Annotated in this window: 202 protein-coding genes, 10 tRNA genes, 13 rRNA genes, 1 other RNA gene, 6 pseudogenes and 1 other annotated feature (2 of these 233 only partly in view); of the genes and pseudogenes, 195 read left to right on the top strand and 37 right to left on the bottom strand. The window is 35.2% G+C overall.

Annotation, left to right across the window (positions count from 1 at the left end; translation table 11 throughout):
- From ACP3TL_RS10390 to rrf (ACP3TL_RS10050), 69 genes are all read left to right on the top strand, one after another.
- Positions 1 to 424 carry the 3' portion of a glutamate synthase subunit beta gene (locus tag ACP3TL_RS10390; RefSeq protein ID WP_069832181.1) on the top strand. The gene continues 1,040 nt to the left of window position 1, outside the view, so 424 of the gene's 1,464 nt are visible here — the last part of the coding sequence; its start codon lies beyond the left edge, outside the window; it ends in the stop codon at positions 422 to 424.
- Between the two features lie 60 nt (positions 425 to 484).
- A tRNA-Ser gene (locus tag ACP3TL_RS10385) sits at positions 485 to 577 on the top strand.
- 242 nt (positions 578 to 819) lie between these two features.
- Positions 820 to 2,247 carry a PTS system trehalose-specific EIIBC component gene (gene treP, locus ACP3TL_RS10380; protein ID WP_069833375.1) on the top strand — a complete coding sequence of 476 codons (1,428 nt, stop codon included), beginning with the start codon at positions 820 to 822 and terminating at the stop codon, positions 2,245 to 2,247.
- Positions 2,248 to 2,337: 90 nt separating this feature from the next.
- Positions 2,338 to 3,972: an alpha,alpha-phosphotrehalase gene (gene treC / locus ACP3TL_RS10375; RefSeq protein WP_277575773.1), complete on the top strand. Its 1,635-nt coding sequence runs from the start codon at positions 2,338 to 2,340 to the stop codon at positions 3,970 to 3,972.
- Positions 3,973 to 4,000: 28 nt separating this feature from the next.
- The gene (gene treR / locus ACP3TL_RS10370; RefSeq protein WP_069833377.1) at positions 4,001 to 4,726 is read left to right on the top strand and encodes a trehalose operon repressor; all 726 of its coding nucleotides are present in this window, start codon (positions 4,001 to 4,003) and stop codon (positions 4,724 to 4,726) included.
- Positions 4,727 to 4,835: 109 nt separating this feature from the next.
- Positions 4,836 to 5,105: signal recognition particle sRNA large type (gene ffs, locus ACP3TL_RS10365), an RNA gene on the top strand.
- Positions 5,106 to 5,296: 191 nt separating this feature from the next.
- Positions 5,297 to 5,827: a GNAT family N-acetyltransferase gene (locus ACP3TL_RS10360; protein WP_069816778.1), complete on the top strand. Its 531-nt coding sequence runs from the start codon at positions 5,297 to 5,299 to the stop codon at positions 5,825 to 5,827.
- Between the two features lie 59 nt (positions 5,828 to 5,886).
- Positions 5,887 to 7,605, top strand: a complete 1,719-nt coding sequence (gene dnaX, locus ACP3TL_RS10355; protein ID WP_069833378.1) for a DNA polymerase III subunit gamma/tau — start codon at positions 5,887 to 5,889, stop codon at positions 7,603 to 7,605.
- An 86-nt stretch (positions 7,606 to 7,691) separates the two neighbouring features.
- Positions 7,692 to 8,009, top strand: a complete 318-nt coding sequence (locus ACP3TL_RS10350) for a YbaB/EbfC family nucleoid-associated protein (protein WP_069816781.1) — start codon at positions 7,692 to 7,694, stop codon at positions 8,007 to 8,009.
- A gap of 4 nt (positions 8,010 to 8,013) precedes the next feature.
- On the top strand, positions 8,014 to 8,610 hold the full coding sequence (gene recR / locus ACP3TL_RS10345; RefSeq protein WP_002505985.1) for a recombination mediator RecR: 597 nt from the start codon (positions 8,014 to 8,016) through the stop codon (positions 8,608 to 8,610).
- A 490-nt stretch (positions 8,611 to 9,100) separates the two neighbouring features.
- A 16S ribosomal RNA gene (locus tag ACP3TL_RS10340) occupies positions 9,101 to 10,653 on the top strand.
- Between the two features lie 288 nt (positions 10,654 to 10,941).
- Positions 10,942 to 13,865, top strand: a 23S ribosomal RNA gene (locus tag ACP3TL_RS10335).
- A gap of 82 nt (positions 13,866 to 13,947) precedes the next feature.
- Positions 13,948 to 14,062, top strand: a 5S ribosomal RNA gene (rrf, locus tag ACP3TL_RS10330).
- A gap of 1,076 nt (positions 14,063 to 15,138) precedes the next feature.
- Positions 15,139 to 16,691, top strand: a 16S ribosomal RNA gene (locus ACP3TL_RS10325).
- Positions 16,692 to 16,979: 288 nt separating this feature from the next.
- Positions 16,980 to 19,903: ribosomal RNA gene (locus ACP3TL_RS10320) — 23S ribosomal RNA — on the top strand.
- A gap of 82 nt (positions 19,904 to 19,985) precedes the next feature.
- Positions 19,986 to 20,100 (top strand): 5S ribosomal RNA (gene rrf, locus ACP3TL_RS10315).
- The 16S, 23S and 5S rRNA genes sit together here, the layout of an rRNA operon.
- A gap of 377 nt (positions 20,101 to 20,477) precedes the next feature.
- The gene (locus tag ACP3TL_RS10310; RefSeq protein WP_069833245.1) at positions 20,478 to 21,821 is read left to right on the top strand and encodes an Orn/Lys/Arg family decarboxylase; all 1,344 of its coding nucleotides are present in this window, start codon (positions 20,478 to 20,480) and stop codon (positions 21,819 to 21,821) included.
- Position 21,822: 1 nt separating this feature from the next.
- On the top strand, positions 21,823 to 22,440 hold the full coding sequence (gene tmk, locus ACP3TL_RS10305) for a dTMP kinase (protein WP_069826473.1): 618 nt from the start codon (positions 21,823 to 21,825) through the stop codon (positions 22,438 to 22,440).
- Between the two features lie 26 nt (positions 22,441 to 22,466).
- Entirely contained in the window at positions 22,467 to 22,796 is a 330-nt protein-coding gene (locus ACP3TL_RS10300) for a cyclic di-AMP receptor DarA (RefSeq protein WP_002508726.1), read from the top strand.
- Positions 22,797 to 22,931: 135 nt separating this feature from the next.
- Positions 22,932 to 23,858, top strand: a complete 927-nt coding sequence (locus tag ACP3TL_RS10295) for a DNA polymerase III subunit delta' C-terminal domain-containing protein (protein WP_069818269.1) — start codon at positions 22,932 to 22,934, stop codon at positions 23,856 to 23,858.
- A gap of 2 nt (positions 23,859 to 23,860) precedes the next feature.
- A complete protein-coding gene (locus ACP3TL_RS10290) occupies positions 23,861 to 24,664 on the top strand; it encodes a PSP1 domain-containing protein (RefSeq protein WP_069833244.1) in 804 nt (267 codons plus the stop codon).
- Between the two features lie 15 nt (positions 24,665 to 24,679).
- Complete coding sequence (gene yabA / locus ACP3TL_RS10285; RefSeq protein ID WP_002508729.1) at positions 24,680 to 25,021, top strand: DNA replication initiation control protein YabA; 342 nt, start codon at positions 24,680 to 24,682, stop codon at positions 25,019 to 25,021.
- Between the two features lie 121 nt (positions 25,022 to 25,142).
- Positions 25,143 to 25,868, top strand: coding sequence for a tRNA1(Val) (adenine(37)-N6)-methyltransferase (locus tag ACP3TL_RS10280; protein ID WP_069818272.1), 726 nt, complete (start codon positions 25,143 to 25,145; stop codon positions 25,866 to 25,868).
- Positions 25,861 to 26,109: a GIY-YIG nuclease family protein gene (locus ACP3TL_RS10275; protein ID WP_002508731.1), complete on the top strand. Its 249-nt coding sequence runs from the start codon at positions 25,861 to 25,863 to the stop codon at positions 26,107 to 26,109. Before ACP3TL_RS10280 ends, ACP3TL_RS10275 begins: the two co-directional genes overlap by 8 nt.
- Positions 26,110 to 26,112: 3 nt before the next feature.
- Positions 26,113 to 26,955: a 16S rRNA (cytidine(1402)-2'-O)-methyltransferase gene (rsmI, locus tag ACP3TL_RS10270; protein ID WP_069818267.1), complete on the top strand. Its 843-nt coding sequence runs from the start codon at positions 26,113 to 26,115 to the stop codon at positions 26,953 to 26,955.
- A gap of 329 nt (positions 26,956 to 27,284) precedes the next feature.
- The gene (gene metG / locus ACP3TL_RS10265) at positions 27,285 to 29,267 is read left to right on the top strand and encodes a methionine--tRNA ligase (protein WP_285326949.1); all 1,983 of its coding nucleotides are present in this window, start codon (positions 27,285 to 27,287) and stop codon (positions 29,265 to 29,267) included.
- 25 nt (positions 29,268 to 29,292) lie between these two features.
- The gene (locus ACP3TL_RS10260) at positions 29,293 to 30,066 is read left to right on the top strand and encodes a TatD family hydrolase (protein ID WP_069833242.1); all 774 of its coding nucleotides are present in this window, start codon (positions 29,293 to 29,295) and stop codon (positions 30,064 to 30,066) included.
- 138 nt (positions 30,067 to 30,204) lie between these two features.
- Positions 30,205 to 30,753, top strand: a complete 549-nt coding sequence (gene rnmV / locus ACP3TL_RS10255) for a ribonuclease M5 (RefSeq protein WP_069818264.1) — start codon at positions 30,205 to 30,207, stop codon at positions 30,751 to 30,753.
- 3 nt (positions 30,754 to 30,756) lie between these two features.
- The gene (gene rsmA, locus ACP3TL_RS10250) at positions 30,757 to 31,647 is read left to right on the top strand and encodes a 16S rRNA (adenine(1518)-N(6)/adenine(1519)-N(6))-dimethyltransferase RsmA (protein ID WP_069833241.1); all 891 of its coding nucleotides are present in this window, start codon (positions 30,757 to 30,759) and stop codon (positions 31,645 to 31,647) included.
- Positions 31,648 to 31,746: 99 nt separating this feature from the next.
- On the top strand, positions 31,747 to 32,010 hold the full coding sequence (gene veg, locus ACP3TL_RS10245) for a biofilm formation stimulator Veg (protein WP_002508737.1): 264 nt from the start codon (positions 31,747 to 31,749) through the stop codon (positions 32,008 to 32,010).
- A gap of 344 nt (positions 32,011 to 32,354) precedes the next feature.
- Complete coding sequence (gene ispE, locus ACP3TL_RS10240; protein WP_277575940.1) at positions 32,355 to 33,203, top strand: 4-(cytidine 5'-diphospho)-2-C-methyl-D-erythritol kinase; 849 nt, start codon at positions 32,355 to 32,357, stop codon at positions 33,201 to 33,203.
- 18 nt (positions 33,204 to 33,221) lie between these two features.
- Complete coding sequence (gene purR, locus ACP3TL_RS10235; protein ID WP_002508739.1) at positions 33,222 to 34,046, top strand: pur operon repressor; 825 nt, start codon at positions 33,222 to 33,224, stop codon at positions 34,044 to 34,046.
- 18 nt (positions 34,047 to 34,064) lie between these two features.
- The gene (locus ACP3TL_RS10230; RefSeq protein ID WP_069818261.1) at positions 34,065 to 34,439 is read left to right on the top strand and encodes a RidA family protein; all 375 of its coding nucleotides are present in this window, start codon (positions 34,065 to 34,067) and stop codon (positions 34,437 to 34,439) included.
- Positions 34,440 to 34,504: 65 nt separating this feature from the next.
- Positions 34,505 to 34,813 carry a septation regulator SpoVG gene (spoVG, locus tag ACP3TL_RS10225; protein ID WP_002508741.1) on the top strand — a complete coding sequence of 103 codons (309 nt, stop codon included), beginning with the start codon at positions 34,505 to 34,507 and terminating at the stop codon, positions 34,811 to 34,813.
- A 478-nt stretch (positions 34,814 to 35,291) separates the two neighbouring features.
- Positions 35,292 to 36,647, top strand: a complete 1,356-nt coding sequence (gene glmU, locus ACP3TL_RS10220; RefSeq protein ID WP_285326945.1) for a bifunctional UDP-N-acetylglucosamine diphosphorylase/glucosamine-1-phosphate N-acetyltransferase GlmU — start codon at positions 35,292 to 35,294, stop codon at positions 36,645 to 36,647.
- A gap of 153 nt (positions 36,648 to 36,800) precedes the next feature.
- A complete protein-coding gene (locus ACP3TL_RS10215) occupies positions 36,801 to 37,766 on the top strand; it encodes a ribose-phosphate diphosphokinase (RefSeq protein WP_002508743.1) in 966 nt (321 codons plus the stop codon).
- A gap of 128 nt (positions 37,767 to 37,894) precedes the next feature.
- Positions 37,895 to 38,539, top strand: coding sequence for a 50S ribosomal protein L25/general stress protein Ctc (locus ACP3TL_RS10210; RefSeq protein WP_069818259.1), 645 nt, complete (start codon positions 37,895 to 37,897; stop codon positions 38,537 to 38,539).
- Positions 38,540 to 38,746: 207 nt separating this feature from the next.
- Positions 38,747 to 39,319 carry an aminoacyl-tRNA hydrolase gene (pth, locus tag ACP3TL_RS10205; RefSeq protein WP_069833238.1) on the top strand — a complete coding sequence of 191 codons (573 nt, stop codon included), beginning with the start codon at positions 38,747 to 38,749 and terminating at the stop codon, positions 39,317 to 39,319.
- Positions 39,316 to 42,828 (top strand): transcription-repair coupling factor, encoded by a 3,513-nt coding sequence (gene mfd / locus ACP3TL_RS10200; protein WP_285326940.1) that lies wholly within the window; start codon positions 39,316 to 39,318, stop codon positions 42,826 to 42,828. The genes pth and mfd overlap by 4 nt, the downstream gene beginning before the upstream one ends.
- Entirely contained in the window at positions 42,818 to 44,365 is a 1,548-nt protein-coding gene (locus ACP3TL_RS10195) for a polysaccharide biosynthesis protein (RefSeq protein WP_069833236.1), read from the top strand. The genes mfd and ACP3TL_RS10195 overlap by 11 nt, the downstream gene beginning before the upstream one ends.
- Entirely contained in the window at positions 44,365 to 45,558 is a 1,194-nt protein-coding gene (locus ACP3TL_RS10190) for a MazG nucleotide pyrophosphohydrolase domain-containing protein (RefSeq protein ID WP_069833235.1), read from the top strand. The genes ACP3TL_RS10195 and ACP3TL_RS10190 overlap by 1 nt, the downstream gene beginning before the upstream one ends.
- Complete coding sequence (locus tag ACP3TL_RS10185; RefSeq protein ID WP_057511366.1) at positions 45,555 to 45,818, top strand: RNA-binding S4 domain-containing protein; 264 nt, start codon at positions 45,555 to 45,557, stop codon at positions 45,816 to 45,818. The genes ACP3TL_RS10190 and ACP3TL_RS10185 overlap by 4 nt, the downstream gene beginning before the upstream one ends.
- Positions 45,819 to 45,836: 18 nt before the next feature.
- Complete coding sequence (locus ACP3TL_RS10180) at positions 45,837 to 46,235, top strand: FtsB family cell division protein (RefSeq protein WP_069818254.1); 399 nt, start codon at positions 45,837 to 45,839, stop codon at positions 46,233 to 46,235.
- Positions 46,236 to 46,334: 99 nt separating this feature from the next.
- Positions 46,335 to 46,733, top strand: coding sequence for a S1 domain-containing RNA-binding protein (locus ACP3TL_RS10175; protein ID WP_002508751.1), 399 nt, complete (start codon positions 46,335 to 46,337; stop codon positions 46,731 to 46,733).
- 212 nt (positions 46,734 to 46,945) lie between these two features.
- Positions 46,946 to 48,235 carry a tRNA lysidine(34) synthetase TilS gene (gene tilS / locus ACP3TL_RS10170; RefSeq protein ID WP_069833234.1) on the top strand — a complete coding sequence of 430 codons (1,290 nt, stop codon included), beginning with the start codon at positions 46,946 to 46,948 and terminating at the stop codon, positions 48,233 to 48,235.
- A gap of 4 nt (positions 48,236 to 48,239) precedes the next feature.
- Positions 48,240 to 48,779, top strand: coding sequence for a hypoxanthine phosphoribosyltransferase (hpt, locus tag ACP3TL_RS10165; protein WP_002508753.1), 540 nt, complete (start codon positions 48,240 to 48,242; stop codon positions 48,777 to 48,779).
- A gap of 296 nt (positions 48,780 to 49,075) precedes the next feature.
- Positions 49,076 to 51,163 carry an ATP-dependent zinc metalloprotease FtsH gene (ftsH, locus tag ACP3TL_RS10160; RefSeq protein WP_069818252.1) on the top strand — a complete coding sequence of 696 codons (2,088 nt, stop codon included), beginning with the start codon at positions 49,076 to 49,078 and terminating at the stop codon, positions 51,161 to 51,163.
- 220 nt (positions 51,164 to 51,383) lie between these two features.
- Positions 51,384 to 52,265 carry an Hsp33 family molecular chaperone HslO gene (hslO, locus tag ACP3TL_RS10155; RefSeq protein ID WP_285326936.1) on the top strand — a complete coding sequence of 294 codons (882 nt, stop codon included), beginning with the start codon at positions 51,384 to 51,386 and terminating at the stop codon, positions 52,263 to 52,265.
- Between the two features lie 154 nt (positions 52,266 to 52,419).
- Entirely contained in the window at positions 52,420 to 53,352 is a 933-nt protein-coding gene (gene cysK, locus ACP3TL_RS10150) for a cysteine synthase A (RefSeq protein ID WP_069833233.1), read from the top strand.
- Positions 53,353 to 53,568: 216 nt separating this feature from the next.
- Positions 53,569 to 54,372, top strand: a complete 804-nt coding sequence (gene folP / locus ACP3TL_RS10145) for a dihydropteroate synthase (protein ID WP_069818249.1) — start codon at positions 53,569 to 53,571, stop codon at positions 54,370 to 54,372.
- A complete protein-coding gene (folB, locus tag ACP3TL_RS10140) occupies positions 54,350 to 54,715 on the top strand; it encodes a dihydroneopterin aldolase (protein WP_069818248.1) in 366 nt (121 codons plus the stop codon). Before folP ends, folB begins: the two co-directional genes overlap by 23 nt.
- The gene (gene folK, locus ACP3TL_RS10135; protein WP_069833232.1) at positions 54,715 to 55,194 is read left to right on the top strand and encodes a 2-amino-4-hydroxy-6-hydroxymethyldihydropteridine diphosphokinase; all 480 of its coding nucleotides are present in this window, start codon (positions 54,715 to 54,717) and stop codon (positions 55,192 to 55,194) included. Before folB ends, folK begins: the two co-directional genes overlap by 1 nt.
- Positions 55,195 to 55,460: 266 nt before the next feature.
- A complete protein-coding gene (gene lysS, locus ACP3TL_RS10130; protein ID WP_285336863.1) occupies positions 55,461 to 56,948 on the top strand; it encodes a lysine--tRNA ligase in 1,488 nt (495 codons plus the stop codon).
- A gap of 520 nt (positions 56,949 to 57,468) precedes the next feature.
- Positions 57,469 to 57,583: ribosomal RNA gene (gene rrf / locus ACP3TL_RS10125) — 5S ribosomal RNA — on the top strand.
- 18 nt (positions 57,584 to 57,601) lie between these two features.
- Positions 57,602 to 57,674 (top strand) — tRNA-Val (locus ACP3TL_RS10120).
- A 13-nt stretch (positions 57,675 to 57,687) separates the two neighbouring features.
- Positions 57,688 to 57,763 (top strand) — tRNA-Thr (locus tag ACP3TL_RS10115).
- Positions 57,764 to 57,769: 6 nt separating this feature from the next.
- A tRNA-Lys gene (locus ACP3TL_RS10110) sits at positions 57,770 to 57,842 on the top strand.
- 13 nt (positions 57,843 to 57,855) lie between these two features.
- Positions 57,856 to 57,930, top strand: a tRNA-Gly gene (locus ACP3TL_RS10105).
- Positions 57,931 to 57,938: 8 nt separating this feature from the next.
- Positions 57,939 to 58,024, top strand: a tRNA-Leu gene (locus ACP3TL_RS10100).
- Positions 58,025 to 58,041: 17 nt separating this feature from the next.
- Positions 58,042 to 58,118 (top strand) — tRNA-Arg (locus tag ACP3TL_RS10095).
- Positions 58,119 to 58,150: 32 nt separating this feature from the next.
- Positions 58,151 to 58,224 (top strand) — tRNA-Pro (locus tag ACP3TL_RS10090).
- 17 nt (positions 58,225 to 58,241) lie between these two features.
- Positions 58,242 to 58,317: transfer RNA gene (locus ACP3TL_RS10085), tRNA-Ala, on the top strand.
- A gap of 143 nt (positions 58,318 to 58,460) precedes the next feature.
- Positions 58,461 to 60,013 (top strand): 16S ribosomal RNA (locus ACP3TL_RS10080).
- 288 nt (positions 60,014 to 60,301) lie between these two features.
- Positions 60,302 to 63,225: ribosomal RNA gene (locus ACP3TL_RS10075) — 23S ribosomal RNA — on the top strand.
- A gap of 82 nt (positions 63,226 to 63,307) precedes the next feature.
- Positions 63,308 to 63,422, top strand: a 5S ribosomal RNA gene (rrf, locus tag ACP3TL_RS10070).
- Between the two features lie 250 nt (positions 63,423 to 63,672).
- Positions 63,673 to 65,225: ribosomal RNA gene (locus ACP3TL_RS10065) — 16S ribosomal RNA — on the top strand.
- Between the two features lie 103 nt (positions 65,226 to 65,328).
- Positions 65,329 to 65,405, top strand: a tRNA-Ile gene (locus ACP3TL_RS10060).
- 194 nt (positions 65,406 to 65,599) lie between these two features.
- Positions 65,600 to 68,523 (top strand): 23S ribosomal RNA (locus tag ACP3TL_RS10055).
- Between the two features lie 81 nt (positions 68,524 to 68,604).
- Positions 68,605 to 68,719: ribosomal RNA gene (rrf, locus tag ACP3TL_RS10050) — 5S ribosomal RNA — on the top strand.
- A 246-nt stretch (positions 68,720 to 68,965) separates the two neighbouring features.
- Here the strand turns inward: rrf (ACP3TL_RS10050) and pdxR are convergent.
- A complete protein-coding gene (gene pdxR / locus ACP3TL_RS10045; protein WP_069833296.1) occupies positions 68,966 to 70,339 on the bottom strand; it encodes a MocR-like pyridoxine biosynthesis transcription factor PdxR in 1,374 nt (457 codons plus the stop codon).
- A gap of 100 nt (positions 70,340 to 70,439) precedes the next feature.
- On the opposite strand from pdxR, the gene pdxS reads away from it, so the two are divergent.
- Both pdxS and pdxT read left to right on the top strand, forming a co-directional pair.
- The gene (gene pdxS, locus ACP3TL_RS10040; RefSeq protein ID WP_069833295.1) at positions 70,440 to 71,327 is read left to right on the top strand and encodes a pyridoxal 5'-phosphate synthase lyase subunit PdxS; all 888 of its coding nucleotides are present in this window, start codon (positions 70,440 to 70,442) and stop codon (positions 71,325 to 71,327) included.
- Between the two features lies 1 nt (position 71,328).
- The gene (gene pdxT / locus ACP3TL_RS10035; protein WP_069833294.1) at positions 71,329 to 71,904 is read left to right on the top strand and encodes a pyridoxal 5'-phosphate synthase glutaminase subunit PdxT; all 576 of its coding nucleotides are present in this window, start codon (positions 71,329 to 71,331) and stop codon (positions 71,902 to 71,904) included.
- Between the two features lie 50 nt (positions 71,905 to 71,954).
- Here the strand turns inward: pdxT and ACP3TL_RS10030 are convergent, their stop codons facing one another.
- Positions 71,955 to 73,169 carry a NupC/NupG family nucleoside CNT transporter gene (locus tag ACP3TL_RS10030; protein WP_069817709.1) on the bottom strand — a complete coding sequence of 405 codons (1,215 nt, stop codon included), beginning with the start codon at positions 73,167 to 73,169 and terminating at the stop codon, positions 71,955 to 71,957.
- A gap of 155 nt (positions 73,170 to 73,324) precedes the next feature.
- Between ACP3TL_RS10030 and ACP3TL_RS10025 the strand changes: the two genes are divergently transcribed.
- The 28 genes from ACP3TL_RS10025 to tuf all read left to right on the top strand — a co-directional run bounded on the left by ACP3TL_RS10025 (position 73,325) and on the right by tuf (position 104,772).
- Positions 73,325 to 73,786: a CtsR family transcriptional regulator gene (locus ACP3TL_RS10025; protein ID WP_002508589.1), complete on the top strand. Its 462-nt coding sequence runs from the start codon at positions 73,325 to 73,327 to the stop codon at positions 73,784 to 73,786.
- A gap of 16 nt (positions 73,787 to 73,802) precedes the next feature.
- On the top strand, positions 73,803 to 74,354 hold the full coding sequence (locus ACP3TL_RS10020; protein WP_002511349.1) for a UvrB/UvrC motif-containing protein: 552 nt from the start codon (positions 73,803 to 73,805) through the stop codon (positions 74,352 to 74,354).
- Complete coding sequence (locus ACP3TL_RS10015; protein ID WP_285326270.1) at positions 74,347 to 75,357, top strand: protein arginine kinase; 1,011 nt, start codon at positions 74,347 to 74,349, stop codon at positions 75,355 to 75,357. Before ACP3TL_RS10020 ends, ACP3TL_RS10015 begins: the two co-directional genes overlap by 8 nt.
- An 11-nt stretch (positions 75,358 to 75,368) precedes the next feature.
- Positions 75,369 to 77,831: an ATP-dependent Clp protease ATP-binding subunit gene (locus tag ACP3TL_RS10010; protein WP_069833293.1), complete on the top strand. Its 2,463-nt coding sequence runs from the start codon at positions 75,369 to 75,371 to the stop codon at positions 77,829 to 77,831.
- 346 nt (positions 77,832 to 78,177) lie between these two features.
- On the top strand, positions 78,178 to 79,554 hold the full coding sequence (gene radA, locus ACP3TL_RS10005) for a DNA repair protein RadA (RefSeq protein WP_285326002.1): 1,377 nt from the start codon (positions 78,178 to 78,180) through the stop codon (positions 79,552 to 79,554).
- Positions 79,555 to 79,626: 72 nt separating this feature from the next.
- Positions 79,627 to 80,685, top strand: a complete 1,059-nt coding sequence (locus ACP3TL_RS10000) for a PIN/TRAM domain-containing protein (protein WP_277575882.1) — start codon at positions 79,627 to 79,629, stop codon at positions 80,683 to 80,685.
- 438 nt (positions 80,686 to 81,123) lie between these two features.
- Positions 81,124 to 82,581: a glutamate--tRNA ligase gene (gene gltX, locus ACP3TL_RS09995; RefSeq protein WP_285336751.1), complete on the top strand. Its 1,458-nt coding sequence runs from the start codon at positions 81,124 to 81,126 to the stop codon at positions 82,579 to 82,581.
- Positions 82,582 to 82,927: 346 nt separating this feature from the next.
- Entirely contained in the window at positions 82,928 to 83,569 is a 642-nt protein-coding gene (gene cysE / locus ACP3TL_RS09990; protein WP_069833298.1) for a serine O-acetyltransferase, read from the top strand.
- Complete coding sequence (gene cysS / locus ACP3TL_RS09985; RefSeq protein WP_069833290.1) at positions 83,553 to 84,953, top strand: cysteine--tRNA ligase; 1,401 nt, start codon at positions 83,553 to 83,555, stop codon at positions 84,951 to 84,953. The genes cysE and cysS overlap by 17 nt, the downstream gene beginning before the upstream one ends.
- A 1-nt stretch (position 84,954) precedes the next feature.
- On the top strand, positions 84,955 to 85,341 hold the full coding sequence (locus ACP3TL_RS09980; RefSeq protein ID WP_069817716.1) for a Mini-ribonuclease 3: 387 nt from the start codon (positions 84,955 to 84,957) through the stop codon (positions 85,339 to 85,341).
- Between the two features lie 7 nt (positions 85,342 to 85,348).
- Positions 85,349 to 86,098: a 23S rRNA (guanosine(2251)-2'-O)-methyltransferase RlmB gene (gene rlmB / locus ACP3TL_RS09975; RefSeq protein WP_069833299.1), complete on the top strand. Its 750-nt coding sequence runs from the start codon at positions 85,349 to 85,351 to the stop codon at positions 86,096 to 86,098.
- Complete coding sequence (locus ACP3TL_RS09970; RefSeq protein WP_069833289.1) at positions 86,095 to 86,619, top strand: NYN domain-containing protein; 525 nt, start codon at positions 86,095 to 86,097, stop codon at positions 86,617 to 86,619. Before rlmB ends, ACP3TL_RS09970 begins: the two co-directional genes overlap by 4 nt.
- A gap of 72 nt (positions 86,620 to 86,691) precedes the next feature.
- A complete protein-coding gene (locus tag ACP3TL_RS09965) occupies positions 86,692 to 87,261 on the top strand; it encodes a sigma-70 family RNA polymerase sigma factor (RefSeq protein WP_285326006.1) in 570 nt (189 codons plus the stop codon).
- A gap of 128 nt (positions 87,262 to 87,389) precedes the next feature.
- Positions 87,390 to 87,533, top strand: coding sequence for a 50S ribosomal protein L33 (gene rpmG, locus ACP3TL_RS09960; RefSeq protein ID WP_002508576.1), 144 nt, complete (start codon positions 87,390 to 87,392; stop codon positions 87,531 to 87,533).
- Between the two features lie 130 nt (positions 87,534 to 87,663).
- Positions 87,664 to 87,843, top strand: a complete 180-nt coding sequence (secE, locus tag ACP3TL_RS09955; protein WP_069833287.1) for a preprotein translocase subunit SecE — start codon at positions 87,664 to 87,666, stop codon at positions 87,841 to 87,843.
- Between the two features lie 14 nt (positions 87,844 to 87,857).
- Positions 87,858 to 88,406, top strand: coding sequence for a transcription termination/antitermination protein NusG (gene nusG, locus ACP3TL_RS09950; RefSeq protein ID WP_002508575.1), 549 nt, complete (start codon positions 87,858 to 87,860; stop codon positions 88,404 to 88,406).
- A gap of 335 nt (positions 88,407 to 88,741) precedes the next feature.
- Positions 88,742 to 89,164: a 50S ribosomal protein L11 gene (gene rplK / locus ACP3TL_RS09945; RefSeq protein WP_002508574.1), complete on the top strand. Its 423-nt coding sequence runs from the start codon at positions 88,742 to 88,744 to the stop codon at positions 89,162 to 89,164.
- Between the two features lie 230 nt (positions 89,165 to 89,394).
- Positions 89,395 to 90,090, top strand: coding sequence for a 50S ribosomal protein L1 (gene rplA, locus ACP3TL_RS09940; protein WP_069833286.1), 696 nt, complete (start codon positions 89,395 to 89,397; stop codon positions 90,088 to 90,090).
- Positions 90,091 to 90,175: 85 nt separating this feature from the next.
- Positions 90,176 to 90,323 (top strand) — a sequence feature (ribosomal protein L10 leader region).
- Between the two features lie 62 nt (positions 90,324 to 90,385).
- Positions 90,386 to 90,895 carry a 50S ribosomal protein L10 gene (gene rplJ, locus ACP3TL_RS09935; RefSeq protein ID WP_069833285.1) on the top strand — a complete coding sequence of 170 codons (510 nt, stop codon included), beginning with the start codon at positions 90,386 to 90,388 and terminating at the stop codon, positions 90,893 to 90,895.
- 40 nt (positions 90,896 to 90,935) lie between these two features.
- The gene (gene rplL, locus ACP3TL_RS09930) at positions 90,936 to 91,304 is read left to right on the top strand and encodes a 50S ribosomal protein L7/L12 (protein WP_002508571.1); all 369 of its coding nucleotides are present in this window, start codon (positions 90,936 to 90,938) and stop codon (positions 91,302 to 91,304) included.
- A gap of 259 nt (positions 91,305 to 91,563) precedes the next feature.
- Positions 91,564 to 92,172, top strand: a complete 609-nt coding sequence (locus tag ACP3TL_RS09925; protein WP_285326009.1) for a class I SAM-dependent methyltransferase — start codon at positions 91,564 to 91,566, stop codon at positions 92,170 to 92,172.
- Positions 92,173 to 92,371: 199 nt separating this feature from the next.
- Entirely contained in the window at positions 92,372 to 95,923 is a 3,552-nt protein-coding gene (gene rpoB, locus ACP3TL_RS09920; RefSeq protein WP_069833283.1) for a DNA-directed RNA polymerase subunit beta, read from the top strand.
- A 168-nt stretch (positions 95,924 to 96,091) separates the two neighbouring features.
- Complete coding sequence (gene rpoC / locus ACP3TL_RS09915; protein ID WP_176723006.1) at positions 96,092 to 99,688, top strand: DNA-directed RNA polymerase subunit beta'; 3,597 nt, start codon at positions 96,092 to 96,094, stop codon at positions 99,686 to 99,688.
- A gap of 159 nt (positions 99,689 to 99,847) precedes the next feature.
- Entirely contained in the window at positions 99,848 to 100,102 is a 255-nt protein-coding gene (locus ACP3TL_RS09910) for a ribosomal L7Ae/L30e/S12e/Gadd45 family protein (RefSeq protein ID WP_069833281.1), read from the top strand.
- 95 nt (positions 100,103 to 100,197) lie between these two features.
- The gene (gene rpsL / locus ACP3TL_RS09905) at positions 100,198 to 100,611 is read left to right on the top strand and encodes a 30S ribosomal protein S12 (RefSeq protein WP_002508566.1); all 414 of its coding nucleotides are present in this window, start codon (positions 100,198 to 100,200) and stop codon (positions 100,609 to 100,611) included.
- Positions 100,612 to 100,681: 70 nt separating this feature from the next.
- The gene (rpsG, locus tag ACP3TL_RS09900) at positions 100,682 to 101,152 is read left to right on the top strand and encodes a 30S ribosomal protein S7 (protein WP_002508565.1); all 471 of its coding nucleotides are present in this window, start codon (positions 100,682 to 100,684) and stop codon (positions 101,150 to 101,152) included.
- Between the two features lie 119 nt (positions 101,153 to 101,271).
- Positions 101,272 to 103,362: an elongation factor G gene (fusA, locus tag ACP3TL_RS09895; protein WP_069833280.1), complete on the top strand. Its 2,091-nt coding sequence runs from the start codon at positions 101,272 to 101,274 to the stop codon at positions 103,360 to 103,362.
- Positions 103,363 to 103,584: 222 nt separating this feature from the next.
- Positions 103,585 to 104,772, top strand: a complete 1,188-nt coding sequence (tuf, locus tag ACP3TL_RS09890) for an elongation factor Tu (RefSeq protein WP_285326010.1) — start codon at positions 103,585 to 103,587, stop codon at positions 104,770 to 104,772.
- 685 nt (positions 104,773 to 105,457) lie between these two features.
- Here tuf and ACP3TL_RS09885 read toward each other — a convergent pair.
- Positions 105,458 to 106,639, bottom strand: a complete 1,182-nt coding sequence (locus tag ACP3TL_RS09885; protein ID WP_277575881.1) for a M20 family metallopeptidase — start codon at positions 106,637 to 106,639, stop codon at positions 105,458 to 105,460.
- A 191-nt stretch (positions 106,640 to 106,830) separates the two neighbouring features.
- Between ACP3TL_RS09885 and ACP3TL_RS09880 the strand changes: the two genes are divergently transcribed.
- On the top strand, positions 106,831 to 108,021 hold the full coding sequence (locus tag ACP3TL_RS09880) for a glycine C-acetyltransferase (RefSeq protein ID WP_069833277.1): 1,191 nt from the start codon (positions 106,831 to 106,833) through the stop codon (positions 108,019 to 108,021).
- Between the two features lie 136 nt (positions 108,022 to 108,157).
- Positions 108,158 to 108,574: an AAA family ATPase gene (locus tag ACP3TL_RS09875; RefSeq protein WP_285326013.1), complete on the top strand. Its 417-nt coding sequence runs from the start codon at positions 108,158 to 108,160 to the stop codon at positions 108,572 to 108,574.
- A gap of 148 nt (positions 108,575 to 108,722) precedes the next feature.
- Here the strand turns inward: ACP3TL_RS09875 and ACP3TL_RS09870 are convergent, their stop codons facing one another.
- On the bottom strand, positions 108,723 to 109,166 hold the full coding sequence (locus tag ACP3TL_RS09870) for a hypothetical protein (RefSeq protein WP_069817733.1): 444 nt from the start codon (positions 109,164 to 109,166) through the stop codon (positions 108,723 to 108,725).
- Positions 109,167 to 109,507: 341 nt separating this feature from the next.
- Here ACP3TL_RS09870 and ACP3TL_RS09865 point away from each other — a divergent pair, with 341 nt between their 5' ends.
- The 11 genes and pseudogenes from ACP3TL_RS09865 (at position 109,508) to ACP3TL_RS09815 (ending at position 119,917) form a co-directional block, all read left to right on the top strand.
- Positions 109,508 to 110,080, top strand: coding sequence for a GNAT family N-acetyltransferase (locus tag ACP3TL_RS09865; protein ID WP_069833276.1), 573 nt, complete (start codon positions 109,508 to 109,510; stop codon positions 110,078 to 110,080).
- A 31-nt stretch (positions 110,081 to 110,111) separates the two neighbouring features.
- Complete coding sequence (locus tag ACP3TL_RS09860; RefSeq protein ID WP_069833275.1) at positions 110,112 to 110,618, top strand: GNAT family N-acetyltransferase; 507 nt, start codon at positions 110,112 to 110,114, stop codon at positions 110,616 to 110,618.
- Between the two features lie 222 nt (positions 110,619 to 110,840).
- Complete coding sequence (locus ACP3TL_RS09855) at positions 110,841 to 111,236, top strand: YveK family protein (protein ID WP_069833274.1); 396 nt, start codon at positions 110,841 to 110,843, stop codon at positions 111,234 to 111,236.
- A 203-nt stretch (positions 111,237 to 111,439) separates the two neighbouring features.
- Complete coding sequence (locus tag ACP3TL_RS09850) at positions 111,440 to 113,248, top strand: CDP-glycerol glycerophosphotransferase family protein (RefSeq protein ID WP_285326017.1); 1,809 nt, start codon at positions 111,440 to 111,442, stop codon at positions 113,246 to 113,248.
- Positions 113,249 to 113,371: 123 nt separating this feature from the next.
- Positions 113,372 to 115,117, top strand: coding sequence for an accessory Sec system protein Asp2 (locus ACP3TL_RS09845; RefSeq protein WP_277575880.1), 1,746 nt, complete (start codon positions 113,372 to 113,374; stop codon positions 115,115 to 115,117).
- 183 nt (positions 115,118 to 115,300) lie between these two features.
- Positions 115,301 to 116,005 (top strand): CoA transferase subunit A, encoded by a 705-nt coding sequence (locus tag ACP3TL_RS09840; RefSeq protein ID WP_069833272.1) that lies wholly within the window; start codon positions 115,301 to 115,303, stop codon positions 116,003 to 116,005.
- Positions 115,998 to 116,645: pseudogene (locus ACP3TL_RS09835) on the top strand (3-oxoacid CoA-transferase subunit B). The gene ACP3TL_RS09840 and the pseudogene ACP3TL_RS09835 overlap by 8 nt, the downstream one beginning before the upstream one ends.
- Positions 116,646 to 116,654: 9 nt before the next feature.
- Positions 116,655 to 117,431: a 3-hydroxybutyrate dehydrogenase gene (locus ACP3TL_RS09830; protein ID WP_069833270.1), complete on the top strand. Its 777-nt coding sequence runs from the start codon at positions 116,655 to 116,657 to the stop codon at positions 117,429 to 117,431.
- Between the two features lie 108 nt (positions 117,432 to 117,539).
- Complete coding sequence (locus tag ACP3TL_RS09825) at positions 117,540 to 117,959, top strand: hypothetical protein (RefSeq protein ID WP_069833269.1); 420 nt, start codon at positions 117,540 to 117,542, stop codon at positions 117,957 to 117,959.
- Between the two features lie 9 nt (positions 117,960 to 117,968).
- Entirely contained in the window at positions 117,969 to 118,931 is a 963-nt protein-coding gene (locus ACP3TL_RS09820; protein ID WP_069833268.1) for an ornithine cyclodeaminase family protein, read from the top strand.
- A 146-nt stretch (positions 118,932 to 119,077) separates the two neighbouring features.
- Positions 119,078 to 119,917, top strand: coding sequence for a sialate O-acetylesterase (locus ACP3TL_RS09815; RefSeq protein ID WP_069833267.1), 840 nt, complete (start codon positions 119,078 to 119,080; stop codon positions 119,915 to 119,917).
- Positions 119,918 to 120,025: 108 nt separating this feature from the next.
- Here the strand turns inward: ACP3TL_RS09815 and ACP3TL_RS09810 are convergent, their stop codons facing one another.
- Positions 120,026 to 120,331: a monooxygenase gene (locus ACP3TL_RS09810; RefSeq protein WP_069833266.1), complete on the bottom strand. Its 306-nt coding sequence runs from the start codon at positions 120,329 to 120,331 to the stop codon at positions 120,026 to 120,028.
- Positions 120,332 to 120,808: 477 nt separating this feature from the next.
- Here ACP3TL_RS09810 and isaB (ACP3TL_RS09805) point away from each other — a divergent pair, with 477 nt between their 5' ends.
- The 4 genes from isaB (ACP3TL_RS09805) (at position 120,809) to cidR (ending at position 124,066) form a co-directional block, all read left to right on the top strand.
- Entirely contained in the window at positions 120,809 to 121,408 is a 600-nt protein-coding gene (gene isaB / locus ACP3TL_RS09805; RefSeq protein WP_277575878.1) for an immunodominant staphylococcal antigen IsaB family protein, read from the top strand.
- A gap of 104 nt (positions 121,409 to 121,512) precedes the next feature.
- Positions 121,513 to 122,109, top strand: a complete 597-nt coding sequence (gene isaB / locus ACP3TL_RS09800; RefSeq protein WP_277575877.1) for an immunodominant staphylococcal antigen IsaB family protein — start codon at positions 121,513 to 121,515, stop codon at positions 122,107 to 122,109.
- A gap of 192 nt (positions 122,110 to 122,301) precedes the next feature.
- Entirely contained in the window at positions 122,302 to 123,150 is an 849-nt protein-coding gene (gene bla, locus ACP3TL_RS09795; RefSeq protein WP_277579884.1) for a class A beta-lactamase, read from the top strand.
- Positions 123,151 to 123,190: 40 nt separating this feature from the next.
- Complete coding sequence (gene cidR, locus ACP3TL_RS09790; protein ID WP_069833263.1) at positions 123,191 to 124,066, top strand: cidABC operon transcriptional activator CidR; 876 nt, start codon at positions 123,191 to 123,193, stop codon at positions 124,064 to 124,066.
- A gap of 835 nt (positions 124,067 to 124,901) precedes the next feature.
- On the opposite strand, the gene ACP3TL_RS09785 is transcribed toward cidR, so the two are convergent.
- Positions 124,902 to 125,846 carry a LacI family DNA-binding transcriptional regulator gene (locus ACP3TL_RS09785; RefSeq protein WP_021339680.1) on the bottom strand — a complete coding sequence of 315 codons (945 nt, stop codon included), beginning with the start codon at positions 125,844 to 125,846 and terminating at the stop codon, positions 124,902 to 124,904.
- A gap of 147 nt (positions 125,847 to 125,993) precedes the next feature.
- Between ACP3TL_RS09785 and eda the strand changes: the two genes are divergently transcribed.
- The 10 genes from eda to ACP3TL_RS09735 all read left to right on the top strand — a co-directional run bounded on the left by eda (position 125,994) and on the right by ACP3TL_RS09735 (position 137,453).
- Positions 125,994 to 126,611, top strand: coding sequence for a bifunctional 4-hydroxy-2-oxoglutarate aldolase/2-dehydro-3-deoxy-phosphogluconate aldolase (eda, locus tag ACP3TL_RS09780; protein WP_021339679.1), 618 nt, complete (start codon positions 125,994 to 125,996; stop codon positions 126,609 to 126,611).
- 2 nt (positions 126,612 to 126,613) lie between these two features.
- On the top strand, positions 126,614 to 127,585 hold the full coding sequence (locus ACP3TL_RS09775; RefSeq protein WP_069832565.1) for a sugar kinase: 972 nt from the start codon (positions 126,614 to 126,616) through the stop codon (positions 127,583 to 127,585).
- 29 nt (positions 127,586 to 127,614) lie between these two features.
- Entirely contained in the window at positions 127,615 to 128,652 is a 1,038-nt protein-coding gene (locus ACP3TL_RS09770) for a TRAP transporter substrate-binding protein (protein WP_069832566.1), read from the top strand.
- Positions 128,627 to 129,136, top strand: a complete 510-nt coding sequence (locus ACP3TL_RS09765; protein ID WP_069817753.1) for a TRAP transporter small permease — start codon at positions 128,627 to 128,629, stop codon at positions 129,134 to 129,136. Before ACP3TL_RS09770 ends, ACP3TL_RS09765 begins: the two co-directional genes overlap by 26 nt.
- A complete protein-coding gene (locus ACP3TL_RS09760) occupies positions 129,133 to 130,428 on the top strand; it encodes a TRAP transporter large permease (RefSeq protein WP_069817754.1) in 1,296 nt (431 codons plus the stop codon). The genes ACP3TL_RS09765 and ACP3TL_RS09760 overlap by 4 nt, the downstream gene beginning before the upstream one ends.
- A gap of 15 nt (positions 130,429 to 130,443) precedes the next feature.
- Positions 130,444 to 131,850 carry a glucuronate isomerase gene (gene uxaC, locus ACP3TL_RS09755; RefSeq protein WP_285324412.1) on the top strand — a complete coding sequence of 469 codons (1,407 nt, stop codon included), beginning with the start codon at positions 130,444 to 130,446 and terminating at the stop codon, positions 131,848 to 131,850.
- Positions 131,851 to 131,852: 2 nt separating this feature from the next.
- Complete coding sequence (locus ACP3TL_RS09750) at positions 131,853 to 132,884, top strand: mannonate dehydratase (protein ID WP_069817756.1); 1,032 nt, start codon at positions 131,853 to 131,855, stop codon at positions 132,882 to 132,884.
- On the top strand, positions 132,884 to 133,705 hold the full coding sequence (locus ACP3TL_RS09745) for an SDR family oxidoreductase (RefSeq protein ID WP_069817766.1): 822 nt from the start codon (positions 132,884 to 132,886) through the stop codon (positions 133,703 to 133,705). The genes ACP3TL_RS09750 and ACP3TL_RS09745 overlap by 1 nt, the downstream gene beginning before the upstream one ends.
- A 242-nt stretch (positions 133,706 to 133,947) precedes the next feature.
- Positions 133,948 to 135,669, top strand: a complete 1,722-nt coding sequence (locus tag ACP3TL_RS09740) for an ABC transporter ATP-binding protein (protein WP_081325295.1) — start codon at positions 133,948 to 133,950, stop codon at positions 135,667 to 135,669.
- A gap of 155 nt (positions 135,670 to 135,824) precedes the next feature.
- Positions 135,825 to 137,453: a ribulokinase gene (locus ACP3TL_RS09735; protein ID WP_069832568.1), complete on the top strand. Its 1,629-nt coding sequence runs from the start codon at positions 135,825 to 135,827 to the stop codon at positions 137,451 to 137,453.
- Positions 137,454 to 137,533: 80 nt separating this feature from the next.
- On the opposite strand, the gene ACP3TL_RS09730 is transcribed toward ACP3TL_RS09735, so the two are convergent.
- The 3 genes from ACP3TL_RS09730 to ACP3TL_RS09720 all read right to left on the bottom strand — a co-directional run bounded on the left by ACP3TL_RS09730 (position 137,534) and on the right by ACP3TL_RS09720 (position 141,240).
- Positions 137,534 to 138,757: an Nramp family divalent metal transporter gene (locus ACP3TL_RS09730; protein WP_285336750.1), complete on the bottom strand. Its 1,224-nt coding sequence runs from the start codon at positions 138,755 to 138,757 to the stop codon at positions 137,534 to 137,536.
- A 16-nt stretch (positions 138,758 to 138,773) separates the two neighbouring features.
- On the bottom strand, positions 138,774 to 139,718 hold the full coding sequence (locus ACP3TL_RS09725; protein ID WP_069832570.1) for an agmatinase family protein: 945 nt from the start codon (positions 139,716 to 139,718) through the stop codon (positions 138,774 to 138,776).
- 277 nt (positions 139,719 to 139,995) lie between these two features.
- On the bottom strand, positions 139,996 to 141,240 hold the full coding sequence (locus ACP3TL_RS09720; RefSeq protein ID WP_285336749.1) for a Glu/Leu/Phe/Val family dehydrogenase: 1,245 nt from the start codon (positions 141,238 to 141,240) through the stop codon (positions 139,996 to 139,998).
- Positions 141,241 to 141,524: 284 nt separating this feature from the next.
- On the opposite strand from ACP3TL_RS09720, the pseudogene ACP3TL_RS09715 reads away from it, so the two are divergent.
- Positions 141,525 to 142,851: pseudogene (locus ACP3TL_RS09715) on the top strand (amino acid permease).
- Positions 142,852 to 143,754 carry a homocysteine S-methyltransferase gene (gene mmuM, locus ACP3TL_RS09710; RefSeq protein WP_069832572.1) on the top strand — a complete coding sequence of 301 codons (903 nt, stop codon included), beginning with the start codon at positions 142,852 to 142,854 and terminating at the stop codon, positions 143,752 to 143,754. It begins immediately after the preceding pseudogene.
- Positions 143,755 to 143,841: 87 nt separating this feature from the next.
- Here the strand turns inward: mmuM and ACP3TL_RS09705 are convergent, their stop codons facing one another.
- Positions 143,842 to 144,849 (bottom strand): fatty acid desaturase, encoded by a 1,008-nt coding sequence (locus ACP3TL_RS09705; RefSeq protein WP_002508485.1) that lies wholly within the window; start codon positions 144,847 to 144,849, stop codon positions 143,842 to 143,844.
- Between the two features lie 418 nt (positions 144,850 to 145,267).
- Here ACP3TL_RS09705 and ACP3TL_RS09700 point away from each other — a divergent pair, with 418 nt between their 5' ends.
- Complete coding sequence (locus ACP3TL_RS09700; RefSeq protein ID WP_285326027.1) at positions 145,268 to 145,753, top strand: SRPBCC domain-containing protein; 486 nt, start codon at positions 145,268 to 145,270, stop codon at positions 145,751 to 145,753.
- Positions 145,754 to 145,856: 103 nt separating this feature from the next.
- On the opposite strand, the gene ACP3TL_RS09695 is transcribed toward ACP3TL_RS09700, so the two are convergent.
- A complete protein-coding gene (locus ACP3TL_RS09695) occupies positions 145,857 to 146,093 on the bottom strand; it encodes a hypothetical protein (protein ID WP_046465040.1) in 237 nt (78 codons plus the stop codon).
- Positions 146,094 to 146,617: 524 nt separating this feature from the next.
- Here ACP3TL_RS09695 and ACP3TL_RS09690 point away from each other — a divergent pair.
- The 8 genes from ACP3TL_RS09690 to ACP3TL_RS09655 all read left to right on the top strand — a co-directional run bounded on the left by ACP3TL_RS09690 (position 146,618) and on the right by ACP3TL_RS09655 (position 155,055).
- Positions 146,618 to 147,574: an NAD-dependent epimerase/dehydratase family protein gene (locus tag ACP3TL_RS09690; RefSeq protein ID WP_069816931.1), complete on the top strand. Its 957-nt coding sequence runs from the start codon at positions 146,618 to 146,620 to the stop codon at positions 147,572 to 147,574.
- A 382-nt stretch (positions 147,575 to 147,956) separates the two neighbouring features.
- Entirely contained in the window at positions 147,957 to 149,033 is a 1,077-nt protein-coding gene (locus ACP3TL_RS09685; RefSeq protein WP_069832576.1) for a branched-chain amino acid aminotransferase, read from the top strand.
- 244 nt (positions 149,034 to 149,277) lie between these two features.
- Positions 149,278 to 150,039 carry an SDR family oxidoreductase gene (locus tag ACP3TL_RS09680; RefSeq protein WP_069832577.1) on the top strand — a complete coding sequence of 254 codons (762 nt, stop codon included), beginning with the start codon at positions 149,278 to 149,280 and terminating at the stop codon, positions 150,037 to 150,039.
- A gap of 159 nt (positions 150,040 to 150,198) precedes the next feature.
- Positions 150,199 to 151,182, top strand: coding sequence for an aldo/keto reductase (locus ACP3TL_RS09675; protein WP_069832578.1), 984 nt, complete (start codon positions 150,199 to 150,201; stop codon positions 151,180 to 151,182).
- Positions 151,183 to 151,536: 354 nt separating this feature from the next.
- The gene (locus ACP3TL_RS09670) at positions 151,537 to 152,517 is read left to right on the top strand and encodes a ketoacyl-ACP synthase III (RefSeq protein ID WP_069832579.1); all 981 of its coding nucleotides are present in this window, start codon (positions 151,537 to 151,539) and stop codon (positions 152,515 to 152,517) included.
- Positions 152,518 to 152,587: 70 nt separating this feature from the next.
- Positions 152,588 to 153,073 carry a DinB family protein gene (locus ACP3TL_RS09665; protein ID WP_069832580.1) on the top strand — a complete coding sequence of 162 codons (486 nt, stop codon included), beginning with the start codon at positions 152,588 to 152,590 and terminating at the stop codon, positions 153,071 to 153,073.
- 599 nt (positions 153,074 to 153,672) lie between these two features.
- Positions 153,673 to 154,185 carry a GNAT family N-acetyltransferase gene (locus ACP3TL_RS09660; protein WP_069832581.1) on the top strand — a complete coding sequence of 171 codons (513 nt, stop codon included), beginning with the start codon at positions 153,673 to 153,675 and terminating at the stop codon, positions 154,183 to 154,185.
- 129 nt (positions 154,186 to 154,314) lie between these two features.
- On the top strand, positions 154,315 to 155,055 hold the full coding sequence (locus tag ACP3TL_RS09655; protein WP_069832582.1) for an SGNH/GDSL hydrolase family protein: 741 nt from the start codon (positions 154,315 to 154,317) through the stop codon (positions 155,053 to 155,055).
- 206 nt (positions 155,056 to 155,261) lie between these two features.
- Here the strand turns inward: ACP3TL_RS09655 and ACP3TL_RS09650 are convergent, their stop codons facing one another.
- The 3 genes from ACP3TL_RS09650 to ACP3TL_RS09640 form a co-directional block, all read right to left on the bottom strand.
- Positions 155,262 to 156,140: a PEP/pyruvate-binding domain-containing protein gene (locus ACP3TL_RS09650; protein ID WP_069832583.1), complete on the bottom strand. Its 879-nt coding sequence runs from the start codon at positions 156,138 to 156,140 to the stop codon at positions 155,262 to 155,264.
- Between the two features lie 64 nt (positions 156,141 to 156,204).
- Entirely contained in the window at positions 156,205 to 157,857 is a 1,653-nt protein-coding gene (locus tag ACP3TL_RS09645; protein WP_277575874.1) for a PEP-utilizing enzyme, read from the bottom strand.
- A 370-nt stretch (positions 157,858 to 158,227) separates the two neighbouring features.
- Complete coding sequence (locus tag ACP3TL_RS09640; RefSeq protein WP_069832585.1) at positions 158,228 to 158,767, bottom strand: TetR/AcrR family transcriptional regulator; 540 nt, start codon at positions 158,765 to 158,767, stop codon at positions 158,228 to 158,230.
- 191 nt (positions 158,768 to 158,958) lie between these two features.
- Here ACP3TL_RS09640 and ACP3TL_RS09635 point away from each other — a divergent pair, with 191 nt between their 5' ends.
- Positions 158,959 to 160,395, top strand: a complete 1,437-nt coding sequence (locus ACP3TL_RS09635) for a DHA2 family efflux MFS transporter permease subunit (protein ID WP_081325297.1) — start codon at positions 158,959 to 158,961, stop codon at positions 160,393 to 160,395.
- Between the two features lie 246 nt (positions 160,396 to 160,641).
- Here ACP3TL_RS09635 and ACP3TL_RS09630 read toward each other — a convergent pair whose 3' ends face one another.
- Entirely contained in the window at positions 160,642 to 160,992 is a 351-nt protein-coding gene (locus ACP3TL_RS09630; protein WP_256092661.1) for an Lrp/AsnC family transcriptional regulator, read from the bottom strand.
- Positions 160,993 to 161,164: 172 nt separating this feature from the next.
- Between ACP3TL_RS09630 and ACP3TL_RS09625 the strand changes: the two genes are divergently transcribed.
- Positions 161,165 to 161,926: an MBL fold metallo-hydrolase gene (locus ACP3TL_RS09625; protein ID WP_069832587.1), complete on the top strand. Its 762-nt coding sequence runs from the start codon at positions 161,165 to 161,167 to the stop codon at positions 161,924 to 161,926.
- A gap of 172 nt (positions 161,927 to 162,098) precedes the next feature.
- Here the strand turns inward: ACP3TL_RS09625 and ACP3TL_RS09620 are convergent, their stop codons facing one another.
- Entirely contained in the window at positions 162,099 to 162,413 is a 315-nt protein-coding gene (locus ACP3TL_RS09620) for an antibiotic biosynthesis monooxygenase family protein (protein ID WP_069816955.1), read from the bottom strand.
- A 366-nt stretch (positions 162,414 to 162,779) separates the two neighbouring features.
- On the bottom strand, positions 162,780 to 163,151 hold the full coding sequence (locus ACP3TL_RS09615; protein WP_069832588.1) for a MerR family transcriptional regulator: 372 nt from the start codon (positions 163,149 to 163,151) through the stop codon (positions 162,780 to 162,782).
- Between the two features lie 87 nt (positions 163,152 to 163,238).
- Here ACP3TL_RS09615 and ACP3TL_RS09610 point away from each other — a divergent pair, with 87 nt between their 5' ends.
- Complete coding sequence (locus tag ACP3TL_RS09610; protein WP_069832589.1) at positions 163,239 to 164,090, top strand: SDR family NAD(P)-dependent oxidoreductase; 852 nt, start codon at positions 163,239 to 163,241, stop codon at positions 164,088 to 164,090.
- Between the two features lie 211 nt (positions 164,091 to 164,301).
- Here ACP3TL_RS09610 and ACP3TL_RS09605 read toward each other — a convergent pair.
- Positions 164,302 to 164,445 (bottom strand): annotated as a pseudogene (locus tag ACP3TL_RS09605) (IS110 family transposase); the annotation flags it as partial.
- Positions 164,446 to 164,832: 387 nt separating this feature from the next.
- Here ACP3TL_RS09605 and ACP3TL_RS09600 point away from each other — a divergent pair.
- The 4 genes from ACP3TL_RS09600 (at position 164,833) to ACP3TL_RS09585 (ending at position 168,025) form a co-directional block, all read left to right on the top strand.
- A complete protein-coding gene (locus tag ACP3TL_RS09600; RefSeq protein ID WP_069832590.1) occupies positions 164,833 to 165,564 on the top strand; it encodes a hypothetical protein in 732 nt (243 codons plus the stop codon).
- Between the two features lie 8 nt (positions 165,565 to 165,572).
- Positions 165,573 to 166,271, top strand: coding sequence for an AAA family ATPase (locus ACP3TL_RS09595; protein WP_069832683.1), 699 nt, complete (start codon positions 165,573 to 165,575; stop codon positions 166,269 to 166,271).
- A 591-nt stretch (positions 166,272 to 166,862) separates the two neighbouring features.
- On the top strand, positions 166,863 to 167,561 hold the full coding sequence (locus ACP3TL_RS09590; protein ID WP_285326035.1) for an HAD family hydrolase: 699 nt from the start codon (positions 166,863 to 166,865) through the stop codon (positions 167,559 to 167,561).
- A gap of 74 nt (positions 167,562 to 167,635) precedes the next feature.
- Positions 167,636 to 168,025, top strand: coding sequence for a hypothetical protein (locus tag ACP3TL_RS09585; RefSeq protein ID WP_069832591.1), 390 nt, complete (start codon positions 167,636 to 167,638; stop codon positions 168,023 to 168,025).
- A 283-nt stretch (positions 168,026 to 168,308) separates the two neighbouring features.
- Here the strand turns inward: ACP3TL_RS09585 and ACP3TL_RS09580 are convergent, their stop codons facing one another.
- A complete protein-coding gene (locus ACP3TL_RS09580) occupies positions 168,309 to 168,971 on the bottom strand; it encodes a deoxynucleoside kinase (protein ID WP_021339560.1) in 663 nt (220 codons plus the stop codon).
- A complete protein-coding gene (locus tag ACP3TL_RS09575; RefSeq protein WP_069832592.1) occupies positions 168,964 to 169,581 on the bottom strand; it encodes a deoxynucleoside kinase in 618 nt (205 codons plus the stop codon). The genes ACP3TL_RS09580 and ACP3TL_RS09575 overlap by 8 nt, the downstream gene beginning before the upstream one ends.
- Before the next feature lie 62 nt (positions 169,582 to 169,643).
- Between ACP3TL_RS09575 and tadA the strand changes: the two genes are divergently transcribed.
- The 3 genes from tadA to ACP3TL_RS09560 all read left to right on the top strand — a co-directional run bounded on the left by tadA (position 169,644) and on the right by ACP3TL_RS09560 (position 171,693).
- Positions 169,644 to 170,135 carry a tRNA adenosine(34) deaminase TadA gene (gene tadA, locus ACP3TL_RS09570; protein ID WP_285326036.1) on the top strand — a complete coding sequence of 164 codons (492 nt, stop codon included), beginning with the start codon at positions 169,644 to 169,646 and terminating at the stop codon, positions 170,133 to 170,135.
- 100 nt (positions 170,136 to 170,235) lie between these two features.
- Entirely contained in the window at positions 170,236 to 171,108 is an 873-nt protein-coding gene (locus ACP3TL_RS09565) for a Cof-type HAD-IIB family hydrolase (RefSeq protein ID WP_069832594.1), read from the top strand.
- Between the two features lie 18 nt (positions 171,109 to 171,126).
- A complete protein-coding gene (locus ACP3TL_RS09560; RefSeq protein ID WP_069816979.1) occupies positions 171,127 to 171,693 on the top strand; it encodes an NADPH-dependent FMN reductase in 567 nt (188 codons plus the stop codon).
- Positions 171,694 to 171,766: 73 nt separating this feature from the next.
- Here the strand turns inward: ACP3TL_RS09560 and ACP3TL_RS09555 are convergent, their stop codons facing one another.
- The 5 genes from ACP3TL_RS09555 to ACP3TL_RS09535 all read right to left on the bottom strand — a co-directional run bounded on the left by ACP3TL_RS09555 (position 171,767) and on the right by ACP3TL_RS09535 (position 175,199).
- On the bottom strand, positions 171,767 to 172,111 hold the full coding sequence (locus ACP3TL_RS09555) for a transcriptional regulator, SarA/Rot family (RefSeq protein WP_069832595.1): 345 nt from the start codon (positions 172,109 to 172,111) through the stop codon (positions 171,767 to 171,769).
- Positions 172,112 to 172,115: 4 nt separating this feature from the next.
- Positions 172,116 to 172,937 (bottom strand): transcriptional regulator, encoded by an 822-nt coding sequence (locus ACP3TL_RS09550; protein ID WP_069832596.1) that lies wholly within the window; start codon positions 172,935 to 172,937, stop codon positions 172,116 to 172,118.
- 331 nt (positions 172,938 to 173,268) lie between these two features.
- Entirely contained in the window at positions 173,269 to 174,147 is an 879-nt protein-coding gene (folE2, locus tag ACP3TL_RS09545; RefSeq protein WP_069816985.1) for a GTP cyclohydrolase FolE2, read from the bottom strand.
- 14 nt (positions 174,148 to 174,161) lie between these two features.
- Positions 174,162 to 174,827, bottom strand: a complete 666-nt coding sequence (bshB2, locus tag ACP3TL_RS09540) for a bacillithiol biosynthesis deacetylase BshB2 (protein ID WP_069816988.1) — start codon at positions 174,825 to 174,827, stop codon at positions 174,162 to 174,164.
- A 12-nt stretch (positions 174,828 to 174,839) separates the two neighbouring features.
- Positions 174,840 to 175,199 (bottom strand): YojF family protein, encoded by a 360-nt coding sequence (locus ACP3TL_RS09535; protein WP_069832597.1) that lies wholly within the window; start codon positions 175,197 to 175,199, stop codon positions 174,840 to 174,842.
- A 560-nt stretch (positions 175,200 to 175,759) separates the two neighbouring features.
- Here ACP3TL_RS09535 and hxlA point away from each other — a divergent pair.
- Entirely contained in the window at positions 175,760 to 176,392 is a 633-nt protein-coding gene (gene hxlA / locus ACP3TL_RS09530; protein ID WP_069816992.1) for a 3-hexulose-6-phosphate synthase, read from the top strand.
- Position 176,393: 1 nt separating this feature from the next.
- A complete protein-coding gene (gene hxlB, locus ACP3TL_RS09525) occupies positions 176,394 to 176,942 on the top strand; it encodes a 6-phospho-3-hexuloisomerase (RefSeq protein ID WP_069832598.1) in 549 nt (182 codons plus the stop codon).
- 85 nt (positions 176,943 to 177,027) lie between these two features.
- Here hxlB and ACP3TL_RS09520 read toward each other — a convergent pair whose 3' ends face one another.
- The gene (locus ACP3TL_RS09520) at positions 177,028 to 177,156 is read right to left on the bottom strand and encodes a hypothetical protein (RefSeq protein ID WP_256092374.1); all 129 of its coding nucleotides are present in this window, start codon (positions 177,154 to 177,156) and stop codon (positions 177,028 to 177,030) included.
- Between the two features lie 440 nt (positions 177,157 to 177,596).
- Between ACP3TL_RS09520 and ACP3TL_RS09515 the strand changes: the two are divergent.
- From ACP3TL_RS09515 to ACP3TL_RS09485, 7 genes and pseudogenes are all read left to right on the top strand, one after another.
- Positions 177,597 to 178,942, top strand: a pseudogene (locus ACP3TL_RS09515) (alanine/glycine:cation symporter family protein).
- Between the two features lie 278 nt (positions 178,943 to 179,220).
- Entirely contained in the window at positions 179,221 to 180,582 is a 1,362-nt protein-coding gene (locus tag ACP3TL_RS09510; RefSeq protein ID WP_069832600.1) for an AMP-binding protein, read from the top strand.
- Complete coding sequence (locus ACP3TL_RS09505; RefSeq protein WP_285326274.1) at positions 180,582 to 181,724, top strand: thiolase family protein; 1,143 nt, start codon at positions 180,582 to 180,584, stop codon at positions 181,722 to 181,724. The genes ACP3TL_RS09510 and ACP3TL_RS09505 overlap by 1 nt, the downstream gene beginning before the upstream one ends.
- Positions 181,696 to 182,058, top strand: a complete 363-nt coding sequence (locus tag ACP3TL_RS09500) for a hypothetical protein (RefSeq protein ID WP_069832601.1) — start codon at positions 181,696 to 181,698, stop codon at positions 182,056 to 182,058. The genes ACP3TL_RS09505 and ACP3TL_RS09500 overlap by 29 nt, the downstream gene beginning before the upstream one ends.
- A 1-nt stretch (position 182,059) precedes the next feature.
- A complete protein-coding gene (locus tag ACP3TL_RS09495) occupies positions 182,060 to 182,323 on the top strand; it encodes a hypothetical protein (RefSeq protein WP_069832602.1) in 264 nt (87 codons plus the stop codon).
- A gap of 241 nt (positions 182,324 to 182,564) precedes the next feature.
- Positions 182,565 to 183,894: pseudogene (locus ACP3TL_RS09490) on the top strand (MFS transporter).
- A gap of 143 nt (positions 183,895 to 184,037) precedes the next feature.
- The gene (locus tag ACP3TL_RS09485) at positions 184,038 to 184,478 is read left to right on the top strand and encodes an ASCH domain-containing protein (RefSeq protein ID WP_069832604.1); all 441 of its coding nucleotides are present in this window, start codon (positions 184,038 to 184,040) and stop codon (positions 184,476 to 184,478) included.
- Positions 184,479 to 184,740: 262 nt separating this feature from the next.
- Here ACP3TL_RS09485 and vraX read toward each other — a convergent pair whose 3' ends face one another.
- On the bottom strand, positions 184,741 to 184,911 hold the full coding sequence (gene vraX, locus ACP3TL_RS09480) for a C1q-binding complement inhibitor VraX (RefSeq protein ID WP_002508451.1): 171 nt from the start codon (positions 184,909 to 184,911) through the stop codon (positions 184,741 to 184,743).
- A 237-nt stretch (positions 184,912 to 185,148) separates the two neighbouring features.
- Here vraX and isaB (ACP3TL_RS09475) point away from each other — a divergent pair, with 237 nt between their 5' ends.
- A complete protein-coding gene (isaB, locus tag ACP3TL_RS09475) occupies positions 185,149 to 185,658 on the top strand; it encodes an immunodominant staphylococcal antigen IsaB family protein (protein ID WP_069832605.1) in 510 nt (169 codons plus the stop codon).
- A gap of 78 nt (positions 185,659 to 185,736) precedes the next feature.
- On the opposite strand, the gene thiD is transcribed toward isaB (ACP3TL_RS09475), so the two are convergent.
- Complete coding sequence (gene thiD / locus ACP3TL_RS09470; protein WP_069815091.1) at positions 185,737 to 186,567, bottom strand: bifunctional hydroxymethylpyrimidine kinase/phosphomethylpyrimidine kinase; 831 nt, start codon at positions 186,565 to 186,567, stop codon at positions 185,737 to 185,739.
- 437 nt (positions 186,568 to 187,004) lie between these two features.
- Here thiD and ACP3TL_RS09465 point away from each other — a divergent pair, with 437 nt between their 5' ends.
- From ACP3TL_RS09465 to ACP3TL_RS09450, 4 genes are all read left to right on the top strand, one after another.
- Positions 187,005 to 187,661 (top strand): uracil-DNA glycosylase, encoded by a 657-nt coding sequence (locus ACP3TL_RS09465; protein WP_069832606.1) that lies wholly within the window; start codon positions 187,005 to 187,007, stop codon positions 187,659 to 187,661.
- Positions 187,662 to 187,663: 2 nt separating this feature from the next.
- Entirely contained in the window at positions 187,664 to 188,053 is a 390-nt protein-coding gene (locus ACP3TL_RS09460) for a DUF5327 family protein (protein ID WP_069832607.1), read from the top strand.
- Positions 188,054 to 188,077: 24 nt separating this feature from the next.
- Entirely contained in the window at positions 188,078 to 188,440 is a 363-nt protein-coding gene (locus ACP3TL_RS09455; protein WP_057513016.1) for a DUF423 domain-containing protein, read from the top strand.
- Between the two features lie 63 nt (positions 188,441 to 188,503).
- Entirely contained in the window at positions 188,504 to 189,991 is a 1,488-nt protein-coding gene (locus ACP3TL_RS09450; protein WP_285326044.1) for an APC family permease, read from the top strand.
- A gap of 237 nt (positions 189,992 to 190,228) precedes the next feature.
- On the opposite strand, the gene ACP3TL_RS09445 is transcribed toward ACP3TL_RS09450, so the two are convergent.
- The 3 genes from ACP3TL_RS09445 to hemQ form a co-directional block, all read right to left on the bottom strand.
- On the bottom strand, positions 190,229 to 190,681 hold the full coding sequence (locus ACP3TL_RS09445) for a threonine/serine exporter family protein (protein ID WP_069815102.1): 453 nt from the start codon (positions 190,679 to 190,681) through the stop codon (positions 190,229 to 190,231).
- An 11-nt stretch (positions 190,682 to 190,692) separates the two neighbouring features.
- Positions 190,693 to 191,460 carry a threonine/serine exporter family protein gene (locus ACP3TL_RS09440; RefSeq protein ID WP_176722989.1) on the bottom strand — a complete coding sequence of 256 codons (768 nt, stop codon included), beginning with the start codon at positions 191,458 to 191,460 and terminating at the stop codon, positions 190,693 to 190,695.
- 516 nt (positions 191,461 to 191,976) lie between these two features.
- Positions 191,977 to 192,726: a hydrogen peroxide-dependent heme synthase gene (hemQ, locus tag ACP3TL_RS09435; protein ID WP_002508442.1), complete on the bottom strand. Its 750-nt coding sequence runs from the start codon at positions 192,724 to 192,726 to the stop codon at positions 191,977 to 191,979.
- Between the two features lie 172 nt (positions 192,727 to 192,898).
- Between hemQ and pta the strand changes: the two genes are divergently transcribed.
- The 6 genes and pseudogenes from pta (at position 192,899) to ACP3TL_RS09405 (ending at position 200,239) form a co-directional block, all read left to right on the top strand.
- A complete protein-coding gene (gene pta / locus ACP3TL_RS09430) occupies positions 192,899 to 193,885 on the top strand; it encodes a phosphate acetyltransferase (protein ID WP_069832610.1) in 987 nt (328 codons plus the stop codon).
- Positions 193,885 to 194,721, top strand: a complete 837-nt coding sequence (locus ACP3TL_RS09425) for a lipoate--protein ligase family protein (RefSeq protein WP_069832611.1) — start codon at positions 193,885 to 193,887, stop codon at positions 194,719 to 194,721. Before pta ends, ACP3TL_RS09425 begins: the two co-directional genes overlap by 1 nt.
- 597 nt (positions 194,722 to 195,318) lie before the next feature.
- Positions 195,319 to 196,242, top strand: a complete 924-nt coding sequence (gene mvk, locus ACP3TL_RS09420) for a mevalonate kinase (RefSeq protein ID WP_069832612.1) — start codon at positions 195,319 to 195,321, stop codon at positions 196,240 to 196,242.
- A 5-nt stretch (positions 196,243 to 196,247) separates the two neighbouring features.
- A complete protein-coding gene (gene mvaD, locus ACP3TL_RS09415) occupies positions 196,248 to 197,231 on the top strand; it encodes a diphosphomevalonate decarboxylase (RefSeq protein WP_069832685.1) in 984 nt (327 codons plus the stop codon).
- A gap of 12 nt (positions 197,232 to 197,243) precedes the next feature.
- Entirely contained in the window at positions 197,244 to 198,320 is a 1,077-nt protein-coding gene (locus ACP3TL_RS09410; RefSeq protein WP_069832613.1) for a phosphomevalonate kinase, read from the top strand.
- Positions 198,321 to 198,634: 314 nt separating this feature from the next.
- A pseudogene (locus tag ACP3TL_RS09405) lies at positions 198,635 to 200,239 on the top strand (alpha-glucoside-specific PTS transporter subunit IIBC).
- 64 nt (positions 200,240 to 200,303) lie between these two features.
- Here ACP3TL_RS09405 and ACP3TL_RS09400 read toward each other — a convergent pair.
- The gene (locus ACP3TL_RS09400; RefSeq protein WP_069815116.1) at positions 200,304 to 201,056 is read right to left on the bottom strand and encodes a MurR/RpiR family transcriptional regulator; all 753 of its coding nucleotides are present in this window, start codon (positions 201,054 to 201,056) and stop codon (positions 200,304 to 200,306) included.
- Positions 201,057 to 201,285: 229 nt separating this feature from the next.
- On the opposite strand from ACP3TL_RS09400, the gene ACP3TL_RS09395 reads away from it, so the two are divergent.
- From ACP3TL_RS09395 to ACP3TL_RS09295, 21 genes are all read left to right on the top strand, one after another.
- The gene (locus ACP3TL_RS09395; RefSeq protein ID WP_069832615.1) at positions 201,286 to 202,368 is read left to right on the top strand and encodes a Gfo/Idh/MocA family protein; all 1,083 of its coding nucleotides are present in this window, start codon (positions 201,286 to 201,288) and stop codon (positions 202,366 to 202,368) included.
- Positions 202,369 to 202,386: 18 nt separating this feature from the next.
- A complete protein-coding gene (locus ACP3TL_RS09390) occupies positions 202,387 to 203,103 on the top strand; it encodes a ThuA domain-containing protein (RefSeq protein WP_069832616.1) in 717 nt (238 codons plus the stop codon).
- 19 nt (positions 203,104 to 203,122) lie between these two features.
- Positions 203,123 to 204,169: a Gfo/Idh/MocA family protein gene (locus tag ACP3TL_RS09385; protein WP_069832617.1), complete on the top strand. Its 1,047-nt coding sequence runs from the start codon at positions 203,123 to 203,125 to the stop codon at positions 204,167 to 204,169.
- Positions 204,170 to 204,199: 30 nt separating this feature from the next.
- Positions 204,200 to 205,168 (top strand): sugar phosphate isomerase/epimerase family protein, encoded by a 969-nt coding sequence (locus ACP3TL_RS09380; RefSeq protein WP_069832618.1) that lies wholly within the window; start codon positions 204,200 to 204,202, stop codon positions 205,166 to 205,168.
- Between the two features lie 246 nt (positions 205,169 to 205,414).
- On the top strand, positions 205,415 to 205,756 hold the full coding sequence (locus tag ACP3TL_RS09375) for a YuzB family protein (protein ID WP_002508430.1): 342 nt from the start codon (positions 205,415 to 205,417) through the stop codon (positions 205,754 to 205,756).
- Between the two features lie 453 nt (positions 205,757 to 206,209).
- Positions 206,210 to 207,145 carry an aldo/keto reductase gene (locus tag ACP3TL_RS09370; RefSeq protein WP_069832619.1) on the top strand — a complete coding sequence of 312 codons (936 nt, stop codon included), beginning with the start codon at positions 206,210 to 206,212 and terminating at the stop codon, positions 207,143 to 207,145.
- Positions 207,146 to 207,407: 262 nt separating this feature from the next.
- Positions 207,408 to 207,950: a flavodoxin family protein gene (locus ACP3TL_RS09365; protein ID WP_069815127.1), complete on the top strand. Its 543-nt coding sequence runs from the start codon at positions 207,408 to 207,410 to the stop codon at positions 207,948 to 207,950.
- Between the two features lie 135 nt (positions 207,951 to 208,085).
- Positions 208,086 to 208,565 carry a GNAT family N-acetyltransferase gene (locus ACP3TL_RS09360; protein ID WP_069815129.1) on the top strand — a complete coding sequence of 160 codons (480 nt, stop codon included), beginning with the start codon at positions 208,086 to 208,088 and terminating at the stop codon, positions 208,563 to 208,565.
- Between the two features lie 17 nt (positions 208,566 to 208,582).
- A complete protein-coding gene (locus ACP3TL_RS09355) occupies positions 208,583 to 209,899 on the top strand; it encodes an HD domain-containing protein (protein ID WP_176721520.1) in 1,317 nt (438 codons plus the stop codon).
- A gap of 158 nt (positions 209,900 to 210,057) precedes the next feature.
- Positions 210,058 to 210,570: a YwhD family protein gene (locus ACP3TL_RS09350; protein WP_069815133.1), complete on the top strand. Its 513-nt coding sequence runs from the start codon at positions 210,058 to 210,060 to the stop codon at positions 210,568 to 210,570.
- A 289-nt stretch (positions 210,571 to 210,859) separates the two neighbouring features.
- A complete protein-coding gene (locus ACP3TL_RS09345; RefSeq protein WP_069832620.1) occupies positions 210,860 to 211,273 on the top strand; it encodes a YwiB family protein in 414 nt (137 codons plus the stop codon).
- Positions 211,273 to 212,940 (top strand): arginine--tRNA ligase, encoded by a 1,668-nt coding sequence (argS, locus tag ACP3TL_RS09340; protein WP_069815136.1) that lies wholly within the window; start codon positions 211,273 to 211,275, stop codon positions 212,938 to 212,940. The genes ACP3TL_RS09345 and argS overlap by 1 nt, the downstream gene beginning before the upstream one ends.
- A gap of 165 nt (positions 212,941 to 213,105) precedes the next feature.
- Positions 213,106 to 213,753 carry an endonuclease III domain-containing protein gene (locus tag ACP3TL_RS09335; protein WP_069832622.1) on the top strand — a complete coding sequence of 216 codons (648 nt, stop codon included), beginning with the start codon at positions 213,106 to 213,108 and terminating at the stop codon, positions 213,751 to 213,753.
- A 48-nt stretch (positions 213,754 to 213,801) separates the two neighbouring features.
- Positions 213,802 to 214,572, top strand: coding sequence for a MerR family transcriptional regulator (locus ACP3TL_RS09330; RefSeq protein ID WP_069832623.1), 771 nt, complete (start codon positions 213,802 to 213,804; stop codon positions 214,570 to 214,572).
- Positions 214,573 to 214,776: 204 nt separating this feature from the next.
- Positions 214,777 to 215,661 carry an ABC transporter substrate-binding protein gene (locus ACP3TL_RS09325; RefSeq protein ID WP_069832624.1) on the top strand — a complete coding sequence of 295 codons (885 nt, stop codon included), beginning with the start codon at positions 214,777 to 214,779 and terminating at the stop codon, positions 215,659 to 215,661.
- Between the two features lie 141 nt (positions 215,662 to 215,802).
- Positions 215,803 to 216,753: a FecCD family ABC transporter permease gene (locus ACP3TL_RS09320; protein WP_069832625.1), complete on the top strand. Its 951-nt coding sequence runs from the start codon at positions 215,803 to 215,805 to the stop codon at positions 216,751 to 216,753.
- Positions 216,754 to 216,827: 74 nt separating this feature from the next.
- Positions 216,828 to 217,526: an HAD family hydrolase gene (locus ACP3TL_RS09315; protein ID WP_069832626.1), complete on the top strand. Its 699-nt coding sequence runs from the start codon at positions 216,828 to 216,830 to the stop codon at positions 217,524 to 217,526.
- 3 nt (positions 217,527 to 217,529) lie between these two features.
- A complete protein-coding gene (locus tag ACP3TL_RS09310; protein ID WP_069832627.1) occupies positions 217,530 to 218,327 on the top strand; it encodes an alpha/beta fold hydrolase in 798 nt (265 codons plus the stop codon).
- 132 nt (positions 218,328 to 218,459) lie between these two features.
- Positions 218,460 to 218,966: an SA0570 family protein gene (locus ACP3TL_RS09305; RefSeq protein ID WP_069815149.1), complete on the top strand. Its 507-nt coding sequence runs from the start codon at positions 218,460 to 218,462 to the stop codon at positions 218,964 to 218,966.
- A 150-nt stretch (positions 218,967 to 219,116) separates the two neighbouring features.
- Positions 219,117 to 219,827, top strand: a complete 711-nt coding sequence (locus tag ACP3TL_RS09300; protein WP_069815151.1) for a low temperature requirement protein A — start codon at positions 219,117 to 219,119, stop codon at positions 219,825 to 219,827.
- Between the two features lie 207 nt (positions 219,828 to 220,034).
- On the top strand, positions 220,035 to 220,847 hold the full coding sequence (locus ACP3TL_RS09295; RefSeq protein WP_069832628.1) for an alpha/beta fold hydrolase: 813 nt from the start codon (positions 220,035 to 220,037) through the stop codon (positions 220,845 to 220,847).
- Between the two features lie 282 nt (positions 220,848 to 221,129).
- Here ACP3TL_RS09295 and sarA read toward each other — a convergent pair whose 3' ends face one another.
- From sarA to ACP3TL_RS09280, 3 genes are all read right to left on the bottom strand, one after another.
- Positions 221,130 to 221,504 carry a global transcriptional regulator SarA gene (gene sarA / locus ACP3TL_RS09290; protein WP_057512962.1) on the bottom strand — a complete coding sequence of 125 codons (375 nt, stop codon included), beginning with the start codon at positions 221,502 to 221,504 and terminating at the stop codon, positions 221,130 to 221,132.
- 361 nt (positions 221,505 to 221,865) lie between these two features.
- A complete protein-coding gene (locus tag ACP3TL_RS09285; protein ID WP_277579876.1) occupies positions 221,866 to 222,813 on the bottom strand; it encodes an efflux RND transporter periplasmic adaptor subunit in 948 nt (315 codons plus the stop codon).
- Between the two features lie 110 nt (positions 222,814 to 222,923).
- Positions 222,924 to 223,853 carry a DMT family transporter gene (locus tag ACP3TL_RS09280; protein WP_069815157.1) on the bottom strand — a complete coding sequence of 310 codons (930 nt, stop codon included), beginning with the start codon at positions 223,851 to 223,853 and terminating at the stop codon, positions 222,924 to 222,926.
- A 231-nt stretch (positions 223,854 to 224,084) separates the two neighbouring features.
- Between ACP3TL_RS09280 and ACP3TL_RS09275 the strand changes: the two genes are divergently transcribed.
- Entirely contained in the window at positions 224,085 to 224,318 is a 234-nt protein-coding gene (locus ACP3TL_RS09275) for a hypothetical protein (protein ID WP_069832630.1), read from the top strand.
- Between the two features lie 139 nt (positions 224,319 to 224,457).
- On the opposite strand, the gene ACP3TL_RS09270 is transcribed toward ACP3TL_RS09275, so the two are convergent.
- On the bottom strand, positions 224,458 to 224,676 hold the full coding sequence (locus ACP3TL_RS09270) for a DUF2922 domain-containing protein (protein ID WP_069815340.1): 219 nt from the start codon (positions 224,674 to 224,676) through the stop codon (positions 224,458 to 224,460).
- Between the two features lie 16 nt (positions 224,677 to 224,692).
- Positions 224,693 to 224,899 (bottom strand): sigS mRNA-stabilizing protein SroA, encoded by a 207-nt coding sequence (gene sroA / locus ACP3TL_RS09265; RefSeq protein ID WP_069815161.1) that lies wholly within the window; start codon positions 224,897 to 224,899, stop codon positions 224,693 to 224,695.
- A 148-nt stretch (positions 224,900 to 225,047) separates the two neighbouring features.
- On the opposite strand from sroA, the gene ACP3TL_RS09260 reads away from it, so the two are divergent.
- The 6 genes in view from ACP3TL_RS09260 to mnhE2 are tightly spaced (at most 23 nt apart) and all read left to right on the top strand, a layout consistent with a single transcriptional unit that may run on beyond the window.
- Positions 225,048 to 225,599 (top strand): tyrosine-type recombinase/integrase, encoded by a 552-nt coding sequence (locus ACP3TL_RS09260; protein ID WP_069832631.1) that lies wholly within the window; start codon positions 225,048 to 225,050, stop codon positions 225,597 to 225,599.
- 23 nt (positions 225,600 to 225,622) lie between these two features.
- The gene (locus tag ACP3TL_RS09255) at positions 225,623 to 228,019 is read left to right on the top strand and encodes a DUF4040 family protein (RefSeq protein WP_069832632.1); all 2,397 of its coding nucleotides are present in this window, start codon (positions 225,623 to 225,625) and stop codon (positions 228,017 to 228,019) included.
- Positions 228,006 to 228,431: a Na+/H+ antiporter Mnh2 subunit B gene (gene mnhB2 / locus ACP3TL_RS09250; RefSeq protein WP_002508405.1), complete on the top strand. Its 426-nt coding sequence runs from the start codon at positions 228,006 to 228,008 to the stop codon at positions 228,429 to 228,431. The genes ACP3TL_RS09255 and mnhB2 overlap by 14 nt, the downstream gene beginning before the upstream one ends.
- On the top strand, positions 228,428 to 228,778 hold the full coding sequence (gene mnhC2, locus ACP3TL_RS09245) for a Na+/H+ antiporter Mnh2 subunit C (RefSeq protein ID WP_002508404.1): 351 nt from the start codon (positions 228,428 to 228,430) through the stop codon (positions 228,776 to 228,778). Before mnhB2 ends, mnhC2 begins: the two co-directional genes overlap by 4 nt.
- Positions 228,765 to 230,270, top strand: coding sequence for a Na+/H+ antiporter Mnh2 subunit D (gene mnhD2, locus ACP3TL_RS09240; RefSeq protein ID WP_176722987.1), 1,506 nt, complete (start codon positions 228,765 to 228,767; stop codon positions 230,268 to 230,270). Before mnhC2 ends, mnhD2 begins: the two co-directional genes overlap by 14 nt.
- On the top strand, positions 230,270 to 230,686 hold the 5' portion of the coding sequence (mnhE2, locus tag ACP3TL_RS09235) for a Na+/H+ antiporter Mnh2 subunit E (RefSeq protein ID WP_069815169.1). It continues 66 nt past the right edge of the window; the window shows 417 of its 483 coding nt (coding positions 1–417); it begins with the start codon at positions 230,270 to 230,272; the stop codon falls past the right edge of the window. Before mnhD2 ends, mnhE2 begins: the two co-directional genes overlap by 1 nt.

Here is a 230,686-nt window from a genome sequence, read left to right as displayed (position 1 = left end):
GGATTATGCACACAAAGAATATGAGGCGCGTTTTGGTTTTGAACCACGTGCATATGGTGTACAAACGATGCGTTACGATGTTGATCGTATCGGCAATGTAAAAGGTGTTTATACTCAAATACTTGAAGAAACAGAAGATGGAATGGTCGTGGTGGATGGCACAGAACGTCACTGGCCAGCAGATCTAGTCTTATTGTCTATCGGTTTTGTCGGTACAGAAACGACCGTCCCTCATGCTTTTGATATTCAAACTAAACGTAATAAAATAGTGGCTGATAATAAAGATTTTAGAACGAATCAACCACACATATTTGCAGCGGGCGACGCGAGAAGAGGTCAAAGTCTTGTGGTCTGGGCTATTCAAGAAGGAAGGGCTGTCGCAGATTCAGTAGATGCTTACTTAAAAGAAAAAGCACTTGTATAGTGCTGAAATTTTAATTGACTTTTGAAACGGGCTATAATATTATAAATAATGTATTTATTTGGAGGAATACCCAAGCCCGGCTGAAGGGATCGGTCTTGAAAACCGACAGGGGCTTAACGGCCCGCGGGGGTTCGAATCCCTCTTCCTCCGCCATAATATTATAAAATTAAAACTAATAAATAGAGTAGACAAGTAATCAATCATGTATTGAGTGCTTGTCTTTTTTATTTGCCATTTTTAAGTTGTTTTGTATTAATTAAATGAATCCATTGAAAAAATTATACAAAAACATGAAAATAACATTATTTTTTTAAATTAACATGAAAGCCTTTACATAACTTGTCTATACAAGTTATACTTTCAGTGATGTTAAAAGAAAAAGGGAGTGAATCATCATGGCAGTTAAAAAGAAAGATGTGCAAGATATAGTCGAAGCTATTGGGGGCAAAGACAACTTGGACACAGCAACGCACTGTGTAACACGTTTGCGACTTGTCTTGAAAGATGATGATAAAGTAGATAAGGATCGATTGGGGGATAACGATTTAGTAAAAGGACAATTCAAAGCTGATAATCAGTATCAAATTGTCATTGGTCCAGGCACAGTCGATGAAGTTTACAAACAATTCATTGAAGAAACAGGTGTAGGTGAAGCGTCAAAAGACGATACGAAAGCTGCAGCGGCTAAAAAGGGTAATCCGGTTCAAAGATTGATTAAATTGTTGGGAGACATATTTATTCCAATCTTACCGGCAATTGTTACTGCTGGTTTACTTATGGGGATTAATAATTTACTTACGATGGAAGGGCTATTTGGTCCTAAACCGTTAGTAGAACAATTTCCTCAACTTGGAGATATCTCTAATATTATCAATGTAATTGCAAGTACAGCATTCATATTCTTACCAGCATTAATCGGTTGGAGTAGTATGCGTGTGTTTGGTGGGAGTCAAATACTTGGTCTAGTACTAGGTTTAATTCTAATGAATCCACAATTAGCTTCACAATACGATATTGCTAGTGGTAATATTCCTACTTGGGATATTTTCGGTTTAGAAATTAAGCAATTGAACTATGAAGGACAAGTATTGCCGATTTTACTTGCTGCTTATGTATTAGCTCAAATCGAGAAATTCTTAAATAAATATATTCATGATTCAATTAAAATGTTAGTTGTAGGGCCTGTGGCACTACTAATTACAGGTTTCTTAGCATTTATAGTTATTGGACCGGTTGCATTATGGCTTGGTACAGGAATTACAGAAGGCGTGACATTTGTCTTTGAACATGCTGGCTGGTTAGGTGGCGCACTTTATGGTTTGTTCTATGCACCACTCGTTATTACAGGTTTGCATCACATGTTCTTAGCGGTAGATTTCCAATTAATGGGAAGTAGCCTTGGCGGCACATACCTATGGCCGATTCTTGCAATCTCAAACATTTGTCAAGGTTCAGCAGCATTTGGCGCATGGTTTGTCTATAGAAGACGTAAAATGGGCAAAGAACAAGGTCTTGCTATGACTTCAGGTATTTCAGGTTTCTTAGGTGTAACAGAACCAGCATTATTCGGGGTAAACTTACCACTAAAATACCCATTTATAGCAGCAATTTCAACATCTTGTGTGATAGGTGGTATTATAGGTGCGAGTCGTGTGCTTGGTAGTGTAGGCGTAGGCGGCGTGCCAGCTATTATTTCTATCCAAAAGGATTTCTGGTTAATTTATGCTATTTGTACCCTTTTAGCAATTGTCGTACCAGCAATTTTAACTGTTATTCTATCAAGATTTAGTAAAGAAGAAACAAAAGAAATGGTTGAAAAATAATTCAAGTTATATAGATAAGTACAATTAAACTCGCTAAAATTGATTAGCGAGTTTCTTTTTAAAATAGTAAAAGAAAAGGCGGTAATTGTTATGGCACATAATGATTGGAGAAAATCAGTTGTTTATCAAATTTATCCAAAATCATTTAATGATACAACGGGCAGTGGAGAAGGTGATTTACAAGGTATTATTGAAAAACTAGATTATTTACAATATCTAGGTGTGGATTACATTTGGTTAACGCCAGTATATGAATCACCAATGAACGATAACGGCTATGATATTAGTAACTATTACAAAATCAATGAAAAATTTGGAACAATAGAAGATCTTGAAACATTAGTAAGTGAAGCACATAAGCGTGATTTAAAAGTTATGATGGATATTGTAATTAATCATACCTCTACAAAGCATGAATGGTTTAAGCAAGCGTATCCAGATAAAGAAAGTGCCTATAGGGATTATTACTTCTTTAGACGATCAGCAGATAATCAACCTCCAACAAACTGGGAGTCAAAATTTGGCGGCAATGCGTGGAAATACGATGAAAAAACAGAAGAATATTATTTGCACCTATTCGACGTTACACAAGCTGATTTAAATTGGGATAATCCTGAGGTGCGAGACGCTTTATATGACATCGTTAACCACTGGATTAGTTTTGGTGTAGATGGCTTTAGATTTGATGTGCTTAATTTGATTTCTAAAGGTGAGTTTAAAGACTCTGAAAAAATCGGTAAAGAGTTTTATACAGATGGACCACGTGTACATGAATACGTACATGAAATGAATCGTCGTACGTTTGGAGACAAAGATATAATGACAGTTGGTGAAATGTCCTCAACTACAATAGATCATTGTATTAAATATACGAATACTAAGCGCCAAGAATTAAGTAGTGTCTTTAATTTCCATCATTTAAAAGTAGACTATGCTGATGGTGAAAAATGGACGAATGCTAAATTAGATTTCCATAAATTAAAAGATATACTTATGGAATGGCAACTCGGTATTTATGAAGGCGGCGGTTGGAACGCAATATTTTGGTGTAACCATGACCAGCCTCGTGTTGTTTCGCGTTTTGGTGATGACTCGTCTGAACCAATGCGTAAACAAAGTGCTAAGATGTTAGCTACTGTACTGCATATGTTACAAGGCACGCCTTACATTTTCCAAGGCGAAGAAATAGGTATGACAAATCCGGGTTTTGAAACAATTGACCAGTATCGTGATGTTGAATCTTTAAATGCTTATCAAAATATGAAAGATGTAGGTTATAAAGAAGAAGAAATCATTACGATATTAGGACAAAAATCTCGCGACACTTCAAGAACACCAGTTCAATGGACTGATACAGAGCATGCGGGCTTTACTACAGGTACACCATGGATTGATATTCCAAATAATTTTGATAAAATCAATGTTGAAGCGGCGATTAAAGATGAAGCATCTATATTGCACACTTATAGACATTTGATTCACTTACGTCATGAACACGATATTATTACGTATGGGAGTATAGAACCTTTATATATGGAGCATAATGAGTTATTTGTTTATAAACGTCATTATAATGATGAAACTTGGCTTGTTATTGCAAATTTTTCAAATGAACAAGTAGCGATTCCAGAAGATTTAGCTATTGAGGGAGAAATTATTATCCAACATGGTGAAGTTACAAATGAATTAATTGATGGATTTGGCGCAATAGTAATTGCACAATAATTTAGAAAAGGGCAGTGAGTGAGCGCGCATGACACAGAAAAAATTTATTACGATATATGAAACAATACGTACAGACATCATAGAGTCACGCATATCGTATGGCACTCAATTGCCATCAGAGCATGAGTTAGTAGAAACCTATAGTGCCTCTCGTGAAACAGTACGTAAAGCATTGAACTTATTAGTGAGAGACGGTATGATTCAAAAGATTCGCGGTAAAGGTTCGGTTGTTATCTATCAAGGCTTAACAGAGTTTCCTTTTGCAGATTTAACCAGCTTCAGAGAAGTTCAACAAGGATTAGGGCTGCGACATGAAACTGACGTCAAAGTATTTGAAAAAATAACTGCAGGGGAAGTGCCGAAAGTACAAAAGGCATTGAATGTTCGACACGGAACAGTATTGTGGCATGTTGTTCGAATTAGGAAAATAGAAAATAGAGTGAAGATTATAGATGAAGACTACTTAATAGAAGCAATTGTTCCGAACCTTACTACGGAGATTGCTAAAGCATCACTATATGAGTATATAGAAGATGTATTAGGTTTAGAAATTAGTTACTCTAATAAGTCGATTACTTTTGAGGCCTTCGGAGAAGTAGAACAAGAAATATTTGGCACTGTAGTTCCACCATATACAGCAACAGTTCGAGGTATTGTACATTTGAAAGATACTACAATATTCCAATATAATGTTTCGAAACACTTAGCCACAGAGTTTAAATTCAATGATTTTTCTAGACGTCATAAAAGGTAAAATACTTTATCGTAAAAATGACTATAATGTGAATTATATAATGAAGATAAAGTATCTAGGATAGGTTATACTTGCAATCAGTTGTTAAATTATAGTATGATATATTTTGCCGTGCTAAGTGGGGAGGTAGCGGTTCCCTGTACTCGAAATCCGCTTTACGCGAGACTGAATTCCTTTGCTAAGGGTGTGTTTTTGTGAAGTCTGCCCAAAGCACGTAGTGTTTGAAGATCTCGGTCCTATGCAATATGAACCCACGAACCATGTCAGGTCCTGACGGAAGCAGCATTAAGTGGATTATCGTATGTGCCGTAGGGTTGCCGAGATTTAGCTAACGACTTTGGTTACGTTTGTGATACACATTCGAAGTGAAGGTGCACGGTTTTAAATTTTTAAATAATGAAATAAACTTATATAAATACTGAGCGACGTATCTTTTGATAGCAGTCGCTCTTTTTTTATATTAAAATATAAGGAATACTTTGATAGGATATTGGTATTGTTTAATACTTGTCACAAAGCCGATATTGTTAAATCAAAGGTTGAAAATTAAACGTCACAAGGGGGATGTCGATGCAAATATACTTAAGTACTTTAACTGAAAATGATTATGATACAAGTTTGGAAACAATAAAATCTGCGTTTGAAGATGTCGCTGAATCACAGCATGATGAGCAAGCGTTAGTTGTGAAATTGAGAGAAACTTTAGAATATAACTATGAACTAGAAGTTGTAGCGAAAAATGATGATGGTGAAGTGATTGGTCATATTATGTTATCAGAAATCCAAATCCTTAATGAAGAAACAAGTTTTACTGCATTAGCATTAGCGCCACTATCTGTTTTACCAGCATATAGAAACATGGGGTTGGGAAAAGCACTCGTGCAAGCAGCAGAAGAGCGAGCAAAAGCGCAAGGTTATACTACGATTATTGTCTTAGGAGCTTCGGGATATTATGGCAAATTAGGTTATGAAGAAGCGGAACAATACAATATATATAGTCCATTTGATTTACCTTCAAAAAATTTTATGGTCAAATTCCTTTGGGAACAACTAACAGAGCAACCTAATGGCAAAGTGGTTTATCCAGAATCTTTTAATTGATATTCAAAGTATAAAGTACAATGCTATAATAGTTGATGAATGCTATTGGAGGTGCGAAAGTGAATTATCAAGCTTTATATAGAATGTTCCGACCGCAAAGCTTTGAAGATGTTGTGGGTCAGGAGCATGTAACTAAGACACTACGTAATGCGATTGCTAAAATTAAACAATCCCATGCTTATATATTTAGCGGACCTAGAGGGACAGGTAAAACGAGTATTGCTAAAGTGTTCGCAAAAGCCATAAACTGTCTTGAACGTACCGATGGTGAACCTTGTAATGAATGTGCAATATGTAAGGGTATCACGCGAGGAACGAATTCAGATGTCATTGAAATTGATGCTGCAAGTAATAACGGTGTAGATGAGATAAGAAATATTAGAGATAAAGTTAAATATGCACCTAGTGAATCGAAGTTCAAAGTATATATTATAGATGAGGTACACATGCTAACAACAGGTGCTTTTAACGCGTTACTTAAAACGTTAGAAGAGCCACCAGCACATGCAATATTTATATTAGCGACGACAGAACCTCACAAAATACCTCCGACAATTATTTCAAGATCACAAAGGTTTGATTTTAAAGCGATTAGTGAAGATGAAATTGTTGAACGTTTAAAGTTTGTAGCGGACTCACAAGAAATAGAATACGATACAGCGGCATTGGAATTTATTGCGAAGGCATCAGAAGGTGGTATGCGTGATGCGTTAAGTATTATGGATCAAGCCATTGCTTTTGGAGATGAGCATCTCACGTTACAAGATGCGCTGAACGTAACCGGTAGTGTAGATGCCAGTGCTTTAAATGAATTGCTTAAAGAAGTAGTTCAAGGTGATGTAAAAAGCGCTTTTTCAACTTATCATCAATTCATATCACAAGGTAAAGAAGTCAATCGTTTGATTAACGATATGATTTACTTTGTGAGAGATACGATTATGAATAAGACTTCTAATGTAGAAACTGAATATGATGCATTAATGCATTTTGATTTAGATGTTCTTTACAAAATGATTGATATCATCAATGATACACTCGTTTCGATTCGATTCAGTGTAAACCAAAGTGTACATTTCGAAGTATTACTAGTTAAAATCGCTGAAATGATAAAAGAAAAACCCGAGAATGTTCAAACTGTAGCGACTACAGGTATTGCAACAGAACCTAATAATGATGTGCTGTTGCAAAGAATGGAACAGTTAGAAAGTGAATTGAAGACAATAAAAGCGCAAGGTGTGACGACTAGCAACACGCCTCAACAGACTAAACGAACTACTAACAAAGGTGGACAGTCTAAGAACGCTTTTTCTATGCAACAAATTGCTAAAGTATTAGACAAAGCCAATAAAGATGATATTAAGCAATTGAAAGACCATTGGGAAGAGGTTATTAATCATGCGAAAGGCAATGATATGAAATCATTAGTGAGCCTCTTGCAAAATTCTGAACCTGTTGCGGCAAGTGAAACGCATGTTCTGATTAAGTTTGAAGAAGAAATACACTGCGAAATTGTTAATAAAGATGATGAAAAACGGGAAAATATTGAGAATGTTGTTTGTAAAATCATCGATAAAACAGTCAAAGTTGTAGGTGTACCTGCCGATCAATGGATGAGAGTTAGAACAGAGTATCTACAAAATAGAAAGAGTAGCACCTCAACAGAAGGTGAAAGTGATAGTCAAGCTTCTACTCCAGAAGTAGCGGAAGAAGTTGACGTTGTTCAAAAAGCTAAAGATTTATTTGGTGAGAGTACTGTAAATGTAATAGATGAAGAGTGATACATGACAATGAATAAAAAGGCATGTATAATGAGACGAAAGAATAACCATAAAAATGATATAGAAGATTCAAGGAGGAAAAATTTATGCGCGGTGGCGGAAATATGCAACAGATGATGAAACAAATGCAAAAAATGCAAAAGAAAATGGGCGAAGAGCAAGAGAAATTAAAAGAAGAGAAAGTCCAAGGTACAGCTGGCGGTGGCATGGTAACTGTAACAGTATCAGGCCATAAAGAAGTACTAGATGTAGAAATAAAAGAAGAAGCGGTAGATCCAGACGACGTTGAAATGTTACAAGACTTAGTGATTGCTGCAACGAATGAAGCAATGAATAAAGCTGATGAACTTACACAAGAACGCTTAGGCAAGCACACTCAAGGCTTAAACATTCCTGGAATGTGATCATATGCACTATCCTGAACCGATTTCAAAACTTATTGACAGTTTCATGAAACTGCCAGGCATTGGGCCGAAGACCGCTCAACGTCTGGCGTTTCATGTATTAGATATGAAAGAAGACGATGTTGTCCAATTTGCCAAATCTTTAGTGGATGTTAAACGAGAACTTACCTATTGTAGTGAATGCGGACATATAACTGAACAAGATCCATGTTACATTTGCCAAGATAAACAGAGAGATCGCACAATTATTTGTGTAGTTGAAGATGATAAAGATGTCATTGCTATGGAGAAGATGCGTGAATATAAAGGTTTATATCACGTCTTACATGGCTCTATTTCTCCAATGGATGGTATTGGACCAGAGGATATTAATATACCGAGTTTAATTAATCGTTTGAAAGATGAAGAAGTTAAAGAGCTTATCTTAGCGATGAACCCAAACCTAGAAGGTGAATCTACAGCGATGTATATCTCGAGGTTAGTAAAACCAATTGGTGTTACTGTAACGAGATTAGCTCAAGGTCTTTCTGTAGGTGGCGATTTAGAATACGCTGATGAAGTTACATTGTCGAAAGCGATTATGGGCCGCACAGAGATGTAGTACGCTATTAAACATATATACAAATAAAAAGATGTAAAAGAATTTAAAGTACGCGTAATAAGCGTTTTTCAAGTGTTTATAGGTGGTTTTTAGATGCTTATTATCTACAAAGCGAACTTTAAATGAGAAGGAGATATTAAAGTATGTTTATTGGCGTTCGAAGGCTGTTATGAGCGGGTTAAAGTGTAAATTTTATAGTTGTTAAAAGGTTTTGATGCGTGTATAGTATTACTAGTAGAGCGAAACAACAAGTCAAACACAACAAACACAAAAAAGAAATACGAAACACAACGAAAATTAATTTAAAAAGTTCTTGACTTCCTGAGTCATAACCTGTAGAATTAATTCTTGTGATTAAGAAATGAACATTGAAAACTGAATTGCAATATGTCAACGTTAATTCCGAACGCAACATTAAATTGTTGGTTCAAACGTGTTAGAGATAACACACAAATTAGTATTTTATGAGCTAATCAAACATCATAATTCATTTATGGAGAGTTTGATCCTGGCTCAGGATGAACGCTGGCGGCGTGCCTAATACATGCAAGTCGAGCGAACGGATAAGGAGCTTGCTCCTTTGAAGTTAGCGGCGGACGGGTGAGTAACACGTGGGTAACCTACCTATAAGACTGGAATAACTTCGGGAAACCGGAGCTAATGCCGGATAACATTTGGAACCGCATGGTTCTAAAGTAAAAGATGGTTTTGCTATCACTTATAGATGGACCCGCGCCGTATTAGCTAGTTGGTAAGGTAACGGCTTACCAAGGCAACGATACGTAGCCGACCTGAGAGGGTGATCGGCCACACTGGAACTGAGACACGGTCCAGACTCCTACGGGAGGCAGCAGTAGGGAATCTTCCGCAATGGACGAAAGTCTGACGGAGCAACGCCGCGTGAGTGATGAAGGTTTTCGGATCGTAAAACTCTGTTATTAGGGAAGAACAAATGCGTAAGTAACTGTGCGCATCTTGACGGTACCTAATCAGAAAGCCACGGCTAACTACGTGCCAGCAGCCGCGGTAATACGTAGGTGGCAAGCGTTATCCGGAATTATTGGGCGTAAAGCGCGCGTAGGCGGTTTCTTAAGTCTGATGTGAAAGCCCACGGCTCAACCGTGGAGGGTCATTGGAAACTGGGAAACTTGAGTACAGAAGAGGAAAGTGGAATTCCATGTGTAGCGGTGAAATGCGCAGAGATATGGAGGAACACCAGTGGCGAAGGCGACTTTCTGGTCTGTAACTGACGCTGATGTGCGAAAGCGTGGGGATCAAACAGGATTAGATACCCTGGTAGTCCACGCCGTAAACGATGAGTGCTAAGTGTTAGGGGGTTTCCGCCCCTTAGTGCTGCAGCTAACGCATTAAGCACTCCGCCTGGGGAGTACGACCGCAAGGTTGAAACTCAAAGGAATTGACGGGGACCCGCACAAGCGGTGGAGCATGTGGTTTAATTCGAAGCAACGCGAAGAACCTTACCAAATCTTGACATCCTTTGAAAACTCTAGAGATAGAGCCTTCCCCTTCGGGGGACAAAGTGACAGGTGGTGCATGGTTGTCGTCAGCTCGTGTCGTGAGATGTTGGGTTAAGTCCCGCAACGAGCGCAACCCTTAAACTTAGTTGCCAGCATTTAGTTGGGCACTCTAGGTTGACTGCCGGTGACAAACCGGAGGAAGGTGGGGATGACGTCAAATCATCATGCCCCTTATGATTTGGGCTACACACGTGCTACAATGGACAATACAAAGGGCAGCTAAACCGCGAGGTCATGCAAATCCCATAAAGTTGTTCTCAGTTCGGATTGTAGTCTGCAACTCGACTACATGAAGCTGGAATCGCTAGTAATCGTAGATCAGCATGCTACGGTGAATACGTTCCCGGGTCTTGTACACACCGCCCGTCACACCACGAGAGTTTGTAACACCCGAAGCCGGTGGAGTAACCATTTATGGAGCTAGCCGTCGAAGGTGGGACAAATGATTGGGGTGAAGTCGTAACAAGGTAGCCGTATCGGAAGGTGCGGCTGGATCACCTCCTTTCTAAGGATATATTCGGAACATCTTCCTTGAGAAGATGAAGAGGAATGACATTGACATATTGCATTCGGTTTTGAATGCTCATTACGAGTATTCATTGCGTTATTTTGTACATTGAAAACTAGATATGTAAGTAAAATTTATGATTTTACCAAGCAAAACCGAGTGAATTAGAGTTTTAAAAAGCTTGAATTCAAAAAAATAGAAATAATCGCTAGTGTTCGAAAGAACACTCACAGATTAATAACATTTTAGGTTTTCAACCGATTTTTTCGTGTTGAAGGTCGAAAAGATTAAGTTATTAAGGGCGCACGGTGGATGCCTTGGCACTAGAAGCCTACGAAGGACGTTACTAACGACGATATGCTTTGGGGAGCTGTAAGTAAGCTTTGATCCAGAGATTTCCGAATGGGGAAACCCAACACGAGTTATGTCGTGTTATCGATATGTGAATACATAGCATATCTGAAGGCAGACGCGGGGAACTGAAACATCTTAGTACCCGCAGGAAGAGAAAGAAAAATCGATTCCCTGAGTAGCGGCGAGCGAAACGGGAAGAGCCCAAACCAACGAGCTTGCTTGTTGGGGTTGTAGGACACTCTATACGGAGTTACAAAAGAACAAATTAGACGAATCATCTGGAAAGATGAATCAAAGAAGGTAATAATCCTGTAGTCGAAAGTTTGTTCACTCTTGAGTGGATCCTGAGTACGACGGAACACGAGAAATTCCGTCGGAATCCGGGAGGACCATCTCCCAAGGCTAAATACTCTCTAGTGACCGATAGTGAACCAGTACCGTGAGGGAAAGGTGAAAAGTACCCCGGAAGGGGAGTGAAATAGAACTTGAAACCGTGTGCTTACAAGTAGTCAGAGCCCGTTAATGGGTGATGGCGTGCCTTTTGTAGAATGAACCGGCGAGTTACGATTTGATGCAAGGTTAAGCAGTTAATGTGGAGCCGTAGCGAAAGCGAGTCTGAATAGGGCGTTGAGTATTTGGTCGTAGACCCGAAACCAGGTGATCTACCCATGACCAGGCTGAAGTTCAGGTAACACTGAATGGAGGGCCGAACCGACTTACGTTGAAAAGTGAGCGGATGAGTTGTGGGTAGCGGAGAAATTCCAATCGAACCTGGAGATAGCTGGTTCTCTCCGAAATAGCTTTAGGGCTAGCCTTAAGTAATGATTATTGGAGGTAGAGCACTGTTTGGACGAGGGGCCCTTATCGGGTTACCGAATTCAGACAAACTCCGAATGCCAATCAATTTTATCTTAGGAGTTAGAACGCGGGTGATAAGGTCCGTGTTCGAAAGGGAAACAGCCCAGACCACCAGCTAAGGTCCCAAAATATATGTTAAGTGGAAAAGGATGTGGCGTTGCCCAGACAACTAGTATGTTGGCTTAGAAGCAGCCATCATTTAAAGAGTGCGTAATAGCTCACTAGTCGAGTGACACTGCGCCGAAAATGTACCGGGGCTAAACATATTACCGAAGCTGTGGATTGTCCGTAAGGACAGTGGTAGGAGAGCGTTCTAAGGGCGTTGAAGCATGATCGCAAGGACATGTGGAGCGCTTAGAAGTGAGAATGCCGGTGTGAGTAGCGAAAGACGGGTGAGAATCCCGTCCACCGATTGACTAAGGTTTCCAGAGGAAGGCTCGTCCGCTCTGGGTTAGTCGGGTCCTAAGCTGAGGCCGATAGGCGTAGGCGATGGATAACAGGTTGATATTCCTGTACCACCAAATTTCGTTTTAAGCGATGGGGGGACGCAGTAGGATAGGCGAAGCGTACTATTGGATTGTACGTCCAAGCAATGAGACTGAGTGTTAGGCAAATCCGGCACTCTTAAGGTCAAGTTGTGATGGGGAGAGGAAATTGTTTCCTCGAGTCGTTGATTTCACACTGCCAAGAAAAGCCTCTAGCTAGAATTTTGGTGCCCGTACCGCAAACCGACACAGGTAGTCAAGATGAGAATTCTAAGGTGAGCGAGCGAACTCTCGTTAAGGAACTCGGCAAAATGACCCCGTAACTTCGGGAGAAGGGGTGCTCTTTAGGGTTAACGCCCAGGAGAGCCGCAGTGAATAGGCCCAAGCGACTGTTTATCAAAAACACAGGTCTCTGCTAAACCGTAAGGTGATGTATAGGGGCTGACGCCTGCCCGGTGCTGGAAGGTTAAGAGGAGTGGTTAGCTTCGGCGAAGCTACGAATCGAAGCCCCAGTAAACGGCGGCCGTAACTATAACGGTCCTAAGGTAGCGAAATTCCTTGTCGGGTAAGTTCCGACCCGCACGAAAGGCGTAACGATTTGGGCACTGTCTCAACGAGAGACTCGGTGAAATCATAGTACCTGTGAAGATGCAGGTTACCCGCGACAGGACGGAAAGACCCCGTGGAGCTTTACTGTAGTCTGATATTGAAATTCGGTACAACTTGTACAGGATAGGTAGGAGCCTTTGAAACGTGAGCGCCAGCTTACGTCGAGGCGTTGGTGGGATACTACCCTTGCTGTGTTGGATTTCTAACCCGCACCATTTATCATGGTGGGAGACAGTGTCAGATGGACAGTTTGACTGGGGCGGTCGCCTCCTAAAGAGTAACGGAGGCGCTCAAAGGTTTCCTCAGAATGGTTGGAAATCATTCATAGAGTGTAAAGGCATAAGGAAGCTTGACTGCGAGACTTACAAGTCGAGCAGGGTCGAAAGACGGACTTAGTGATCCGGTGGTTCCGCATGGAAGGGCCATCGCTCAACGGATAAAAGCTACCCCGGGGATAACAGGCTTATCTCCCCCAAGAGTTCACATCGACGGGGAGGTTTGGCACCTCGATGTCGGCTCATCGCATCCTGGGGCTGTAGTCGGTCCCAAGGGTTGGGCTGTTCGCCCATTAAAGCGGTACGCGAGCTGGGTTCAGAACGTCGTGAGACAGTTCGGTCCCTATCCGTCGTGGGCGCAGGAAATTTGAGAGGAGCTGTCCTTAGTACGAGAGGACCGGGATGGACATACCTCTGGTGTACCAGTTGTCGTGCCAACGGCATCGCTGGGTAGCTATGTATGGACGGGATAAGTGCTGAAAGCATCTAAGCATGAAGCCCCCCTCAAGATGAGATTTCCCAACTTCGGTTATAAGATCCCTCAAAGATGATGAGGTTAATAGGTTCGAGGTGGAAGCATAGCGATATGTGGAGCTGACGAATACTAATCGATCGAAGACTTAATCAAATTTAAAAAGTGTTTTGTTTGGCATTATCAAATTTTACTTACTATCTAGTTTTGAATGTATAATTTTTTATACAGTTCATTGTCTGGTGACAATGGCAAGGAGGTCACACCTGTTCCCATGCCGAACACAGTAGTTAAGCTCCTTAGCGCCGATGGTAGTCGGACTTACGTTCCGCAAGAGTAGGACGTTGCCAGGCAATTAAGGACCCGAAAGGGTCTTTTTTTTATGGATAAAAAGAGCTTAACTACCAGGGTTACAAGAGTGAAGCGATTGCATAAGAACTACTAATTTCGCAAGCGAAAAAGTGGTTCTTTATAAATTAAAAAGTGGTAGTTTATAGGAATAGAAGAGTTGAAGGCTATATTAAATGTGATTTATTTTTGGGTTAAGTAAATAAAGTATTCTAGAGTTCTAGTTAACATTTAGTATTCACTTAATTTACTACTGCATAGAGTGAAATTTTTTTCGCTTATATTATCCAAAAGGGCTTATCAATATATAACTTTTCAACTGATATAAGAATTAGAGTATCATCTCTTTTATGTATGGAATTTCCATTTGTGAGTTTTCAATGTGTTAATATAAATTTGTTTAATAGTTTTGATATTCATAAGATCAAAGACATAGGTTGTTTTTTACTTGATCTATAAATTTTTAAGTATGTTTTAAAAGATGAAAAATTATTGGAAGAATAATTAGAGCAATATTTTAGAGATTTTCACTTTTATTATTTGGAAGAATTAGAGTATATAAATTATGAATAGAGAAAAAGTTTAAAAAAACATAGTGAGCAACGAGAAATAAAATAGTGAATAATCTTCCAAATAGAGTGATATATAGTTATTTTAGAAAGGGATTAGCCTTCCTTGTATTTGGATTTATTACATTGAAAAAGCTGTAGTTACTAGAGATTCGACTATAATATAGTCTTAATGAATTAGATTTGTTTAATAAATGTAAGTTTTGTAGCGATAGTGTAAATTTTACTGTTGTTAAAAGCTTTTTATGCGTGTATAGTATTACTAGTCGAGCGAAACAACACGACAAACACAAAAAGAAATACGAAACACAACGAAAATTAATTTTAAAAAGTTCTTGACTTTCTGAGTCATAACCTGTAGAATTAAGTCTTGTGATTAAGAAATGAACATTGAAAACTGAATTGCAATATGTCAACGTTAATTCCGAACGCAACATTAAATTGTTGGTTCAAACGTGTTAGAGATAACACACAAATTAGTATTTTATGAGCTAATCAAACATCATAATTCATTTATGGAGAGTTTGATCCTGGCTCAGGATGAACGCTGGCGGCGTGCCTAATACATGCAAGTCGAGCGAACGGATAAGGAGCTTGCTCCTTTGAAGTTAGCGGCGGACGGGTGAGTAACACGTGGGTAACCTACCTATAAGACTGGAATAACTTCGGGAAACCGGAGCTAATGCCGGATAACATTTGGAACCGCATGGTTCTAAAGTAAAAGATGGTTTTGCTATCACTTATAGATGGACCCGCGCCGTATTAGCTAGTTGGTAAGGTAACGGCTTACCAAGGCAACGATACGTAGCCGACCTGAGAGGGTGATCGGCCACACTGGAACTGAGACACGGTCCAGACTCCTACGGGAGGCAGCAGTAGGGAATCTTCCGCAATGGACGAAAGTCTGACGGAGCAACGCCGCGTGAGTGATGAAGGTTTTCGGATCGTAAAACTCTGTTATTAGGGAAGAACAAATGCGTAAGTAACTGTGCGCATCTTGACGGTACCTAATCAGAAAGCCACGGCTAACTACGTGCCAGCAGCCGCGGTAATACGTAGGTGGCAAGCGTTATCCGGAATTATTGGGCGTAAAGCGCGCGTAGGCGGTTTCTTAAGTCTGATGTGAAAGCCCACGGCTCAACCGTGGAGGGTCATTGGAAACTGGGAAACTTGAGTACAGAAGAGGAAAGTGGAATTCCATGTGTAGCGGTGAAATGCGCAGAGATATGGAGGAACACCAGTGGCGAAGGCGACTTTCTGGTCTGTAACTGACGCTGATGTGCGAAAGCGTGGGGATCAAACAGGATTAGATACCCTGGTAGTCCACGCCGTAAACGATGAGTGCTAAGTGTTAGGGGGTTTCCGCCCCTTAGTGCTGCAGCTAACGCATTAAGCACTCCGCCTGGGGAGTACGACCGCAAGGTTGAAACTCAAAGGAATTGACGGGGACCCGCACAAGCGGTGGAGCATGTGGTTTAATTCGAAGCAACGCGAAGAACCTTACCAAATCTTGACATCCTTTGAAAACTCTAGAGATAGAGCCTTCCCCTTCGGGGGACAAAGTGACAGGTGGTGCATGGTTGTCGTCAGCTCGTGTCGTGAGATGTTGGGTTAAGTCCCGCAACGAGCGCAACCCTTAAACTTAGTTGCCAGCATTTAGTTGGGCACTCTAGGTTGACTGCCGGTGACAAACCGGAGGAAGGTGGGGATGACGTCAAATCATCATGCCCCTTATGATTTGGGCTACACACGTGCTACAATGGACAATACAAAGGGCAGCTAAACCGCGAGGTCATGCAAATCCCATAAAGTTGTTCTCAGTTCGGATTGTAGTCTGCAACTCGACTACATGAAGCTGGAATCGCTAGTAATCGTAGATCAGCATGCTACGGTGAATACGTTCCCGGGTCTTGTACACACCGCCCGTCACACCACGAGAGTTTGTAACACCCGAAGCCGGTGGAGTAACCATTTATGGAGCTAGCCGTCGAAGGTGGGACAAATGATTGGGGTGAAGTCGTAACAAGGTAGCCGTATCGGAAGGTGCGGCTGGATCACCTCCTTTCTAAGGATATATTCGGAACATCTTCCTTGAGAAGATGAAGAGGAATGACATTGACATATTGCATTCGGTTTTGAATGCTCATTACGAGTATTCATTGCGTTATTTTGTACATTGAAAACTAGATATGTAAGTAAAATTTATGATTTTACCAAGCAAAACCGAGTGAATTAGAGTTTTAAAAAGCTTGAATTCAAAAAAATAGAAATAATCGCTAGTGTTCGAAAGAACACTCACAGATTAATAACATTTTAGGTTTTCAACCGATTTTTTCGTGTTGAAGGTCGAAAAGATTAAGTTATTAAGGGCGCACGGTGGATGCCTTGGCACTAGAAGCCTACGAAGGACGTTACTAACGACGATATGCTTTGGGGAGCTGTAAGTAAGCTTTGATCCAGAGATTTCCGAATGGGGAAACCCAACACGAGTTATGTCGTGTTATCGATATGTGAATACATAGCATATCTGAAGGCAGACGCGGGGAACTGAAACATCTTAGTACCCGCAGGAAGAGAAAGAAAAATCGATTCCCTGAGTAGCGGCGAGCGAAACGGGAAGAGCCCAAACCAACGAGCTTGCTTGTTGGGGTTGTAGGACACTCTATACGGAGTTACAAAAGAACAAATTAGACGAATCATCTGGAAAGATGAATCAAAGAAGGTAATAATCCTGTAGTCGAAAGTTTGTTCACTCTTGAGTGGATCCTGAGTACGACGGAACACGAGAAATTCCGTCGGAATCCGGGAGGACCATCTCCCAAGGCTAAATACTCTCTAGTGACCGATAGTGAACCAGTACCGTGAGGGAAAGGTGAAAAGTACCCCGGAAGGGGAGTGAAATAGAACTTGAAACCGTGTGCTTACAAGTAGTCAGAGCCCGTTAATGGGTGATGGCGTGCCTTTTGTAGAATGAACCGGCGAGTTACGATTTGATGCAAGGTTAAGCAGTTAATGTGGAGCCGTAGCGAAAGCGAGTCTGAATAGGGCGTTGAGTATTTGGTCGTAGACCCGAAACCAGGTGATCTACCCATGACCAGGCTGAAGTTCAGGTAACACTGAATGGAGGGCCGAACCGACTTACGTTGAAAAGTGAGCGGATGAGTTGTGGGTAGCGGAGAAATTCCAATCGAACCTGGAGATAGCTGGTTCTCTCCGAAATAGCTTTAGGGCTAGCCTTAAGTAATGATTATTGGAGGTAGAGCACTGTTTGGACGAGGGGCCCTTATCGGGTTACCGAATTCAGACAAACTCCGAATGCCAATCAATTTTATCTTAGGAGTTAGAACGCGGGTGATAAGGTCCGTGTTCGAAAGGGAAACAGCCCAGACCACCAGCTAAGGTCCCAAAATATATGTTAAGTGGAAAAGGATGTGGCGTTGCCCAGACAACTAGTATGTTGGCTTAGAAGCAGCCATCATTTAAAGAGTGCGTAATAGCTCACTAGTCGAGTGACACTGCGCCGAAAATGTACCGGGGCTAAACATATTACCGAAGCTGTGGATTGTCCGTAAGGACAGTGGTAGGAGAGCGTTCTAAGGGCGTTGAAGCATGATCGCAAGGACATGTGGAGCGCTTAGAAGTGAGAATGCCGGTGTGAGTAGCGAAAGACGGGTGAGAATCCCGTCCACCGATTGACTAAGGTTTCCAGAGGAAGGCTCGTCCGCTCTGGGTTAGTCGGGTCCTAAGCTGAGGCCGATAGGCGTAGGCGATGGATAACAGGTTGATATTCCTGTACCACCAAATTTCGTTTTAAGCGATGGGGGGACGCAGTAGGATAGGCGAAGCGTACTATTGGATTGTACGTCCAAGCAATGAGACTGAGTGTTAGGCAAATCCGGCACTCTTAAGGTCAAGTTGTGATGGGGAGAGGAAATTGTTTCCTCGAGTCGTTGATTTCACACTGCCAAGAAAAGCCTCTAGCTAGAATTTTGGTGCCCGTACCGCAAACCGACACAGGTAGTCAAGATGAGAATTCTAAGGTGAGCGAGCGAACTCTCGTTAAGGAACTCGGCAAAATGACCCCGTAACTTCGGGAGAAGGGGTGCTCTTTAGGGTTAACGCCCAGGAGAGCCGCAGTGAATAGGCCCAAGCGACTGTTTATCAAAAACACAGGTCTCTGCTAAACCGTAAGGTGATGTATAGGGGCTGACGCCTGCCCGGTGCTGGAAGGTTAAGAGGAGTGGTTAGCTTCGGCGAAGCTACGAATCGAAGCCCCAGTAAACGGCGGCCGTAACTATAACGGTCCTAAGGTAGCGAAATTCCTTGTCGGGTAAGTTCCGACCCGCACGAAAGGCGTAACGATTTGGGCACTGTCTCAACGAGAGACTCGGTGAAATCATAGTACCTGTGAAGATGCAGGTTACCCGCGACAGGACGGAAAGACCCCGTGGAGCTTTACTGTAGTCTGATATTGAAATTCGGTACAACTTGTACAGGATAGGTAGGAGCCTTTGAAACGTGAGCGCCAGCTTACGTCGAGGCGTTGGTGGGATACTACCCTTGCTGTGTTGGATTTCTAACCCGCACCATTTATCATGGTGGGAGACAGTGTCAGATGGACAGTTTGACTGGGGCGGTCGCCTCCTAAAGAGTAACGGAGGCGCTCAAAGGTTTCCTCAGAATGGTTGGAAATCATTCATAGAGTGTAAAGGCATAAGGAAGCTTGACTGCGAGACTTACAAGTCGAGCAGGGTCGAAAGACGGACTTAGTGATCCGGTGGTTCCGCATGGAAGGGCCATCGCTCAACGGATAAAAGCTACCCCGGGGATAACAGGCTTATCTCCCCCAAGAGTTCACATCGACGGGGAGGTTTGGCACCTCGATGTCGGCTCATCGCATCCTGGGGCTGTAGTCGGTCCCAAGGGTTGGGCTGTTCGCCCATTAAAGCGGTACGCGAGCTGGGTTCAGAACGTCGTGAGACAGTTCGGTCCCTATCCGTCGTGGGCGCAGGAAATTTGAGAGGAGCTGTCCTTAGTACGAGAGGACCGGGATGGACATACCTCTGGTGTACCAGTTGTCGTGCCAACGGCATCGCTGGGTAGCTATGTATGGACGGGATAAGTGCTGAAAGCATCTAAGCATGAAGCCCCCCTCAAGATGAGATTTCCCAACTTCGGTTATAAGATCCCTCAAAGATGATGAGGTTAATAGGTTCGAGGTGGAAGCATAGCGATATGTGGAGCTGACGAATACTAATCGATCGAAGACTTAATCAAATTTAAAAAGTGTTTTGTTTGGCATTATCAAATTTTACTTACTATCTAGTTTTGAATGTATAATTTTTTATACAGTTCATTGTCTGGTGACAATGGCAAGGAGGTCACACCTGTTCCCATGCCGAACACAGTAGTTAAGCTCCTTAGCGCCGATGGTAGTCGGACTCACGTTCCGCAAGAGTAGGACGTTGCCAGGCAATTAAGGACCCGAAAGGGTCTTTTTTTTTATGGATAAAAAGAGCTTAACTACCAGTTCGAAGAACTGAAAACCTGATTTAAGATATGAACACATAAGCTTAAGCTCATGTGTAAGAACTACTAATCCCAATGAGATTGGGAAGTAGTTCTTTAGAAGCTGACGAACTTAGCGAAAGACGCGACGAGCTTACAAGTGGTAAGTGAGTAAGTGTCTTTTTTTGAGTGAAAAATTAGTGAAGCTTGATTAAAGACGAAGTTTTTTATATGCAGTACATTTAGGATTAGAGGTAGGGACAAACACATATTCCACTCTCTATATGTTAAAATATAATGAACTATAGGAGCTGGAATTATTTCTTGAAAAGCGAGGATACATATGAAATTACCATTAACTAATAAACTTAATGATATATTAAATAGAAATCCGATTTCGATGCATGTACCTGGGCATAAAAATATGACAATCGGTTATTTAGAACAATTAAATTTTAAAATGGATATGACTGAGATTACAGAATTAGATGATTTACATCACCCTGATGAAGTGATAGCACAAAGTATGGAAGGTTTAGAGAAACATCCTGACTATGATGCATATTATTTAGTCAATGGGACTACGTCTGGGATTTTATCAGTAATCCAAGGATTTTCAGGACAAGAGGGGCATTATTCCATAGTTCGGAATGCACATAAATCTGTATTTCATGCTTTGGATTTAACATCAGAGCAGTGTCAATTATTGGAAATGAAAATGAGTGAAAAAACGAACCAATATTTAGGTCCGAATTTGGATGCATTTTTTTCTCAAATAGAACAAACTAAATTAGCAATTCTTACATATCCTAATTATTATGGTGAGTGTTTTGATGTATCTATTGCTATCAAAGGTCTAAAAGAGCACAATATACCTGTATTGATAGATGAAGCACATGGTGCTCATTTTGATTTAGAAGGCTTTCCCAATTCCACTTTAAATATGGGTGCGGATTACGTAGTGCAATCGTATCATAAATCATTACCAGCACTAACAATGAGTTCTATTATATTTATTCATAAGAATGCACCAAGACGGGAAAAGGTTATTAAATATTTGTCCTATTTTCAATCTTCAAGCCCTTCCTATCTATTAATGACGAGTTTGGAATTAGCGCATCAGTTTTATAAAGATTATAACAGTCATCTTTTTTTTGAAAAAAGAGGTCAATTAATTCAAGAGTTAAAAGAAATTGGAGCTGAAATCGTTAAAGTTGAAGATCCACTGAAATTGAATATACGTTGTAATGGTTATACTGGTTTTGAATTACAAAAGCATTTTGAAACTAAATATATTTACGTTGAACTTGCTGATGAACATCAGGTATTGTTCGTTTTGCCTTTATGGCATAAGGAAGATACATATCCATTTGATTTATTAATAGAAAGAATACGACAGATTGAGTTGGAAGAGAGAGAGACACAATCACCTGCTCAGTCCGCGTTTAGAACTGAAGAAGGTACATACCAAGCGGGCGATATAGTTGATACAAAAAGTATCAATATTAGTCATGCTGAATCTAAAGTTTTAGCAACAAATATCGTTCCATATCCTCCTGGCATCCCTGTTATGTTTAAAGGAGAAAAAATTACAGAAAATATGATAAAATTAATGAATTATTGGTATGATAATAATATAAGAGTAGAAGGAATTAAAAATTATAAAATAGAAATTAAGGATGAATAAAATGTCAGCTTTTATAACTTTTGAGGGCCCAGAAGGTTCAGGTAAAACTACAGTCATTCAACAAGTGGCAGAACGGTTAGAAACAGAGTATGATGTTGTACTTACTAGAGAACCTGGTGGTGTTAAAACTGGAGAGCAAATACGTGAAGTATTACTTGAAGGGGACGATATGGATGAGCGCACAGAAGCCTTATTATTTGCGGCGTCAAGGCGCGAACATCTTGTTGGTAAAGTTATACCATCATTAGATGAGGGTAAGTTAGTATTATGTGATCGTTATATAGATAGTTCATTAGCTTATCAAGGTTATGCACGGGGTATAGGAATAGAAGAAGTGAAATCTATTAATGAATTTGCTATCAATGGTTTATATCCAGATAGAACCATTTACCTTGATGTGAGCGTGGAGGTAGGTCGTGACCGTATACTAAAAAATCAGCGAAATCAAAATCGCTTAGATCAAGAAGATGTAATATTTCACGAAAAAGTAGTTGAAGGTTATAGGAAAATTATCCATAATGAGTCTAAACGTTTTATTGTGATTGACGCAAATCGAAGTTTAGAAGAAGTAGTAAATGCGACGTATAAATCTATCAGCAAATACTTAGAAAAATTGTGATATAATATTTGGAAGAGGTGTTTAGTATGAAAATGATTATAGCAATTGTACAAGACCAGGATAGTCAGGAACTGTCGGATAAACTTGTTAAGCATAATTTTAGAGCAACAAAACTTGCAACCACTGGTGGATTTTTAAGAGCTGGTAATACTACGTTCTTATCTGGTGTTGAAGATGATCGCGTGGATGAGATGTTGAAAGTTATCAATGATACTTGTGGTAACAGAGAGCAACTTGTCTCACCTATTACACCGATGGGTGGTAGTGCAGATTCTTATATACCGTATCCGGTTGAAGTAGAAGTTGGAGGCGCAACGGTATTTGTAATGCCTGTTGAAACTTTCCATCAATTCTAAAATCATGGTTGCTTAATATAGTAGCCTCTCAAATTACATTTTAGCTAAAGAGATTTACCTATGGTGATCTTTAGAATGTTTTTTGTAGAGCAACTATATATAAGCAGCCTTTTTATATAAAGGAGTAACTTTATAATGGATGAACGAGAAAGACTGACGAAAGCCTATCAATCAAATAAATTGTCACATGCTTATTTATTTGAGGGTGATGATGGTCAGACAATGCAACAAGTCGCTATTGATTTTACGAAACTTATTTTATGTAATCAAGACAATCAATGTCAGTTAAAGGTAGAAACATTTAATCATCCTGATTTTATGTATATATCCTCTGAAGAGACTACAATAAAGAAAGATCAAATAGAACAGTTATTACATCATATGAATCAATTACCAATAGAAGGTGACTATAAAGTATATATTATTGAATCCTTTGAAAAGTTAACAATTCAAGGTGAAAATAGCATTTTAAAATTTTTAGAGGAACCTCCTGAAAATACCATCGCCATCTTATTAACTACGAAACCTGAGCAAATCTTAGACACAATACATTCGAGATGTCAGCATGTTTATTTTAAACCTATTAATAAAGCTAATTTTATAAATAGATTAGTAGAGCGTGATATTTCGCGTCCAGTAGCTGAATTACTAAGTACATATACTACGCAAATTGAAACGGCAGTTACGCTAAATGAAGAAGCAGATTTAATGGCGCTACGTAAAAGTATTATTAAATGGTGCCAATTACTTTTAACAAATCGACCTATGGCATTGATTGCTATTGTAGATTTATTGAAACAGGCTAAAAACAGAAGGTTACAAATGGTCACATTAGCTGCAGTTAATGGTTTCTTTCAAGATGTTATGCATGCTAAAGTAGGGATGACTGATGATATGATATATCAAGATTTACAAGTCGATGTACAAGAATATACGAAAAAACTAACATATAATCAAATTATTTTGATGTATGATCAAATAACAGAAGCACATAAAAAGTTGAATCAAAATGTGAATCCAACTTTAGTGTTTGAGCAAATCGTAATAAAAGGGGTGAATTAGTTATGCAAAATGTAGTAGGCATTGATTTTCAAAAGTCAGGAAAAATGGAGTATTATTCGCCTCAACACTTTAATTTAGCTGTAGGAGACTGGGTGGTAGTAGAGTCTAAAAGAGGCTTAGAGATGGGGCGTGTAAAATACGAACCGTTAAATGTTGCGGATCAAGATGTAACGTTACCATTAAAAGAAATCGTACGTATTGCAACTGAAGAAGATTTAGTTAGATATGAACAAAATGAGCAAGCTGCAAAAGAAGCTTTGGAATTGTGTAAAGATACGATTCAACAACAACAATTAGAAATGCGTTTGGTTAACTGTGAATTCACATTAGATAAATCAAAAGTAATATTTAATTTTACTTCAGATGAACGTGTTGATTTTAGAAAACTCGTAAAAGTCTTGGCACAGATGTTGAAAACACGTATTGAGTTAAGACAGATAGGTGTTAGAGACGAAGCAAAATTATTGGGTGGCATTGGACCATGTGGACGTTCTTTATGTTGTTCAACATTTTTAGGTGATTTTGAACCAGTATCTATAAAAATGGCTAAGGACCAAAACTTATCTTTAAATCCAACTAAAATTTCGGGAGCATGTGGACGTTTGATGTGTTGTCTCAAGTATGAAAATGATTATTATGAGGAAGCACGTGCACAATTACCTGATGTTGGTGATCCGATTGAAACACCAGAAGGTAACGGTAAAGTGATAGGGTTAAATATTTTAGACATTTCCATGCAAATTAAAGTGGAAGGCCTAGAGCAACCACTAGAATATAAAATGGAAGAATTAGAAACGTTTAATTAGGAGGCCGTTGCAACATTGAATCGAAGCGAGATATTTGAAAAGTTAGCACATTTAGAAGAAAATATTAATCAAATCAACGGTGATATGGTTAATTTGAAAAATCTTACTGTCGAACTCATAGAAGAAAATGTAGCCTTACAAATAGAGAATGAAAATCTAAAAACTTTAATAGATAAAGAAGAAAAACCTAAAAAAATAGAAAGTGGTCATAAAGCACAATATAAGCGACCACTTCGCAGTAAAGATAATTTAGCGATGCTTTATAAAGAGGGTTTTCATATTTGTAATGGTGAGTTATTCGGCAAACATAGAAAAGGTGACGACTGTTTATTTTGTTTGGAAGTGCTGAGTGAATAATTGAAAGAACAAAATTGCCTATAAAACAATATGGAGGAAATGTGATTGAGGATGAGATGTAGCGATAGGCTTGGTTATTAAGCATCGCAGTCTCGTCCTTTTTTTGGAGGATATAATGAATATGCATATGGAAAATGAAAGATTAGATTATTTAATTAAAGAAAAACTAGAAATTATTCAAAATGATGATGTGTTTTCTTTTTCAACAGATGCTTTACTACTTGCACATTTCACAAAATTAAAAAAACAGGATACAATCATGGATTTGTGTTCGGGTAATGGCGTGATACCTTTATTACTTTCTGATAAAGGACAGCAGGCTATAGATGGAATTGAAATACAACAACAACTCGTAGATATGGCACAACGCAGTATCGTACATAACCATCTAGAAAATAGAATTCAGATGCATCATATGGATTTGAAAGAGGCACACAAACAGTTTAATCCAGCGAAATATAGTCTTATTACTTGTAATCCACCGTACTTTAAAGAGAATCAAGCGTTCCAACATCAGAAAGAAGCACATAAGATCGCACGACATGAGATTATGTGTACATTAGAGGATTGTTGTTTTGCAGCAAGACATTTACTGAAACAAGGTGGACGCTTTGTGATGGTACATCGAGCAGAACGTCTTATGGATGTCTTAAGCTATATGAGAGCATACCAGATTGAACCTAAGAAACTTTATTTCATCTATAGTAAGCAAGGCAAAGTTGCGCAAACAATTGTTGTTGAAGGTAGAAAAGGTGGCAATCAAGGGCTAGACATCCAAACGCCATTTTACATATACAATAATGATGGAACGTATACTAAAGAAATGAGAGAAATATATTATGGATAAACATTATATATATATTGTTAAGTGTAAAGATGGAAGTTTATATACTGGTTATGCAAAAGATATAGAAAAAAGGGTAGAAAAGCATAATAAGGGACAAGGCGCCAAATATACTAAAATAAGACGTCCAGTAGAGTTAGTTTATCAAGAAATGTTTGATACGAAATCAGAAGCTTTAAAACGAGAATATGAAATAAAAACGTATTCTAGGCAACAAAAATTAGTATTAATAAGTGAGGGATAACTAATGGCGACACTATATTTAGTAGGAACACCCATAGGGAATTTAGCAGATATTACATATAGAGCTGTAGATATTTTAAGGTCGGTGGATTTGATTGCTTGTGAAGATACAAGAGTGACTAAAAAGTTATGTGCACATTATGATGTTCAAGCACCCCTGAAATCCTATCATGACCACAATAAGGAACAACAAACGGATTACCTAATAGAACAACTGCAGCAGGATGTTAGCATAGCGCTTGTATCAGATGCAGGCTTACCATTGATTAGTGATCCGGGTTACGAACTTGTTGTTGCAGCGAGAGCAAATGAAATTAGAGTGGAAACAGTGCCAGGTCCTAATGCTGGATTGACGGCACTGATGGCGAGTGGCTTACCCTCATTTACTTATACGTTTTTAGGGTTTTTACCACGAAAAGAAAAGCAGAAATTAGATATTTTAGAGCAGCGGATGTTTGAAGATAGTACGCTAATTATTTATGAATCGCCACATCGTGTGAAAGAGACGTTGAAAACAATTCAAAAAGTAGATGAAACTAGAAAAGTTTCACTAGGTAGAGAATTAACTAAAAAGTTTGAGCAAATTGTCACAGGAGAAGTTGGAGAATTACTAAACCAGCTTAATGAAAATCGAATTCCAACTAAAGGTGAATTTGTTGTAGTCATTGAAGGTGCGATAGCTGAAGAAGATACGTCATGGTTTGAAGATATGTCGATACAAGCACATGTGGATTACTATATAAATGAAAATATGAAACCTAAATCTGCAATTAAACAAGTTGCTGAAATGCGTCATATGAAGACTGGCGAAGTTTATGATATTTATCATGAGGTTTCCAATAATTAATCTAAGTCAGATGGATTATTCTTAGGATAAAGTTTCTAAGATAAAGCGAAGAACTTTTACAGGATAAAATCACGTTTAATCAAGAAAAATGAGTTGAAAAACTCCCATAACACGCGTGATTTATGGTAATGTAGACAAGATAGAGATTATTAATCATATTAAAATTTTAGCAAAATTAAGTCATGAAAAGTCCGATGTGAATAGTAATCTATCCATATCATTTTAAAAGTGGCTAAATTAGAAAACGAAATAAAAAACATACATCTGTTTCATTGAGGGAAAAATGAATTTAGATATATTTAAAGCGTAGGAAACGAGGAGGAACATTGATGGCGAAAGAAACATTTTATATCACTACACCAATATATTATCCAAGTGGGAATTTACATATCGGTCATGCATATACAACAACAGCTGGTGATGTAATCGCACGTTATAAAAGAATGCAAGGCTATGATGTTCGTTATTTAACAGGTACGGATGAACATGGTCAAAAAATACAGGAAAAAGCACAAAAAGCTGGAAAATCTGAATTAGAATATTTGGATGAAATGATAGCAGGCATTAAAGATTTATGGAATAAATTAGAAATCTCAAATGATGATTTTATTCGTACAACAGAAGCACGACATAAAGAAGTGGTACAACAAATTTTTGAACGTTTATTAAAGCAACAAGATATTTATCTTGGTGAATATGAAGGTTGGTATTCTGTACCAGATGAAACTTACTATACGGAGACGCAATTAGTGGATCCGATATTTGAAAATGGTGAAATCGTTGGCGGTAAAAGTCCAGACTCAGGTCACGAAGTAGAATTAGTTAAAGAGGAAAGTTATTTCTTCAATTTATCTAAATATACAGATCGTTTATTAGAATTTTACGATGAAAATCCTGATTTTATTCAACCACCTTCACGTAAAAATGAAATGATTAATAATTTCATCAAACCAGGGTTGGAAGATTTAGCAGTTTCACGTACATCATTCGATTGGGGCATCCATGTGAAATCAAATCCTAAACACGTTGTTTACGTGTGGATTGATGCGCTTGTGAACTACATTTCTTCATTAGGTTATTTATCAGATGATGATAGCTTATTCAAAAAATATTGGCCGGCAGATATTCATATCATGGCTAAGGAAATTGTGCGTTTCCATTCAATTATCTGGCCAATCTTGTTGATGGCATTAGATGTTCCACTACCTAAGAAAGTCTTTGCTCATGGCTGGATTCTTATGAAAGATGGCAAAATGAGTAAATCTAAAGGTAATGTGGTCGATCCTAATGTACTTATAGATCGTTATGGACTAGATGCTACGCGTTATTATTTAATGCGTGAATTACCATTTGGTTCAGATGGTGTCTTTACGCCTGAAGGTTTCGTTGAACGTACAAATTATGATTTAGCGAATGACTTAGGTAATTTGGTGAATCGTACGATTTCTATGGTTAATAAGTATTTCGATGGCGAATTACCAGCATATCAAGGTCCAAAACATGAGTTGGATGAAGATATGGAGCAAATGGCGATAGACACAGTGAAGACGTTCCATGAGAATATGGACGATTTACAATTCTCAGTAGCACTTTCAACGGTTTGGAAGTTAATCAGCCGTACTAATAAATATATTGACGAAACATCGCCGTGGGTATTAGCAAAAGATGAGAGTCAAAAAGACATGCTAAGTAATGTTATGGCGCATTTAGTAGAAAACATTCGTATTATAGCAGTGTTATTAAGACCATTCCTTACGCATGCACCAAAACAAATTTTTGAACAGTTGAATATTAATTCACCTGAATTATATGAATTTGATAGCGTGAAACAATATGGTGTTTTAACTGCACCAATTGTTGTTATTGATAAACCACACCCTATCTTCCCACGCTTAGATAGTGATGCAGAAATTGATTATATTAAACAATCTATGCAGCCAGAAAAAGCGGCAGAAGTTTCAGAAGAAACTGAAGAAATACCTAGTAAGCCACAAATTGATATCAAAGACTTTGATAAGGTAGAAATTAAAGCTGCTACGATTACGGATGCTGAACAAGTTAAAAAATCTGATAAATTATTGAAAATCCAAGTCGATTTAGATAGCGAACAACGTCAAATCGTCTCAGGCATTGCAAAATACTATCAACCAGAAGATATTATAGGTAAAAAAGTTGCAGTTGTAACAAATTTAAAACCTGCTAAATTGATGGGTAGAAAATCAGAAGGTATGATTTTATCTGCTGAAAAAGACGGCGTACTGACACTTGTAAGTTTACCAAACGCAATTCCAAATGGTGCAATAATTAAGTAATCACAAATTAAGGGAGCGATATAATATGCTTATCGATACACATGTTCATTTAAATGCAGAACAATATGCTGAAGATTTAGAAGCGGTCATTGAACGTGCAAGAGACAATGGTGTAGATCGCATGTTTGTTGTTGGGTTTGATACACCAACAGTCGAGCGTACGATGGAACTCATTGACCAATACGAATTTATCTATGGCATTATTGGATGGCACCCTGTAGATGCGGTTGATTGTACAGAGGAACGATTAGAATGGATAGAAAAGCTTGCAGCACACCCTAAAGTGATTGGTATAGGTGAAACGGGATTAGATTATCATTGGGACAAGTCGCCTAAAGATGTGCAACAAACATTATTTAGAAAACAAATCGCATTGGCTAAACGCGTCAATTTACCAATTATTATTCACAATAGGGAAGCAACGCAAGATTGTATAGATATTCTTAAAGAGGAACATGCTGAAGAAATTGGTGGTATCATGCACAGCTTCAGCGCTTCTCCTGAAATTGCAGATGATGTAATTAATAAATTGAATTTCTATGTATCTTTAGGTGGTCCAGTCACTTTTAAAAATGCGAAACAACCTAAAGAAGTAGCGAAACATGTTCCATTTGATCGATTATTAGTTGAGACAGATGCACCATTCTTATCACCACATCCATATAGAGGCAAAAGAAATGAACCTGTCCGTGTGACATTGGTTGCAGAACAAATTGCTGAATTACGCGGTGTTAGCTATGAGGAAGTTTGCAAACAAACAACTGAAAATGCAGAACGTTTATTTAAATTAGAAGGATAGACACATTACAAAAAAGGTATCGGTCTGAAATAGGGCTTAGTTCATAGAGTAAATGCTAAGTAGTAACCATTATTTGCGACGATACCTTTTTTATTTTTATCTAAAATCGAATTAAAGTGATGAAAGGTGTAACAATAAATGAAGATTAACGAATTTATTGTAGTAGAAGGTAGAGACGATACGGAACGTGTTAAAAGAGCGGTAGAATGTGATACGATTGAAACAAATGGGAGTGCGATTAACGAGCAAACTTTAACTGTTATAGCACAGGCATTTGAAACAAGAGGTGTAATTGTATTAACAGATCCTGATTTCCCGGGTGATAAAATACGTAATACTATTCAAAAACATATACCAGGCGTAAAACACGCATATATCGACAGAGAAAAAGCCAAAAGTAAACGAGGCAAGATTGGTGTAGAACATGCACAACTTGCAGATATTAAAGATGCCTTAATGAATGTAAGTACACCATTTGAAGAAGGACACGAAACAATCAGTAAATCAGTGTTAATTGATTTAGGATTAATAATTGGCAAAGATGCACGCAGAAAAAGAGAAATACTTGGGCGTAAGCTACATATAGGACATTCTAATGGCAAACAATTAATAAATAAGCTCAATGCGTTTGGCTATACTGAAGCAGATGTTAGAAATGCATTAAGTGATAACGAAGGAAGTGAATGATAAGTGGATATTAAAGATGTTGCTACACCATCGCGTACGAAAGCATTGCTCAATCAGTATGGTTTTAATTTCAAAAAAAGTTTAGGACAAAACTTCTTGATTGACGTTAACATTATACAAAAAATTATCGATGCGAGTGATATAGGTGAAAATACAGGTATTATAGAAATAGGACCTGGTATGGGTTCACTTACAGAGCAATTAGCTAAAAAGGCAAAGAAAGTTGTGGCGTTTGAAATTGATCAACGTTTGATACCGGTATTGAAAGATACAATGGGACCTTATGAAAACGTGGAAATTATAAACGAAGATATATTAAAAGCTGATATTGCACATTATGTCACGGAGCATTTAGCAGATTGTGACAATATCATGGTGGTCGCTAACTTGCCATATTATATTACAACACCGATATTATTGAATCTAATGCAACAAACTTTACCCATCGATGGGTACGTAGTTATGATGCAAAAAGAAGTCGGTGAAAGATTGAATGCACAAGTTGGAACAAAAGCTTATGGATCACTATCAATTGTTACCCAATATTATACTGAAACAAGTAAAGTGTTAACAGTGCCGAAGACAGTCTTCTTACCACCGCCAAATGTAGATTCAATTGTTGTGAAATTGATGAAGCGTCAGACGCCGGAGGTAGATATAGATGACGAGGATAGATTTTTCAAAATGACAAAAGCTGCATTTAGCCAAAGACGAAAAACAATCAACAATAACTATCAAAGTTTGTTTGTAGATGGTAAAGCGAACAAAGAAATTATTAAAAAATGGTTGGAAACTAGCGATATAGATCCAAGAAGACGTGGAGAAACGCTTTCAATAAAAGAATTTGCAAAATTATACAATGAATTGAAAAATTTCACAGAATTAGCATTTTAAATTATTGACAAGCTTGAGTTACATTGCTAAAATTGATGTTTTGTTTGACAAAAGCTCGCGATTTGTGTTATTATACAACTTGTAGCGAGGTGGAGCAATATGCCAAAATCTATTGGAGACATCAAAAATTCACTTGATTGTCAATTAGGAAACCGAATCGTACTTAAAGCGAATGGTGGTCGTAAGAAAACAATTGAGCGTAGTGGTGTGTTAAAAGAAACGTACCCTTCTGTTTTCATTGTCGAGCTAGATCAAGAAATTTACAACTTTGAGCGTGTATCTTATACATACGCTGACGTTTTAACTGAAAACGTACAAGTTTCTTTTGAAGATGATAATCAGCAAGAAGCAATTGCACACTAAATAAAAGTGATTTAAATAAAGTTCGTCTCTTAGGAGTCATACTTTTTAATTTAAACTTTAATATTAAGATCATTAAATGAAAAGGTATGTTGGTGTAACTTCGCCAACATACCTTTTTCTGTGCCACAATTTATGGTGTAGGAAATGGATATAATTTTAATAGAAGCGTACTATATTGTAGAATAGTAAATTAAGAAATGATTTATTGTCCAATATAGTTAAATGTATATTTATAAAAATATTTATCAAAATATCGAAAATAAGTTTTAAAAAACAGACAATGCAACTATAACAATATGTTAAAATCATTTTATTACCATATCGAATTGGAAGAGGGTGGGAATATGATTTATGAAACAGCTCCGGCAAAGATTAATTTAACGCTGGATACACTCTTTAAACGAGATGATGGTTTTCATGAAGTTGAAATGATTATGACGACGATTGATTTAAATGATCGCTTGTCATTTGAACTACGCAACGACAAAAAAATAGTTGTTGATGTAGAGCAAACTTACGTTCCCTCCGATAATAAAAATTTGGCGTATAAAGCTGCAGAATTAATGAAAAGAAATTATAATTTAAAGCAAGGTGTCACAATCACTATAGATAAGAACATACCTGTGTCAGCAGGGCTTGCAGGAGGCTCTACTGACGCTGCAGCTACAATGAAAGGGATGAATCGCCTGTATGAGCTAAATAGACCGTTAAATGAGTTGTGTGAGCTCGGTATTAAGATAGGCACAGATATCCCTTTTTGTATTTTTGGTAAAACAGCATTATGTAGAGGTAAAGGTGAACGTATTACGTTTCTGAATAAACCTCCATCAGCATGGGTTGTTGTAGCAAAACCAAATTTAGGTATATCTTCTCCGAGTATTTTCAAAAAATTAGACTTAAATAAGCCGCATCATGTGGATACGACAACTTGTAAATCAGCTTTAATTTCAGGAGATTATGAATTACTTTGCAAAAGTCTTTCAAACCGATTGGAACCTGTCTCGGGTAAGATGCATACTGAGATTTTAAAAATAAAAGAAAATATGTTAGAAAATGGTGCGGATGGTGCTGTTATGAGCGGAAGTGGCCCATCTGTTTATGGACTAACACAAAAAGAACGCCAGGCAAGACATGTTTACAATGCAGTCAATGGCTGTTGTAATGAAGTGTATATAGTAAGATTATTAGGCTAGTGAGAAGGGATGAGTTAAATGCGCTATAAAAGAAGCGAACGAATTGTTTATATGACACAATACTTGATGAATAACCCTAATAAATTGATACCATTAACTTATTTCGTACAAAAATTTAAACAAGCGAAATCATCTATAAGTGAAGATGTTCAAATTATTAAAACCACATTCCAAAAAGAAAAATTAGGGACAGTGATTACCACAGCTGGGGCTAGTGGCGGTGTGACGTATAAACCTGAAATGAGTAAAGAAGAAGCGAGTGAAGTCATTGATGACGTTATCGCACAACTCCAAGAGAAGAATCGTTTGCTACCAGGTGGGTATTTATTCTTGTCTGATTTAATGGGAGACCCGACGTTACTTAACCGTGTCGGAAAACTGATCGCTACACTTTATATGGATGAAGAATTAGATGCAATCGTTACGATTGCTACGAAAGGTATTTCTCTTGCCAACTCAGTAGCTAACGTATTGAATTTACCAGTAGTTGTCATTCGAAAAGATAACAAAGTGACTGAAGGTTCTACGGTATCAATTAATTATGTGTCTGGATCTTCTCGAAAAATTGAAACTATGGTGTTATCCAAGAGAACATTACCAGAAAATTCTAATGTCCTTGTAGTAGATGATTTTATGCGCGCAGGTGGATCCATCAATGGTGTGATGAATTTAATGAACGAGTTTAAAGCACATGTGAAAGGGGTATCGGTACTAGTAGAATCAAAAGAAGTTAAACAAAGATTAATTGAAGATTATACTTCCTTAGTTAGATTATCTGATGTAGATGAATACAATCAGGAATTTAAAGTGGAGAAAGGCAACAGTTTAACTAAATTTTCTTAAAGGAGCGATTACGGCATCATGAAAACGATTAATACAACCAAAGCACCGGAAGCGTTAGGGCCATACTCACATGCAACAGAAGTAAATGGTCTAGTATTCACATCTGGACAAATCCCATTAAATTTAAATGGAGAGATTGTTAGCGATGATGTAAAAGAACAGACGACACAAGTCTTAGAAAATTTAAAAGTTGTACTAGACCAAGCTGGATCAGATATAGATTCGGTTATAAAAGCTACTATTTTTATTGCTGATATGAATGAATTTCAAAATATAAATGAAGTTTATGGCAAATATTTTGAGCATCATCAACCTGCGAGAAGTTGCGTTGAGGTAGCGAGACTACCTAAAGATGTTAAAGTAGAAATAGAAGTAATTGCACAAGTGAAGTAAGGATTTATAATTTTTAATAAAATTGTTAAGCTTCTAACAAAGAGATACTATGGGGGGCTCACTACATGAAAGTGACAGATGTAAGACTTAGAAAAATACAAACAGACGGAAGAATGAAAGCGCTTGTTTCAATCACTTTAGATGAATCATTTGTGGTACATGATTTACGCGTTATTGAAGGCAACACAGGTCTATTCGTCGCAATGCCAAGTAAACGTACACCAGATGGTGAATTCCGAGATATCGCACATCCAATCAATTCAGAAATGAGACAAGAAATACAGGATGCTGTGATGAAAGTATATGAAGAAACTGATGAGGTCATCCCTGATAAAAATGCTCAATCATCAGAAGATACTAATGAGGAAGCTTAATTTAATTATTTGAGATTATAGTGAATTTAATATCGTTTTAAAGAAGATTGAATTTCTAAAACTGGGAAATTCAATCTTCTTTATTTATGTAAGCGTGACTAAAACATAAAATATTAAAATTATTTACAAAATGTAAAGGTGACAAAAATTATAATTTTGAAATTTATAATAAATAACCAAAACTTACATGTTTTTACTTAACTATATTATTATGAATGAAACAAATGTCTAAAGAAGTGACACCGTATGTTTCATTCATAATAATATGTTAGAAATTATCGATAATAAGAAAAGTTACTGTAGAAAATGAAGCGGCTTTCAAAACCTAAATAGATGACAAATACTATGCACTTTATTTATAACAATTGTAATAAAAAACGCGTTAATAAAAAACATTGGCACTTTGAGCCTTGAAAGTGTGACTAGCGTTAAATTATAATAATAAAGAAGTGTATATTTTAATGGAGGGTTAACATACATGCAAAGACATGCAATAGTACTCGCAGCTGGTAAGGGTACACGTATGAAATCAAAGAAATACAAAGTACTACATGATGTCGCTGGCAAATCAATGATTGAACATGTCGTGGATAACGTTAAACAATCTGGCGTAGAACAGCTAGTAACAATCGTAGGTCATGGCGCAGAAAGCGTGAAAGAAACATTAGGCGATGCATCGCTTTATAGTTTTCAAGAAGAACAATTAGGTACTGCTCATGCCGTTAAAACGGCTAGTGAACATTTAAATGATAAACAGGGCACAACGTTAGTAGTTTGTGGAGATACACCATTAATTACGACAGAAACACTTAAATCTTTAATTGAACATCACGAAAATAACCAAGCGCAAGCTACTGTATTAACAGCTACAGCAGCAAACCCATATGGTTATGGCCGAATTATACGTGATGCAGACAATCAATTAGTTAAAATAGTCGAACAAAAAGATGCAACAAATACAGAACAACAAATTAATGAAATTAGTTCAGGCATTTTCGCATTTGACAATCAAATGCTATTTGAAAAGTTAGAGTTAGTGAATAACAATAATGTACAAGGCGAATACTACTTGCCTGATGTACTTTCATTAATTTTAGAAGATAAAGGCGCAGTAGGTATTTACCATACAAATGATTTTGAAGAAATTATGGGTGTAAATGACCGAGTGATGTTGAGTGAAGCAGAAAAAGCATTTAGAAAACGCATCAACGAATTTCATATGAGAAATGGTGTAACAATCGTGGATCCATCAAATACTTATATCGGTGCAGATGTAACTATTGGAGAAGACACAATTATAGAACCTGGAGTTAAACTTGCAGGACATAGTGAAATTGGAGAAGAGACAGTTGTAGGACAATATACGGAAATCACGAATAGTAAAATAGGTGATAATGTTACAATTAAACATTCAGTGATCAATGAAGCAATGGTTGATGATTATGCGATAATTGGACCGTTTGCACAACTTCGTCCAGGTACAGACTTAGGCAAAAAAGTGAAAGTCGGCAACTTTGTTGAAGTTAAAAAATCAGTCGTAAAAGCGGGAGCTAAATTACCTCACTTGAGTTATATTGGTGATGCAGAAATAGGCGAACGTGTGAATCTTGGCTGTGGTTCAATCACAGTAAACTATGATGGTATTAACAAATTCAAGACGGTTATTGGTAATGATTCGTTTATAGGGTGCAATACGAATCTGGTAGCACCTATTACGTTAGGCGAACGTTCTTTAATTGCTGCTGGCTCTACGATTACTGATAGTGTACCAGAAGACAGTTTAGCATTAGCGAGAGCTAGACAAACAACCAAAGAAGGTTATTTGAAAAAATAAAAGGTGTATGTTTAGACATGCATGCTTGAACTGTTAAACTTAATGTAATTGAGTAACTTGTTAACCACAAAATGCTTTATATTGAAAAACAATGTAAGTTTGCGCTTGTATTTAAATGAAAACTAATTGAATGAATTAATTGGAGGACTATAAATGTTAAACAATGAGTATAAGAATTCTGCTTTGAAAATATTTTCTTTAAAAGGTAATGAACCTTTAGCCCAAGAAGTAGCAGATCATGTTGGAATCGAACTAGGAAAATGTTCAGTAAAACGTTTCAGCGATGGAGAAATTCAAATCAACATAGAGGAAAGTATTCGTGGTTGTGACGTATTTATTATTCAACCTACATCAAATCCTGTAAATTTACACTTAATGGAATTATTAATTATGGTTGATGCTTGTAGACGTGCATCAGCAGCTAACATTAATATAGTTGTCCCGTATTATGGTTATGCGCGCCAAGACAGAAAAGCACGTAGTCGTGAACCAATTACAGCTAAACTTGTAGCAAACTTAATCGAAACTGCAGGCGCAGATCGTATGATAGCGTTAGATTTACATGCACCTCAAATCCAAGGTTTCTTCGATATGCCAATTGACCACTTGATGGGCGTGCCAATCTTAGCAGAATACTTCAAGAATGAGTCAGGTATTGATCTTGAAGAGTGTGTTGTAGTCTCTCCAGACCACGGTGGCGTAACAAGAGCACGTAAACTTGCAGATATACTTAAATCACCGATTGCTATTATTGATAAACGTCGTCCAAAACCAAATGTTGCAGAAGTGATGAACATTGTTGGTGAAATAGAAGGACGTACGGCTATTATTATTGATGATATCATTGATACAGCAGGGACAATCACATTGGCAGCTCAAGCATTAAAAGATAAAGGTGCTAAAGATGTATATGCTTGTTGTACACACCCTGTATTATCAGGTCCAGCTAAAGAACGTATTGAAAATTCAGCAATCAAAGAACTAATCGTAACAAATTCAATTCAATTAGATGAAACACGTAAACCAAGCAATACGAAAGAGTTATCTGTAGCTGGTTTATTAGCACAAGCAATTATCCGTGTTTACGAACGCGAATCTGTTAGTGTGCTATTTGACTAATATATTATATGAATGTATAATGGTTTCGTTCGTGAATTCACGAGCAAAATAAACGCTTGCAAGCAACATTATGTTGATGGGCAAGTGAGGGGCTCATATTTGAGCAAAACGAAAGGTGGAAAATGAATATGACTGCATTAAAGTCAATTATTCGTCAAGGTAAACAAACACGTTCAGACCTTAAAACACTAAGAAATACTGGTAAAGTACCTGCAATCGTTTACGGTTATGGTACAAAAAATACTTCTGTTAAAGTAGACGAAGTAGCATTTATTAAAGTTATCCGTGAAGTTGGACGTAACGGTGTTATCGAATTAGGCGTAGGTTCTAAAACAATTAAAGTAATGGTTTCAGACTACCAATTCGACCCACTTAAAAACCAAATCACTCACATTGATTTCTTAGCAATCAATATGACTGAAGAACGTACTGTTGAAGTACCTGTTCATTTAATTGGTGAAGCAGCAGGTGCTAAAGAAGGTGGCGTGGTTGAACAACCATTATTCAACCTTGAAGTTACAGCTACTCCAGACAATATTCCTGAAGCAATCGAAGTTGAAATCAGCGAATTAGAAATCAATGACAGCATTTCAGTTGAAGATATTAAAGTATCAGGCGATTTTACTATCGAAAACGAAGCTACTGATTCAGTAGTTACAGTAGTAGCTCCAACTGAAGAGCCAACTGAAGAAGAAATCGAAGCAATGGAAGGCGAAGCACAAACGCAAGAACCAGAAGTTGTAGGCGAATCTAAAGAAGACGAAGAAAAATAATATACTTCATGCTTCATTGTCAACATAAGTTGATGATACCAACATTGTAATATCTTATAAAAAGCACCGTGCTTAATACGTTAAGCAGGTGCTTTTTTATGTTATTATAGTCAATGATATGAAAAAATAATTTTTAATTGTTTATTAATTCAAATACATGAAAATGATATATATAGTTAAGTGACAACAACAATTGGAGGTAACATAATGAAATGTATTGTAGGCCTAGGCAATATAGGTAAACGTTTTGAACAAACAAAACATAATATTGGTTTTGAAGTTATAGATTACATGTTAGATCAAAATCAATTCTCATTAGATAAACAAAAATTTAAAGGTGCCTATACGATTGAACGTATGGCTGGAGAAAAAGTCATGTTTATTGAACCACTAACAATGATGAATTTGTCAGGCGAAGCGGTAGGCCCGTTAATGAAATATTATGATATAGATATAGATGATTTAGTTGTTTTATATGATGATTTAGATTTACCACAAGGAGAGATTCGCCTAAGACAAAAAGGCAGTGCTGGTGGACATAATGGTATTAAATCAATAATTCAAGTACTAGGTACGGACCAATTCAAACGCATTAGAATCGGTGTAGATAGACCTTCAAATGGTATGTCAATTGTCGATTATGTGTTACAAAAATTTTCAAAACAAGAAATGCAAATAATGAATAAAGTAATAGAACATTCCGCGCGTGCAGTTGAGGCTTATATAGAAAGTTCTCGTTTTGACCGTGTGATGAATGAATATAATGGTGAAGTCAAGTGAAATCAATAATTACACAATATATAAATGAAGACAAACGATACCAAGAATTAAACGACGTATTTGGTAAAGAAAATGTACTGGTCACTGGCCTATCTGGCGCAGCTAAATCAACGATTATAGCCGAAAAATATTTGCATAGTACTAAACAATTACTAGTTGTTACAAATAATTTATATCAAGCAGATAAATTGGAAAGTGATTTATTGCAATTTGTAGATGCAGACGAGGTCTACAAATATCCAATGCAAGATATCATGACAGAAGAATTCTCAACACAAAGCCCTCAATTTATGAGCGAGCGTGTACGTACACTAACGGCACTTGCTCAAGAAAAGAGAGGGTTATTTATCGTACCATTAAACGGTTTGAAAAAATGGCTCACTCCAGTTGAAATGTGGAAATCCCATCAGTTAACACTATCTGTAGGTGACGATATTGAAATTGATGAATTTTTAAATAAATTAGTAAATATGGGTTATCGCAGAGAAAGTGTAGTGTCACATATAGGTGAGTTTTCATTACGTGGAGGCATTGTTGATATTTACCCTTTAATTGGTCAACCAGTAAGAATTGAACTATTCGATACTGAAGTGGATTCGATTCGTGATTTTGATGTGGAGACACAAAGATCAAAAGAGAATATAGAAGAAGTCAATATTACAACAGCAAGTGATTATATTATCACAGACGATGTACTTAAACATACAAAGTTAAAATTAAAAGAAGCTTACGAAAATACACGTCCAAAAATTGAAAAATCAGCTCGTAATGATTTGAAAGAAACTTACGAAAGTTTCGAACTTTTTGAATCAACGATGTTTGACCATCAAGTATTACGTCGACTTGTGTCATTTATGTATGAACAGCCAGCAACTATTATGGATTATTTTAAAGATGACGCTATTGTTGCAGTTGATGAACATAATAGAATTAAAGAAACTGAACAAACACTTATAACTGAAGTTGATGAATTTATGCAAAACCTGATAGAAAGTGGTAAAGGATTTATTGATCAAAACTTCTTGCAATATGATGGATTCGAAGCATTGTTGAAACATTATCCAGTGACGTATTTCACGTTATTCACAGCGACAATGCCTGTTCAACTCAATGAAATCATCAAGTTTTCATGTAAGCCCGTACAACAATTTTATGGTCAATATGATATTATGCGCTCAGAATTTCAGCGCTTTATTCAAAATGATTATACTGTCGTTGTGCTTGCTGAAACTGAAGTGAGAAAAGAACGTATTCAATCTATGCTCAATGAAATGCATATTCCAACATTTATCGATACGCCAAGTCAACGAAACGATGGAGGCAATGCAATCATTACTGAGGGTAGTTTATCAGAAGGCTTTGAGCTACCATATATGCAACTTGTCGTTGTGACGGAACGCGAACTATTCAAATCCAAACAAAAGAAAAAACCAAAACAACAAAAGACACTAACAAATGCTGAAAAAATTAAATCATATCAAGATTTAAAAGTAGGCGACTATGTCGTTCACGTGCACCACGGTGTTGGTAGATATTTAGGTGTTGAAACACTTGATGTCGGTGGCGTACATAAAGACTATATTAAACTTCAATATAAAGGGACAGACCAATTGTTTGTACCAGTTGATCAGATGGACCAAGTTCAAAAATATGTGGCATCAGAGGATAAGACACCTAGGTTAAATAAACTTGGTGGTACGGAATGGAAAAAAACAAAAGCTAAAGTACAACAAAGTGTTGAAGACATGGCTGATGAATTAATCGATCTATATAAAGAACGCGAAATGTCTGTTGGCTATAAATATGGTCCAGATACGGCAGAACAAAACGAATTTGAGATAGATTTCCCTTACGAATTAACGCCAGACCAAGATAAATCAATTGAAGAAATTAAGCAGGACATGGAAATTGAACGCCCAATGGATCGATTGTTATGTGGTGATGTAGGTTATGGTAAGACAGAAGTGGCAGTACGTGCAGCCTTTAAAGCTGTTATGGAAGGAAAGCAAGTTGCCTTCTTAGTTCCAACTACAATTTTGGCACAACAGCACTATGAAACATTAATTGAGCGTATGCAGGATTTTCCAATCGAAGTCCAACTCATTAGTCGATTTAGAAGTACTAAAGAAGTTAAAGAAACAAAAGAACGATTAAAATCAGGCTTTGTTGATATCGTCGTAGGTACTCATAAATTATTAAGTAAAGATATTCATTATAAAGATTTAGGATTATTAATCGTGGATGAAGAACAGCGATTTGGCGTACGTCATAAAGAAAGAATTAAATCATTGAAAACGAATGTGGACGTTTTAACACTGACGGCTACGCCTATACCACGTACATTGCACATGAGTATGTTGGGTGTTCGTGATTTATCAGTGATTGAAACACCACCAGAAAATCGTTTTCCAGTACAAACTTACGTATTAGAACAGAATACGAATTTTATTAAAGAAGCACTAGAAAGAGAATTATCTAGAGAAGGGCAAGTCTTTTATTTATATAATAAAGTGCAGTCTATTTATGAAAAACGAGAGCAATTACAAATGTTAATGCCAGAAGCGAATATTGGTATTGCACATGGACAGATGAAAGAAGGAGACTTAGAAGAAACAATGCTAAGTTTCATTAATCATGAATACGATATTCTTGTGACGACTACAATCATCGAAACTGGGGTTGATGTTCCAAATGCCAACACACTCATTATCGAAGATGCGGACCGTTTCGGACTCAGTCAGTTATACCAATTAAGAGGTCGTGTCGGACGTTCGAGCCGTATTGGCTATGCTTATTTCTTACACCCTACGAATAAAGTATTGTCAGAAACAGCTGAAGACCGTTTGCAAGCAATTAAAGAATTTACTGAGTTAGGCTCAGGATTTAAAATTGCAATGCGTGATTTGAATATTCGAGGCGCAGGCAACCTCTTAGGTAAACAACAACATGGATTTATTGATTCTGTCGGTTTCGACCTTTACTCACAAATGCTAGAAGAAGCGGTGAATGAAAAACGTGGTGTTAAAGATGAGAAACAAGATGCACCTGAAATTGAAATTGAACTCAACATTGATGCTTATTTACCTGCTGAATATATTCAAAATGAACAGTCTAAAATAGAAATCTATAAAAAATTACGTAAGATTGAAACTGAAGCACAACTTATGGATGTAAAAGATGAATTAATAGATCGTTTCAATGATTACCCAGTAGAAGTAGAAAGACTGTTGGATATGATGGAGATAAAAGTTCACGCTTTAAATGCCGGAGTGGCGCTTATTAAAGATGTAGGCAAAAAGGTGGAAGTTTATCTGTCTGAAAAAGGAACGACAGATATTAACGGAGAAACGTTATTTAAACAAACCCAACCATTAGGCCGTGCAATGAAAGTTGGCGTTCAAGATGGTAAAATGAAAGTAACTTTAAATAAAGTAAGTAATTGGTTAGATAGTTTGAAATTCTTAGCGAAATGTTTAGAAGAAAGTATGGTTATATCAGATGAAATCTAAGGACGATAAGAATACGGCCTTCAACGGCGTAGTTGTTCTTACAATCGCACTTGTTATTGTTAAAATATTAAGCGCAATTTATCGTGTCCCATATCAAAATATACTTGGAGACGAAGGATTATATGCTTATCAACAAATATATCCGATTGTTGCTTTAGGTGTTATTTTAACAATGAATGCAATTCCAAGTGCAGTCACACAAACGTTTGGCACACAAGGGCAATCAAGACAATACACTAAAGTGTTGCTGAGGTTACAACTCATTAGTACTGTTTTTTTCTTGATTATTTTCATAGGTGCACAGTGGATCGCACTCCTAATGGGTGACACTAATCTCACGCCAATGTTAAGAGCAGCAAGTTTTAGTTTCTTGTTTGTTGGTATATTGGGAGTGTATAGAGGTTATTATCAAGCGCATCAACATATGACTGTTCCAGCGATATCACAAGTCATAGAGCAAGTCATACGCGTTGTAATTATCATCATTGCTATTGTATTATTTATGACACAACAATGGTCTGTTTACACTGCTGGTACAGTAGCTATCATCGGTTCAGCAGTAGGATTTTTAGCATCCAGTATATTCCTAATGCAGGGCAAGCCTTTTAAGCTCAAGCAAGCGAATAAACTAAATGACAAAGCCATAGTAGAGTGGAAAAAGTTATCATTGGCCATTATCATCTTTGCTGTAAGTCAGCTTATCGTCATTGTTTGGCAAGTGATAGATAGCTTTACGGTCATACATGCACTTCAGAATGCAGGCTTAAATTTTCAAGAAGCAACCACGCAAAAAGGTATCTTTGATCGTGGGGCTTCATTTATACAAATGGGCTTAATTGTGACAACGACATTTTGTTTTGTTCTTATACCAATGCTTACCGATGCGATTAAAGCGCGCAATAACGTTCTGGTTAATAGATATGCGAATGCCTCTATCAAGATTACAGTTATGTTTAGTGTAGCAGCTGGTATTGGATTAATTAATTTACTGCCAGTCATGAATAGTGTGTTTTTTAAAAATGATAGTCTGACTGGTACGTTATCTATCTATATGCTGACAGTTATATGTGTTTCGCTCATTATGATGGACATTGCTTTATTACAAGTGAAAAACCAAGTTCGCCCTGTGCTTTATGCATTTATCATTGGTGTGGTCAGTAAAGTAATACTCAATGTGATATTAATACCACAACTATTAATGCTAGGTGGTAGTATCAGCACTGTAATTTCACTTATTATATTTACACTCGTACTACATTATCACGTACTAAAACACTATAAATTCCAGATGATGAAAAAATTTGTGATTAAATTGGTTGCTACGATGGTGATGCTGTCAGTGGCTGTTCAAATAGGAATGTGGCTTGTACCTACACAAAGTAGAATCACAGGTTTGATTGAATTAGTCATTGCAGCAGTGATTGGTGTATTGGTAATCATTTTCGCTATTGTACGTATGCATTTATTGAGTTATAGAGAATTAAAACATTTACCATTGGGCGATAAACTTTATCATATGAAAAGAGGGGAACATTAATGTCAGGTAAAATAACAATTGTTGGATTAGGTAACTACGGTATTGATGATTTACCTTTAGGTATCTACAAATTTCTTAAAAAACAAACAATGGTTTACACACGTACATTGGATCATCCTGTAATTAAAGAGTTAACCGCAGAAAATATACAATTCAAAAGTTTTGATAGTGAATACGAGGCACAAGCATCATTTGAGGGCGTTTATGAACGTATTGTGTCACAACTCATTGAAGCGGCCCAAAGTGATGATATTATTTATACAGTACCTGGGCATCCGCGTGTAGCTGAAACGACAACTGTAAAATTAGAAGCTTATGCACAAAAGCATAATGATGTTCAGGTTGAAGTTTTGGGAGGCAAAAGCTTTATCGATGATATATTTGAAGCGGTAAAGATAGACCCTAACGATGGGTTTACATTACTCGATGCGACAGCGATAAAAAAAGAGCAGTTAAATATTCGTACCCATACGCTCATTACTCAAGTTTATAGCCCTATGACGGCAGGCGATTTAAAAGTGACGTTGATGGAACGTTATCATGATGAGCAAACAGTATTTATCGTCGACGGCGCACAAAATAACGCTGCAAATGTAATAGAAACACCGCTTTATGAATTAGACCATCATGCATCTGTTTTCAGTAATTTGACGAGTGTATTCGTTCCGAAAGTAGAAAAAGAAGAAGCGTATTATAGTGATTTCTATTTTGCTGCGAACATTATAGATCAACTTGTCGATGACGAAACAGGCTGTCCTTGGGATAAAGTTCAAACACACCACACATTAAAACGTTATCTATTAGAAGAAACGTTTGAATTGTTTGAAGCAATAGATAACGAAGATGATTGGCACATCATTGAAGAATTGGGGGACATACTTTTACAAGTACTATTGCATACAAGCATTGGTAAAAAAGATGGGTTCCTTGATATAAATGAAGTGGTTCAAAGTCTTTCAAAAAAAATGATACGTAGACATCCACACATTTTTGGTGACGCTGAAGCGGAAACTGAAGAAGATTTAAAACATATATGGTCAGAAGTAAAAGCAAAAGAAGGTAAAACGAAACGTGTTAAATTTGAAAAAGTATTTGCAGAGCATTTCTTGAAGTTGTATGATAAAACAAAAAATATGTCGTTAGACGCAGATGCTTTAAGAAAAATTTTAGAGCAAGGAGGAAACAAATCATGAGATTAGATAAATATCTCAAAGTATCACGGTTAGTGAAACGTCGTACTTTAGCTAAAGAAATTAGTGATCAAGGACGTATTGCCGTCAATGGTTCAGTAGCGAAAGCAGGCACTGACGTAAAAGTAACAGATGAACTTGTAATCCGATTTGGACAAAAAGTAATCACAATTGAAGTTACTGGTTTAAGTGAACATGCGACTAAGGAAAATGCGAAAGGTATGTATGAATTAGTCAAAGAAGAAAAGGTTAGTGGAGACTAAAAAAGGAGGTGACAAGCAATGAGTAAAAAAGTTGAGAACATAGGGAATACGTTCACTTCTGCTGAAAATAAAAAGAAACAACAGCAAAAAATGAGAAGACGAGTCGTACGTAAACGTATAACTTTATTTGGTGGCATATTACTTATCCTCATTATTATTTTAACTGTAATGCTTGTCACTCAAAAACAAAGTAATATAGATGACGCAGCTGAGCGTCAAGAAAAAGAACAACAATATCAAAAGCAACAAGATGAAGAACTCGCATTAAAAGAACAATTAAACAATCTCAATGATAAAAGTTATATAGAGAAAGTTGCGCGAGATGATTACTATTTGAGCAATGATGGAGAAGTGATTTTCAAGTTGCCTGGAGAGAAATCCGAGGAAGATTCTAAATCATCAAAAGAGGATAAATAGTGAAATTTGTCATTTAAGTCACAATACCATTGTTAATTTATGCAAACAGGCATATAATAGGGTTAAAATCGAAACAAATCGGGAGGATTTATTTACAATATGTCAATCGAAGTAGGAAACAAGCTTAAAGGTAAAGTCACTGGTATTAAAAAGTTTGGCGCTTTCGTCGAACTTCCTGAAGGAAAGAGTGGCTTAGTTCACATAAGTGAAGTTGCAGATAATTACGTGGAAAACGTAGAAGATCATTTATCTGTTGGAGATGTAGTTGAAGTTAAAGTGCTTTCAATCGCTGATGATGGTAAAATTAGTTTATCAATTAAAAAAGCAAAAGATCGTCCACGTAGACCTCAAAGTAAACCCAATTATAAAAAACCTCAACCAAAAGGTGAGGACTTTGAAAAGAAATTAACAGATTTCTTGAAAGATAGTGAAGATAAATTAACATCTATTAAACGTCAAACAGAATCTAGACGTGGTGGAAAAGGAGCGAAACGTTAATCAATATATATATCGTAAGACTGTTGACACAGGAATTAATTTAATGACTTGAAAACAAAGTACAATAATTTTTTCCAAAATTAAGTTTGATTGTAACAATCTAAGACTGTTTTCTTACTTGAGGAAACAGTCTCTTTTTTGTTGTATATAAGTCATAATATTACGAGCATTTGCAGTGTTAAGGTAATATTAAGGGCAAGGAGGTAGATAAGTTGAGAGTAAATACTGAAGGCTGGGATAAAAGTAATCATATTGTATTGGCAGTTTCTACAGGTGTAGATAGTATGGTGCTTTTACATCAATTGATTACACGTTTAGCTGATTCATATACTAAGTTGACTTGTCTCCATGTAAATCACAATATCCGTCCTGTTGCAGCAGCAGAAGAACAATTTATTAAAGCGTATTGTGATAAACATCAAATCCCATTGCGCATACAACATCTGGATTTGTCTGCTGTGATTGAAAAAGGTAATAGTATTGAAAGTGAAGCGAGAGCCGAACGTTATCATTGGTTTGATGATATGATGACTGAGTTAAATGCAGATGTATTACTTACGGCACACCATCAAGATGATCAGATTGAAACGATATTTTATCGACTTATGACTGGACGCTCTACGAGAAGTAGCTTGGGGATGACATATCTTTCTTCAAGAGGCCATTATAATTTATGTAAACCATTTTTAGAAGTCACGAAATCAGAAATACGTAACTATCAAACAAAACATAATGTTCCATATTATGAAGATGAATCGAATGCAGAAAATCATTATGTCAGAAATGATATTCGCAACCGCATATTACCTGATATAGAAAGTAATAAACACTTATCTACAGAACAATTGCTAAAATTACAAGACTGGCATGATGAACAATTATCAGTTGTGCGACATGAAGCTACAACATTTATCTCGGCATTTGTTGATTTTTGTAATGATGGCAGTGAAGTTACTTTTTCAAGAAAGCAGTTTTTAAATTTACGACATAGTGTCAAAATGGCAGTCTTAGATAAACTTTTTGCTGATTTACCACTAGATAAGTCGTTTACTGAGAAAACTTACAACGAATGGTTTCAACAACTTACAGAAAATGTAACACAATGCACATTATATGCGACACATGAATGGATAATTCACATCGCTTATGATAAATTTATAATAATGGCAAATTGTAAGGAAAAACTAGCTCCGACTAAGATTGATCAACCAGGTGCATACAACTATGGTCGCTATAGCATTGATATTACTAATGAATTTCCTACATTCGAGTATCCTATAGTTATCCGTACAAGAAAAGACGGCGACAAATTTGAACTGAATGGTATGAAAGGGCATAAAAAAATAAGTAGACTGCTTATTGATAAAAAGGTTATACAAACTGAACGTAACCAAATGCCAGTTATAGTTAATGCATACAATGAGATTATTGCTGTTGGCACATTATATTTAAAGCGTAAATACAATCAATCAATTTTTATACGAAATATGGGAGAGGAATGAAAACATGCGAGATGATTTAAAAGACATTTTATTGTCAGAGGAAGATATACACCAAATTTGTGAAGAGCTAGGTAAGAAAATAACGGAGGAATACAAAGGGAAACCACTTGTATGTATTGGCATATTAAAAGGTTCTGTTATGTTTATGGCAGATTTAATTAAATATATTGATACGCATTTAGCTATCGACTTCATGGATGTTTCTAGTTATCACGGAGGCACTGAATCAACAGGAGAAGTAAAAATCTTGAAAGACTTAAGTGGATCTATTGAAAATAAAGATGTTTTAATTATTGAAGACATTCTAGAAACGGGTACTACTTTAAAATCAATTACTGAATTACTTGAATCACGTCGTGTTAACTCACTTGAAATTGTTACGCTACTTGATAAACCTAATCGTCGCAAAGCAAACATTGAAGCAAAATACGTAGGTAAAAAGATACCTGATGAATTTGTAGTAGGCTATGGTTTAGATTATGCTGAACATTATAGAAATTTACCTTACATTGGTACATTGAAACCAGAAATCTATTCAAAATAAGCAGTACAATTTATTCATAGAAAAAGTTGTTATATACTGTAAGTTACAGTCGAATTAAGTTAGTGAATGTGAAAAGTAGGGTTAGACTTAAATCATTTGAAATTTAATACATAAACTTGTAGGTACGTGACAATATATAATATTCATTTAACTTTAAGCATAATAGAAAAATAAAACTAAAGGGTAAAACAATAAGAATTGTAAACATAATGCAAAAGTTGAAATAGTAGCCGAAAACTCGAGTGTTGTGTTACAATTTTTGTTAGTTTTATAATTGAAGTAGGAGGAAACGACGCATGCAGAAAGCCTTTCGTAACGTGCTAGTTATCGCAATCATTGGCGTTATTATTTTTGGCTTGTTTTCGTGGCTTAACGGAAATGGGAATATGCCAAAACAGCTTACATATAATCAATTTGTTAAGCAGTTAGATAAAGGTGAGTTAAAATCACTTGAAATTCAACCTGAACAAAATGTATATATGGTAAGTGGTAAAACAGATAAAGATGAAGAGTATTCTTCAACTATTTTATATAACAACGATAAAGAGCTAGAAAAAATAACTGATAAAGCACAAAGTCAAGACGGATTGAAATTTACAGTTAAAGAAGAAGAAAAACAAAGTGTATTTGTAAGTATATTAACAACATTAATTCCTGTATTAATTATCGCACTCTTATTTATATTCTTCCTCAGCCAAGCCCAAGGTGGCGGCGGTGGCGGTGGTAATCGTATGATGAACTTTGGTAAATCCAAAGCGAAAACGTACGATAATCAACAAAAACGTGTACGCTTCACTGATGTAGCTGGTGCAGATGAAGAGAAACAAGAATTAATTGAAATAGTCGATTTCTTAAAAGACAATAAACAATTTAAACAAATGGGTTCTAGAATTCCTAAAGGTGTTCTTTTAGTTGGCCCTCCTGGTACAGGTAAAACATTATTAGCTCGTGCAGTTGCTGGTGAAGCCGGTACGCCGTTCTTCTCAATTAGTGGTTCAGACTTCGTTGAGATGTTTGTGGGTGTTGGTGCAAGCCGTGTACGTGACTTGTTCGAAAATGCTAAGAAAAACGCGCCTTGTATCATCTTTATTGATGAAATCGATGCAGTTGGTCGTCAACGTGGTGCCGGTGTAGGTGGTGGCCATGATGAGCGTGAGCAAACATTGAACCAATTACTCGTTGAAATGGATGGATTTGGTGACAATGAAGGTATCATTATGATCGCTGCTACAAACCGCCCAGACATTTTAGACCCAGCGTTATTACGTCCAGGTCGTTTCGACAGACAAATTCAAGTAGGTCGCCCAGATGCTAAAGGTCGTGAAGCAATTCTTCATGTTCATGCGAAGGACAAACCATTTGATGAAACAGTTGACTTAAAAGCAGTTTCAGAAAGAACACCAGGTTTCTCTGGTGCAGATTTAGAAAACTTATTAAACGAAGCATCATTAGTTGCTGTACGTGAAGGTAAGAAAAAAATTGATATGCGTGATATTGAAGAAGCGACAGACCGCGTTATCGCTGGTCCAGCTAAAAAATCTCGTGTAATCTCTGAAAAAGAACGTAATATTGTAGCACACCATGAAGCTGGTCATACAATTATTGGTATGGTACTTGATGAAGCTGAAGTTGTTCATAAAGTTACAATCGTACCTCGTGGACAAGCTGGCGGTTACGCAATGATGTTACCAAAACAAGATCGCTTCTTAATGACAGAAAAAGAATTATTAGATAAAATTTGTGGTCTACTTGGTGGACGTGTATCTGAGGATATTACCTTTAATGAAGTATCTACAGGTGCATCTAACGACTTTGAACGTGCAACACAAATTGCACGTCAAATGGTTACTGAATATGGTATGAGTGAAAAAATCGGAACGGTTCAATTCACAAATAGCAACGGTGGCCAAGTGTTCTTAGGAAAAGAAATGCAAGGTGACACTGAATTTTCAGGACAAATTGCATATGAAATTGATAAAGAAGTGCAACGTATCATTAAAGAACAATACGAGCGTTGTAAGACTATCTTGTTAGAGCATAAATCACAGTTAGATTTAATTGCTGAATCATTATTAACTGAAGAAACGTTAGTTGCCGAACAAATCCAATCATTATTTAACGATGGTGTCTTACCAGAAGTTGATTATGATAGCGCCAAAGTTGTGGAACATAAAGACGATAACTTTGAAGAAGGAAAATACGGTAAATCTTACGAGGACGTTCGTAAAGAACAACTATCTTCAGATGATGAAACACAGGATAACGATAAAGAAAACGAACAACAAGACAGCGATGACACTGAAGAAACAGGTCATGAACAAGCACCTAATATCGATAAACCTAGCAATCCAAGCGATCCGAATGATCCAAGTAACAGAAATTAATAACTGAACATAAAGCTTCTTTCTGCTATCATATTGATAGTAGAAGGAAGCTTTTTTTAATAACAAGATATGATGGAACAATTTCCAAACAGATGTTTCGCATTTTCTACTTCGAACGATTACAATAAATTGCATTGATAAAAAGTGTAAAAACAATCTTAGAGTAAAGATATAAAAAACATTTTTAAAACTAGATGATATTAAAGGAGAAATAAACAAAATGACGAACGATTATATAGTTAAAGCATTAGCTTTTGGAGGACAAATTCGCGCTTATAGTGTGTTAACAACTGAAAGTGTTCAAGAAGCACAAACAAGACATTATACGTGGCCGACTGCTTCAGCAGCCCTTGGACGTACGATGACAGCAACAGTGATGATGGGTGCAATGCTCAAAGGCGATCAAAAATTAACAGTTACTGTTGATGGTAAGGGCCCAATTGGTAAAATAATTGCTGACGCTGATGCTAAAGGGAATATAAGAGGCTATGTTTCAAATCCTCAGACACATTTCCCTTTAAATGATGCTGGTAAATTAGATGTTAGCCGTGCGGTTGGTTCAGAAGGCGCATTGACAGTTGTAAAAGATGTTGGAATGAAGGATTATTTTTCTGGTTCTAGTGAACTCGTTTCTGGTGAATTAGGAGATGATTTCACTTATTACTTTGCTAAAAGTGAACAAGTACCATCATCAGTAGGTTTAGGCGTATTAGTTAATCCTGACAATTCAATTAAAGCTGCAGGTGGGTTTTTAATACAAGTTATGCCAGGCGCAGAAGATGAAACAGTGGATAAACTTGAAAAAGCAATCAATCAAATGACTCCAGTTTCGAAACTGATTGATCAAGGTTTAACGCCTGAAGAAATTCTTTTCGAAATACTAGGGGAAGAAAACGTACAATTATTAGAAAATCTTCCTACACGTTTCGATTGTAATTGTGGTCATGAAAAATTCTTGACTGCCATTAAAGGTTTAGGAGAAGCTGAAATTCAAGATATGATTGATAAAGATCATGGCGCAGAAGTTGAATGTCATTTCTGTAGAAATAAATATGATTTTTCAGAAGATGAGTTACATGGATTAATAGAAAATAGTAAGTAAAAGGTATAAACTAGATATAGAATATACTATTGAACAAAAAAATTGCTACATCAAATCTTCATAGTTGTATTTGCTGAAAAATCTGATAAAATATAAAGTATATCCGAGAGAAAAAGTAGGTTTTAAACTTTTTAATGAAAAGGAGCAATACTAAATGACAAATAAACCAGTAGACAATATCGTAAAAGCAATTGGCAATACACCTGTTGTTAAGTTAAACAACGTTGTGGGGGAAGATGCCGCAGACGTATATGTGAAACTTGAATATCAAAATCCAGGTGGCTCTGTAAAAGACCGTATTGCATTAGCAATGATTGAAGAAGCTGAGCAAGCAGGTAAAATTAAACCAGGCGATACAATTGTTGAACCGACAAGTGGTAACACAGGAATCGGCTTAGCTTTTGTTTGTGCAGCTAAAGGTTATAAAGCAGTATTTACGATGCCTGAAACAATGAGTCAAGAACGTCGTAACTTATTAAAAGCATACGGCGCAGAATTAGTATTAACACCTGGATCAGAAGCAATGAAAGGTGCAATCAAAAAAGCTAAAGAGTTAAAAGAAGAATTTGGTTATTACGAACCACAACAATTCGAAAACCCAGCAAATCCTCGTGTACACGAATTAACAACTGGACCAGAATTAGTTGAACAATTTGAAGGCAAAACAATTGATTCATTCTTAGCTGGTGTAGGTACTGGTGGAACACTCAGTGGTGCGGGTAAAGTATTAAAAGAAAAATACCCAGACATCAATCTTGTAGCGATTGAACCAGAAGACTCACCTATCTTAAGTGGTGGCGAACCTGGTCCCCATAAATTACAAGGTTTAGGTGCAGGATTTGTACCAGATACTTTAGATACAAACGTTTATGATGAAATTATCAAAGTAGGTAATGAAGTTGCGATGGATATGTCACGTAGAGTTGCTAAAGAAGAAGGTATCTTAGGTGGTATTTCTTCAGGTGCAGCGATTGTTGCAGCGATTGAAAAAGCAAAATCATTAGGTAAAGGTAAAACAGTTGTTACTGTATTACCAAGTAATGGTGAACGTTATCTTTCTACACCGTTATATTCATTTGATGACTAAACGATATATGTTTAACAATTACCGACCACATTTGCATGTGAGTCGGTTTTTTTGTGTATATAAAGCAATATAAGTAAGCAAAGTAAAAACAATACACTAGTATATTTGATTTCAAGTTTTGATTACTGAAAAAAATGAAAATTAACGTTATTATAGAATAGTAAATAAAATACATAAGAAAAAATCATTTATAAAGTGAAAGGAAGAAGAATAATTATGACGCATACAAAAATTATGGGCATATTAAATGTAACGCCTGACTCTTTTTCCGATGGTGGTAAATATAATACAGTTGAAAAAGCGATTAAGAGAGCAAAAGAAATGATGGAGGAAGGTGTAGATATTATAGATGTCGGTGGGATATCTACCCGTCCAGGCTTTGAAGAGATAAGCGTTGAGGAAGAGTTGGAGCGTGTTGTGCCTGTTGTAAGTGCGTTGGCTGAATTAGATGTACAACTATCTATAGATACTTATCGTAGTGAAGTGGCAGAAGCTGCAATGAAATTAGGCGCCACGATGATTAATGATCAATGGGCAGGACACTATGACGAACGTATTTTCAACGTAGTAGCGAAATACAATGGTGAAATTGTACTCATGCACAATGGTGATGGTCAAAGAACAGAACCTGTAGTGGATGAGATGTTGTTATATTTATTAAAACAAGCGAATAAAGCGGAAATGGCAGGTATACCTCAACATAAAGTATGGATTGATCCGGGTGTTGGCTTTGCAAAAACACGTGAAGAAGAAAAAGAAGTGATGTCACGTTTAGATGAACTTGTAGCGACGGGTTATCCTGTACTATTAGCAACAAGTAGAAAAAGGTTCATAAAAGAAATGATAGGCACAGAAACAACACCTACTGAACGTGATGAAGCAACGGCAGGCACTACTGCGTATGGTATAATGAAAGGCGTAAAAGCGGTAAGAGTTCATAATGTTGCATTAAATGTTCGATTAGGGCAAAGCATGGACTATTTAAAGGAGAATGACGATGAGCGACACAATATTTCTTAATGGCATGAGATTCTATAGTTATCATGGTGCGCTTCCAGCTGAAAATGATATCGGACAAATATTTATTGTTGATGTCACAATGAAAGTTGATTTGAGTATGGCTGGGCAATCTGATGATGTTACAGATACAGTCCATTATGGTGAAGTTTTTGAAGAAGTAAAAGCAATCATGGAAGGCAAGCCTGTAAATTTATTAGAGCATCTAGCTGAACGTATTGCAAAACGTATAAATTCACACTATAATCGTGTAATGGAAACGAAAGTTAGAATCACTAAAGAAAATCCACCTATACCTGGTCATTATGATGGTGTGGGCGTTGAAATAGTGAGGGAGAATCTCTAATGGAATATGCTTATTTAGGATTAGGAAGTAATGTTGGAGAAAGAGCGGCACAACTTGATGAAGCAATCCGTATATTAGATAATACAGATGGTATTCAAGTAACGCAAAAATCCCCGATATATGAAACAGAGCCAGTAGGTTATGTCGACCAACCACAATTTTTAAATCAATGTATTGAGATTTATACATCATTAACACCACAAGATTTATTAAAAGAATGTCTGCATACTGAACAACAGTTACACCGAGTAAGAGATATACGTTGGGGCCCTAGAACTTTAGATGTTGATATTTTATTATTTGGCAATCATATTATTGATGAAGAAGATCTAAGTGTACCGCACCCACGTATGCTGGAGCGTGCGTTTGTACTTATACCATTAAATGATATAGCATCTGATTGTGTAGAACCTCATTCTAATAAAAAAATTGGAAGTATAGTGACTGCAGACGATTCAGTCAAAATGTATAAAGGTTAATAGTTATAAAATGTGTGGAAAATGGGAGTCGTAGAGATATATAATAGAGTAGTTCTTGCTCCTATGGCTAGTGTAGATAAAGTTACATTTAAGCTTACAGTCAAAATGGATGTAGGCTGAATATGTACTTTATGTAAATGGTAAGACTGGAAAAGCTTTGAAATAAACAGAACAACAAATGATAGATAACGATCAAACGTTCCAAGTGAAAATAGAAGCTAAAGTAGAATAAAAAATAGAACAAGAAGCATAAAGGAGAGAAAGTAATGTCAGAAGAAATGAACGACCAAATGCAAGTTCGCCGTCAAAAATTACAAGAATTATATGATTTAGGTATCGATCCTTTTGGTCAAAAATTTGAGCGTACTTCTACAGCTGCCCCATTGCATGAAGATTGGGACACATATACAAAAGAAGAATTACATGACAAAGAAGATGAAAGCAACGTAAGTATCGCCGGTCGTCTAATGACTAAACGTGGAAAAGGTAAAGCTGGATTTGCCCATGTTCAAGATTTAACTGGTCAAATACAAATTTACGTAAGAAAAGATCAAGTTGGAGACGAACAATTCGAAGTTTGGAATTCTGCAGATCTTGGAGACATTGTAGGCATAGAAGGTGTAATGTTCAAAACGAATACAGGTGAATTGTCTGTTAAAGCTAAAGCGTTCACGTTGTTGACTAAAGCATTACGTCCATTACCTGATAAATTCCATGGTTTACAAGACATCGAACAGCGTTATCGTCAACGTTACCTTGACTTAATTACAAACCAAGATAGCACGCAAACATTTATTAACCGCAGTAAAATATTGCAAGAAATGCGTAATTACTTAAATCAAAGAGGATTTTTAGAAGTAGAAACGCCTATGATGCACCAAATTCCGGGTGGAGCTGCTGCGCGTCCTTTCGAAACACATCACAATGCTTTAGACGCAGCATTATATATGCGAATTGCAATCGAATTACATTTGAAACGTTTAATTGTAGGTGGATTAGAAAAAGTTTATGAAATTGGACGTGTTTTCAGAAACGAAGGCGTATCAACGAGACATAATCCAGAATTCACTATGATTGAATTATATGAAGCGTATGCTGACTATCACGATATCATGGATATAACTGAGAATATGATTAGACATATTTCTGAAAAAGTACTTGGTACTGCTAAAGTAAACTATGGCGAAGAGATTATAGATTTAGAGTCTGATTGGAAACGAGTTCATATGGCTGATGCTGTTAAAGAAGAAACAGGTGTAGACTTCTTCGAGGTACAAACTGACGAAGAAGCTAAATCATTAGCTAAAGAACATGGTATTGAAATAACAGATAATATGAAATATGGTCATATCTTAAATGAGTTCTTTGAACAAAAAGTTGAAGAGACATTAATTCAACCAACATTTATTTATGGGCATCCAATCGAAATCTCACCACTAGCTAAGAAAAATCCAGAGGACCCAAGATTTACGGATCGCTTTGAATTATTCATAGTAGGTAGAGAACATGGTAATGCATTCACAGAATTAAATGATCCTATTGATCAAAGAGCAAGATTTGAAGCGCAATTAGTAGAAAAAGAAGAAGGTAATGATGAAGCACATGAAATGGATGAAGATTTCATTGAAGCATTAGAGTACGGCATGCCTCCAACAGGTGGTTTAGGTATTGGTATTGATAGATTAGTTATGCTACTTACTGATTCTGCTTCTATCCGTGATGTATTGTTATTCCCTTATATGAAACAAAAATAAATTATTAAAAGCTGGGTATAAGCTAAGTAATAATTGATTTAGTCATTTAATCTAGATCATATGTTGCGATTTCACATTGGTGAGACGTAATATATGGTCTTTTTTTCTTTTTGCTTTCTATAGACAAGCTACAAATGAGAGAAAATAGAGGATAATAAGTCTAAATAAATTAATTAAATTAGTAATAAGATACAATTAAGTATTATAATGCTATTAAAATATAATAATATACTAAAAAAGGTATGGTAAAGATAGATTCTATGTGATAAGATTATTCAAGTCGAGTTAAGGAAACGAAACAAGACATGCATAAACATTTAAAATATTTCTTTTTGAGAAATGTTCGAAAAGCATTGACTTTAAAGTGAAAATGAATTAATATATAAAAGTCGTCAAAAACGACAAGCACTACATACATAACTCAAGTAAAAGTCTTGTAAACAAATCTTTAAGATAGTGTAAAATTGACTATTGCAAATGATTAACAAACAATGTATTATTAATTGAGTAAGTTAATTTGTCTGGTGGCAATAGCAAAGAGGTCACACCTGTTCCCATGCCGAACACAGTAGTTAAGCTCTTTAGCGCCGATGGTAGTCGGACTTACGTTCCGCAAGAGTAGGACGTTGCCAGGCTTTATATTAAAATTATGTGGAGAATTAGCTCAGCTGGGAGAGCATCTGCCTTACAAGCAGAGGGTCGGCGGTTCGAACCCGTCATTCTCCATCACTTCATGATAGCCGGCCTAGCTCAACTGGTAGAGCAACTGACTTGTAATCAGTAGGTTGGGGGTTCAAGTCCTCTGGCCGGCACCATTTCATGAGCCATTAGCTCAGTTGGTAGAGCATCTGACTTTTAATCAGAGGGTCAGTGGTTCGAGCCCACTATGGCTCATACAGTTTTATTTGCAGAAGTAGTTCAGCGGTAGAATACGACCTTGCCAAGGTCGGGGTCGCGGGTTCGAATCCCGTCTTCTGCTCCATTATTTTTGCCGGGGTGGCGGAACTGGCAGACGCACAGGACTTAAAATCCTGCGGTGAGAGATCACCGTACCGGTTCGATTCCGGTTCTCGGCATTATCATTTTTAATATAGCGCCCGTAGCTCAACTGGATAGAGTACTTGACTACGAATCAAGAGGTTACAGGTTCGACCCCTGTCGGGCGCACCATCTTTAAAAGTGTTAATCAATTAAATTATGTACGGGAAGTAGCTCAGCTTGGTAGAGCACTTGGTTTGGGACCAAGGGGTCGCAGGTTCGAATCCTGTCTTCCCGACTCTTTAAAATTCATATGGGGGCTTAGCTCAGATGGGAGAGCGCCTGCTTTGCACGCAGGAGGTCAGCGGTTCGATCCCGCTAGTCTCCACCATATTATTTATTGAAATGAACATTGAAAACTGAATTGCAATATGTCAACGTTAATTCCGAACGCAACATTAAATTGTTGGTTCAAACGTGTTAGAGATAACACACAAATTAGTATTTTATGAGCTAATCAAACATCATAATTCATTTATGGAGAGTTTGATCCTGGCTCAGGATGAACGCTGGCGGCGTGCCTAATACATGCAAGTCGAGCGAACGGATAAGGAGCTTGCTCCTTTGAAGTTAGCGGCGGACGGGTGAGTAACACGTGGGTAACCTACCTATAAGACTGGAATAACTTCGGGAAACCGGAGCTAATGCCGGATAACATTTGGAACCGCATGGTTCTAAAGTAAAAGATGGTTTTGCTATCACTTATAGATGGACCCGCGCCGTATTAGCTAGTTGGTAAGGTAACGGCTTACCAAGGCAACGATACGTAGCCGACCTGAGAGGGTGATCGGCCACACTGGAACTGAGACACGGTCCAGACTCCTACGGGAGGCAGCAGTAGGGAATCTTCCGCAATGGACGAAAGTCTGACGGAGCAACGCCGCGTGAGTGATGAAGGTTTTCGGATCGTAAAACTCTGTTATTAGGGAAGAACAAATGCGTAAGTAACTGTGCGCATCTTGACGGTACCTAATCAGAAAGCCACGGCTAACTACGTGCCAGCAGCCGCGGTAATACGTAGGTGGCAAGCGTTATCCGGAATTATTGGGCGTAAAGCGCGCGTAGGCGGTTTCTTAAGTCTGATGTGAAAGCCCACGGCTCAACCGTGGAGGGTCATTGGAAACTGGGAAACTTGAGTACAGAAGAGGAAAGTGGAATTCCATGTGTAGCGGTGAAATGCGCAGAGATATGGAGGAACACCAGTGGCGAAGGCGACTTTCTGGTCTGTAACTGACGCTGATGTGCGAAAGCGTGGGGATCAAACAGGATTAGATACCCTGGTAGTCCACGCCGTAAACGATGAGTGCTAAGTGTTAGGGGGTTTCCGCCCCTTAGTGCTGCAGCTAACGCATTAAGCACTCCGCCTGGGGAGTACGACCGCAAGGTTGAAACTCAAAGGAATTGACGGGGACCCGCACAAGCGGTGGAGCATGTGGTTTAATTCGAAGCAACGCGAAGAACCTTACCAAATCTTGACATCCTTTGAAAACTCTAGAGATAGAGCCTTCCCCTTCGGGGGACAAAGTGACAGGTGGTGCATGGTTGTCGTCAGCTCGTGTCGTGAGATGTTGGGTTAAGTCCCGCAACGAGCGCAACCCTTAAACTTAGTTGCCAGCATTTAGTTGGGCACTCTAGGTTGACTGCCGGTGACAAACCGGAGGAAGGTGGGGATGACGTCAAATCATCATGCCCCTTATGATTTGGGCTACACACGTGCTACAATGGACAATACAAAGGGCAGCTAAACCGCGAGGTCATGCAAATCCCATAAAGTTGTTCTCAGTTCGGATTGTAGTCTGCAACTCGACTACATGAAGCTGGAATCGCTAGTAATCGTAGATCAGCATGCTACGGTGAATACGTTCCCGGGTCTTGTACACACCGCCCGTCACACCACGAGAGTTTGTAACACCCGAAGCCGGTGGAGTAACCATTTATGGAGCTAGCCGTCGAAGGTGGGACAAATGATTGGGGTGAAGTCGTAACAAGGTAGCCGTATCGGAAGGTGCGGCTGGATCACCTCCTTTCTAAGGATATATTCGGAACATCTTCCTTGAGAAGATGAAGAGGAATGACATTGACATATTGCATTCGGTTTTGAATGCTCATTACGAGTATTCATTGCGTTATTTTGTACATTGAAAACTAGATATGTAAGTAAAATTTATGATTTTACCAAGCAAAACCGAGTGAATTAGAGTTTTAAAAAGCTTGAATTCAAAAAAATAGAAATAATCGCTAGTGTTCGAAAGAACACTCACAGATTAATAACATTTTAGGTTTTCAACCGATTTTTTCGTGTTGAAGGTCGAAAAGATTAAGTTATTAAGGGCGCACGGTGGATGCCTTGGCACTAGAAGCCTACGAAGGACGTTACTAACGACGATATGCTTTGGGGAGCTGTAAGTAAGCTTTGATCCAGAGATTTCCGAATGGGGAAACCCAACACGAGTTATGTCGTGTTATCGATATGTGAATACATAGCATATCTGAAGGCAGACGCGGGGAACTGAAACATCTTAGTACCCGCAGGAAGAGAAAGAAAAATCGATTCCCTGAGTAGCGGCGAGCGAAACGGGAAGAGCCCAAACCAACGAGCTTGCTTGTTGGGGTTGTAGGACACTCTATACGGAGTTACAAAAGAACAAATTAGACGAATCATCTGGAAAGATGAATCAAAGAAGGTAATAATCCTGTAGTCGAAAGTTTGTTCACTCTTGAGTGGATCCTGAGTACGACGGAACACGAGAAATTCCGTCGGAATCCGGGAGGACCATCTCCCAAGGCTAAATACTCTCTAGTGACCGATAGTGAACCAGTACCGTGAGGGAAAGGTGAAAAGTACCCCGGAAGGGGAGTGAAATAGAACTTGAAACCGTGTGCTTACAAGTAGTCAGAGCCCGTTAATGGGTGATGGCGTGCCTTTTGTAGAATGAACCGGCGAGTTACGATTTGATGCAAGGTTAAGCAGTTAATGTGGAGCCGTAGCGAAAGCGAGTCTGAATAGGGCGTTGAGTATTTGGTCGTAGACCCGAAACCAGGTGATCTACCCATGACCAGGCTGAAGTTCAGGTAACACTGAATGGAGGGCCGAACCGACTTACGTTGAAAAGTGAGCGGATGAGTTGTGGGTAGCGGAGAAATTCCAATCGAACCTGGAGATAGCTGGTTCTCTCCGAAATAGCTTTAGGGCTAGCCTTAAGTAATGATTATTGGAGGTAGAGCACTGTTTGGACGAGGGGCCCTTATCGGGTTACCGAATTCAGACAAACTCCGAATGCCAATCAATTTTATCTTAGGAGTTAGAACGCGGGTGATAAGGTCCGTGTTCGAAAGGGAAACAGCCCAGACCACCAGCTAAGGTCCCAAAATATATGTTAAGTGGAAAAGGATGTGGCGTTGCCCAGACAACTAGTATGTTGGCTTAGAAGCAGCCATCATTTAAAGAGTGCGTAATAGCTCACTAGTCGAGTGACACTGCGCCGAAAATGTACCGGGGCTAAACATATTACCGAAGCTGTGGATTGTCCGTAAGGACAGTGGTAGGAGAGCGTTCTAAGGGCGTTGAAGCATGATCGCAAGGACATGTGGAGCGCTTAGAAGTGAGAATGCCGGTGTGAGTAGCGAAAGACGGGTGAGAATCCCGTCCACCGATTGACTAAGGTTTCCAGAGGAAGGCTCGTCCGCTCTGGGTTAGTCGGGTCCTAAGCTGAGGCCGATAGGCGTAGGCGATGGATAACAGGTTGATATTCCTGTACCACCAAATTTCGTTTTAAGCGATGGGGGGACGCAGTAGGATAGGCGAAGCGTACTATTGGATTGTACGTCCAAGCAATGAGACTGAGTGTTAGGCAAATCCGGCACTCTTAAGGTCAAGTTGTGATGGGGAGAGGAAATTGTTTCCTCGAGTCGTTGATTTCACACTGCCAAGAAAAGCCTCTAGCTAGAATTTTGGTGCCCGTACCGCAAACCGACACAGGTAGTCAAGATGAGAATTCTAAGGTGAGCGAGCGAACTCTCGTTAAGGAACTCGGCAAAATGACCCCGTAACTTCGGGAGAAGGGGTGCTCTTTAGGGTTAACGCCCAGGAGAGCCGCAGTGAATAGGCCCAAGCGACTGTTTATCAAAAACACAGGTCTCTGCTAAACCGTAAGGTGATGTATAGGGGCTGACGCCTGCCCGGTGCTGGAAGGTTAAGAGGAGTGGTTAGCTTCGGCGAAGCTACGAATCGAAGCCCCAGTAAACGGCGGCCGTAACTATAACGGTCCTAAGGTAGCGAAATTCCTTGTCGGGTAAGTTCCGACCCGCACGAAAGGCGTAACGATTTGGGCACTGTCTCAACGAGAGACTCGGTGAAATCATAGTACCTGTGAAGATGCAGGTTACCCGCGACAGGACGGAAAGACCCCGTGGAGCTTTACTGTAGTCTGATATTGAAATTCGGTACAACTTGTACAGGATAGGTAGGAGCCTTTGAAACGTGAGCGCCAGCTTACGTCGAGGCGTTGGTGGGATACTACCCTTGCTGTGTTGGATTTCTAACCCGCACCATTTATCATGGTGGGAGACAGTGTCAGATGGACAGTTTGACTGGGGCGGTCGCCTCCTAAAGAGTAACGGAGGCGCTCAAAGGTTTCCTCAGAATGGTTGGAAATCATTCATAGAGTGTAAAGGCATAAGGAAGCTTGACTGCGAGACTTACAAGTCGAGCAGGGTCGAAAGACGGACTTAGTGATCCGGTGGTTCCGCATGGAAGGGCCATCGCTCAACGGATAAAAGCTACCCCGGGGATAACAGGCTTATCTCCCCCAAGAGTTCACATCGACGGGGAGGTTTGGCACCTCGATGTCGGCTCATCGCATCCTGGGGCTGTAGTCGGTCCCAAGGGTTGGGCTGTTCGCCCATTAAAGCGGTACGCGAGCTGGGTTCAGAACGTCGTGAGACAGTTCGGTCCCTATCCGTCGTGGGCGCAGGAAATTTGAGAGGAGCTGTCCTTAGTACGAGAGGACCGGGATGGACATACCTCTGGTGTACCAGTTGTCGTGCCAACGGCATCGCTGGGTAGCTATGTATGGACGGGATAAGTGCTGAAAGCATCTAAGCATGAAGCCCCCCTCAAGATGAGATTTCCCAACTTCGGTTATAAGATCCCTCAAAGATGATGAGGTTAATAGGTTCGAGGTGGAAGCATAGCGATATGTGGAGCTGACGAATACTAATCGATCGAAGACTTAATCAAATTTAAAAAGTGTTTTGTTTGGCATTATCAAATTTTACTTACTATCTAGTTTTGAATGTATAATTTTTTATACAGTTCATTGTCTGGTGACAATGGCAAGGAGGTCACACCTGTTCCCATGCCGAACACAGTAGTTAAGCTCCTTAGCGCCGATGGTAGTCGGACTTACGTTCCGCAAGAGTAGGACGTTGCCAGGCAATTCCATTTTGACCTTTGGGTCGTTTTTTTATGGAAGTATTAAAGAAAACAAAAATTAATTTTAAAAATTTCTTGACTTTCTGAGTCATAACCTGTAGAATTAATTCTTGTGATTAAGAAATGAACATTGAAAACTGAATTGCAATATGTCAACGTTAATTCCGAACGCAACATTAAATTGTTGGTTCAAACGTGTTAGAGATAACACACAAATTAGTATTTTATGAGCTAATCAAACATCATAATTCATTTATGGAGAGTTTGATCCTGGCTCAGGATGAACGCTGGCGGCGTGCCTAATACATGCAAGTCGAGCGAACGGATAAGGAGCTTGCTCCTTTGAAGTTAGCGGCGGACGGGTGAGTAACACGTGGGTAACCTACCTATAAGACTGGAATAACTTCGGGAAACCGGAGCTAATGCCGGATAACATTTGGAACCGCATGGTTCTAAAGTAAAAGATGGTTTTGCTATCACTTATAGATGGACCCGCGCCGTATTAGCTAGTTGGTAAGGTAACGGCTTACCAAGGCAACGATACGTAGCCGACCTGAGAGGGTGATCGGCCACACTGGAACTGAGACACGGTCCAGACTCCTACGGGAGGCAGCAGTAGGGAATCTTCCGCAATGGACGAAAGTCTGACGGAGCAACGCCGCGTGAGTGATGAAGGTTTTCGGATCGTAAAACTCTGTTATTAGGGAAGAACAAATGCGTAAGTAACTGTGCGCATCTTGACGGTACCTAATCAGAAAGCCACGGCTAACTACGTGCCAGCAGCCGCGGTAATACGTAGGTGGCAAGCGTTATCCGGAATTATTGGGCGTAAAGCGCGCGTAGGCGGTTTCTTAAGTCTGATGTGAAAGCCCACGGCTCAACCGTGGAGGGTCATTGGAAACTGGGAAACTTGAGTACAGAAGAGGAAAGTGGAATTCCATGTGTAGCGGTGAAATGCGCAGAGATATGGAGGAACACCAGTGGCGAAGGCGACTTTCTGGTCTGTAACTGACGCTGATGTGCGAAAGCGTGGGGATCAAACAGGATTAGATACCCTGGTAGTCCACGCCGTAAACGATGAGTGCTAAGTGTTAGGGGGTTTCCGCCCCTTAGTGCTGCAGCTAACGCATTAAGCACTCCGCCTGGGGAGTACGACCGCAAGGTTGAAACTCAAAGGAATTGACGGGGACCCGCACAAGCGGTGGAGCATGTGGTTTAATTCGAAGCAACGCGAAGAACCTTACCAAATCTTGACATCCTTTGAAAACTCTAGAGATAGAGCCTTCCCCTTCGGGGGACAAAGTGACAGGTGGTGCATGGTTGTCGTCAGCTCGTGTCGTGAGATGTTGGGTTAAGTCCCGCAACGAGCGCAACCCTTAAACTTAGTTGCCAGCATTTAGTTGGGCACTCTAGGTTGACTGCCGGTGACAAACCGGAGGAAGGTGGGGATGACGTCAAATCATCATGCCCCTTATGATTTGGGCTACACACGTGCTACAATGGACAATACAAAGGGCAGCTAAACCGCGAGGTCATGCAAATCCCATAAAGTTGTTCTCAGTTCGGATTGTAGTCTGCAACTCGACTACATGAAGCTGGAATCGCTAGTAATCGTAGATCAGCATGCTACGGTGAATACGTTCCCGGGTCTTGTACACACCGCCCGTCACACCACGAGAGTTTGTAACACCCGAAGCCGGTGGAGTAACCATTTATGGAGCTAGCCGTCGAAGGTGGGACAAATGATTGGGGTGAAGTCGTAACAAGGTAGCCGTATCGGAAGGTGCGGCTGGATCACCTCCTTTCTAAGGATATATTCGGAACATCTTCCTTGAGAAGATGAAGAGGAATGACATTGACATATTGTATTCAGTTTTGAATGCTCATTAGAGTATTCTATAAATGAATGGGCCTATAGCTCAGCTGGTTAGAGCGCACGCCTGATAAGCGTGAGGTCGGTGGTTCGAGTCCACTTAGGCCCACCATTTTTTTATTTTGTACATTGAAAACTAGATATGTAAGTAAAATTTATGATTTTACCAAGCAAAACCGAGTGAATTAGAGTTTTAAAAAGCTTGAATTCAAAAAAATAGAAATAATCGCTAGTGTTCGAAAGAACACTCACAGATTAATAACATTTTAGGTTTTCAACCGATTTTTTCGTGTTGAAGGTCGAAAAGATTAAGTTATTAAGGGCGCACGGTGGATGCCTTGGCACTAGAAGCCTACGAAGGACGTTACTAACGACGATATGCTTTGGGGAGCTGTAAGTAAGCTTTGATCCAGAGATTTCCGAATGGGGAAACCCAACACGAGTTATGTCGTGTTATCGATATGTGAATACATAGCATATCTGAAGGCAGACGCGGGGAACTGAAACATCTTAGTACCCGCAGGAAGAGAAAGAAAAATCGATTCCCTGAGTAGCGGCGAGCGAAACGGGAAGAGCCCAAACCAACGAGCTTGCTTGTTGGGGTTGTAGGACACTCTATACGGAGTTACAAAAGAACAAATTAGACGAATCATCTGGAAAGATGAATCAAAGAAGGTAATAATCCTGTAGTCGAAAGTTTGTTCACTCTTGAGTGGATCCTGAGTACGACGGAACACGAGAAATTCCGTCGGAATCCGGGAGGACCATCTCCCAAGGCTAAATACTCTCTAGTGACCGATAGTGAACCAGTACCGTGAGGGAAAGGTGAAAAGTACCCCGGAAGGGGAGTGAAATAGAACTTGAAACCGTGTGCTTACAAGTAGTCAGAGCCCGTTAATGGGTGATGGCGTGCCTTTTGTAGAATGAACCGGCGAGTTACGATTTGATGCAAGGTTAAGCAGTTAATGTGGAGCCGTAGCGAAAGCGAGTCTGAATAGGGCGTTGAGTATTTGGTCGTAGACCCGAAACCAGGTGATCTACCCATGACCAGGCTGAAGTTCAGGTAACACTGAATGGAGGGCCGAACCGACTTACGTTGAAAAGTGAGCGGATGAGTTGTGGGTAGCGGAGAAATTCCAATCGAACCTGGAGATAGCTGGTTCTCTCCGAAATAGCTTTAGGGCTAGCCTTAAGTAATGATTATTGGAGGTAGAGCACTGTTTGGACGAGGGGCCCTTATCGGGTTACCGAATTCAGACAAACTCCGAATGCCAATCAATTTTATCTTAGGAGTTAGAACGCGGGTGATAAGGTCCGTGTTCGAAAGGGAAACAGCCCAGACCACCAGCTAAGGTCCCAAAATATATGTTAAGTGGAAAAGGATGTGGCGTTGCCCAGACAACTAGTATGTTGGCTTAGAAGCAGCCATCATTTAAAGAGTGCGTAATAGCTCACTAGTCGAGTGACACTGCGCCGAAAATGTACCGGGGCTAAACATATTACCGAAGCTGTGGATTGTCCGTAAGGACAGTGGTAGGAGAGCGTTCTAAGGGCGTTGAAGCATGATCGCAAGGACATGTGGAGCGCTTAGAAGTGAGAATGCCGGTGTGAGTAGCGAAAGACGGGTGAGAATCCCGTCCACCGATTGACTAAGGTTTCCAGAGGAAGGCTCGTCCGCTCTGGGTTAGTCGGGTCCTAAGCTGAGGCCGATAGGCGTAGGCGATGGATAACAGGTTGATATTCCTGTACCACCAAATTTCGTTTTAAGCGATGGGGGGACGCAGTAGGATAGGCGAAGCGTACTATTGGATTGTACGTCCAAGCAATGAGACTGAGTGTTAGGCAAATCCGGCACTCTTAAGGTCAAGTTGTGATGGGGAGAGGAAATTGTTTCCTCGAGTCGTTGATTTCACACTGCCAAGAAAAGCCTCTAGCTAGAATTTTGGTGCCCGTACCGCAAACCGACACAGGTAGTCAAGATGAGAATTCTAAGGTGAGCGAGCGAACTCTCGTTAAGGAACTCGGCAAAATGACCCCGTAACTTCGGGAGAAGGGGTGCTCTTTAGGGTTAACGCCCAGGAGAGCCGCAGTGAATAGGCCCAAGCGACTGTTTATCAAAAACACAGGTCTCTGCTAAACCGTAAGGTGATGTATAGGGGCTGACGCCTGCCCGGTGCTGGAAGGTTAAGAGGAGTGGTTAGCTTCGGCGAAGCTACGAATCGAAGCCCCAGTAAACGGCGGCCGTAACTATAACGGTCCTAAGGTAGCGAAATTCCTTGTCGGGTAAGTTCCGACCCGCACGAAAGGCGTAACGATTTGGGCACTGTCTCAACGAGAGACTCGGTGAAATCATAGTACCTGTGAAGATGCAGGTTACCCGCGACAGGACGGAAAGACCCCGTGGAGCTTTACTGTAGTCTGATATTGAAATTCGGTACAACTTGTACAGGATAGGTAGGAGCCTTTGAAACGTGAGCGCCAGCTTACGTCGAGGCGTTGGTGGGATACTACCCTTGCTGTGTTGGATTTCTAACCCGCACCATTTATCATGGTGGGAGACAGTGTCAGATGGACAGTTTGACTGGGGCGGTCGCCTCCTAAAGAGTAACGGAGGCGCTCAAAGGTTTCCTCAGAATGGTTGGAAATCATTCATAGAGTGTAAAGGCATAAGGAAGCTTGACTGCGAGACTTACAAGTCGAGCAGGGTCGAAAGACGGACTTAGTGATCCGGTGGTTCCGCATGGAAGGGCCATCGCTCAACGGATAAAAGCTACCCCGGGGATAACAGGCTTATCTCCCCCAAGAGTTCACATCGACGGGGAGGTTTGGCACCTCGATGTCGGCTCATCGCATCCTGGGGCTGTAGTCGGTCCCAAGGGTTGGGCTGTTCGCCCATTAAAGCGGTACGCGAGCTGGGTTCAGAACGTCGTGAGACAGTTCGGTCCCTATCCGTCGTGGGCGCAGGAAATTTGAGAGGAGCTGTCCTTAGTACGAGAGGACCGGGATGGACATACCTCTGGTGTACCAGTTGTCGTGCCAACGGCATCGCTGGGTAGCTATGTATGGACGGGATAAGTGCTGAAAGCATCTAAGCATGAAGCCCCCCTCAAGATGAGATTTCCCAACTTCGGTTATAAGATCCCTCAAAGATGATGAGGTTAATAGGTTCGAGGTGGAAGCATAGCGATATGTGGAGCTGACGAATACTAATCGATCGAAGACTTAATCAAATTTAAAAGTGTTTTGTTTGGCATTATCAAATTTTACTTACTATCTAGTTTTGAATGTATAATTTTTTATACAGTTCATTGTCTGGTGACAATGGCAAGGAGGTCACACCTGTTCCCATGCCGAACACAGTAGTTAAGCTCCTTAGCGCCGATGGTAGTCGGACTTACGTTCCGCAAGAGTAGGACGTTGCCAGGCAGCATTATAGGATGCGATGAGCCCGAGACCGAGAGGTCTCTTTTTTTTATGCGCAAAAAAAGTGAGAATGTTCCAATAGAGATGGTTATAATTTAAGGATTACAAGAGCTGGTGCTCTTGTATAAGAACTACTAATTTCGCAAGCGAAAAAGTGGTTCTTTATAAATTAAAAGTGACACTTTACATGCATAAGCACTACTAATCTTGCAGGCAAGAAAGTAATGCTTTTTAGAGATTAGTTATTATTCACATTGTCAATGAACGAATTAGTGCATTGGTGTGGTCCTCTAGTTGTGAAAAAGGTATACCCCCAAAACCTAAAATGAATTTTACAGATTGTTGTGACTTATCATATTTACTAAAAGGAATGATTTTTAAATTATTTTCTTCAGCATTTTTTAAACATTGTTTCATAGTTAAACCATTTTTTACAGTTAGTGTAAAGTGCATACCTGCTAACGCACCATCAATTTCTAATTGTTCTTGATAGGGTTTGAGTGCATCTAATATAAACTTAAGTTTCTCTCTATAAACGTTTCTCATTTTATTTAAATGCCTCTCAAAACTACCTGATTGCATAAAACTTGCCACCATTTTTTGTATATGTGCGGGTACTGTATTACCTTCTTTATTTTCTAGTGAGTTATATAATTCCAATAGTTTTTTAGGTAATACTAGGTAAGCAACTCTGCAACTTGGGAATAAAGATTTTGAGAATGTACTAATATATATGACTTTATCTTTAGTATCTAAACTTTGTAATGCAGGAATAGGCTTTCCAAAGTAACGGAATTCCGAATCATAATCATCTTCAATAATGTATCTATTTTCAAATTGCTGTGCCCAGTGAATAAGTTGGGTACGCTTTTTTAAATTCATCACATATCCAGTAGGAAATTGATGAGAAGGTGTAACATAAGCGATATTATTATGAGATTCATTGAAATGCTCTAGCTCAATTCCTGTATTATTCACAGGCACTTGGAGATAAGTAATTTGTTTTTTGTCTAAAACTTGTTTGATTGGTGGATAGCTAGGGTTTTCAATTAAAAAGCGTCCTTTATTCAAAATGTCAGTTAATAAATTAATAAGTTGTTCTGTAGAAGAACCAATAATAATTTGTTCAGGATGACATGCGACACCTCTACTATTAAATAAGTAATGTGCTATTTCTTGGCGCAGTGTCCATTCTCCTTTGGGATTTGTATGTTGCAACAAGTTCAATTGACCATCTTCAAAAGTATCGCGCGCATATTTTCTAAATTGCTGCATAGGAAAATATTCTGCATCTATTTCTGATAAATTGAAGGCAAATTCATATGTTTGTTGAGTCTGATTGTTATTATTTTGTTCGTAATTTGTGTTTGATGTGTGTAAATCTCTAGTAATAATTGGTAAGGTTTCTACATCAGATACAAAATAACCTGATCGTGGTTTGGCGTATATGTACCCCTCATCCGATAGAATTTGATAAGCGTGTTCGATTGTTGTATTACTTACAGATAAATGTTGTCCTAACGCTCGTTTAGAAGGAAATTTATCACCTGATTTATATTGGCCTTCTATGATTTGTTTTTTTAGATTCTCGTACAGATTGATGTATAAATGCTCTTTCGTCATTTCAACTGACCTCCTAAATTAATCTAGAATTGTCCCTTTTTAAATACCAGTTTATCTTTTAAAATGAATTTAATCAACTAAGCAAAGGGGTTAAATAAATATGTCTAAAGTAATTGGATCTGAAAGAGTTAAAAGAGGAATGGCGGAAATGCAAAAAGGTGGCGTCATTATGGACGTTGTAAACGCAGAACAAGCTAAGATAGCTGAGGATGCCGGTGCTGTTGCAGTAATGGCATTAGAGCGCGTACCTTCTGATATTAGAGCAGCAGGTGGCGTTGCACGAATGGCTAACCCTAAAATTGTAGAAGAGGTTATGAATGCTGTCTCTATACCAGTTATGGCAAAAGGCCGCATTGGTCATATAACTGAAGCTCGTGTATTAGAATCTATGGGTGTTGACTATATCGATGAATCTGAAGTATTAACACCAGCTGATGAAGAGTTTCATCTACGTAAAGATACATTTACTGTACCATTTGTATGTGGTTGCCGTAATTTAGGTGAAGCTGCACGTCGTATTGGTGAAGGCGCTGCAATGTTACGTACTAAAGGTGAGCCAGGTACTGGAAATATCGTAGAAGCAGTAAGACATATGCGCCAGGTCAATTCAGAAGTGAGTCGTTTAACAGTTATGCATGACGATGAGATTATGACTGAGGCTAAAAATATTGGTGCACCATACGAGATTTTAAAATCTATTAAAGAAAATGGTAAATTACCAGTAGTTAATTTTGCAGCTGGTGGGGTAGCAACGCCTCAAGATGCTGCTTTAATGATGGAATTAGGTGCAGACGGCGTGTTTGTTGGATCGGGTATTTTTAAATCAGAAGATCCAGAAAAATTTGCTAAAGCAATTGTACAAGCAACTACACATTACCAAGACTATGAACTAATTGGACGTCTAGCTAAAGAATTAGGCACAGCAATGAAAGGTTTAGATATCAATGAGTTGTCATTAGAAGATCGTATGCAAGAGCGTGGATGGTAATATGAAAATTGGTGTTTTAGCCTTACAAGGCGCAGTGAGAGAACATATACGTCATATTGCACTAAGTGGTCACGAAGGCGTAGCAGTTAAGCGTGTCGAACAGTTGGATGACATCGATGGATTGATTATACCAGGCGGAGAATCTACTACGCTACGTCGCTTAATGAATCTTTATGGATTCAAAAATGCTTTGCAACAATCCACATTACCTATGTTTGGTACTTGTGCTGGCTTAATTATCTTAGCAACGAACATTGTTGGGGAAGCAGGTTATTTAGATAAACTGAATATCACTGTTCAAAGAAATTCTTTTGGCCGACAAGTTGATAGCTTTGAAAGTGAGTTAGATGTGAAAGGAATTGCCAAAGATATTGAAGGCGTATTTATTAGAGCACCTCATATAGAAAGTGTGCATGGAGAAGCGAGTGTGCTTAGCACAGTTGGTGATAAAATTGTAGCTGTTCAACAAGGATGTTATTTAGGCGTTTCATTTCATCCTGAATTAACAGATGACTACAGAGTCACACAATATTTCATTGAATCAATAGTTAAACCGACCGTAACTGAAAAAGTATAAAAAAGAGCGATAAGGTATTGATACCTTGTCGCTCTTTTAAATATTAATTTTTAAATAAAGAATCCTGCAATGGCTGCAGAAATAAATGAAACTAATGTAGCACCGAATAATAATTTTAGACCAAATCGTGCTACTACATCGCCTTTTTCGTTGTTAAGCGATTTGATCGCGCCAGAGATAATACCGATAGAGCTAAAGTTTGCGAATGATACTACGAATACTGAGATAACGCCTTTCGCATGTTCACTCATATCTTTAACTTTACTTAGACTTTCCATTGCAACAAATTCATTTGATAATAATTTCGTCGCCATAATAGAACCAGCTTGTACAGCTTCATGCCATGGCACACCCACTAAGAATGCGAATGGTGCAAATACGAAACCGATTAGTGTTTGGAAGTCCCAAGTAATGCTACCACCTGAAATACCAGTGAAAATCGCACTAACTACGCCATTTAGTAAAGCGATAATAGCGATATAACCAATTAACATTGCCCCAACAATGATTGCTACTTTAAACCCATCTAAAATGTATTCCCCTAACATTTCGAAGAAAGATTGTTTGCCTGTTTCACTTTCTTCAACTATTAATTTATCTTCTTTTGGATCAACTTTGTAAGGGTTGATGATAGAAGCAATAATGAAACCGCCGAAGAGATTTAAGACAACTGCCGTAACAACAAAGCGTGGTTCAATTAATGTGAAGTAAGCTCCAATAATTGATGCGGAAACGGTAGACATTGCTGAAGCAGTTAATGTATAAAGACGTTGTTTTGGAATGTGAGCAAGTTCTTTTTTTAATGAAATAAAAACTTCTGATTGTCCCAAAATAGCTGCTGCAACAGCGTTATATGATTCTAAACGACCCATACCATTAATTTTAGATATTACTAAACCTAAGACATTAATAATTACAGGTAAAATACGTGTATATTGTAAGATACCAATTAATGCTGATATGAAAACAATTGGTAATAATACGTTAAAGAAGAAAGGCGGATTTTCTGGATCTATGTATTGAATGCCACCAAATACAAAGTTCACACCTTCTGCTGCTTGTGCTAATAAGTAATTAAAGCCTACTGAAATGCCACCAATGACTGTAATCCCAAATTTTGTTTTTAACAAAATAAATGCCATGACAAGTTGTATTACAAGTAGTAAGCCAACATATTGCCAACGAATATTTTTTCTGTCGGAACTGAAAAGAAAGGCTAACCCAATAAATACTACAATCCCAATTAAACCGATAATAATATGCATATTTTTCATCCCTTTTATTTTTTTCTTAATATCTATAATACAATAAAACTGGTAGCACTTACATCCATAAACTAATATTTTTTAATCATATTGGTTGAAAAAGGTCAAAGTTGGTCATATAATATAGTCAAAGAAGGTCAAAAGAGGTGATAATCATGCACAATATGTCTGACATCATAGAACAGTACATTAAGAAATTATTTGAAGACACCAATAAAGACGTTGTAGAACTTCAACGTGCAAATATTGCACAGCGCTTTGACTGCGTGCCTTCTCAACTGAATTATGTAATTAAAACACGTTTTACAAATGAACATGGTTATGAGATTGAAAGTAAAAGAGGTGGTGGTGGGTACATCCGAATCACCAAAATTGAAAATAAAGACGAAACAGGTTACATTAATCACTTACTTCAATTAATAGGACCATCTATTTCTCAGCAACAAGCGTATTACATCATAGATGGTTTATTAGATAAAAAATATATCAATGAACGTGAAGCAAAAATGATTTATGCTGTTATTGATAGAGAAACACTGAAAATGGATGTATTATCGAGAGATATTATACGGGCTAATATTATCAAACGTTTATTACCTGTAATAAATTATTACTAAAGCGAGGTGTTTAGTCGTGCTATGCGAAAATTGTCATTTAAACGAAGCAGAAGTTAAATTAGCAGTAAAAGGACAAGATGGTGTAAATGAAAAATGGGTTTGTTCGACATGTGCTCAGGGTGGCAATCCTTGGACACAAAACCAACAGTTACAATCCCAAGATGATATTGAAGGTGCATTTGTTGTAAAACAAATTTTACAGCACTTAGCAGCTAAACATGGTATTGATTTTGATGAAATTGCTTTTAAAGAAGAAAAAAGATGTCCTACTTGTCATATGACGTTAAAAGATATTGCACATGTTGGTAAATTTGGTTGTGCAAACTGCTATGCAACTTTTAAAGATGACATTGTCGACATTGTGCGTCGTGTGCAAGGTGGTCAAATTGAACACACAGGAAAAACACCTCGATCTTCGCATAGAAAATTAGCGCTTAAAAAACAAATTGAAGAAAAAAATTCATATTTAAATCAGCTTATTGAAGATCAGAATTTTGAAGAAGCTGCAATTGTTCGTGACGAAATTAAAGCACTGAAAGACGATGGCGAGGTGAAACATGATGAGTGATAATGATATTAGTGCATACATGAGTGAATGGATGCGCGATAAAGAAGAAAGTCCTGTCGTGATGTCTTCAAGAATCCGATTGGCTAGAAACTTAGAAAATCATGTCCATCCATTAATGTTTCCGTCAGAGCAGGATGGTTACAGGGTGATTAATGAGGTACAGGATGCGCTTCCCGACTTGTTTATGCAGCGCTTAGATACTATGGATCAGCAAAGCAAATATAAACTCGTTGCGAAACATCTCATAAGTCCTGAATTAATCAGACAACCTGCCTCAGCAGTGTTATTAAATGAGGATGAATCATTGAGTATCATGGTGAATGAAGAGGATCATATTCGAATTCAAGCTATGGGAAATGATTTATCACTGCAAACATTGTACGAGAATGCTTCTACTATAGATGATACACTTGATAGTGAGTTGGATGTAAGTTTTGATGAAACCTTAGGTTATTTAACAACTTGTCCGACAAATATTGGTACTGGCATGCGTGCGAGCGTGATGCTACATTTACCAGGTTTAACAATTATGAAGCGTATGAATCGCGTCGCTCAAACGATTAACAGATTTGGTTTTACGATAAGAGGAATATTTGGTGAAAGTTCGCAAGTTTATGGTCATATTTATCAAATTTCAAATCAACTGACTTTGGGAAAAACGGAAGAAGAAATCATTGAAAGTTTAACTGAAGTTGTACAACAAATCATTAATGAAGAAATGCAAATTCGCGAACGTATGAACCGTCACAATCACATTGAAACATTGGACCGAGTATATCGTTCGTTAGGAATATTAAAATATAGTAGACTGATATCTATGGAGGAAGCATCACTGAGATTAAGTGAAGTGAAACTCGGTATTGATTTAGGCTATATTGAACTAGAAAACTTCAAATTTAATGAGTTAATGGTAGCAATACAATCGCCATTCTTATTAGATGATGAAGATGACAGAGTAGTAAATGAAAAAAGAGCAGATATATTAAGAGAACATATAAATTAGGAGGTCATGCTATGCTATTTGGTAGACTGACAGAACGTGCACAGCGTGTATTAGCACATGCTCAAGAAGAAGCAATTCGCTTAAATCATTCAAATATTGGAACAGAACATTTACTTTTAGGTTTGATGAAAGAACCTGAAGGTATTGCAGCTAAAGTATTAGAATCATTTGAAATTACTGAAGAAAAAGTAGTAGAAGAAGTAGAAAAATTAATCGGCCATGGTCAAGAACAGATGGGCGCTTTACACTATACACCTCGTGCGAAAAAAGTCATTGAATTATCAATGGATGAAGCGAGAAAATTACACCATAATTTTGTGGGAACAGAACACATTTTACTTGGTTTAATTAGAGAAAATGAAGGTGTAGCAGCACGTGTGTTTGCAAACTTAGACTTAAATATAACTAAAGCACGTGCACAAGTTGTTAAAGCGTTAGGTAGTCCAGAGTTAAGTAATAAAAATGCACAAGCTAATAAATCTAATAACACACCAACTTTAGATAGCCTTGCACGTGACTTAACAGTTATTGCAAAAGATGGCACACTAGACCCAGTTATTGGTAGAGACAAAGAAATTACAAGAGTCATTGAAGTTTTAAGTCGTCGTACTAAAAATAACCCAGTACTTATTGGTGAACCAGGTGTTGGTAAAACTGCAATTGCAGAAGGCTTAGCTCAAGCGATTATTAAAAATGAAGTACCTGAAACGCTTAAAAATAAACGCGTAATGTCACTTGATATGGGAACAGTTGTAGCTGGTACGAAATATCGAGGCGAATTTGAAGAGCGTTTGAAAAAAGTAATGGAAGAAATTCATCAAGCAGGTGACGTTATACTATTCATCGATGAATTACACACATTAGTAGGCGCAGGCGGTGCTGAAGGTGCTATTGACGCATCAAACATCTTGAAACCTGCACTTGCACGAGGAGAACTACAATGTATCGGTGCAACGACATTAGATGAATATCGTAAAAACATTGAAAAAGATGCAGCACTTGAACGTCGTTTCCAACCAGTTCAAGTTGACGAACCAACAGTTGAAGATACGATTGAAATCTTAAAAGGATTACGTGATCGTTATGAAGCGCATCACCGTATTAATATTTCAGATGAAGCGGTAATCTCAGCTGCTACTTTAAGTCACCGTTATATTTCAGATCGTTTCTTACCTGATAAAGCAATCGACTTAATTGATGAAGCAAGTTCTAAAGTTAGACTTAGAAGTCATACAACACCACCGAACTTGAAAGAATTAGAACAAGAAATTGAGCAAGTTAAAAATGAAAAAGATGCTGCGGTACATTCACAAGAATTCGAAAATGCAGCAAATCTTCGTGATAAACAAACGAAATTAGAAAAACAATACGAAGAAGCTAATAATAATTGGAAGAACGCGCAAAATGGCGACAATACTGCTTTATCAGAAGAAGATATCGGAGAAGTTATCGCTGGCTGGACTGGAATTCCATTAACGAAAATTAATGAAACAGAATCAGACCGTTTATTAAACTTAGAAGATACACTTCATAACAGAGTGATTGGACAAAAAGCTGCTGTAACGTCTATCAGTAAAGCGGTTAGACGTGCGAGAGCTGGATTGAAAGATCCTAAACGTCCTATCGGTAGCTTTATCTTCTTAGGTCCTACAGGTGTAGGTAAAACTGAATTAGCTCGTGCTTTAGCAGAGTCTATGTTTGGTGAAGATGACGCAATGATTCGTGTGGATATGAGTGAATTTATGGAAAAACATGCAGTCAGTCGTCTAGTTGGTGCGCCTCCAGGTTATGTAGGTCATGATGATGGTGGGCAATTGACTGAAAAAGTAAGACGTAAACCTTATTCTGTTATCTTATTTGATGAAATTGAAAAAGCACACCCAGATGTATTTAACATCTTATTACAAGTGCTTGATGATGGACATCTTACAGATACAAAAGGACGTCGTGTAGATTTCCGTAATACAGTAATTATTATGACATCAAACGTTGGTGCGCAAGAATTACAAGATCAACGCTTTGCAGGTTTCGGTGGCGCATCAGAAGGCCAAGATTACGAAACAATTCGTAATACAATGATGAAAGAATTGAAAAATGCTTTCCGTCCAGAATTCTTAAACCGTGTTGATGACATTATTGTATTCCACAAACTTTCTAAAGAAGAATTGAAAGAAATTGTAACAATGATGATTAACAAACTAACAAATCGTTTATCTGAACAAGATATCAATATCGAAGTTACAGATGCGGCAAAAGAAAAAATTGCTGAAGAAGGCTACGATCCAGAGTATGGTGCTAGACCATTAATTCGTGCAATTCAAAAAACAGTAGAAGATAATTTAAGTGAATTAATTTTAGACGGTAACCAAATTGAAGGTAAAAAAGTCGAAATTGATCATGACGGTAAAGAATATAAATATAATATTCAAGATAGAAAAGAAAAAAAGAAAGATAAAGAAACAACAGAATCATAAGTTAATCACTACAAGTGAGTTTTTATAGATTATAGTACCTCTCAAATGTGCTCGTTCGCATTTGAGAGGTGCTTTTTGTTTAATAATAGAAAATTTAAAGCATCCTTAAAAAACTAGAATATCATTTTCATTCGATAAATTTATAATATTATTGGCAGTATATATCTATGCATGGTATTTTATAAAAACAACTTTTATATAAACGCAGCTAGATTAAAGTATGATTATACGCAAGTGTAAAAAAACCAACCGTAAAGGTTGTAGTAAGTTAGATAAGATTAAAATTTGTTTTTAAACAGGTTGAGGTATAAAATAGATTTGTTCAATGAAAGATGGAGGTGCAATCGTGGCCAAGAAGAAAGTTGTTTTTGAATGTATGGCATGTGGCTATCAGTCCGCAAAATGGATGGGTAAATGCCCGAATTGTGGTGGCTGGAACCAAATGGAAGAAATTGTTGAGCAAAAGGCGGCAAGTCCAAAACATGGCGTGCGCAGTCGTGACCGCGACAATGTTTCAAAAGTACAGAAGTTAAACGAAATTAAACAAGAGACGACACCACGTGTTACAACCAAGTCAGAGGAATTTAATCGTGTGCTCGGTGGAGGTATCGTCAATGGTTCTCTCGTATTGATTGGTGGAGATCCTGGTATAGGAAAATCAACATTACTATTACAAATATGTGCGGCACTATCACAATCACATAATGTCTTATACATAACAGGGGAAGAATCATTAAATCAAACTAAGCTAAGAGCTGAAAGATTGGATGAAGATTCAAGCGAACTCAATGTATTTGCAGAAACTGATTTAGAAGTTATCCACGAGACAGTAAAACAATTAAAACCTGATTTACTTGTAGTTGACTCGATTCAAACGATATTTCATCCGGAAATTAGTTCAGCACCAGGCTCAGTGTCTCAAGTAAGAGAAAGTACACAAAGCTTAATGAACATCGCTAAACAAATGAATATTGCAACATTTATCGTGGGACATGTAACGAAAGAAGGACAAATCGCAGGCCCACGTTTACTAGAACATATGGTAGATACAGTACTTTATTTCGAAGGTGACGAACACCATGCATATCGTATTTTGAGAGCGGTGAAAAACCGTTTTGGTTCTACAAATGAAATGGGTATTTTTGAAATGAAACAAAGCGGATTGAAAGGTGTTAAAAACCCATCCGAGATGTTTTTAGAGGAACGTTCGACAAATGTGCCTGGCTCGACTATCGTCTCTACAATGGAAGGCACGAGACCATTACTTATAGAGGTTCAAGCCCTTGTTACGCCAACTACTTTTAATAATCCTAGACGGATGGCAACGGGTATTGATCACAACCGTTTGAGTTTGTTGATGGCAGTATTGGAGAAAAAAGAAAATTATTTACTTCAACAACAAGATGCGTATATTAAAGTTGCAGGTGGTGTAAGATTAACGGAACCTGCTGTTGATTTAGGTATCATTGTGGCAACTGCTTCAAGCTTTAAAGATCTAACGGTAGATGGTTTAGATTGCTTTATTGGAGAAGTTGGTCTGACTGGAGAAGTGAGACGTGTATCTCGTATAGAACAACGTGTGCAGGAAGCAGAGAAACTCGGATTTAAACGTATTATCATCCCAGAATCCAATATTGGTGGATGGCAAATCCCTAGTGATATTAAAGTCATTGGTGTGAAAAGTGTTCATGAAGCCTTAAAATATGCTTTGACAAAACATTAAATTAAATTCCAAAAATATACAGATAAAAAATATTTAATCTGTATAACTTTCTAGAGAAAGGGGTGTTAGAACTTGAACGTAATAAGAATCATTGTTATTTTGTGTTATATTATTTTAGGCGCTAGTTTAGGCGTATATCTTATTCCAGAAATTGCTGTGGATACTGGATTAAGTAAGTATATGTTATTAACGAATAATTATTTTAATGGACTTCTTGGTATTGTTATTTTCTTTTTAATTTTTGGTTGGTTTATTAAAAAAGCAACATTAACGTTGAAAGAATTAGAACAAACAATAATGCGTCAAAGTGCTGTAGAAATTTTGTTTGCTACAATTGGACTGATGATAGGTTTAGTTATTTCTGTTATGATATCATTTATTTTTCAAATAATAGGTAATAATGTGTTGAACCATTTTGTGCCAATCATTGTTACAATTATTTTAGGTTATTTCGGTTTTCAATTTGGCTTACGCAAACGTGATGAAATGTTATTGTTCTTCCCGGAAAATATGGCACGCTCGATGTCTATCAACGCACGTAACGCAGTACCAAAAATTATTGATACAAGCGCAATCATAGATGGTCGCATTTTAGATATTATAGAGTGTGGTTTTATAGATGGCGAAATACTCATACCTCAAGGTGTCATCAATGAGTTACAAGTTGTTGCTGATGCAAACGACAGTGTGAAACGTGAAAAGGGCCAACGAGGATTAGATATTTTGAATTCACTATATGATACTGATCATCCAACGCGTATTATACATCCGACGAAGTCTCATAGTGATATTGATGCAATGTTAATTAAGTTAGCACAACACTATAGAGCACATATTATTACTACAGATTTCAACCTCAATAAAGTATGCCATGTACAGGGTATTCAAGCGCTAAATGTTAATGATTTATCCGAAGCGATTAAACCTTCAGTACATCAAGGTGACCGTTTAAACTTATTACTTACTAAAATGGGTAAAGAATCTGGACAAGCAGTTGGATACTTAGATGATGGGACAATGGTCGTTGTAGACAATGCCAAAAAACACATCGGTGAATATATTGATTTAGAAGTAATCAGTTTATTACAAACATCATCAGGAAGAATTATTTTTGCCAAAAAGATTAATTAAATAAATTGCTAAAGGTTTTATATGGAAATGTAGCTAAAATTGTTACAGTTTCACATGAAACCTTTTTTGATATTTGAATATTATTTTTATAAAATTTGTGTACTCATCACTTTGAATTTAAGCACTGTGATTTCATATTAAGCTTTAAAGTGCTACAATAGATAGCGAAATTGTATTACTATAAAGGAATTACAAGTGTGTGAAAGTACACAGTTTTTTGGATAGTGATACTTTTAAAAATTATAAGCTATGGTATTATTAATAAGCGTAGAATAACAAACTTATTAATGGCTGAGCGTCATTATTATTGTTAACGACATAAAGTTAAGTCGATACACGTTCAGTTTTTTTGATGTGTGTATGTGTGAGTGTAACAAGTGATAAAACATAAAACGCCAAAAACATTACTAATTAATATTAAAAACGGGAGTGAACATAATGAGTGATCGTGTAAGAGCTAGATATGCCCCAAGTCCAACAGGTTATTTGCATATCGGTAATGCAAGAACTGCATTATTCAACTATTTATTTGCTAAACATTATGATGGAGATTTTGTAATTCGTATAGAAGATACGGACAGTAAACGTAATCTAACTGATGGCGAATCTTCACAATTTGATAATTTAAAATGGTTAGGTATCGATTGGGATGAATCTGTCGATAAAGATAAAGGTTATGGTCCTTATCGCCAATCAGAACGTGGAGAAATCTATAATCCGCTTATTCAGCAATTATTAGATGAAGACAAAGCGTATAAATGTTATATGACTGAAGAGGAACTTGAAGCTGAACGTGAACAACAAATCAAACGTGGAGAAATGCCACGTTATGGTGGAAAACATGCACACTTAACTGAAGAAGAACGTCAACAATTCGAAGCAGAAGGTCGTCAACCTGCTATTCGTTTCCGTGTACCTCAAGACACGACGTTCACTTTTGAAGATATGGTTAAAGGTGAAATTTCATTTGAATCAGATAATATGGGTGACTGGGTTATTGTTAAAAAAGATGGTGTACCTACGTACAATTTTGCAGTAGCTATTGATGATCACTATATGGAAATCTCAGATGTTATTCGCGGCGATGATCATATTTCTAATACACCAAAACAATTAATGATTTATGAAACGTTTGGTTGGGAAGCGCCTAGATTCGCGCATATGTCACTTATTGTTAACGAAGAACGTAAAAAATTAAGTAAACGCGACGGACAAATCCTACAATTCATCGAACAATATCGTGATTTAGGTTATTTACCAGAAGCATTATTTAACTTTATTACATTGTTAGGTTGGTCGCCAGAAGGTGAAGAAGAAGTTTATTCTAAAGAAGAATTTATTAAAATCTTCGATGAAAAACGTTTATCTAAATCACCTGCATTTTTCGACAAACAAAAATTAGCGTGGGTGAATAACCAATACATGAAACAAAAAGATACTGAAACAGTATTCGAATTAGCTTTACCGCATCTAATCAAAGCAGAATTACTTCCTGAAAATCCAAACGAAGCAGATTTGGAATGGGGTCGTAAACTTGTTGCACTTTATCAAAAAGAAATGAGTTATGCCGGAGAAATCGTTCCTTTATCTGAGCTATTCTTCCGTGACGAACAAATTTTAGGTGATGATGAACAAGAAATCATCGAAGGTGAACAAGTACCAGAACTAATGAACCACTTATATGGAAAATTAGAAGCACTTGAACCATTTGAAGCGGCAGAAATTAAAAAAACAATCAAAGAAGTTCAAAAAGAAACTGGTATTAAAGGTAAACAACTATTCATGCCAATTCGTGTTGCTGTAACAGGCCAAATGCATGGACCAGAATTACCAAATACAATTGAAGTATTAGGTAAAGAAAAAGTGTTATTACGTTTAAAAAAATACGTTAAATAAATAAGGTTGCGTACGATGATATTGTCTCAAGGTGGAAATACTTGAAAAATTACATCGAACCACCTATTATTAAAATTGAAATAGCCAGAGGATTAGTAAGCGATGAAATGTGTAAAGAGAGTGTGCGGTTGCTGTGAGCACATCACTGAAATTGCTGAATGCACCTTTGTGTTAATGAACTAAATAAACTTTAATGAGTGAAGATAAGTTGCTTTTAGATTTTTAACCCTACTTATGGTTAAGATAATCAACTTATATTTAAAAATAAGAGTGGAACCGTGCAAAGCACCTCTAACAAGTCTGTTAGAGGTGCTTTTTTAATAAGGAGGTAGCAACCTTGTTTAAGATATTGAAAAGAATAAAAGATGATGTGAACATGGTGTTTGAACAAGACCCAGCCGCGCGTACTACATTGGAAGTTGTCACTTCTTATGCTGGCATACATGCAGTATGGAGTCATTTGATCGCGCATGAGCTATATAAAAAGAAGAAATATATATTAGCAAGATTGATTTCGCAAGTTGCGCGTTTTTTCACAGGTATTGAAATACACCCAGGGGCTAAAATAGGTAAACGTTTATTTATTGACCACGGTATGGGTGTCGTAATTGGTGAAACATGTAATATAGGAAATAATGTCACGATTTATCAAGGCGTTACATTGGGCGGTACTGGTAAAGAACGAGGTAAACGTCACCCTGATATAGGGGATAATGTATTAATAGCTGCAGGTGCTAAAGTACTAGGCGATATTAAAATTGATTCAAATGTGAACATAGGAGCAAACTCAGTTGTATTAAATTCTGTACCAAGTTATTCAACAGTCGTAGGTATACCAGGTCATATTGTTAAGCAAGATGGCAGACGTACTGGTAAAACGTTCGACCACCGTAACTTACCAGATCCTGTTTATGAACAATTAAAAGAATTAGAGAAACAACTTGAGAAAACAAGAAATGGAGAGATACAAGATGATTACATTATATAATACGTTAACACGTCAGAAAGAGACGTTTGAGCCTATTGAACCAGGTAAGGTTAAAATGTACGTTTGTGGACCAACAGTATATAATTATATTCATATTGGTAATGCAAGACCTGCAATTAATTACGATGTGGTAAGAAGATATTTCGAATATCAAGGATACGAAGTCGTATATGTGTCGAACTTTACTGACGTTGACGATAAATTAATTAAGCGTTCTAAAGAATTAGGTGAATCTGTAGAAACGATAGCGGATCGTTATATCGATGCCTTTTACGAAGATGTAGGTGCGCTAAACGTTAAAAAAGCAACATCTAATCCACGTGTTATGAACCATATGGACGATATTATTAAGTTTATTAAAGAACTTGTAGATCAAGGCAATGCTTATGAAAGTGGCGGCGATGTATACTTTAGAACACGTAAATTTAAAGACTACGGTAAATTAAGTCATCAATCATTGAATGATTTGAAAGTAGGCGCTCGCATAGAACAAGGTGAACAAAAAGAAGATGCACTGGATTTCACATTATGGAAACAAGCGAAACCAGAAGAAATAAGCTGGGATAGTCCATTTGGTAAAGGTAGACCAGGTTGGCATATTGAATGTTCTGTAATGGCATATCATGAACTAGGGGCAACAATTGATATTCACGCAGGTGGCACAGATTTACAATTTCCTCACCATGAGAATGAAATTGCACAATCAGAAGCACATAACCATGCGCCTTTCGCTAACTATTGGATGCATAATGGATTTATCAATATTGATAATGAAAAAATGAGTAAATCCTTAGGCAATTTCGTGCTTGTTCACGATATTATAAAACAAATTGACCCTGATGTATTACGTTTCTTCATGATTAGTGTACATTATAGAAGCCCGATTAATTATAATGTTGAACTTGTTGAAGCAGCTAAGAGTGGGTTAGAGCGTGTGCGTAACAGCTACCAAGCGATTGAAGAACGTGAAGCGATTGCGACTAATATTGACGATCAATCTGCATATATAGAAGCAATTGATGATATTTTAAAACAATTTGAAACAGTTATGAATGATGATTTTAATACAGCTAATGCAATTACTGCTTGGTATGATTTAGCAAAACTAGCAAATAAATACATCTTAGAAAATACAACTTCTACAACAGTAATTGAACGTTTTAAAGAAGTGTATAAAGCTTTCAGCGACGTGCTAGGTGTGCCACTTAAAAGTAAAGAGAGCGACATGCTTTTAGATGAACAAGTCGAAGCGTTAATAGAAGAAAGAAACAAGGCGAGACAAAATAAAGACTTTGCGCGTGCAGACGAAATTCGTGATGACTTAAAAGCACAAAATATTATTTTAGAAGATACTGCGCAGGGTGTGAGATTTAAACGTGGCTAATATGGATAATAAATTATTGAATCCTTTGACGTTGGCATATATGGGCGATGCTGTTTTAGATCAACACGTAAGAGCATATATCGTGTTGAAATTGAAAGCTAAACCTAACCGGTTACACCAAGAAGCAAAACGCTATGTATCTGCTAAGAGTCAGGCAGAAACACTTGAGTTTTTAATGGAAAACAATTGGTTTACTGAAAGTGAACAAGATATTGTTCGTCGTGGTAGAAATGCTAAAAGTTATACTAAAGCGAAGAATACAGATATACAAACGTATCGTAAAAGTTCAGGGCTAGAAGCCATCATTGGTTTTTTATACCTGGAAAAAGAACATGAACGTTTAACATCATTGTTAGAATGTATCGTGAAAAATGTAGATGAAAGGTAGTGGTACTGTGGAAGAGATAGTTATAGTCGGTCGCCATGCAGTAAAAGAAGCGATTGTCTCAGGACATACAATTAATAAGATTTTAATTCAAGATACTATCAAAAAAGGTCAAATAAATGAAATTTTAAAAAAGGCAAATAGTCAAAAAATCATTGTACAAACAGTGCCGAAATCTAAAATAGACGGATTGTCAGAGTCACCTCACCAAGGGATTGCAGCATATATTGCACCATATGAATATGCAGATTTCGACGAATTTTTGATTAAGCAAAAAGCACAAGACAAATTATCTACAGTACTTATACTAGATGGTTTAGAAGACCCACATAATTTAGGATCGATTTTAAGAACGGCTGATGCCTCAGGTGTGGATGCAGTTATCATTCCTAAGAGACGTTCAGTTGCATTAACACAAACGGTAGCTAAAGCCTCTACAGGTGCAATAGAGCACATACCTGTGATTCGTGTGACGAACTTAGCGAATACGATTGATGCTTTAAAAGACAATGGTTATTGGGTTGTTGGTACTGAAGCGGAGAATTCAACGGATTATAGGGAAATGGATGCAGCTATGCCTTTAGCGATTGTGATTGGAAGCGAAGGACAAGGTATGAGCCGTTTAGTAAAAGATAAATGTGACTTCTATATCAATATTCCTATGGTCGGTCATGTTAATAGTTTGAATGCGTCTGTAGCAGCAAGTCTGATGATGTATGAGGTTTACCGCAAACGTCATCAGATTGGAGATAAGAGATGAAGGATCGTTATTTAATCATTGATGGTTATAATATGATAGGACAATCGCAGGACTTAAGTCGTATAGCAAAGGACAATCTCGAGGAAGCACGCGATCAATTACTTACAGCTATAGCGAATTACAATGCTGTAATAGCTGATGAAGTCGTCTGCGTTTTTGATGCTTATGAACAATCCGGCCCACCTTCAGAATATATGTACCACGGGGTTAAAACGATATTCACAAAAGAAAAAGAAACGGCAGACAGTTATATAGAACGTTACGTCTATGATTTATATGAGAAACACACAAGACATATTACGGTTGTTACGAGCGATATGAGTGAACAACATGCAATATTCGGTGCCGGAGCTTATCGTATTTCTTCAAGAGAGATGTGGAGAGACTTAAGAGAGAATGAAGTTTCTGTATCTAAAAAGCTCGATGGCTTCAACGAACAAAAGCCACGAACACGAATCGAGCTCTCTCATGAAATTCTTAAAGAATTTGAAAAATTAAGACGTGGAGATAATCACAAATAACTATTTCGTACTCTTGATTTTTTTATAGCAAACTCTGTATCCTATCCTTACTTTAAGGAAAGGATAATGGACATGTTTGATAGAATTTACAGCAATGAATGTACAACCTATTCGAAGCAGCGATTACAAAGTGAAACTGATGTAGAGCAAATTATTGATGAAATCACACCATTGATTAATAAAAGATTAAATCATTTTTCAGTTCATCCGAGTGACAAAGAAGATTTGTGCCAAGAAGTACTTTTGAAATTGTATGGTGTGTTAAGCCGTTTTGATTTTACAGAAGCTACGCCTTTAGAACATTATGTCAATTGCGTTATAAAAAATGTTAGAAATGATTATATACGCAAAAAAATGTATACACAACGCCGTCAGAAAATACTTGTGAATGAATTTATAGTTGCTTATAATAATTCGAAATCTGAACAACCTATAGACAGATACATCATTGCACGGGAAATATCTTCGCAATTAAAACAGTGCTTGAAAAGGCTGACCGATTTAGAACAACGCATTATAATTTATATTTTAATAGACTATAAACCACAGGAAATTGCACAAATTTTAAATTTAAACATCAAAGTAGTTTACAATGCCATACATCGTTGTAAAATAAAGATAAGACGTTGTTTGGAAAATTGAAAATATGTATGCTATATCTCGTGCCAGTATCACGAAAATAGCATGATTGAGTGGATTGTTGATAATTGACAATTGACTCAGTAGTTCTGTATAGTAGATTGGTATTATAATGAGTAAGGTGAAGTCTAATGAAAAAAGTACCACTGAATTGTGAAGTCTGCGGCAGTAGAAATTATAATGTTCCGAAACAAAGTAACCTTACATCTAGAATGACATTAAAAAAACATTGTCCGAGATGTAATGCACATACGATGCACAAGGAATCAAAATAATAAGATGACATATTAAGTAATCAGTTGAGTGAATATATCTTTCCAACTAAGTTGAGAGTATTGTATTTGCTTGATTTGTTGTATGGAATAAGCAAATAAGGAATAACGAAATAATACGGAGGTCTTGTTAATGGCTAAAAAAGAAAATTTCTTCCAAGGCGTAAAATCAGAAATGGAAAAGACAAGTTGGCCGACGAAAGAAGAATTATTTAAGTACACAGTCATTGTTGTAGGTACAGTAGTATTTTTCTTAGTGTTCTTCTATGCCTTAGACTTAGGAATTGGTAGAATTATAGAGTTAATTAAATAGATAGGAGTGACGACATGTCTGAAGAAGTTGACGCAAAGCGTTGGTATGCTGTGCATACTTATTCTGGTTATGAGAATAAAGTTAAAAAGAATTTAGAAAAACGTGTTGAATCTATGAATATGACAGAAAAAATATTCAGAGTTGTTATACCGGAAGAGGAAGAAACACAAGTTAAAGATGGTAAAGCCAAAACATTAACTAAAAAAACATTTCCTGGTTATGTATTAGTTGAATTAGTGATGACTGATGAATCATGGTATATCGTGAGAAATACACCTGGTGTAACAGGATTTGTTGGTTCAGCTGGTTCTGGATCTAAACCTAACCCATTACTTCCAGATGAAGCACGTTTCATCCTTAAACAAATGGGCATGAAAGAGAAAACAATTGATGTTCAATTGGATTTAGGTGAACAAGTGAGAGTTAAATCAGGTCCATTTGCTAATCAAGTTGGCGAAGTTCAAGAAATTGAGGCTGATAAATTCAAACTTACTGTTCTTGTAGACATGTTTGGTAGAGAAACACCAGTAGAAGTAGAATTTGATCAAGTTGAAAAACTATAAATGATTACAAGTGCTAAGGCACTTGCATAAGTGGCACTAATCCCGCTAAAGCGAGAAGAGCCACTTTACATGCATAAGAAGACCTTATCAATGAAATTGATAAGGTTTAGTAAAAGGATTACCTGAGCTGAAGCTCATGCATAACAACATCTAATCACTAAAGTGATAAGATGTTGTTTAAAAAAGTTACACTTTACCATTGCGTAATCAAACGGGTTAATGGTATAATACTGTGGTCGCGCTCATAGAGCGTTCATTTCGTCACGAAATGTAGAAGAGTGGGAGGACAAAACTGAGTCCTGTGACCACATCACGATATCAAGGAGGTGCACATCGTGGCTAAAAAAGTAGAAAAAGTAGTTAAATTACAAATTCCTGCAGGTAAAGCAAATCCAGCACCACCAGTTGGTCCGGCATTAGGTCAAGCAGGTGTGAATATCATGGGATTCTGTAAGGAATTCAACGCACGTACACAAGAAGACGTAGGTTTAATCATACCGGTAGAAATTAGTGTTTATGAAGATCGTTCATTTACATTTATTACAAAAACACCACCGGCTCCAGTACTACTTAAAAAAGCTGCTGGCGTTGAAAAAGGTTCAGGCGAACCTAATAAAAACAAAGTAGCAACAGTAACTAAAGATCAAGTACGTGAAATTGCAAACCAAAAAATGCAAGATTTAAACGCTGCAGACGAAGAAGCAGCTATGCGTATTATCGAAGGTACTGCTCGTAGTATGGGTATTACAGTTCAATAATTAAAATGAGTAATGAAAACATAGATTGACGATAGAAGCAGATGACAGAAAAGACAAACATGATGACAGCATTCAATATTGTCGTAATATGAGGAATAAATGTCATTTATTAAGGAAGTTCATTCCAACGATAAAATACAATTAAACCTCTCTGTTATCTGCTCTTAACTTGTGAAAACAAGTAAATGTGGGAGGGAATTCCGCTAAAACCACTGAAGGAGGAACATGAAATGGCTAAAAAAAGCAAAAGATATCAAGAAGTAGCTAGCAAAATCGATCGTGAAAAACACTACAGTGTTGAAGAAGCGATTGCATTAGCTAAAGAAACAAACATTGCTAACTTTGACGCATCAGTTGAAGTAGCATTCCGTTTAGGTATTGATACACGTAAAAATGATCAACAAATCCGTGGAGCAGTAGTGCTTCCAAACGGTACTGGTAAATCACAAAGTGTATTAGTATTCGCAAAAGGCGAAAAAGCAGCTGAAGCAGAAGCAGCAGGTGCTGATTTCGTTGGTGAAGGTGAATACGTAGAAAAAATCCAACAAGGTTGGTTCGACTTCGACGTAGTAGTAGCTACACCAGACATGATGGGCGAAGTTGGTAAACTTGGTCGCGTATTAGGACCTAAAGGTTTAATGCCAAACCCTAAAACTGGAACAGTAACTATGGATGTTACTAAAGCAGTTGAAGAAATCAAAGCTGGTAAAGTTGAATACCGTGCTGAAAAATCAGGTATCATTCATGCATCAATTGGTAAAACATCATTTGATACTGAAAAATTAGTTGAAAACTTCAGAACTTTACAAGACGTTTTAACTAAATTAAAACCTGCATCAGCTAAAGGTACTTACTTCAAATCTGTTGCTGTAACTACAACAATGGGTCCTGGAGTTAAAGTTGACACATCAGGCTTTAAACTATAATTATTAACATAAAATATTTTGAGGTTGAAAGTATTGCTTTCAGCCTCAAATAAATATTGACATAACACATGAAACCAGTTATATTGGTTAATGTATTATTTTACCTAAGACAGTAGGAGTTAGTGATAACTTAAAATTATATCCTGCCGAGGCTAAAATTGACTTGAACGTGAAGAATTTAGATCTTTCAAGCACTTTTTGCCACGGGTAGAAAGTGCTTTTTTTATTGAGTAATGTTTGTAAGGACAGTGACTCAAGATAAAAAGCACCAAACTAAATCTATGGAGGTGTCTAAATGTCTGCTATCATCGATGCAAAACAACAACAAGTTGATATCATTGCAGAACAACTTAAAAACTCAGTATCTACAGTTATCGTTGACTATCGTGGTCTAACTGTTGCTGAAGTAACTGAATTACGTTCGCAATTACGTGAAGCTGGTGTTGAGTATAAAGTTTACAAAAACACTATGGTTCGCCGTGCAGCTGAACAAGCTGGTATTGACGGTTTAAATGAATTCTTAGTAGGTCCTACTGCAATCGCAACTTCAACTGAAGATGTAGTTGCTCCAGCGAAAGTTATCGCGGGATTCGCTAAAGAACATAAAGCATTAGAAGTTAAAACAGGTGTTATGGAAGGCAATGTTATCTCAGCAGAACAAGTTAACACTGTTGGTACATTACCATCACACGACGGTCTTGTTTCTATGCTTTTATCAGTATTACAAGCTCCAGTACGCAACTTCGCTTATGCGGTTAAAGCAATTGGAGAAGAAAAAGAAGGAAAAGAAGAAAGCGCTGAATAATTGCGCATAAAATAATAACAATTAATGGAGGAATATTAAAATGGCTAATCAAGAACAAATCATTGAAGCAATCAAAGAAATGTCAGTTTTAGAATTAAACGACTTAGTAAAAGCAATTGAAGAAGAATTTGGTGTAACTGCAGCAGCTCCAGTAGCAGCAGCAGGCGCAGCAGGTGGCGGCGACGCTGAAGCTGAACAAACTGAATTCAACGTTGAATTAACTTCAGCTGGATCATCTAAAATCAAAGTTGTTAAAGCAGTTAAAGAAGCAACTGGTCTTGGATTAAAAGACGCTAAAGGTTTAGTTGACGATGCTCCGAAAGTAATCAAAGAAGGACTAGCTAAAGAAGACGCTGAAGAACTTAAAGCAACTTTAGAAGAAGCTGGCGCTACAGTAGAAATCAAATAATTTTTGCTGTCTAACAGTTAATAATTATATATTGAAGATGATACAAGCAGCTTAATACATCGCTACTTCGGTACGCTGATTTTAAGTGAAATGTATTTTATCTGAAATCTTTGAGAAATGAAAACCCCGTTATTAGTATAACGGGGTTTTATCTTATTTGATCTATATCTATGGTTTGCACAGTGGCTAGACCATGATGTGACCTATGAAATGGGTATAGTATTAATCTAAGGATAATTAGATTAAAAGAGGTGTAGTCATGAGTCATTATTATGATGAAAATCCTGAAGTAGAAAGTGATGAGTTGCTTTTTACGTACTCCTGCGATAACTGTAAATTAGAGCTAGTAACGGATTCGGGCGTCTTTTCAAAAGGGAAGATTGACTTTGGTTCCGATTTATTAGTGAAAACTTTTTTGAAAGCATATCCTCCTGGTCCTACTAAACGCATCTTGGATGTTGGTTGTGGTTATGGCCCTATCGGTTTAATGATTGCAAAAACTTCCCCGCATCATGAAGTGACGATGGTTGATGTTAATCAGCGTGCACTATCATTATCAAGAAAAAACAGAAAAAAGAACCGTATAGACAATGTGGAAATCAAAGAAAGTGATGGTTTATCACAGGTAGATGCTGACGCTTATGATTTTATGCTGACTAATCCACCGATTAGAGCAGGAAAAAAAGTCGTTCACAGCATTTTAGAAGACGCATATAAGGTATTAAAGCAAGGTGGCGCGCTTTATGTCGTAATTCAAAAAAAGCAGGGCATGCCATCAGCAAAGCAAAAAATGCAAGACACTTTTAACAATGTAGAAGTCTTAGCAAAAGACAAAGGTTACTACATTTTAAGAAGCACGAAAGCTTGATTTAAAAGTATCAATCTGATATAGTAATAGAATGTAAAAATTTATGTTCAATAAGTGTGTACTTTTACGTGTAAATGAACAATGTATATGAGGTAAAATGGAAAATGGTGTCATTTGGTATGCTACCGTTTTCTTTTTATCTCATTATATTGGCTCATTTAGTAAAAGTAAACACGCAATTTTTGAGGGGTGAATCTGTTTGGCAGGTCAATTTGTCCAATATGGAAGACATCGTAAACGTAGAAACTATGCGAGAATTTCAGAGGTATTAGAATTACCGAATTTAATTGAGATTCAGACTGAGTCTTACGAGTGGTTCTTAGAAGAAGGTTTATTAGAAATGTTTAGAGACATTTCTCCGATTGAAGATTTCACAGGCAATCTTTCTTTAGAGTTTGTAGATTATAGACTCGGAGAACCGAAATATGATTTAGAAGAATCAAAAAACCGTGATACAACGTATTCTGCACCTCTACGTGTAAAAGTACGTCTAATCATCAAAGAAACTGGCGAAGTGAAAGAGCAAGAAGTATTTATGGGCGATTTCCCATTAATGACAGATACAGGTACATTCGTAATAAATGGTGCTGAACGTGTAATCGTTTCACAATTAGTTCGTTCACCATCCGTATACTTCAATGAAAAACTAGATAAAAATGGTCGTACAAACTTCGATGCAACAATTATTCCTAACCGTGGTGCATGGTTAGAATATGAAACTGATGCGAAAGATGTTGTTTATGTACGTATTGATAGAACAAGAAAATTACCATTAACAGTATTATTACGTGCTTTAGGTTTCTCAACTGATCAAGAAATCGTTGATCTTTTAGGTGAAAACGAGTACCTACGTAATACTTTAGAAAAAGATGGTACTGAAAATACTGATCAAGCATTATTAGAAATTTATGAGCGCTTACGCCCTGGCGAACCGCCTACAGTTGAAAATGCTAAGAGCTTATTATATTCTCGTTTCTTTGATCCGAAACGCTATGACTTAGCTAGTGTAGGTCGTTACAAAGCGAATAAAAAACTTCACTTGAAACACCGTTTATTCAATCAGAAATTAGCTGAACCAATTGTTAATACTGAAACAGGTGAAATTGTAGCTGAAGAAGGTACAGTCTTAGATCGTCGTAATTTAGATGAAGTTATGGATGTACTAGAAGCAAATGCAAATAGTGAAGTCTTTGAATTAGAAGGTACTGTTATTGATGAACCTGTTGAGATTCAATCAATCAAAGTTTACGTTCCGAACGATGAAGAAGGACGTACAACTACAGTGATTGGTAATGCTTTCCCTGATTCAGAAGTGAAATGTATTACACCAGCAGATATTATTGCATCAATGTCATACTTCTTTAACTTATTAAGTGGTATTGGCTTTACAGATGATATTGACCATTTAGGTAATCGTCGTCTACGTTCAGTAGGGGAACTATTACAAAATCAATTCCGTATTGGTTTATCAAGAATGGAACGTGTTGTACGTGAAAGAATGTCTATCCAAGACACTGATTCTGTTACGCCTCAACAACTAATCAATATTCGTCCTGTTATTGCATCTATTAAAGAATTCTTTGGTAGTTCTCAATTATCACAATTCATGGACCAAGCCAATCCATTAGCTGAGTTAACACATAAACGTCGTTTATCAGCATTAGGACCCGGCGGTTTAACACGTGAACGTGCTCAAATGGAAGTACGTGACGTTCATTATTCTCACTATGGTCGTATGTGTCCAATCGAAACACCAGAGGGTCCGAATATCGGACTTATCAACTCACTTTCTAGTTACGCGCGTGTGAATGAATTTGGTTTCATTGAAACACCTTACCGTAAAGTAGATCTTGAAACACATTCAATCACAGATCAAATTGACTACTTAACTGCTGACGAAGAAGACAGCTATGTAGTAGCTCAAGCAAACTCTGTATTAGATGAAAATGGTCGTTTCGTAGAAGACGAAGTTGTTTGTCGTTTCCGTGGTAATAACACAGTTATGGCTAAAGAAAAAATGGATTACATGGATGTTTCACCTAAGCAAGTTGTTTCTGCTGCGACAGCATGTATTCCTTTCTTAGAAAATGATGACTCTAACCGTGCATTGATGGGTGCAAACATGCAACGTCAAGCAGTGCCATTGATGAATCCTGAATCACCATTTGTAGGTACTGGTATGGAGCACGTGGCAGCACGTGACTCTGGTGCAGCAATTGTTGCAAAACATAAAGGCCGTGTTGAACACGTTGAATCTAATGAAATTCTTGTACGTCGACTTATTGAAGAAGATGGCCAAGAATATGAAGGCGAATTAGATCGCTATCCATTATCAAAATTCAAACGTTCAAATACTGGTACATGTTATAACCAAAGACCTATCATTGCTACTGGCGATGTAGTGACTAAAGGCGAAATTTTAGCTGACGGTCCTTCAATGGAACTTGGTGAAATGGCATTAGGTAGAAACTTAGTTGTAGGTTTCATGACTTGGGACGGTTATAACTATGAGGATGCTGTAATCATGAGTGAACGTCTAGTTAAAGATGACGTATACACTTCTATTCATATTGAAGAGTATGAATCTGAAGCACGTGATACAAAACTAGGACCTGAAGAAATCACTCGTGATATTCCTAACGTTTCAGATAGTGCACTTAAAAACTTAGATGACCGCGGTATTGTATACGTAGGTGCTGAAGTTAATGATGGTGACATCTTAGTCGGTAAAGTAACGCCTAAAGGTGTAACAGAATTAACTGCAGAAGAACGTTTACTACATGCAATCTTCGGTGAAAAAGCACGTGAAGTTCGCGATACATCATTACGCGTACCTCATGGTGCAGGTGGTATTGTTCTAGATGTTAAAGTCTTTAACCGTGAAGAAGGAGACGACACATTATCTCCAGGTGTTAACCAATTAGTTCGTGTTTATATCGTTCAAAAACGTAAAATACACGTTGGTGACAAAATGTGTGGTCGTCATGGTAACAAGGGTGTAATTTCTAAACTTGTTCCTGAAGAAGATATGCCTTATTTACCAGACGGTACGCCAATCGATATCATGTTGAACCCACTTGGTGTTCCATCACGTATGAATATCGGACAAGTATTAGAGCTACACTTAGGTATGGCTGCTAAAAACTTAGGTATTCACGTTGCTTCACCAGTATTTGATGGTGCGAGTGATGACGATGTATGGTCAACAATTGAAGAAGCTGGTATGGCTCGTGACGGTAAGACGGTATTATATGACGGACGTACAGGTGAACCATTTGATAACAGAATTTCAGTTGGTGTAATGTACATGCTGAAACTTGCTCACATGGTTGACGATAAATTACACGCACGTTCAACTGGACCTTACTCACTTGTTACGCAACAACCACTTGGTGGTAAAGCACAATTTGGTGGACAACGTTTCGGTGAGATGGAAGTATGGGCACTTGAAGCATACGGTGCTGCATATACACTTCAAGAAATCTTAACTTACAAATCCGATGATACAGTAGGTCGTGTGAAAACATATGAAGCTATTGTTAAAGGTGAAAACATCACTAAACCAGGTGTTCCTGAATCATTCAGAGTATTGATGAAAGAATTACAAAGTTTAGGGTTAGACGTTAAGATTATGGACGAGCATGACAATGAAATTGACATGCAAGACACTGAAGATGATGATGTCGTTGAACGTAAAGTGGATCTTCAACAAAAAGAAGCGCCACAATCACAGAAAGAAATAACAGACTAATTGCATTTAAGTTTATAAAAGAATACACCAAGTTAAGGTACAATACATGTTTGTATTTGCCTTAATCTTGGTTATTCCATTATTGATATAGAGCAATCAATCAATTTGCACAGCTAATCTAAATTGAAGGAGGTAGGCTCCTTGATTGATGTAAATAATTTCCATTATATGAAAATAGGACTTGCTTCACCCGAAAAAATCCGTTCATGGTCTTTTGGTGAGGTTAAAAAGCCAGAAACAATTAACTATCGTACTTTAAAACCAGAAAAAGATGGTCTATTCTGTGAGAGAATATTTGGACCTTCGAAAGACTGGGAATGTAGTTGTGGTAAATACAAACGTGTACGTTATAAAGGTATGGTTTGTGACAGATGTGGAGTAGAAGTAACTAAGTCAAAAGTGCGCCGTGAAAGAATGGGCCATATTGAATTAGCTGCGCCTGTATCACACATTTGGTACTTCAAAGGTATTCCAAGTCGTATGGGTCTTTTATTAGATATGTCACCAAGAGCGTTAGAAGAAGTTATTTACTTCGCTTCTTATGTTGTTGTTAATCCAGGTCCAACTGGTTTAGAGCAAAAGACATTATTATCTGAAGCAGAATTCAGAGATTACTATGATAAATTCCCAGGTAAATTCAACGCCAAGATGGGTGCTGAAGGTATCAAAGAATTACTACAAGAAATCGACTTAGACGCTGAACTCAAACAACTAAGAGATGAGTTAGAATCAGCAACAGGTCAAAGACTTACACGTGCAATTAAACGTTTAGAAGTAGTTGAATCATTCAGACATTCTGGTAATAATCCAGCATGGATGGTGTTAGACGTACTTCCAATTATCCCACCAGAAATCAGACCAATGGTTCAATTAGATGGTGGACGTTTTGCTACAAGTGATCTTAATGATTTGTATCGTCGTGTTATCAACCGTAACAACCGTTTGAAACGTTTATTAGACTTAGGTGCTCCAGGCATCATCGTCCAAAACGAAAAACGTATGTTACAAGAAGCTGTTGATGCACTTATCGATAATGGTCGTCGTGGCCGTCCAGTTACTGGACCAGGTAACCGCCCATTAAAATCTCTTTCTCATATGTTAAAAGGTAAACAAGGACGTTTCCGTCAAAACTTATTAGGTAAACGTGTTGACTATTCAGGTCGTTCAGTTATTGCAGTTGGACCTAGCTTGAAAATGTATCAATGTGGACTACCTAAAGAGATGGCATTAGAATTGTTCAAACCTTTCATCATGAAAGAATTAGTTCAACGTGAAATTGCTACAAACATTAAAAATGCGAAAAGTAAGATTGAACGCATGGATGATGAAGTTTGGGACGTATTGGAAGATGTTATCAAAGAACACCCAGTACTTTTAAACCGTGCACCAACACTTCACAGATTAGGTATTCAAGCATTTGAGCCTACATTAGTTGAAGGTCGTGCAATTCGTCTACATCCACTTGCTACAACAGCTTACAACGCTGACTTTGATGGTGACCAAATGGCTGTTCACGTACCATTATCTAAAGAAGCTCAAGCAGAAGCACGTATGTTAATGCTTGCAGCACAAAATATCTTAAACCCTAAAGATGGTAAACCAGTTGTAACACCTTCACAAGATATGGTGCTAGGTAACTATTACTTAACTTTAGAGCGTAAAGAATCAGTGAATACTGGTGCGATTTTCAATGATACAAATGAAGTATTAAAAGCTTATGCTAATGGCTACGTACACTTACATTCACGTATTGGTGTGCATGCTAAATCATTTAATAATCCAACATTTACTGAAGAACAAAACCAAAAACTCTTGTTAACTTCAGTTGGTAAAGTTATATTCAATGAAATCATCCCAGATTCATTTGCATATATTAACGAACCAACACAAACTAATTTAGAAAATAAAACACCAGCTAGATATTTCATATCTGCTACTGAATTAGGAGAAGGCGGATTAAAAGAATACTTCGATAATCAAGAATTAATTGAACCATTCAATAAGAATTTCTTAGGAAATATTATTGCAGAAGTCTTCAATCGTTTCAGCATCACAGATACGTCTATGATGTTAGACAGAATGAAAGACTTAGGATTCAAGTTTTCAACTAAAGCAGGTATCACTGTTGGTGTATCTGATATCGTAGTATTACCAGATAAGCAAGAAATTTTAGATGAACACGAAAAATTAGTTGAGAGAATTACTAAACAATTTAACCGTGGTTTAATCACTGAATTTGAACGTTATAACGCAGTTGTTGAAATTTGGACTGACGCAAAAGACCAAATTCAGAAAAAATTAATGGGCTCACTTGATAAAACAAACCCAATCTTTATGATGAGTGACTCTGGTGCCCGTGGTAACGCATCTAACTTTACACAGTTAGCAGGTATGCGTGGACTTATGGCTGCACCATCAGGTAAGATTATTGAATTACCGATCACTTCTTCATTCCGTGAAGGTTTAACAGTATTAGAGTACTTTATCTCTACCCATGGTGCGCGTAAAGGTCTTGCCGATACAGCACTTAAAACAGCCGATTCAGGTTACCTTACTCGTCGTCTTGTTGACGTTGCTCAAGATGTTATTGTTCGTGATGAAGATTGTGGAACTGACCGTGGTCTACTTGTTTCTGATATCAAAGAAGGTACAGAAATGATCGAACCATTCATCGAACGTATTGAAGGACGTTATTCTAAAGAAACTGTCCGTCATCCAGAGACTGATGAAGTAATTGTACAACCAGATCAATTAGTTACTGCAGACATTGCTAAACAAATTACAGACGCTGGTATTGAATCAATGTATATACGTTCAGCATTTACATGTAATACACGTCATGGTGTTTGTGAAAAATGTTACGGTAAAAACCTTGCTACTGGTGAAAAAGTTGAAGTTGGTGAAGCAGTTGGTACAATTGCTGCACAATCAATTGGTGAACCAGGTACACAGCTTACAATGCGTACATTCCATACAGGTGGGGTAGCAGGTAGTGACATCACGCAAGGTCTTCCACGTATTCAAGAGATCTTCGAAGCACGTAATCCTAAAGGTCAAGCCGTGATTACAGAAATCGAAGGTGTCGTTGATGACATCAAGATTGCGAAAGACCGTCAACAAGAAATCGTTATTAAAGGTGCTAACGAATCTAAATCATATTTAGCTTCAGGTACTTCAAGATTGAAAGTTGAAGTTGGCCAAGGTGTTGAACGTGGTGAAGTTCTAACTGAAGGTTCAATCGAGCCTAAGAACTACTTATCTGTATCAGGTTTAAATGCAACAGAAAGTTATCTATTAAAAGAAGTTCAAAAAGTTTACCGTATGCAAGGTGTGGAAATTGATGATAAACACGTTGAAGTTATGGTTAGACAAATGCTACGTAAAGTACGCATTATCGAAGCTGGAGATACTAAATTACTTCCAGGTTCATTAGTAGATATTCATAGCTTTACTGATGCAAACCGTGACGCATTTAAAGAACGTAAACGTCCAGCAACAGCTAAACCAGTCTTACTAGGTATTACGAAAGCGTCTCTTGAAACAGAAAGCTTCTTATCAGCAGCTTCGTTCCAAGAAACAACACGTGTACTTACAGATGCTGCAATTAAAGGTAAACGTGATAACTTACTTGGTCTTAAAGAGAATGTTATCATCGGTAAATTAATTCCAGCTGGTACTGGTATGAGACGTTACAGAGATGTTAAATACGACACAGTTGCACCAAATAAAGAAGTTACAGAAGAATCAGAGACAACTAAGATGTAATTCTTTTTACTAAATAAACAAGGTGATCGAGATATTATATTTCGGTCACTTGTTTTTTATGTTTTTTGAAGAATTTATCGTATTTAAAGTTGACTCAACAGTAGCTAAGATGTTATTATTATTAAGGTTGATGCAAGCAGAACTTTGGAGGATATTTTAATGTCTAATGAAAAAGTTGCACGCTTTAACAAACAACATCATGTTATTGGACTTAAACAAACGCTTAAGGCTTTGGATAAGAACCAAGTTACATCATTGATTATTGCTGAAGACGTTGAAGTTCATTTACTGACTCGCGTGTTAAGTCAAATCAATCATAAACAGATACCTGTTTTATTTTTCAAAAGCAAACAAGCTTTAGGAGAATATGTAGGTATTAACGTTAATGCAACAATTGTTGCATTATTAAAATGAGATTAGTAAGAATTATTCTTACTAAATTTTATTTGCCCTTGAAATGAACCACCTGGATGTGTGGGATTATAAATGATGAGAGGAGGAAACATTCAATGCCAACTATTAATCAATTGGTACGCAAACCTAGACAAAGCAAATCGAAAACATACGGTTCACCAGCTTTGAACAGAAACTTTAACAGCAAAAAGAAAAAATACACTAGTTTAAACTCTCCACAAAAACGTGGTGTTTGTACTCGTGTAGGTACTATGGCTCCTAAAAAACCTAACTCCGCGTTACGTAAATATGCCCGTGTACGTTTGTCAAACAGTATCGAAATTAATGCGTATATCCCTGGTATCGGACATAACTTACAAGAACACAGTGTTGTACTTGTACGTGGTGGACGTGTAAAAGATTTACCTGGTGTACGTTATCACGTTGTACGTGGTGCGCTTGATACTTCAGGCGTAGATGGACGTAGAAAGAGTCGTTCAAAATACGGAGCTAAAAAACCTAAAAAATAAGTTTAAGATTGCGTAAATTTTCGCTATAAAATTAAAAATTATACTATAATAGGAAGGGAGGATTTACATTATGCCTCGTAAAGGATCAGTACCAAAAAGAGACGTATTACCGGATCCAATCCACAATTCAAAATTAGTTACAAAATTAATCAACAAAATCATGTTAGATGGTAAACGTGGGACAGCTCAAAGAATTCTTTATTCTGCTTTCGACTTAGTTCAAGAACGTAGTGGTCGTGAAGCTGTTGAAGTTTTCGATGAAGCTATCGACAACATCATGCCAGTATTAGAAGTTAAAGCTCGCCGTGTAGGTGGTTCTAACTATCAAGTACCAGTTGAAGTTCGTCCAGAACGTCGTACGACTTTAGGACTTCGTTGGTTAGTTAATTATTCGCGTCACCGTGGTGAAAAAACTATGGAAGAGCGTTTAGCTAACGAAATCTTAGATGCAGCCAACAATACAGGTGGCGCAGTTAAGAAACGTGAAGACACTCACAAAATGGCTGAAGCTAACAAAGCCTTCGCTCACTATCGTTGGTAGGATAGTAGCTTTATCCCTGAGCATGTTCCACATTGATAGTTTACTATCTAAGGCGTGTGCTTAGGGCATCGCCATATTTATAGTATTTATTCGCAGTTATACTGGAAGGAGAAAAATACATGGCTAGAGATTTTAGTTTAGACAGAACTCGTAATATCGGTATCATGGCTCACATCGATGCTGGTAAAACAACTACGACAGAACGTATTCTTTACTATACTGGACGTATCCACAAAATTGGTGAAACTCATGAAGGAGCTTCACAAATGGACTGGATGGAACAGGAACAAGATCGTGGTATCACAATCACTTCTGCTGCAACAACAGCAGAATGGGCTGATCACCGTGTAAATATCATCGATACACCAGGACACGTAGACTTCACTGTTGAAGTTGAACGTTCATTACGTGTACTTGATGGCGCAGTAACAGTACTTGATGCACAATCAGGTGTTGAGCCGCAAACTGAAACAGTTTGGCGTCAAGCAACAAACTATAGTGTACCTCGTATTGTCTTCGTAAACAAAATGGACAAAATGGGAGCTAACTTTGAATATGCAGTTAGCACTATTCATGACCGTTTACAAGCTAATGCACAACCAATTCAATTACCAATTGGTGCTGAAGATCAATTTGAAGCAATCATTGACTTAGTTGAAATGAAATGTTTCAAATATAACAATAACGAAGGAACTGAAATTGACGAAATTGAAATTCCTGAGGATCATAAAGAAAGAGCTGACGAAGCTCGTTCAGCATTAATTGAAGCAGTAGCTGAAAGTAATGATGAATTAATGGAAAAATATTTAGCTGACGAAGCAATCAGTGTCGCTGAATTAAAAGATGCTATCCGCCAAGCAACTAATGATATTGAATTTTATCCAGTTCTTGTTGGTACAGCGTTCAAAAACAAAGGTGTTCAGTTATTGCTTGACGCAGTAATTGATTACCTACCATCACCATTAGACGTTAAACCAATTGTTGGACACCGTGCTGATGAGCCAGAAGAAGAAGTTATCGCAAAAGCTGATGACGATGCTGAGTTCGCTGCTTTAGCGTTCAAAGTAATGACTGACCCTTATGTTGGTAAGTTAACATTCTTCCGTGTTTATTCAGGGCATCTTTCATCTGGTTCATACGTTAAGAACTCTACGAAAGGTAAACGTGAACGTGTAGGTCGTTTACTACAAATGCACGCTAACTCTCGTCAAGAGCTTGACACAGTATACTCAGGAGATATCGCTGCTGCGGTAGGTCTTAAAGATACTGCTACTGGTGATACTTTATGTGGTGAGAAGAATGACATTATCTTGGAATCTATGGATTTCCCAGAACCTGTTATTCACTTATCTGTTGAACCAAAATCTAAAGCTGACCAAGACAAGATGACTACAGCTTTAGTTAAGTTACAAGAAGAAGATCCAACATTCCATGCACACACAGACGATGAAACTGGACAAGTTATCATTGGTGGTATGGGTGAACTTCACTTAGATATCTTAGTAGACCGTATGAAGAAAGAATTTAACGTTGAATGTAACGTTGGTGCTCCAATGGTTTCATACCGTGAAACATTTAAGCAATCAGCTCAAGTTCAAGGTAAATTCGCTCGTCAATCTGGTGGTCGTGGTCAATATGGTGACGTTAAGATTGAATTCGCGCCTAACGAAACTGGTGGCGGTTTTGAATTCGAAAACGCTATCGTTGGTGGTGTAGTTCCTCGTGAATACATTCCATCAGTTGAAGCAGGACTTAAAGATTCAATGGAAAACGGTGTATTAGCTGGTTATCCTTTAATTGATGTTAAAGCTAAATTATATGACGGTTCATACCATGATGTCGATTCATCAGAAATGGCCTTCAAAATTGCTGCATCATTAGCGCTTAAAGAAGCTGCTAAAAAATGTGATCCAGTTATCTTAGAACCAATGATGAAAGTAACAATCGAAATGCCTGAAGAGTACATGGGTGACATCATGGGTGACGTAACATCTCGTCGTGGACGTGTTGATGGTATGGAACCTCGTGGTAATGCACAAGTTGTTAACGCTTTTGTACCACTTTCAGAAATGTTCGGTTATGCAACATCATTACGTTCTAACACTCAAGGTCGCGGTACGTATACTATGTACTTTGACCACTATGCAGAAGTTCCAAAATCAGTTGCTGAAGCAATTATCAAGAAAAACAGTGGTAATTCAGCAGAGTAATTAAATTTATTTTGTAAGATAACAGTCTAGCTGTTAATTACATGTAAAGCTTAATTATGTAGCTTACAGTTTTATCAATTGATTTTTTAGCTGAAATGCATTATAAAGGTACTATATAGTCCTTTATTACAAGTAACAAATATTCTTCTCGTGACAGTGAGTAACTGTCATGAGAGATAAATTTTAAAAATTAATTTTCTAACGAATAGGAGAGATTTTATAATGGCTAAAGAAAAATTCGACCGCTCAAAAACCCATGCCAATATTGGTACTATCGGACACGTTGACCATGGTAAAACTACTTTAACAGCTGCAATTGCAACTGTATTAGCAAAAAATGGTGACGCTGTAGCTCAATCATATGACATGATTGATAACGCTCCAGAAGAAAAAGAACGTGGTATTACAATTAATACTTCTCACATTGAGTACCAAACTGAAAAACGTCACTATGCTCACGTTGACTGCCCAGGTCACGCTGACTATGTGAAAAACATGATCACTGGTGCTGCTCAAATGGACGGCGGTATCTTAGTAGTATCTGCTGCTGATGGTCCAATGCCTCAAACTCGTGAACATATCCTGTTATCACGTAACGTTGGTGTTCCAGCATTAGTTGTATTCTTAAACAAAGTTGACATGGTTGACGATGAAGAATTACTAGAATTAGTTGAAATGGAAGTTCGTGACTTATTAAGCGAATATGACTTCCCTGGCGACGATGTTCCTGTAATCGCTGGTTCAGCATTAAAAGCGCTTGAAGGCGTTGAAGAATATGAAAACAAAATTTTAGAATTAATGGACGCTGTTGATGAATTCATCCCAACACCAGAACGTGATTCTGACAAACCATTCATGATGCCAGTTGAGGACGTATTCTCAATCACTGGTCGTGGTACTGTTGCTACAGGCCGTGTTGAACGTGGTCAAATCAAAGTCGGTGCTGAAATTGAAATCATTGGTATGCAAGAGGAATCAACTAAAACAACTGTTACAGGTGTTGAAATGTTCCGTAAATTACTAGACTATGCTGAAGCTGGCGACAACATTGGTGCTTTATTACGTGGTGTATCACGTGATGACATCTCTCGTGGACAAGTTTTAGCTGCCCCTGGTACTATTACACCGCATATTAACTTCAAAGCAGACGTTTATGTTTTATCAAAAGAAGAAGGTGGACGTCATACTCCATTCTTCACTAACTACCGTCCGCAATTCTATTTCCGTACTACTGACGTAACAGGTGTTGTTACTTTACCAGAAGGTACTGAAATGGTTATGCCTGGCGATAACGTTGAAATGCAAGTTGAATTGATTTCACCAATCGCTATCGAAGATGGTACTCGTTTCTCTATCCGTGAAGGTGGACGTACTGTTGGATCAGGCGTTGTAACTTCAATTATTAAATAATAAATAATTTCTATCTTTGGTAGAGATTTTAGGAGCCTCCTTTATGGAGGCTCTTTTTTATAGGCGCCCTTATCCGAAAAGGATTAGGGCGCCTTAATGCAATAGCAAAGCTATTGTAAACCACAGAAACCCGAAAAGGATTAGGGCTTCTTAATGCAATAGCAAAGCTATTGTAAACCACATTAACCCTTATCTCAAAATAAGATTAGGGCTTCTTAATGTAATTGCCAAAGGAAATTGTAAACCGCAACAATCCGCAAATGTATTAAGACGCCTTAATACATTTGTCTTTGATAGTTTTTGCGCTTGCTTTCTGAGGTCAAAGCCTTAGTCTGTAGTCTTTGGCTCAAATAACTGCCGTTTTAAGTAAGATAGTATAATTGAATTAACGAAAATAATATTGAAAACAAACAAGCACAATGCCATTTTGGCATTGTGCTTGTTTGTATATATAGGTAGTTAGAGAAATCATTACATCTTCAAAATTTCATATAAAAATAGAATCCCTGTGTGTTGTAGTTGATCACATATGCATAAGCGCCACTAACTCATTTCATTCCTAAGTGGAAAAGGATTACCTGAGCTAAAGCTCATGCATAAGCACTACTAAAGTAACAGAGTTACGAAGTAGTCAGAGGTACGCCTGCGTTGACACGCATGCATAAAAACCACTAACGTAACGAAGTTACGAAGTGGTTTTAACAATCACATTTTCGAGTTCTAGTATTTTGAGGAATTGGCTAACGGTGTATTTCATTGCTTTTTCATCAATATTGAAGTTTGGACTATGATGTGGGTGTGTTGTATCTTTTTCTGGATTACCACAACCAGTCAGGAATAACGCGCCTGGACGGACTTTTAAGTAATGAGAGAAGTCTTCACCAATCATCATTAATTCTGACTCGTTGAATCTTAAGTTAATATCGTTTGCTGCTTTTTTAACAACTTCATAGCTATTTGGATTGTTATGGACTGGTAGATAGCCCTTAATGTAATCCATTGTGTATGTGATGTCATTTGCCACAGCGAGTCCTTGTAGGAGTTTATCCATTTTAGTCATAACATGAGTTTGAACTTCTGTATCGAATGTACGTACAGTGCCTTTACAAAACGCAGTGTCAGGAATGATATTGTCTGCAGATCCTGCTTGGACCATACCAAAACTTATCACTGCCTGTTTGACGGGATCAATGGTTCTTGAAACGATTTTTTGTGCACTCATAATAAATTCAGCCATGATTACTACAGGATCAATGGTTTCGTGTGGTTTGGCACCATGCCCACCTTTACCTTGAATTGTAATATTAAATTCATCTGGTGAAGCCATCATTGCACCAGCACGGGAATAAATCGTACCTGTAGGATAACCGCTCCATAAATGGTTAGCGTATATTTTGTCTACGTCTTGTAAACAACCATCGTCTATCATTTCTTGAGAGCCACCTGGCATTACTTCTTCGCCATGTTGGAAGATGAGTACCACGTTACCATTTAAAAACTGTAGATGATGCTCTATAATTTCTGCAACACCTAATAAAGTCGCCGTGTGTCCATCATGACCACATGCGTGCATAGCACCTGGATTTTTAGATTTGTAATCCACTTCTGTAAGCTCATCTATAGGTAGTGCATCAAAGTCTGCACGTAATGCTACTGTAGGCCCATTGCCACGACCTTTAAAAGTCGCAACGATACCATTGCGACCTACGGGTGTACGTATTTCACATGACAATTGACTCAATTGATTTTGAATATAATCATGAGTATGGTACTCTTCGAACGATAATTCGGGATATTGATGTAAGTACCGACGTACTTGTATCATTTTACTTTCTTTTTCTTGCGCTAGTTGAAACCAATCAAACAACTTCAACCCTTCTTCCTTAGTCATTTTTATCCAGTATACCATTTAAAATAACTTAACTGTACCACCAAATATTAACGTACAAATCTAATTGTAGAAAACGCTTTCTTTATAATTGTTATTCTACTTCCATGTATTTTAAAAATAGGTTATGATTAACTTAAACACAAAGACAATCCAAAGGGGGACTTGCAGTGGTACAATCACTACATGGCTTTTTAGATGAAAATATTCAGTATTTAAAAGATAACGGGTTATACAATGAAATTGATACAATTGAAGGTGCGAATGGGCCTGAAATTCAAATCAAGGGAAAGCATTACGTTAACTTATCTTCAAATAATTATTTAGGACTAGCAACAGATGAAGATTTAAAACAAGCTGCGAAAGATGCAATTGATACACATGGCGTTGGTGCAGGTGCAGTACGTTCGATTAATGGTACATTAGATTTACATGATGAATTAGAAGCAAAATTAGCTGAATTTAAAGGAACAGAAGCAGCAGTCGCATATCAATCAGGTTTCAACTGTAATATGGCAGCAATTTCTGCTGTTATGAATAAACATGATGCGATACTTTCAGATGAACTAAACCATGCATCTATTATAGATGGCTGTCGTTTATCTAAAGCAAAAATTATTCGCGTAAACCACTCAGATATGGAAGACTTACGTGCAAAAGCAAAAGAAGCAGTAGAGTCAGGTCAATATAATAAAGTTATGTACATCACTGATGGTGTATTTAGTATGGACGGCGATGTTGCGAAACTGCCAGAAATTGTTGAAATCGCTGAAGAATTTGGCTTAATAACTTATGTTGATGACGCACATGGTTCAGGCGTGATGGGTAAAGGTGCCGGCACAGTAAAACATTTTGGCTTACAAGATAGAATTGATTTCCAAATGGGTACGTTATCAAAAGCGATTGGTGTTGTAGGTGGTTATGTAGCTGGTACACAATCATTAATTGATTGGTTAAAAGTGCAATCAAGACCATTCTTATTCTCAACATCATTAGCGCCTGGAGATACGAAAGCGATCACTGAATCAGTGAAAAAATTAATGGCGTCTACAGAATTACACGATAAACTTTGGGATAATGGTAATTATTTGAAAGCTGGATTAAAAGAACTTGGATTTAATATTGGCAACTCTGAAACACCAATCACACCGGTTATTATTGGTGATGAGAAAGAAACACAAGCGTTCAGTAGCCGTTTGAAAGACGAAGGCATCTATGTGAAGTCAATTGTCTTCCCAACGGTTCCAAAAGGCACAGGACGTGTGCGTAACATGCCAACAGCTGCACATACGAAAGAAATGTTAGATCAGGCATTAGCTGCGTATGAAAAAGTAGGCAAAGAACTAGGAACAATTAAATAGTAATGATTTAATCATTATGGGGGCAGGAAGATGAAATCAAATTTTGATTTCTCTCCTGCTCCCGTTTTTTATGAAATAAAAGGGAATAAATTGAAAATAACTACAAAATTTCAGGAAATGAATTAGGAGTGAGTAAATGGCAAAACTCATAATAATTAGAGGGAATTCAGGCAGTGGTAAAAGTACAATTGCTCAAAATATACAAAACTATCTAGGTGAAGGAGTAATGTTAATAGGCCAAGATGAGGTGCGTAGGCATATGCTCAATGTAAAAGATAAACCTAGAAATTTGTCTATTAACTTAATAGAAAAAATTGCAGAATATGGTATTAAGCACTGTAATTACGTAATTATTGAGGGTATTTTAAATAAACAAAAGTATGGTACTATGCTAAAAAAGCTAATAGAATATGATGGCATACAAGCATATGTATATTATTTTGACCTAGCTTTTAATGAGACCGTTCGCAGACACCATATGAAAGAAAATACAAATTTTGATAAACAAGAAATGGCAAAGTGGTTTATAGAAAGAGATTTCCTGAATGTCTAAGGTGAATTTTTGTATTAATCAGGAGATGACTGAAACGAAAATTTTACACCAAATATTAAATGATATGCACGATAATTAAAATAACCATGCTACTTTTTAGTAACATGGTTATTAAACATAATGAAAATGAGCAGGGTTTTCAATGTGTTTAAAGTCCTGTTTTAGACTTTAAACGTTTGCGCGTTTGTTTATTTTGGATAAATGGAATTGTGAACCATAAGATATGAAGCATACTTGCTAGTATAACAAGTACAATTGGTATAAATATTTCAACTATACTAATATTTACAACGAATGATGCCAGAATAAACGCAGTGATAGACGGTACTGCACAAATAATGACTACAGTTAACAGTACAAATTGCAATACTTGGGTTGCGATAGGGCTATATATATCTAGTATTACAATAGCGACATAAAATAGCGTGATAAAGGCAAGTAGTACAATAATCCAACCGAGAGCCAAACCAGTTTCAGATTCAATAAAATTTTGATAGGGCGCTAAGATTGGCAGAATGAATAAAATCATAACTGATAACCATGACAGTACGCCAAAAAACAGAAATAATTTTTTAGATCTATTATGAGTCATAGTAAAAACCTCCTTAAGATACCAAACCCATGTCATCTTATAGTTAAGAGATGTGTTTTTTACTAGAGGTAATTCTAAACGGTTAAGCACAATATAATTCATCCAACGCTTTCACTTATTCATATACCCACAAAACAGTATTTTTACACCATCGATTAATGGTCTTTCTAATGACAGAAAAGTTCTTTTAAATATTAGCTGAAAAGCATAAATGTATCTTAATAAAGTGGTATAAATTTAAATTAACTAGATCTAAGTTATAAGCCGTATTGAATGATACGCTTTCATAGTGAAAAATGTTATAGTTTAGATAACAGATAGCGCTATGAAGGGGATTTTAGATGACAAAAAATTTAGGGTTGCATTTTACTACACAACGCCTTATCATTAGACCGTTGGAAGAAAATGATTACGAAACATGGTTGCGTGGTTTTGTAAACCGTAAGCCGTCTCAATTTAAATATGATAAAGGTCAAGTAGACATGTCAGAATCGACTGAACCGTGGTTTGCAGCACTTATAGTAAGGCAACAACAAGCTATTGAAGCAGATGATTTATATATCTTTGGGATTTTTGATAAAGAAATGAATCATTTAGGCATGCTTGATATTAAGAACTTGAGCCGCGACAATTTTCAGTGGGCTGAAATTGGTTATTTTATTCACAATCAGTATTGGAATCAAGGCTTTGCTTATGAAGCAGTGACAGAATTAGTTAAACAAGCACGAGATACGTTGCATTTTCACAGACTTGAAGCACATATCAATATAGATAATGTGCCTTCAATCGGTTTGATTGAAAAAGTAGGCTTTCAATTCGAATGTGTGCGCAAAGGTTTCATATTTGAGAATGGCAAATGGACAGATCATTATGTGTACTATTTAAATACACACAACGAAATCATAGATGAGTAATAGTAATAACTTAGAAGGAAGGAGTATCAACATGGTTGAATTTAGAGAATTAACAATGGGTGACGAAGCATTATATTGTGATTATATGAGAGAATGGATTGATCATGATGAAAAGGTAGTGCCTGAGATTACAAACATTACGAAATATAGTAATTTTGAAGAAATAGTTCACGAATTAGCAGATAACAAATCACATGACCAAACTGTAGATAATACGACATTGTTTTTAATAGATGATGATGAAATCATCGGTGCTGCCAATATTCGTCATAACTTAAACGATAAACTGAAAAAAGTCGGCGGCCATGTTGGCTACGGCATCCGCAAAAAATACCGTGGCAAAGGTTTTGGCAACAAGTTGTTGAAGAAATCTTTAGACTACTTATCAAGAATTGGTGTTCAAGAGGCTTTAATTACATGTGATCAAGACAATGAAGTTTCCGCAGCAGTAATTAAGCACAACGGTGGCGAAGAAATCGAACCCTCCACATTGGATGATGGTACAGTCATACGCCGTTTCCAGATTGAGATAGCATAATAATAAAATAACAGTTAGAACCAAGAGGACGTAATTTATTACGTTCTCTTTTTTGTTGTATTAATTCAAAAATATTAATTCACAAATAGCGATAAAAACGTTTTGTAATACCATACGTATGTAAACTTTAAACAAAATTTATTTAAAAAATGTAAAGAAGTGTTGTAATTTACCTAATTTAATTTATAATAAGTTGAATGCTAAATTTATTAGGAGGCTCATATGGAAAGTACAGTAGATTTATCCAAAATATTACAAATTATCAGGAAGAATTTAAAATTACTGATAATTTTACCCATTATTTGTTTATTAATTAGTGCTATAGTTACTTTTTTCTTTTTAGATTCTAAATATCAAGCGTCTACTCAGGTATTAGTAAACCAAAAAGAAAGCGATTCACAAATGATGGCACAAGAAGTTCAAAGCAATATACAGTTAGTCAATACATATGCTGAAATAGTGAAAAGCCCAAGAATTATAGATAAAGTATCTAAAGAATTAGATGGAAAATATTCTTCAGATGAAATTAATAAAATACTAACTGTATCTAATGAGGCAGATTCACAGGTTCTTAATATTGATATAGAGACTAAGAGTGGTAGTGATATGAAACTTTAGATTTATCTTTAGATGTCATTGATAGTATTAGAGTTAGTACCGAAGGCATAAAAAACAAATTTATCAATAAATATAATTATGAGTCAGTATTCTATCAATATGTTAATGCAGAACACATAGATATTAAAGAAAAACCGATTAATACTAAAAGAAATTTCTTAATTAAAGCTAGATTTGAAGATAGTATTAAGGATATATCATATGTGATTAAACTGATGAATTATATCGTTAAAAATACAAAACGAAATGATATACAACTCTATATTATAGGTTATGGTCCATCAGAGATTTTATATAAAAACCTTGTGAAGTATTATAATTTACAAAGCAATGTTCATATAAATGAGAAAGAACCATTTAACTATATTTATATATCTTCATCTCCTTATGAAACGCTAGGTTATTCTATTTTAGAAACAATCGCTCATGGGAATAGAGCATTAGTTTATCCTGGTAATGATAATGTCTTGCAAGATGTTTATTCAAAATACTATGCAGTTCAATTTTTAGAAAAAAATATTATAGATGATAGTGAAATCTTAATATCTTTGATTGATAGTAAATATACGCAACAAGAAAGAGATATTGATTTTGATAATTTAAATAAAGAATTTATTGATAGTGAATACAGCGAAAAATATATAACTAATTTTAACCAAGCTGCAAAAGGGCATTCATTAGATATTAAAAAATATAAGGGCAAATATGCGTTTAAATCTAAAAATAAAATAGAGAAACTGAATAGTGGTAAAGTTTTATATAAAAAGTTAAAAGAAAAACCGTTTTTAAGTAGAATCTTTAAAAATGAATTTTTCTTCAGAAGATTTAAAAATTATTATAAAAAAAGAAAAGAAAACCTAAGTAAAAAATTACTAGATAACATTACACCACAAAAGAAAAAGGTATTTATTGAGTCTTTTCATGGTAATAATTTTAGTGGGGATCCTAAATATATTGCTTTAAGTATTCAGAAACATTATAACGACAAAGAAATTTTTGTGAGTTCTTCTAACTCATTAGTAGATATTGAAATTAGAAATTGTGGGTTCACACCAGTACGATTTGGTACTCAAAATTATATTGAAAAATTTAGAAATTCTAAGTATATCTTTATGAACGGTAATTCATGGGATAAAGTTTATAAGCATAATGATCAAGTGTTTATTCAAACATGGCATGGTTTTCCGTTGAAAAAAATGGTCAACGATTTAAGTGACGAAATTGAAAAGACAACGCAATTAATGCAGTTTAAACCTCGTATGATGAAATGGGACTACTTAATTACTTCTTCAAATACTAATACAATGCTTCTAAAATCTGCATTTCCATTGGAAGAAAATCCAAATTTAAATATTTTGCAACATGGTGCACCTAGAAATGAATATTTAATTGAAAATAATAATTATGAAGAAAGAAAGAGATTACAAAGAAAATATTTATTTACAGTTAATGACACTAAAAAATATGTCTTGTTTTGTCCTACTTGGAGAAAAGATGAAAGAGAGCATCTGACAAGTATTGATTTAAAAAAATTACTAATTCACTTACCTGAAGAATATGAAATCATCATTAAATTACATCCTAATGAAGGTATGTTGAGAAGTAAATATAATAATTTAGATGCTAGAATTCACTGCTTTTATAATGAATTTGTAGATATACAAGAGCTTTATATATTATGTGAATCTATGATAACAGACTATTCATCAACAATTTTTGACTTTGCACATTTAAATAAACCTATATTACTTTTACAAGAAGATGCAGAAGTGTATCAAAAAGATATTGGTTTTTATTTCGATGTTTTTGAATTAGGAAATTTCCCAATTGCATCGTTAGATGAATATAAACTAGCACTTCAAATTAAAAGTATTGACCACATAGATTATACAAATTTAATTGATCGCTTAATGACAGACGATAAAATAGGTAGTGGGCAAAATATATTGACTGAAGTATTTAGTGATTCGATTGATAATGAAAATAGTACAGATAGTCCAAGTGAAAACTAAATTTTACTATTTAAATAACTATGGTTAAACAATAGAATGATTCGATATTATTTATCAAGAATCGGTCTGATATTTATATCAGGCTGGTTTATTACATACTACATAACGAAAGTAAGTGATAAAATGACTGTAAAAATAGCAACTATTGGTTCATGTATTACGAGAGATAACTTTAATACAAAGTTTAATCCTAATTATAAAAGATACTTTGATGTAATAGAACATCAAAACCAGACAACGCTTCCGAGTTTAATGTCTAATGAGTTAGAGCTTAATGTTAATAAAGCATTTTTAGATAAATCCCCCTATGTGCAAAGTTTATTATATAAGGAGCACAGTAAAGAATTCTTATCGATATTAAAAGAAAAAGCTCCAGATTATTTATTAATGGATCTAGATCCCGATGTTAAATTTGGATTGCTAAAAATAGAAGATAATCAATATATAACTGCTAATCCAAACTTTAAAGACTTACCACAATTTAAAAATCTAGAGCGTATCAATATAATTGAAAACTATAAAGCATACATTAATATTTGGAAAGAAGCGGTGGCTAAATTTTTTAACTTCATGAAGAAAGAAGTGCCTAATTGTGAAATTATATTAGTGAAAGCTAGATTCTCTGACGTGTTTAAAGATGGTACTTCATTAACAAAAATGAGAGAAGAAAAAGGAATAGCACTTCAAGAATTTAGTGAGATGAATAAAGTGTGGGATAGCTTAGATGATTATATTATTAAAAACTATGATGTCTCTGAATTAGATATGACTGAACAACAATATTTTCTCGATAAAGATCATTTGTGGGGACCATATTACTTACATTATGAAGATAAGTTTTATAATGCATTTTTGAATAAACTAATTAAAATTGTGGAAAATCATAAAGGAAAAGATGCAATATTAAAAGAAGGTCATAGAACAATTCAAAGAATGTATTTAGATGATGAATATGAAATTTTAAATACTAAAGTTGTTGAAGTGATTTTAAATTCCGAGAAAAATATCATTGAACTAGCTAGAATAAATGAAGATGCTTATCATCTATATAAGGATTTATTGGCGAATGATTATATTTTATATTTTCACACTGAAGGTATTTCTAAATTATACAAGAGAAGCTATGTAAAGGAATTGTGGAAAAGAAATGATTTAATGCAACAAGGTAGTAGCTTTTACACACTAGATGAACCGAAAGATAAAAAAGATAATAAGAGCGAGGATAATAAAAAATTACTTGTTATTTTCACATGTATGCCAGCAGCAGATGTCTATGATAATTATTTAATGACGGACAGAATGTTTCCAAAATTTTTTAACGGTATAGAAAGAAGCTTGGTCAAGAATGTTCATACTATGAGAATTATGGACTTAAATTGTTCACATGGCTCTCATTATATAAATAGTAATAATAATCACAATTTGGAAACAGATATTTCAAATGCAATTCACCGTGTAAAAGATGAATTAGGTATTGAAGAAGATGATATCGTATTATACGGGGCGTCAAAAGGCGGTACAGGTTCGTTATATTATGGTGCTAAATTAGATTTGAAATGTTTAGCGATAGACCCAATTATAAGCTTAGGCGAATATAACGTTAAAGACGATCACTTCTTAAAGGGATTAAGGAAAGAAGATATTAGCGAAGATATTAACAACAATTTATCAAAACAGAGTACAAAAGAAAAACATATAATTGGTTCTGAAAATGTTCAATTTAATTTTTCTATGATTTCTAAAATTCAAGGAAGTAACATTAATAAAATCAATAAAGTTGATGAGCATATTAAAAGTCATCCAGACGTTTCTAGAAATAGCATACCAGAGCAGTTAATGTTATTAAATAAGATGTTATTAAATAAATAAAACATAGCAATTATAGTAAGGATAGATAGGTAGCCATTGTCAGGCTGTCTATTTTTTTATTGCTAAGTGAACTACAAATATTAATGTAACCGCAAACATAAATAAAAGACTTCACTAGCAGTTTCAAGTATAATCGTTTTTAGTACTAGGTATTAAAACAATAGATAGAAATGAGGTTTATTTATGTCGAAAGTAATTAAGGATATACATACAGCATTTGATGGACTAGAGGATGGCATGACTGTGCTTGCTGGTGGCTTTGGGTTATGTGGCATACCAGAACATGCTATCGAAGCAATCCGTACGAAGGGTACGAAAGCTTTAACAGTAGTAAGTAATAACTGTGGTGTAGATGATTTTGGCTTAGGCCGTTTATTAGAGAAAAAACAAATTGATAAAATGATTAGTTCCTACGTGGGTGAAAATAAAATATTTGAACAACAATTAATTAATGGTGAATTAGATGTAGAATTAACACCACAAGGTACATTAGCTGAAAAATTACGCTCAGGTGGCGCTGGTATACCTGCTTTTTATACGAAAACAGGTGTAGGTACGTTAATTGCTGAAGGTAAAGAAACACGTGAATTTGATGGTGAAACGTATGTGATGGAACGTGCGATTAAAGGTGATTTTGGTATTGTAAAAGCGCAAAAAGCAGATACTTTTGGCAATTTAGTTTTTGAAAAAACTGCACGTAATTTCAATCCCTTATGTGCGATGGCTGCCACAACGACTGTCGTTGAAGTTGAAGAATTAGTTGAAGTTGGAGAAATTGATCCGGATGAAGTACATATGTCAGGCGTTTACGTCGACTTTATTTATTTAGGAGAGCATTTTGAAAAACGCATTGAGAAACGCACAGTGAAGGAGGTTAATCATGGATAAACAATTACAGCGTAAGAAGATTATTCAACGTGCTGCACAAGAGATTAAAAGCGATATGGTAATTAATTTAGGTATCGGTATGCCTACGCTTGTGGCCAATGAAATCAATGACCACGTAGAGAATGTCTTTTTCCAATCTGAAAATGGTTTGTTAGGTATCGGACCTTATCCAACAGACGAATAAGTGGACCCAGACTTAATCAATGCAGGTAAAGAAACGGTGACTGCTGCAAAAGGTGCGTCGTATTTTGATAACGCGGAATCCTTCGCTATGATTCGTGGCGGACATATCGACTTAGCAATCCTTGGGGGCATGGAAGTCTCACAAACTGGAGATTTAGCCAATTACATGATTCCAGGTAAATTAGTCAAAGGTATGGGTGGCGCTATGGATTTAGTCGTCGGCGCACAAAAGGTCGTCGTCATTATGGATCACATGAATAAACATGGTGAGTCTAAGATTAAAGCACAATGTGAATTACCACTCACAGGTGCTGGCGTCGTCAACACATTAATTACAGATTTAGCAGTATTTCAATTTGAACACGGAGTGATGAAGCTTGTTGAATTGCAAGATGGTGTTACTTTGGAAGAAATTGAAGCCAATACAGAAGCGCAATTTGAAAATCATTTGAAGTAGGTGTGAAGAATGGTCAAAGATAAAGTAGTCATTATTACAGGTGCAGCAAGTGGTATCGGTTTAGGGATTGCGAGAGTGTTTTTAGAAAATGGTGCTAAAGTCGTGTTAGCTGATTTAAATAATGAAAAGTTGGCTCAAGAAACGCATGATTTGAAAGACCAAGGTTACGATTGCATGCCAGTTCAAGTAGATGTCACTGACGAAGCAGCAGTTAAGCATATGGTAGATGTAACTGTAGCAAAGTATGGTCGTTTAGACATTTTATTTAATAACGCAGGTTTACAACATGTTGAAAGTATCGAATCATTCCCAACTGACAAGTTCAGACAAATGATTGATATCATGTTAACTGGCAGTTTTATTGGTACAAAATATGCATTGCCGATTATGAAAGAACAACAATTTGGTCGTATATTAAATATGGCTTCAATTAATGGTGTGATTGGTTTTGCTGGAAAAGCAGCGTATAACAGCGCTAAACATGGCATTATCGGTTTAACAAAAGTTTCAGCTTTGGAAACGGCGACGGAGGGCATTACAGTCAATGCGATTTGTCCTGGCTACATAGATACACCACTCGTACGTAATCAAATGGCAGATTTAGCTAAAGATAGAGGCGTCGAGGTAGAGCAAGTGTTAGAAGACGTGTTATATCCGTTGATTCCACAAAAACGTTTATTAGATATTAAAGATATCGCAGATTATGCATTATTCTTGTGTAGTGACAGTGCTAAAAGTGTTACCGGACAAGCTATTTTAATAGATGGTGGTTATACTGTTCAATAATTAAAAAAATATAAATAATATTTAATCTTAATTCATTGATAATTTTCAATAAAAATATGTTACGTTATAGATAACTTAATATATTGATGACATGAGGGTGAATTACTGATGAAAGGTCCAGACGCAAATGATACAAGTTGGATATCTATTATTTTTACCATTGCTTGTCTTGCAATGTCGGAAATACTAGAACATAGTTTGTATAATAAAATTCTCACTGCAGTTATAATTTTAATATTGATTTTTATTGTAATTCGTAGATTGAAAGTGACTGTTTATGATATACAAACACAAGATGACAATATAAACACGTTTATGAGTGTGAAAGCTGACTATTGGATTTTATACGTTAAAGATATGATTGCTTATGGACTGATGGCAGCAATCTTTTTTGACTTTTTATTTATAAAAAATAGTTTGGCATGGCTTATATTATTGATAATCGTCATTTTATTTGGACTCTTAATACTATTTGAGAATAAATTTGAAAAGAAAACCGACATTCTTGAAACAAATGACACGGAATAGAGGTGTTTTATGCTTTTTATAAGCGCAAAAGAACAAGCACAATTATTAGATATGTCAGAAATTGTTGAAGCAGTAGCGGAATCTTTACGTGCATATTCAGAGGGCAAGACTGATACACCTTTGCGCTATTCGTTACCTTTTAATGAAGATAACCGTTATCTCGTGATGCCGGCATTATCAGATGAATTGAAGATTGTCGGACTTAAGACAGTGACCGTGGCGCCCAATAATACTAAAGTCGGCAAGAAAACCATCGTGGGATCTGTTATTTTATCTGATTATGAAACGGGTGAAACACTAGCGGTACTCGAGGGATCTTATTTAACGAAGATACGCACAGGTGCGATATCAGGTGTGGCAACGAAATACCTCGCACGTGAAGACGCTAAAACATTATGTGTCATAGGCACAGGTGATCAAGCGGAAGGTCTTATTAAAGCAGTCCTCGCCGTAAGAACGATTGACCGTATTCAGTTTTACAATCGCACGTATGAAAAAGCTGTAACCTTTGCTGAACAAGTACAAAGTGCATATTCAAATCTAGATTTAACAGTGTTTGATAACGTAGAAGAGGCAATAGAAGACGCGGACGTCATCGTAACTGCTACCAATGCAACAGAACCAGTATTTCATAAGCGCTTAGCGCCAGGCGCTCACTTAAATGCTGTCGGTTCCTTTAAACCAGATATGCAAGAATTACCATCTCAAGCCATTGCAGATGCAGACAAGGTTGTTGTAGAAGCCATAGAAGCTGCCATGGAAGAAACAGGAGACTTAATTAATCCGGTAGCAGAAGGTGTATTTAAAGCAGATGGTTTATACGGAGAACTCGGGAACATTGTTTCTACAAAATTAGAAGGCAGACGATCAGAAGATGAAATTACGATTTTTAAATCCGTAGGCGTAGCCATCGTTGATATCGTAGTAGCCAATTACTTTTATCAAAAATTATTGAAACAACAAAGTGAATAAATCTAAAGATGACTATCATTCATTTGGTAGTCATCTTTTATGAAAAGTCATACTAAAATCCCTTTTTACTTCACCCCAATACGCACGTGAGGTATGATATTTATTATTAATAGTAAATACATTCCAAAATGGGAAGGGAAATTTATATGAAATCAATCTTACTTATAGGGCAGTCTAATATGGCAGGGCGTGGCTTTATCGATAGCGTGAAACCGATTGTAGATGAGCGCATTCATGTGTTGAAAAATGGTAGATGGCAAATGATGGACGAACCGATACATAGTGATCGTTCTGTTGCAGGTATAGGCCCCGCAGCATCGTTTGCTAAATTGTGGTTAGATGATCATCCAGATGAGACAATTGGCTTAATTCCTTGCGCAGATGGTGGTACATCGATTGATGATTGGGCAGAGGATCAAGTGTTAACGCGACATGCCATTTCTGAAGCTGAATTTGCGATGGAAAGCAGTGAGCTCATCGGTATATTATGGCATCAAGGCGAAAGCGATAGTTCAGAAGGTAAGTATCTTGACTATGAAACTAAGCTAAATCAAGTTGTGGATCATTTTAGACAAGCGCTTAATGCGTCTCAACTGCCATTTGTATTGGGCTTGCTAGGAGATTTCTTAGGCAAAGCAGCATTTGGTCAAAGTGCATCAGAATACACTCAAATTAATGAAGTGATTAAAACTGTCGCAGAAGCAAAAGACAACTGTTTCTACGTAACGGCACAAGGTTTAACAGCCAATCCTGATGAAATTCATATCGATGCCGAGTCACAGCGGTTATTAGGTATGCGATATTATGCAGCATATTCACAAGGTGACAACATTAAAGACTCGTTACCAGAAGAAAAGAAAGCGGATGATTTATTATATAAAAAAGAATATACAAAGAATGAACAAATGTATATGTTAATAGCACGATTATCTAAGAATGAAATAACTTACCGAGCATTCACAGAAGAAATGGCAAAGATGTATTAAAGCAATTACCCAGGAAATATTAAAATTTACACAAAATACCCCAACAATAGGCACACTTTTCAGGTGATGCTATTGCTGGGGTATTTTTAATACGCTACTGACCAAAATCTACTCAACACGACCATGTGTAATCTGTGTTAATCCTTCATTTATCGTGAAGATTTTGGCGTTGATTTCAGTGACACCCATAGTATTGAGTCGTTCACTATGCATATTTAAGTAACTTTCAGCATGCGCTTTGCTGTCGAAGGCGTAAATACCACCTGCTTCTTTGGCTGTTTCGTTTTCAGTCCAAATTTTCCATAAAAACCCTGGTTCATCATTAATTGATTTTGCTAAATCAGCGAATTGTTGTGCCATTTCGTCTCCAAATGGCCCATCTAAAGGAAAATCGACTTGTAAAATATGTACCATAACATACCTTCCTTTCGAGTTTAATTATACATATTTTAAGTATAACTAAATATGATATTTATGTGTATCAACAAACGTTAATATCAATTGTATATTTTTGAGGAATTGAATTGCATTTAATCTTTTTAAATATATAAATGTAAAGGAAGAGTAAATTTATTAAATATCTTATATTATCTTGCAATTAAATAGATTAGGAGTATGATTAAGGTGAACAATTACACTATAGCAATAAAATCCTTCAAAAAAGGAGTGATTTTAGAAGTATTATATCTATTTACGCTTTTAGTAAAATCACTTATTGTCAGTTCTTGAGCCACATGTAGTAATGTGAAAGAATGAAATAATTAATAAATAGTGTAGGAAACTTGTTAATACGGCGTATATTGATAATTATGATTGCTTAGTTTTAAGTGCATAACTAAGATTTCTTGAAATTTAGCCAAGAGGGACTCAAAAATAGAGGAGTGATTTATTATGCGTAAAGTTGGAAAGTTACTTTCAGCAACAGTCGTTGTTTCAACACTTGTCGTAGGTTCTTCGGCAGCGTATATCACGAGTAATAATCAAGAAGTCCAAGCGCAGTCAGAGCAAGTTCAAAAATGGGGACACGGTGAAGGTGGCGCTAGCGGTGCCAACACTGAAAGTAGTACGAACGGTGTTGGATTAAAAGCTGAAACACCATGGTATAACTATGAAGGTTATACAACATATGATGCATCATTTACACAAGATTATAACTTTGTAAGAGCATTAAAATATGACAATGTCTCAATCGATGGCTATAAAGTAGATACAAGCTTAGATGATAATCTTGATCATACTAAGCAAGTTTATGATACAACCGTTGAATTTAATAGTGATAACGAAGTTATAGGGATTTCTTTCTTAACTAAACCAGACTCAGTATCTAAGGAAACCTTTAAAAAAGCACACACATCTAATCAAATAACTGATGAAGGTGAAATTAGAGGCGGCGAAAAAGACGGTACATTTGTAACATATGAAACGAACGATGGCTCATACACAGCGTATTTTGATGAAGATGACCAATTGATGCAAATGAGAATTGGCTAGTAGCATAATATGAAATATGTTTATGTTTATAGTAATTAGTCTGAAATGAATAATCTCTGAATTCTAAGTCAAAAAGGAAAACTACAAAATAGGAGTGATTTATTATGAATAAAGTAGTAAAGTTACTATCTTCAACAGTCATAGTATCAACACTTGTCGTAGGTTCTTCCGCAGCGTATATCACGAGTAATAATCAAGAAGTCAAAGCGCAGTCAGAGCAAGTACAGAAATGGGGACACGGTGAAGGTGGCGCTAGCGGTGCTAACACTGAAAGTAGTGCGAGCGGTGCAGAATTAAAAGCTGAAACACCATGGTATAACTATGAGGGTTATACAACGTATGATGGTTCATTTACACAAGATTATAACTTTGTAAGAGCATTAAAATACGATAATGTCTCAATCGATGGTTATAAAGTAGATCCAAAAGCAGACTCCGAAGTTGAGTATAACGAAACAGTTTATGATACAACAGCATCATTTAATAAAGATGATGAAGTTGTTCAAACAACATTCTTCACTAAACCAGATTCAGTTTCAAAGGATACATTTAAAGATGCGCACAGTTCTAATGAAATAGCTGAAGAAGGTAAACTTGGTAACGACGATGGCACATTTGTAAAATATAAAACAAATGAAGGTAGCTACACAGCGTTCTTTGATACAAAAGATAATTTAATGGAAATGACTATAAGCCAATAGCCATACAGAATATCAATTGTATTTATGATAAAGCATGACTCGTTTACTCCTCATTGTTAGTGATTATGACAATGAGGGGTTTTTATTGTAGAAGCAAAATTTAGGGATTTATAAATAATTGTGTTTTTGTAATATAATAATTATAGTTAACATAAGCATAAAAATATTTAAATTAAGGGGAGTTGGTTAGTTATGAAAAAAGTTTTTTTGGGATTAGTGTTGAGTGGATTATTTTTCATGTTAAGCAATGGTACGGTTTCAGCGAATGAATTTGATAAAATAGAAAAAGATAATAACACAACAGTTGGCGTATATGGCATTAATACTGAGAATGGTAAAAAAGTTCAACACAATGCAAATGAACGCTTTGCATTTGCTTCTACTTTTAAAGCCATCGCGAGCGGTGTGTTATTAAATAATTATTCGGAAAAAGATTTAAATAAAAAAATAACAATTAATGAGACAGATATTGTAGAATATTCACCTGTAACTGAAAATTACATAGGCAAACAGATGACGTTTAAAGATTTAATTAAAGCATCTATGTTACAAAGTGATAATACGGCTAATAATAAAATAATGGAAGAACTTGGTGGCGTTAAAGCCTTTAAACATGAGTTGAAGCAATTAGGTGATAATATTTCTAATCCGCAACGCTTAGAACCTGAGCTAAATCTCTATGATCCAAATAGTACAGCTGATACTACAACACCTAGAGCTGCAGCACAGACATTAAATACAATTTTAACAAGTGACCAAATAAGTGATGGGAACTTAGATTTATTGAAACAAGTTATGATTGAAAATGAAACGGGCGATAGTTTAATTAAAGCAGGTGCACCAGACAACTATATCGTTGGAGATAAAAGTGGGCAAGGTTTAACATATGCTACGCGTAATGATTTGGCATTTATCTATCCAGATAAACATAAAAAACCAATCATTCTTGCAATTTATACAAAACAAGATGACAAAGATGGTCAACCAGATGATAAAGTAATCGCAGATGCTGCTGAAGAAGCAATTGCACAATTACGCTAAGTTAATAAAATGAGGATAGGGCTATTCAGAGGAGTAGAATATGGAAATAAAACAAATGAAATATTTTGTAGAAGTTGTGAGAAATGGTGGAATGACACAAGCTTCAGAACATTTATATATCGCACAGTCTACAATTAGTAAAAATATTAAAAGTATTGAAAACGAATTTGACATTACTTTGTTTGATAGAAGAAAAAAACATATTATTCTAACGGATATAGGTCAGATTTTTTATGATAAGTGTGTTGAAGCATTGGCAGTGTTGGATGATTTATCTTTAGAAATGGGTGACGTCACGAATTTAGAAAGGGGGCATATCCGCATTGGCATATCGGCAATTATGAATGTCAGGTTATTTACGGAAAGTTTAAACCAGTTTCATTCCAAGTATCCGAATGTGACATATGAAGTCATTGAAGGTGGCGGAAAAGCGGTCGAATTTTATTTGAATAATGATGAAATTGACGTCGGTATTACAACTTTACCAGTAGATGAGGATATCTATCATGCGGTACCTCTATATAAAGAAAAGTTATTACTTATCGTTGATAAAAATTCTGAGTTAGCACAACAATCATCCGTTTATTTAGGTGATTTGAAAGATGAAAGCTTTATTATGTTTCATGATGACTATTACCTGAAAGATCAAATTATAGAAAGCTGTAGAAAAGTAGGCTTTCATCCTAAAACAGTAGCTAAAATGTCTCAAATTACTTTTATAGAAAATATGATTCGTGATGGTATTGGCGTGAGTATCTTACCTGAGAGTATCGTCAATATTTTAAATGATGGTGTTGTCGGTATTGAAATAAGTGCTGCTGATGTAGCGTGGAATTTAGGTGTTATATGGAAGAAAGAAAGTTATATGAATCATGTTACGCATGAATGGATTAATTTTTTAAAGGATTTGAAATAAAAAAAGCGTTGTTAAAGTTGAAGTATTCCACTAAGGAATGTCAAATATTCCAACTATGTATTTTAATCATAGATAAAGGAGTAATATAATGGAATCTGTAGAGGGTTATGAGTACTGATTAACTGATCATTGCAAAATGGTTATAAGTTGAGTTTTCAATATGTATGAATATCCACGTACAATCAATATATGATAGCTTTTATAATAAACGATAATTCAACTCAGGACTCATAACGGCAGAAGATAACTAAGGGAGTCCTCAAATTTTATAAAAATGGTAATCATAACGTACTAATCAGAGATGAAAGTAGGATTAGATACGTGATGCATTTGTAATATAGATACAAATGCATCGTATGTTGACCAATGCTTGCACAGTTGCGTGTTTTAGAAATTATAGTTAAAACCAATAAAATTCATCAGTTCTCCCATTTAAAAACTGAAAACAATCCCTATCTCTCTAAATATTGGTTAACTTTTTTTCTGTACAAACAAGATGTGTTGTAATACGTGACTTGCAAGCAATATATAAAGCGCGCGTTATATTAACGGCATTTTAGCAAGTAGCGTGTCATTACATTATAAAGTGATAGGTGTACGCTATGTTGTATAACAGACAACAAGACAGGCACAATGCAACTTGGTAATGGCATTCCTAGATTATAACAATCACTGGCTAGATGCCTTCATATATTTAAGAAAGCTTATGCTTCAGTTGAAGTAATATTAAAAAGTAATAACCCTCTAGATAAATATCTCTCAAACAAGTGCGACCCTGACTACACTGTCCAATGTAGCTAGGGTCGCTTTGTTAATTTAATGGAATTTGCATATATTAAATATTATGCTGTAATGATGGGTGTAAATGATATGCTGCATCAGTTGGTTCATTTTTAATAACTTTATCTAACGTAGTCACGATTTTTTGAGCGATTTCAGATGTAGGCACCCCAATAGCGTTGACAGGGTAATCTAATTTTTTAATTTGTGGAATATTATCGTAAGAATAAATCATTGGCTGATTTTCAGGCCCAATGGCATTAATCGTTCCTACAGTAATGTCGTAACTTCCGCAAATCACACCAGGAGAAAGCGCGTCGCTTTTCAAATATTGTTTCACGGATGCTTCGGCATCTATGGCATTCAATCCGTTAGAATCGATAATACGATAGGTAATATTTTGCGCTTTGCAGTAATTAGTAATCGCATCTTTTTTAGCGATTTGGCGGGCGTCGTTTGTATTAATATCGCCTATGTAATCAATCGTTTGGATACCTTGTTCTAATAGGGCGTTAATGGCCATAATCATCGCTTCTGCATGATTGACATTGATAATCGGGTAGGGAATATCTCTGTCTACACCGTACGCGACTACCGGAACGTTATTATAAATTTCAGGTGGTAAGTTTGAATTGTCACCTTCATCAAAGATCACAATACCATCACAGCCGAATTCTACAAATTTCTTTGAAGCGGCCGCAACATCATCGATTGAAACAAACATGACATAACCGAGGGATTTAATAGCTCTATTAATTTCTGAAATTAGATGTGTCACGGCAACACGATCTACAGAAGGCCAGATTAATCCAATTGTGCCACTTCTTTTAGAAACGAGTGCTCGTGCCGAATGATTAGGTATGTAATTCATTTCAAGCGCTTTTTGTTGAATCATTTGTTTTGTTTTTGGTTTAACGAGTTGGGAATTTTTTAATGCTTTACTGACCGTGGAATAACTGACACCACAGGCTTCGGCAACATCTTTTAAAGTTACAGCCATAAAAGTTCTCCTTGAAATAGATTGATTTAAGTTAGAATTAATTATACCATAGAGATAAGCGTTAGAATATTTTTTTGAATCTTAATAACAACGTTGTTATTTTCAGCAAGCAAACACAAGAAATGAAATTTATAAGGAGATGTAAAGATGAATTCAAGAGATACGATGAAGTATATTCAAGAAGGTCAACACATTGCAGTGATGCGCACAGACAACCCGGAGACGTTTTTAGATATTTCAAATGTAATTATAGAACAAGGGCTTAATATTATCGAAGTGACGTTAACAACGCCAAATGCGATAGAAATTATTGCTGAATTATCTAAAAGAGAAGACGCGCTGATTGGTGCAGGTACTGTACTTGATAGTGTATCAGCACGTACAGCAATTTTAAACGGCGCTAAATTTATTGTAAGCCCATCTTTTGATGAGGAAACAGCTAAAATCGCTAACTTGTATGATGTTCCTTATATTCCAGGATGCATGACTGTTAAAGAAATGGTCGAATCTTTACGCTATGGTTGTAAAGTATTGAAACTATTCCCAGCAACACAGTTTTCACCTAAATCTATCAAAGATTTCAAAGGTCCATTACCACAAATTGAGATTGTTCCAACTGGTGGCGTGGGCAAAGATAATCAAAAAGAATGGTTAGACGCAGGTAGTTTTGCAGTAGGTATTGGTAGTGAAATTACAAAAATTTATCAACAACAAGGAAAAGAAGCTTTAGTGCAATATATTTCTGAACTAAAAAGAGAGGTATAACTATGACGGTATTTGGATTTGGAGAAGTATTACTACGCTATACTCCACCTGATTACAAACAACTGAAAGATGCCAATACATTTGGTGTTAATGTTGGAGGTGCAGAATTAAATGCGCTCGTGACCTTATCTCAATTTGGGCACGCTACTGAAATGTTAACCGTATTACCACAGCACGCATTAGGCAATTTAGCCTTGAAAAAGATGTATCAGACACAAGTAGGTACAACATTTGTGAAACAGCAAGACGGTAGAATAGGCACATATTATATGGAAGAGAGCTTTGACTTCCGAAGTGGTAAAGTCATTTATGATCGCGAACATTCAACTTTCGCAGAACATGGGGCAAGCGTCATCGATGGCTTACCAATACAAAGTGGTGATTACTTTGTATTGACTGGTATTACATTGGCAGTTAATACAGCAGTGCGACAACACATCGTTGATATACTATCTAAATTGAAACAACAAGGTGTTAAAATCGTATTTGATATTAATTTCAGAAGTAACTTGTGGACCAAAGAAGAAGCAGTACCAGTAATCGAGTCTGTACTTCCACTTGTTGACGTACTCTTCTTTGGTAAAAAGGATGCGACGCATTTACTTGAGACAAATTCAGAAGAAGATGATATGAAGACATGTGCCGAAACGATTCAAGCACAATATGAGATACCGTTAATGGCTTCCAGTAATAGAGATATTGAGCAAAGTACATTACAAGGTATTATGTTAGCACATCAAAACTATATTGAAGGCGAAGCTTATCAATATACGGTACTGAATCGCATTGGCGCCGGTGATGCATTTATGGCTGGTGTCTTACATGGACTCATTCGTAATTGGCAATTAGACGAGACTATAGATTTTGCGACGAAATGTTCAGTCTTACAACATACGACAAATGAGGATGCATTAAGTATAGAAGAAAGTGACGTGCATAATTTATCCTCTCATTTCGGTGGGCTTAGTCGATAGAACCTTAAACAAAGGGGCATAAGACATATATGAAAAAAATTTTAGCACTATTTGTAAGCGCATTCTTTATAACGGGAATGTTAGCCTTATCACTTCCTCATACTTATGTTAATGCGGAAGAGAAGACAAAAGAAATTATGTTAGCACATAATCAACCGACCAGCCATCCAGTTCATAAATCACTTGAGATTTTTAAGGAAAGATTAGAGGAAACATCTCATGGTCAACTTAAAGTTAATATTTATCCGAATGGTCAATTAGGTAGTGAACGTGAAGCAATTGAAATGACGCAGACGAATGCAATACAAATGACTAAAGTGTCATCGGCAGCATTGGAAAGCTTTTCTCCAACCTATTCATTGTTCAACATGCCTTATCTATTTGAATCAGAAGAGAACTATCGTCATGTTATGAAAAAACAAGAAGTACAAGATGCGTTTTTTAAATCCACTGGAGATAAGGGGTTCCTAGGGATTACATATTATGATGCTGGCGTGCGTAATATATACACGAAGGATAAAAAAATTGAAGATAATAGTGACTTGGAAGGGTTGAAAATAAGAGTTCAACCAAGTAAAACGAGTGTCGATTTAATTAAGTCATTAGGTGGCACACCGACACCAATGGATTACGGTGAAGTATATACAGCGATACAATCGGGTGTGATTGATGCAGCTGAAAATAATGAAACTTCACTTACAACAAACAACCACGGTGAAGTTGCTAAAAATTATCATTATACGGAACACGCAATTGTTCCAGATATCTTAATTATGAATAAAGATACGTATGATGATTTAACGAAACAACAACAGAAATGGTTGAAAGATGCAGCGGCTTATTCTACTGAGAAACATGAAGTGATTTGGGATAAAGAAGTGAAAGAAGCTAAAAAGACAGCTAAAGAAGATATGGGTGTGAAATTCCATAACGTAGATAAATCTTCTTTCAAAAAAGCATCTCAGCCTCTACAAGATGAATTTAAAAAGAATCCAGATACAAAAGATGATTATAAATTAATCGAGAAGGAGGAGCAACTTTATGAAGAAAGCAAAAAAGATCATTGATAAACTCCTCCTCACATTAGCTGGTATTGCACTTTTTGTAATGGTTATATTATCCGTTTATCAAGTTGCTACACGCTTTATCTTTAACAGTCCAAGTACAATGAGTGAAGAAATCGTTAGGTTCTTATTGATATGGTTTGGTTTGCTCAGTGCAAGTTATGTATTTGGTGTAAAACAACATATAGCCATTTTATTTATTCGAGAAAGATTTCCTGAAAAAATACAACTTATTATGGAAAAGGCTTCAGATATCATAATCATTATCGTAGCACTCGTACTCATGATTTGGGGTGGCTATGAAGTTGTGAATTTAACTTGGTCACAAATTGCGCCATCTACAGGATTATCTATGGCAGCGATGTACGGCGCACTACCTGTTTCGGGCGTCTTTATCATTTTCTACGCAATATACAACTTGTTAGATAAAGGAGAACTTGAAGCAGTTAAAGAAGCCAATCAAGAAGATGGGGGTGAGCGTGTATGACACTTGCAGCAGGTTTAGTATTGTTCATCACATTCTTCGCTTTCCTGATATTCGGCTTGCCTATCGCTTTAGCGATTATTTTGAGTTCTATCATAACGTTATTAATGATATTACCATTCGATGTAACGATTATAACGGCAGCACAACGTATGGTTACGGGTATTGATGATTTTACAATGCTTGCCATTCCGTTATTCGTCTTGGCAGGTATCATTATGAATAACGGCGGTATCGCCTTTAGATTAGTGAACTTTGCCAAAGTGTTAGTAGGTAGATTACCTGGCTCACTGGCACATACAAATATTGTAGGTAATATGCTATTCGGTTCTATTTCAGGTTCTAGTGTCGCTGCGGCGGCCGCAATGGGACGTATCATGGGACCAATGGAAGAAAAACAAGGTTATAAAAAAGAATATTCTGCAGCGGCAAATATAGCATCTGCGCCATCTGGATTATTGATTCCACCAAGTTCACTATTGATTGTGTATTCACTTGTGAGTGGCGGCACATCAATTGCAGCATTATTTATAGCAGGTTATATCCCAGGTATCTTATGGGGCATTATGTGTATGATCGTGGCTTACATTATGGCGAAGAAACAAGGTTATAAAGTATCGGAACGCATTAGTTGGAAAGATAAATTATTTTTAACATTAGATGCTTTGCCAAGTCTGTTTTTAATCATTGTAGTTATCGGTGGTATCGTATCAGGTGTATTTACAGCAACAGAAGGTGCAGCAGTAGCAGTGTTATACGCTACAGTGTTATCGCTGATATATAAAAGTCTGACGCTCAAACAGATACCTAATGTCATCAAAGAAACGGCAGAAATTAGTGGTATGATTCTGTTCCTGATTACAGCTTCTGCACTATTTTCACTCGTAATGAGTTATACAGGATTACCTGAAGCCATTTCAAATGGCATTCTTTCAATGACAGATAATCCAATTATTTTACTACTGATGATTAACGTAATTTTATTAGTTATCGGAACATTTATGGATATAACACCAGCAGTATTGATTTTTACACCGATTTTCTTACCTATTTCAGAAGTTTTAGGTTTAGATCCAATTCACTTTGGTATCTTAATTGCATTTAATTTATGTATTGGTAATATCACGCCACCAGTTGGTAGTGCACTATTTGTTGGTGCAAGTGTCGGCGGTGTTCGTGTTGAATCTGTATTCAAATATTTAGTGCCTTACTTTATCGCACTCATTATTTTATTGTTAATCGTAACGTTCATTCCGCAAATTTCATTATTCCTTCCTAAATTATTAGGATTATAGAAAAGGGGCAATAACATGGCATTAATTAATGACAATTTTTTATTAAATAATAAAACAGCAGTAAAGTTATATCAAAAGGTTAAAGATCTACCAATTTATGATTTTCACTGTCACTTAGACCCAAAAGAAATTTATGAAAATAAAAACTATGAAAATATTACGCAATTGTGGTTAGCCGGAGATCATTACAAATGGCGCTTAATGAGAGCATACGGTATAGAAGAAGGATTAATTACAGGCGATGCAGATGACTTCGATAAATTCGAAGCATTTATGAACATGCTACCTTATTCAATCGTTAACCCAATGTATCACTGGTGTTCACTTGAATTAAAACGCTATTTTGATGAAGACACAGATTTAGATAAAGTGAATGTTAAAAAGTTATATAAATCATTAAACCGTAAATTGGCAAAATCATCACATACACCACAAAATTTAATTAAACAAAGTAATGTATCTGTAGTTTGTACAACGGATGACCCATGTGACGATTTGGAATACCATAAATTATTAAATCAAGATAAAAAAGTAACGTTTAAAGTGATTCCTACGTTCAGACCAGATAGTTACGTATTCTTAAGTGAAACAACAGTTAAAGACAAGATTAAGCAGCTTGATCAAACGATTGATGGTGAAATTAAAGATTTAAACAGTTATATCGAAGCACTTAAAACACGCGTTCATTATTTTAATAGACAAGGCGCTAGAAGTTCAGACCAAAGTTTTGAAAAAGCACCATTGATGTATGCGACAACAGAAGAAGCTACGGCAATCTATGAATCTATGATGAAGGGTGAAGCAGTTTCTGAAACGCAACAATACGAATTAGCGGGTTACATTTTAACTGAAATTAGTAAAGTATATAACGAATTAAATTGGGTCGTACAATTCCATTTAGGACCAACTAGAAATAATAATTCGAAAATGTTAGAAGTCGCAGGCACAGACAGTGGATTCGATAGTGTAGGTGAACAACTGAGCGCTAAAACATTGAACGCGATGCTAGATCACCTTGAACAAAACAATGCTTTATCAGATACGATTATTTATCCTAATAATGGTAATGATCACCTTATGGTTCAAGCTACAGCAGGTAACTTTACTAACAGCGAACATAAAGTGCAATTAGGTGCTGCATGGTGGTTTAATGACACGAAAGAAGGCATGGAACAGCACTTAGTTGATTATGCCAACGTCGGTTTATTAGCTAAATTTGTAGGTATGCTTACAGATTCACGTAGCATGATTTCTTATACACGCCATGAGTATTTCAGAAGAATTTTATGTAATTTCTTAGGAGACAAGATTGAAAAAGGTGAGATTGCTTTATCAGATGCAACAATTGAACAAATGTTAAAAGATATTTGTTATAACAATGCAGTAAATTTATTCAAAATAGAAGGCGTTAAGGAGGTATAACGATGGAATTATCATTTCGTTGGTACGGTGAAGATGATCCAGTAACATTAGAGAATATCAAACAAATTCCAGACATGAAGCATATCGTTTCTGCAATTTATGATGTACCAGTAGGTGAGGTCTGGTCAAAAGAAAGAATCGCAAAATTAAAACAAACAATCGAAGCGGCAGGATTGAAATTTGAAGTCGTTGAAAGTTTACCTGTAAGTGAAGAAATTAAATTAGGTACAGATAAACGTGATGAACTGATTGAAAATTATAAGACATCATTAGTGAATTTAGCTGAAAATGGTGTTAAGACAGTGACGTATAACTTTATGCCGGTCTTTGATTGGACACGTTCACAGTTAGACTATGAATTATCTGATGGTTCTAATACGTTGATTTATAAACATGATCAATTAAAAGATATCGATCCATTAACAACAGATTTAAATTTACCAGGTTGGGACGAAAGTTATTCAAGAGAAGAGATGAATCATTTGATTACATCTTATCGTGAAACATCGGACGAGCAATTGTGGTCGAACTTGAAGTACTTTTTAGATGGCGTATTACCAACTGCAATCGAACATGATATTGATCTGGCGATACATCCGGATGATCCACCATGGCCTATATTTGGTATCCCACGTATCATTAAAAATAAAGATAGCTATGAACGTTTACTATCTATAAATGATAGTAAAAACAATGGTATTTGCTTCTGTACAGGATCATTAGGTTCATTAGCAGAAAATGATTTACCAAGCATGATAAGAACATTTGGCGAGCACATCCATTTCGTGCATATGCGTAACGTGAAACGATTAGATTCACATTCATTCTTGGAAACAGGTCATTTATCTAAAAACGGTTCAGTAGATATGAAAGCAGTAGTAGAAGCACTGCAAGATGTTAACTTTAAAGGCACAATCAGACCAGATCATGGACGTATGATTTGGGGCGAAACAGGTAAAGCAGGTTATGGATTGTTCGACAGAGCATTAGGCGCAACTTATATTAACGGTTTAATTGAAGGAGTGAGCAAATGATGACAAGACAATTTGAAGGAGTCAATGTAGTAATCACTGGCGCAACAGGTGTGATTGGATCAACGTTCGTCAAAGGACTTGTAGAAAAAGGTGCCAACGTAGGTATTTTAGGACGTTCTGAAGATAAAATTGTTGAATTACAAGATGAAATTGATAAAGAAAGAAAACAAACAGTAGCACTAGTGGCGAACGTGTTAGATAAAGATGCTTTAACGCAAGCGAAACTAAGATTTAACGATACATTTGGTGCAGTTACAATTCTGATTAATGGCGCAGGTGGAAATAACCCGAATGCCACAACAAATGATGAAATGTATGATGAAAATGGTGATAAAACGTTCTTTGATTTAACAGAAGATGGTATTGATAAAGTATTTAAATTAAATTACACAGGTACATTTTTACCATCCCAAGTATTTGGTAAAGATGTCGTCTCATCTGAGGCAGGTACAATTATTAATATTTCATCAATGAACGCATTTACACCACTGACTAAGATCCCAGCATACAGTGGCGCAAAAGCGTCTGTAAGTAACTTTACGCAATGGTTGAGCACTTACTTTGCCGGTCACATCCGAGTGAATGCAATTGCACCTGGATTCTTTGAAACAGCCCAAAATAAAGCTTTACTTAGAAATGAAGATGGTTCTTATTCAGAACGTGCTTCAAAAATTCTATCACAAACACCAATGAATCGTTTTGGTGTACCAGAAGATATTCTAGGCACGCTTTATTGGTTGATGGATAAAGAATTAAGTGGCTTCGTTACAGGTATCGTTGTTCCTGTAGATGGCGGCTTCTCATCTTACTCAGGCGTATAAAAAAGCTATAAATTTTAAAATAAACTCCTTAAATCAATTTTGATTAAGGAGTTTATTTTTGTTGTTCTATAAGATGAAGATAAAAGGGAAGAAATAAAAAATATTTGAGTATTATAAATTTATTTTTACAAATGTCACAAATATGAGTTGAATGACATTGATAATCTATATCAATTAATCCATAATATAAAGCATATGTAAAGAATAATTAAAATATTGAATTATAGAATAGGTGGGGTGTTGTGAAAGCATTTTTTAGCTATTACAAACCATATAAAGGTTTGTTTTTCTTAGATTTTGGTTCGGCAATTGTTGTAGGTTTGTTGGAATTAATTTTCCCACTTATTACAAGTATATATATTGATCGTTTGTTACCTTCAAATCAGTGGAATCTCATAGTGATTTTTGGAATTGCTTTGTTATTTGTCTTTGGAATTGTAGCGGTACTTAAATTTATCGTCACATATTGGGGACATAAGTTAGGTACGAATATAGAGCGTGATATGCGTAATGATTTATATAGTCATATTCAGAAATTGAATTTTAAGTATTTTGATAACCAAAAATCAGGAAAGCTCATTGGTCGACTGACGAATGATTTGATGGATATTGGTGAGGCTGCACATCATGGCCCAGAAGATGTATTTTTATCTATCATGACCCTAATTGGTGCATTTGCCATCATGTTAACGATTGATGTGAAATTAGCACTCATTACATTTTGTGTGGTGCCTATTGTTTTTATCTTGGCTATATTTTTCAGCCAAAAAATGTCTCGTGCATTTAAGAATTTATTTACCAATGTGTCACGTTTTAATGAATTAATCGCAGATAATGTGGGTGGCATAAGACTTGTACAGGCTTTTACTAATGAAAATCATGAGCAAACGAAATTTAGAAATATAAACGATAATTTTAGAGCTACAAAATTAAAAGCATATAATTATATGTCTTGGAATATTACAATTAGTCATATTGCCCAAAATCTGACATTAATTATTGTTTTAGTAGTCGGAAGTTATTTTGTGTTGCATGGTGATTTATCATATGGTGGTATCGTTGCATTTATCATGATTACGAATGTACTCTTTAAACCATTACAACAAATTAATATGATTATAGAGCTATTTCCTAAAGCGATTGCAGGATTTAAAAACTTTAGCGAAATATTAAGCATTAATCCAGAAATACAGGATACACCAGATGCGGTTGAAATGCCGAGTGATCCTAAGACGATTCAATATAAAGATGTAACATTTGGATATGGCGAAACACCGATTCTTAAAAAACTGAATTTAGATATTCAGCATGGTGAGAAGATTGCATTAGTTGGACCGAGTGGTAGTGGTAAAACGACAATCAGTTCTCTATTGCCAAGATTTTATGAAGTAGATGATGGTGATATCTTAATTAATGGCCAAAGCATCAAATCGATTCAGTTAGCCTCACTACGTGCAGAAATTGGTGTCGTACAGCAAGATGTATTCCTATTCTCTGGTACTTTAAGAGATAACATTGTATATGGTCATTTAGAAGCTGACGAAACTGCAATATGGGACGCAGTTAGAAATGCGCAATTAGAAACATTTATCAAAGACTTACCCTTTGGTTTAGATACACTCGTAGGTGAAAGAGGGACGAAATTATCTGGTGGACAGAAACAGCGTATTTCCATCGCTAGAATGTTTTTAAAAGACCCATCTATTATTATTTTAGATGAAGCTACAAGTGCGTTAGATATAGAAACAGAAAATAAAATTCAATTGGCATTTAAAAAACTGTCAGAAAATAGAACATCGCTCATTATTGCGCATCGTTTATCAACGATTAAAGACGTAGACCGTATTATCTTTATCAAAGATGGTGAAATCTTAGAAGAAGGTAGTCATGAAGTATTGATGCAACAAGATGGACATTATAAACAACTTTATTTATCTCAGTTTAATGAAGTTGAAACATTTTAAAATGTTTGAGCGTGATCATAATAGTGAGTATTAAAGGGGGCGGGAAGACGAAATCAAATTTTGATTTCTGTCCCGCTCCCTTGTATTTTTATAGAATCTTAATTATGATTTAAGAAAGCGCTTTCTGTTGTATAGAAAGATCTGGAGGGTAAAGTATGGCTTACAGTATAGGGATAGATTTTGGAACAGGTTCAGGTAGAGCCTTTCTTATAAATACAGAGAATGGTGAAATTGTAGAGCAATTTATTAAAACGTATACGCACGGCACGATAGAAGGAGCACTTGGTGGTCAAAAACTACCTCAAAGTTACGCATTACAAAATGCGAATGATTATTGGGAAGTCATTGAAGAAGGCATCCCAGCTATTTTAGCAAAAGCACAAATTGCTGCAAATGACATTGTCGGAATCGGTATAGATTTCACATCGTCTACAGTGATTTTTGTGGATGAACATATGGAACCCATTCATAATAAGCAAGGGTTTAAAGATAATCCACACGCTTACGTCAAATTATGGAAGCATCATGGTGCGCAAGACGAGGCAGATGTATTATTTAAGACTGCGCTTGAAGAGAAGAATCGTTGGTTAGGCTATTATGGCTTTAATGTGAGTAGTGAGTGGATGATACCTAAGATTATGGAAGTAAACAATAAGGCTCCTGAAGTGATATCGGAGAGTGCGTATATTATGGAGGCGGGGGATTGGATTGTCAATCGACTCACTGATCAAAACGTCAAATCAAATTGTGGCTTAGGGTTTAAATCATTTTGGGAAGCGGACACAGGGTTCCATTATGATTTGTTTGATAAAGTAGATAATAATTTATCTAAAATTGTAAAAGAGAAAGTGGAAGCACCAGTCGTTAATATTGGTGAAACTGTAGGTAAAGTTAGCCAGACAATGGCAGAAAAACTAGGACTTTCACCAGAAACACAAGTCAGTCCGTTTATCATTGATGCGCATGCAAGTTTATTAGGGATAGGTTCAGAAAGAGATAAAGAGATGACTATGGTTATGGGTACAAGTACATGTCATTTAATGCTTAATAAAGAACAACATAAGGTACCTGGTATTTCTGGTTCAGTTAAAGGTGCTATTATTCCAGATCTTTATGCATACGAGGCAGGCCAAACTGCTGTAGGAGACTTATTTGAGTACGTGGCGAAACAGTCGCCATATGATGATGTCAAAGAAGCGAAGATACGCGACATTTCAATCTTTGAATTATTAAATGAGAAGGCCGCTAAACTTTATCCTGGTGAAAGTGGACTCATTGCGCTAGATTGGCATAACGGCAATAGAAGTGTACTCAGTGATAGTAATTTGAAAGGTTGCTTATTTGGCATGGGATTACATACGAAACACGAAGAAATTTACCGTGCATACATGGAAGCCACTGCATTTGGTACTAAAATGATTATGCAACAGTATGAAGGATGGCATATGGAAGTAGATCATGTATTTGCTTGTGGTGGCATACCTAAAAAGAATACATTACTCATGGATATCTATGCTAATGTACTGAACAAACGTGTGACGGTCATTGATAGTGAATATGCACCAGCAATTGGCGCGGCTATTTTAGGTGCAATATGTGGCGGAGCGCATACGGACTTTAGTGAGGCGGTCAAAGCAATGAAAGAACCCGTATTATACACTGTTGAACCTCAAGCAGATAAAGTGGAAATCTATAAAAAGTTATTTAACGCATATCAATCATTGCATGACCTACATGGCTATAAAAAAGCGAGCATTATGCGTGATGTTGCACAATTGATGTAAGAAGATTAAATGTTTAATTAAAATAACCCAGAAACAATATATCAGTGATGATACGTTGCTTCTGGGTTATTGTTATAAAGTTAGCCTGAAATGAAACTTGTTATGGCATCGATTAAACTGTAGATGCCTAAGAAGGAAACAGTTAAGACAACGAGTCCTCCGATAATATTGAGCCAAAGTGTATTTGTAAAGCGGCCCATTAAATTTTTCTTATTAATAATAATAAAGATAAGGATTGCAACAAGAGGTAAAATCATACCATTTAATGCTTGCGCAATAAGTAAGACTTGAAGCGGTTCAAAGCCAAGTGCTGAAGTGATAATTCCAATAATGATAATCACAACAAAGACAAGTTTATACTTCTTGCTTTGCATGCCGCCTTTCCAACCGAGTAGACTACTAATTGTTGCAGCGGCGCCCGTTGGAGAAGCAATGGCTGATGACAGACCTGCAGCGAATAAACCAATACTAATTGCTATAGGTGCAGCATCGCCAAGTACAGGTTCTAATGGTCCTGCGAGTTGAATGACACTCGTAACTTCTTCACCTTTAATTAAAGTGGCAGCTGAAATTAAGATTGCAGCTGAAATCACACCGCCGACAGTAATTGAAATAATTGTATCCCAACGTGCAAATTTCAATTCCTTAACACCATTAAAACGTTCGTGCACGGCTGTTGAGTGGATGAAAGAGTTATATGGCACAACGGTTGTACCGATTAGAGCAATAACAGTAAGAATAGATCCATCTGGTATCGTTGGAATGAAAGCACCTTTTAAAATGCCCATAACATCTGGTTTGATAGCAATCATGGTAGTGATAAATATTGCGCCCATGATAACCATAAGTACAAGCATAACTTTTTCTAAAAATTTATAGTTACCAAATAATCCAATGAGTAATATAATAACGCCGATAACTGGAGCAACCCAATTTTCAGGTAAATTAAGTAAGTAAGATGCACCAAGTGAGGTTCCAATCAAGTCACCACTAATATAGGCAGCACACCCAATGGTTACAGCAATGAGTGTGAACCACACGATGATCAGCTTACCGATTTTATTAGAGAATAAATCTTGAATCGCTTCTCCTAACCCTTCACGTGTAACGAGAGATAAACGGATAATCATTTCTTGTAACACGATTGTGGCGATGATTGAAAAGGCAACAGCCCATAGTAAACTATAGCCGAACCCTGCGCCACCTTGAGTCATGGTTGTTACTGTACCAGGGCCAATAAATGAAGCAGTGATAATCATCCCTGGGCCAAGTGATCGTAAAATCTTACCCGCGTTTTTAAACATTTAACCACTCCTCAGATTATTTTAATTTATTTAAATAAGCGACGTGGCCAGCAAGCACATATAATACTGCTGTAGAAACGAAATGGGCAGAATTCTGATTGGCATCTTTCATAGGATAAACTTCTACATAATCCATACCACATAGGCCGAGCGCACCAAATTCGTGGATCATCGTTAATAATTCATAGGACGTTAAACCATTGCCATCAACAGGTCCGCCTGGATTATAAGCAAAATCTAAAACGTCACTACATATTGTTAAATACACGACATCTACATCGGCACTTGCTTGAGCGTAAATGTCACGGGCAAACTGTTTTATATTATTTGATTCACGAATATCATTGATTGTTATCGTTACTGCACCAGCTTCTTCAGCGTAACGTCCTGTTGAAGGATGATTTCTTGGGCCGTGAATCCCTGTGTGAATAATACTTTCGTTACGTACACCCTCTGTTTCATAAAGTCTCATGAAAGGTGTATTACGGGCATAAGTTTCACCTTCATAATCTGGCATATTATCATAATGTGCATCTAAATGAATGATACCTACTTTTTTACCAGTTTCTGTTAATGATTTAAGAATAGGATAAGTGACACCGTGTTCGCCGCCAAAGCCAACTAAGAATTTTTCACTTTCCCATAGTTTTTTAGTGAAATCTGTAATGTTGTCATAGCTTTCTTTATTGTCATGAGCGACAAATGGCACATCGCCGACATCTCCCATAGATAAGTGTTCACTAATATCAATGTGGTTTAATTCAGGTAGATATTGACTGTAACGTGCAGAGGACAGTCTAATTTGCTTTGGACCAAGTTCTACGCCTGTATAATCTCCCCAAGTGCTCTCGCCTTCAAAAGGTACCCCATATACAATTACATCTGTATCTAAAGTATTTGATTGATTTAAATTTTTACTATTTAAAAAACATGGTGTATTACCATAAATGTTATTTTTCATAATTTATATCCTCCCCTTTATTGTAAATAATTATATAGAGTATTTTTTTATTTTTCAAATAAATCAGAAAATTCACTGATTTAATAATTGAAAATATATATGAATGAGAGGATTATTTATAAATTTTTATTAGATTATGAAGTAGAAAGGGTGGATAAAAGAGGGAGGAAGGATTTTTTGAAAGCTGTATAGATAAATATAATAATAAAAAAGCTACACCAATGAAGGTGTAGCTTTTGAAAAGACAATGTTTATCATATTGATATATTATGAAAATTTATGCCCAGCCACGGAAACGTGTAGCTTCAGCTGTACGTTTGATACCTACAACATAGGCAGCTAAACGCATATCCAATTTTCTACTTTCGGCTAAATCATAGATTTTATTGAATGCTTCTACCATTTTTTCACGGAGAAGACTGTTTATTTCTTCTTCAGACCAATAATAACCTTGATTATTTTGTACCCACTCGAAGTAAGAAACAGTTACACCACCAGCACTCGCAAGTACATCAGGTATAAGTAAGACACCGCGTTCTGTTAATATACGTGTCGCTTCTTTTGTCGTAGGACCGTTCGCTGCTTCTGCAACGATGCTGGCTTTAATGTTGTGTGCGTTGTCTTCAGTAATTTGATTTGATAATGCAGCTGGAATAAGAATATCACAGTCGACTTCAAATAATTCTTTATTTGGGATAACGTCCTCAAATAAGTGCGTAACACGGCCATGTTTTTCTTTAAGCTCTACAAGCTTGTCAACATCTAAACCATCTGGATCGTGTAAAGCACCATAACTTTCAGAAATAGCTACAATTTTTGCACCCATATCATGTAGAATTTTGGCAATGAAACTACCCGCATTACCAAAACCTTGAATCGCAACACGAGACCCCTTGATATCAATGTTTCTACGTTTTGTCGCTTCTTCAATAGTAATCACAGCACCAAGCGCAGTGGCACGATTACGGCCTTCTGAACCACCTAAAGAGAGTGGTTTACCAGTGATGAATGCAAAAGCGTTAGAGCGATTGATTTTACTATACTCATCCACCATCCAAGACATGATTTGTGGATTTGTATAAACATCTGGTGCTGGGATATCACTCGCAGGACCTACGAATTGTGATATAGCTCTAACAAAACCACGAGATAGGCTTTCAAGCTCTTGATTACTCATTTGACGTGGGTCACAGATGACGCCGCCTTTACCGCCACCAAATGGTAAGTTCGTAATACCACATTTCATCGTCATCCACATTGCAAGTGCCTTAACTTCTTCTTTATTTACATCAGGATGGAAACGTACGCCACCTTTGGTAGGACCAACAGAATGATTATGTTGCGCACGGTAACCGGTAAAAGTTTTAACAGTGCCATCATCCATGCGGACGGGTATACGGACTTCCAGTATTCTTAAAGGTTCTTTGATTAAATCATACATGCCATCGTCAAAGCCTAATTTATGTAATGCTTCTTTTGTAATTTCTTGGGTAGATTTCACTAAGTCGTTATGTTCTGTCATTATATTTTCCCCTCTATCTATTACTTATAATATTTATACTTACTTATCTATAAATGTTATAGACTTTACGACTGAAAATCAATACTAGAGATTGAATTTTTACAAAAGTTTGAAAATTCAGTGAATAATTCAGTGAAATTCTTTTGAAAAACTAAAGAATAATTAAAGGCAATGTATGAAAGCACAGTGAATTGAGAAAAAATGCATTGACTAAATTTTCAGAAATTAATAGAATGAATAATTATATTTAAAATGAGTAGAACTTGAAGATAAGGAGAACATTAATGGAACAACCATCATTTAAACGTGCAATGAAACAACGTCATCTTATGTTACTTAGCTTTGGTGGTGTTATTGGAACAGGGTTATTTTTAAGTTCTGGATATACTTTGCAACAAGCAGGTCCATTTGGAACGGTACTATCTTATTTAATTGGTTCGATTTTAGTTTATCTCGTTATGTTATGTCTAGGTCAATTAGCAATTAAACATCCTGTTACAGGTGGATTTCATACATATGCAAGTCTTTACATTCATCCATCTGTTGGATATATCGTAGCATGGTTTTATTGGTTAACTTGGACCGTAGCATTAGGTTCTGAATTTACAGCAGTGGGTATTTTGATGCAGAAATGGATGCCTGAAACCCCGGTTTATATTTTTGCTACGATTGCAATTATATTAATTTTATTATTTAACATTATATCGACACGTTTTTATGCAGAAGTTGAATTTTATTTTTCTTTAGTGAAAGTTATTGCGATTATCGTATTTATTATTTTAGGTCTTTTGGTAATTATCGGATTTATTCACTACGATGGTTATGAAGGTTTAAACACAATTGCACATAGATATACAAATCCTACTTTTCCTAATGGTATTGGTTCTGTGTTTTTAACAATGCTAGCTGTGAATTATGCATTTAGTGGCACTGAATTAATCGGCATTGCTGCTGGTGAAACAGAGGATCCTGAAAAAGTAATACCAAAAGCGATTAGAGCAACGTTATGGCGTCTTATTATCTTTTTTATAGGTACAATGGTTATTATTTCTATTTTAATACCGAGCTATCAAGGGAAGTCATTAGAAAGTCCATTTGTTGTTATTTTTCAGAACTTATGCGGGCGACATTATGAATTTAGTGATTATAACAGCTTTGTTATCTGCAGCTAATTCAGGATTATATGCTGCGAGCAGAATGATTTGGAGTTTATCGAATGAAGGTGTATTTCCTAAATGGTTTGGAAAGCTAAATAAACATCATATGCCAGTGAATGCAACATTATTTAGCATGATTGGTGGCTTATTGGCTTTACTTTCTAGCGTGTATGTAGCAGATTCATTATATGTAATTCTAGTTTCAATTGCTGGTTTAGCAGTTGTTATCGTGTGGATGAGTATCTGTATTGCATATTTTAATGCTAAAAAAATTGACCAAAGCTTAAAAGTACATCAATCGATTCCAATTATTGGGTTTATATTATGCTTAGTTTCTTGTGTTGGAATGCTTTTTGATTCTAATCAAGCACCTGCACTTTATTTCGGGCTACCATTTGCAGCGATTGCGTTAATTTATTACTTTATTAAATTTAATAAGAAAAGAGGAGTATAGATGAGACTGTTAGAAAAAGTAAAAACACAATCTCCAATTGTCTTAGATGGCGGACTAGCAACTACATTAGAACAAGCTGATTGTAATTTGAATTCTTCGTTATGGTCTAGTGAAGTACTGAGACATCAACCAACTAAAATAAAGCAAGCACATCAAGATTTTACACATGCGGGTGCCGACATTATTTTAACAAGTACATATCAAGCAAGTTACCAAACATTTAAAGATATAGGAATGCAGGATGAGGAAATTGATGGCCTTTTTACAGTAGCGGTAGAGCAAGTTATGGATGCAACAAATAATAATCAAGTGGTTGTAGGTAGTTTAGGTCCATATGGTGCATATTTAAGCGATGGCTCTGAATATACAGGGGATTATGAAATAAGCCGAGAAGCCTATTTTAAATTTCATGAACAACGTATAAACGCTTTGATTTCAAGAGGAATAAATGATTTTGTGTTTGAAACTGTTCCTAATTTTGAAGAGATTCAAGCAATTGTAGAAAATATTATACCGAGTTATACAGAGGAGCAAACATTTTGGCTCTCTGTAACTGTCGATGACACAGGAAATTTATCAGATGGAACAGATTTTGAGCAGCTGATTGATTATATAAAAGATATGCAATCTATTATTCCTATTTTTGGTATTAATTGTTCTTCAGTTAAAGGAATCAATCGATCATTGGACAAAGGATTAGCTAGTTTGAGTCAGACAATTGCGCTGTATCCTAATGGAGGTTCTCATTATAATGCGGATAGCAAAGAATGGGAAAATAATGCTAACAGTGATGAAATTATTGAACAAGTTCCGAAGTGGTTAGTGGAAGGTGTTCAAATTATAGGGGGCTGTTGTCAAACAACACCAGAGGACATTAAAAAGATTAAATATAGCATGAGTTAACCAAAAATAAAGTTTCAAAATAAGAAAAGGAGAAGTGCTTGGGTTAACAAGCATTTCTCCTTTATTGTTTATTTGAATATTAAATGTTTATGATGGTTGTTTATTTCTAAGTGAAAATTCTTTGAAAGTGATAAAGCGTTTATGACTTTTATCATATAATTTGAATTTTAACGATGTCAGACTTTCTCTAAGCGTAATAGATGTTGCATGATGCAGAGGTGTAACAGTTTCATGAGTTTCCTCTAAAGAGTAGTTTGGAATTCTAGGATTCAAATGATGTACATGATGATAACCTATGTTTCCTGTAACCCAATGTAGAACTTTTGGTAATTTATAGTATGAACTACCATCGATGGCTGCTTTTACATAGTCCCATTCAGAAGCTTCTTCGAAATAAGAATCTTCAAATGTATGTTGGATGTAAAACAACCAAATACCTAACATGCCAGCAATGAAGATCATTGGTGCAAATACTGCAAAGAAATGACCTACGCCTAATAGATAAATTAGACCACCGTATACGACTAATAATAAAATATTGTTCATCCAAGTGTTGATGCGTTCTTTCTTTTTAGCGTCTTTTGAATTAAATCGATTAGAAATAAATACTAAGAAAAACGGTCCTAATACAAACATGACAAGTGGATTACGATAAATTCTATACGTTAAACGTTGGAATTTAGATGCTTCTGTATATTCTTCTACCGTCATAACCCAGATATCACCGATACCACGTTTTTCTAGATTACCACTACCAGCATGGTGAATTAAATGTTCTCTACGCCATTTTCTATAAGGGAAGAGTGTAAGGAAACCAGTTACGTTTCCGAGTAAATCATTGTGCTTTTGTTTTTTTAAATATGATCCATGACAAGCATCGTGAAAAATGATGAAAGTTCTAATTAAAAATATTGATGCGAATATACTACTAATAATTGCTAATGACCAATGCACATTATATAAAAGTCCACTTACTACTAAAATTGCAATAAGGGGAAGTAATGTATTTATAATTTGTATTGTACTTTTCGTGTAGTTTGTTTTTGCGAAAGGTTTTACCATTTTGTTCAACATCTTTTTCTTATCTTTTTCCATATACACCTAACTTTCTTTTACTGAATAAGTTGAAAATAGAGTACATACTCTCACCAGTATTTCACTAAGTGTATATAAATAGAGAGCGATTTACAAACATTTATACAAAAAAATGAAAAATTTAAAATAATGAGAAATTTGAAAACGCAAAAGATGCGTCTAATAAGGGATTGAAGAGAAAAACATAGGTAAATTAAATTTGCTGTTGCAGATAATTAAATGGTCATGGATAGCGCCATTTCAGTTTTTCTTACCCATATTAAACTTTGTTAAGACATATAATAAATATATGTAAATTAGTAATATTTTATAACGGAAAAGGGTAAAATGTATTAAATAAACATAGATAAATTATCATGGAGGATTACAAATTTCAGTTTTCTTAAATGGTTTTTAAATTGAGAGGGGAACTTTAAACATGGAAGCACAGTATTCAAAAGATGGACAAGGAGTTTATCAAACATTGAAAATAAATATAGATGCAGATAAGGAAGCAATATTTAATTATCTGAGTACTACTGAAGGCATACAGCAATGGTTTCCGCAACTGTCATTTGAAACACGTGAAGTGCATGGCAAAATGTATTTTCATTTAGAGGAAGAAGATGATTTAGAAATGACAATCACACATTTTGAAGAAAATAAGGTTGTTGGCTTTACATGGGACATTGGTACTGTGAAGTTTGAATTAAATAGAAAGAATCAGCAAACGGAACTTACATTTATTGAATATTTACCATTTGAATTTCCGCACATCATCTTAGATTTTGCAGGTTGGCAATTCCATATGGAAAGTATAAAAAGTATTGCAGAAACAGGAAAACCGCTAAATTCTCAAGATTATGATTTTGATTGTAAGAATGAAACTATTGAAGCGCAATTAAAGCTAGAAAATGAAAAGTAAAAAGAGCTATTTATTGCATACAAAAAAGACGATCTTATAAACAAAAGGTCGTCTTTTAAATATATTTGGATATTCAAATCATTTTAAGTTTAGATAAATGAACCTACATTGCTATTAGAATCCAAATAATACCTATTAAAACGAGAACACTGAAAACAAGTAACACGATGCCTAAGGTTAATACTTTATGTGACTGTTGTTTTACACCTATTCTTTCGTTTTCACTACGTTTCGCTTGTTTACTTTGGTCAATTTCAGCTTTACTTTCTTTGAAACAAAAATAACTTAAAACTAATGACATGATTAAAACAGCGAATAAAATAATGATTAAATAAGTCATTATGTCATCCCTCTCACTGCATATTTATTTGTTAATAATATCAGTTATTGTTCAAAATATACATTAAAGTACTTGTTATTGAAGTGAATTTTGTGAAGGTGTATAGGGACCGAGGCATCTATATTAACAAGATACTAAATACTATGTTTGCATAGCTAATGCACGGAACTCAATTATACAGTGCGTTCAATCTAATAATATAGTTTATAAGGCGCTTTTATTTTCATTGCTAAAGTGATTAAAACGATATTGGCAAAAGTTTTGTACATTGATGCACTAACCCCCTCGCTATTAATGTTAGCAAGGGGGTTTTTACATTTGAAATAATTTAATTCTAAAGGGTATGCGCTTTTACGACCTTGAAATAAGCGTATTTTTAAATTTAACAAAATAAAATATATAAAAAGTGTACACTCAATGTATACAATAAAGCGCTTTTATTGTATAATTTAGTTGAAAATAAGGACTGTGTACGCACGAGAAAAACATTACAGTTTCTGTAATGCACAAGGGGAGATAGAAATATGAAAAAAATTATGATTACAGGTGCTTTAGGACAAATTGGAACTGAACTCGTAGTAAAATGTAGAATGTTATATGGAAATGATAATGTTTTAGCTACAGATATTAAACAACCAGAAACAGATTCAGCGATTGTAGATGGGCCGTTTGAAATATTAGATGTTACTGATAAAGCGCGTATGTCTGAGTTAGTTGAGACATTTAAGCCAGATACAATGATGCATATGGCAGCATTATTGTCAGGCGTTGCTGAAAAGAATCCATTATTTGCTTGGGATTTAAATATGGGTGGTTTAATGAACGCTTTAGAAACAGCACGTGAATACAAATTACAATTCTTTACACCAAGTTCAATTGGCGCATTTGGACCTTCAACACCTAAAGTAAATACACCGCAAGTAACGATTCAACGACCAACATCTATGTATGGAGTTAATAAAGTTGCTGGCGAGTTATTATGTCAGTATTATTTCGACAAATTTGGTGTCGACACACGCAGTGTTAGATTCCCAGGTTTAGTTTCCCATATAAAAGAACCAGGTGGCGGTACGACAGACTATGCGGTAGATATTTATTTTAAAGCTGTGAGAGAAGGTCATTATACTAGCTTTATCGAAAAAGACACATATATGGATATGATGTATATGGAAGATGCAATAGATGCCATCATTCAACTTATGGAAGCGGACGGTGTTAAATTAATTAATCGTAATGCATATAATTTAAGTGCAATGAGTATTGAACCAGAAATGGTAAAAGAAGCGATTCAAGAATTTTATCCAGAGTTCCAATTGGAATATGATGTGGATCCAGTAAGACAGTCTATCGCTAATAGTTGGCCAAACAGTATAGATGTTAGCTGTGCACGCGCAGAATGGGGATTTAATCCGCAATATGATTTAACTAAAATGACTCAAACGATGTTAAAGGCTATCGAAGATAAAGAAACAGTAAGATAATCTAACCTAAAGCCCTCATTCATACAGTAGTGGGGCTCAGAGTGTCAACAAAGTCTCAGGCTTTGTTGACATTTTTTGTGCACTTTCCACGGCACAGCTTCATCCTGTAGTATTTGGCTCTTAACGAGTTAGGGTTGGCCCAAATCTCTGCCATTTTTAAAACCAAAAATAACAAACCATTTATCAATATGTGCATAGGTATTGTTGATATGCGGGTGTTTTATAGACAAGTTGAGATATTATTAATCACAAAATACTTTTGAAAATAAATCGTGTGCATTTTTAGTATATTTTAAATTATTTGAAAATTATTGAACAGTGCCCTGTGGATTGGTATAATTTAAAGTAATACTTTAGGAAATAGCATTAGGAGGAAAAAATCATGTCAGAAAAAATTGAATTTGTACAACGAGAAACACTTAAAGAAAAACCGGATCCAAATGGTTTAGGTTTTGGAAAATACTTCACAGATTATATGTTAAGTTTCGACTACGATATTGATCAAGGATGGCATGATTTAAAGATTGTGCCTTATGGTCCAATTGAACTTTCTCCAGCAGCTCAAGCACTTCATTATGGGCAAGCTGTATTTGAAGGCTTAAAAGCATATAAACATGATGGCGAAGTTGATTTATTCCGTCCGTCTGAGAACTTTAAACGTATTAATGACTCTTTATCACGTTTAGATATGCCGAAAGTTGATGAAGAAGTTGTTTTAGAAGGTCTAAAACAATTAGTAGATATCGAACGTGACTGGGTACCAGAGGGTGAAGGCCAATCACTTTACATACGCCCGTACGTTTTCGCGACTGAAGGCATATTAGGCGTACGTCCTTCATACTCTTATAAATTACTTATCATTTTATCACCATCAGGTTCTTATTATGGTGGCGAGTCATTAAGCCCAACTAAGATTTATGTAGAAGATGAATATGTACGTGCTGTTCGCGGTGGCGTAGGTCACGCTAAAGTTGCAGGTAACTATGCGGCAAGTTTATTAGCACAAACAAATGCTTCTGCACAAGGTTACGACCAAGTACTTTGGTTAGATGGCGTAGAGCAAAAATATGTAGAAGAAGTAGGTAGTATGAACATCTTCTTCGTAGAGAATGGCAAACTTGTAACGCCAGAATTAAACGGTAGTATTTTACCTGGTATCACACGTAAAACAGTCATTGAATTAGCTGGCAATTTAGGCTATGAAGTTGAAGAACGTCGTGTATCGATTGATGAATTGATTGAATCACATAATAAAGGTGAATTAACTGAAGTATTCGGTACAGGTACTGCAGCAGTTATTTCTCCAGTAGGCCAATTGAAATATGGCGAAACTGAAATTGTGATTAATAACAATGAAACTGGTAAAATCACGCAAGACTTATATAACAACTACACTGGTATCCAAAGCGGTAAACTTGAAGACCCACAAGGTTGGAGAGTCGTAGTACCAAGATATTAATAGCTAATCAAAAGGCGCTTCTTTTTTAAAAGAAGCGCCTTTTATGTTTTATATATCTAGTCATTCAAATTGTTTTGTCTGTTTTTCAATATATGATGTCAGCCATACTTAGAAAGCTTATTTTTGTCTCCATTTAGATACGATAGAATATGATATTTTCGCATTTTCCTAAACAAACTTTATTGTTAGACGTATGCTAAAAAAACGACTACACTGATTAAACTTATGTAGAGGAGTGTGCAAAATGGATATAAAGAATAATACAATACTTATCACTGGTGGTGCTTCTGGTATAGGACTTCAGTTCACTAAAAAGTTTTATGAAAATGATAATAAAATTATTATATGTGGACGTAATACTGAAAAATTAAAAAGTATTCAAGAACAATTTCCAGAAATAACAACGAAGAAATGTGATATATCTAGTGCTGAAGAACGTTTGGATTTATATCATTGGGTAATTCAAAATTATTCGGATATTAACGTACTCGTAAATAATGCTGGTATCCAAAACCGTTTTGATATTTTAAAAACCAATGCTACAACGAATTGGGAGAACTTAAATACAGAAATAAAATCCAATTTTGAAGCAACGGTTCAACTTTCAACATTATTTAGCCAATACTTTTCTGATAAAACAACAAATTCAAATATAATTAATGTTTCTTCGGGACTTGCTTTCTCACCTATGGCAATTGCGCCAATCTATTCAGCGACCAAAGCTGCAGTACATTCATTTACAGTTAGTTTAAGACATCAATTGTCGAACACAAATACAAGTGTTTATGAGGTTATTCCTCCTGCAGTAAATACTGATTTAGGCGGGGAGAATATTCATACTTCTGGTGCGGATCCTGTAGATTTTATTAATGAAATTTTTGATGGTTTAGTTCAAGGAAACAATGAAATTGGATATGGCTCATCTAAAAAACGCCTTCAAATGTCAAAAGAAGCATTAGATGATTATGCAGAAGAAATGTATCATACTTTGAAAAATACAATATAACTTTAATTTATATAAAGATATAAATTAACAGTAAATGTTTATTATTTTTGCGAATAAAGGGTAAAGAACATGTGTAAAACATAGAAGTATATAAAAATGTAATTAATTATATAAATAGAAATGGTAAGCTATTTTTAATTTTAAGGGGAGGAAAATTTTATGAAATATCGCGAGTTAGGTAATACGGGCATGATGATCAGTGAAGTTAGTTTTGGCACATGGGCAATAGGTGGTGCATGGGGTAAAACAAATGATGAAGATGCATTAAGTGCTTTAGAGTATGCAATTGATCAAGGCGTGAATTTCTTTGATACAGCTGATGTCTATGGAGACGGTCATAGTGAAGAATTATTAGCCAAGGCGACTGCAGGTAAAGAAGATGAAATATATATTGCAACAAAATTCTGTCGACAAGGAGATATTGCTGACCCACAAAATTATAGTTATGAAACGGTGAAATCATACTGTGAAGACAGTCTGCGTCGATTAAACAGAGATACAATAGATTTGTTTCAAATCCATTGCCCTGCTACTGAAATTTTAAAGGAAGGCAGTGTGTTTAAAGTATTAGACCAATTAAAAGAAGAAGGTCTCATAAGATATTATGGGGTGAGTGTTGAGTCAGTTGAAGAAGGTTTAATATGTTTAGAATATCCTAATGTAGCAAGCTTGCAGGTTATTTTTAATATGTTCCGCCAAAAACCATTAGAGGAATTAATTCCTAAAGCTTACCAACAAGGTGTAGGTATCATTACGAGAGTGCCACTTGCAAGTGGATTGTTGACAGGAAAATTTACAGCGAAAACTCAATTTGCTGAAGATGATCATCGTAAATTCAATGAAAATGGGGAAGCTTTTAATGTAGGCGAAACATTTTCAGGACTAGGTTTTCAAAAAGGGGTAGAATTATCTGATCAACTAACATGGATTAAAGAAGGGCGACCTTCTATGGCAAGTGCAGCATTAAGATGGATTTTAGATGCTAAAGAAATATCTTGTATTAATCCAGGATTTAGAAATGTGAAACAAGTGAAACAAAATTTAGAGGCATTAGATACTAAATCTTTCACAGAGGACGAAAAGCTAAAAATTAAAAACTTTTACAAAGAAAAAGTCGAAGATTCTATCATGGGTACTTATTAATAAATTAAATTGGCAGAAAATCCTAAAATAAAAGGGAACATAACAGAACCTAAAAGTATTGTTTAATGAGGCTGAGATATAAATATATATCAGCCTCATTCATTATATTGGCAGTGGCTGACTGAATTGAAAATGCACTTATTCTAGTCATTCTTTCCGGGATGGGACGACGAAATCTTATTAGAAAAATTAGATTTCTTTCTCCACTCCCTTTTTGTATTAAATGGCTTATGTAAAAATGTAATTACACTAATAGTTTATTGTAAAATCATTTTATTTCACAAATAGAAATAGTATTATGAATAATATAAAATATTATAATTAAATAAAAATTCAATGAAAGGATTTGTTTAGATGCGTTCACTTGCCAAAATAACTGCACAAGGTTCATATGTACCAGAAAAAGTCATGGATAATCAAGATTTCGAAAAAATTGTAGAGACTTCAGATGAATGGATACAACAAATGACTGGTATTGTAGAAAGAAGAATTACAAATGAAGATGAGTATACAAGTGATATCAGCTATAAAGCAATTCTTGATCTACAAGAGAAATATCAAGTAGATTTAAAAGATGTAGATATGATTGTAAATGCAACATTAACGCCAGATTATAAAACGCCAAGTGTCGCATCTTACGTGCAAGCTAAACTAGGATTGAAAAATGCAGGCGCACTGGATATTAACGCTGCATGTGCTGGATTTGCATATGGACTTAATATAGCGAATGGACTCATTACTTCTGGACAAAATAAAAAAGTGTTGGTTATTGGGTCAGAAACATTATCAAAAATCACTGACTACACGGATCGTAATACGTGTATATTATTTGGTGATGGTGCTGGTGCTTTTTTAGTAGAATATAGTGAAGACGATACTAGTTTTATAGCAAGTAGTGCTGGATCAGATGGTGATAAAGGACATAACTTATATTGCTCAGAATTGTCTGATGCAATGTTTGATGAGGATTTAGAAAATCCAGGTTATATTGTTCAAAATGGCCGTGGTGTTTATAAATGGGCAGTTGGTAATGTACCAAAAATTATTAATGAGACTCTAAATAAAGCAGATATCAATAAAGAAGATTTAGATTGGTTTGCCCCACATAGTGCTAACGCTAGAATGATAGAATCAATTTGTGATAAATCTGGTATAGAAAAAGAGAAAGCATTGATGAGCCTTAAATACTATGGCAATACGTCATCTGCTACGATTCCTCTATCTATAGACTTAGCAGTTAAAGAGAATAAATTGAAAAAAGGCGATTTAATTTTATTAGTTGGATTTGGTGGTGGCTTAGCTTACGCATCAACTTTAATCAGATGGACAATCTAGAAGTGCCTCTCAAAAACTTTTATTATTAAGTGCTAAAACTTTTTAAATATTATTTAAGTAGGAGATTACTATGAATCATAAAGAATATGAGTGGGTAAAACAAACGCGTCAGATATTATTAAATCAATGTAGAGAATTACAAGAAGATGAGTTTACAAAAGTATTTGGATTTGGCTTTCAAAGCATCAGAGATTCTTTAATTCATGTTGCAGGATGTTACCATGCCTGGCTCGGATCTTTTGTGCTTTCCGAAGTATCTTCACCATTAATCACCAAAGAAGTCATTGAAACTATGAATATAAAAGATATACAGCACTATTTTAATCAAGCTGATTTATATGTAGATAAAGTTCTTGAGCAATTTAACGGAAAAATAGATGGAACGATTGAAAAAGAACTTTCATGGAAAACTAATAGTGGACTAGTGAGAAAAACACCACAACAATTACTAATTCATTCAATTACACATGAATATCATCATAAAGGACAAATTGTAGCAATGTTACGTTTACTTGGTTATACACCTAAAAATACGGATATACTCGGTATAGATTAAATCTAAGCCACCAAAGCATTATGCGCTTTAATCATTATATAGAAGACATTAATTTAAATATAAAAAGAACATTATCGTTTTAGAAACACCAGATTTAAATAACAAGCTAGCTGGATTATTATTGTTTATTAATGGTGAACGGTATTAACTTGTCAGTATTTCGTCTTTAAATTTAGTCAAATCATACCAATTAAAACATCTATAGATATAGGGAGTTTGTTAATGCCTATGGGGTTATTTTTCATGGGTTCAGTACATAGTTTCATATTCCAATCCATAGTTATGATTTTATTTACAGCTGGTGAAATGCTCGTGTTTACTAGGATTGATATAAAAATAGATGAAATATCTGGGGAAATTATAAAGGTAGCTATTACTCTTTAGCAGGATTCCAAAAAATAGGAGCGTTATTAGCACCAATTATAGAGGGAGTATTATTAGATAGAATTTAAAATGGTATTGTGTCTATGATTTCCTTAACTGGTATTATATTTTTTATGAAGAGTTACAAAGACGTAATGAGTTTCTCCCAAACGGAATATTAGCTAGTTCTACTTATATCTACTAATTTAATGTCTTTACAGAGGATGTGTGCAGAAATGCTTGAAAGTAAAAGGTTAATTATGAGTAAGCCACAGTTATCATTTTCAGAAGAACTATATAAGATTCATTCTAATAAATTAGCAACTCAATATACTCCTAAAAGAAGGCATAAATCAATAGATGATACTAAAAAAATGTTGAATACATGGTCAAATTATTGGGATAATAATAATCATGGATATTTCATATTTATTGAAAAGGAAAGTGATATTGTAATAGGTAGTGGCGGGGCAGAAAAAATGGAGTTTGCGAATAAAACATACTTTAATTTGTATTATAGATTGGATCCTAAAGCAACAGGGAAGGGCTATGCAATTGAAGCTATGGTTACAATTATAAATTGGTTGAATTCAGAAATAGATAATACTTTACCCTTTGTAATAAGAACTGATAAGCATAACTTGCCTTCTATAAATTTAGCGCATAAATTAAGATTTCAAAGAGATACTAATTTTGATGATTATACAGACGAAGGAGACGTATTCTTTTTTGAAAATCCAAATCAGTAGCTAAAATACACTGATTCATAATAATATTTAAAATGATTAACCCATTTTTTTATTTTTTACTTAAATAATTTTACAGTTGTATTATTAATTTTCAATAAACAAACTGCATGATGCCTAGGGGGCATAAAGATGAATAAACTCAGAACAATTTTGCAGGGGACAGGCACATTAATCTCTTTAATCAAAAATACACCGAATATAATTAAAGGTAACAAAGATGAATTTGAACCAAATGAAAGTTATTTAGATAAAAACAGTAATTTGAATAATAAAAGAATATTGTTTTTAGGTTCTTCAATTACTTATGGTGCTGCATCTAAAGGAAACTCATTTGTAGAATTTTTAAATAAAGAATATGGTGTAGATACAATTAAAGAAGCTCAATCAGGAACGACATTAGCTGGTAAACAAAATTCAAGTTATGTAGAAAGATTAAAAAGTAAGGTTTCTACAGAAAATATATTAGATGGCTTTGTATGTCAGTTATCCACAAATGACGGAAGATTCAACAAACCTATAGGATCAATCAGTGAATCTTATAGTATTAATGATTTTGATACGGAAACAACCATAGGTGCCATCGAATTTATTATTTCATATGTTAAAGAAAATTGGGATTGTCCTATTATATTTTATACTTGTATACGTGATAAAGACCCTTATTATGAATTTTTGATTAACAAACTATTAGAAATAAAAAATAAATGGGATATTCATATTATTAATGTATGGGGAGACAAGAGAATAAATAAACTAGCTAAAGATGACAACACGATGATGGCGGACGATGCTCACCCAACGCAAAAGGGTTATCGATATTTGTATACACCAATATTCTCTGAAAAGCTTAATGATATATTAAATGATTAAGAGACACCTTTAAAAATAAAGATTATTTTTTGCTATTTTTTCTAATGTTTTTCAACTTAAAATTTACGAGATACAAAAAACACCCTCCAAAGTTTTCACTTTTTAAGTGTCTACTTTGAAGGGAGCAATCAGTTTATAAACTTGTAGTGCCTTTTATGTGGACAGAACGACTAATAACCATAGTAACTTGAATATAAAATTTAATTTCAAGTAGTAATTGGACGAACTTGTAAAATGAAAATTTCATCTTGTTGGATGCCAAATTCTATATCAACTGGGTAACCAAAGGATGATTCTAATTTTTGAGTATACTTTGCTAATTCTTGCGCAATATAATCATTAATACAATAAGTGTTTTTTTCCGTTTCAGTGGTTTCGACTTCAGATATACCTTCTTCACTAGCAAGCATTTTTATTTCTTTTAACCCAAGTTGTTTATCTATTTCAAAAGTTGATTTATTTACAATAAAAGTATCAGGCGTAACCATACCTGATACGATACTTTCTCCTAATCCATAACTCACATTGATTATACATTCATTTAAATTATCAGTAATTGGATTTTGACTAAAAATAACGCCTGACGTTTCAGGAATGAGAAGGCCTTGTATCACAATACTCATAGATAAGTTATTTGTATCAACAGCCATTGTATTAAGATAACTTTGGACGCGTTCTGAAAAAATAGAAGCCCAACATAATTTGATTTTCTGAATAAGATCTTCTTTAGTTTGAACATTTAGGTATGTTTCATATTGTCCCGCAAATGAAGCATTGTCTAAATCTTCAGCACTAGAGGATGAACGTACAGCAACTGCATTGAAGTTTTTCTTAATTAAATTGAAAGCATTTATGATTTCAGAGTGAATATTTTCAGGTAGTTTACCTTCAATAATTTTTTGTCGGATATTGCTATCATGAAGCGATATTTTATTAAACTCAACAAATTGTTGGAAAGTATTTGGTAAAATAATAAAACCATTTGGTATTGGCCAATTTGCTTGCTTAAGTTTAACTAAATTAAGTGCCTTTGATCCTATAGAATTTGTTATATTTTCTGCGTTGTCGAACGTCTGAGTATACATATGTTAACCCTCTTTGTGTTTTATATATTTAAATTTTTATAAAGCGTAGCTAGCAATAAAAAATTTACACTCTCTCATCAATTTTTATGCACCCATTTGTGCCTTCAACAGTCACGATATCTCCATCTTTCAACTCACTCGTAGCATTTTTAGTCCCAAGTACTGCAGGTATTTGATATTCACGTGCATTAATCCCTGGATGAGATAGTATGCCTCCAACATTTGTCACAATGGCTCCTGCTCTTAAAAATAGAACAGACCAAGCTGGCGTAGTCATATGTGTTACAAGAATATCACCATCTTCAAGTTTATTAAATTCATCTTCATTATTAATTATCTTTACAGCACCTGTATATATACCTTTAGAACCAGCTAGCCCTTTAATATATCCAGAAGAAGAAGTGTTTGTCTCTTCATTGTTTGAAGCGTCGCCAGTAGCTCTTTCAGAAATAATATCTAGGTTTTTTTCATTATGAGCAGGTGGGGTGCCATAATATGAAGGACTTTGTTCATTTATATTATGTTGATACTCTAATTTTCTTTCGGAAATCATTTCTGTTAGTGGTTCGGGATGTTTTAGAACTTCTTGAAGTTCATCTAAATATAAATAAAAAATATCTTCAGTTTCATTGATTATCTGTTGATTCACTAAGAAATTACTTAGATGCAAGAGTAATAAACGTGTCTTTGCTGTTGGCATTTCATCCATATAAAAGTGGTGGTCATCATCAAGATTGGATGCATCTAGTGCCCATTGATAATGTGTTTTAAATTGTTCTTTTGTTGTACCTTCTGGTATAGAAGATAAGACTGCTTCGTATTTGTGCACTCTTGTTTCTATAGCTTTTTGGAAACGTTGTTCTACATTTACATTACTACTGATATAACTAGCAATTGTCGTTAAAGGTATGGAAGGTTTTTCAAACCAAGTTTGATCTGTTAATACTCTTGATCTTACGGTTTTATTACCATAGTTACTTAAGAACTTTTGAAAATCTTTTTCGAATTTTCTTCCTGATGGTATCTCATGTAAGTGATTTAATAGTTCCGTGGGTTTAACAGTTTGGAATTTTAACTTAAGATCTTCATCTTCTTTCACTTGTTGTGATAGTTTGGAAAGTGCTTTATCTATTTCTAATGATTTATTCCACACGCCAATGAGCATGTCATAAATAATAGTGACATCTTTATCATCAGTTGCTTGTGCATAAAGTTTTTCTAAATCTTTATGTAATTGGTGATGAGGTAACATGATTTCTGATTGGTAAGTAAATGATTTAGGATACATGTCCATGACGTAGTCGAGCATTGTTTGCGCACTATCAAAGGTAACTTCTTGCTCCAACATATAATCTATTTTTTCAAAAAATGGAAAAAAGAAGGTTTCTAGCACATTCTGAAAGCGTGTGTTTAATTCTGGATATATAGGCTGTACAATACTTAAAAATTGGCTGTGTCGTTCATTAATGTCATATTCGATAGGCTCACGTTTCATATAAATATGACTATTTTCAAATCTCGTTTTAATAGCAGGAACAGGCGCTTTGAATTGTTCTAAAGATTGATTTATTGAACCTTGGACTTCATATAGAAATGAAGCAAATAAAGGCTTAATAGTATCTGAGAGGATTGAAGTTTGTTCCCAATACCCTTCTTTTTTATCATTATCTGTTAACTGCATCAGTTGTTTATAGTTATCTATCACTTTAGTTTTCACAAAAATTCCTCCTAATATAAAAAATACATTCTGGTAACAACATGATTTAAAGTGTTTTGCAAAAGTAAATTGCTCACCCTTTAAACTACAAAGTGTTTGTTATTTAACAATGTATAAATTATATTAACAGGTAAAAATATATTATTCAATCAACACTTAATAAATAAAGTCTATTAAGTGTCATAACTTTTAAATTTTTAAAAAGATTTAAAAAGAAGAAAAGGCGGGAATGTGCAATCAAATTTTGATTGCACATTCCCGCCTCCACAAGGATGACTAGAGATCAGATAGTTAATATTCAATCCATTAAAAATAATAGATTGAGCTTTCCATTTGAGAATGAGACATTCATGTCCCAGACTCATGAAGTTTAAAATTTACTGAAATGTATTTCTGATATTTTTTCAACTAAATATTTAGGTGTATAGGGCATATCTTCTTTTAACCAACATACAATTGTTCCAATGATAGCGGAAGATTCGTACCATAATTTTATATCTTTGTTTTTGGTATCTTTGCTTTGCTCTATACCGTTATATATTTTTGTTTCAATGATATTTAAAATTTCATTTCTAAAGCCTGGTAATTTATTAGAAACTAAAATCAATTTATAGAGACGGCTCTCTTTCTGTACGTGTGTTAAAAAATTAATGAGATTGTTCCAATTGTGTGAGTCATCTTCATATGCAGATAAATTTTCACGAACTGTATTCACTGTTTCAATTGCTAGTTTCTCTAACATATCAGTTAAATCTTTATAATGTGAATAAAAAGTAACTCTATTAATCATTGCTTTCTCACTTAACATATTGATTGTAATGCTTTCAACATTTTTTTCTTCTAGTAAATCAATTAATGCATTTTTAAGCATGTAACGTGTTCTTTCTATTCTTAAATCATGTTTCTTCATAAATATAGCACCTCAAACAATTTTTTGATTTTTGTCTTTTATTAAAGCTTTAATAAACGTAATGATTTAAAAGGTAAGTTAAACAACAAAAAACGATATTTTGTAATTTGTTTATCCGTTTGAACTCTATTATAATAGTTCATTGTTAATTAAACAACAAAGTGTAATTTAAAAATGAAGGAGTCTTAATAGTGAGTAATCAAATTAATGTAAATAAATTTCCTAAAAAAATAATTATCACTATTTTAATTTTGGGAACATTTTTAACAGCTTTTAATCAAACTGTAATGAGTGTAGCAACGCCAGAAGTCATGAAAGATTTAAATGTTTCAGCGGCTACAGCGCAGTGGTTAACAACCGCCTATATGTTAGTCAATGGCGTGTTGGTACCAATTACTGCATTTTTAATGAAACGATTTACGACGAAACAATTATTTACGAGTGCAATGTTTTTATTCTTACTTGGTTCATTGATAGCAGCAATGTCTACTGATTTTACATTTCTGTTAGTCGGAAGAATGGTTCAGGCCTCAGGGGCAGGCATTATGATTCCGCTCTTGTATAGTGTAGTAATGATTTTATATCATCCGTCTGAACGCGGTACGGTCATGGGTATGGTTTCTTTAGCAGTATTATCTGCACCAGCCATCGGACCAACTATTTCAGGTTATGTTATTGATGCACTGTCATGGCATTCACTATTCGGTATTTTAGTACCTGTATCACTTATCGTTATTGTATTAGGATATTTCTTCCTAGAAAACGTAACTGAAACACAGAAAGACAAAATTGATTTAACGAGTATGTTATTATCAACAATCGCATTTTCACTTATATTATATGGCTTTAGTAGCCCAGGTGAAATGGGATGGACAAGTAATATCGTGATGATTTCATTTGTAGTTGGTATTATTTCACTGATTCTATTTGTTGTAAGACAATTGAAAGCTACAAATCCATTCTTGGATCTAAAAGTATTTAAATACGGCACATTTACATTAACGAATATTATTAATATAGGCGTTACGATTATTATGTATGCCGATATGATTTTATTACCTATCTATTTACAAAATGTACTTGGCTATTCGGCTATGGAATCAGGTGTATTCATGCTTCCTGGTGCAGTGTTAATGGCTGCGATGAGTCCGATAGCAGGTAAATTATATGATTTATTTGGCGCAAAATGGATTACTATCGTAGGTGTTATCATAACTATTGTCTCAACAATACCTTTTATGGACTTGTCACAAGACACGAATTACTATTATTTATTAGCGGCAAGTACTGGAAGAAGAATTGGCATGGCCTTACTTTTAACACCAATTCAAACTGCTGGTTTAAATGTAATACCAAAAGAATTAAGCGCGCATGCTTCAGCAGTATGGAATACAATCAGACAAATTGCTGGCGCGATTGGCACCTCATTGCTTGTTACAATTATGACTATGGGTTCAAACAATTATATTACCGATCATGCTAGTACATCTAAACCTCAAGAACAATTAATGCTTCTAGCAAATATTCAAGGTATCAATATTGCTTATTTTGCCATTATTGTAGTAGCTGTTGTCAGTTTAGTACTATCCTTTTGGATTAAAGAAAGTAAAGCTATAAAGGAAGACTAATTTTATAAAATGAACTTGATTAAGAGACGTTTTGTTTCAATAAGGTGTCTCTCAAAGCGTCAACAAAGTATTCAACTTTGTTGACGCTTTTTTTGTGCTGACTTCACGCGAGCATAGTTGGTATTTTATTAACTAGTCAGAAGTCGGCCAAAATCACTGTTTAAAAAAGAGTGCATAAGGAAACAATCAGAAAATTGTTAACTCAGGGTATTTGTTGAATTCCAATTTATACTCTGTGTTTATTTTTTAAAGAACAGTAGAAATCTTATAGTTAGCAAAAACATTAAGATCTTCTAAAAATGTATTCAGGTGCTTATTATTAGGGAATCGGCATTCTAGCAAATAACAACCATCACCTATTATTTTGTAATTATGTAGTATATAAATGGCTTTTGTATCGACAAATGTTAAAAAAGGTTGGTGCGATATTTTATTCATGTAAATATGTATAAAAGCATGAATAGCACAATCTAAACTTTCCTGGTTCACTTGAATTGTATAGTTCTGAATGACACCATCACTTTCTAATTTAGAGACTCGTGTGTTCACAGCTTGACCAGTTAAATTAACTTTTTGACCCAAATCTTTCATTGTAATTTTAGCATTTTGTTAAAGTTCATTAATAATCATCTTATCAGTATTATCGATAGCCATATAAGTCACTCCTTTTTCATTTATCAAGCAAATACGGCAAAACTTTTTCACCAAGTTATGTATTATTCATGGCTTTACTAATAGAATAAAAGTATCACATAAAGGAGGAATTGTAATGAATATAACTCATGTAAGAAATGCGACACTTATTATTGAATATGCAGATAAAAAGTTTTTAATAGATCCAATGTTGGGAGAAAAAGGCTCATTTCCACCATTTCCGAATGCACCTAGAGATGATCAAAATAATCCTTTAGTTGAATTACCTATGTCAGTAAATGAAATCATTACAGGTGTGGATGCAGTCATTTTGACACATTTACATTTAGACCATTTCGATGAAGCAGCTCAAAAAATATTACCAATAGATATTAAAATTTACACACAGAACAGTGAAGATGCTGAAGAAGTAAAAAATGTTGGTTTCACAGATGTTGAAGCTTTAAAAGAAACAAATCAATTCGGAGGTATCCAAGTAATTAAAACACCAGGTCAACACGGTCGCGGTGATATAGTAAAAAGTGCAGGTAATGTCTGTGGTTTGATATTCCAACATGATAATGAAAAATCATTATACATTGCTGGAGATACAGTTTGGTATGATGAAGTTGGAAAAACTTTAAAAACTTATAGCCCTGAAATTATAGTGGTTAATGGTGGAGATAATCAATTTAATGAGGGTGGTTCATTGGTTATGGATGAAAATGATATTTATGAAGTTGCTAAGTTAATGACATCCTCTGAGATTATCGTCATTCATATGGAAGCTGTAAATCATTGGAACCTTTCGAGAGATTACTTAAAGCAATTCGCAAAAGAAAACCAATTTTCATCACAACTTAAAGTACCAAACGATGGAGATAAATATACTTTTTAAATAATAAAAATTAAATCTAAAAAAGTATCTACTATACGAATACTACGGAATCTGATCTTAAGAAAAGCGTGCAAAAAAATGCCGACACAGTTGGAAACTTTGTCGACACTCTGAGACACTTCTTTTTAAAAGAAGTGTCTCAGTTGTTTTTCTGATATTTACAGATTACATTTTATATATCTAGTAACTCAAATTGTTTTATTTGTTTTTCAATACTTGTAGGTTTAGTATTTTCTTTTTCTTCCTTGCGCATATTTTTATGTTCTTCAACATGTGCTGGACGTGACACCCATGCTTGGAAATTCTTTTTTTCATTCCATTTCGATACAATAGAGTATGAAATTTTAGACTTTGTTTCATTTTTCCAAATTTCCACGTCTATTAAACCCTCATATCCTGAAAAATCTTCTTTAGCATGGCTGATTTTGTTATCCAAAATCGCTCTATCTTCTAAAGAAGCTGTAAAATTAGCTTGTGCTATGAACATATATTTCATTCCTCCTTAACGATATTGATTAATTTTAGCAAAAATAAAAAGTTAAAACATATGAAATGCATTAAATTAATATTCTATGATTAAAACAATCGAAATTAAGTCAGTGTTTGGTTTTTTAGATAATTGGGGAGGGTCCTTCTTTCATAAGCGTTTTCCTTTTTGAAACAAAATTTGAAATGTTAAGAGCACTTTTTAAAAGAGGTGCCTTTGTACTATGTTTATTAATTGAAGTTAATACTCTCCATATTCTCTTCCATAGGCTTCCATCATATCTATAATTGGAATAAGAGCTTTACCTTTGTTTGTTAGACTTCTATTTAATAATATAAAGAATGTGTGAAGACAAATGGATACACATTACTCGTTTGAATTCATCATCGTTAAATTACCTTGCTTCAAAAAATTGAGCTTAGCGGTAAGCTTCTCATCAATATCATATAACTCTTGAATTTTATTTCTAATTTCTTGTTGGTATTGTTTAATGTAATTTTCACTTTCTTCAACAGTTAAATTTTGCATACCTATGATTTGGTTTGAGTCGATATCTAGTTTTTTTAAATATTTTACTAATAACAACCAATTAAGATTTTGTTCAGTATATTGACGATAGTTACTCTTGTCTCGTGCTATATTTGAAATAATACCAATTTTTTCATAATAACGGAGCGTATCTTTCGTAAAGCCTGTATGTTCAACGATTTCTTTCGTTTTATAAAATTTTGCGTTCAATGTTAATTCCCCCTTGCTATGGAGTTGGCTCCATAGTATACAGTAATAATTATAAAAATGAAAATAGAAAGAAGATGGGGAAATAAAATGAATTTAGAAAAAATAGCAGTAATTACAGGTGGTACTTCAGGTGTTGGTAAAAAAACAGCAATTGATTTAGCTAAAAAAAATATGACCGTTTTATTAATTGGTAGAAACAAAGATAAAGGTGAAAAAGCGGTAGATGAGATCATTAAATTAACAAGGAATGTCAATATAACATTTCATTCAGTTGATTTAACAAATAAAAAGGAGATTGATGAATTTGCAAAAACAATTGTAAAACAAGAATCAAAAATTGATGTTTTAGTTAATGCTGCCGGAGCGCTTATAAAAAAAGAAGAATTAACAGAAAATAATTATAATAAAAATTATGTAGTAAATTATTTGGGGCATTTTTGGCTTACAGAAAAATTATTACCATTGTTAAAAAATGCTGAACAAGGCCGTATTTTAACAGTAGGTGGATTACCCATTTTGGTTAATCGAGGGTTAGTTAAATTACCTTATATTGATGAAATACGTAATAGTAAAAGCAATAAGGTAAGGCAAGCATTGACCTCTAAAGTATTATACACACTAGCATTATCTCAAAGATTAGAAGGAACTTCTGTAACGGCTAATATATTTCATCCTGGCTATGTTACTGATTCTAATTATGCTATGCCTACATCTTTAATAGGTCGTTTTGTATATAAAGTATTTGGTAGAATTTTGACATATATTTTCAATATGGTATCAGAACCAAATCCAAAAATAGGATTAAAACTAACATTAGATAATTCACTTTCTAGAACGACTGGAAAGTTCTTTAATGAAAAAGGGAAAATTGTACCATTATCTAAGCGTTACAGTCAGGATAAAATTGATAAAATATGGGAAAATAGTCAACAATTTTAAAGAAATCGACCATCTACAAAGATTTAAATTTTAATGATTCTGTGTAAGAATAATATTAGATTTTTTTCGACATTCTGAAGTTCATCGAATTAATTACCGTGAATCTGTTTTATTGTCCTAGTTTCATTCCTACAATTAGTTAATTACTAGTAATTAAAAAAGGCATAACCAAATAGCCTTTATGATTTATTTGTATAAACTTATGATTATTTTAGTATGGTGACTTAAGATAATCATACTTTTTATTTTCAGTAACTAAATAATGAATTGTTTTCAATAGACGGTTCATACAAGCTAAGAAAGCAGTCTTATGAGAGTTCTCATTAGGCTGCTTTCTTAATTTATAATAATAATCGCCGCTGTTAACTCCCTTGTATCAAAGATAGAAATAATATTTTGGAAGGAATTAAATTATCTTGCTAAATCAATCATTTCATTATCTAGCTTATTCTTCTATTAAATAGAAAATTTTAATTGTTGAGTAATAATTTGAATGTTTGGACTAAAAATGATTGCGATTCTAAATTTTTATATTAATAACTTACGTTAGCGTCTTCTAAAAGCATGTGCAAATTCACAATTTATATACGAATGATGTTTTATAGGATAGATGCTTATCTGACATTAGAACTTGGATGTTAAATTTTACAGAACTAGTTTTTTATTAAAATTAAATGTTGCAATGCTAGTAGGGAATGTTTATTATTAAATTGTCGAAATTTTCAGAATGGAGCTATCTAAGATGAATCAAACAATGTCATTTCTAATGTTTTATTTTAAAATGCTGTTGAACGATAAAATCACAATGATATGGACCATTGTATTACCTATCATTTTAGCATTAATTAGTTATTATCCTAATGGCCCTTCAAACTATACAATTTTAGAGAAGCAAACTTTTATTTTTTCATTTTGGGCTTTTATAGTTACTATTACCTACCTTAATGGTGTGGGCATGCAAATTTCTAGGATACGAGAAGAAGGATTATTGAAAACTTTTGTTATGATCACTGGAAAAAAGTACCCTTTCATTCTTGCTATTGCAATTTCGCAGTGTTTGTTATCGATGATTTCAATATTTATATTTACAATAGTGCTTGGTTTTTTAATAAACATACTAACAATTAGTATAATTATTAAACTTGTGATTTTTATAATTATAGTGGCTCCATTATCTTTGTTTTTTATAGTCTTATCATACGTACCAGTAAAAGTAGATACGCTATCAACGATAGTTAATATGTTTACTTTGCTATTATTTTATGTGACTAATAACACCCAAAATAATTTCAAGGGTTTTGAGTGGCTAAACCCACTATATTTTTTTCAACAAATAGCAATTAATTTATTAACATTCTCAAATTTTATTAATTTCATCTCTTCGATTGTAACTATAATATTCTATACATTATATGTAGCTATAGGCATTATTTGCATGAAACACATTGATATAAATTCAAAAACAAAGAGGTAGATAATGTGATGTACTATGTTAAAAATTTAAGTTATAAATATAAAAAAAATAATGAAATGACTTTAAAACAAGTGAACTTTGAGATTAAACCGGGGATGTTGAATGTGTTGGTAGGTGAAAATGGCTCAGGAAAAACTACTATAATGGATTGTATCACTAAAAGTTTAAATTCAGATTTTGATAACAATTTTCCTAAAATAAACGAAATACTATATATGACACAAAATATTTTTTTTGCCCCTTCTAATAGTGGTAAAGATGTGAAGAATTTAATAAAAGGATTATTGTCTAAAAAAGTAGTGGATAATTTTGACGAAATGCTTGTAGCTAGTTTAAGTGAAAATGAGAAAGAAAAATATAACCATTTGTTGAATATAAACATGGGTGAAATGTCTGTCGGAGAAAGGAAGTGGTTATACCTTCAATTATTCTCAAAAATAACTAAAAAACTATATTTATTTGATGAACCGACGAGTGGGGTGGATCCAGTATCTAGAAAATTAATAATGAAGAGATTAGAGAGTTTAGTTAGACATAATCGTCAATGTTTAATTTCAACTCATCAATTACAAGATTTACAACATATTAAAACTAACATTATCTTTCTTCATAATGGTTGTATAGTGTATCAAGGAGATTTTCATGAATGGCTAAAAATCAATGGAACTAATAACCCTGATATCGCTTTCGAAAGAACAATAAATTGAAAGTCAATTTGATATAATCGGTAATGAATGTTTTAACTATCAGTTTCACGGATATTTAACTCAATAAACTTATCCTATAAGCAATGTATGATAATTATTTAAAGATATGAGCTATAGACAGACTAGGCATCACTGAAATTATTGCAGTGATGTCCTTTATTTTGTGTTTTGTCTATTTTGAATATTTTCTTGCTCTTTCTTAGCACCGTTCAATATTTCATCTATATGATAAAAGCCATTTACAATGATGATAGAGAGAATAATTAATCCAAAGCCCTTTAACCAACTTTTGGGAGACGTAGGCTTTTGTCTCTTTGAAAAAAATATGCTGATTAACGTTGCAACTACAATGATTACGAATAGATATACCGTATAACATCTTCCTTTTTATAAAAAAATAAATGTTAATACAATTAAATTAACATTGAAATAATATTAACATAAATAGATGTTTTTTCAACGTTCTCCAAAACATTGAATTTAAGAATAATATTCTCCCAGTTTCATTATTTGTTTAGCTCTATGTGTTTATATTAAAATAAAGTGCGATATAATTTAATATGAAGTTAATACATAGGAGCTGTTCAAGCGATGAAGTGGATTTTATTTGATAAAGATGGCACGTTAATATATTTTGACGGGAGTTGGATGAAGATTGGCTTGCAACTCGTCGACGATTTCATGGAAGCATATAAGGACGATATCCATGATATAGACGCAGCATATAAGCATTTAGGTATTGTAGATGGAGAAATTCAACCTGGCACAATAATGGCGTCAGGCGCTTTAGAAGAAATGGTCAAAGCGTTATGTGATATTGCTGGTCAGGACGTTTCTAAGTGGGCACAAAAGAGAAGCCAAACACTTGTTGATAATAGAGTGCCAGAAAATGTTCTGGTAGAAGGCATTTATGAAACATTGGAGACGCTACAAAATCAAGGTTATAAAATGGGGATAGTAACAAGCGATTCTAAAAAAGGTGTAGAACAATTTTTAGAAGCAACTGAATTTGACCATTTCTTTGATGTAGTCATATCTACGGAAGCTAATGTAGTTGAAAAGCCTAATCCAGAAGTGCTTAATCCCTTGTTTAACAATTACGACGTATCACCACAAGATGTAATCATCGTGGGTGATACGGCCAATGATATACAAACAGGTGTAAATGCTAAGTTAGGCCTTACAATCGCTGTATTAACAGGCGTAGGCTTAGAACAAGAACTTAATAAAGCTGACCATATTGTAGATAACGCGAATCACGTTCTCGGGATATTAAATCAATATGCGTAGTTTACAAATTGTGTCATAATATACGTATCGTATATTATGACTTTTTTCTTTAATATAAACATTGAGGTGATTGAATGATTGATGGAAAATACGCAGATTATAAAGGCGAAACTTATAAAGTAGTTGAAATTGTTGGTAACGAATTGGTGCTAGCTACAGAAGACGAAAAGGCATTGGAACATGGTTTTGAAGCACAAACAGCAAATCAATCAGCGCATACATTATATTTCAAACATATCCCGAGAGACGATGTTGATGAGCTTTATGCATTATTTCAAGAAGCAAGATATGAAGGTGCCGTTTTTGATTTATATCAAGATACAGAACAACAGCTTTATATTGGGACAGAAGATCAAGATAAAGCAAGTACATTTGGATTAGATCAAACGGATGAACATTATTATAGTAAGTATGTGACAGAAGACGAAATTGAAAAAATAATCTACCGCAGACATATTGAGTAGTACATTGTTATAGCAATGAAAACGGAGTGAGACATAATAAATGTCCCACTCCGTTGTTTTACAGCTGTTTTTTCTCATAGATGATTTTTGTTTAAATGATGGAAGTAATTTGGCCAACTTCTGGCGAGTTAATAAAACGCTAGTAAAAGACTACAGAATGAAGTTTTATCATATATAGTGAGTACGAAATAAAAAGAAAAGCCGAAACTGAAATCAAGGAAAATATACACAAAAAAATGCCAACAAAGTCAGATGCTTTGTCGACACTCCATTTGTAATTGTATTAGCGTTGATCCACTTTACGATGTGTCTCAATGATATGACGAATCTTATCAATGACTGGATTTAATGAGTCTGGATCTTCATGTAAATCATATTCATTAATGTTCACACGTACAACAGGACATGCATTAAATTCACTAATCCAGTCGTCGTAACGTTTGAATAGTTTTTGCCAATATTCTGGGTCAGTTTCCATTTCCATCTGACGACCACGTTGTTTAATGCGATCAATGACTTCATCGTAATCACATTCTAAATAAATCAATACATCTGGTTTAGGGAAATAAGGCGTCATGACCATGGCGTTAAATAATTCAGAATATGTTTCAAAGTCTTCTGGGCTCATTGTACCTTGTTCTTCATGCATTTTAGCGAAAATGTCGACATCTTCGTAAATCGAACGGTCTTGGATGAAACCACCGCCATATTCAAACATGCGTTTTTGTTCTTTAAAACGTTCAGCTAAGAAATAAATTTGTAAGTGGAAACTCCAACGCTCAAAGTCGTTGTAAAACTTATCGAGGTAAGGGTTATGGTCCACGTTTTCAAATGAAGTTCTAAAATTCAGGCGTTCGGCTAAAGCTTTTGTTAATGTTGATTTTCCTACGCCTACAGTACCAGCGATAGTAATCACAGCATCTTGAGGGATACCGTATTTATTCATGCATTTGTCCTCCAATCAGTGGTTTCACTAATTCTAAAATATAATTATAATCATCATTAAGTTTAACGAAATCAAGGTGTGTCGTGTCAATACGAATGACGCGTTCTCCGTCAGCTTTTAACGAATTGTAATAGGCATTGTAATCACGCTTTAAATTAAGTAGGTAGTTATCCTCAATTTGATGTTCAAAACTGCGATTACGTTGTGCTATACGTGCTTTTAAAGTTACTAATTCTGCATCTAAGAAGATGATGATATTAGGCATTTCTAGATCTTCGGTTAAAATATCATAAATTCTTGAGAATTTACTGTATTCGGCACTCGTTAAGGTATTATGTGCGAAAATTTTATTTTTATAAATGTGATAATCACTCACGATACCACTTTCATTTGAAACAAGATCTTGGAATTGTTTGTAACGATTACATAAAAAGAACATTTCTGTTTGGAAACTCCATTTAGAAATATCTTCATAGAAATCTGATAAAAAAGGATTTTCATTTACAATTTCTTTTTCTTCATAGTAATTGTAAGTTTGACTAAGTTTGTGTGCTAAAGAAGACTTTCCGACACCAATCGGGCCTTCAACAGCAATAAATTGTTTTTTCATATTTACCGCTCCAATGTTAAAATAGACAATAAATATTGTACCATATGTGAGGTGTAAGACACATGACAACTGACCAAAATTATATGAAAATTGCGATTGAAGAAGCAAAAAAAGCAGGGGACATTGGTGAAGTGCCTATTGGTGCTGTCATTGTTCGAGATAATGAAGTGATTGCAAGAGCACACAATTTGCGAGAATCATCACAAGACCCAACTGCTCACGCCGAGCATCTTGCAATTCAAAAAGCTGCTGCTGTCATCGGTAGCTGGCGTTTAGAGAACTGCAGACTTTATGTCACGCTAGAACCATGCGTGATGTGTACTGGAACCATTGTAATGAGCCGGATTCCATATGTGATTTATGGAGCTAAAGATCCGAAGGGCGGCTGTGCAGGTAGTCTCATGGACCTGTTACAAGAACCAAGATTTAATCATCGGGCAACGGTTCAAACGGGTGTATTAGAGGAAGCGTGTAGCCAATTATTAAAAACATTTTTTAAAAATTTAAGAAAAAATAAAAAACTCATACAAACAGCCGATAATACAAATCCCTAAAGATTTGGTAGAATATGAGTGTGTTACAAATTTGTGGCAAATGAGAATGGTGTGTAATTAAGATTGTGTTATCGATCATAGAAGGAAACGAGGTAAATTAATGATAAAATTAATTGCAACAGATATGGATGGTACATTATTAAATGCGGCACATGAGATATCAGAAGAGAATATTAAAGCGATTCAATATGCGCAATCGCAAGGCATAACAGTAGTTATTGCTACGGGTCGTGCTTTTTATGAAGCGAATTCACCAGTGAATCAAACAGATTTGAAAGTGCCTTACATTTGTTTAAATGGTGCAGAAGTGAGAGATGAATCTTTTAATATCATGAGTACATCTAAATTGAATCGTGAGTTAATTAATAGAATTACAACAGAGATGGATAAAGAAGATATTTATTATCAAGTTTATACAAACTTAGGTATCTACACTGAAAACCCTCAACGCGATTTAGAAATATATATAGACATTGCAGAACGAGCTGGTCAAAAAGCAGACGTAGAAAAAATCAAAGCTGGTATTCAAAAACGAATTGATAATGGTACTTTAAAAGTTGTAGATAATTATGACAAGATTGAAGATACGCCTGGAGAAATCGTCATGAAAATTCTTGCTTTTGATAGTGATTTAGAAAAAATTGACCGTGCAAGTGAAAAACTAGCAGAATCAGAAAGTCTTGCAATTTCTTCTTCATCGAGAGGTAATATTGAGATTACACACTCAGATGCACAAAAAGGTATCGCGTTAACAACGATTGCAGAGCGTCTTAATATAGATATGGAAAGTGTTATGGCAATTGGTGATAACATGAATGATATTTCTATGCTAGAGCGTGTAGGTTACTCTGTAGCGATGGATAATGCAACGCCTGAAGTTAAAGCAGTGTCTAAGTATTCTACAGACACAAATGAGCAAAGTGGCGTCGGAAAAGCGATTATGAAATTGCTCAAAGAAAATAATGAAAATTAGTATGAGGAGAAGTGTATTATGAAAGGTTTAATCATTGTAGGGAGTGCGAAATTAGGTTCACACACAACAGCGCTATCCCAATATTTAAAAGGACATTTTGAAGAACATGATTTTGAAGTTGACATTTTTGATCTAGCAGAAAATCCAATTCATCAACTTGATGTTTCAGGTGCTTCTAGTCCAAGTGAAACATATAAAAATAATTTAAGTACATTACAATCTAAAGCGAGAGAAGCGGACTTTTTCGTCTTAGGATCTCCAAATTATCATGGTTCATACTCTGGTATTTTGAAAAATGCTCTAGATCACTTAACTATGGATGATTTCAAAATGAAACCTGTAGGTCTTATCGGTAATAGTGGCGGCATCGTAAGTTCAGAACCATTATCACATTTACGTTTAATTGTACGTACGTTATTAGGTATTGCAGTGCCAACACAAATTGCTACGCATGATACAGATTATAAAAAATTAGACGATGGTACATTATATTTAGATAATGAAGAATTCCAATTACGTGCTAGATTATTTGTAGATCAAATCATTTCTTTTGTTAAAAATAGTCCTTATGAACATTTAAAATAAGTTGAATGATTAAAATATAAAAAATAACTGTTAAGTTTCTACATAGAAGCCTAACAGTTATTTTTAATTTGTTCTATTGTTGGGTTGATGGATTTAAAATAGAAGTTACAATTGTATGATACTGTTCTAGAATCGATTTTATCTTAGATAAATCGATATTATGTAAATGAATGCAGCGCTCATCATATGCATCTCTAGATTTTTTTAATAAACCCAGCTCAATGAGATTGTTGATTTGTATTGAAATCGGTGTGTTTTGACTATATAGCAGTCTTTTGAGTTCTACTGCTTCAATACTTTCTTTGTTAATATAAAGTAATTTATCCAATATAACAATTTCATTAAATGTAAGGTTCAAATTTTGTTTGATTACTTTTTTAATTAAGCTTCTCTTTTCTTCGTAAGTTATCATATTCATGTCATCACCACATTAAGTTATTTTTGCTTTGTTGTATTATCTTGAAATTTTGAATGCCTTCTATAATAGGTTGTTTGTTATTAATTTCATAAGGGCTTACACCTTTGATTGCTTGGAAATAATAAATATAATCTTTAAGTGAATGGAAATGATACTGTCTCCATACAAAATCTAAAGCATCGCCATTTAATAAAGCACATGCTGAAAAGTGAATTTTTGAAGCAATGATGTAGTTTGATAAGGTACAAGACATAAGTGCTGAAAATTCACGCGATAAAAAGCTGTTATTCACAAAAAAATGATGCGCAATATCCTGGCAGTTTAATTTTCTTTCACAGTTGTGACTAATATATTGAATAACGTCTCTAATCAACACATGTTTAAAATTTCGTTCAGATTCAGAGCGGAGAGTTGTATCTATGGTATTAAAATAGGTGGCTTCAATTAGAAATAATAATTTTCGTTCTATATCTGAAGTAATTGATTGATTTAAAATAGAAGCAATGACGTCGTTATAAAGTGTTTTTAAATCGGGACTATCTTTATCCATTATATTATTCTCATTTTGAGCGTACGTATTCGAAATTTTATAATAATAGTAATTATTTATAGATAGACATAATAACGTGCCTTCAAAGTTGATATCATTAATACATTCATAATCATGAATATAAAATATATCTCCTGTACGATAATGTTGAAAATCGTTATTTTTTAATATTGTAATTGCTCCATCAAAAACGAAATAGATATTAAAAAAATGGTTAGTACGTAAACATTTAAAATTGGATTTTTTATTATTATATATCTTTAAATCATAATCCATTATTTATTTCACCACACCGATATACTAAGGAGCATCTCCTCTATAATAATTTTAATACGAAAAGTGTATGTCGGACATTAACAAAATTTAACTCTTGATACACATTATTTTAAAATTAATATGTGAGTTTAGATTTTAGAGTAAATAATTTAATAGTAACCATTAAAATTTTACTTTTTAATAATTAAAAACATAACTTCAAATAGATAATCTAGAAAAATTGAAATAACATTTACTAGAGATATTCAAATTTTGAACAAAAAAAGAGTACTAATAAATATATATTAGTACTCCTATAATAAATAAAGCGTATGAGTTAAATTGTATTTAACTATTTATGGTATTTTAATTTAGCGAAAGCATCGTGCTGGTGAATAGATTCTTCATTGCGACATTCTATTTCAAAACCATCAAGCCACTCAAAACCTACTAAATCTGCAGCAATAAGACGGATAAGGTCTTCTACAAATCTTGGATTTTCATAAGCGTGTTCTGTAACACTTTTTTCATCAGGACGTTTTAAAATAGGGTATAACATAGAACTCGCATTAGCTTCCATTGCATCTAGTATGACTTCTTTATAATCACCTATTAAATCAACATCTTTATTTAGAAAAGCTTTTACAGTGATGATACCACGTTGGTTGTGTGCTGAGTATTCGCTAATCTCTTTTGAACAAGGACATAGTGTAGTGACCGCAGCTTGAATTGTAATCTCTTTACGCGTTACGTCATCTTTATCAATCGCTAAACCATAAGTTACATCGGCATAACCAACAGCTTTGATTTGAGTGACTGGGCTATAACGGTCGAAGAACCATTTAGCTGAAACATCTAAACCAGCAGCGTTTTGTGCCATGCTAACTTGTAAACTACGTAATAATTGATAAAGTGCGTCAAAATTTAATTCAATGCCATTATTATAGTGCTTTTCGACACTTTCTAATATACGGCTCATATTAATGCCTTTTTCGTCTTGATTTAAACTCGTTGAAAAACTAAAGTTTCCAGCAGTTTGGAAACGATCTACAAGTACTGGGTAAACTAAGTTTTTAATGCCTACCTCTTCGATTTCAAATAAGAAATCTTTATGTGTACTTTGTAAGTCTTTCATATTTTCTTTTTCAGTTGGTTTCGTACCTTCGATAGGGTCAACAGAACCAAAGTGTTTCCATCTGCCTTCTCTAGTAGATAAGTCAAATTCTGTCATGCTATTGCCTCCACTTAAGATTCAAAGTTATAAGTCCAATAAGGTTCTACTTCTAAGAAACTGTGTGCTTCTCCAGGTACGTCAGGTGTTGCAAGTGACTCTAAGAATGGACCTGTTTGAGATGCATGTGCTTCAAATGTACGTAGTTTAACCTCTTTATAATCACTGATCTCATTTAGAATGTCTGGTGCACCTAATTTTTCATGTGCGTCATTACTAAATGCTACAAGCTGTAAACGTGGTCTTTCAGATTCTGGCATACGACCAACCGTTCTCACAACTGCTTCTGCAGTAGCTTCATGGTCAGGATGAACAGCAAACTGTGGATAGAATGAAATGATGACAGATGGTTGTAATTCATCAATGAGGGATTTAACCATTGCATCCATTTCATCATGTGGTTCGAACTCTACAGTTTTATCTCGTAAGCCCATTTTACGTAAATCAGTTATGCCTATTGCTTCCATTGCTTTTTCTAATTCTTTTTCACGAATATCTGGTAATGTCTCACGCGTAGCAAAAGGTGGATTGCCTAAATTGCGACCCATTTGTCCGAGTGTCAAACATGCGTACGTGACTGGCACTCCATTATCGATATAGCGTGCTAATGTGCCTGCAGATGAGAACGATTCATCATCTGGATGTGGAAAAATTACTAATACTTGGCTTTCCTCTGCCATGATACGCCCTCCTTATGCTTTGAACGGTTGAGTACTAATTTCTAAAGCAGCAGCTAATTGACCTTCATAGTTAAAACCTGCTAGAAGAAACTCACCATTCTCATTCACTTCATAATGTGTTAATCCTTGAACATAGACCCAACCGCTATCTTTCAATTTAAGACCGACACGGAAAGGATCTTTGTTGCCACCTTTAAGTTGAGCGTGCTCGTAAGTCACTTGAATATTTCTCAAAAAAGTTCCCGCATTAAATACACGTTGGTCAAAGTGAGCAGCATATGCACCATTTGTTGTTTCAACATGTAAGTATACAGGTTTATGCTCGTATGAAGAAAGTAATGCTTGTACTTTCTCAATGTTTATTTGTTCCAAAATTTTGCCTCCTTGCTTCCAAACCCAACATTACAAAATTCAATTATTTATATTTACTTAACACAATAGATTTCGATGATATAAGTCTATACTTTAGTGTAAACCGACTCGTATACATTTTCTACCAGAAAAGTGAATTTTATATCTAAGAATTGTATTTTATATTTTGATTATCTCTTCATTCTACTAAAAAGCACAGCAGAAATGTATCACTCTGCTCAATTTATAGTAAAAAGTCTCAACTTAATAGTGAAATAGGGCTGGAATCCAATTCCTGTTAAAAATATATAAAAGAAGTATAATGCATAAGTGTCACAACATTTATATATAATTTGCATAATAATTAATTTATTATGACTGTAGTTTTAACAATAAAACATAGAATTAACATAGGTATTAACGGGTATCTTCGTTTTAAGTAGAGGATGTACAGTATTTATCATGTTATTTTACGCGTTTAATATATAAAACTAAGGGTAAATAGCTTAAGTGCAACATTATGATAGTAAGTTAAGTCACAACGATGGCTCTATAATTTAATTCAAGAAGGGATGATCATTTTGGAATTACAACTAGCAATTGATTTATTGAATAAAGAGGAAGCGGCAAAACTTGCGAATAAAGTTAAAGATTATGTAGATATCGTAGAAATTGGTACACCAATCGTTATTAATGAAGGTTTACCAGCGGTTCAACATTTAAACGATAATATAGAAGGCGTAAAAGTACTTGCAGATTTAAAAATTATGGATGCTGCAGACTACGAAGTAAGCCAAGCAGTTAAATTTGGTGCAGACGTAGTAACAATTTTAGGCGTTGCAGAAGATGCATCAATTAAAGCAGCAGTTGAAGAGGCACATAAAAGTGGTAAAGAATTATTAGTTGATATGATTGCAGTACAAGATCTAGAAAAACGTGCTAAAGAGTTAGATGATTTAGGTGCAGACTATATCGCTGTGCATACTGGTTATGACTTACAAGCTGAAGGTCAATCTCCTTTAGAAAGTTTACGTAAAGTTAAATCAGTTATTTCTAATTCAAAAGTAGCTGTTATTGGTGGTATTAAACCAGATACAATTAAAGAAGTTGTGGCAGAAGAACCAGACTTAGTTGTTGTTGGTGGCGGTATTGCTAATGCAGACGATCCAGTTGAAGCTGCTAAACAATGTAGAGATGCGATTGAAGGCAGATAATATGACTGAAATTACAAATTATCGCTTAATATTAGATGAATTAGACCATACACTATCGCACGTAAAAGATAGTGAAGCAAAAGCGTTTTTAACACAAGTGGTTGAAGCGAATCAAATATTTGTTGCAGGAAAAGGTCGTTCAGGCTTTGTAGCAAATAGTTTTGCAATGCGTTTAAATCAATTAGGCAAATACGCGCATGTTGTGGGTGAGTCTACGACGCCGTCTATTACTGAAAATGACTTGTTTGTTGTTATCTCTGGGTCAGGTTCGACAGAGCATTTAAGATTATTAGCAGATAAAGCTAAATCTGTAGGTGCGGAAGTTGTATTATTGTCGACAAATCCGGCTTCAGCGATAGGTGAGCTTGCAAATGTAGTTATTGAATTACCGGCAGGGACGAAATATGATGCTGAAGGTTCAGCACAGCCCTTAGGTAGCCTATTTGAACAAGCATCACAAGTGTTTTTAGATAGTATTGTTTTAGATTTAATGACTGAGTTAAAAGTTGATGAAGAAGCAATGCAACAAAACCACGCAAATTTGGAATAACCAAAATATAAGTGTTAATAAAAGTAAAAAGAGAGAGGAAACTAAATTTTAGTTTCCTCTCTCTTTTTATTTCTATATATTAAAATTAATCTAAATGAACTCTATTATGCTCTTCCATACTATTTTCTTTTGTCATATCTACACATTGTTTGCATGTTATAAAAGCGATTATTGCAAGTGAAGCTAAAATATTAATAGTTAAAAGTTTTTTCATTTTAATCATCCTAACTGTTTAATGTTTTTATATATTAATTACAAGGCACTAAAATCGTTTTTGACTCGTTGTTTTTAAAAAATGCACAATAAATATGCGTGATAAAAATTTTTTGTATGTTACCTTTTCCCTGATGTTCAATTGTTAATCAAATTCAACTTTAACGTCATTGTCATAGCTATGTTGAACAGGTGGTTGATAACAAAGTGCATAGTAATGAGAATTTGATACTACAATTTATTTTAATATTAATAATAATAAATTTAAAAACCATAGAAGAAGCTTAATTAGAACATATAAATGTATTTTAAAATAGCAACGAATGATTATAAATAAAACAAATAGGGGATACTATAAAAAAATAGTTTAGTCACCTTTAGACTGTTTTTACGTAAATCTATGACAATTTGATTTTAATACATTATTAAAGGGGAGATATAATGGAAAAAATCGTTGCTTTTTCAGATTGGCTTTGGAGATTTCCTTTAGTTACTTTATTATTAGTTGCAAGTTTGTATTTAACAATAAACTTGAAATTTATTCAGTTTAGACATTTTTTTATATGATGAAACAGACATTTGGAAGAGTCAATAAAACGCCTAAAGGTGAGGGCACAATCACACCAAGGCAAGCACTGACCTCTGCACTTTCATCTACAATAGGCGCTGCGAATATTGTTGGGGTGCCTACTGCAATTATGATGGGTGGTCCAGGTGCTGTCTTTTGGATGATAGTAATAGCTTTTCTAGGAATGGCTTTAAAATTCAGCGAAAACGTACTCGGTGTACATTATCGTGAAAAAAATAAAAAAGGCGAATTTGTTGGTGGACCTACATATTATATGAAGAAAGGTTTTAAAAACAAAAAATTAGGAGCCATTTTTTCTACTGTCTTTGCTTTTGCGCTGATGCTTGAGCTTATACCAAGTATTATGGTACAAGGTCATTCGGCTGCAAGTACTGTGCATGATACATTCGATATACATATGGGCGTAACTGGCGTCGTTTTAGCTATACTTGCAGCATTAGTCGTGTTTGGTGGTATTAAGCGTATTGCATCTATTGCTGAGAAGATTGTACCAATTATGGTCGGTTTATATTGTTTATTAGGATTTACTATTATTATAATGAATATTACGCAAGTGCCCCATATCATTGCGCTTGTGGTTGAACAAGCTTTTAACCCTAGTGCAGCATTAGGGGGAACATTCGGTGCAGCACTTGCAACTACCATTCGTTGGGGATTTGCTAGAGGAATATATTCTAATGAAGCAGGTCTTGGTACGTCACCTATTGCCCACGCAGCTGCAAAAACGGATCATCCTGTACGTCAGGCTTTTTGGAGTGTTAGTGAAATTGTAGTTGATACGCTTGTCGTGTGTAGTACGACTGCATTTGTTGTGCTTGTTTCTGGTGTCTGGAAATCAGAAGATGCAAAGTCACAATCTGCAGCGCTTACAGCCAGAGCATTTGAAGATGCTTTTGGAGAATTCGGCAGTATGAGTGTATCGATATCGATGTTATTTTTCGTGTTTTCAACAGTCATTGTCGTAATTTTTTATGGCTCTAGAATGGCAGAGTTCTTATTTGGATTAACAGGTGCTTGGATTATGAAAGTCGTTTATGTATTATCATTAGTCGTAGGTGCTTTGGGTGCAGCCACACAACTATGGGATTTATTAGATTTAGCACTTGCAATTGTACTTATACCTAACGTTATTGCAGTACTTATACTTTCACCGAAAGTAAAATCATTAACTATAGATTTCTTTAAAAATTATAAATAAGTTGTTCTATTAAATAGATAGCCTCTCACTACAAAATGGAGTGGGGGTTTTTGTATGCAGATTTCTCTATTGTTGGGTTTGAGTAATTTATTATTGGAAAATTAAGTAGGTAAATGGGTTTTGAATTGAAAATATTATCGAATTTTAAAGGAAATTGGGATAAAGATGCTCTAAATCCCCATGAGTAAAATTTATCAGTGATTCTGTAAAGGTAAACGACTATAATTAATGTTAACATGTATTGTATTAAAGTTTACATTTTAAAGGGTGACAGGAAAATGGAAATATTAGAAAAGATTGAGCAACATGCACAAAAACGACCACAACATCTTGCGTTGCAATTTGATGATTTAAAGTGTAGTTATAAACAGTTAAAGATAAATATCGAATTAGTGGTTGCAGATTTAACTGATATTCCTAGTCATCAATTTGTAGCGCTCGTTATGAAAAACCCTATGGAAACAATTATCTATTATTGTGCATTGCTAAAGAGGCATTGTATTCCATGCATACTAGATTTTCAATGGTCACAAGGACAGATAGACACATTACTAAATCATTACGGGATTTCTTATGTAATTAATGAGGAAAAAGAAGTAATAAATAAACACATTAAAGAAAATCAATTGAAGTGGCGTAATGATTTATTACATGTTGGTTTTACCTCAGGAACGACAGGTTTACCAAAAGCTTATTATCGCAATGAAAAATCTTGGTTATATTCTTATAAAGAAAACGAAAAGCTTTTAGAAGAGCCGGTTAATATACTCGTTGCACCTGGTCCTTTGTCTCATTCGTTGTCTTTATATGCTTGTATCTATGCGCTATATAGTGGGAGAACGTTTATAGGGCAACGTCAATTTGATGCGCAATCGTTATTACAAACGATTGAAAAAGCATCTAAAACAGTTGCCATGTTTTTAGTACCGACAATGTTAACATCATGTTTGACTGAAAACTTTAAAATAAACCAAGTGCGCTATATTTTTTCTACAGGTGACAAGTTACCTCCGGAAACAAGAAATAAAGTACAACAATATATGCCACAAACTTTATTAATAGAGTTCTTCGGAACATCTGAAGCAAGCTTTATAAGTTATAACTACAATAATGAAGCACCATGTCATTCTGTTGGTTTACCTTTTCCAAATGTGCAAATACACTTGGCACATCAAGATGAACAAGGTGTGGGCGTGTTACATATTCAAAGTAATATGGTGTTTAGTGGTTATGCAAATCAGGATATTTCACGAAGTAAATGGCTAGAAATTGGTGATTTTGCTTCACTTGATCATAACGGATATCTTTATTTGCACGGACGTCAGGGTGACCGCATGATTATTGGTGGTCGAAATGTTTATCCAACTGAAATTGAAAGTGTAGCCCAAGGTTATGAATATTTTAATGAAGTGTGCATAGTGAGTGAATCACATTCGAAGTTTGGGGAAATTGCAGTACTACTTTACACAGGCCCACAGGATGTGTCTTATCAGTCGTTGAAAAGTTTTTTGTCACCACATTTGGTGAGATATCAAATACCATCTAAATTAATTAAAATAGATAAAATGTACTATACACAAAGTGGAAAAATAGCTCGAAGACAAATGAAGGAACGTTATTTAGGAGGAGAGTTTAGATGATGAAAGAAGCAGTGATTGTTGCGGCAAAACGTACAGCATTTGGCAAATATGGAGGAAAGCTTAAGCAGATAGAGCCAGAACACCTCATAAAACCATTATTTACACATTTCAAAGAAACATTGCCACATGTGATGTCAGATATTGATGACGTTATTCTAGGTAATGTCGTAGGTAATGGAGGTAATTTGGCGAGAAAGTCCTTACTCGAAGCTGAACTAGATCACCATATCCCGGGCGTAACTATCGATAGACAATGTGGCTCAGGTTTAGAAGCGATATTACAAGCTTGCCGTATGATACAAGCAGGCGCAGGTACGATTTATATGGCAGGCGGTGTAGAAAGTACGAGCCGTTCGCCTTGGAAAATAAAACGACCTCAATCTGTTTATGATACGCAATTACCAGCGTTTTTTGAACGCGCATCATTTGCTCCGGAGGGACAGGATCCTTCAATGATTGAAGCGGCTGAAAATGTAGCTCAAACTTACAACATTTCAAGAACGGCACAAGATTATTATGCATGGATGAGCCATCAAAAAACGATGGCTGCATATGAACGTCAAATCATTTCCCGAGAAATAATGCCATTTCAAGTTAAGGGTGAAACATTTCAACAAGATGAAAGTATTGAACCTAAGTTAACGGAACGGACGCTGAATCGTTTGAAGCCGCTCTTACCTGAAGGCACAGTTACTGCTGGAAATTGTTGTATGAAAAATGATGGTGCAGTGTTATTAATGATTATGGAAAAAGAAACTGCCAAAGCATGTGGTTTTAATAGCGGGTTAGCATTTACTGATGGCTTAACTGTAGGTGTAGACCCGAATGTATTAGGCATTGGCCCAGCACCAGCAGTGAAACGACTATTAGAAAAAAATAACTATACTATTGATGAAATTGATGCTGTCGAATTGAATGAGGCCTTTGCATCACAGGTGTTAGCAAGCCAAGAAATGTTGGACTTATCTGATGCGAAATTAAATGTTTATGGTGGTGCGATCGCTACAGGTCATCCCTATGGCGCAAGTGGTGCAGCTTTAGTGACGCGCTTGTTTTACATGGAAGAATATCAAAGAACAATTGCTACAATGGGAATAGGAGGCGGCATGGGCAATGCATTATTGTTTGAAAGATGGACATGAAGAGCAAGAAATCATATTTATTGAAGAAGAAGTCGTGGCTTATAATCAATACTTTAATCAACGTCCATTAAACAAAGTGCCTCCTTTATATTGTGCTAAGTTATGGCCAGAATTTCAGCTGTTTCAACAATATGCTAATCGTAATATTTTGCTGAAAGAAACAGAAATCAACTATTCAAAACCATTTGAAACGAATGAAACTTATCTTGCGTATATGTGTATTGTTGAGAAGAAGAAAATAAAATCATTTACGAAATACATTTTTAAATTAGAAATACATAAAAATAGTGAAAAATATATCACTATTAAACAAACATTTTTGGAGCAGGTTTAGCATGATACAAATAACAACAGAACAAGTGAATGAATATTTAGGTTTAATCAATGATCAAAACCCAGTGCATGAAAATATAGTGCCAGGTCAATTGATTGTACAACTTGCACTCACGAATAAAAAAGTAACATGGGTAGCGTACAAAGTGAAATATGTGGCATCAGTTGAAATGAATGAATCTTTAAATTTTGAACTTGTAACAAACGAAAAAATGGTTATTTCTAATCAAAGTGGTGATGTGAAAATTGTCATTGTAAAAATATAAAAGTGATATTTAATCTGTGAATATAGAAAAGCTATTATGTATTGTTAATTAAAAATAAATATAATCATTTTCATAAAATTATTAAAAACAAAAAGTAATAAATAGATATCAATTTGACAATACAAACTAACTCCGTATAATAATATAGCATGTTAAAAGGAGTGAAATATTCATGGATTATGACAAAGATTTTGATGAAAGTAAGATAAATAAAGTTAATCCTAAAACCGCTAAATAAACTGTGTTTGCCACAGGTATAGGTAACGCTATGGAATGGTTCGATTTTGGGTTATATTCTTATTTAGCGGTAATACTTGGACAAAACTTTTTCAGTTCGGTAGAAAATGATCAACTCAAAACGATTTTCACTTTTGCAACATTTGCAATTGCGTTTCTACTACGACCTGTTGGCGGTATTATCTTTGGCATTATTGGAGATAAATACGGTAGAAAAGTAGTACTAACAACGACCATTATTATGATGGCGTTCTCGACATTGTTCATTGGCTTATTGCCTACATATGAACAAATCGGTATTACTATTGCTAAGTAGAGTGTTACAAGGATTTTCGACAGGTGGAGAGTATGCGGGCGCTATGGTGTATGTTGCAGAATCTTCTCCGGATAGAAAACGAAATACGCTTGGTTCTGGACTTGAAATAGGAACATTATCGGGCTATATTGCTGCCTCGGTGATAACAGGCTTACTATTTTTCTTTTTAAATGATGATCAAATGGCTTCATGGGGTTGGAGAATTCCATTTATCTTAGGCTTATTTTTAGGTATTTTTGGTTTCTATTTAAGAAGAAAATTAGAAGAATCACCTGTTTATGAAAATGAAATTGCAACAAAATCAAAAAGAGATACAATTGGTTTCTTAACTATTATTAGATATTATTATAAAGATATAATTGTATGTTTCGTAGCGGTAGCGTTCTTTAATTGTACTAATTACATGGTGACTTCATACATGCCTTCTTATTTACAGCAAATTGTTAAACTTGATAGTACAACAGTTTCAGTAGTAATTACACTTGTAATGGCTGTAATGATTCCATTAGCATTAATGTTTGGCAGAATTGCTGATAAAATTGGCGAGAAAAAAGTGTTCTTAATTGGATTAATTGGTACAGCCGTATTGAGTATATTCGCCTTTTCACTTTTCCAATCAACTTCAATCATCTATGTTATTGTTGGTATCTTTATTCTAGGCTTCTTCCTATCAACATATGAAGCGACAATGCCTGGATCATTACCGACGATGTTTTATACACATATCAGATATAGAACATTAGCAGTAACATTTAATGTATCTGTATCTTTATTTGGTGGCACAACGCCATTAATTGCTTCTGCACTTGTAGCGAAGACAGGTGATCCTTTATCTCCTGCTTATTATTTAACTGCGATGAGTATTGTTGGTATTATTGTCATTTCGTTATTACATGTAAGTACTTCTGGTAAATCACTTAAGGGATCTTATCCTAATGTTGAAAGTGATGAAGAATATGAATATTATGCAGAAAATCCTGAAAAGGCAATGTGGTGGGCTAAAAACAAACGCGTATAATAAAAATGATTTTAAAGATTCGGTTTATTCGAGTCAAAAATGATCGACATGGTGATGAAACTTTGTCGATTGTTTTTTTGTGTTAATTTAAAAGAGTACGATACAATAATAAGTGAAGTAACAAGTATACTAGGAGGATAACTATGACAGTAGAAACATATTGGAGATCTTTTATCGAAGCATTTCCTGAATATAAAGGTGTGCAATTTGATGCTTGGTCTTTTGGTGTCGACGAAGATGAATTAGCTGATTTAGTGAAAAAGGGCATGAAAACTGCGACGACAAGCGGATTAGCGTCTTATAAAGTAGAGGAAGAAGCGTTACCACAAGTCGGTGATATCAGCGTTGTATTAAATGAAAAAGGAAACCCGCAATGTATCATTGAAACTACACGTGTTTACCAAACCCCATTTAATGATGTTACTGAAGAACATGCGTATCTTGAGGGTGAAGGAGATAAGTCGCTGGCATATTGGCGCCAAGCACATATCGAATTTTTCGAATCATATTATGCTGAATTAGGCATTCCTTTTGATGAAACAGAAATCATGGTGTGTGAAGAATTTAAGTTATTGTATGTATAAAAAAGAGCGGTACATTAGTTAGCACTGCTTCGAGTATTCTCTCCAAGCACAACAAAGGGGACAATCTTTGTCTAACTGTGTACCGCTCATAGGGTGAGTGTTTATAGGGTTGTGTTATTCAAAGGCAACATAAGGGGACAACTTATGTTGCCTTTATTCTTTTTAAACTTCTAATTTCTAAAGGGGAGTTATTGCATATATGTTCTTCTGAATTTTTCTTAAAGCTAAATTTTGAAAAGTCTTAGGTGTAAAGTAAATGTTATTAATAGGTTAGTTTCATATTATCAACATCACTTTCAAGTAGAGAGAGTAACTTATATAATTCATTCATGCTGAAATTTTCATCAAATTTAACAGAAATTGTTTTGAAAGTTTTAGTGATAATTTCATATATTGGGTTACCATTTTCAAAAGCCTGTTTGTAGATAATCATGCTGTGATTCCCTCCTTTTCTCTCTACACTTAATATACTAATAGATTTCCTTGGAAAATACATGAGTCTTCAGTATCAACTTTGTATCGGTCTTATGTCGTATATGATTTGGAAGGTGAAAAGGATGTGAAAATAATGAGTGAAGTAAAAGGGTTAGCATTGAACTTTATTGAAAATTGATGTAAATTGTAACTAAGACGTATCGTGTTTTAAAATTCAAGCTTGGAGTGATAATGTATGAAAAAAATTGCAAAGACTTTTGTAGCATGTAGTATCGTATTTGGCACTACAGTAGGCCTAAGTATTGCTAACGAAGACATTTCACAAAGTGAAGCACAAGCAGAAACGACGCAACCTTACTATGATTATCAAGGCTACACAGCTCAAGGTGGAGATTTTGTATTAGACCAAGCATTTTATAATGGATTGAAAGCAGGTAATGTTACTTTTAATGATATTAAAGTGAATAGTAAATATGATTCAGGTTCTGAGAGCAAAGTAATTTATGATCAAAAATTTGAAAAAGTAAATGATAATAAAGCTAATTCAGTAGAATTTGAGATAGCGGAAGATGCGGTAAGTTTACAAGATATGAGAGTACAATTTGGACAAAACTTTGAATATCAACCACCGCTTAATGGGGACAAAGTAAGCAGTTCCGATGGCTTGTATGGGTATGCAGTAGGTGAAGGTTATATTGTCTTTCATATGAGTGATGGCTATGTAACGAGTGTGACTGTATCATAAAGCATATTTAATACACAAAAAAACCAAGCAGAAATTGAATAAATTTCTGCTTGGTTTATTTTATTGATAGCGTTGTTTTTAAACTTCTGTAACGTCAACATCAATATGTTCAACACGGTTATATGCACCGTGGTCAACTGGACCTACAAAGTCATTCATTTTCCAACCATTTTTAATTGCAGAAGCAACAAAAGCTTTGGCAGCAATAACTGCTTCTCTTGGTGTTTTGCCGTTTGCTAAATACGCAGTGGTTGCTGCTGCAAAAGTACAACCTGCACCATGATTATAGCTTTGTTGGAACATATCCGTAGTTAATTGGTAGAATTGTTTACCATCATAGTAAAGGTCATAAGATTTATCTTGATCTAAAGCTTTACCACCTTTAATAATGACATGCTTTGCACCTTGTTTATGAATGATTTCAGCAGCTTTTTTCATATCATCTATTGATTTTAAAGTACCTAGATTTGCAAGTTGTCCCGCTTCAAATAAATTTGGTGTTACGACAGTTGCTTTAGGTAATAAATGCTCAATCATTGCATCAGTATTGCCAGGGTTTAATACTTCGTTTTCCCCTTTACAGACCATCACTGGATCGACAACAAAGTAATCGGCGCCAGATTCTTCATAAGCTTCGCCAGCACGTTTGATAATTTCTTGTGTACCGAGCATACCTGTTTTCACAGCATCTGGGTGAATTGAGATTGCTGTCTCTAATTGTTTCTCAAATACATCAAATGGAATTGGCGTTACGTCATGAGACCACGTCGCTTTATCCATTGTAACGATTGATGTCAGAGCAACAATGCCGTATGTCTCTAACTCTTGAAATGTTTTTAAATCCGCTTGCATTCCTGCGCCTGCGCTTGTGTCTGAACCTGCAATCGTTAATGTTTTTTTCAATGCCATGAATCTTCACTCCTAAATTTCTTTTGTACATATCATACCACGTTTATCGAGTATTCTAAATAATGACCTTTTAAATAGCGAGCAATATTTAACTACTTTGTATAATGTAGATTAATTTTATTTTGATGAAGTGAAATAGGGTTAATTATAAAATATTTAAAATATCTTATAGGATTACCTGAGCTGGTTTAAGGTTTACAAGTGCTGATGCACTTGCATAAGTGGTTCTATTCTTGTGGATACAAAGTAGAAATAATGGTTCGCCTGAGCAGATTTAAATGTTTACAAGTGCTAAGGCACTTGCATAAGTAGTGCTAGTCTTGCTAATGCAAGAAGTACTACTTTACATGCATAAGAACTACTTATTCACGCGCACAATTTCTTGCGCGTGAAAGTAGTTCTAATATGTTAAAATACTAACTGAGGTGAGAGGGAATATGGAATGGTCAGATGTTTTTCATGAAATTACTACGCGACATGACTTTAGTGCGATGCACGAATTTTTAGAAAAAGAATATACAACAGAAATTGTATATCCAGATAGAGAGAATGTTTACCAAGCATTTGATTTAACACCATTTGAACAAGTGAAAGTTGTCATATTAGGTCAAGATCCATATCACGGACCGAATCAAGCACATGGCTTAGCTTTCTCAGTACAACCAGATGCTAAGTTTCCACCTTCATTGCGTAATATGTATAAAGAACTTAAAGATGACATAGGTTGTGAAAGAACAACGCCGCATTTACAAGATTGGGCGCGTGAAGGTGTTTTGTTATTGAATACCGTTCTGACTGTCCGCCAAGGAGAGGCACATTCACATAAAGAAATTGGCTGGGAACTTTTCACAGATGAAGTGATTCAAACTGTATCTGAACAATTAGAAAATGTTGTGTTTATTTTATGGGGAAAACCCGCACAACAAAAAATCAAATTGATAGATACGTCGAAACATCATATCATTAAGTCTCCACATCCAAGTCCTTTATCTGCTTATCGTGGTTTCTTTGGTTCAAAACCATATTCTCAAGCAAATACGTATTTACAAGAAAATGGTAAAGCACCAGTAAATTGGTGTGAAGGTGAGGCATAAACATGGAAAAAGATAAGATCATACAGTTAATTGAGCAAGAATTAGTAGCAGCGGACGAAGCAAAGCATAATGCTGAATTTGAAAAGCATATTTATGCTATTCACACGTTGACTTCACTTATTACAGGGTCGACAAGTCAGCATAAAAGTTATAAAGATAATACGTATGATGTTTCTTCGTCCTTCCAAACATCTACTATAGTAAATAATGATACTTCAAAACCGCAATCAGCCTCTAAAAAACAAGGTGTATCTGCGGAAGAGATTCGAGCGATGGGTGGTAAAACATCACAACCCGCGTCACAAAATAGCGTTTCTGACACGTCACTTACATCTAACAAGTTGGTTACTGATGATGAAATAGGTAATGGAGATTCAATATTTGATTTTTAATTAAGAAGGGAAGTAAATAGCATGATGAAAGTATTTATTATATTAGGTGCATTGAACACAATGATGGCAGTAGGAACTGGCGCATTTGGTGCACATGGCTTAGAAAATAAACTATCGGCAAAATATTTATCAGTATGGGAAAAAGCAACGACTTACCAAATGTATCATGGTTTAGGCTTACTCGCGCTTGGTATCATTAGTGGTACAACTTCAATTAACGTGAATTGGGCAGGTTGGCTCATGTTCTTCGGTATCGTCTTTTTCAGTGGTTCATTATACATTTTGGCATTAACTCAAATTCGTATTCTTGGCGCAATTACGCCAATCGGTGGGGTTTTATTCCTAGTAGGTTGGTTAATGCTAATTATCGGAACATTTAAATTATAAATTTTTAATTGTTATAGAATTCATCTTGTGGGTATAATACAGTCCATGAGGTGAATTTTATTTATGAGTCAAAATGATAAGGAAATAGATAGAGGAGATTTAAAACAAAACTTATCTGAAAAATTTGTATGGGCTATAGCCTATGGTTCATGTATAGGTTGGGGCGCATTTATACTACCTGGCGACTGGATTGGTCAATCAGGTCCTATATCTGCAGCGATAGGTATTGTAATTGGTGCATTATTAATGATACTGATTGCAGTAAGTTATGGTGCTTTAGTTGAACGTTTTCCAGTTTCAGGTGGGGCATTTGCATTTAGTTTTTTAGGATTTGGAAGGTACGTCAGTTTCTTCTCATCCTGGTTTTTAACTTTTGGATATATATGTGTTGTAGCTTTAAACGCAACAGCATTTAGTTTATTAATTAAGTTCTTACTACCAGATATATTAGAAACTGGTAAGTTATATACTATTGCAGGATGGGATGTATATATAACTGAGATTCTTATCGCATCGTTATTATTAATTGTCTTTATGTTTATAGCAATTAAAGGTGCAAGTGTATCAGGATCTCTACAATTTTATTTCTGTGTAGCAATGGTTATAACAATCTTATTACTATTTTTCGGTTCATTCTTCGGGAATAACTTCTCTTTTGAAAATTTACAACCGTTAACTAATGAAAAAGAAGGTTGGTTTACATCCATTATTATGATTGTGGCGGTAGCGCCATGGGCATATGTTGGATTTGACAATATTCCACAAACAGCAGAAGAATTTGATTTTGCGCCGAATAAAACATTTAAATTAATCGTTTATAGTTTACTTGCCGCAGCATTCACTTATGTATTAATGATTTTATACACAAGTTGGTTAAGTAGTTCATCAACAAGTTTAAATGGTAATTTATGGTTAACAGGTGCTGTGACACAAGAAGCCTTTGGTTATATTGGTTTAGCAGTGCTAGCAATTGCAATTATGATGGGAATATTCACTGGTTTAAATGGTTTCTTGATGAGTTCAAGCCGTTTATTATTCTCAATGGGACGTTCAGGCATTATGCCTTCTGTATTTAGTAAATTGCATAAAAAATATAAGACGCCTTATATTGCAATTTTCTTTTTAGTTTCTGTTACATTAATTGCACCGTGGCTAGGTCGTACTGCATTAACGTGGATTGTTGATATGTCTTCAACAGGTGTATCAATTGCTTATTTTATTACATGTTTATCAGCAGCAAGACTCTTTAGTTTTGATAAATCAAGTAACACATACGGACCTGTATACAAAGTTTTTGCGATATTAGGTTCAATCGTTTCATTTGTGTTCTTACTCTTATTATTAGTTCCTGGGTCACCAGCAGCACTTTCAACACCATCTTATATCGCATTAGGCGGTTGGTTAATTATTGGTATAATTTTCTTTGTTGTACGTTATCCAAAACTGAAAAATATGGATAATGACAGACTAAGTAAACTTATTTTAAATCAATCAGAAGATGAAATAGTAGATTTAATTAATAAAAATAAATCAGATAAAGCGAACAACTAGTTGTTTTTGTGAATAATAATCATGTTTTTTGCATGTAAAATTATATAATCCTAACATTTAAACTTGGATTATATAATTGCATATACGCCCTTCAATACAGACATATTAAAAGTGTTTATATTGGAGGGCTTTTATTATTAGATCTTTGATTATAAAAATAGCGAGTAACAAAAAAACCTGAGAAAAATCATTTGTAATAATGATTTTTCTCAGGTTTTTGCTTTAGCATCATGCGTGTTAAATTCTTTTTTTACGTATTTTCGTACCAGAGACAATAAGTTTTGATATTTGATCAGCAAAAAGTAATCCTAAAGCGATAGCACCAGCAATTAAAGTCACTTCTAACATTGTATTAATTGCTTTACTAAATTCCAATAGAATCAAGCTTTTTGTTGCATCGAATGCAAGACCACCAGGTACGAGTGGGATAATACCTGGAACCATAAATATAATTACGGGTTCCTTTTTATAACGAGCCATGATGTGACTTAGCATACCTAACGCAATACTTCCAAAGAAACTAGAATATATAGTATGGAAATGAAAACCTTCATAAAATAAAATATAAAACATCCATCCACATGCACCTACAATACCAACTGTGTTGTATAGGCGTTTTGGCACATCAAATATCACACCAAAGAAAAGGGAAGCAGTATAACTAAATATTAAATTTAAAATCCAAAACATAGACATTGCTCCTAAAAAATAATGAGTATAGTACCAACACCGGCGCCTATACCAAAGGCAGTCACTAGGGCTTCTAGTGATTTAGTGGTAAATAGTAACATGTGACCGGCGAATAAATCTTGAATGGCATTCGTTATTAATACACCAGGAACGATAGGCATTACTGAAGCTATTATAATAGTAGATATCGAACCACCGGGTATTAAATAATGTCCTGAAACGGTTATGAGACCGATGACAATTGCGCCCATAAATTCTGGAATGAATTGAGCGTGTAATTTTCGTTGAAGCGTTTCTACAACAATGAAGCCAAAGGAACCAGCCAAAATAGCAGTAAGTACATCTGTTAAGATGCCACCTTGAAGATATAAAAAACTGGCTGCGATAACAGCGGCAGCAATAAATTTGAAAATTAGATCATGGTTAATGCTTTGTTCATGATATATTTTTTGCAGTTCTTGAAAGGCATCTTCAAGTGAAATGTCACCTAAAGCAAGCCGCCTAGATATACCATTTGTTCTTGATATACGATGAAGATTGGTATCTCGTGTTTTAATCCTGAAGATCCTAGGATAAGATTCGTTATGTAACATGAAGTTAATGACTGTATTAGTTACGAAACTATTGCTTTCTGGATAACCTAACGTAGTTGCAATCCGAGTCATTGTATCTTCAACTCTGGAACCTTCTGCACCAGATTCCAACAGAATGCGTCCTGCGAGCAAAATGACATCTTTCGCCATTCTTTCATCATAACTTTCAACTGTTTGATTGTATATTGTCATTTAATCACCAATAATGAAGTATTTAACTAAAGCTATGTTTTTGTATTCATAGCATAGGAATAAGTTATTGAGTTAATAATTTTTATTGTAACACTTTACTCATAAAAATTGTTAGAGGAATCAGAAAGTAACTTATGCGCTTTATAAATTTTAAAATATAACATTTTATACAATTTAAGTAATTTAAATATGTTTCAAATTTCGCAAATAGGCTAAAATAATATTAGTTAGCTGTTTCAGACAAATATTGAGTAGCGACAATATTTAACAGTTAATATTAAATTAAGTAGTGATTAAAGTTCTCCCAAACACACTACACAGACTCAGGCACACTTGTTCAACGGCAAGTGTGCCTTTTTACTCGCTCTAGCTTTCACTATGGTGAAAGCTAGAGCGAGTAAGAACGAATACCGAAATAGGTAAATGCATAAAAAAATGCCGACAAAGTTGGATACTTTGCCGACAGTCTTATACGCTTCCATTAATATGAATAGAAGCGTTTATTGTATTTTATAATGAAAATAGATCTTGTAAGACATCTTTTGTGATGATATTACCTACAAAGAAACTACCAAAGTCGCCGTAGCGTGCAGTCGTTTCATCAAATCTCATTTCATAAACAATTTTTTTGAATTGAAGTGGGTCTTCTGCAAAAAGTGTAACGCCCCATTCGTGATCGTCAAAACCAACAGATCCAGTGATGAATTGTTTGATTTTACCTGCATATTGGCGACCAATCATGCCATGATCATGCATAAGTTTCTTTCTATCTTCAAGTGGTAACATATACCAGTTATACGTTTCACCACGACGTTTATCCATTGGATAGAAACAGATATATTCAGTACGAGGTAATTCAGGGAATAATCTTGGTTTAATATGAGGATTTTCATATGGATCTTCATCAGATTTTCCTGCAAGATAATTACCTAATTCTATGATAGAAACATAAGAATATGTTGGAATTAAGAAATCTGTAATTTTCAATTTATTAAATTCATTTTCAAAAGCATTTAAATCTTTCATTTCTGGACGTAATACCCATAAAAGAAGGTCTGCTTTTTGACCATTAATATTGTAAAATGCATGATCTCCTGCATTATTTGTACGTGCTTCTTCGTGCTTATCTAAAAACGATTGTAATTCTTCCACGAGAGATTGACGTTCTTCCTCTGGAACTAAACGTAAAGTAGTCCAATCAATAGCATATAATAAATGTAAACTATACCAACCGTCTAACGTTTCTGGTACTTGTGGCATTGTAAATCGCTCCTTTGTGAAAATTTCTATGTCTTCACTATAAAATTCTACCATAAAGGGAGTGTTAAAACATAAGTAAATGATTACAAATTGGTGACATGGAATTCTATAAAAAAATAACGTATACTATATAGTGTAAATAAATAGATTTAAATTTCGAGGAGGCCCCCCTATGTCTTTATTAGATGTATTACAAGAAAAACTTTCAGGAAAAAATGTGAGAATCGTATTACCTGAGGGTGAAGATGAACGCGTATTAACAGCAGCAACACAATTACAAAATACGGAATATGTTACACCAGTAGTATTGGGTAATGAAGCTAATGTGAAGGCTTTAGCTAACGACAAAGGATTAGATATTACTAACATTGAAATTATCGATCCAGAAACAAGTGAATTGAAACAAGAATTAGTAACTGCTTTCGTTGAACGCCGTAAAGGTAAAGCGACTGAAGAACAAGCACAAGAAATGCTAAAAAATGTAAACTACTTTGGTACAATGCTTGTTTATACTGGTAAAGCTGAAGGACTAGTCAGCGGTGCAGCACATTCTACAGGCGATACAGTTCGCCCAGCATTACAAATTATTAAAACGAAACCTGGTGTTTCAAAAACATCTGGCGTTTTCTTTATGATTAAAGGAGAAGAGCAATATATCTTCGGCGATTGCGCAATCAATCCAACGCTTGAAGCACAAGACTTAGCTGAAATTGCAGTAGAGAGTGCAAAAACTGCTAAAAGCTTTGACATGTCACCGCGTGTAGCAATGTTAAGTTTTTCAACAAAAGGCTCTGCAAAATCAGACGATGTTGAAAAAGTAGCAAATGCAGTGAATTTAGCTCAAGAGAAAATTAAAACTGACAATATTGAAGATGTTGTTGTAGATGGTGAATTCCAATTTGACGCAGCAATCGTACCAGAAGTTGCTAAGAAAAAAGCACCAGACGCAAAAATACAAGGTAATGCTAATGTATTTATCTTCCCAAGTTTAGAAGCGGGTAATATTGGATACAAAATTGCACAACGTTTAGGCGGTTTTGATGCAGTAGGTCCAGTACTACAAGGACTGAATTCTCCAGTGAATGATTTATCTCGTGGTTGTTCAACAGAAGACGTGTATAACTTATCAATCATTACTGCTGCGCAAACATTACAATAATGGATTTAGCAAGTAAATATTTTAATGATATAGATTGGCGTTATATTGACCATTCTTCTGGGTTAGCGCCTATGCAATCATTTGCATTCGATGATACATTTTCTGAAAGTGTTGGCAAAGATTTATCATGTAATGTGGTACGTACTTGGATACACCAACATACAGTCATTTTAGGTATACATGATTCACGCCTACCTTTTTTACAAGACGGCATTCGTTATCTTACTGAAGAACGTGGCTATAATGCGATTGTTAGAAATTCAGGTGGTTTGGGTGTAGTCCTAGACCAAGGTATACTCAATATTTCTCTTCTCTTTAAAGGTAAACATGACATTACAATAGATGAAGCTTTTACAGTGATGTATTTATTGGTTTCGAAAATGTTTGAAGATGAAGATGTAGAGATTGAAACACATGAAATTGAACGATCGTATTGTCCAGGGAAATTTGATTTAAGTATTAATGGGCGAAAATTTGCGGGTATTTCTCAAAGACGGGTACGTGGTGGCATTGCTGTACAAGTGTATCTTTGTGTAGAAGGTGATGGCAGTGAACGTGCTGATATGATGAAATCTTTTTATAAACGCGCATTAAAGGATGCAGAAACAAAATTCACTTATCCAAATATTGATCCACAATGCATGGCGTCGTTAGAGTCACTATTAGGTAAAACAATCACTGTCCAAGACGTAATGTTTAAATTGTTATATGCCCTTAAAGATTTAGGTGGACAATTAAACATGGAACCTATAACAGATGATGAATGGCAACGCTATGAAGGTTACTTTGAAAAAATGATTGAACGTAACGCTAAGATGAATCAAGCGATGGAGTAAATAATTATTAAGACCAGAAACGATACTTTTTTATTAAAGTAACGGCTCTGGTCTTTTTTATAGTTAATATAAAAATTATTGACATAAATCTTTCTAATTGTTGAATTATAGAAAGTAAATAAGTAATATAGGAAAAGTGTAGTTTAAAACTAACTAATTTAAATAAATTTCAGTAAAATCATGTTAACTTTTTGAATATAAGGCTATAGAGTTTTATAATGGAAAAGTATTGATTATAATTAGTAGCAGGTATTAACTTTTGAGAAGACACTTTCTGTTATTTAATTAAAAATAAACCAAATATCTATGTCTAGAGTTGTATGGCATAATATAAAATTTGTGAGATAATGTATAATAATGTGTGTAAAATTAGTTAAGGTTGAGTATTTTCATATAGAATACGAGCAGTCTTTTCAAATTATTAATAATAAAAGACATATTAGATGCGCTAACAACGAGACTTAGAACACGAAATTTCCTGGGAAATTTAAGAAGAATGCATTGTGGTGTTCTGAAATGACTAAAATCAGTGTGGTCTATAAGGTGTAGCGTACTTAAAATATAAAACTAAAGAAAATACTAAAGGTGATTGAGAATATGACACAACAAGGATATGGGGAAGCAAATGGAAAAGTAATATTAATTGGTGAACATGCTGTTACATTTGGCGAGCCAGCAATTGCGATTCCATTTACGACCGGGAAAGTGAGAGCGAAAATAGAATCTATAGAAGAACCTCTTTCTTCATGTATTAAAAGTGATGTATATGAAGGTGAGTTAATTAATGCACCTGAACATTTAAAGGCAGTAATAACTCGTTTTGTAGAAAAATATGAAATCCAAACACCTATAAAAGTTTCGATTGATACAAACTTACCACCATCTAGAGGGCTAGGCTCAAGTGCTGCAATGGCGGTTGCTTTTGTGCGTGCAAGTTTCGACTACCTCAATAAACCATTATCTGATGAGGTGTTGATAGAAGAAGCCAATTGGGCGGAACGTATTGCACACGGTAAACCAAGTGGCATTGATACACAAACGATTGTATCGAATAAGCCAGTGTGGTTTAAGCAAGGTAACGTGACGACATTAAAGCCATTAGAATTGAATGGTTACATGATTGTTATTGACACAGGTGTACTCGGCTCTACAAAACAAGCAGTAGAAGATGTACATAATTTATGTAAAGAAGATAATGAGTACTTAGAACATGTGAAACATATTGGTCAACTTGTACACGAAGCAAGTGACTCTATAGAGCATCATAACTTCGAAAAATTAGCCTCTATCTTTAATTTGTGTCAAGAAAGCTTACGTACATTAACGGTAAGCCATGATAAAATTGAAACATTACTTGAGGCAAGTAAACAACAAGGCGCTATTGCTGGAAAATTAACTGGTGGCGGTCGCGGCGGTAGTATGATTGTACTTGCTTCAACCTTAGAAGTGGCTGAGAAAATTGTTGAAAGTGCGCAAAACTTAGGTGCACATCATACATGGATTGAATATTTAGGAGGTTAATGACGTTGGTTAATAGTGGTAAAGCACGTGCACATACAAATATTGCACTCATAAAATATTGGGGTAAAGCTGATGAAACTTATATTATTCCGATGAATAATAGTTTGTCGGTTACATTAGATCGCTTTTATACTGAAACTAAAGTGACATTTGATGAGAGCTATACTAAAGATACGCTTATTTTGAATGGCCAAGCAGTAAATGACGCAGAAGCAGCTAAGATACACCGTTTTATGGATGTGTTCCGCGAATTAAGTCAAACCTCAATGTTTGCATATATTGAGAGTGCTAATTATGTCCCTACAGCAGCAGGGTTAGCATCTTCAGCAAGTGCATATGCGGCATTAGCAGCAGCTTGTGATGCGGCTTTGAATCTAGGGTTAACAGGCAAAGCGTTATCTAGATTGGCTCGTAGAGGGTCAGGATCTGCTTCTAGAAGTATCTATGGCGGTTTTGTAGAATGGGAAAAAGGGTATGATGATGAGACATCATATAGTTTTCCTGTTGAAGCAGATAATTGGGAAGACGAGTTAGCAATGATATTTGTTGTCATTAATAATAAATCGAAAAAAGTTTCAAGTCGTGCCGGTATGTCACTTACACGTGATACATCACGTTTTTATCAATATTGGTTAGACCATGTGGATGAGGACATAGCGTCAGTTAAGCATGCAATAAATCAAAAAGACTTTAAACAATTAGGTGAAGTGATTGAAGCCAACGGTTTGCGCATGCATGCAACAAACTTAGGTGCACAACCGCCGTTCACTTATATGGTCGACGACAGTTATTTAGTGATGGACATCGTAGACCAATGTCGTAAGGCGGGTCATCCTTGTTACTTTACGATGGATGCTGGTCCAAATGTTAAAATTTTAGTAGAAAAGAAAAATAAACAAGCGGTTGTTGATGCATTACATAAATCGTTTAAAGAAGACCAAATCATTGCGAGCGACATTACACGTACAGGCGTAGAAATTATTGAGTAAGGAAGAGATAAAATGATTCAAGTTAAAGCACCAGGGAAGCTATACATTGCAGGTGAATACGCAGTTGTCGAACCTGGCTATAAATCAATATTAATCGCAGTAGATCGATTTGTAACTGCTTCTATTGAAGATTCAAATGCACCACAGGGTACGATACATTCTAAGACCTTACATCATGAACCAGTAACATTTCAAAGACGTGAAGATAAAATTGTAGTTTCAGATTTAAATGCTGCGAAACAATTGAAGTATGTCATCACAGCAATTGAAATCTTTGAACAATTTGTAAGAAGTAATAATATGCCTTTAAAACATTTCAATTTAACAATTGATAGTAATTTAGACGATACAAATGGGCATAAATATGGTTTAGGTTCTAGTGCAGCTGTCTTGGTATCAGTTGTTAAAGCTTTGAATGAATTTTATGGTATGCATTTATCTAATTTATATATTTACAAACTTGCAGTTATTGCAAATATGAAATTACAAAGCTTAAGTTCTTGTGGTGATATTGCTGTCAGTGTTTATACTGGCTGGTTAGCTTATAGTACGTTTGATCATGAATGGGTATCACAGCAAATTGAAGATACGTCAGTCAATGATGTATTGAATAAAAACTGGCCTGGCCTTCATATCGAACCATTACAGCCACCAGAAAATATGGAAGTGCTTATAGGTTGGACTGGATCGCCAGCTTCGTCACACCATTTAGTGAGTGAAGTAAAACGCTTGAAATCAGATCCTACCTTTTACGGTAAATTTTTAGAACGCTCTCATTTATGTGTTGAGAAGTTGATACATGCTTTTAAAACGAATCATATTAAAGGCGTGCAACAAATGATTCGCATCAACCGTGAGATTATTCAATCTATGGATAAAGAAGCGACAGTTGATATTGAAACTGCCCATTTAAAAGTATTATGTTCTGTAGCTGAAAAATATGGCGGCGCTGCCAAAACATCAGGTGCAGGTGGTGGAGATTGTGGCATAACGATAATCAATAAAGGTGTTAATAAGCAACGCATTTACGATGAATGGTTAGAAAATGAAGTGAAACCTTTGGAGTTTAATATATACCACGGTCAATAATGAAAATGAACAGTATGAAGCTGAGGCATAAATATATGTCCCACTCACTACTGTTTTTTATTTTGCTGAAATTGAATAAAAGTAAACTATCTAGTAACTAAATCTAAGACACTGATAAGCAACGCATAATACGTTGTCGTTAATCTGACCACATCTAAATAACTCAATGGAAAATTTACCTCTTAATGGAAATAAATTCAGTTGTAGAAATGAATTGTCTAAATGTACGAATGTTATTGAACTCATTGAGATTAAAGCATACGATCATCTTAAGAAAGCGCTTACAATAATGCGATGATAGAAGGGTGATTATTATGAATTTGGGACGTAAGTTTGGAGATGCAATTCGTAGATTTGGTGGCGCAATGATTGTTCCAGTATTATTATTTCCATTTTTCGGGATTATTATTGGCATAGCTACACTGTTTAAAAACGAGGCGATTATGGGTCAGCTGGCTGATCCTAATGGTTTATGGTTTCAAATATGGTCATTAATTGAAAATGGTGGGTGGACGGTATTTGAAAATATAGAACTTATTTTCGTTATCGGCTTACCTATATCACTAGCTAAAAAGTCAGCTGGCCATGCAGTAATGTCGTCGGTAGTAACTTATATGATGTTTAATTATTTTATAAATAGCATATTAACGACATGGGGGCCTGCTTTTGGTGTGGACTTTAAGGGCGATGCAGGAGAAGTCACAGGTATTACTGAACTCGCAGGTATTAAAACCTTAGATACAAATATTATCGGTGCACTCATCATCTCAGGCATCGCGATTTGGTTACATAATCGATATTATGATAAGAAATTGCCATAGTCTTTAGGAATATTCCAAGGTTCGCCGTTTGTTGTCATGATAGCATTCTTTGCTATGATTCCATTAGCATTTTTAACAAGTTGGGGATGGCCTATTGTTCAAGGATGGATTGCTTCGTTACAAGTGTTTTTAGCTTCATCAAGTTACGTTGGCGTATGGCTTTTCCACTTTTTAGAACGTATTTTAATTCCGACAGGATTATATCATTTCATCTACACGCCGTTTGAATATGGACCGGCAGTAGTCGATGGTGGTATTAAATCGTATTGGATTTCTCATTTAACTGAGTATTCACAAACAACAAAACCACTAAAAGAAATTTTTCCAGGTGGTGGATTTTTATTACAAGGTAATATTAAAATGTTCGGCTCGATTGGTATAGCACTTGCGATATATTCAACGGCAAAAGCACATAAAAAGAAAGAAGTTGGGGCATTATTATTAGCTGCTACTTTAACAGCCGTGTTTGCAGGTATCACAGAGCCACTAGAATTTACGTTTATCTTTATAGCGCCGTTTCTATTTTTAATCCACGCTATTCTCGGAGCAACAATGGTGACGATTATGCACGGGTTTGGTCTTGTAGGTAATTTAGGTGGTGGCTTTATTGAAATCGCAGCAACCAATTGGATTCCGTTGTTTGGTTCGCATTGGGGAACTTACGTCGCTCAATTTATTATAGGCATTATATTCATATTTATTTATTATTATCTATTCAGATTTATTATCCTAAAAATGGATATACCTATGCCAGGAAGAGAGAAAGATGATGAGATAGATGCTAAGCTCTATACGAAGCGTGATTATAAGGAAAATAAACACAAAAAAACGAGTGATAAAAACGAATATGAAACAAAAGCTGCAATTTATTTAGAAGGCTTAGGTGGCACGGAAAATATTGCTGATATAACAAATTGTGCAACAAGATTACGTGTGACCGTTAAAGACCCTGAAAAAGTAGAAGAAGATGGCTATTTTAAAACAGTGGGTGGTGCGCATGGACTCGTGAAAAGCGGAAAAAACGTACAAGTCATCGTAGGACTTTCGGTTCCGCAAGTGAGAGAAGCGGTAGAACAAATTATTAAGCACGAAGCATAAGACTATAAAATTAAATATGATGTAAAACAAATCAGTATCATTGTTTTACATCATATAATTTATATCATTGTTTGGAAATTTTGTAGTTGTGATATGTTCTAGCGATAAAATCAAAAACGACATAATATGGAGTAAAACTGTAATGTTTCGTATTATTAAAAAATTGCATTGGTGCACTGTTAACATAAATATTGAAGGCGGCATTTTTGGCAATATAGTTGTCATGCAATGTCGTGATAGAGACGTAATGCAATTCACGTGATTTAATGAGTTGAATAGGTTCTTTTAAATTTTTAGTTTCACCCGATAAAGAAATGATGAAAAGTAAATCTTCTGGTGACATTTGATCTATAGCTAAGCGCAATTCATTTTCATCATTAACAACAATAGAGCGTTTAGAGATAGAAAGCATATGGCGTTGTGCTTCCCTGGCAACATTTTGTTGGGCCATGCCTGTGCCGAAGATATAGACGAAAGGTGCAGCTTCTAATAAGTGGTTTAAAAGTTTATAGTCGAACATTTGAAGGTGTTCTACAGTTCTTTGCACATCTTCGACAATCGGGTCTGTGCTTGCTAAATGTGATGGTTGCGCGTTGTTTTCCATTTTCAGGTAAAACTTAAAGTTGCTATAGCCTTCAAAGCCCATCTTTTTAACGAGCCTATGAATCGTTGAGATGGAAGTATGCGTGAGTTTACTTAAATCATGGATTTTCATAGCTGACATGTCATCCATGTTTTGACGTATGATATTGATGATATGTAAATCATTTTCAGTTAATTGCTCAAAGTATTTATTTATAAGATGATCAAGTACCATATGTGTGGATTCCACCTATTCATTGGAAAATTTTCCGGAATTTGAAAATATATTCTAATGTTAATATATAAAATCTAAATACGTCAAATTTATTGGTATTTTTAACATTGTATTTTAATATGAAATTAAGTATTAACCTTTTAAATGTAATAAAGCTTAAATTTAATACGACTTTTTGTAAGCGGTTACTTTTAAAGGCTGAATAAATTTAATATAAAGGGATGAGTCTATGAGTGTGAAAATTGGAATAATTGGATGCGGTGGCATAGCTAATGGTAAGCATTTACCAAGTTTAGAAAAAATCCCAGAAGCAACTATGGTCGCTTTTTGCGATATAGACGTAGCTAAAGCTGAATCTGCAGCGACAATTTACGGTATAGAAAACGCGGCAATATATGAAGATTACAAACAATTACTCGAAGATAAATCTATAGAAGTAATACACGTGTGTACACCTAATAATACACATAAGGAGATAACAGTTGCAGCATTAAATGCTGGGAAACATGTAATGTGCGAGAAACCAATGGCTAAAACTTCAAACGAAGCCCGTGAAATGATCGAGGCGGCGGAGCGAAATAATAAAAAATTAACAATTGGTTACCAAAATAGATTTAGAGCTGACAGTCAACATTTACGAAAAGTGACGCAACGTGGAGACTTAGGAGATATTTATTATAGTAAAGCGCAAGCAATTCGACGTCGTGCAGTTCCTACGTGGGGTGTGTTCCTAGATGAAGAGAAACAAGGCGGCGGACCATTAATTGATATTGGTACACATGCATTGGATTTAACATTATGGATGATGGATAATTACGAACCAGAGTCTGTTATGGGATCTACTTTTCATAAATTGGGAAAACAAGACAATGCAGCAAATGCATGGGGACCGTGGGATCCAGATGAATTTACTGTTGAAGACTCAGCGTTTGGCTTTATTAAGATGCGTAATGGCGCAACAATCATCTTAGAATCTAGTTGGGCGCTCAATTCTTTAGACGTAGACGAAGCGAAATGTGCATTGTCAGGTACGCAGGGTGGTGCGGATATGAAGGATGGTTTACGCGTCCATGGTGAAGCATTCGGCACTTTATATACATCTCAAATTGAAGTAGATAATGCAGGTGTTGATTTTTATGAAAGTGAAAAAATCGATGAAGCTGAAGAAGAAGCACGTGCTTGGATAGATAATATTATTCATGATACTGAACCAGTCGTAAAACCTAAAGAAGCATTTGTAGTAACTCAAATATTAGAAGCGATATATGAATCTGCAAAAACAGGAAAAGCGGTATATCTCAATAATCATTAATCAAAGGGGAGCTTACTATTGAATATAACAATTTGGAATGAATTTCGTCATGAACAAGAAAGTGCTGAAGTAAAAAAAGTTTATCCTGAAGGTATTCATAAAGCATTAGCGTCTTTTCTAGAGCATGAACACCAAGTTAAGACGACAACACTAGATGAACCCGAACATGGTCTGACAGACGATGTATTAGCGAATACAGACGTGTTAGTTTGGTGGGGGCATAAAGCACATGATGAAGTCGATGATATTATTGTAGAAAAAGTGAAACAACGTGTGTTGGATGGCATGGGTCTTGTTGTGTTACATTCTGGACATTTCTCGAAAATTTTCAAAAACTTAATGGGCACTACGTGTGACCTTAAGTGGAGAGAAGCAGATGAAAAAGAACGATTATGGGTAGTTGATCCGACACATCCGATTACTGAAGGCTTAGATTCATATTTTGAATTAGAGAAAGAAGAAATGTACGGAGAGCATTTTGATATCCCAGCACCAGATGAAACAGTATTTATTAGCTGGTTTGAAGGCGGAGAGGTCTTTAGAAGCGGAGCGACTTTTAAAAGAGGTAATGGCAAAATATTCTATTTTAGACCAGGCCATGAAAGTTATCCGACATATTATAATGCCAACATTCAACAAGTCATCAAAAATGGCGTGAAATGGGCATGCAATACCAATACACCGAAACATCAGTATGGCAATGCTCAACCGTTAGAGGAAATAAAAGAAAAATAGGGTTGGGAGTTTGGTTACTATGGAGAATGTAGAAAAATTAAAAATCGGCATTATTGGTTGTGGCGGTATTGCGCAAGGTAGACATATTCCAGCATTTCAAAATTTAAGTCATCTTGCTGAAATTGTGGCAGTGCAAGACGTCAATCAAACACTAGCAGAAACAGTAGCGGATAGATTCACAATTGGTAAAGTGTTTGAAAGTTATGAAGCTATGTTTGAAAAGGTTGATGCCGTAGCTATTTGCACGCCGAATAAATTTCATGCAGAAATCAGTATTGCTGCTTTAGAAGCAGGGGTTCATGTATTTTGTGAGAAACCAATGGCGATGAATCAAATAGAGAGCGAACAGATGGTTAAAGCTGCTAAGCGTGCTGGCAAATTATTGGCAATAGGCTATCACTATCGATTTACGGATGCTGCAATTACCGCAAAAAATGCTGTAGATGAGGGTGTGGTTGGTGATGCACTCGTCACACGTGTACAAGCTTTACGTAGGAGAAAAGTACCAGGTTGGGGTGTGTTTACGAATAAAACATTGCAAGGTGGCGGCAGCCTAATTGATTATGGATGCCACTTGTTAGATTTGTCATTGTGGTTATTAAAAGATGTCGAACCCGTTGAAGTGATTGGCAAAACATATAACAGACTAAGTAAAACGCCGAATCAAATCAATGATTGGGGAGAATTTGATCATGAAACGTTTGATGTAGATGATCATGTCACGAGCTTTATTACTTTTGAAGACCATTCAACGATGCAATTTGAATGTTCTTGGTCAGCAAATATTAAAGAAGATACAAAGCATATAAGCATTTCAGGGGTAGACGGTGGCTTAAGTTTATATCCTTTTGAAATTTACCAACCAAGGTTTGGCACATTTTTTACAGAACAAGCTGGTGCGGCACATGATGAAGAAATTGCAGCTCAGAGACAAGCGCTTAATTTTGTGAACAGTTGTCTAGGCCATGAAGCGTTAGTCGTGCAACCTGAACAAGCGCAAAAAATTAATATATTAATAGATGCAATATATCAAAGCAGCACAGAAGGACATAGTATTCGATTGTAATGTTTTAAAATTTTGAGGAGGGTTTAATTTATGAAAATTGGTGTGTTCTCAGTATTATTTCAAGATAAAAAATTTGAAGAAATGTTGGACTATGTAGCCGATGCGGGTGTTGACATGATTGAATTAGGTACTGGAGGTAATCCAGGTAATCAATTTTTCCCTTTAGATGAATTATTAGAAGATGAAAGTAAAAGAGCTGAATATTTAGAGCAAATACATCAACGTGGTTTAGGCATTAGTGCTTTTAGCTGTCACAATAATCCAATTTCACCAAATCAAGATCATGCACAAGATGCACATGATACTTTGTTTAAAACAATAAAATTAGCGGCATTATTAAATGTGCCAGTGGTTAATACTTTTTCAGGCGTAGCTGGCTCAGATGAAACAGCAAAATATCCTAATTGGCCAGTAACGCCATGGCCGACAGCCTATTCTGAAATATTAGAGTGGCAATGGGAAGAAAAACTAATTCCTTATTGGAAAAAAGCAGCACAATACGCAAAAGAACAAGGTGTCAAAATTGCGATTGAACTACATGCAGGCTTTTTAGTACATACACCTTATACGTTGTTGAAATTAAGAGCAGCAACAAATGATGCGATTGGTGCTAACTTAGATCCTAGTCATTTGTGGTGGCAAGGTATCGATCCAGTTGCAGCGATTAAAATTTTAGGTCGTGAAAATGCCATTCATCATTTTCATGCTAAAGACACATACATTGATCAAGAAAATGTAAATATGTATGGTTTAACGGATATGCAACCTTATGGCAATGTACAAACGCGTGCCTGGACGTTTAGAACTGTAGGCTATGGTCATAACCCACAAGTATGGGGAGAAATCATTAGCGCATTGAGAATCAATGGCTATGATGATGTCGTAAGTATCGAACATGAAGATCCGATTATGTCGATTGAAGAAGGCTTTACTAAAGCAGTAAATAATTTGAAATCAGTAAATATAGAAAATCCAGCACCAGATTTATGGTGGACTTAAAAGTCGATGAAGTGAGCTTAGTATGCGAATATAAAAGCATATACTAAGTTCACTTTTTTATTTATAAGACAACTTGAATCAAGTCATGATAGGCAAACAGTATAATTAAAAACTTGAAATTTCCGCTAAAAAGAGTAAAATAATTAGAGTTGTAAATACAAAAAAATCGCGAATGCGTGCACATATACATATTAAATCAGTATTGAATTTTTGAGTCTGTATATTATTAGAAAGGTGAGGGTGTAGTTGCAAAACAAGTTTCTGATTTGTGATGATTGTCAGGGTGTGGATTGTAAATCATTAGAAAAAAAGCTGACGAAATTAGACCCTGAAGCTGAAATAGAGATTGGCTGTCAGTCCTATTGTGGGCCAGGTAGACGAAAAACATTTGCATTTGTTAATAACCGCCCACTCGCTGCACTAACAGAAGAAGAACTCATGGAGAAAGTAATGAAACAGTTACAAAAACCGAGAGATCCAGAAGAAGAAGAACGTTTGAGACAGCGTAATGAACTGCGTAAACGCCGTAAAGAAGAGCAAGATAGAAAACTGAAAGAGAAACTCGCACAGCGAAAAAGTGCGAAATAACATATAGATGTAGTGTTTATAGTGACACTATTTGAAAGTGGATCGGCAGTGGTGAGACTTAGGAATTTAAGTTTCACTGCTGTTTTTTTATTTTTTATGGAAATATATGTTGTTCTGGTACGAGCAATTTATTTAATATATTAGAATTATCATGATAAATTCTATAAAGATAGTATTATATTTAGTTCATTTGTTGATAAAAGTAATGAAATGATTTAAAAATACAATTTCTTTATGAAACTACTCATAAAATGAGCTAAAAAGGGTAAATACAAATTATGAAGTTAGTGAAACAATTAAATTTTAATGGTTATTTGCACATCGATGTTTAGATAACTATTTATTAAGATGTGCATAAGATTGTTCAATATTATTGCGAGGCTAACGAGCATAAATATAGAAATCGTATTTTAAAATACGTGATTCATATTTAATATAAGGAGCTGAAGAAGTTTGGCGGAAAAAGTACAATTAGGTAAATCAGATGTTAAAGTATCACCCATTGCTTTAGGAACGAATGCAGTAGGGGGTCATAACTTTTATAATAATTTAGATGAAGAACAAGGGAAAGAAACTGTACGTACAGCAATTAGAAATGATATTAATTTATTAGATACGGCGTTTATCTATGGACCTGAACGTTCAGAAGAACTTGTTGGCGAGACAGTGAAAGAATTTACTAGAGAAGAATTTGCGATAGCTACGAAAGGTGCACATTATTTTGATGAAGACGGAAATGTACAAATCTCTAATGATCCAGAATTCTTAAAAGAACAAGTGGCACAAAGTTTAAAACGTCTACAATTAGACTATATTGATTTGTATTATATTCATTTTCCAGATGAATCAACACCTAAAAATGAAGCAGTTGCAGCTTTAAAAGAATTGAAAGACGAAGGCAAAATCAAAGCCATTGGTGTTTCGAATTTTAGTTTAGAACAATTGAAAGAAGCGAATAAAGATGGCTACGTGGATGTCGTTCAAATGGAATATAATTTATTGAATCGTAAAAATGAAGCGATTTTAGAATATACTTCAGAAAATGATATTACATTTATTCCATATTTCCCATTAGTATCAGGTCTTTTAGCTGGTAAATATACAGAGAACACGAAGTTTGATGATCTTCGTGCTGAAAATCCAGAGTTTCAAGGTGAAAGATATCAAGAAAATTTAGAAAAAGTAGATCAACTCAGAGTGATTGCTGATAATCATAGAGTAGATGTAGTACATGTTGTATTAGCGTATTATCTTACTAAACCATCATTAGATGTGATCATTCCAGGAGCCAAACGACCAAACCAAGTCGTGGATAATTTAATAACCCTTGATTTTAAATTAACAAACGAGGAAATAGAAAAAATAGAACAATTATTTCCAATAGCATAATAATATTACAGTAGATGGACCATGTAGCGTTTATCTACTTTTTATATTTATAAACTTTAAACCTAAAAATATACATAAATAGTATGTTGGAAAAGTACTATTTTTGAGCAAATAATTTAATTTATTAATGTATTTTCATTTATCTGTTTAATAATGACATTATTTAGTGTAGGATTATTAATTAAGTTTACCTAAATAATGAAATGTATAATTATAAAGCTCAACAGATATATTATTAATTTAGTAGTAGAAGGAGATTATTATGATCACAGTTTTATTCGGGGGCAGTCGACCAGAGGGGAATACTGCTCATTTAACTAAGGCGGCCATAGCAGGATACGACTACGAATGGATAGATTTAACACAATATCAATTAAATCCAGTTAGAGATGTAAGACATGATAATAAAGTAATAGAATCATATAATGATGATTATAAAGAGATTATTGATAAAGTATTAGCGAGTGAAACGATTATTATTGCTTCGCCGGTATATTGGTATAGTTTATCGGCATCAGTAAAAGCATTTTTCGATCATTGGTCTGAAACATTAATGGATCCCAATTATAAAAATTTTAAAGAAGAAATGGCAAAAAAAGATTTTAGATTAATCATCGTTGGTGGCGATTTCCCGAAAGTTAAAGGAAAACCATGTATCACTCAAGTGAAATATAGCTTGGAATTTATTGGTGCAACGTTATCAGGTTATATTATTGGTACTGCTGAAAAACCAGGTGATATTGAAAAGGACGTTTACGCATTAAAACGTGCACAAGAATGGCAACAAACATTAGGCGAAAAGTGAATATATAAAAGATAGTTTGAGCAAATGATTTATGTTGTTCAAACTATTTTTAATCTAGATAGATAAAGTATTTTGAATACTAAAATTATGTTATAATGTAGCTATTATTACCTATCTAAATAGGGGGAGAGCAACATGCATAAAGTAAGAAAAGCAACTGCAGAAGATGTTGTCAGCATCAGAGATGTAGCAACAAAAGCGTGGTATAATACGTATTTAAATATTTACGCAGCTAAGACAGTAAATGAATTATTGGCTGCTTCATATAATGAACAACATTTACTTAAACGTTTAGAAGATCAATTGTTTTTAGTAGTTGAAGAAGACGAAAATATTATTGGTTTCGCTATATTTATTTATGGTACTGAATTATTCTTGTCTGCACATTATGTGAGTCCATCATGGCAACACCATGGTTATGGTTCTAATCTATTGTCTGAAGGCATTCGCTATTTTAAAGATGATTATAATGAAGTTTATTTAGAAGTAGATAATAAAAATGATGAGGCTATGACATTCTATCAACAAAAAGGTTTTGAAAAAGTACGCTCATACACACATGTAATGTACGGTGAAGCAATGGACTTAGCGTTGTTACGTAAGCCATTAAAATAATCTGCAAAGTATAGGGTATGAACAGGAGGACTACATTGACATTTACAACTTATGCTACACAAAAGTTACCTGAAGAAAAAGTTTTTAAAGACCCGATTCATAGGTACATTCATGTCAGAGATCAAGTGGTTTGGGATTTAATCAAGACGAAAGAATTTCAACGCTTACGTCGTATTAAACAATTAGGCACTTTATATTTATCATTCCATACGGCAGAACATAGTAGGTTTGGGCATTCGCTCGGTGTATATGAAATTGTACGGAGATTGATTGATGATTCATTTGATGGTCGCGAAGCGTGGAATAATGATGACAGACCGTTAGCATTATGTGCTGCATTGTTACATGATTTAGGGCATGGGCCATTTTCACATAGTTTTGAAAAAATATTTAACACGGATCATGAAGCATTTACACAAGCGATTATTACAGGACCAACTGAAGTGAATGAAGTATTGAAACGTGTCTCAAATGATTTTCCGCAACAAGTTGCAGATGTAATTAATAAAACGCATGAGAATAAATTAGTAATTTCTATGATCTCGTCACAAATTGATGCAGATAGAATGGATTATTTACAACGTGATGCTTATTTTACAGGTGTATCCTACGGTCAGTTTGATATGGAACGTATTTTAAGATTAATGCGCCCGTCTAAAGATGAAGTGCTTATTAAAGAAAGTGGTATGCACGCAGTAGAAAACTTTATTATGAGCCGTTACCAAATGTATTGGCAAATTTATTTCCACCCAGTAAGTCGAGGTGGGGAAGTATTATTAAATAATTGTTTGAAACGTGCGAAGCAGTTATATGAGGAAGGCTATACATTTAAGATGCATCCTACAGATTTCATACCGTTCTTTGAAGAATCCATGACAATTGAACAATACGTAGATTTAGATGAAGCGGTGGTATTGTATTATTTGAAAGCATGGGTGAAAGAAGATGATGAGATTCTAAGTGATTTATCTCGTCGTTTTATTAATCGCGACTTATTTAAATACATGCCGTTTGACGGTTCGATTATTACAATTACAGAATTAACCGATTTGTTTATACAAGCAGGTATAGATCCAAATTATTATTTTGTAAGCGAATCGTTCTCGGATTTACCATACGATTATGATAGACCAGGATCAGATAGACAACCTATTCATTTATTGCGCCGTAATGGTAAAATACGTGAAATTAGTAGTCAGTCATTAATCATTCATAGTATTACTGGTATAAACAGAGAGGATTATAAATTATATTATCCTAAAGAGTTTATTACTGAAATTGAAGATGAAAATATAAGCAATGCGATTATCAGTATTTTGAATGAATTAAATTAGCGATTAACCAATACGAGTAAAGTGTTGGCAATGGAATGATCGTATTGAATACAACTTTTAAAAACCATTTAAGTATACATGAGGCGTATTGTGGTTTTAAAATAGAGCTTAGATATTACAAGTAATTATGAAACTTATTTTATGGGAGGTGTTTGCTAGTGGCTGAAAGCAAAGGTTTTAAATTTAACATCATTAAGAATGACCCACTAGATGGACATAAAGGTACGAATATCGGTTCAATCAGTTTAGATAACGTAGCGCCTGTCTTTATCGATGTTCAAAATAAGGAAGCCTTTATTGATATTGGTGGTATGCATGCGCGCGCAAGTGTCGAAAAAGGTGTTAAGTGGATAAAAGAAAAAGAAGTCGTTGAAGGTGAAGATGCTAAAGAGTATTGGTTGTGCTGGGTTACGACTGAACGAGGCGAAAACGGTCCCTACTATGCAGGTGTTACAGGCTGTTATTTAATGGTGAACAAAAGTATTCGTAGAGGATATAAAAGCATGCCTGAACATGTCAACATGATGGATAAATCTATGAAACGTCAAATAGAAATTGAACACATCGGTGAAGAAAACAAACAAGTTTTAAAAGATTTTCTGAAAGCACATGACATTGAGATGTGGAATAATTCTGAACAAGCTTTGCATGACGCATTAGACACTAAGTAAATTTAATGTAAGTAACATCTAAGACATTTTGGTTTTAGATAAAGTAGACAGCCGAATTGTTTGAATTCTGGCTGTTTTTATTATGTAAAAGCAACTGAATTGTAAGTGTTGCATGTAAAATCTAATCAGCTATTTTTATATTACTGTTGACTTCGGCATGTGAAAAGAAATTTTATATTTTCAGTTAGTATGAAATTAACGTTTTGAAAATTGTTTTCGCAACTGTATTGCTTATTTCAAGTATGCTATAATTGTTTGTATTATTTTAAAGATTAGGGTGAAACGCACATTGGAAAACAATGTTAATATCCAGACGAAACAAATTGTTAAACAATTTGATAATAAAGAGAAATTTTCGCAAAAGACACAAGGATCTTGGCAAAAACGCAATGCTGAATTTATCCGATATCAAGAAGAAATTAATGATGTTACTGTAAATGTGACGGTGAAAATTGAGGAGTCAGGTGTCAAAATCATTCGCAACGGTGAAATTAAAATGATTCTTCATTTCGTTGAAGGTGAAGATACGATTACTTTATATGAAATTAGTGGCGGACGCATCCCACTAACAGTACGCACACATTCCATTTTACATTTTGTTACGCCTGATGGTGGCAAATTGAAAGTACATTATGATTTAATTCAAGATGAAGAGAAAATGGGATCTTATCAATATGAAATTACTTATAAGGAGACACCATAATGAACATAATTGATCAAGTCAAACAAACGTTGGTTGAAGAAATTAAAAACAGTATTCAACAAGCACAACTTGCTGATACAACTGAAATTCCAGAAATCAAAATAGAAATTCCTAAAGATAAAAGTAACGGTGACTATTCAACAAATATTGCAATGGTCTTAACAAAAATAGCAAAACGTAATCCACGTGAAATCGCACAAGCTATTGTAGATAATTTAGATACAACAAAAGCTAAAGTAGAAAAAGTAGCTATCGCAGGACCTGGATTTATTAATTTTTATTTAGACAATTCGTACTTAACTGCAATCATTTCTGAAGCAATGGATAAAGGTGACAAATTTGGCCATACTGAAGAAGCTAATGGTAAAAGTATCTTAGTAGAGTATGTTTCTGCAAATCCAACAGGTGATCTACATATTGGACATGCGCGTAATGCAGCAGTTGGAGATACATTGTCAAATATCTTAGAAGCAGCAGGCTATCAAGTAACAAGAGAATACTATATCAACGATGCTGGTAATCAGATTACGAATTTGGCGCGCTCCATTGAAGCACGTTATTTTGAAGCGCTTGGTGATGATTCTTTTGAAATGCCAGAAGGTGGATACCACGGCAAGGATATCATTAATATCGGTAAAGATTTAGCTGATAAACAACCTGAGTTAAAAGACCTTTCAGAGGACGAACGTATAAAAACATTCAGACAACTCGGTGTCGATTATGAAATGGAAAAATTAAGAACAGACCTGTCTGATTTCAATACGCACTTTGACAGTTGGTTTAGTGAAACATCTTTATACGAAAAAGGCGAAATTAAAAAAGTTTTAGATAAAATGACAGAACTTGGTTATACGTATGAACAAGATGGTGCAACGTGGTTACGTACGACTGATTTCAAAGATGATAAAGATAGAGTATTAATCAAGAAAGACGGCAACTACACGTACTTCTTGCCAGATATCGCTTATCATTTTGATAAAATTGAACGTGGCAACGATGTATTAATCAACTTATTTGGCGCTGACCATCACGGTTATATCAACCGTTTGAAAGCATCGTTAGAAACATTCGGTGTAGAAAATGACCGCCTTGAAATCCAAATTATGCAAATGGTTCGATTAATGCAAGATGGACAAGAAGTGAAAATGAGTAAACGTACAGGTAATGCAATTACGTTACGTGAAATTATGGATGAAGTTGGCGTAGATGCTGCGCGTTATTTCTTAACAATGCGTAGTCCGGATACACATTTTGACTTTGATATGGAACTTGCGAAACAAGAATCTCAAGACAATCCAGTGTATTATGCACAGTATGCACATGCACGTATTTGTTCGATTTTGAAACAAGCTGAAGAAAGAGGCATTAAACCTTCAAAAGAAGCGGATTATTCATATATTACAAATGCAAAAGCAATCGACTTATTGAAAAAAGTAGCCGAATTCGAAACAATGATTGAAAGCTCAGCAGTTCAAAGAGCACCTCATAGAATTACGAATTATATTCAAGAGTTAGCTTCTCACTTCCATAAATTCTATAATGCGGAAAAAGTATTAACAGATGATGTTGAAAAGACAACAGCGTTAATCGCACTTATTAATGCAGTCAAAATCACAATGCATAATGCATTAGATTTAGTCGGTGTTAATGCACCAGAATCTATGTAAGTAAAAGTCTAAAGTGATAAGATTTGATTAACGAGAGTGAGTAATAGATTTGTATGGATCAGATAGTGTAACAACTTATCCAATAACAAATCGTTGCTCGCTCTTTTTTTATAAATGAACTACGAGCAATTACAAAACTTAAAATTGAAGAGAGGTGGATATATGATGTTGGATACAAAAACGTTATATCAACTACTATATGAGCATATGGGTCCTCAGGGCTGGTGGCCGGCAGAATCAAAAATAGAAGTTATGTTGGGCGCGATTCTCGTTCAGAATACGAATTGGCGAAATGCAGCATATGCAATTGAATCTTTAAAGCAAGCAACACATCTAAAACCACATCACATCTTGAATTTAAAGTTAGAAACGTTACAAGTATTAATTAGGTCGAGTGGGTTTTATAAAAACAAGGCACAAACCATACTCTCTTTATTAACTTGGTTGGAGCACCACGATTTTGATTATCAGGAGATTAATCATCGTTATAAACAAGACTTGAGAAAGACGTTGTTAGAAATTAAAGGTATTGGTAGTGAGACAGCTGATGTACTTATCGTATATATCTTTGGAGGTGTTGAGTTTATAGCAGACAGTTATTCTAGAAGACTATATCGAAAATTAGGATATACGCAAACTGACAGCTACGAACAATTAAAGCGACATATTAAATTACCAGATGACTTTTCAAATCAAGATGCTAACGAATTCCACGCATTGCTAGATAATTTTGGTAAAAATTATTTTAACGGTAAAATAAACTCAAAATATACATTTTTAGATGCTTATTTTGAAAATGAAACAAGTGGTTGACCTTCACGTAACGTAATACTACATACTGCGTTATAGGAGGCGAGATAATTGAAACAACAATTTAGTCCGAAAGACATCGCACATATTACTGGTGTAAGTACGCGCACATTGCATTACTACCATGAAATAGGTCTGTTAATACCCAATCAAGTTTATGAGCAAGGCTATAGGTCATATAACATGGAAAATCTAACGAAACTGCAGCATATTTTATTTTTAAGAGCGCTAGAATTAACATTAGAAGAAATAAAACAATATTTTGAAGGCACTATCAATGAAAAGAATAAAATACTCGGTACACGTTATGAAATTGTTTTAGATAAACGTAATCAATTCAATCGTATTTTGGAGAAAGTAGATGAATATTTTAAAAATCATAGTCATGAAGCGCTAGATATAGAAGACTTCAGTGGATTTGATTTAACCAGTCAGTATGAGCGTGAAGCATACAACAAATATAAAGATTCTAATTATTATAAAGCATTTGAACAAAGTAACGCTCGAAAGCATAAACATCAGCAGCAATCGAATAATGACAAAATTAAAACACAACTTGAAGGTTTTTTTGATAAAATGAACCAGTTGCAAAATGAGGGCATCACACCTAATCAAGCAGCTGACAATATAGAAGCATTTAAACGTATTTTATCGATGCAAGTGACTAATTGTGATAACCAATTTATTGAATATATGGCACTTACGTATGAGCAAGATGAACGATTTATAAAAAATATTAACAAAAATCGTAACGATGATTTCCATCACTATTTGATTCAAACAATGCGTATATTTGTTAATAAAGAAGATAATTCAAATTAAATTTGTATGCCGTTGAATTTGTTTATAACATATGACACAAATGCTTAACTAGACGAGGCTGGGACATAAATACATGTCTCAGCCTCAACCATTTTATTGGTTTTACACTCAAATGTGAATTTATAGAAAAAAATTAGCATTGATAATTAAAATTGAGCTAAATTTTGATATGATAAAGAAAAGTATGAACTAGGAGATTACGACGTGAAAAGACCTTATAAAATTTTTTATCTTTTTATTGTTTTAGTATTTTTATTAGCAGCTTGTGGGACAAACGAAGAGCAATCTAAAGAGAAAGCACAGAATTCGGACAAACGTTCTTACGACAGAATTATATCATTGATGCCGAGTAATACTGAGATATTGTATGAATTAGGATTAGGAAATAATATCGTGGGTGTCTCGACTGTGGATGACTATCCGAAAGAAGTTAAAGATAAGCAGCAGTTTGATGCAATGAAATTAAATAAAGAATCCTTATTAAAAGCAAAACCAGATTTAATTTTAGCGCATGAATCACAGAAAACAACAAGTGGTGACATATTAAATACGCTTAAAGATAGTGGCGTTAAAGTAGTCTATGTGAAAGATGCACAATCACTTACCGAAATGTATAATACCTTTAATCAAATTGGTAAGGTGACTGGTAAAGAGGATGAGGCTAATGCGCTCATTAAAGAGACAAAACAAAATATTAAAGAAGTGAAAGCATCAGTACCGAAAGATGCTAAACCACAAAAGGTGTTTATGGAAGTCTCTTCCGAACCAGAAATATATACAGCAGGTAAACACACATTTTTTGATGATATGTTGAACCAATTAAACGCAACGAATAGTTTTTCGAATTTAGAGGGTTGGCAAAAAGTAAGTAAAGAAGCAATTATTAAGAAAAATCCAGATGTTATGATTTCGACAATGGGTATCTCTAAAGCCGAATACCAAAAAGCGTTGAACCATCGTGGCGGATTCAGTGACATAAAAGCAGTGCAACACAATCATGTTGAAGCTGTGAATGGCGATCAAATTTCACGTCCAGGGCCACGTATTGATGATGGACTAAAAGCTTTGAAAGAAGCCATTTACAAATAATAGGTATCCGCGCATTATCCATATAGTCGTACAATCTTGTACTTATGAAATTCCAGTTGTTTATTTGGAGAGGTGTAGTGTTAAGCCTAAACAGATGGTATTGTAATAATTGAAAGATTTCATTGAAAGCGTGGCAAAAAAATGAAGTACTATAAATCAATCATAATATGGCTAACAGTACTCATTGCTAGCATATTGCTAAGTTTATTATGGAGTATTGGGGACATCAGTGACGCATTGACTCAAACGATTCTCTTTCAAGTTAGAATACCAAGAACACTACAAGCTTTGCTTGCAGGTATTGGCTTGACACTTGCTGGCCATATGTTTCAAACATTATTGAATAATCCATTAGCGGATAGTTTCACATTAGGATTAGCGAGTGGTGCAACATTTGGGTCAGGCTTGGCTGTCGTCTTAGGCATGTCATTTATATGGTTACCGATCTTTTCAGTTGCATTTAGTATTATTACATTGGTTTTAGTCCTTGCTCTAACGATGGCGATGTCGAGAGGTTATCCGATTAGAACATTGATATTATCAGGTATTATGATAGGTGCTTTATTTAACGCCTTTCTATATATACTCATTATATTTAATCAAAATAAAATGAATAATATTGTCAATTATATGTTTGGTGGATTCTCTTCAGCTGAATATAACGAAGTGGTATACATTGGCACAGTGTTACTCATTGGTGTTATTATTTTATTAAGCATGATTTCTAAAATTAAAATATTACAACTTGGCGATTTACGGGCCAAATCATTAGGTTTAAATGTTCAAAGTATGACATATAGCGTGCTGTTGATTGCTTCAATTTTAACTGCAGTAATCGTTGCTTATGTTGGTGTTATTGGCTTTATTGGTATGGTTATACCCCAACTTGTACGGCGACACAGTGGACATTATGATTTAGGACAACAAATGATACTTAATATGATTATTGGTGGTACAATTATGGTGCTTTCAGATTGGTTGGGCAGTGTTGTTTTAGAACCATTCCAAGTACCTGCAAGTATTATACTGGCTTTACTGGGTATTCCAGTATTATTCTATATCATGATTACACAACCACGTATGTATGAATAGTGAAGTATAAATAGATGAATATATGCTGCTAAGCATGAATTAAAGTAAAAGTTTGAATTAAAGAGGTAATGATGATGGACTTAACACAAGTAAAAGCGGTCGTCTTTGATTTAGAAGGTACACTGTTAGATCGAAAAAAATCTCGCGAAAAATTTATTGAAGAACAGTATGAAAGATTTCATGACTATTTAGTACGTATACAACTTGCAGATTTCAAGAAAAAATTTATAGAATTAGATGATGATGAAGATCATGATAAACCAGAATTATACAAAGCAATTATTAAAGATTTTCACGTTGATCGCTTAACATGGAAAGACCTATTTAATGATTTTGAAATGCACTTTTATCGTTATGTATTTCCTTATTATGACACACTTTATACACTTGAAAAGCTAACAAGTAATGGCTATCTCACGGGTGTAATCGCAAATGGAAAGTCGAAAATCAAACAATTCCGAATGCATACTTTAGGTGTAGAAGATGCGATTAATTATTTGTCTACATCTGAAACAGTAGGCTACCGTAAACCACATCCTAAGATATTTGAAGATATGTTATCCCAACTAGGGACAAAACCAGAAGAAACGATGTATGTGGGTGATGATCCATTGAATGATGTTGCACCTGCGAGAGCGATGGGAATGATCAGCGTTTGGTTTAAGGAAGATGATGAGGTTGAAGTAGAACCATTACCAGAAGAAATAGATTTTACAATTAGGAGCACTGAAGAATTATTAACAATATTATCTATAGCGAAGAAAGGAAGATAATCAATGAATTTATTTACAACAAAAGATGGCGTCGCTTTGAATTACAGAACAAGTGGTGAGGGCAATGCTATTGTTATGATACACACTGCCTTAGATAATTTATCTATATACAAGGAGATTGAAAATGCTTTCAATAAAACGCATCAAGTTGTGCTTATTGATTTAAGAGGTCATGGTTATTCAGATAAACCAAATGCTATTGAATTTAAAACATATGCAGAAGATATTAAAGCGTTATTAGATTATTTATATATTCCAGAATGTGCAGTAATTGGTCATGAGTTAGGCGGCTCAGTTGCAGCCTCATTTGTTGCTCAATATCCAGAGATGACAACGACACTGACATTAGTGAATCCAACGCTACTTAACGAAATAACACCTGAAGAACGTTTGTATCGCAAATATTCGGATACAGTACGTAATTGGGAACAAGAAGCGCAACAAAAGTTTTTTGACAAGCATTTATATTATTCAAAATGCGCAGCTAAAAAAGTTTTAAAACAAGTAGACGATACCAATGCAATTGCTACGAACGCTGAATTACAGGCAGTGAAGGAATCATTTAACAATAATCATATTATGCATTATTTAGGAAAAATTCATTTACCAACTTTAATTATCGCTGGACAGCATGGCGAAAGAACAACCGTTGTAGAAGCTAAAGAAGTGGGCGACTATATTGGAGATGTTTCGTTTGAAGTGTTCGAAAAATCAGGTTTATATCCGTTTATAGAACAAAAAGAAAAATTCCTGGACGTTGTAAGAGATTTTATTAAAACAAATGAAAAAACAAAAATATAGTATAGCCTGTATTTATATTACGAAATGATATGAATATGTAATCTTTTTGTAACATCCCTGTTAATTACGTAATATTTATAGTACACTGTTGATGAGCACAAAATAACTTATAAATAGAAGGAGAGAGTGCTTATGAAAAAAATATTTGCGGCAGTTTTAGTTTCAGGGTTAGCGTTTTCTGGAATTGGTGCAGGTAGTGTGGATGCGGCTTCAGGTAACTCTATCCAAAATGTTAAGGCATTGCAAGAAGGAGATACAACATTAGAAGGTGCAACACTAGGCGAGTCTATTCAAAGTGTATTGAAAAATAACAATACACCAGTCTATTCTCATCGACCTGATGACAATGAACATTATTATGAATTTAAAAAAGAGAATGGTGTACTTATTGTAACTACTGACGGTAAGAAAAATGAAGGCGAAATTACTCGTGTTTCTATGAGTTATAATGATACTGATGGCCCAGCTTATGATGAAGTTAAAAATGAAGTCAGCAAAGATGCGGTCGCACGTGAGCATTATAATAACGTAACTGGTAATTTTGGTTATGTGCAAGATGATGAAGCTTCATATCAATTCAGCTCGTCATCTCCAAGTGATAAAAACATCAAACTTTATCGTATAGATATTGGTGAATAAGTATTACTTGTAGCATTTAAAAGAATAATTTGACCGGCAAGTGTGAAACTATATACTTGTCGGTTATTTTATTGTTAAAATAAGTGTAAGTATGAGATTATAAATTAAATTATAATAGTTATAGTTCAAATATTATTAAAGGAGCTTGTCATGAGAGTTAACGACAAAGTACTAGTGGAAAACATTAATGATTATTTCACTCATAAAGGTCTTTCTCCAAATTTAATAGATGATATTAAAGTGAAATTGAAAAAAGATTTTCAGAAATCTGAAGAAAAAGATGAAGATTATATTGAATATAGAAAAAAATCACCTGCTGAAGTGATTTTGACGATACAACGTAATTTATTTACATTACAATTGAATCCTATTGTGTTTTTTATACTTAATTTTATATTGTTATCGTATTTATATGATAAACAATTTGTGCCATTCCAAGCAGCAACAGGATTGTCTATCTTTTATTGTTTAATTATCTTACCAATTTCGATTTTTATATATTTGCGTATTGATTGGAAAAATTATCTTTATAGTAATAAAGTCGAAAGAATAATAGGATTAGTAGTGGCAGGGGTGTCCTTTATTCTCATTATTGCACACGCGTTTAATATGAATTTAGGCATCGTAGCAGTGACAGTATATGGACATCAAGCCGTCTTTTTTGTAGGTATTATATTTAGTATTGCAGGTCTTTATTTTAGAAGATTAGAATTTACTGGTATTGGTTTACTACTTTGTCAAAAAACAATAGACGCTATGATTAGCAGTCCTGAAATTGCTCAAATTGGATCCATCGTTATTTGGTTCTTGCTATTAATTGTTATTATTTATTACACAATTCGTATTTCATCTAGAAATTAAAGTGAAAATAGTATATATGAATATATTTTTAGAGCTCTCTTCAAGACGTTAACTGAAATCCTTCGTTAACTTGAAGGGAGTTTTTTATTAGTTGGCACAGAAAAAAATAATAAATTAATAAACGATATATTCTGACAAAAACAAAAATAATAGCGTAATAAACATGAAATAAGGGTATATTACTTCTGTAAAGGGAGGTGGCCCATAATGATAAAAATCGAAACAAGTTGTAACAACGAGATAGCATATATCCGTGAGGGTCAAGGTTTTCCTGTTATATTAATACATGGACTAGATAGCAATATGGCTTCTTTATATAACTTGAAAGATGCATTGAAAAATAAATTTGATGTTATTGTTTATGATGTGAGAGGGCATGGTAAATCTTCCAAGCCGAACTCCTTTAATTTAGAAGATCATGTTGAAGATTTAAAAATATTAATGAAAAAATTAGATGTTGAAGTAGCACATTTAATTGGACATGATATGGGTGGCTTAATAGCTAAAAATTTTACTAATAAATATGAATCAATGGTGGCATCATTAACTTTAATTGCATCTAATCTGATAGATAGTGTACACGGGTTAAATAAACTAATGATAGAACATCAAGACGAAATAGAAGGCTTTGATAAATCTGAAGCACTTATTCTACTATTACCGTATATGTATAAAGACCAGGAAAAAGCGAAAAAATGGTTTCAAAACCAGCTCATTTATAGTAGACAATCAGCCGAAGATAGTGCTGTTGCGACAAGAGCTTTAATGGGATTTCCAGTTTTTAATAAAGATGTTGAGATTAAACATGTTAATGTACCAACTTTGCTAGTTAATGGGAAATATGATCCTTTATTTATGGGGGAATCAACGAATAGATACGATCATGCGTTTCAAACTTTAACTATTTTAGAATTTAACCAATCCGGTCATGCGCCGCATATTGAAGAACCCGAGCATTTTGTGGAAGTGTATTTAGATTTTATTAGCACTTTGAAATATCAAAAGAATGATTTAGTATAAATGCGTCTTGCAAAGTCGTTTTAAAATACGCGTTGTTATTTTATATAGCATAGATACTGCAATGCTTTTATTTCTTTATGAAATACTGTTGATATATGTCTCAGGACTTTATCAACGGTATTTTTACTATTTGTAAGGAATGAAGATTTTGAAGATGTGTTGGTAACATGCAAAAGGCAAGTACATATAAAAAAGGGATTTTCCAATATATTGGAAAATCCCTTTAAAAAATAAGTTGAATATACTATAGAAACTTGCTTGATTGTAGAAATTTAAAGTAACTTAAACTTCTTTTTCGTCGTTAGCTTCTTTAATACGATTATTAACGCGAGTTAATAATTCATTTATTTTTTTACGTTGTTTAGTGTTAACTAAGATTAATACAGTTCTTTCATCTTGTTCGTTACGTTTCTTATCAAAATAATCTTCTTGAGATAAGTTTTTAACAGCTTTAACAACTTGTGGTTGTTTGTAATTCAAGTGATTAATGATATCTTTTAAATAATATTCTTCACTTTCATGCTCGCTAATGTATGTTAATACAGCGAACTCCTCGAAACTTACTGAAAATTCTTTTTTGATAATACCTTTTAGTTTGTCAGCGTATGTGACCATAGCTAATAATTCAAAGCAATCATTGATTTTGGTGATAGCCATCCTAATTCCTCCCTATTCTAAATGCCCAATCAAATATACATATTAATAATTTTTTTGTATGATTATTTGTCTTAATTCAAAGTTAAATACAAAGTGTTTGTCATAATTTGTGGCTCGATTATATTTAAGTGAAATATATTAAAACCACTATTATTTAGTTTATTATAACTAAATAAAAATAGAAAGTAAACAAAAACATGTTTAAGCGTTACGTTAATGATTTCTATTATTAATTCAATTCTTTAAATACCAATACGCTAATCAAAATTTATTTTTCTATTTTTCAATTTACCTTCATATGATAAAAAGGCTAAATAATCTCAATGGATTTTAAAATGATAACTTTTTATAACGTGTACGTCTAATTTTCGGACAGCACTGTATCAGCATTTCTAGCTATGACATCTCCTTGATTTAAACCTTCAAGAATTAGTACATCTTTGTTATTACCCGAATTTTGTGTTTTAATAACCCGTTTTATAAATTTTTTATTTCTTTGTATGAAAACAAATTGCTTATCATGTATTGCTGTTTTGGGAATTTCAATGATGTGATTAGATATTTCTACTTTGAAATGCTTACCTAAAACAGCGTTAGAATTTGAATTTATCTCAATTAAATATTTGGAATTTTTAGTTGATTTGTCTATATCTATTGGGAAATTAGAAATATAAGTCACTTCACCGTCAAATGTTTGCTGATTATTGTCTTTAATAGAAACTTTGTCTTTTAAATGAAGCTTATCAATAAGGAATTCATCAATTTCAGCTTTGATTATTGTAGTAGGATCATAAATTTGCATAACAGGAGATTTAGTTTGATTAGGCCATGATTTATTAATATGGACGATGCCAGTCGCTGGAGCATAAACTTTAATACGAAGTCGTTCTTGGAGTTGTGAGATTTGATTTTGTAAGCGTAATACTTCTGAATGTATCAGGGGAGTGGAAGATTTATTGTTTTGTTTTAATTGTGCAAGGTATTTTTGCTTACTATTAATTTGTTGCTCAATACGTGGATTGTAATATTCAAATAGAGGTTGGTTTTTTTCTATTTTGTCATGTGACTTAACAAACCAATCGTTAATATAACCTTTATGGGGCTCATAATGAACTGGAAATCGTTGCGCAGGTTCTTGTTTTCCTATAAAGGTATAGGGTTTATTATAGGTTATTTTCAAAGTATCAATAGGATGCTCTGGTTTACTTGTGGCTATTTTAATTTTGAAATAGTAAAAACTTAGGGCGCCGATACTACAAAGTATTATCAACAGAGTAAATAAAACAATGATTTTCTTCAATGATGTCACCTCTTGATGTATTGATGATTTGATTATACAGCGAAAAGCAGGGGTTTTGTTATAAAAAAAAGAAGTCATTTACTAAATGTTAAAAGTAAATGACTCGAGAGAACAATTTTTTAAAATAATCTCAATAAAATGATACCAATCATTATGGCAATAATACCGAAAACTTTTCTCTTAGTGATTTTATTTTTATAGGTACCCAGCAAACCGAAATGATCTATGATAATACCCATTAACATTTGACCTAGCATAACAATAATTGTAGTCAATGCAGCGCCAAGGTGAGGCATTAAAATAATATTCGTGGTCACAAATATCACACCTAAGATACCACCGATAAAGTAAATAGGCTTAAGACGTCCTTCTTTAGGTGTGAAAGTAGTAAGTTTAAGACTTCTATTGAAAATTAAAGTCAAAATAAATAATACGATTGTACCTACTGTGAATGAAATCAGTGAAGCCATTACAGAGGAATTTATTTGTTGACCCAATGCGCTATTAATAGCAGTTTGAATAGGTGGACAGAAACCAAATATAAATCCAATGATTAACCAAATATAAATTGAATTATTTTGATTTTTATCTTTTGGGTTTCTACGAACATAATTCATCAGAATGATACCGAAAATTAAAAAGATAATACCCAGTACTTTAAATACTGTAAAGGCTTCTTTATCAGCTCCGAACCAGCCAAATGTGTCGATTGTTACACCCATAATGATTTGACCAGCTACAGTGAGCACTACAGTAAGGGATGCACCTAAACGCGGTAAAAGGAGTAAGTTTCCAGTTAGGAAAATGACACCAAGCATACCGCCGACAAACCATATGTAACTAAAAGATTGGTTGCTGTAAAATTGTGCAGTAAAGACATGAGGATTCGTTATAAGATTGATTAAAATTAAAAAGATTGTACCTGTAGCAAATGAGATTGTTGACGCATAGAATGAAGACTTTGTATAAAGGCTTAGTCTAGAGTTGATTGAAGTTTGGAATGGTACAACCATACCTGCGATAATCCCAATAATATATAAAAGGAACATTAAATCACGCTTTCTATTAGGATAATTACATTATATAGGAAAGGTTATGTTTTTCCTATGTTTAAATTATTTAAAAGAATATTAGCTTTTTAGTTTATTATGATGTACACAACACAGAAAATATAATAGAATACGTATGTTAATGGTTTTTGGGAAATAAGATTAACAACTATGAAGTAATAATAACTTTATAATAATAATAGCATTTGAAGAAGTGAGTGACTAATTATATTGAAACAGCTTTCCATAATTCGACTAACAGATGAGGAAACTTTTTTTGTTGGAGCAGGAAGTAATGATGGCATTAAGAAAAATCAATTTATAGAAGTGTTGAATCCAAGAAGATCTTATAAAAATTTAGCTCAAATTGTTGAAGTGTATGATAAATATGCAATATGCAAGAAGTTAGGTAAGAAAAAGATATTTTTTGGTGATAAGGTTAGATTGAGAACCTTTAGAAATTAATGGTATAATTGAATAATATTGTGGTTAACTAATGTGCTGTATAAACAGTCAATTTTCTGCATAAAAGGAAGGCCTGAAACGTTTGTTTCAAGCCTTTTTTAGTTAATCATCTAACTCAATAGCTTTATATGAGAATTAACTAATTTTCAAATAGAACGTTGGTTGTCTTATCTATTAATTGGGCACCAAATACTTTTGTGGGGATGCCTGTTTTGGGTCTCAAAATATCAAGCGTGATTAATTTATTCATGCCATCTTTAACTGTACTTTCATTTACTGGATGTTCAATCTTAGGTAGTTGCAATTTGATAGTTTTATTCACAGCATCATTGAAAATAAGTTCTAATGTTTGGGACATCATGTCATTCTCCTCCTTAATTAATTATTTCAGTTTTAATAACTTCTATAGTGTCAAAGTGCTCTCCAGTAATTTGTTCAATAATAGATTTGAAGCTTTTTATTTGTTCGGGTGTTGATTCTGTATTTAAATTTGCGAAATGACGCTTGAACTTTAAAGCTTTTCCATCTTGATCGTACAAAACACGGGATAATGTGACTGCAAGCTGTTTAATTTGATTCATTTGCTTAACCTCCTTTCACTATATATATCGAATAAACATGTTAAAATGGTCAAAATTTTTTTGAGAAATTCGGTTTAAATACTTCCATGTGACATAAATATCATATATCATTAAATAAGAAACATTCAATTTGTTAAGAGGTGAATATATGAATCAAGTGGACCCTATAAGGGATATAAAAGAGATAAAGTCTATGTATGAAGTCTTAAGTAATAAGTCGAAACGAGACTATTTATTATTCAAATTTGCAATACATACTGGTGTTAAACTTTCTGAACTACTAAATCTTAGCGTGTCAGATATAAAAGACGAACACGATGATATTAAACAATATTGGCTAGAGGATCATGCTCCCAATATTCATATTAGATTACCCGACACATTGAGGAATGAGTTAATGATCTTTATTACAGAAGAAGATCTTAAAAATGATGAGCTATTGTTTCGCTCAAATAGAACTTTAAAAGGTTTATCAAGACAACAAGCATATCGTATTATTCATGCCGCTGCTGAAGAGTTAGGCATGTTACATATTGGTTTGACGACGTTAAGAAAGACATTTGCTTATCATGCTTATCAATCTGGTATTTCTATTTCTATTATTCAAAAATATTTAGGTCATCAAACAACTTTTGAAACGATGAAATTCATAGGTATTTCTGCGAAGACAACTAAAACAACAATAGCTTTAAACTTATAAAATATAATTAAGGGAGGGATATAATGAGTTTAATATATTTACTGGGTGCGTTGATTATAATCATGGTAGCGGTATTGTTCACGCTAACCAGTCCTAAATTGCAGCGATTTGCAGGTCAAATTGCTTTAATTGCACCAATTATTTCTTCGATTTACTTTTTATGGCAATTACCTCGAGTGATGGCGGGACATTTTGTAACGGTTAAGATTCCATGGCTGACACTCTTAGATATCAATATTGATTTTAGATTAGATGGATTGAGTTTATTCTTCAGTTTATTAATTTCACTCATTGGATTAGCCGTATTTTACTATGCAACTCAATATCTATCTAAAGAACATGATAATTTACCACGTTTTTATGTATATTTATTACTATTTATGCTCAGTATGCTAGGTATCGTTACTGCTAATAATACGATTCTGATGTATGTATTTTGGGAGTTAACAAGTGTATCCTCATTCTTACTTATCGCCTATTGGTACAATAAAGGTGATAGTCAATTTGGTGCCATACAATCATTTATGATTACAGTTTTTGGTGGTTTGGCATTACTAGCAGGCTTCATTATGATTTATACTGTAACTGGCACAAATTCAATAACTTCAATTATTGCACAGAGTGATAAAATTGCCCAAAGTGACTTGTTTATACCTATTATTATTCTCATCTTAATAGGGGCATTTACAAAGTCAGCTCAATTTCCATTTCACATCTGGTTACCGAAAGCGATGGCTGCGCCAACACCGGTAAGTGCCTATCTACATTCGGCAACAATGGTTAAAGCAGGTATATTCTTGCTCTTTAGATTCACACCTGTATTAGGTTTAAGTGATTTCTATATTTATTGTGTTACGTTCGTTGGTCTAATCACAATGATTTTTGGTGCAGTCAATGCAACACGCCAAGTCGATATGAAAGCAATATTAGCTTATTCTACTATTAGTCAACTAGGTATGATTGTATCAATGGTAGGACTTGGTGGAGGGTTTGCGCAACATCCGACAGGCGAACTTTCTAAAATTTATGGTCTAATACTGTTCGCAGCTTTATTCCATTTAATGAATCATGCTTTATTTAAAGGTGCACTGTTTATGGGTGTAGGTATTATTGATCATGAAACAGGCACAAGAGATATTCGTCGCTTATCAGGTTTAAGAAAAGTGTTTCCTATTACACATATCATAATGTTACTTTCTGCCTTATCGATGGCAGGTATTCCATTTTTAAATGGCTTCTTGAGTAAGGAAATGTTCTTTGACGGACTTGTGAGCGCGCACCAATTACCCCAATTCAATATATTCCTTACGATAATTATTGCGGTGATAGGTGTTGTAGCTAGTATATTCACTTTGATTTATGCAGTTTACATGATTAAGGAAGTTTTCTGGGGAGATTATCAGAAAGCAGATTTACCAATAAAAAATCCACACGAACCATTTATGTTCACACTACCTTCTGCAATTATGATGATTTTGTTACCGGTCATATTCTTTGTTCCAAATATATTTGGACATTATATTATTTTACCAGCGTTACGAAGTATCACAATTGGAGAAAATGTAGATAAAATAGCGCCACATGTATCGCAGTGGCACGGATTTAATTTACCGTTGATTTTAAGTTTGATTGTAATGATTGTTGGTTTCACAGCAGCATTTAAAATTGATTGGAAAAAATATGCTGACAAGATAAAAGTGAAATCAATTACAGATTTATACTTAGGGTCATATAAACAATTTGAACACTATTCAGGATATGGAATTCGTAGCTTAATGAATAACCGTTTAAATCATTACATCACATTAACTTTACTTATTTTTATAATGGTTGTGGTATATGGAGTTATTCAAGCAGGATTTCCAAAAGTGCAACAAATTCATGTGAGTGAATTTGGCCCGTTAGAAGTAATTACATTAATTGTCGTATTTGTACTAGGTATTGCGTTAACATTTATACGTCAACGTTTAACAATGGTTATTTTAAACGGAATTATCGGTTATTGTGTAACGATATTCTTTATATTAATGAAAGCACCCGATTTAGCATTAACTCAATTAGTTGTAGAAACGATTACAACAATATTATTTATTGTTAGTTTTTCAAGACTACCTAACGTACCGCGTACAAAAGTTCACAAAAAACGTGAAGCGGTCAAAATTATTGTATCGCTCTTGATGGCAGTGATTGTAGTCATGCTCGTGTTTATTGCACAACAAAGTGACTCGATGCCTACAATTTCGACGTTTTACCATGATGCATATGAATTAGCAGGCGGAAAAAATATTGTGAATTCCATTCTTGGTGACTTCCGTGCACTAGATACTTTATTTGAAGGTATGGTGCTCATCATTGCTGGTTTAGGAATTTATACATTACTTAACTTTAAAGAACGGAGGGGTCAAGATGAAAGAGAATGATGTTGTATTACGAACGGTAACCAAAATTGTCGTTTTTATATTGTTAACTTTTGGGTTTTATCTGTTTTTGGCAGGTCATAATAATCCAGGTGGCGGCTTTATTGGTGGTCTTGTATTTAGCTCAGCATTTATTTTAATGTTCTTGGCCTTCGATGTTAAACAAGTGTTAGTCGCTTTGCCTTTAGATTTTAGAATATTAATGATTATAGGTTCATTAGTTTCATTTGCTACTGCAGTTGTACCTATGTTTTTTGGTAAACCGTTCCTTTACCAAACTGATGCATATGTACAATTACCTTTATTGGGTGAAGTACATTTAACGACCGTAACGTTATTTGAAGCAGGTATTGTATTATCTGTTGTAGGTGTCGTCGTAACGGTTATGTTATCTATAAGTGGTGGTCGTTCATGAATCTTATATTATTAATGGTTATTGGCTTCTTAATATTTATAGGAACGTATATGATATTATCAGTTAATTTAATAAGAATCGTTATAGGTATTTCTATTTACACGCATGCAGGCAATTTAATTATTATGAGTATGGGTCAATATGGCAAGAATATGGTTGAACCCTTGATTGGAGAAGGTAGTAAAAACTTTGTTGATCCTTTATTACAGGCAATTGTTTTAACGGCGATTGTAATTGGCTTTGCAATGACAGCTTTTCTATTAGTACTTGTATATAGAACGTATCGTGTAACAAAAGAAGATGAAATCGATGTATTGAGAGGTGATGACGACGATGCTAATGAGTAATTTATTAATTCTACCGTTACTTCTTCCAGCAGTTTGTGCATTAGTCCTTGTCTTCATCCGTACAAACAGTAAATTGTCTCGAATGTTTTCAATTGGAACGATGGCTGTTACAACAGTTATTTCATTGTTCTTATTAATTCATGTGATGTATAACAAACCTATTGCCTTAGATTTTGGAGGATGGGAAGCACCTTTTGGTATTCAATTTGTTGGTGATTCATTAAGTTTATTGATGGTTACTACATCCAGTTTTGTTGTTACGTTAATTATGGCTTATGGTTTTGGTAGAACAGAGAAAAGAGCAATACGCTATTATCTACCAAGTTTCATCTTATTCTTAACTGTAGGTGTTATAGGTTCATTCTTAACAGCTGACTTATTCAATATATATGTCATGTTTGAAGTTATGTTATTGGCATCTTTCGTACTTATCACATTAGGACAATCCATCGAGCAATTACGTGCAGCAATTATTTATGTGGTACTTAATATACTTGGTTCATGGTTGTTACTTCTAGGTATTGGTTTGCTTTATAAACTGACAGGTACGTTAAACTTTGCCCTTGTAGCACAGCGGTTGAATGAGATGAATGACAAAAGTGCTATAACAATTGTGTCTATGGTCTTTTTAATTGCGTTTGGTGCTAAAGCTGCATTAGTGCTCTTTATGTGGCTACCTAAAGCCTATGCAGTTTTAAATACAGAACTTGCAGCACTGTTTGCAGCATTAATGACTAAAGTAGGGGCTTATGCATTAATCCGCTTCTTTACATTGATTTTTGATGGTCATGAAGGCATCACGCATCCATTACTAGTATTTTTAGCTTGTATAACAATGCTGATTGGAGCATTTGGCGTACTCGCTTATCGTGATATTAAAAAGATTGCAGCATATCAAGTTATACTTTCAATTGGATTTATCATATTAGGATTAGGATCAAATACCTACGCTGGTGTTAATGGCGCTATTTTCTATTTAGCTAATGACATTGTCGTTAAGACATTGCTATTCTTTATTATTGGTAGCTTAGTCTATATTACTGGATACAGACAATATCGAAATCTAAATGGTCTAGCCAAACAAGAACCATTCTTTGGCGTAGCTTTTGTAGTTATGATCTTAGCAATCGGAGGCGTACCGCCATTTAGTGGTTTCCCTGGTAAAGTATTCATTTTTAAAGGTGCTATAGAAAACGGTAATTATATTGGCTTAGCTTTAATGATAATTACCAGTTTAATTGCAATGTTTAGCTTGTTCAGAATCTTCTTCACAATGTATTTGGGTAATGAGAAGAAAGCTGAAGAAACAGCATTTAAAAAAATACCTACGTATCGTAAAGGTCTCATTGGCATATTAACAGCAGTGATACTAGCTATGGGACTTGCGGCGCCATTGATTTTCAAAGTGACAGATAATGCGACACATTTAAATATGGATGATGGACTATATGAAGAAATGGTTAACCCTCATTTAGTGAAGGAGGATAAATAATGCAACAAGTCTTGCTTAACATTGTCATTGCTTTTTTATGGGTGCTTTTTCAAGATGAAGAATCTTTTAAAGCATCAACATTCTCCGCAGGTTACCTTATTGGCTTATTAGTTATCTATATTTTACATCGCTTTTTCGGACAGCAATTTTATCTGAAAAAAGTTTGGGTAACAATTAAATTTTTAGCTGTTTATTTATACCAGTTAGTCACATCTAGCATGACTACAATTAATTACATTTTATTCAAAACTAAGGATTTAAACCCCGGCTTAGTAACTTATGAAACAACATTAAGTAGTGATTGGGAAGTTAGCTTTTTAACAATTTTAATTATTATAACGCCTGGTTCAACAGTAATAAGAATTTCAAAAGAAAAACAAAAGTTCTTTATACATGCAATTGATGTCTCAGATAAA

This window comes from Staphylococcus caseorum, assembly GCF_049943195.1.
Classification (GTDB): domain Bacteria; phylum Bacillota; class Bacilli; order Staphylococcales; family Staphylococcaceae; genus Staphylococcus; species Staphylococcus equorum_A.
This window is presented reverse-complemented; position numbering and strand designations above follow the sequence as displayed.

What these genes read in the sequence shown, in the direction of transcription:
- hpt (WP_002508753.1), top strand. Translation starts at nt 48,240, where the DNA reads ATGCGAGATGATTTAAAAGACATTTTATTGTCAGAGGAAGATATACAC.
- ACP3TL_RS09660 (WP_069832581.1), top strand. Translation starts at nt 153,673, where the DNA reads ATGCTTGAAAGTAAAAGGTTAATTATGAGTAAGCCACAGTTATCATTT.
- ACP3TL_RS09665 (WP_069832580.1), top strand. Translation starts at nt 152,588, where the DNA reads ATGAATCATAAAGAATATGAGTGGGTAAAACAAACGCGTCAGATATTA.
- ACP3TL_RS09680 (WP_069832577.1), top strand. Translation starts at nt 149,278, where the DNA reads ATGGATATAAAGAATAATACAATACTTATCACTGGTGGTGCTTCTGGT.
- thiD (WP_069815091.1), bottom strand. Translation starts at nt 186,567, where the DNA reads ATGGCATTGAAAAAAACATTAACGATTGCAGGTTCAGACACAAGCGCA.
- ACP3TL_RS10300 (WP_002508726.1), top strand. Translation starts at nt 22,467, where the DNA reads ATGAAAATGATTATAGCAATTGTACAAGACCAGGATAGTCAGGAACTG.
- rplJ (WP_069833285.1), top strand. Translation starts at nt 90,386, where the DNA reads ATGTCTGCTATCATCGATGCAAAACAACAACAAGTTGATATCATTGCA.
- ACP3TL_RS09970 (WP_069833289.1), top strand. Translation starts at nt 86,095, where the DNA reads ATGAAGGATCGTTATTTAATCATTGATGGTTATAATATGATAGGACAA.
- mnhB2 (WP_002508405.1), top strand. Translation starts at nt 228,006, where the DNA reads ATGAAAGAGAATGATGTTGTATTACGAACGGTAACCAAAATTGTCGTT.
- ACP3TL_RS09300 (WP_069815151.1), top strand. Translation starts at nt 219,117, where the DNA reads ATGAGAGTTAACGACAAAGTACTAGTGGAAAACATTAATGATTATTTC.
- ACP3TL_RS09260 (WP_069832631.1), top strand. Translation starts at nt 225,048, where the DNA reads ATGAATCAAGTGGACCCTATAAGGGATATAAAAGAGATAAAGTCTATG.
- ACP3TL_RS09590 (WP_285326035.1), top strand. Translation starts at nt 166,863, where the DNA reads ATGAAGTGGATTTTATTTGATAAAGATGGCACGTTAATATATTTTGAC.
- hemQ (WP_002508442.1), bottom strand. Translation starts at nt 192,726, where the DNA reads ATGCCACAAGTACCAGAAACGTTAGACGGTTGGTATAGTTTACATTTA.
- secE (WP_069833287.1), top strand. Translation starts at nt 87,664, where the DNA reads ATGGCTAAAAAAGAAAATTTCTTCCAAGGCGTAAAATCAGAAATGGAA.
- ACP3TL_RS09875 (WP_285326013.1), top strand. Translation starts at nt 108,158, where the DNA reads ATGGCAAAACTCATAATAATTAGAGGGAATTCAGGCAGTGGTAAAAGT.
- ACP3TL_RS09360 (WP_069815129.1), top strand. Translation starts at nt 208,086, where the DNA reads ATGCATAAAGTAAGAAAAGCAACTGCAGAAGATGTTGTCAGCATCAGA.
- bla (WP_277579884.1), top strand. Translation starts at nt 122,302, where the DNA reads ATGAAAAAAGTTTTTTTGGGATTAGTGTTGAGTGGATTATTTTTCATG.
- ACP3TL_RS10030 (WP_069817709.1), bottom strand. Translation starts at nt 73,169, where the DNA reads ATGCATATTATTATCGGTTTAATTGGGATTGTAGTATTTATTGGGTTA.
- nusG (WP_002508575.1), top strand. Translation starts at nt 87,858, where the DNA reads ATGTCTGAAGAAGTTGACGCAAAGCGTTGGTATGCTGTGCATACTTAT.
- ACP3TL_RS09830 (WP_069833270.1), top strand. Translation starts at nt 116,655, where the DNA reads ATGGTCAAAGATAAAGTAGTCATTATTACAGGTGCAGCAAGTGGTATC.
- sroA (WP_069815161.1), bottom strand. Translation starts at nt 224,899, where the DNA reads ATGAATCAAATTAAACAGCTTGCAGTCACATTATCCCGTGTTTTGTAC.
- treC (WP_277575773.1), top strand. Translation starts at nt 2,338, where the DNA reads ATGGCACATAATGATTGGAGAAAATCAGTTGTTTATCAAATTTATCCA.
- folE2 (WP_069816985.1), bottom strand. Translation starts at nt 174,147, where the DNA reads ATGACAGAATTTGACTTATCTACTAGAGAAGGCAGATGGAAACACTTT.
- ACP3TL_RS09965 (WP_285326006.1), top strand. Translation starts at nt 86,692, where the DNA reads ATGTTTGATAGAATTTACAGCAATGAATGTACAACCTATTCGAAGCAG.
- ACP3TL_RS09815 (WP_069833267.1), top strand. Translation starts at nt 119,078, where the DNA reads ATGAAATCAATCTTACTTATAGGGCAGTCTAATATGGCAGGGCGTGGC.
- purR (WP_002508739.1), top strand. Translation starts at nt 33,222, where the DNA reads ATGCGCTATAAAAGAAGCGAACGAATTGTTTATATGACACAATACTTG.
- ACP3TL_RS09865 (WP_069833276.1), top strand. Translation starts at nt 109,508, where the DNA reads ATGACAAAAAATTTAGGGTTGCATTTTACTACACAACGCCTTATCATT.
- treP (WP_069833375.1), top strand. Translation starts at nt 820, where the DNA reads ATGGCAGTTAAAAAGAAAGATGTGCAAGATATAGTCGAAGCTATTGGG.
- folB (WP_069818248.1), top strand. Translation starts at nt 54,350, where the DNA reads ATGAGCGACACAATATTTCTTAATGGCATGAGATTCTATAGTTATCAT.
- tmk (WP_069826473.1), top strand. Translation starts at nt 21,823, where the DNA reads ATGTCAGCTTTTATAACTTTTGAGGGCCCAGAAGGTTCAGGTAAAACT.
- pdxT (WP_069833294.1), top strand. Translation starts at nt 71,329, where the DNA reads ATGAAAATTGGTGTTTTAGCCTTACAAGGCGCAGTGAGAGAACATATA.
- ACP3TL_RS09575 (WP_069832592.1), bottom strand. Translation starts at nt 169,581, where the DNA reads ATGAAAAAACAATTTATTGCTGTTGAAGGCCCGATTGGTGTCGGAAAG.
- ACP3TL_RS09565 (WP_069832594.1), top strand. Translation starts at nt 170,236, where the DNA reads ATGATAAAATTAATTGCAACAGATATGGATGGTACATTATTAAATGCG.
- rplA (WP_069833286.1), top strand. Translation starts at nt 89,395, where the DNA reads ATGGCTAAAAAAAGCAAAAGATATCAAGAAGTAGCTAGCAAAATCGAT.
- ACP3TL_RS09600 (WP_069832590.1), top strand. Translation starts at nt 164,833, where the DNA reads ATGAATCAAACAATGTCATTTCTAATGTTTTATTTTAAAATGCTGTTG.
- ACP3TL_RS09595 (WP_069832683.1), top strand. Translation starts at nt 165,573, where the DNA reads ATGTACTATGTTAAAAATTTAAGTTATAAATATAAAAAAAATAATGAA.
- ACP3TL_RS09840 (WP_069833272.1), top strand. Translation starts at nt 115,301, where the DNA reads ATGTCGAAAGTAATTAAGGATATACATACAGCATTTGATGGACTAGAG.
- ACP3TL_RS10360 (WP_069816778.1), top strand. Translation starts at nt 5,297, where the DNA reads ATGCAAATATACTTAAGTACTTTAACTGAAAATGATTATGATACAAGT.
- ACP3TL_RS09505 (WP_285326274.1), top strand. Translation starts at nt 180,582, where the DNA reads ATGAAAGAAGCAGTGATTGTTGCGGCAAAACGTACAGCATTTGGCAAA.
- ACP3TL_RS09270 (WP_069815340.1), bottom strand. Translation starts at nt 224,676, where the DNA reads ATGTCCCAAACATTAGAACTTATTTTCAATGATGCTGTGAATAAAACT.
- ACP3TL_RS10275 (WP_002508731.1), top strand. Translation starts at nt 25,861, where the DNA reads ATGGATAAACATTATATATATATTGTTAAGTGTAAAGATGGAAGTTTA.
- ACP3TL_RS09465 (WP_069832606.1), top strand. Translation starts at nt 187,005, where the DNA reads ATGGAATGGTCAGATGTTTTTCATGAAATTACTACGCGACATGACTTT.
- mnhD2 (WP_176722987.1), top strand. Translation starts at nt 228,765, where the DNA reads ATGCTAATGAGTAATTTATTAATTCTACCGTTACTTCTTCCAGCAGTT.
- ACP3TL_RS09625 (WP_069832587.1), top strand. Translation starts at nt 161,165, where the DNA reads ATGAATATAACTCATGTAAGAAATGCGACACTTATTATTGAATATGCA.
- spoVG (WP_002508741.1), top strand. Translation starts at nt 34,505, where the DNA reads ATGAAAGTGACAGATGTAAGACTTAGAAAAATACAAACAGACGGAAGA.
- ACP3TL_RS09770 (WP_069832566.1), top strand. Translation starts at nt 127,615, where the DNA reads ATGAAAAAAATTTTAGCACTATTTGTAAGCGCATTCTTTATAACGGGA.
- isaB (WP_277575878.1), top strand. Translation starts at nt 120,809, where the DNA reads ATGCGTAAAGTTGGAAAGTTACTTTCAGCAACAGTCGTTGTTTCAACA.
- cidR (WP_069833263.1), top strand. Translation starts at nt 123,191, where the DNA reads ATGGAAATAAAACAAATGAAATATTTTGTAGAAGTTGTGAGAAATGGT.
- ACP3TL_RS09550 (WP_069832596.1), bottom strand. Translation starts at nt 172,937, where the DNA reads ATGGATTATGATTTAAAGATATATAATAATAAAAAATCCAATTTTAAA.
- ACP3TL_RS09310 (WP_069832627.1), top strand. Translation starts at nt 217,530, where the DNA reads ATGAATTTATTTACAACAAAAGATGGCGTCGCTTTGAATTACAGAACA.
- ACP3TL_RS09460 (WP_069832607.1), top strand. Translation starts at nt 187,664, where the DNA reads ATGGAAAAAGATAAGATCATACAGTTAATTGAGCAAGAATTAGTAGCA.
- ACP3TL_RS09455 (WP_057513016.1), top strand. Translation starts at nt 188,078, where the DNA reads ATGAAAGTATTTATTATATTAGGTGCATTGAACACAATGATGGCAGTA.
- ACP3TL_RS09820 (WP_069833268.1), top strand. Translation starts at nt 117,969, where the DNA reads ATGCTTTTTATAAGCGCAAAAGAACAAGCACAATTATTAGATATGTCA.
- ACP3TL_RS09580 (WP_021339560.1), bottom strand. Translation starts at nt 168,971, where the DNA reads ATGAATAAATACGGTATCCCTCAAGATGCTGTGATTACTATCGCTGGT.
- ACP3TL_RS09520 (WP_256092374.1), bottom strand. Translation starts at nt 177,156, where the DNA reads ATGAAAAAACTTTTAACTATTAATATTTTAGCTTCACTTGCAATAATC.
- mvk (WP_069832612.1), top strand. Translation starts at nt 195,319, where the DNA reads ATGACACAACAAGGATATGGGGAAGCAAATGGAAAAGTAATATTAATT.
- ACP3TL_RS10260 (WP_069833242.1), top strand. Translation starts at nt 29,293, where the DNA reads ATGCTTATCGATACACATGTTCATTTAAATGCAGAACAATATGCTGAA.
- rsmI (WP_069818267.1), top strand. Translation starts at nt 26,113, where the DNA reads ATGGCGACACTATATTTAGTAGGAACACCCATAGGGAATTTAGCAGAT.
- ACP3TL_RS09485 (WP_069832604.1), top strand. Translation starts at nt 184,038, where the DNA reads ATGACAGTAGAAACATATTGGAGATCTTTTATCGAAGCATTTCCTGAA.
- glmU (WP_285326945.1), top strand. Translation starts at nt 35,292, where the DNA reads ATGCAAAGACATGCAATAGTACTCGCAGCTGGTAAGGGTACACGTATG.
- ACP3TL_RS09720 (WP_285336749.1), bottom strand. Translation starts at nt 141,240, where the DNA reads ATGACAGAACATAACGACTTAGTGAAATCTACCCAAGAAATTACAAAA.
- cysK (WP_069833233.1), top strand. Translation starts at nt 52,420, where the DNA reads ATGACAAATAAACCAGTAGACAATATCGTAAAAGCAATTGGCAATACA.
- ACP3TL_RS09610 (WP_069832589.1), top strand. Translation starts at nt 163,239, where the DNA reads ATGAATTTAGAAAAAATAGCAGTAATTACAGGTGGTACTTCAGGTGTT.
- ACP3TL_RS09745 (WP_069817766.1), top strand. Translation starts at nt 132,884, where the DNA reads ATGACAAGACAATTTGAAGGAGTCAATGTAGTAATCACTGGCGCAACA.
- ACP3TL_RS09425 (WP_069832611.1), top strand. Translation starts at nt 193,885, where the DNA reads ATGGATTTAGCAAGTAAATATTTTAATGATATAGATTGGCGTTATATT.
- ACP3TL_RS09500 (WP_069832601.1), top strand. Translation starts at nt 181,696, where the DNA reads ATGCATTATTGTTTGAAAGATGGACATGAAGAGCAAGAAATCATATTT.
- tuf (WP_285326010.1), top strand. Translation starts at nt 103,585, where the DNA reads ATGGCTAAAGAAAAATTCGACCGCTCAAAAACCCATGCCAATATTGGT.
- ACP3TL_RS10015 (WP_285326270.1), top strand. Translation starts at nt 74,347, where the DNA reads ATGAGTGATAATGATATTAGTGCATACATGAGTGAATGGATGCGCGAT.
- ACP3TL_RS09385 (WP_069832617.1), top strand. Translation starts at nt 203,123, where the DNA reads ATGGAGAATGTAGAAAAATTAAAAATCGGCATTATTGGTTGTGGCGGT.
- ACP3TL_RS09445 (WP_069815102.1), bottom strand. Translation starts at nt 190,681, where the DNA reads ATGTTTTGGATTTTAAATTTAATATTTAGTTATACTGCTTCCCTTTTC.
- ACP3TL_RS09670 (WP_069832579.1), top strand. Translation starts at nt 151,537, where the DNA reads ATGCGTTCACTTGCCAAAATAACTGCACAAGGTTCATATGTACCAGAA.
- ACP3TL_RS10010 (WP_069833293.1), top strand. Translation starts at nt 75,369, where the DNA reads ATGCTATTTGGTAGACTGACAGAACGTGCACAGCGTGTATTAGCACAT.
- ACP3TL_RS10185 (WP_057511366.1), top strand. Translation starts at nt 45,555, where the DNA reads ATGAGATTAGATAAATATCTCAAAGTATCACGGTTAGTGAAACGTCGT.
- pdxR (WP_069833296.1), bottom strand. Translation starts at nt 70,339, where the DNA reads ATGACGAAAGAGCATTTATACATCAATCTGTACGAGAATCTAAAAAAA.
- ACP3TL_RS10350 (WP_069816781.1), top strand. Translation starts at nt 7,692, where the DNA reads ATGCGCGGTGGCGGAAATATGCAACAGATGATGAAACAAATGCAAAAA.
- ACP3TL_RS09765 (WP_069817753.1), top strand. Translation starts at nt 128,627, where the DNA reads ATGAAGAAAGCAAAAAAGATCATTGATAAACTCCTCCTCACATTAGCT.
- ACP3TL_RS09910 (WP_069833281.1), top strand. Translation starts at nt 99,848, where the DNA reads ATGTCTAATGAAAAAGTTGCACGCTTTAACAAACAACATCATGTTATT.
- ACP3TL_RS09280 (WP_069815157.1), bottom strand. Translation starts at nt 223,853, where the DNA reads ATGTTCCTTTTATATATTATTGGGATTATCGCAGGTATGGTTGTACCA.
- ACP3TL_RS09860 (WP_069833275.1), top strand. Translation starts at nt 110,112, where the DNA reads ATGGTTGAATTTAGAGAATTAACAATGGGTGACGAAGCATTATATTGT.
- folK (WP_069833232.1), top strand. Translation starts at nt 54,715, where the DNA reads ATGGAATATGCTTATTTAGGATTAGGAAGTAATGTTGGAGAAAGAGCG.
- ACP3TL_RS09825 (WP_069833269.1), top strand. Translation starts at nt 117,540, where the DNA reads ATGAAAGGTCCAGACGCAAATGATACAAGTTGGATATCTATTATTTTT.
- ispE (WP_277575940.1), top strand. Translation starts at nt 32,355, where the DNA reads ATGATTTATGAAACAGCTCCGGCAAAGATTAATTTAACGCTGGATACA.
- ACP3TL_RS09640 (WP_069832585.1), bottom strand. Translation starts at nt 158,767, where the DNA reads ATGAAGAAACATGATTTAAGAATAGAAAGAACACGTTACATGCTTAAA.
- ACP3TL_RS09775 (WP_069832565.1), top strand. Translation starts at nt 126,614, where the DNA reads ATGACGGTATTTGGATTTGGAGAAGTATTACTACGCTATACTCCACCT.
- ACP3TL_RS10310 (WP_069833245.1), top strand. Translation starts at nt 20,478, where the DNA reads ATGAAATTACCATTAACTAATAAACTTAATGATATATTAAATAGAAAT.
- ACP3TL_RS09315 (WP_069832626.1), top strand. Translation starts at nt 216,828, where the DNA reads ATGGACTTAACACAAGTAAAAGCGGTCGTCTTTGATTTAGAAGGTACA.
- ACP3TL_RS09810 (WP_069833266.1), bottom strand. Translation starts at nt 120,331, where the DNA reads ATGGTACATATTTTACAAGTCGATTTTCCTTTAGATGGGCCATTTGGA.
- ACP3TL_RS09620 (WP_069816955.1), bottom strand. Translation starts at nt 162,413, where the DNA reads ATGTTCATAGCACAAGCTAATTTTACAGCTTCTTTAGAAGATAGAGCG.
- rnmV (WP_069818264.1), top strand. Translation starts at nt 30,205, where the DNA reads ATGAAGATTAACGAATTTATTGTAGTAGAAGGTAGAGACGATACGGAA.
- treR (WP_069833377.1), top strand. Translation starts at nt 4,001, where the DNA reads ATGACACAGAAAAAATTTATTACGATATATGAAACAATACGTACAGAC.
- ACP3TL_RS10295 (WP_069818269.1), top strand. Translation starts at nt 22,932, where the DNA reads ATGGATGAACGAGAAAGACTGACGAAAGCCTATCAATCAAATAAATTG.
- uxaC (WP_285324412.1), top strand. Translation starts at nt 130,444, where the DNA reads ATGGCATTAATTAATGACAATTTTTTATTAAATAATAAAACAGCAGTA.
- ACP3TL_RS10215 (WP_002508743.1), top strand. Translation starts at nt 36,801, where the DNA reads ATGTTAAACAATGAGTATAAGAATTCTGCTTTGAAAATATTTTCTTTA.
- ACP3TL_RS10210 (WP_069818259.1), top strand. Translation starts at nt 37,895, where the DNA reads ATGACTGCATTAAAGTCAATTATTCGTCAAGGTAAACAAACACGTTCA.
- lysS (WP_285336863.1), top strand. Translation starts at nt 55,461, where the DNA reads ATGTCAGAAGAAATGAACGACCAAATGCAAGTTCGCCGTCAAAAATTA.
- veg (WP_002508737.1), top strand. Translation starts at nt 31,747, where the DNA reads ATGCCAAAATCTATTGGAGACATCAAAAATTCACTTGATTGTCAATTA.
- ACP3TL_RS10230 (WP_069818261.1), top strand. Translation starts at nt 34,065, where the DNA reads ATGAAAACGATTAATACAACCAAAGCACCGGAAGCGTTAGGGCCATAC.
- rpoC (WP_176723006.1), top strand. Translation starts at nt 96,092, where the DNA reads ATGAAAATAGGACTTGCTTCACCCGAAAAAATCCGTTCATGGTCTTTT.
- rpsG (WP_002508565.1), top strand. Translation starts at nt 100,682, where the DNA reads ATGCCTCGTAAAGGATCAGTACCAAAAAGAGACGTATTACCGGATCCA.
- isaB (WP_277575877.1), top strand. Translation starts at nt 121,513, where the DNA reads ATGAATAAAGTAGTAAAGTTACTATCTTCAACAGTCATAGTATCAACA.
- vraX (WP_002508451.1), bottom strand. Translation starts at nt 184,911, where the DNA reads ATGATTATCTACAAACAGGCTTTTGAAAATGGTAACCCAATATATGAA.
- ACP3TL_RS09855 (WP_069833274.1), top strand. Translation starts at nt 110,841, where the DNA reads ATGGAAAGTACAGTAGATTTATCCAAAATATTACAAATTATCAGGAAG.
- ACP3TL_RS09705 (WP_002508485.1), bottom strand. Translation starts at nt 144,849, where the DNA reads ATGGAAAAAGATAAGAAAAAGATGTTGAACAAAATGGTAAAACCTTTC.
- hslO (WP_285326936.1), top strand. Translation starts at nt 51,384, where the DNA reads ATGACGAACGATTATATAGTTAAAGCATTAGCTTTTGGAGGACAAATT.
- ACP3TL_RS09555 (WP_069832595.1), bottom strand. Translation starts at nt 172,111, where the DNA reads ATGAATATGATAACTTACGAAGAAAAGAGAAGCTTAATTAAAAAAGTA.
- tadA (WP_285326036.1), top strand. Translation starts at nt 169,644, where the DNA reads ATGACAACTGACCAAAATTATATGAAAATTGCGATTGAAGAAGCAAAA.
- ACP3TL_RS09685 (WP_069832576.1), top strand. Translation starts at nt 147,957, where the DNA reads ATGTCAGAAAAAATTGAATTTGTACAACGAGAAACACTTAAAGAAAAA.
- sarA (WP_057512962.1), bottom strand. Translation starts at nt 221,504, where the DNA reads ATGGCTATCACCAAAATCAATGATTGCTTTGAATTATTAGCTATGGTC.
- ACP3TL_RS09695 (WP_046465040.1), bottom strand. Translation starts at nt 146,093, where the DNA reads ATGACTTATTTAATCATTATTTTATTCGCTGTTTTAATCATGTCATTA.
- ACP3TL_RS10180 (WP_069818254.1), top strand. Translation starts at nt 45,837, where the DNA reads ATGAGTAAAAAAGTTGAGAACATAGGGAATACGTTCACTTCTGCTGAA.
- ACP3TL_RS10280 (WP_069818272.1), top strand. Translation starts at nt 25,143, where the DNA reads ATGCATATGGAAAATGAAAGATTAGATTATTTAATTAAAGAAAAACTA.
- pta (WP_069832610.1), top strand. Translation starts at nt 192,899, where the DNA reads ATGTCTTTATTAGATGTATTACAAGAAAAACTTTCAGGAAAAAATGTG.
- ACP3TL_RS09305 (WP_069815149.1), top strand. Translation starts at nt 218,460, where the DNA reads ATGAAAAAAATATTTGCGGCAGTTTTAGTTTCAGGGTTAGCGTTTTCT.
- pdxS (WP_069833295.1), top strand. Translation starts at nt 70,440, where the DNA reads ATGTCTAAAGTAATTGGATCTGAAAGAGTTAAAAGAGGAATGGCGGAA.
- ACP3TL_RS09495 (WP_069832602.1), top strand. Translation starts at nt 182,060, where the DNA reads ATGATACAAATAACAACAGAACAAGTGAATGAATATTTAGGTTTAATC.
- ACP3TL_RS09560 (WP_069816979.1), top strand. Translation starts at nt 171,127, where the DNA reads ATGAAAGGTTTAATCATTGTAGGGAGTGCGAAATTAGGTTCACACACA.
- ACP3TL_RS09725 (WP_069832570.1), bottom strand. Translation starts at nt 139,718, where the DNA reads ATGAAAAATAACATTTATGGTAATACACCATGTTTTTTAAATAGTAAA.
- hxlB (WP_069832598.1), top strand. Translation starts at nt 176,394, where the DNA reads ATGACTGAAATTACAAATTATCGCTTAATATTAGATGAATTAGACCAT.
- ACP3TL_RS09295 (WP_069832628.1), top strand. Translation starts at nt 220,035, where the DNA reads ATGATAAAAATCGAAACAAGTTGTAACAACGAGATAGCATATATCCGT.
- ACP3TL_RS09410 (WP_069832613.1), top strand. Translation starts at nt 197,244, where the DNA reads ATGATTCAAGTTAAAGCACCAGGGAAGCTATACATTGCAGGTGAATAC.
- ACP3TL_RS09380 (WP_069832618.1), top strand. Translation starts at nt 204,200, where the DNA reads ATGAAAATTGGTGTGTTCTCAGTATTATTTCAAGATAAAAAATTTGAA.
- folP (WP_069818249.1), top strand. Translation starts at nt 53,569, where the DNA reads ATGACGCATACAAAAATTATGGGCATATTAAATGTAACGCCTGACTCT.
- ACP3TL_RS09980 (WP_069817716.1), top strand. Translation starts at nt 84,955, where the DNA reads ATGGATAATAAATTATTGAATCCTTTGACGTTGGCATATATGGGCGAT.
- ACP3TL_RS09870 (WP_069817733.1), bottom strand. Translation starts at nt 109,166, where the DNA reads ATGACTCATAATAGATCTAAAAAATTATTTCTGTTTTTTGGCGTACTG.
- ACP3TL_RS09255 (WP_069832632.1), top strand. Translation starts at nt 225,623, where the DNA reads ATGAGTTTAATATATTTACTGGGTGCGTTGATTATAATCATGGTAGCG.
- pth (WP_069833238.1), top strand. Translation starts at nt 38,747, where the DNA reads ATGAAATGTATTGTAGGCCTAGGCAATATAGGTAAACGTTTTGAACAA.
- ACP3TL_RS09760 (WP_069817754.1), top strand. Translation starts at nt 129,133, where the DNA reads ATGACACTTGCAGCAGGTTTAGTATTGTTCATCACATTCTTCGCTTTC.
- ACP3TL_RS09355 (WP_176721520.1), top strand. Translation starts at nt 208,583, where the DNA reads ATGAACAGGAGGACTACATTGACATTTACAACTTATGCTACACAAAAG.
- ACP3TL_RS09585 (WP_069832591.1), top strand. Translation starts at nt 167,636, where the DNA reads ATGATTGATGGAAAATACGCAGATTATAAAGGCGAAACTTATAAAGTA.
- mnhC2 (WP_002508404.1), top strand. Translation starts at nt 228,428, where the DNA reads ATGAATCTTATATTATTAATGGTTATTGGCTTCTTAATATTTATAGGA.
- argS (WP_069815136.1), top strand. Translation starts at nt 211,273, where the DNA reads ATGAACATAATTGATCAAGTCAAACAAACGTTGGTTGAAGAAATTAAA.
- mmuM (WP_069832572.1), top strand. Translation starts at nt 142,852, where the DNA reads ATGAGACTGTTAGAAAAAGTAAAAACACAATCTCCAATTGTCTTAGAT.
- rpmG (WP_002508576.1), top strand. Translation starts at nt 87,390, where the DNA reads ATGAAAAAAGTACCACTGAATTGTGAAGTCTGCGGCAGTAGAAATTAT.
- ACP3TL_RS09675 (WP_069832578.1), top strand. Translation starts at nt 150,199, where the DNA reads ATGAAATATCGCGAGTTAGGTAATACGGGCATGATGATCAGTGAAGTT.
- ACP3TL_RS10175 (WP_002508751.1), top strand. Translation starts at nt 46,335, where the DNA reads ATGTCAATCGAAGTAGGAAACAAGCTTAAAGGTAAAGTCACTGGTATT.
- ACP3TL_RS09510 (WP_069832600.1), top strand. Translation starts at nt 179,221, where the DNA reads ATGGAAATATTAGAAAAGATTGAGCAACATGCACAAAAACGACCACAA.
- recR (WP_002505985.1), top strand. Translation starts at nt 8,014, where the DNA reads ATGCACTATCCTGAACCGATTTCAAAACTTATTGACAGTTTCATGAAA.
- ACP3TL_RS09335 (WP_069832622.1), top strand. Translation starts at nt 213,106, where the DNA reads ATGTTGGATACAAAAACGTTATATCAACTACTATATGAGCATATGGGT.
- ACP3TL_RS09395 (WP_069832615.1), top strand. Translation starts at nt 201,286, where the DNA reads ATGAGTGTGAAAATTGGAATAATTGGATGCGGTGGCATAGCTAATGGT.
- ACP3TL_RS10190 (WP_069833235.1), top strand. Translation starts at nt 44,365, where the DNA reads ATGTCAGGTAAAATAACAATTGTTGGATTAGGTAACTACGGTATTGAT.
- isaB (WP_069832605.1), top strand. Translation starts at nt 185,149, where the DNA reads ATGAAAAAAATTGCAAAGACTTTTGTAGCATGTAGTATCGTATTTGGC.
- ACP3TL_RS10025 (WP_002508589.1), top strand. Translation starts at nt 73,325, where the DNA reads ATGCACAATATGTCTGACATCATAGAACAGTACATTAAGAAATTATTT.
- bshB2 (WP_069816988.1), bottom strand. Translation starts at nt 174,827, where the DNA reads ATGGCAGAGGAAAGCCAAGTATTAGTAATTTTTCCACATCCAGATGAT.
- fusA (WP_069833280.1), top strand. Translation starts at nt 101,272, where the DNA reads ATGGCTAGAGATTTTAGTTTAGACAGAACTCGTAATATCGGTATCATG.
- ACP3TL_RS10195 (WP_069833236.1), top strand. Translation starts at nt 42,818, where the DNA reads ATGAAATCTAAGGACGATAAGAATACGGCCTTCAACGGCGTAGTTGTT.
- ACP3TL_RS09925 (WP_285326009.1), top strand. Translation starts at nt 91,564, where the DNA reads ATGAGTCATTATTATGATGAAAATCCTGAAGTAGAAAGTGATGAGTTG.
- ACP3TL_RS09750 (WP_069817756.1), top strand. Translation starts at nt 131,853, where the DNA reads ATGGAATTATCATTTCGTTGGTACGGTGAAGATGATCCAGTAACATTA.
- ACP3TL_RS09735 (WP_069832568.1), top strand. Translation starts at nt 135,825, where the DNA reads ATGGCTTACAGTATAGGGATAGATTTTGGAACAGGTTCAGGTAGAGCC.
- ACP3TL_RS09785 (WP_021339680.1), bottom strand. Translation starts at nt 125,846, where the DNA reads ATGGCTGTAACTTTAAAAGATGTTGCCGAAGCCTGTGGTGTCAGTTAT.
- ACP3TL_RS09700 (WP_285326027.1), top strand. Translation starts at nt 145,268, where the DNA reads ATGGAAGCACAGTATTCAAAAGATGGACAAGGAGTTTATCAAACATTG.
- ACP3TL_RS09655 (WP_069832582.1), top strand. Translation starts at nt 154,315, where the DNA reads ATGAATAAACTCAGAACAATTTTGCAGGGGACAGGCACATTAATCTCT.
- ACP3TL_RS09450 (WP_285326044.1), top strand. Translation starts at nt 188,504, where the DNA reads ATGAGTCAAAATGATAAGGAAATAGATAGAGGAGATTTAAAACAAAAC.
- ACP3TL_RS09365 (WP_069815127.1), top strand. Translation starts at nt 207,408, where the DNA reads ATGATCACAGTTTTATTCGGGGGCAGTCGACCAGAGGGGAATACTGCT.
- ACP3TL_RS10290 (WP_069833244.1), top strand. Translation starts at nt 23,861, where the DNA reads ATGCAAAATGTAGTAGGCATTGATTTTCAAAAGTCAGGAAAAATGGAG.
- eda (WP_021339679.1), top strand. Translation starts at nt 125,994, where the DNA reads ATGAATTCAAGAGATACGATGAAGTATATTCAAGAAGGTCAACACATT.
- gltX (WP_285336751.1), top strand. Translation starts at nt 81,124, where the DNA reads ATGAGTGATCGTGTAAGAGCTAGATATGCCCCAAGTCCAACAGGTTAT.
- ftsH (WP_069818252.1), top strand. Translation starts at nt 49,076, where the DNA reads ATGCAGAAAGCCTTTCGTAACGTGCTAGTTATCGCAATCATTGGCGTT.
- ACP3TL_RS09690 (WP_069816931.1), top strand. Translation starts at nt 146,618, where the DNA reads ATGAAAAAAATTATGATTACAGGTGCTTTAGGACAAATTGGAACTGAA.
- rplL (WP_002508571.1), top strand. Translation starts at nt 90,936, where the DNA reads ATGGCTAATCAAGAACAAATCATTGAAGCAATCAAAGAAATGTCAGTT.
- ACP3TL_RS09845 (WP_277575880.1), top strand. Translation starts at nt 113,372, where the DNA reads ATGACTGTAAAAATAGCAACTATTGGTTCATGTATTACGAGAGATAAC.
- ACP3TL_RS09320 (WP_069832625.1), top strand. Translation starts at nt 215,803, where the DNA reads ATGAAGTACTATAAATCAATCATAATATGGCTAACAGTACTCATTGCT.
- cysS (WP_069833290.1), top strand. Translation starts at nt 83,553, where the DNA reads ATGATTACATTATATAATACGTTAACACGTCAGAAAGAGACGTTTGAG.
- metG (WP_285326949.1), top strand. Translation starts at nt 27,285, where the DNA reads ATGGCGAAAGAAACATTTTATATCACTACACCAATATATTATCCAAGT.
- ACP3TL_RS09650 (WP_069832583.1), bottom strand. Translation starts at nt 156,140, where the DNA reads ATGTATACTCAGACGTTCGACAACGCAGAAAATATAACAAATTCTATA.
- rpsL (WP_002508566.1), top strand. Translation starts at nt 100,198, where the DNA reads ATGCCAACTATTAATCAATTGGTACGCAAACCTAGACAAAGCAAATCG.
- ACP3TL_RS09730 (WP_285336750.1), bottom strand. Translation starts at nt 138,757, where the DNA reads ATGTTTAAAAACGCGGGTAAGATTTTACGATCACTTGGCCCAGGGATG.
- ACP3TL_RS09400 (WP_069815116.1), bottom strand. Translation starts at nt 201,056, where the DNA reads ATGGTACTTGATCATCTTATAAATAAATACTTTGAGCAATTAACTGAA.